Origin of the sequence: Streptomyces hundungensis (genome assembly GCF_003627815.1) — a bacterium.
GTDB lineage: Bacteria > Actinomycetota > Actinomycetes > Streptomycetales > Streptomycetaceae > Streptomyces > Streptomyces hundungensis_A.
Genome location: NZ_CP032698.1, coordinates 1,658,581 through 1,887,196, shown reverse-complemented (window position 1 = coordinate 1,887,196; position 228,616 = coordinate 1,658,581). Strand labels below are relative to the sequence as shown.

The 228,616-nt window shown below is 71.5% G+C and carries 198 protein-coding genes, 1 tRNA gene and 7 pseudogenes (2 of these 206 running past the window's edge); 122 read left to right on the top strand and 84 right to left on the bottom strand.

The window, feature by feature from the left end; translation table 11 throughout:
• A protein-coding gene (locus DWB77_RS08450; protein ID WP_246033833.1) for a fibronectin type III domain-containing protein crosses the window boundary here: on the top strand, positions 1–559 show its 3' portion. It extends 416 nt beyond the left edge of the window; only the last 559 of its 975 coding nucleotides appear in the window; its start codon lies off the left edge, out of view; its stop codon occupies positions 557–559.
• 30 nt (positions 560–589) lie between these two features.
• On the opposite strand, the gene DWB77_RS08445 is transcribed toward DWB77_RS08450, so the two are convergent.
• Positions 590–1,792 carry an FAD-dependent monooxygenase gene (locus DWB77_RS08445; protein WP_120720661.1) on the bottom strand — a complete coding sequence of 401 codons (1,203 nt, stop codon included), beginning with the start codon at positions 1,790–1,792 and terminating at the stop codon, positions 590–592.
• Positions 1,793–2,203: 411 nt separating this feature from the next.
• Between DWB77_RS08445 and DWB77_RS08440 the strand changes: the two genes are divergently transcribed.
• Positions 2,204–3,832, top strand: coding sequence for a YfcC family protein (locus DWB77_RS08440; RefSeq protein WP_120720660.1), 1,629 nt, complete (start codon positions 2,204–2,206; stop codon positions 3,830–3,832).
• A gap of 57 nt (positions 3,833–3,889) precedes the next feature.
• Here the strand turns inward: DWB77_RS08440 and aceB are convergent, their stop codons facing one another.
• Together aceB and DWB77_RS08430 are read right to left on the bottom strand one after the other, a co-directional pair.
• Positions 3,890–5,509: a malate synthase A gene (gene aceB / locus DWB77_RS08435; RefSeq protein WP_120720659.1), complete on the bottom strand. Its 1,620-nt coding sequence runs from the start codon at positions 5,507–5,509 to the stop codon at positions 3,890–3,892.
• Between the two features lie 264 nt (positions 5,510–5,773).
• Positions 5,774–6,400 (bottom strand): nucleotidyltransferase family protein, encoded by a 627-nt coding sequence (locus DWB77_RS08430; RefSeq protein WP_120720658.1) that lies wholly within the window; start codon positions 6,398–6,400, stop codon positions 5,774–5,776.
• Between the two features lie 154 nt (positions 6,401–6,554).
• On the opposite strand from DWB77_RS08430, the gene DWB77_RS08425 reads away from it, so the two are divergent.
• Positions 6,555–6,872: a DUF5955 family protein gene (locus tag DWB77_RS08425; RefSeq protein WP_120720657.1), complete on the top strand. Its 318-nt coding sequence runs from the start codon at positions 6,555–6,557 to the stop codon at positions 6,870–6,872.
• 83 nt (positions 6,873–6,955) lie between these two features.
• Here DWB77_RS08425 and DWB77_RS08420 read toward each other — a convergent pair whose 3' ends face one another.
• On the bottom strand, positions 6,956–8,449 hold the full coding sequence (locus DWB77_RS08420; RefSeq protein ID WP_120720656.1) for a PLP-dependent aminotransferase family protein: 1,494 nt from the start codon (positions 8,447–8,449) through the stop codon (positions 6,956–6,958).
• A 116-nt stretch (positions 8,450–8,565) separates the two neighbouring features.
• Between DWB77_RS08420 and DWB77_RS39250 the strand changes: the two genes are divergently transcribed.
• On the top strand, positions 8,566–8,694 hold the full coding sequence (locus DWB77_RS39250) for a hypothetical protein (RefSeq protein WP_281279992.1): 129 nt from the start codon (positions 8,566–8,568) through the stop codon (positions 8,692–8,694).
• A gap of 11 nt (positions 8,695–8,705) precedes the next feature.
• On the opposite strand, the gene DWB77_RS08415 is transcribed toward DWB77_RS39250, so the two are convergent.
• Positions 8,706–9,347, bottom strand: coding sequence for a response regulator (locus DWB77_RS08415; RefSeq protein WP_120720655.1), 642 nt, complete (start codon positions 9,345–9,347; stop codon positions 8,706–8,708).
• A complete protein-coding gene (locus tag DWB77_RS08410; RefSeq protein ID WP_120720654.1) occupies positions 9,344–10,525 on the bottom strand; it encodes a sensor histidine kinase in 1,182 nt (393 codons plus the stop codon). Before DWB77_RS08410 ends, DWB77_RS08415 begins: the two co-directional genes overlap by 4 nt.
• 132 nt (positions 10,526–10,657) lie before the next feature.
• Here DWB77_RS08410 and DWB77_RS08405 point away from each other — a divergent pair, with 132 nt between their 5' ends.
• Complete coding sequence (locus DWB77_RS08405) at positions 10,658–11,701, top strand: ABC transporter permease (RefSeq protein ID WP_120720653.1); 1,044 nt, start codon at positions 10,658–10,660, stop codon at positions 11,699–11,701.
• Positions 11,698–12,393: an ABC transporter ATP-binding protein gene (locus DWB77_RS08400; RefSeq protein WP_120720652.1), complete on the top strand. Its 696-nt coding sequence runs from the start codon at positions 11,698–11,700 to the stop codon at positions 12,391–12,393. The genes DWB77_RS08405 and DWB77_RS08400 overlap by 4 nt, the downstream gene beginning before the upstream one ends.
• 104 nt (positions 12,394–12,497) lie before the next feature.
• Here DWB77_RS08400 and DWB77_RS08395 read toward each other — a convergent pair whose 3' ends face one another.
• Positions 12,498–13,301 (bottom strand): IclR family transcriptional regulator, encoded by an 804-nt coding sequence (locus DWB77_RS08395; protein WP_120720651.1) that lies wholly within the window; start codon positions 13,299–13,301, stop codon positions 12,498–12,500.
• 313 nt (positions 13,302–13,614) lie between these two features.
• On the opposite strand from DWB77_RS08395, the gene allB reads away from it, so the two are divergent.
• On the top strand, positions 13,615–14,952 hold the full coding sequence (allB, locus tag DWB77_RS08390; RefSeq protein WP_120720650.1) for an allantoinase AllB: 1,338 nt from the start codon (positions 13,615–13,617) through the stop codon (positions 14,950–14,952).
• Between the two features lie 4 nt (positions 14,953–14,956).
• Positions 14,957–16,072 (top strand): allantoicase, encoded by a 1,116-nt coding sequence (alc, locus tag DWB77_RS08385; protein WP_120720649.1) that lies wholly within the window; start codon positions 14,957–14,959, stop codon positions 16,070–16,072.
• Between the two features lie 218 nt (positions 16,073–16,290).
• Here alc and DWB77_RS08380 read toward each other — a convergent pair whose 3' ends face one another.
• Positions 16,291–17,031: an SDR family oxidoreductase gene (locus DWB77_RS08380; protein ID WP_120720648.1), complete on the bottom strand. Its 741-nt coding sequence runs from the start codon at positions 17,029–17,031 to the stop codon at positions 16,291–16,293.
• A 194-nt stretch (positions 17,032–17,225) separates the two neighbouring features.
• Between DWB77_RS08380 and DWB77_RS08375 the strand changes: the two genes are divergently transcribed.
• Positions 17,226–18,041 (top strand): AIM24 family protein, encoded by an 816-nt coding sequence (locus DWB77_RS08375; protein WP_120720647.1) that lies wholly within the window; start codon positions 17,226–17,228, stop codon positions 18,039–18,041.
• A 121-nt stretch (positions 18,042–18,162) separates the two neighbouring features.
• On the top strand, positions 18,163–19,116 hold the full coding sequence (locus DWB77_RS08370; RefSeq protein WP_120720646.1) for a DMT family transporter: 954 nt from the start codon (positions 18,163–18,165) through the stop codon (positions 19,114–19,116).
• Between the two features lie 41 nt (positions 19,117–19,157).
• On the opposite strand, the gene DWB77_RS08365 is transcribed toward DWB77_RS08370, so the two are convergent.
• Complete coding sequence (locus DWB77_RS08365) at positions 19,158–19,361, bottom strand: hypothetical protein (RefSeq protein ID WP_120720645.1); 204 nt, start codon at positions 19,359–19,361, stop codon at positions 19,158–19,160.
• A 145-nt stretch (positions 19,362–19,506) separates the two neighbouring features.
• On the opposite strand from DWB77_RS08365, the gene DWB77_RS08360 reads away from it, so the two are divergent.
• Genes DWB77_RS08360 through DWB77_RS08350 form a run of 3 tightly spaced genes read left to right on the top strand, consistent with a single transcriptional unit; the run spans position 19,507 to position 22,620 of the window.
• Positions 19,507–20,730, top strand: coding sequence for a sensor histidine kinase (locus DWB77_RS08360; RefSeq protein WP_120720644.1), 1,224 nt, complete (start codon positions 19,507–19,509; stop codon positions 20,728–20,730).
• Positions 20,727–21,410, top strand: a complete 684-nt coding sequence (locus tag DWB77_RS08355) for a response regulator transcription factor (protein WP_120727525.1) — start codon at positions 20,727–20,729, stop codon at positions 21,408–21,410. The genes DWB77_RS08360 and DWB77_RS08355 overlap by 4 nt, the downstream gene beginning before the upstream one ends.
• 25 nt (positions 21,411–21,435) lie before the next feature.
• Positions 21,436–22,620 (top strand): cytochrome P450 family protein, encoded by a 1,185-nt coding sequence (locus tag DWB77_RS08350; protein ID WP_120720643.1) that lies wholly within the window; start codon positions 21,436–21,438, stop codon positions 22,618–22,620.
• Between the two features lies 1 nt (position 22,621).
• Here DWB77_RS08350 and DWB77_RS08345 read toward each other — a convergent pair whose 3' ends face one another.
• On the bottom strand, positions 22,622–23,392 hold the full coding sequence (locus DWB77_RS08345; protein ID WP_162952476.1) for a hypothetical protein: 771 nt from the start codon (positions 23,390–23,392) through the stop codon (positions 22,622–22,624).
• A gap of 199 nt (positions 23,393–23,591) precedes the next feature.
• On the opposite strand from DWB77_RS08345, the gene DWB77_RS08340 reads away from it, so the two are divergent.
• Positions 23,592–24,794, top strand: a complete 1,203-nt coding sequence (locus DWB77_RS08340; RefSeq protein ID WP_120720641.1) for a cytochrome P450 family protein — start codon at positions 23,592–23,594, stop codon at positions 24,792–24,794.
• A gap of 1 nt (position 24,795) precedes the next feature.
• On the opposite strand, the gene DWB77_RS08335 is transcribed toward DWB77_RS08340, so the two are convergent.
• Complete coding sequence (locus DWB77_RS08335) at positions 24,796–25,797, bottom strand: Gfo/Idh/MocA family protein (RefSeq protein WP_120720640.1); 1,002 nt, start codon at positions 25,795–25,797, stop codon at positions 24,796–24,798.
• Positions 25,798–25,952: 155 nt separating this feature from the next.
• Between DWB77_RS08335 and DWB77_RS08330 the strand changes: the two genes are divergently transcribed.
• From DWB77_RS08330 to DWB77_RS08295, 8 genes are all read left to right on the top strand, one after another.
• Positions 25,953–26,672 carry a UTRA domain-containing protein gene (locus DWB77_RS08330; protein WP_120727523.1) on the top strand — a complete coding sequence of 240 codons (720 nt, stop codon included), beginning with the start codon at positions 25,953–25,955 and terminating at the stop codon, positions 26,670–26,672.
• A 139-nt stretch (positions 26,673–26,811) separates the two neighbouring features.
• A complete protein-coding gene (locus DWB77_RS08325) occupies positions 26,812–27,816 on the top strand; it encodes a substrate-binding domain-containing protein (protein ID WP_120720639.1) in 1,005 nt (334 codons plus the stop codon).
• 128 nt (positions 27,817–27,944) lie between these two features.
• On the top strand, positions 27,945–28,928 hold the full coding sequence (locus DWB77_RS08320; protein ID WP_120720638.1) for a sugar ABC transporter substrate-binding protein: 984 nt from the start codon (positions 27,945–27,947) through the stop codon (positions 28,926–28,928).
• A complete protein-coding gene (locus DWB77_RS08315) occupies positions 28,925–29,965 on the top strand; it encodes an ABC transporter permease (RefSeq protein WP_120720637.1) in 1,041 nt (346 codons plus the stop codon). Before DWB77_RS08320 ends, DWB77_RS08315 begins: the two co-directional genes overlap by 4 nt.
• Complete coding sequence (locus DWB77_RS08310; protein WP_120720636.1) at positions 29,962–30,813, top strand: ATP-binding cassette domain-containing protein; 852 nt, start codon at positions 29,962–29,964, stop codon at positions 30,811–30,813. The genes DWB77_RS08315 and DWB77_RS08310 overlap by 4 nt, the downstream gene beginning before the upstream one ends.
• 75 nt (positions 30,814–30,888) lie before the next feature.
• Entirely contained in the window at positions 30,889–32,058 is a 1,170-nt protein-coding gene (locus DWB77_RS08305) for an ROK family glucokinase (RefSeq protein ID WP_120720635.1), read from the top strand.
• Positions 32,058–32,645: a hypothetical protein gene (locus DWB77_RS08300; RefSeq protein WP_120720634.1), complete on the top strand. Its 588-nt coding sequence runs from the start codon at positions 32,058–32,060 to the stop codon at positions 32,643–32,645. The genes DWB77_RS08305 and DWB77_RS08300 overlap by 1 nt, the downstream gene beginning before the upstream one ends.
• Before the next feature lie 502 nt (positions 32,646–33,147).
• Complete coding sequence (locus tag DWB77_RS08295; RefSeq protein WP_162952475.1) at positions 33,148–34,929, top strand: CAP domain-containing protein; 1,782 nt, start codon at positions 33,148–33,150, stop codon at positions 34,927–34,929.
• A gap of 356 nt (positions 34,930–35,285) precedes the next feature.
• Here the strand turns inward: DWB77_RS08295 and DWB77_RS08290 are convergent, their stop codons facing one another.
• Both DWB77_RS08290 and DWB77_RS37665 read right to left on the bottom strand, forming a co-directional pair.
• Positions 35,286–35,651, bottom strand: coding sequence for a hypothetical protein (locus DWB77_RS08290; RefSeq protein ID WP_162952474.1), 366 nt, complete (start codon positions 35,649–35,651; stop codon positions 35,286–35,288).
• Between the two features lie 196 nt (positions 35,652–35,847).
• A complete protein-coding gene (locus tag DWB77_RS37665) occupies positions 35,848–36,360 on the bottom strand; it encodes a hypothetical protein (RefSeq protein ID WP_162952473.1) in 513 nt (170 codons plus the stop codon).
• Between the two features lie 259 nt (positions 36,361–36,619).
• On the opposite strand from DWB77_RS37665, the gene DWB77_RS38405 reads away from it, so the two are divergent.
• The 8 genes from DWB77_RS38405 (at position 36,620) to DWB77_RS08250 (ending at position 43,565) form a co-directional block, all read left to right on the top strand.
• Positions 36,620–38,215 carry an alpha/beta fold hydrolase gene (locus DWB77_RS38405; RefSeq protein ID WP_246033460.1) on the top strand — a complete coding sequence of 532 codons (1,596 nt, stop codon included), beginning with the start codon at positions 36,620–36,622 and terminating at the stop codon, positions 38,213–38,215.
• Positions 38,216–38,259: 44 nt separating this feature from the next.
• Positions 38,260–38,898, top strand: coding sequence for an MBL fold metallo-hydrolase (locus tag DWB77_RS08280; protein WP_174248523.1), 639 nt, complete (start codon positions 38,260–38,262; stop codon positions 38,896–38,898).
• Positions 38,899–38,928: 30 nt separating this feature from the next.
• On the top strand, positions 38,929–39,708 hold the full coding sequence (locus DWB77_RS08275) for an exodeoxyribonuclease III (protein ID WP_120720631.1): 780 nt from the start codon (positions 38,929–38,931) through the stop codon (positions 39,706–39,708).
• Positions 39,709–39,785: 77 nt separating this feature from the next.
• Positions 39,786–40,220 (top strand): DUF6278 family protein, encoded by a 435-nt coding sequence (locus DWB77_RS08270; RefSeq protein WP_120720630.1) that lies wholly within the window; start codon positions 39,786–39,788, stop codon positions 40,218–40,220.
• A gap of 143 nt (positions 40,221–40,363) precedes the next feature.
• A complete protein-coding gene (locus DWB77_RS08265) occupies positions 40,364–41,107 on the top strand; it encodes an amino acid ABC transporter ATP-binding protein (RefSeq protein WP_120720629.1) in 744 nt (247 codons plus the stop codon).
• A gap of 19 nt (positions 41,108–41,126) precedes the next feature.
• Positions 41,127–42,032 carry a glutamate ABC transporter substrate-binding protein gene (locus tag DWB77_RS08260; RefSeq protein ID WP_120720628.1) on the top strand — a complete coding sequence of 302 codons (906 nt, stop codon included), beginning with the start codon at positions 41,127–41,129 and terminating at the stop codon, positions 42,030–42,032.
• A 7-nt stretch (positions 42,033–42,039) separates the two neighbouring features.
• On the top strand, positions 42,040–42,684 hold the full coding sequence (locus DWB77_RS08255) for an amino acid ABC transporter permease (protein WP_120720627.1): 645 nt from the start codon (positions 42,040–42,042) through the stop codon (positions 42,682–42,684).
• On the top strand, positions 42,681–43,565 hold the full coding sequence (locus DWB77_RS08250) for an amino acid ABC transporter permease (protein WP_120720626.1): 885 nt from the start codon (positions 42,681–42,683) through the stop codon (positions 43,563–43,565). The genes DWB77_RS08255 and DWB77_RS08250 overlap by 4 nt, the downstream gene beginning before the upstream one ends.
• A 55-nt stretch (positions 43,566–43,620) precedes the next feature.
• On the opposite strand, the pseudogene DWB77_RS38790 reads toward DWB77_RS08250, so the two are convergent.
• Positions 43,621–43,864 (bottom strand): annotated as a pseudogene (locus DWB77_RS38790) (acyl esterase); the annotation flags it as partial.
• A 2-nt stretch (positions 43,865–43,866) separates the two neighbouring features.
• Complete coding sequence (locus DWB77_RS08240; RefSeq protein ID WP_120720625.1) at positions 43,867–45,081, bottom strand: L,D-transpeptidase; 1,215 nt, start codon at positions 45,079–45,081, stop codon at positions 43,867–43,869.
• Positions 45,082–45,304: 223 nt separating this feature from the next.
• Between DWB77_RS08240 and DWB77_RS08235 the strand changes: the two genes are divergently transcribed.
• The 8 genes from DWB77_RS08235 (at position 45,305) to DWB77_RS08200 (ending at position 53,739) form a co-directional block, all read left to right on the top strand.
• Positions 45,305–46,465 (top strand): lipid II:glycine glycyltransferase FemX, encoded by a 1,161-nt coding sequence (locus tag DWB77_RS08235; protein ID WP_120720624.1) that lies wholly within the window; start codon positions 45,305–45,307, stop codon positions 46,463–46,465.
• The gene (murJ, locus tag DWB77_RS08230) at positions 46,462–48,105 is read left to right on the top strand and encodes a murein biosynthesis integral membrane protein MurJ (protein ID WP_120720623.1); all 1,644 of its coding nucleotides are present in this window, start codon (positions 46,462–46,464) and stop codon (positions 48,103–48,105) included. Before DWB77_RS08235 ends, murJ begins: the two co-directional genes overlap by 4 nt.
• Before the next feature lie 64 nt (positions 48,106–48,169).
• On the top strand, positions 48,170–48,859 hold the full coding sequence (locus DWB77_RS08225) for a response regulator transcription factor (protein WP_120720622.1): 690 nt from the start codon (positions 48,170–48,172) through the stop codon (positions 48,857–48,859).
• Positions 48,856–50,394 (top strand): sensor histidine kinase, encoded by a 1,539-nt coding sequence (locus DWB77_RS08220; protein ID WP_246033459.1) that lies wholly within the window; start codon positions 48,856–48,858, stop codon positions 50,392–50,394. Before DWB77_RS08225 ends, DWB77_RS08220 begins: the two co-directional genes overlap by 4 nt.
• Complete coding sequence (locus tag DWB77_RS08215) at positions 50,391–50,885, top strand: hypothetical protein (RefSeq protein ID WP_162952472.1); 495 nt, start codon at positions 50,391–50,393, stop codon at positions 50,883–50,885. Before DWB77_RS08220 ends, DWB77_RS08215 begins: the two co-directional genes overlap by 4 nt.
• Positions 50,886–51,003: 118 nt before the next feature.
• Positions 51,004–51,606, top strand: coding sequence for a hypothetical protein (locus DWB77_RS08210; protein WP_162952471.1), 603 nt, complete (start codon positions 51,004–51,006; stop codon positions 51,604–51,606).
• Between the two features lie 115 nt (positions 51,607–51,721).
• Positions 51,722–52,495, top strand: a complete 774-nt coding sequence (locus DWB77_RS08205) for an alpha/beta fold hydrolase (RefSeq protein WP_120720618.1) — start codon at positions 51,722–51,724, stop codon at positions 52,493–52,495.
• A gap of 11 nt (positions 52,496–52,506) precedes the next feature.
• Positions 52,507–53,739 (top strand): cytochrome P450, encoded by a 1,233-nt coding sequence (locus DWB77_RS08200; protein WP_120720617.1) that lies wholly within the window; start codon positions 52,507–52,509, stop codon positions 53,737–53,739.
• Here DWB77_RS08200 and DWB77_RS08195 read toward each other — a convergent pair.
• Positions 53,736–54,479, bottom strand: a complete 744-nt coding sequence (locus tag DWB77_RS08195) for a hypothetical protein (RefSeq protein ID WP_120720616.1) — start codon at positions 54,477–54,479, stop codon at positions 53,736–53,738. The genes DWB77_RS08200 and DWB77_RS08195 overlap by 4 nt on opposite strands.
• Before the next feature lie 102 nt (positions 54,480–54,581).
• Between DWB77_RS08195 and ggt the strand changes: the two genes are divergently transcribed.
• Together ggt and DWB77_RS08185 are read left to right on the top strand one after the other, a co-directional pair.
• The gene (ggt, locus tag DWB77_RS08190) at positions 54,582–56,396 is read left to right on the top strand and encodes a gamma-glutamyltransferase (protein ID WP_120720615.1); all 1,815 of its coding nucleotides are present in this window, start codon (positions 54,582–54,584) and stop codon (positions 56,394–56,396) included.
• Positions 56,397–56,553: 157 nt separating this feature from the next.
• The gene (locus DWB77_RS08185; protein WP_120720614.1) at positions 56,554–57,258 is read left to right on the top strand and encodes a glycoside hydrolase family 75 protein; all 705 of its coding nucleotides are present in this window, start codon (positions 56,554–56,556) and stop codon (positions 57,256–57,258) included.
• Between the two features lie 28 nt (positions 57,259–57,286).
• On the opposite strand, the gene map is transcribed toward DWB77_RS08185, so the two are convergent.
• The gene (map, locus tag DWB77_RS08180; RefSeq protein WP_120720613.1) at positions 57,287–58,054 is read right to left on the bottom strand and encodes a type I methionyl aminopeptidase; all 768 of its coding nucleotides are present in this window, start codon (positions 58,052–58,054) and stop codon (positions 57,287–57,289) included.
• Between the two features lie 318 nt (positions 58,055–58,372).
• Between map and DWB77_RS08175 the strand changes: the two genes are divergently transcribed.
• The 8 genes and pseudogenes from DWB77_RS08175 to DWB77_RS08140 all read left to right on the top strand — a co-directional run bounded on the left by DWB77_RS08175 (position 58,373) and on the right by DWB77_RS08140 (position 64,854).
• Positions 58,373–58,633: a helix-turn-helix domain-containing protein gene (locus tag DWB77_RS08175; protein ID WP_120720612.1), complete on the top strand. Its 261-nt coding sequence runs from the start codon at positions 58,373–58,375 to the stop codon at positions 58,631–58,633.
• A complete protein-coding gene (locus tag DWB77_RS08170) occupies positions 58,630–59,145 on the top strand; it encodes an NUDIX hydrolase (RefSeq protein ID WP_120720611.1) in 516 nt (171 codons plus the stop codon). The genes DWB77_RS08175 and DWB77_RS08170 overlap by 4 nt, the downstream gene beginning before the upstream one ends.
• Before the next feature lie 72 nt (positions 59,146–59,217).
• Positions 59,218–59,466, top strand: a pseudogene (locus tag DWB77_RS38785) (alginate lyase family protein); the annotation flags it as partial.
• A 72-nt stretch (positions 59,467–59,538) separates the two neighbouring features.
• Positions 59,539–60,039, top strand: coding sequence for an HAD family hydrolase (locus DWB77_RS08160; protein WP_120720610.1), 501 nt, complete (start codon positions 59,539–59,541; stop codon positions 60,037–60,039).
• Between the two features lie 174 nt (positions 60,040–60,213).
• A complete protein-coding gene (locus DWB77_RS08155) occupies positions 60,214–61,056 on the top strand; it encodes a nitrilase-related carbon-nitrogen hydrolase (RefSeq protein WP_120720609.1) in 843 nt (280 codons plus the stop codon).
• Complete coding sequence (locus tag DWB77_RS08150; RefSeq protein WP_120720608.1) at positions 61,053–62,336, top strand: aspartate aminotransferase family protein; 1,284 nt, start codon at positions 61,053–61,055, stop codon at positions 62,334–62,336. Before DWB77_RS08155 ends, DWB77_RS08150 begins: the two co-directional genes overlap by 4 nt.
• 103 nt (positions 62,337–62,439) lie before the next feature.
• The gene (gene hydA, locus DWB77_RS08145) at positions 62,440–63,843 is read left to right on the top strand and encodes a dihydropyrimidinase (protein ID WP_120720607.1); all 1,404 of its coding nucleotides are present in this window, start codon (positions 62,440–62,442) and stop codon (positions 63,841–63,843) included.
• A gap of 12 nt (positions 63,844–63,855) precedes the next feature.
• Complete coding sequence (locus tag DWB77_RS08140; protein ID WP_120720606.1) at positions 63,856–64,854, top strand: TIGR03842 family LLM class F420-dependent oxidoreductase; 999 nt, start codon at positions 63,856–63,858, stop codon at positions 64,852–64,854.
• 505 nt (positions 64,855–65,359) lie between these two features.
• Here the strand turns inward: DWB77_RS08140 and DWB77_RS08135 are convergent.
• Positions 65,360–66,415, bottom strand: a complete 1,056-nt coding sequence (locus DWB77_RS08135; protein WP_120720605.1) for a lipoate--protein ligase family protein — start codon at positions 66,413–66,415, stop codon at positions 65,360–65,362.
• A gap of 168 nt (positions 66,416–66,583) precedes the next feature.
• Between DWB77_RS08135 and DWB77_RS08130 the strand changes: the two genes are divergently transcribed.
• Positions 66,584–67,411, top strand: coding sequence for an inositol monophosphatase family protein (locus DWB77_RS08130; RefSeq protein ID WP_120720604.1), 828 nt, complete (start codon positions 66,584–66,586; stop codon positions 67,409–67,411).
• A gap of 85 nt (positions 67,412–67,496) precedes the next feature.
• Here the strand turns inward: DWB77_RS08130 and DWB77_RS08125 are convergent, their stop codons facing one another.
• Positions 67,497–68,327, bottom strand: a complete 831-nt coding sequence (locus DWB77_RS08125) for a nucleotidyltransferase domain-containing protein (RefSeq protein WP_120720603.1) — start codon at positions 68,325–68,327, stop codon at positions 67,497–67,499.
• Between the two features lie 80 nt (positions 68,328–68,407).
• Here DWB77_RS08125 and DWB77_RS08120 point away from each other — a divergent pair, with 80 nt between their 5' ends.
• From DWB77_RS08120 to DWB77_RS08105, 4 genes are all read left to right on the top strand, one after another.
• Complete coding sequence (locus DWB77_RS08120; RefSeq protein WP_174248521.1) at positions 68,408–69,832, top strand: phytoene desaturase family protein; 1,425 nt, start codon at positions 68,408–68,410, stop codon at positions 69,830–69,832.
• The gene (locus tag DWB77_RS08115) at positions 69,829–70,356 is read left to right on the top strand and encodes an O-acetyl-ADP-ribose deacetylase (RefSeq protein WP_120720601.1); all 528 of its coding nucleotides are present in this window, start codon (positions 69,829–69,831) and stop codon (positions 70,354–70,356) included. The genes DWB77_RS08120 and DWB77_RS08115 overlap by 4 nt, the downstream gene beginning before the upstream one ends.
• Positions 70,357–71,074: 718 nt before the next feature.
• The gene (locus DWB77_RS08110) at positions 71,075–72,544 is read left to right on the top strand and encodes a DNA-3-methyladenine glycosylase 2 family protein (protein ID WP_120727517.1); all 1,470 of its coding nucleotides are present in this window, start codon (positions 71,075–71,077) and stop codon (positions 72,542–72,544) included.
• Positions 72,545–72,556: 12 nt separating this feature from the next.
• Positions 72,557–73,054 carry a methylated-DNA--[protein]-cysteine S-methyltransferase gene (locus DWB77_RS08105; protein ID WP_120720600.1) on the top strand — a complete coding sequence of 166 codons (498 nt, stop codon included), beginning with the start codon at positions 72,557–72,559 and terminating at the stop codon, positions 73,052–73,054.
• A 10-nt stretch (positions 73,055–73,064) separates the two neighbouring features.
• Here DWB77_RS08105 and DWB77_RS08100 read toward each other — a convergent pair whose 3' ends face one another.
• Positions 73,065–73,787, bottom strand: coding sequence for an SIR2 family NAD-dependent protein deacylase (locus DWB77_RS08100; RefSeq protein WP_120720599.1), 723 nt, complete (start codon positions 73,785–73,787; stop codon positions 73,065–73,067).
• Between the two features lie 381 nt (positions 73,788–74,168).
• Between DWB77_RS08100 and DWB77_RS08095 the strand changes: the two genes are divergently transcribed.
• Positions 74,169–75,377 carry an IS110 family transposase gene (locus DWB77_RS08095; RefSeq protein ID WP_120720370.1) on the top strand — a complete coding sequence of 403 codons (1,209 nt, stop codon included), beginning with the start codon at positions 74,169–74,171 and terminating at the stop codon, positions 75,375–75,377.
• Positions 75,378–75,424: 47 nt separating this feature from the next.
• Here the strand turns inward: DWB77_RS08095 and DWB77_RS08090 are convergent, their stop codons facing one another.
• Together DWB77_RS08090 and DWB77_RS08085 are read right to left on the bottom strand one after the other, a co-directional pair.
• Positions 75,425–75,937: an NUDIX domain-containing protein gene (locus DWB77_RS08090; RefSeq protein ID WP_120720598.1), complete on the bottom strand. Its 513-nt coding sequence runs from the start codon at positions 75,935–75,937 to the stop codon at positions 75,425–75,427.
• Between the two features lie 60 nt (positions 75,938–75,997).
• A complete protein-coding gene (locus tag DWB77_RS08085) occupies positions 75,998–77,713 on the bottom strand; it encodes a BCCT family transporter (RefSeq protein ID WP_120720597.1) in 1,716 nt (571 codons plus the stop codon).
• A 142-nt stretch (positions 77,714–77,855) separates the two neighbouring features.
• On the opposite strand from DWB77_RS08085, the gene DWB77_RS08080 reads away from it, so the two are divergent.
• Both DWB77_RS08080 and DWB77_RS08075 read left to right on the top strand, forming a co-directional pair.
• A complete protein-coding gene (locus DWB77_RS08080; RefSeq protein ID WP_120720596.1) occupies positions 77,856–79,010 on the top strand; it encodes a glycerate kinase in 1,155 nt (384 codons plus the stop codon).
• Between the two features lie 672 nt (positions 79,011–79,682).
• Positions 79,683–81,206: an MFS transporter gene (locus DWB77_RS08075; protein ID WP_120720595.1), complete on the top strand. Its 1,524-nt coding sequence runs from the start codon at positions 79,683–79,685 to the stop codon at positions 81,204–81,206.
• 748 nt (positions 81,207–81,954) lie between these two features.
• Here the strand turns inward: DWB77_RS08075 and pssA are convergent.
• Both pssA and DWB77_RS08065 read right to left on the bottom strand, forming a co-directional pair.
• Positions 81,955–82,809: a CDP-diacylglycerol--serine O-phosphatidyltransferase gene (gene pssA / locus DWB77_RS08070; RefSeq protein WP_174248520.1), complete on the bottom strand. Its 855-nt coding sequence runs from the start codon at positions 82,807–82,809 to the stop codon at positions 81,955–81,957.
• Positions 82,796–83,452 (bottom strand): phosphatidylserine decarboxylase, encoded by a 657-nt coding sequence (locus DWB77_RS08065; RefSeq protein WP_120720593.1) that lies wholly within the window; start codon positions 83,450–83,452, stop codon positions 82,796–82,798. Before DWB77_RS08065 ends, pssA begins: the two co-directional genes overlap by 14 nt.
• 2 nt (positions 83,453–83,454) lie before the next feature.
• On the opposite strand from DWB77_RS08065, the gene DWB77_RS37660 reads away from it, so the two are divergent.
• Complete coding sequence (locus DWB77_RS37660) at positions 83,455–83,601, top strand: hypothetical protein (RefSeq protein ID WP_162952470.1); 147 nt, start codon at positions 83,455–83,457, stop codon at positions 83,599–83,601.
• Between the two features lie 35 nt (positions 83,602–83,636).
• Here DWB77_RS37660 and DWB77_RS08060 read toward each other — a convergent pair whose 3' ends face one another.
• The 7 genes from DWB77_RS08060 to DWB77_RS08030 all read right to left on the bottom strand — a co-directional run bounded on the left by DWB77_RS08060 (position 83,637) and on the right by DWB77_RS08030 (position 92,828).
• A complete protein-coding gene (locus DWB77_RS08060; protein WP_120720592.1) occupies positions 83,637–84,851 on the bottom strand; it encodes an acyl-CoA dehydrogenase family protein in 1,215 nt (404 codons plus the stop codon).
• A gap of 2 nt (positions 84,852–84,853) precedes the next feature.
• Entirely contained in the window at positions 84,854–85,390 is a 537-nt protein-coding gene (locus DWB77_RS08055; RefSeq protein ID WP_120727515.1) for a MaoC family dehydratase, read from the bottom strand.
• A 5-nt stretch (positions 85,391–85,395) separates the two neighbouring features.
• Positions 85,396–86,370 carry an HpcH/HpaI aldolase/citrate lyase family protein gene (locus tag DWB77_RS08050; RefSeq protein WP_120720591.1) on the bottom strand — a complete coding sequence of 325 codons (975 nt, stop codon included), beginning with the start codon at positions 86,368–86,370 and terminating at the stop codon, positions 85,396–85,398.
• Complete coding sequence (locus DWB77_RS08045; RefSeq protein WP_120720590.1) at positions 86,367–88,394, bottom strand: protein meaA; 2,028 nt, start codon at positions 88,392–88,394, stop codon at positions 86,367–86,369. The genes DWB77_RS08050 and DWB77_RS08045 overlap by 4 nt, the downstream gene beginning before the upstream one ends.
• Before the next feature lie 13 nt (positions 88,395–88,407).
• Positions 88,408–89,745, bottom strand: a complete 1,338-nt coding sequence (ccrA, locus tag DWB77_RS08040) for a crotonyl-CoA carboxylase/reductase (protein ID WP_120720589.1) — start codon at positions 89,743–89,745, stop codon at positions 88,408–88,410.
• Positions 89,746–90,148: 403 nt separating this feature from the next.
• Positions 90,149–90,955, bottom strand: coding sequence for a TetR family transcriptional regulator (locus DWB77_RS08035; RefSeq protein ID WP_428985110.1), 807 nt, complete (start codon positions 90,953–90,955; stop codon positions 90,149–90,151).
• A gap of 91 nt (positions 90,956–91,046) precedes the next feature.
• The gene (locus DWB77_RS08030) at positions 91,047–92,828 is read right to left on the bottom strand and encodes a 3-hydroxyacyl-CoA dehydrogenase family protein (protein ID WP_120720587.1); all 1,782 of its coding nucleotides are present in this window, start codon (positions 92,826–92,828) and stop codon (positions 91,047–91,049) included.
• A 434-nt stretch (positions 92,829–93,262) separates the two neighbouring features.
• On the opposite strand from DWB77_RS08030, the gene DWB77_RS08025 reads away from it, so the two are divergent.
• On the top strand, positions 93,263–93,847 hold the full coding sequence (locus tag DWB77_RS08025) for an adenylosuccinate lyase (RefSeq protein ID WP_120720586.1): 585 nt from the start codon (positions 93,263–93,265) through the stop codon (positions 93,845–93,847).
• Between the two features lie 75 nt (positions 93,848–93,922).
• Here DWB77_RS08025 and DWB77_RS08020 read toward each other — a convergent pair whose 3' ends face one another.
• Both DWB77_RS08020 and DWB77_RS08015 read right to left on the bottom strand, forming a co-directional pair.
• Positions 93,923–94,336: a RidA family protein gene (locus DWB77_RS08020; protein WP_120720585.1), complete on the bottom strand. Its 414-nt coding sequence runs from the start codon at positions 94,334–94,336 to the stop codon at positions 93,923–93,925.
• A 70-nt stretch (positions 94,337–94,406) separates the two neighbouring features.
• Positions 94,407–95,444: an Rv2578c family radical SAM protein gene (locus DWB77_RS08015; RefSeq protein WP_120720584.1), complete on the bottom strand. Its 1,038-nt coding sequence runs from the start codon at positions 95,442–95,444 to the stop codon at positions 94,407–94,409.
• A 163-nt stretch (positions 95,445–95,607) separates the two neighbouring features.
• On the opposite strand from DWB77_RS08015, the gene DWB77_RS08010 reads away from it, so the two are divergent.
• Together DWB77_RS08010 and DWB77_RS08005 are read left to right on the top strand one after the other, a co-directional pair.
• Positions 95,608–96,051, top strand: a complete 444-nt coding sequence (locus DWB77_RS08010) for an SRPBCC family protein (protein WP_120720583.1) — start codon at positions 95,608–95,610, stop codon at positions 96,049–96,051.
• Between the two features lie 187 nt (positions 96,052–96,238).
• Positions 96,239–98,650 (top strand): MFS transporter, encoded by a 2,412-nt coding sequence (locus DWB77_RS08005; protein ID WP_120720582.1) that lies wholly within the window; start codon positions 96,239–96,241, stop codon positions 98,648–98,650.
• 161 nt (positions 98,651–98,811) lie between these two features.
• Here the strand turns inward: DWB77_RS08005 and DWB77_RS08000 are convergent, their stop codons facing one another.
• Complete coding sequence (locus DWB77_RS08000) at positions 98,812–102,750, bottom strand: RICIN domain-containing protein (protein ID WP_120720581.1); 3,939 nt, start codon at positions 102,748–102,750, stop codon at positions 98,812–98,814.
• A 258-nt stretch (positions 102,751–103,008) separates the two neighbouring features.
• On the opposite strand from DWB77_RS08000, the gene DWB77_RS37655 reads away from it, so the two are divergent.
• The 5 genes from DWB77_RS37655 to DWB77_RS07980 all read left to right on the top strand — a co-directional run bounded on the left by DWB77_RS37655 (position 103,009) and on the right by DWB77_RS07980 (position 116,066).
• Complete coding sequence (locus DWB77_RS37655) at positions 103,009–103,194, top strand: hypothetical protein (RefSeq protein ID WP_162952469.1); 186 nt, start codon at positions 103,009–103,011, stop codon at positions 103,192–103,194.
• Between the two features lie 654 nt (positions 103,195–103,848).
• On the top strand, positions 103,849–111,108 hold the full coding sequence (locus tag DWB77_RS07995) for a polymorphic toxin-type HINT domain-containing protein (RefSeq protein WP_120720580.1): 7,260 nt from the start codon (positions 103,849–103,851) through the stop codon (positions 111,106–111,108).
• Between the two features lie 83 nt (positions 111,109–111,191).
• Positions 111,192–111,950, top strand: a complete 759-nt coding sequence (locus DWB77_RS07990) for a hypothetical protein (RefSeq protein WP_120720579.1) — start codon at positions 111,192–111,194, stop codon at positions 111,948–111,950.
• Between the two features lie 658 nt (positions 111,951–112,608).
• Positions 112,609–115,035 (top strand): SpoIIE family protein phosphatase, encoded by a 2,427-nt coding sequence (locus tag DWB77_RS07985; protein ID WP_120720578.1) that lies wholly within the window; start codon positions 112,609–112,611, stop codon positions 115,033–115,035.
• 284 nt (positions 115,036–115,319) lie between these two features.
• Entirely contained in the window at positions 115,320–116,066 is a 747-nt protein-coding gene (locus DWB77_RS07980; protein ID WP_120727513.1) for a class I SAM-dependent methyltransferase, read from the top strand.
• Positions 116,067–116,134: 68 nt separating this feature from the next.
• Here the strand turns inward: DWB77_RS07980 and DWB77_RS07975 are convergent, their stop codons facing one another.
• The 3 genes from DWB77_RS07975 to DWB77_RS07965 form a co-directional block, all read right to left on the bottom strand.
• Positions 116,135–116,887: a VOC family protein gene (locus tag DWB77_RS07975; RefSeq protein ID WP_120720577.1), complete on the bottom strand. Its 753-nt coding sequence runs from the start codon at positions 116,885–116,887 to the stop codon at positions 116,135–116,137.
• A 188-nt stretch (positions 116,888–117,075) separates the two neighbouring features.
• The gene (locus tag DWB77_RS07970) at positions 117,076–117,468 is read right to left on the bottom strand and encodes a response regulator transcription factor (RefSeq protein ID WP_120720576.1); all 393 of its coding nucleotides are present in this window, start codon (positions 117,466–117,468) and stop codon (positions 117,076–117,078) included.
• Positions 117,469–117,954: 486 nt separating this feature from the next.
• Positions 117,955–118,737, bottom strand: coding sequence for an alpha/beta hydrolase (locus DWB77_RS07965; protein ID WP_246033458.1), 783 nt, complete (start codon positions 118,735–118,737; stop codon positions 117,955–117,957).
• Positions 118,738–118,910: 173 nt separating this feature from the next.
• Here DWB77_RS07965 and DWB77_RS07960 point away from each other — a divergent pair, with 173 nt between their 5' ends.
• The 6 genes from DWB77_RS07960 to DWB77_RS07935 all read left to right on the top strand — a co-directional run bounded on the left by DWB77_RS07960 (position 118,911) and on the right by DWB77_RS07935 (position 127,733).
• Positions 118,911–120,038, top strand: a complete 1,128-nt coding sequence (locus tag DWB77_RS07960) for a hypothetical protein (protein WP_246033457.1) — start codon at positions 118,911–118,913, stop codon at positions 120,036–120,038.
• A gap of 650 nt (positions 120,039–120,688) precedes the next feature.
• Entirely contained in the window at positions 120,689–121,522 is an 834-nt protein-coding gene (locus tag DWB77_RS07955; RefSeq protein WP_120720574.1) for a M55 family metallopeptidase, read from the top strand.
• On the top strand, positions 121,515–122,846 hold the full coding sequence (locus DWB77_RS07950) for a M20/M25/M40 family metallo-hydrolase (protein ID WP_120720573.1): 1,332 nt from the start codon (positions 121,515–121,517) through the stop codon (positions 122,844–122,846). Before DWB77_RS07955 ends, DWB77_RS07950 begins: the two co-directional genes overlap by 8 nt.
• A 21-nt stretch (positions 122,847–122,867) precedes the next feature.
• Complete coding sequence (locus DWB77_RS07945) at positions 122,868–124,844, top strand: prolyl oligopeptidase family serine peptidase (protein ID WP_120720572.1); 1,977 nt, start codon at positions 122,868–122,870, stop codon at positions 124,842–124,844.
• Positions 124,841–125,776 (top strand): S66 peptidase family protein, encoded by a 936-nt coding sequence (locus DWB77_RS07940; protein WP_120720571.1) that lies wholly within the window; start codon positions 124,841–124,843, stop codon positions 125,774–125,776. Before DWB77_RS07945 ends, DWB77_RS07940 begins: the two co-directional genes overlap by 4 nt.
• Before the next feature lie 163 nt (positions 125,777–125,939).
• Complete coding sequence (locus DWB77_RS07935) at positions 125,940–127,733, top strand: CocE/NonD family hydrolase (protein WP_174248519.1); 1,794 nt, start codon at positions 125,940–125,942, stop codon at positions 127,731–127,733.
• Here DWB77_RS07935 and DWB77_RS07930 read toward each other — a convergent pair.
• Both DWB77_RS07930 and DWB77_RS07925 read right to left on the bottom strand, forming a co-directional pair.
• Positions 127,714–128,817: an adenosine deaminase gene (locus tag DWB77_RS07930; protein WP_120720570.1), complete on the bottom strand. Its 1,104-nt coding sequence runs from the start codon at positions 128,815–128,817 to the stop codon at positions 127,714–127,716. The genes DWB77_RS07935 and DWB77_RS07930 overlap by 20 nt on opposite strands.
• 110 nt (positions 128,818–128,927) lie before the next feature.
• Positions 128,928–129,659, bottom strand: a complete 732-nt coding sequence (locus DWB77_RS07925) for a GntR family transcriptional regulator (RefSeq protein WP_120720569.1) — start codon at positions 129,657–129,659, stop codon at positions 128,928–128,930.
• A 231-nt stretch (positions 129,660–129,890) separates the two neighbouring features.
• Between DWB77_RS07925 and DWB77_RS07920 the strand changes: the two genes are divergently transcribed.
• Both DWB77_RS07920 and DWB77_RS07915 read left to right on the top strand, forming a co-directional pair.
• Positions 129,891–130,496, top strand: coding sequence for a GNAT family N-acetyltransferase (locus DWB77_RS07920; RefSeq protein ID WP_120720568.1), 606 nt, complete (start codon positions 129,891–129,893; stop codon positions 130,494–130,496).
• Positions 130,497–130,749: 253 nt separating this feature from the next.
• Positions 130,750–131,619 (top strand): DUF5701 family protein, encoded by an 870-nt coding sequence (locus DWB77_RS07915; RefSeq protein WP_246033456.1) that lies wholly within the window; start codon positions 130,750–130,752, stop codon positions 131,617–131,619.
• A 40-nt stretch (positions 131,620–131,659) separates the two neighbouring features.
• On the opposite strand, the gene DWB77_RS07910 is transcribed toward DWB77_RS07915, so the two are convergent.
• Positions 131,660–132,001, bottom strand: coding sequence for a DUF6204 family protein (locus tag DWB77_RS07910; protein ID WP_120720567.1), 342 nt, complete (start codon positions 131,999–132,001; stop codon positions 131,660–131,662).
• Between the two features lie 260 nt (positions 132,002–132,261).
• Between DWB77_RS07910 and DWB77_RS07905 the strand changes: the two genes are divergently transcribed.
• On the top strand, positions 132,262–134,229 hold the full coding sequence (locus DWB77_RS07905; protein WP_120720566.1) for a DUF5107 domain-containing protein: 1,968 nt from the start codon (positions 132,262–132,264) through the stop codon (positions 134,227–134,229).
• Between the two features lie 481 nt (positions 134,230–134,710).
• On the opposite strand, the gene DWB77_RS07900 is transcribed toward DWB77_RS07905, so the two are convergent.
• On the bottom strand, positions 134,711–135,061 hold the full coding sequence (locus DWB77_RS07900; protein WP_120720565.1) for a VOC family protein: 351 nt from the start codon (positions 135,059–135,061) through the stop codon (positions 134,711–134,713).
• 120 nt (positions 135,062–135,181) lie between these two features.
• On the bottom strand, positions 135,182–136,015 hold the full coding sequence (locus tag DWB77_RS07895; protein ID WP_120720564.1) for a class I SAM-dependent methyltransferase: 834 nt from the start codon (positions 136,013–136,015) through the stop codon (positions 135,182–135,184).
• A 314-nt stretch (positions 136,016–136,329) separates the two neighbouring features.
• Between DWB77_RS07895 and DWB77_RS07890 the strand changes: the two genes are divergently transcribed.
• The 9 genes from DWB77_RS07890 to DWB77_RS07850 all read left to right on the top strand — a co-directional run bounded on the left by DWB77_RS07890 (position 136,330) and on the right by DWB77_RS07850 (position 140,466).
• Positions 136,330–136,758, top strand: coding sequence for a phage holin family protein (locus DWB77_RS07890; RefSeq protein WP_174248518.1), 429 nt, complete (start codon positions 136,330–136,332; stop codon positions 136,756–136,758).
• Between the two features lie 130 nt (positions 136,759–136,888).
• Positions 136,889–137,233, top strand: coding sequence for a gas vesicle protein (locus DWB77_RS07885; protein WP_120720563.1), 345 nt, complete (start codon positions 136,889–136,891; stop codon positions 137,231–137,233).
• Positions 137,234–137,326: 93 nt separating this feature from the next.
• Positions 137,327–137,752: a gas vesicle structural protein GvpA gene (locus DWB77_RS07880; protein ID WP_120720562.1), complete on the top strand. Its 426-nt coding sequence runs from the start codon at positions 137,327–137,329 to the stop codon at positions 137,750–137,752.
• Entirely contained in the window at positions 137,749–138,465 is a 717-nt protein-coding gene (locus DWB77_RS07875) for a GvpL/GvpF family gas vesicle protein (RefSeq protein ID WP_120720561.1), read from the top strand. Before DWB77_RS07880 ends, DWB77_RS07875 begins: the two co-directional genes overlap by 4 nt.
• A gap of 4 nt (positions 138,466–138,469) precedes the next feature.
• Complete coding sequence (locus DWB77_RS07870) at positions 138,470–138,724, top strand: gas vesicle protein GvpG (protein ID WP_120720560.1); 255 nt, start codon at positions 138,470–138,472, stop codon at positions 138,722–138,724.
• Positions 138,724–139,107, top strand: coding sequence for a gas vesicle protein (locus DWB77_RS07865; RefSeq protein ID WP_120720559.1), 384 nt, complete (start codon positions 138,724–138,726; stop codon positions 139,105–139,107). Before DWB77_RS07870 ends, DWB77_RS07865 begins: the two co-directional genes overlap by 1 nt.
• Entirely contained in the window at positions 139,104–139,910 is an 807-nt protein-coding gene (locus DWB77_RS07860; protein ID WP_120720558.1) for a GvpL/GvpF family gas vesicle protein, read from the top strand. Before DWB77_RS07865 ends, DWB77_RS07860 begins: the two co-directional genes overlap by 4 nt.
• Positions 139,907–140,122, top strand: a complete 216-nt coding sequence (locus tag DWB77_RS07855; RefSeq protein WP_120720557.1) for a gas vesicle protein — start codon at positions 139,907–139,909, stop codon at positions 140,120–140,122. The genes DWB77_RS07860 and DWB77_RS07855 overlap by 4 nt, the downstream gene beginning before the upstream one ends.
• A 74-nt stretch (positions 140,123–140,196) precedes the next feature.
• On the top strand, positions 140,197–140,466 hold the full coding sequence (locus DWB77_RS07850) for a gas vesicle protein K (RefSeq protein ID WP_120727507.1): 270 nt from the start codon (positions 140,197–140,199) through the stop codon (positions 140,464–140,466).
• Positions 140,467–140,585: 119 nt separating this feature from the next.
• Here DWB77_RS07850 and DWB77_RS07845 read toward each other — a convergent pair.
• Positions 140,586–141,233, bottom strand: a pseudogene (locus DWB77_RS07845) (phosphatase PAP2 family protein); the annotation flags it as partial.
• Between the two features lie 290 nt (positions 141,234–141,523).
• Between DWB77_RS07845 and DWB77_RS38780 the strand changes: the two are divergent.
• A pseudogene (locus tag DWB77_RS38780) lies at positions 141,524–142,318 on the top strand (RNA polymerase sigma factor SigF); the annotation flags it as partial.
• Positions 142,319–142,529: 211 nt separating this feature from the next.
• On the opposite strand, the gene DWB77_RS07835 reads toward DWB77_RS38780, so the two are convergent.
• Positions 142,530–143,768, bottom strand: coding sequence for a PAS domain-containing protein (locus DWB77_RS07835; RefSeq protein ID WP_120720555.1), 1,239 nt, complete (start codon positions 143,766–143,768; stop codon positions 142,530–142,532).
• 88 nt (positions 143,769–143,856) lie between these two features.
• On the opposite strand from DWB77_RS07835, the gene DWB77_RS07830 reads away from it, so the two are divergent.
• The 3 genes from DWB77_RS07830 to DWB77_RS07820 all read left to right on the top strand — a co-directional run bounded on the left by DWB77_RS07830 (position 143,857) and on the right by DWB77_RS07820 (position 147,155).
• Complete coding sequence (locus DWB77_RS07830; RefSeq protein ID WP_246033455.1) at positions 143,857–144,570, top strand: ANTAR domain-containing response regulator; 714 nt, start codon at positions 143,857–143,859, stop codon at positions 144,568–144,570.
• A 116-nt stretch (positions 144,571–144,686) separates the two neighbouring features.
• Positions 144,687–145,904, top strand: a complete 1,218-nt coding sequence (locus DWB77_RS07825) for an aminotransferase class I/II-fold pyridoxal phosphate-dependent enzyme (RefSeq protein ID WP_120720554.1) — start codon at positions 144,687–144,689, stop codon at positions 145,902–145,904.
• Between the two features lie 72 nt (positions 145,905–145,976).
• The gene (locus DWB77_RS07820) at positions 145,977–147,155 is read left to right on the top strand and encodes an MBL fold metallo-hydrolase (protein WP_246033454.1); all 1,179 of its coding nucleotides are present in this window, start codon (positions 145,977–145,979) and stop codon (positions 147,153–147,155) included.
• Positions 147,156–147,242: 87 nt separating this feature from the next.
• On the opposite strand, the gene DWB77_RS07815 is transcribed toward DWB77_RS07820, so the two are convergent.
• Both DWB77_RS07815 and DWB77_RS07810 read right to left on the bottom strand, forming a co-directional pair.
• On the bottom strand, positions 147,243–147,818 hold the full coding sequence (locus DWB77_RS07815) for a DedA family protein (RefSeq protein WP_120727501.1): 576 nt from the start codon (positions 147,816–147,818) through the stop codon (positions 147,243–147,245).
• Between the two features lie 71 nt (positions 147,819–147,889).
• Positions 147,890–148,660 carry an MBL fold metallo-hydrolase gene (locus DWB77_RS07810; protein WP_120720553.1) on the bottom strand — a complete coding sequence of 257 codons (771 nt, stop codon included), beginning with the start codon at positions 148,658–148,660 and terminating at the stop codon, positions 147,890–147,892.
• Between the two features lie 188 nt (positions 148,661–148,848).
• Between DWB77_RS07810 and DWB77_RS07805 the strand changes: the two genes are divergently transcribed.
• The 7 genes from DWB77_RS07805 (at position 148,849) to DWB77_RS37650 (ending at position 155,675) form a co-directional block, all read left to right on the top strand.
• Positions 148,849–149,253 (top strand): hypothetical protein, encoded by a 405-nt coding sequence (locus DWB77_RS07805; RefSeq protein ID WP_120720552.1) that lies wholly within the window; start codon positions 148,849–148,851, stop codon positions 149,251–149,253.
• A gap of 94 nt (positions 149,254–149,347) precedes the next feature.
• Positions 149,348–151,471 carry a phage holin family protein gene (locus tag DWB77_RS07800; RefSeq protein ID WP_120720551.1) on the top strand — a complete coding sequence of 708 codons (2,124 nt, stop codon included), beginning with the start codon at positions 149,348–149,350 and terminating at the stop codon, positions 151,469–151,471.
• Positions 151,472–151,540: 69 nt separating this feature from the next.
• Positions 151,541–152,887 carry an amino acid permease gene (locus DWB77_RS07795; protein ID WP_120720550.1) on the top strand — a complete coding sequence of 449 codons (1,347 nt, stop codon included), beginning with the start codon at positions 151,541–151,543 and terminating at the stop codon, positions 152,885–152,887.
• A 213-nt stretch (positions 152,888–153,100) separates the two neighbouring features.
• Positions 153,101–154,528 (top strand): LmeA family phospholipid-binding protein, encoded by a 1,428-nt coding sequence (locus DWB77_RS07790; protein WP_246033453.1) that lies wholly within the window; start codon positions 153,101–153,103, stop codon positions 154,526–154,528.
• A gap of 198 nt (positions 154,529–154,726) precedes the next feature.
• Positions 154,727–154,921 (top strand): antitoxin, encoded by a 195-nt coding sequence (locus tag DWB77_RS07785; protein ID WP_120720549.1) that lies wholly within the window; start codon positions 154,727–154,729, stop codon positions 154,919–154,921.
• A 187-nt stretch (positions 154,922–155,108) separates the two neighbouring features.
• Positions 155,109–155,453, top strand: a complete 345-nt coding sequence (locus tag DWB77_RS07780) for a hypothetical protein (RefSeq protein WP_120720548.1) — start codon at positions 155,109–155,111, stop codon at positions 155,451–155,453.
• A 60-nt stretch (positions 155,454–155,513) separates the two neighbouring features.
• On the top strand, positions 155,514–155,675 hold the full coding sequence (locus DWB77_RS37650; RefSeq protein WP_162952467.1) for a hypothetical protein: 162 nt from the start codon (positions 155,514–155,516) through the stop codon (positions 155,673–155,675).
• Between the two features lie 144 nt (positions 155,676–155,819).
• Here the strand turns inward: DWB77_RS37650 and DWB77_RS07775 are convergent, their stop codons facing one another.
• The 3 genes from DWB77_RS07775 to DWB77_RS07765 form a co-directional block, all read right to left on the bottom strand.
• Positions 155,820–156,806, bottom strand: a complete 987-nt coding sequence (locus DWB77_RS07775; RefSeq protein WP_120720547.1) for a glycoside hydrolase family 6 protein — start codon at positions 156,804–156,806, stop codon at positions 155,820–155,822.
• Between the two features lie 171 nt (positions 156,807–156,977).
• Positions 156,978–157,553, bottom strand: coding sequence for a GNAT family N-acetyltransferase (locus DWB77_RS07770; protein WP_120720546.1), 576 nt, complete (start codon positions 157,551–157,553; stop codon positions 156,978–156,980).
• 154 nt (positions 157,554–157,707) lie between these two features.
• Positions 157,708–158,286: a histone deacetylase gene (locus DWB77_RS07765; RefSeq protein ID WP_246033829.1), complete on the bottom strand. Its 579-nt coding sequence runs from the start codon at positions 158,284–158,286 to the stop codon at positions 157,708–157,710.
• 246 nt (positions 158,287–158,532) lie between these two features.
• On the opposite strand from DWB77_RS07765, the gene DWB77_RS07760 reads away from it, so the two are divergent.
• Positions 158,533–158,916, top strand: coding sequence for a nuclear transport factor 2 family protein (locus DWB77_RS07760; RefSeq protein ID WP_120720544.1), 384 nt, complete (start codon positions 158,533–158,535; stop codon positions 158,914–158,916).
• Here DWB77_RS07760 and DWB77_RS07755 read toward each other — a convergent pair.
• The 3 genes from DWB77_RS07755 to DWB77_RS07745 all read right to left on the bottom strand — a co-directional run bounded on the left by DWB77_RS07755 (position 158,906) and on the right by DWB77_RS07745 (position 161,645).
• The gene (locus DWB77_RS07755; RefSeq protein ID WP_120720543.1) at positions 158,906–159,712 is read right to left on the bottom strand and encodes a helix-turn-helix domain-containing protein; all 807 of its coding nucleotides are present in this window, start codon (positions 159,710–159,712) and stop codon (positions 158,906–158,908) included. The two genes, DWB77_RS07760 and DWB77_RS07755, sit on opposite strands and share 11 nt — an antisense overlap.
• A gap of 3 nt (positions 159,713–159,715) precedes the next feature.
• On the bottom strand, positions 159,716–161,137 hold the full coding sequence (locus DWB77_RS07750) for a glycosyltransferase family 87 protein (RefSeq protein WP_120720542.1): 1,422 nt from the start codon (positions 161,135–161,137) through the stop codon (positions 159,716–159,718).
• Positions 161,138–161,255: 118 nt separating this feature from the next.
• Positions 161,256–161,645 (bottom strand): VOC family protein, encoded by a 390-nt coding sequence (locus DWB77_RS07745; RefSeq protein WP_120720541.1) that lies wholly within the window; start codon positions 161,643–161,645, stop codon positions 161,256–161,258.
• Positions 161,646–161,858: 213 nt separating this feature from the next.
• Here DWB77_RS07745 and DWB77_RS07740 point away from each other — a divergent pair, with 213 nt between their 5' ends.
• Positions 161,859–163,001, top strand: a complete 1,143-nt coding sequence (locus DWB77_RS07740; protein ID WP_120720540.1) for a molybdopterin-dependent oxidoreductase — start codon at positions 161,859–161,861, stop codon at positions 162,999–163,001.
• Positions 163,001–163,405 carry a hypothetical protein gene (locus DWB77_RS07735; protein ID WP_120720539.1) on the top strand — a complete coding sequence of 135 codons (405 nt, stop codon included), beginning with the start codon at positions 163,001–163,003 and terminating at the stop codon, positions 163,403–163,405. The genes DWB77_RS07740 and DWB77_RS07735 overlap by 1 nt, the downstream gene beginning before the upstream one ends.
• A gap of 107 nt (positions 163,406–163,512) precedes the next feature.
• On the opposite strand, the gene DWB77_RS07730 is transcribed toward DWB77_RS07735, so the two are convergent.
• Positions 163,513–164,334: a TrmB family transcriptional regulator gene (locus tag DWB77_RS07730; protein ID WP_246033452.1), complete on the bottom strand. Its 822-nt coding sequence runs from the start codon at positions 164,332–164,334 to the stop codon at positions 163,513–163,515.
• A 656-nt stretch (positions 164,335–164,990) separates the two neighbouring features.
• Here DWB77_RS07730 and DWB77_RS07725 point away from each other — a divergent pair.
• Positions 164,991–166,991: a putative Ig domain-containing protein gene (locus tag DWB77_RS07725; RefSeq protein WP_342777930.1), complete on the top strand. Its 2,001-nt coding sequence runs from the start codon at positions 164,991–164,993 to the stop codon at positions 166,989–166,991.
• A 98-nt stretch (positions 166,992–167,089) separates the two neighbouring features.
• On the opposite strand, the gene DWB77_RS07720 is transcribed toward DWB77_RS07725, so the two are convergent.
• From DWB77_RS07720 to DWB77_RS07710, 3 genes are read right to left on the bottom strand one after another with little or no spacing between them, the layout of a single operon-like run.
• A complete protein-coding gene (locus tag DWB77_RS07720; protein ID WP_120720536.1) occupies positions 167,090–167,761 on the bottom strand; it encodes a class I SAM-dependent methyltransferase in 672 nt (223 codons plus the stop codon).
• Positions 167,755–168,492: a TIGR04282 family arsenosugar biosynthesis glycosyltransferase gene (locus DWB77_RS07715; RefSeq protein ID WP_120720535.1), complete on the bottom strand. Its 738-nt coding sequence runs from the start codon at positions 168,490–168,492 to the stop codon at positions 167,755–167,757. Before DWB77_RS07715 ends, DWB77_RS07720 begins: the two co-directional genes overlap by 7 nt.
• Complete coding sequence (locus DWB77_RS07710) at positions 168,489–169,211, bottom strand: glycosyltransferase family 2 protein (RefSeq protein ID WP_281280088.1); 723 nt, start codon at positions 169,209–169,211, stop codon at positions 168,489–168,491. Before DWB77_RS07710 ends, DWB77_RS07715 begins: the two co-directional genes overlap by 4 nt.
• A gap of 154 nt (positions 169,212–169,365) precedes the next feature.
• On the opposite strand from DWB77_RS07710, the gene DWB77_RS07705 reads away from it, so the two are divergent.
• Positions 169,366–170,139, top strand: coding sequence for a response regulator transcription factor (locus tag DWB77_RS07705; RefSeq protein WP_120720533.1), 774 nt, complete (start codon positions 169,366–169,368; stop codon positions 170,137–170,139).
• Positions 170,132–171,244, top strand: coding sequence for a sensor histidine kinase (locus DWB77_RS07700; RefSeq protein WP_120720532.1), 1,113 nt, complete (start codon positions 170,132–170,134; stop codon positions 171,242–171,244). Before DWB77_RS07705 ends, DWB77_RS07700 begins: the two co-directional genes overlap by 8 nt.
• 87 nt (positions 171,245–171,331) lie before the next feature.
• On the opposite strand, the gene DWB77_RS07695 is transcribed toward DWB77_RS07700, so the two are convergent.
• Complete coding sequence (locus DWB77_RS07695; protein WP_120720531.1) at positions 171,332–172,327, bottom strand: NAD-dependent epimerase/dehydratase family protein; 996 nt, start codon at positions 172,325–172,327, stop codon at positions 171,332–171,334.
• A gap of 80 nt (positions 172,328–172,407) precedes the next feature.
• Between DWB77_RS07695 and DWB77_RS07690 the strand changes: the two genes are divergently transcribed.
• Positions 172,408–172,719, top strand: coding sequence for a 4a-hydroxytetrahydrobiopterin dehydratase (locus tag DWB77_RS07690; RefSeq protein ID WP_120720530.1), 312 nt, complete (start codon positions 172,408–172,410; stop codon positions 172,717–172,719).
• A gap of 101 nt (positions 172,720–172,820) precedes the next feature.
• Here DWB77_RS07690 and DWB77_RS07685 read toward each other — a convergent pair whose 3' ends face one another.
• The gene (locus DWB77_RS07685; RefSeq protein ID WP_428985109.1) at positions 172,821–173,702 is read right to left on the bottom strand and encodes an NmrA family transcriptional regulator; all 882 of its coding nucleotides are present in this window, start codon (positions 173,700–173,702) and stop codon (positions 172,821–172,823) included.
• A gap of 106 nt (positions 173,703–173,808) precedes the next feature.
• Here DWB77_RS07685 and DWB77_RS07680 point away from each other — a divergent pair, with 106 nt between their 5' ends.
• Entirely contained in the window at positions 173,809–174,807 is a 999-nt protein-coding gene (locus DWB77_RS07680; protein WP_120720529.1) for an AraC family transcriptional regulator, read from the top strand.
• Between the two features lie 75 nt (positions 174,808–174,882).
• On the opposite strand, the gene DWB77_RS07675 is transcribed toward DWB77_RS07680, so the two are convergent.
• A complete protein-coding gene (locus DWB77_RS07675; protein WP_120720528.1) occupies positions 174,883–175,203 on the bottom strand; it encodes a hypothetical protein in 321 nt (106 codons plus the stop codon).
• Between the two features lie 188 nt (positions 175,204–175,391).
• Between DWB77_RS07675 and DWB77_RS07670 the strand changes: the two genes are divergently transcribed.
• Entirely contained in the window at positions 175,392–176,222 is an 831-nt protein-coding gene (locus DWB77_RS07670; protein WP_120720527.1) for a TetR/AcrR family transcriptional regulator C-terminal domain-containing protein, read from the top strand.
• A 350-nt stretch (positions 176,223–176,572) separates the two neighbouring features.
• Here the strand turns inward: DWB77_RS07670 and DWB77_RS07665 are convergent, their stop codons facing one another.
• Both DWB77_RS07665 and DWB77_RS07660 read right to left on the bottom strand, forming a co-directional pair.
• Positions 176,573–177,958, bottom strand: a complete 1,386-nt coding sequence (locus DWB77_RS07665) for a S53 family peptidase (protein WP_120720526.1) — start codon at positions 177,956–177,958, stop codon at positions 176,573–176,575.
• Between the two features lie 295 nt (positions 177,959–178,253).
• Complete coding sequence (locus tag DWB77_RS07660; protein ID WP_120720525.1) at positions 178,254–179,090, bottom strand: aldo/keto reductase; 837 nt, start codon at positions 179,088–179,090, stop codon at positions 178,254–178,256.
• Positions 179,091–179,725: 635 nt separating this feature from the next.
• Here DWB77_RS07660 and DWB77_RS07655 point away from each other — a divergent pair.
• The 3 genes from DWB77_RS07655 to DWB77_RS07640 all read left to right on the top strand — a co-directional run bounded on the left by DWB77_RS07655 (position 179,726) and on the right by DWB77_RS07640 (position 184,174).
• On the top strand, positions 179,726–181,498 hold the full coding sequence (locus DWB77_RS07655; RefSeq protein WP_246033451.1) for an alpha-L-fucosidase: 1,773 nt from the start codon (positions 179,726–179,728) through the stop codon (positions 181,496–181,498).
• A gap of 321 nt (positions 181,499–181,819) precedes the next feature.
• Positions 181,820–182,884, top strand: a complete 1,065-nt coding sequence (locus DWB77_RS07645) for a chitinase (protein ID WP_342777929.1) — start codon at positions 181,820–181,822, stop codon at positions 182,882–182,884.
• Between the two features lie 12 nt (positions 182,885–182,896).
• The gene (locus DWB77_RS07640; protein ID WP_120720524.1) at positions 182,897–184,174 is read left to right on the top strand and encodes a glycosyl hydrolase family 8; all 1,278 of its coding nucleotides are present in this window, start codon (positions 182,897–182,899) and stop codon (positions 184,172–184,174) included.
• Positions 184,175–184,273: 99 nt separating this feature from the next.
• On the opposite strand, the gene DWB77_RS07635 is transcribed toward DWB77_RS07640, so the two are convergent.
• Entirely contained in the window at positions 184,274–186,073 is a 1,800-nt protein-coding gene (locus DWB77_RS07635) for an AMP-dependent synthetase/ligase (protein WP_174248517.1), read from the bottom strand.
• Positions 186,074–186,402: 329 nt separating this feature from the next.
• Positions 186,403–187,278 (bottom strand): LysR substrate-binding domain-containing protein, encoded by an 876-nt coding sequence (locus DWB77_RS07630; protein ID WP_120720522.1) that lies wholly within the window; start codon positions 187,276–187,278, stop codon positions 186,403–186,405.
• A 303-nt stretch (positions 187,279–187,581) separates the two neighbouring features.
• On the opposite strand from DWB77_RS07630, the gene DWB77_RS07625 reads away from it, so the two are divergent.
• Positions 187,582–188,622 carry a bile acid:sodium symporter family protein gene (locus tag DWB77_RS07625; RefSeq protein ID WP_120720521.1) on the top strand — a complete coding sequence of 347 codons (1,041 nt, stop codon included), beginning with the start codon at positions 187,582–187,584 and terminating at the stop codon, positions 188,620–188,622.
• On the opposite strand, the gene DWB77_RS07620 is transcribed toward DWB77_RS07625, so the two are convergent.
• Positions 188,606–189,277: a GNAT family N-acetyltransferase gene (locus tag DWB77_RS07620; RefSeq protein ID WP_120720520.1), complete on the bottom strand. Its 672-nt coding sequence runs from the start codon at positions 189,275–189,277 to the stop codon at positions 188,606–188,608. The genes DWB77_RS07625 and DWB77_RS07620 overlap by 17 nt on opposite strands.
• Before the next feature lie 193 nt (positions 189,278–189,470).
• Positions 189,471–190,403: a quinone oxidoreductase family protein gene (locus DWB77_RS07615; protein WP_120720519.1), complete on the bottom strand. Its 933-nt coding sequence runs from the start codon at positions 190,401–190,403 to the stop codon at positions 189,471–189,473.
• Between the two features lie 236 nt (positions 190,404–190,639).
• On the opposite strand from DWB77_RS07615, the gene DWB77_RS07610 reads away from it, so the two are divergent.
• The 3 genes from DWB77_RS07610 to DWB77_RS07600 all read left to right on the top strand — a co-directional run bounded on the left by DWB77_RS07610 (position 190,640) and on the right by DWB77_RS07600 (position 192,190).
• On the top strand, positions 190,640–191,095 hold the full coding sequence (locus DWB77_RS07610; protein ID WP_246033825.1) for a MarR family winged helix-turn-helix transcriptional regulator: 456 nt from the start codon (positions 190,640–190,642) through the stop codon (positions 191,093–191,095).
• 152 nt (positions 191,096–191,247) lie between these two features.
• The gene (locus tag DWB77_RS07605) at positions 191,248–191,781 is read left to right on the top strand and encodes an isochorismatase family protein (protein WP_120720517.1); all 534 of its coding nucleotides are present in this window, start codon (positions 191,248–191,250) and stop codon (positions 191,779–191,781) included.
• Positions 191,782–191,785: 4 nt separating this feature from the next.
• Positions 191,786–192,190, top strand: coding sequence for a (2Fe-2S) ferredoxin domain-containing protein (locus DWB77_RS07600; protein ID WP_120720516.1), 405 nt, complete (start codon positions 191,786–191,788; stop codon positions 192,188–192,190).
• Positions 192,191–192,382: 192 nt separating this feature from the next.
• Here DWB77_RS07600 and DWB77_RS07595 read toward each other — a convergent pair whose 3' ends face one another.
• The 4 genes and pseudogenes from DWB77_RS07595 to DWB77_RS07580 form a co-directional block, all read right to left on the bottom strand.
• Positions 192,383–193,216, bottom strand: coding sequence for a hypothetical protein (locus DWB77_RS07595; protein WP_120720515.1), 834 nt, complete (start codon positions 193,214–193,216; stop codon positions 192,383–192,385).
• Between the two features lie 445 nt (positions 193,217–193,661).
• A complete protein-coding gene (fdhD, locus tag DWB77_RS07590; protein WP_120720514.1) occupies positions 193,662–194,501 on the bottom strand; it encodes a formate dehydrogenase accessory sulfurtransferase FdhD in 840 nt (279 codons plus the stop codon).
• A gap of 169 nt (positions 194,502–194,670) precedes the next feature.
• Positions 194,671–195,033: pseudogene (locus DWB77_RS07585) on the bottom strand (4Fe-4S binding protein); the annotation flags it as partial.
• Positions 195,029–195,667: pseudogene (locus tag DWB77_RS07580) on the bottom strand (ketopantoate reductase family protein); the annotation flags it as partial. The pseudogenes DWB77_RS07585 and DWB77_RS07580, both read right to left, overlap by 5 nt.
• Before the next feature lie 226 nt (positions 195,668–195,893).
• On the opposite strand from DWB77_RS07580, the gene DWB77_RS07575 reads away from it, so the two are divergent.
• Positions 195,894–196,832 (top strand): beta-ketoacyl-ACP synthase III, encoded by a 939-nt coding sequence (locus DWB77_RS07575; protein ID WP_120727490.1) that lies wholly within the window; start codon positions 195,894–195,896, stop codon positions 196,830–196,832.
• Between the two features lie 95 nt (positions 196,833–196,927).
• Here the strand turns inward: DWB77_RS07575 and DWB77_RS07570 are convergent, their stop codons facing one another.
• Positions 196,928–197,845 carry a DUF6891 domain-containing protein gene (locus DWB77_RS07570; protein ID WP_120727488.1) on the bottom strand — a complete coding sequence of 306 codons (918 nt, stop codon included), beginning with the start codon at positions 197,843–197,845 and terminating at the stop codon, positions 196,928–196,930.
• Here DWB77_RS07570 and DWB77_RS38775 point away from each other — a divergent pair.
• From DWB77_RS38775 to DWB77_RS07555, 3 genes are all read left to right on the top strand, one after another.
• Entirely contained in the window at positions 197,844–198,143 is a 300-nt protein-coding gene (locus DWB77_RS38775; RefSeq protein WP_246033450.1) for a hypothetical protein, read from the top strand. The two genes, DWB77_RS07570 and DWB77_RS38775, sit on opposite strands and share 2 nt — an antisense overlap.
• 223 nt (positions 198,144–198,366) lie before the next feature.
• Positions 198,367–199,047 (top strand): GntR family transcriptional regulator, encoded by a 681-nt coding sequence (locus DWB77_RS07560; protein WP_120720513.1) that lies wholly within the window; start codon positions 198,367–198,369, stop codon positions 199,045–199,047.
• A gap of 546 nt (positions 199,048–199,593) precedes the next feature.
• Positions 199,594–201,144, top strand: coding sequence for an aldehyde dehydrogenase family protein (locus tag DWB77_RS07555; RefSeq protein WP_120720512.1), 1,551 nt, complete (start codon positions 199,594–199,596; stop codon positions 201,142–201,144).
• 91 nt (positions 201,145–201,235) lie between these two features.
• On the opposite strand, the gene DWB77_RS07550 is transcribed toward DWB77_RS07555, so the two are convergent.
• A complete protein-coding gene (locus DWB77_RS07550; protein ID WP_120720511.1) occupies positions 201,236–202,552 on the bottom strand; it encodes a DUF2254 domain-containing protein in 1,317 nt (438 codons plus the stop codon).
• Between the two features lie 204 nt (positions 202,553–202,756).
• Here DWB77_RS07550 and DWB77_RS07545 point away from each other — a divergent pair, with 204 nt between their 5' ends.
• Entirely contained in the window at positions 202,757–203,287 is a 531-nt protein-coding gene (locus DWB77_RS07545; protein WP_246033449.1) for a hypothetical protein, read from the top strand.
• A 99-nt stretch (positions 203,288–203,386) separates the two neighbouring features.
• Positions 203,387–203,474: transfer RNA gene (locus DWB77_RS07540), tRNA-Leu, on the top strand.
• Between the two features lie 156 nt (positions 203,475–203,630).
• On the opposite strand, the gene DWB77_RS07535 is transcribed toward DWB77_RS07540, so the two are convergent.
• From DWB77_RS07535 to DWB77_RS07525, 3 genes are all read right to left on the bottom strand, one after another.
• Positions 203,631–206,183, bottom strand: coding sequence for a collagenase (locus DWB77_RS07535; protein WP_281279990.1), 2,553 nt, complete (start codon positions 206,181–206,183; stop codon positions 203,631–203,633).
• A 335-nt stretch (positions 206,184–206,518) separates the two neighbouring features.
• A complete protein-coding gene (locus tag DWB77_RS07530; RefSeq protein WP_120720509.1) occupies positions 206,519–207,256 on the bottom strand; it encodes an SAM-dependent methyltransferase in 738 nt (245 codons plus the stop codon).
• Between the two features lie 221 nt (positions 207,257–207,477).
• Positions 207,478–208,815 (bottom strand): WYL domain-containing protein, encoded by a 1,338-nt coding sequence (locus tag DWB77_RS07525; protein ID WP_342777928.1) that lies wholly within the window; start codon positions 208,813–208,815, stop codon positions 207,478–207,480.
• Positions 208,816–208,942: 127 nt separating this feature from the next.
• On the opposite strand from DWB77_RS07525, the gene DWB77_RS07515 reads away from it, so the two are divergent.
• From DWB77_RS07515 to DWB77_RS07505, 3 genes are all read left to right on the top strand, one after another.
• Positions 208,943–209,347 carry a VOC family protein gene (locus tag DWB77_RS07515; RefSeq protein ID WP_120720508.1) on the top strand — a complete coding sequence of 135 codons (405 nt, stop codon included), beginning with the start codon at positions 208,943–208,945 and terminating at the stop codon, positions 209,345–209,347.
• A gap of 240 nt (positions 209,348–209,587) precedes the next feature.
• Positions 209,588–210,325: a rhomboid family intramembrane serine protease gene (locus DWB77_RS07510; protein WP_120720507.1), complete on the top strand. Its 738-nt coding sequence runs from the start codon at positions 209,588–209,590 to the stop codon at positions 210,323–210,325.
• A gap of 141 nt (positions 210,326–210,466) precedes the next feature.
• Complete coding sequence (locus DWB77_RS07505) at positions 210,467–211,084, top strand: TOPRIM nucleotidyl transferase/hydrolase domain-containing protein (RefSeq protein ID WP_120727482.1); 618 nt, start codon at positions 210,467–210,469, stop codon at positions 211,082–211,084.
• A gap of 55 nt (positions 211,085–211,139) precedes the next feature.
• Here the strand turns inward: DWB77_RS07505 and DWB77_RS07500 are convergent, their stop codons facing one another.
• On the bottom strand, positions 211,140–212,396 hold the full coding sequence (locus tag DWB77_RS07500) for a copper resistance D family protein (RefSeq protein WP_120720506.1): 1,257 nt from the start codon (positions 212,394–212,396) through the stop codon (positions 211,140–211,142).
• A gap of 202 nt (positions 212,397–212,598) precedes the next feature.
• Positions 212,599–212,712: pseudogene (locus DWB77_RS07495) on the bottom strand (protein phosphatase); the annotation flags it as partial.
• Between the two features lie 304 nt (positions 212,713–213,016).
• Here DWB77_RS07495 and DWB77_RS07490 point away from each other — a divergent pair.
• On the top strand, positions 213,017–214,291 hold the full coding sequence (locus tag DWB77_RS07490; protein WP_120720505.1) for a serine hydrolase domain-containing protein: 1,275 nt from the start codon (positions 213,017–213,019) through the stop codon (positions 214,289–214,291).
• Positions 214,292–214,427: 136 nt separating this feature from the next.
• Here the strand turns inward: DWB77_RS07490 and argG are convergent, their stop codons facing one another.
• From argG to DWB77_RS07475, 3 genes are all read right to left on the bottom strand, one after another.
• Entirely contained in the window at positions 214,428–215,876 is a 1,449-nt protein-coding gene (argG, locus tag DWB77_RS07485; protein WP_120720504.1) for an argininosuccinate synthase, read from the bottom strand.
• Between the two features lie 85 nt (positions 215,877–215,961).
• Complete coding sequence (locus tag DWB77_RS07480) at positions 215,962–217,017, bottom strand: polyprenyl synthetase family protein (protein ID WP_162952466.1); 1,056 nt, start codon at positions 217,015–217,017, stop codon at positions 215,962–215,964.
• Positions 217,018–217,384: 367 nt separating this feature from the next.
• Positions 217,385–218,635 (bottom strand): ROK family protein, encoded by a 1,251-nt coding sequence (locus DWB77_RS07475; protein WP_120720502.1) that lies wholly within the window; start codon positions 218,633–218,635, stop codon positions 217,385–217,387.
• 493 nt (positions 218,636–219,128) lie between these two features.
• Here DWB77_RS07475 and DWB77_RS07470 point away from each other — a divergent pair, with 493 nt between their 5' ends.
• Positions 219,129–219,800 carry a DUF6445 family protein gene (locus tag DWB77_RS07470; RefSeq protein WP_120720501.1) on the top strand — a complete coding sequence of 224 codons (672 nt, stop codon included), beginning with the start codon at positions 219,129–219,131 and terminating at the stop codon, positions 219,798–219,800.
• A gap of 201 nt (positions 219,801–220,001) precedes the next feature.
• Positions 220,002–222,065 (top strand): phosphocholine-specific phospholipase C, encoded by a 2,064-nt coding sequence (locus DWB77_RS07465; protein WP_120720500.1) that lies wholly within the window; start codon positions 220,002–220,004, stop codon positions 222,063–222,065.
• Between the two features lie 65 nt (positions 222,066–222,130).
• Here the strand turns inward: DWB77_RS07465 and metG are convergent, their stop codons facing one another.
• The 5 genes from metG to DWB77_RS07440 all read right to left on the bottom strand — a co-directional run.
• On the bottom strand, positions 222,131–223,855 hold the full coding sequence (gene metG, locus DWB77_RS07460) for a methionine--tRNA ligase (RefSeq protein ID WP_120720499.1): 1,725 nt from the start codon (positions 223,853–223,855) through the stop codon (positions 222,131–222,133).
• Between the two features lie 285 nt (positions 223,856–224,140).
• Positions 224,141–224,911, bottom strand: coding sequence for a hypothetical protein (locus DWB77_RS07455; RefSeq protein ID WP_120727480.1), 771 nt, complete (start codon positions 224,909–224,911; stop codon positions 224,141–224,143).
• Between the two features lie 35 nt (positions 224,912–224,946).
• Entirely contained in the window at positions 224,947–226,233 is a 1,287-nt protein-coding gene (locus tag DWB77_RS07450; RefSeq protein ID WP_120720498.1) for a VWA domain-containing protein, read from the bottom strand.
• 94 nt (positions 226,234–226,327) lie between these two features.
• Positions 226,328–227,752 carry an FAD-dependent oxidoreductase gene (locus tag DWB77_RS07445; RefSeq protein WP_120720497.1) on the bottom strand — a complete coding sequence of 475 codons (1,425 nt, stop codon included), beginning with the start codon at positions 227,750–227,752 and terminating at the stop codon, positions 226,328–226,330.
• On the bottom strand, positions 227,749–228,616 hold the 3' portion of the coding sequence (locus DWB77_RS07440) for an MAB_1171c family putative transporter (protein WP_120720496.1). Its footprint extends 320 nt past the window's final position; only the last 868 of its 1,188 coding nucleotides appear in the window; the start codon falls outside the window, past its right edge; its stop codon occupies positions 227,749–227,751. Before DWB77_RS07440 ends, DWB77_RS07445 begins: the two co-directional genes overlap by 4 nt.

The following is a 228,616-nucleotide window of genomic DNA, read 5'->3' as shown; positions in this document are numbered from 1 at the left end:
CGCGGACGGCACCGGCGCCGCCGAACTGAGCTGGGGCCGCGCCCTCGACGACGTGGGTGTGACGGCGTACGACGTCTACCAGGAGGGGACCCGGATCCACAGCGTCGGCGGCGCCACCCTCTCGGCGCGACTGACCGGGCTGCGGCCCGGCACCGTCTACACCTTCACCGTGCGCGCCCGGGACGCGGCGGACAACGCCTCGCCCGACAGCGACGCGGTGGACATCACCACCGCCTCCGCGCCCGGCGCTCCTCCCAGCATCGCCCCCACACGGCTGCGTACCAGCGTCGGCCGGGCGCCGTCCGGGAGCGGCACGGACATCACCCTGCGCTGGGTGCCGCCGCACACGGGTGGTGCGATCGGGGCCTACCAGCTCTTCCTCAACGGCGCCCCGACGACGACGATCGTGCCCGGCGTCCCGTCGCCCGAAGGCCTCACCTCGTACACCTTCACCGTCACCGACCCGCCCGGCACCCGCTACAGCGTGAAGCTCCGGGCGAGGCTGCCGGACGGCAGGTGGGGCGACTTCTCGGCGCAGCCGACCGTGGTCGTCCCGTGAGGTCCCGGCAACGCCACCGCTTCGGCGGCTCTAGGAGAGCCGGCGGCCGCCGAACGTGCCGGAACCGTCGGCTTGTTGCCAGTGCTTCTCCAGGCCGTTCTGGTCCATCGCGCTCCAGTCGGGGGTCTGCTGGACGAGGCCGAGCCCCAGGGCGCGGCCGAGCTCGACCATGCCGCGTCCGATCGGTGAGCGCTCCGCGTCGTAGGCGGCCAGTGCCTCGGACCGGCTCGCGGCCGAGGTCAGCGCGGACTCCAGGGCGGTGGCGTCCTGGAGGGCCTTCACCGCGCCTCCACCCGTGTGCGGCCGGGCCACCGTGGCGGCGTCCCCGGTCAGCACGAGGGGCCCGGACGCGTACCGGGGTGCGGTGAAGTCGTACATCGGCTGGACGAAGAGTTCGCTCGGCTCGGTCAGGTGCATCAACTGGCCCCAAAACGGCGGGAGTTGGGTGTCGGCGAGCTCCAGGGCGCGGGCCCGCAGCGCGTCGGTGAGGGTGCCGGGCGGGAGGGAGGTGGGGGAGTCGAGGGGGAGTCCGTGGTCGGCGGGCGGGGCGGAGTAGAGCACCCAGTTGACGCGGTGGCCGCCCCGGCCGTCGGGGATGCGGTAAATCACCGTGTGCCCGCCGGGGAAGACCGCGTACACGCAGTCCTCCACCGGCCAGCGGTCGGCGTCGGGCAGCCGCTCGACGGGGAAGGAGCCGCGCCAGGCGAGGTAGCCGGCGTACTGGGGCCGCACCTCGGGGCAGGCGGCCGCGCGGACCGTCGAGCGGTAGCCGTCGGCGCCCACGACGATGTCGAACCGCTCGGCCCGCCCGCCCGAGAGGCTCAACTCAGCCTCAGAGCCGTCGAGTTCGAGGCGTTCGACGGTCGCGCCGGACCGGAAGTCCACCGACCGCGGTACGCGGGCTCGCAGTTCCCGCCAGAGCGGGCCCCAGTTGTAGGTGCGGAACGGGAAGGGCAGCGTCCCTACGAGCCGGCCCAGCGGCTCCGCTCCGTCCCGAACGTACCAACTGCGCCTGGTGAGTTGGAGCCACGGCATCGCCGGGTCCAGGTACCCGCACGCCTCCAGCTCGGCGTAACGGTCGTTGTGCATCGCGAGCCCCACCCCGCGGTCGGCCAACTGGTCCGACGCCCGCTCGAACACCGTGATCTCCTCGGCGCCCCCGCGATGCGCGGCCAGTGCCGAGGCACATCCCGCGATGCTTCCGCCCACGATGGCGACTCGCCCTCCACGCATCCCCGATGCCCCCACTGTCCTCGTCACACGGAACCACTGTCCTGGTCACACGGAATGCCGGGCCTAGCCCGGCGAACGCCCCCGCCGGATTCTCGCAGAGGGCGGCCCGGACGGGTACGGGATGCGAGGGGGTGCGGGGCATGGTCCATTGAGTCCCATGGACGCGGACCAGGACCAGCCCTCGACGGTCGACGCGCTGCCGTACGGGCCGCGCGCGGCCCCGCGACGGCGGACCCCCGCCCCCTCGGCGGCGCGCCCGACGCGCCTGTTCGAGAGGGGGGCCGGGGACAGGGTCGCCCATCCGGAGGCATCGCGTCCGTCCGGGGTCGCGCTCACCCGCACGGCGGGCGGCAGTGGGTCAGGGTCCAAAGTTCGGCCCGGGGTCCGCGCGGCGCCGTCCGGGAGCGGCACATGACGACGCCCTCCCCGCCGGAGCCGGACGGGCGCGCCCCCGAGGGGGCGGGTGGGAGCCGGCCGCCCCACCTCCCGCCGCCAAAGCCGCCAGAGCCGCCGCAGCGGCCGGAGCCGCCCTCCGACGAACCGGCACCGGGTGGAGGCACCGGCCCGCGCTTCCCGAGCGCGCTGACGATCCTCGCGATCGTCACGCTGGCCGTGTGGCTCCTGGCGTTCGTCATCCCCTCCGGCGCCTATGACCGCACCGCGGACGGGGCGCCCCGCCAGGGCACTTACCACCGGGTCGACAGCGGCCAGAGTTTCGTGGACCGCCTCAACGACCTCTTCCTCTCCCCGGTGAACGGCCTGTACGGCATCCAGGACGCCACGACGGGCCGGGTCGGGCCCTCGCTGGCCGGCGAACTGTACGGCAGCGCCGGGGTGTTCCTCTTCGTGCTCGCCATCGGCGCGTTCATCACGGTGGTGTTCGCGACGGGGGCGCTCGACCGGGGGATCGGCCTCCTGGCCCACCGCCTCCGCGAGCGCGGAGCGCTGCTGATCGCGGGCGTGATGACGGTCTTCTCCGTCCTCGGCACGGTGGAGGGCTTCGCCGAGGAGACCCTGGGGTTCTACGGTCTGATCGTGCCGCTGATGCTGGCGCTCGGCTACGACCGCCTGGTCGCGACCGGCACGATCATCGTGGGCGCGGGCATCGGCGTGCTGTGCTCGACGGTCAACCCCTTCGCGACGGGCGTCGCCTCCTCGGCCGCCGGCATCTCCCTGGGCGACGGCATCGTGCTGCGCTTCGTGATGTGGCTGGTCCTGACGGCGGTGTCGATCCTGTACGTGGTGCGTTACGGGCGGCGCGTCCAGCGGGACCCGTCGAAATCCCTGTCCGGTTTCCTGCCGGGCGACGGGGAGGCGGCGCCGGCCGGCGCCGACGACGGGCCCCCGGAGCTGACCGGTACGCACAAGCTGGTCCTGACCCTGCTCACTCTCGTCTTCGCCTTCATGATCTTCTCCGTGGTCCCCTGGTCCAGCGCGCTGACGGGCCGGGCCGACGCCACCCCGTACCGCTGGGAACTGGGCTGGTCCTTCCCGCAGTTGGCGGCCCTGTTCCTGGTGGCGGCGGTGCTCGTGGGCGTCGCGGCCCGGCTCGGCGAGGCCGCCCTGAGCTCGACGATCATCCAGGGCGCGGCGGACTTCATCTCCCCGGCGCTGGTCATCGTGCTCGCCCGGGGCGTCACGGTGATCATGAACAACTCGGGGATCACGGACACGGTGCTGCACTCCATCGAGGGCGTTGTGAAGGACGCCCCGTCCGCCCTCTTCGCCGTGATCGTCTTCGTGGTGAACCTGCCGCTGGCCTTCCTGATCCCCTCGACCTCGGGACACGCCACCCTCGCGATGCCGATCCTGGCCCCCCTCGCCGACTTCGCGGGCGTCTCCCGCGCGGTGGTGGTGACCGCCTGGCAGGCGGCGAGCGGGTGGATGAACCTGTGGGTGCCGACCACTGCCGTCACCATCGGCGGTGTGGCCCTGGCGAAGGTCGGCTACAACAAGTACCTCCGCTTCGTCGCCCCGCTGCTCGCCATCCTGGCCGTACTGATCTGCGCGTTCGTGGCGGTGGGGGCGGCCCTGACCTGAGCACGGCTCCGCCCCCGGTGCTGTGCGGTACCGGGGGCGGAGGGTCAACTCGGGGGATCAGCCGACGAGTTGCTCGTACGCGGGCAGCGTCAGGAAGTCGGCGTAGTCCGCGTCGAGGGAGACCTTCAGAAGCAGGTCGTGGGCCTGCTGCCACTTGCCCGCCGCGAAGGCCTCCTCGCCGATCTCCGCACGGATCGCGGCGAGTTCGTCGGCCGCGACCTTGCGGGCGAGGTCTGCCGTCGCCTTCTCGCCGTTCTCGAAGACGACACCCGCGTTGATCCACTGCCAGATCTGCGAGCGCGAGATCTCGGCGGTGGCCGCGTCCTCCATGAGGTTGAAGATGGCGACCGCGCCGAGGCCGCGCAGCCACGCCTCGATGTAGCGGGTGCCGACCTGGACAGCGGAGACCAGGCCCGCGTAGGTGGGCTTGGCGTCGAGGGAGTCGATGGCGATCAGGTCGCCGGGCGCCACCGAGACGTCCTCGCGCAGCCGGTCCTTCTGGTTCGGCTTGTCGCCGAGCACCGCGTCGAAGGAGGCCATCGCGATCGGGACCAGGTCGGGGTGGGCCACCCACGAACCGTCGAAGCCGTCGCCCGCCTCGCGGTCCTTGTCGGCCTTGACCTTCTCGAAGGCGACCTTGTTCACCTCGGCGTCACGGCGCGAGGGGATGAACGCGGCCATGCCGCCGATGGCGTGCGCACCCCGCTTGTGGCAGGTGCGGACGAGCAGTTCGGTGTAGGCGCGCATGAAGGGGGCCGTCATCGTCACCGCGTTGCGGTCCGGCAGGACGAACTTCTCCCCGCCGTCACGGAAGTTCTTCACGATGGAGAAGAGGTAGTCCCAGCGCCCCGCGTTGAGCCCGGCCGCGTGGTCCTTCAGCTCGAAGAGGATCTCCTCCATCTCGTACGCCGCCGTGATCGTCTCGATCAGGACGGTGGCGCGGACGGTGCCCTGGGGGATGCCCACATAGTCCTGGGCGAAGACGAAGATGTCGTTCCAGAGGCGGGCCTCCAGATACGACTCCGTCTTGGGGAGGTAGAAGTACGGGCCCTTGCCGAGGTCGATCAGGCGCTGGGCGTTGTGGAAGAAGTAGAGACCGAAGTCGACGAGAGCGCCCGGCACCGGGCGGCCGTCGAACTGGAGGTGGCGCTCCTCCAGGTGCCAGCCGCGCGGCCGCATGACGACGGTCGCGAGCTGGTCGGCGTCCTTCAGGGCGTAGGACTTGCCCGACGTGGCGTCGGTGAAGTCGATGCGACGCTCATAGGCGTCGATCAGGTTGAGCTGGCCGAGGACGACGTTCTCCCAGGTGGGGGCGGAGGCGTCCTCGAAGTCGGCGAGCCAGACCTTGGCGCCCGAGTTCAGGGCGTTGATGGTCATCTTGCGGTCGGTCGGACCGGTGATCTCCACGCGGCGGTCGTTCAGCGCGGCCGGAGCCGGCGCGACCTTCCAGTCGCCCGCGCGGATCTCCGCGGTCTCGGGGCGGAAGTCCAGCGTGGAGGTGCGGGCGATCTCGGCGCGGCGGTCCTGGCGGCGGGTGAGGAGCTCATCACGGCGGGCCGTGAAGTTCCGGTGCAGCTCGGCCACGAAGGCGAGGGCCGCGTCGGTGAGTACCTCGTCCTGCCGGGGCAGGGGCTCGGCATCGACGATGGCCAGCGGGGACGGCGCTGGTGCGGACATGAGCTGTCACTCCTTCGCGGGCGGTGCCCTGACGGCCGCCGGGTCGCCATGCATGGCACTCAGTGCCACGGCTCCGAGGTACGACTGTGGGCGCCGGTTGATCTGACGGGCGCTTCTGAACAGTGGATACTAGTTTCCTCATGGTGGAAGTTCAATGGTTTGTTGATGTCGAGATTCTCCGGGTCGAGGGACCATGGCTCTGAGTGCCACCCCGTTCACTCCGTGTCTTCCACCGCCCTCAACGCCTTCCTGTCTCCTCCAGATCTACTGGAGACGGCCGAGATCCGCCTCCGTGTCGATGTCATAGGGCTCGGCCACATCGCCGCACTCGACGAGCGCGATCTCCTCCTCGTGGGCCGTGAGATAGGCGCGGGCGCCCCGGTCGCCCGTCGCGCTCGCCGCGATGTCCGCCCAGCGCCCCGCCCCGAACAGCACGGGATGGCCGCGCTTTCCTCCGTAGGAGGCCGCTGCCAGGGAATCGTCCGAACGGTGGGCGGCCAGCACCCGGGCCACCGCCTCGGCACCGATGCCGGGCTGGTCGACGAGCGAGACCAGCGCCGCCCGGGCTCCGCCGCGGACCCCCGGCTCCGACGCCGCCAGCGCCTCCAGGCCGGCCCGCAGCGAGGAGCCCATGCCCCGCTCCCACTCCGGATTGTCGACCAGGACGCAGCCCGCCAGGTCCGCACGGGCCCGTACCTCCTCGGCTGCCGCGCCCAGCACCACGTACACCGTGGCGCAGCCGCCCTCACGCAGGACCCGGACCGCGTTCTCGACGAGCGGGCGGCCCCGGTGCGCGAGGAGGGCCTTGGGGCGGCCGCCGAGCCGGCGCCCGCCGCCCGCCGCGAGCAGCACCCCGGTGACCCGGGCCGCGTCTGTCGTTGGTTGCGTCATGGCCCCAGATATACCCAACGCTCGGTTCGAATTCCGTCCACGCAGTGGCGCACGACACACCGGATGGCGTTAACTGACCCGCGCATCCCGGCAGTTGACCTTCGCTGCGCGGGTTGTGAACACCTGCACATGGACGTGTTGTGGGGGAGGACTTTTGTTGCGAGGCGTGGAGCAGAGGGCCGTGACCGGCAGTGGCGAGGACCCCAGAGTGAGCGAATTGCGGACGGCCGTCTCCCGGCTGCGCCGCGAGCTGGCCGGTCATCCGGCGGAGTTTCCCGACCGGGCCGTCGCCGAGGACGAGCTGGCGGCCCTGGACGCGATGGCGCTGAGCGGCATCCCCGAGGTGCCGCGGCTGCGCCGCTCGCTGCTGCTGATCGCGGGCTCGATCGGCTCCGTCAGCGCGCTGGCGGGCGCGGTGACGGAGGTGCGGAAGGCGGTCGAGTTGTTCGGCGAGCCGCCCGCGCGGTACTGATCCGACGGCGGGCGGCTTTCGAGACCAACTGCCTTGACTCGCAAGGGAGTTGCTGCGCACGGGCTTCGATCCGCGAGGCGGGTTCACGCCACCCAGTGCGGTCGGTGCTGCGCGGCCGTGCCCAGGACGGTGGGCAGGCCGGCGTCCAGGGTCGCGGCCAGGCGCCGCACCGCCTCGTCCGCCACCTCCGGCTCATGGACGAAGGGCAGGCGCAGCCGGTGTTCATGGGTGCCCGGGTCGGCGGCGAAGCGGGAGCCCGGCTGGAGGTTCACCCCGTGGGCCAGCGCCGCCTGGGCGAGCGCGCCCGCGATCGGGCGGCCGAGGTCGACCCAGAGGCTGAGCCCGCCGACCGGCGACTGCCAGCGCCACTCCGGCAGCCGGCGGCTCAGCGAGTCGGCCAGCGCGTCGCGCCGCTCGCGCAGCAGCGGCAGCCGCCTGCTCAGCACGTCGTCCATGTCCGGCAGCAGCGTCTTGGCCAGTACCTGATCGATGAGCGAGGGCGCCAGGTCCACGTGGATGCGCAGCGCGGCCAGCTCGTGGACGAGCCGGGAGCCCGCCCGCACCCAGCCGATGCGAAGCCCGCCCCAGTGGGTCTTGCTGAGCGAGCCGACCGTCACGATCTGCTCCGACTCGCCCTGGTGGGCGAGGGACACGAACGGCGCGGGGGTCGGGCCCTCCAGTGACATCTCGGCCATGGTCTCGTCGATGAGCAGCCAGGTGCCGGTGGCCCGGACCGCCCGCAGCAGCCGGGAGCGCTGCTCGGTGCTCATCAGCGCACCGGTCGGATTCTGGAAGTCGGGGATGAGATAGGCCAGGCGCGGCGCGGTCTGGCGCAGGGTGCACTCCAGGAGCTCGATGTCCCAGCCGTCCTCGGTCACCGGTACGGGGGTGATCCGCAGACCGGCGTGGCGCACCGCGTCCAGGGCGTTGGGATAGGAGGGGCTCTCGACGAGGGCCCGGTCGCCGGGGCGGCCCAAAAGGTTCACCACCAGGGACACCGCGGACTGGGCGCCGGTCGTGATCAGGATCTGCTCCGGCAGTGTGGGAAGACCGCGCCGGGTGTAGCGCTCGGCGACGGCGGCACGCAGCTCGGGAAGGCCTAGCGGGTGGTAGCCGTTGGTGGCGGCGTGGCAGGCCACCTCCGGCCCGGCCAGCTCGAACGCGGCCGCGAGCTCCGCGGCAGGCGCGCTGGGCGCGGCCATCGCGAGGTCGATGACCCCGTCGGGTGCCTGGTAGCGGGCCACGCTGGCCGGCGCCGTGCCCTCGGGGAGCGTGGTCCAGGTGCCCGCGCCGCGCCGGCTCAGCGCGTGGCCGCCTTCGCGCAGGAGGTCGTAGGCGGCCGTGACGGTGGCCCGGCTGACCTCAAGGGCGGTGGCCAGCTCGCGCTCGGCGGGCAGCCGGGTGTGCAGCGGGATGCGGCCGTCGAGCAAGAGCGTGCGCACCCCCTGGGCGAGGGCGCGGTAGCCGGGGTGGGGGCCCGTCAGGGCGGTCACCTGCCCGGCGAGCTGGCGGCTGCCGAGCGTCCGCGCGGTGGCGCTCACGGTGTCCACGGACTGGACCACTCGTATGCCTGCCATACCAACCTCCGGGAATTGGCCATGCCGTCCAGGCCAATCAGGGTACAGACTCCCGTCCTGTCAGCACATTGGCCCGGAAGAAGTGGCCAAGACGTGGTTGAGATGGGGGAGTTGTCATGGAACGCGACGGGATGGTCACGGACCGGTTCGAGCGGGAGATGCAGCGTCGGCGCGAGCAGGGACCGCGCGGGATCTCACTTGCCTGGCTCCGCCTGCGGCGGCAGCGCAAGGAGCGCAGGCGGTGACCCGGACCGGCTCAGCCGGGGTGGCGGATCAGGCGGCGCGCGCTCGCGGCGGCGACCGCCGCCGTGCGCGAGTCCACCCCCAACTTGGCGTAGATGTGCACCAGATGGGACTTGACGGTGGCCTGGCTCAGGAACAGCTCCTTGCTGATCCGCTGGTTGGAGAGCCCGTCGCCGACGAGCTGGAGCACCTCCAGCTCGCGCCGCGTCAACGCCTCGGCCGGGGTGCGCATGCGGTCCATCAGCCGGTGCGCGACGGCCGGGGCGAGCGCCGACTGGCCCGCGGCCGCGGTGCGCACCGCCGCCGCCAGCTCCTCGGGCGGGGCGTCCTTGAGCAGATAGCCCGCAGCGCCCGCCTCCACCGCCGCGAGGATGTCGGCGTCCGTGTCGTACGTCGTCAGGACCAGGACCCGGGGCGCCCCCGGCCGCGCCGTGATGGCCGCGGTCGCCTCCGCGCCGTGCATCGCCGACCCGAATCGGAGGTCCATCAGGACCACCTCGTACGCCCCCGGGACGGCCAGCTCCACCGCGCGCTCGGCGGTGGCGGCCTCGCCGGTCACCGCGAAGTCCGGCTCGGTGTCGAGGACCGCGCGCAGCCCGGCCCGCACGATCGGGTGGTCGTCGGCGAGCAGCAGCCGGATCGGCGCCGCGGTCATCGGGCACCCGCCACGGGCAGCGGCAGGGTGATGGCGACGGCCGTGCCCTGGCCCGGCGCCGACTCCACGCTCAGCGTGCCGCCGAGCGACAGGGCCCGCGAACGCATCGCGGGAAGGCCGAAGCCGCCCGGTTCCTTCGGCCGGCGGGCGGCCGGGTCGAATCCGCGTCCGTCGTCGACGACGTCCAGGGCGACCGAGGTGTCCATGAAGCTGAGGGTGATCTCGGCCCGGCCGGCCGCCGCGTGCTGCACGGTGTTGGCGAGCGCCGACTGCGCGACGCGCAACAGCGCCACCTCGTAGGGCGTCGGCAGCTCCACCGGAGTGCCGCTCACGCCGAACTGCACGGCGGGGCCCGGCGCCCCCGCGCACAGCCGCTCCAGGGCGCCCGCAAGGGAGCCGTGCTCCAGGTCGGGCGGGGTCAGGGCCTTCACGAAACGGCGGGCCTCGGCCAGGTTGTCCTGGGCGGCGCGCCTCGCCTGCTCCACGTGGGCGCGGGCCGGGTCGCCGGCGGGCAGCGCGCGCTCGGCGGCGCGCAGCAGCAACTGGATGGACGAGAGGCCCTGGGCGAGGGTGTCGTGGATCTCCCGGGCGAGGCGCTCGCGCTCGGCGAGCGTCCCGGCCGTCCGCTCGGCCTCGGCGAGCTCGGCCCGCGTCGCGACCAGCTCGTCGATGAGCTCCCGGCGCCGCTCGCTCTCCCGGTACAGCGCGTCATAGCCGAGCACGGTCGCCACGGCGACCGCCGCGCCGAGCAGCGGCCCGATGAACGCGCCCGGCGTGACCTGCTGCCCGTGCAGGACGAAACTCGCGATGGCCGCGCCCGCCGTGCCGAGGACGGCGGGCAGCGCCCAGCGCAGCGCCAGCAGATGGAGCAGCAGGAAGTAGAGGGGGAAGGCGGTCCACAGGGCGTCGGAGGAGACCACGAGGAGCGCCAGCCAGACGACGCCGAGCGCCCCCAGCCAGAGCGCGGCCGCCGGGGTGCGCGGCCGCACCGGGCGCAGCGCGACGCCCACCGCGTACACCACGGCCATGAGGACGGCCAGCGCCACGACCGCCCCCGCGCGCGGGGCGCCGTCCCCGACGGCCCGCACCGCGGCCAGCGCGAGGAGACCGCCGAGCAGCGCGTGCAGACACAGGCGCAGCAGGGCGGTGACGGGGGCGGGGGGTCGTGCGCAATCCATGGGCCTCAAGCGTACGGGCCGGGTGGGGCGGCCCCGGTCAACCGAAAGTTTGATGTGCGGCTGCACCCTTCGATGCGGCGGCGCATGCCCGGGCGCGATGTGGGCGAGGGCTCCGCTCGCCAGGCTTGCACCATGTTCGTCGCATGGAGGGACCTCCGGTTCGCCAAGGGCCGGTTCGCGCTGATGGGTGCGGTCGTGGTGCTCATCACCCTGCTGGTGGGCCTGCTGTCCGGGCTCACCGCCGGGCTGGCCAGGGACAACACCTCGGCCGTCAGCGCGCTGCCCGCCGACCGGCTGGCCTTCGCCGCGCCGCCCTCCGGGCAGTCGGTGTCGTTCACCAACTCCGTTGTACCGAGCGCCACTTGGCGCCAGTGGCAGCGGGCGCCCGGGGTGCGCGAGGCCCAGCCGCTCGGGGTGTCCACGCTGAACGCCACGGCGGGCGCGCGCACGGCCGCGGTGTCCGCGTTCGCCGTCCCGCCCGGCTCACACCTCGCCCCCGCGACGGTCCGTACGGGATCCGTCGTCCTGTCCCGGGGCGCCGCCGAGGACCTGGACGCCAAGGCGGGCGACACCGTGACGCTGGGCGGCCGCCCGCTGAGCGTGCTCGCGGTGGCGGGGGCGGACTCCTACAGCCACACCCCCGTCGTGTGGACGGCGCTCGCCGACGACGCGCCCGCCACCGTCGTCGCGCTCACCCTCGACGCGGGCGCGGACCTCGCCGCGACCGACGAAAGGCTCGCGACGCGGAGCCTGACCCTCTCCGACGCCCTGGCGGCGCTGCCGTCCTACCAGGCCGAGAACGGCTCGCTCCAGCTGATGCGCGGCTTCCTGTTCGCCATCTCGGCGCTGGTCGTCGGCGCGTTCTTCACGGTGTGGACGATCCAGCGCGGCGGCGACATCGCCGTACTGAAGGCGCTCGGCGCCTCGACCCCCTACCTGCTCAAGGACGCGCTCGGGCAGGCCGTCGTGATGCTGACGCTCGGCACCCTCCTCGGCACCGGGCTCGCCTCGCTCGCCGGGGCCCTCATCGGTGGCGCGGTGCCCTTCGTGCTCGACCCCTCCACGACGCTCGGGCCGGCCGCCGTCCTCGTCGTGCTCGGCGTGATCGGCGCCGCCCTGTCCATCCGGCGCATCACCGCCGTCGACCCGCTGACCGCGCTCGGGAGTGCCCGATGACCGCCTCGACCCTGCTCCTCGACGACATCACCCTGACCTACCCCGACGGCGAGGGCCGCCTCACCGCCCTCGACGCGGTCTCCCTCACGGTCGACGCAGGCACGGTGACGGCGTGCGTCGGCCCGTCCGGCTCCGGCAAGTCCAGCCTGCTCGCGGTCGCCGCGACCCTGGTGACCCCGGACAGCGGACGGGTCGTGGTGGCCGGGACCGACACCACGGGGCTCGGGCCCGCCGAGAAGGCGGCGCTGCGCCGCACCCGTCTCGGCATCGTCTTCCAGCAGCCCAACCTGCTGCCCTCGCTCACCGCCGCCGAACAACTCCAGGTGATGGCCCACCTCGCGGGCCGCCGGCCCCGCGCGGCCCGGGACCACGCCCTGGAACTCCTCGCCGCGGTCGGCCTCGCCGACCAGGCCCACCGCCGCCCCCATCAGCTCTCCGGCGGCCAGCGCCAGCGGGTCAACATCGCCCGCGCCCTGATGAACGAGCCCGCCGTACTCCTGGTCGACGAGCCCACCAGCGCCCTCGACCACGAGCGGGGCGCCGCCATACTCGACCTGCTGCTGAGCCTCACCCGCGACCGCGGCACCGCCACCGTCCTGGTCACCCACGACCGCGCCCATCTGGAGCGGATGGACGCCGTGGTGACCATGGCCGACGGACGCCTCGGCGCGGCCCGCGCGACGGCGGGCTGAGCACCCCGCGCGACGGCGGGTTGAGCGCCCCGGCCCCCACACACGAAACCCCGGCGGTGTCGTACACCTCCGGGGTTTTCGGGTGCCGTGCGACCGGCGGGGGCTCAGGCCTGCGCGGCCGTGTTGGCGAGCGCCGTCGAGAGCTCCTGGGCGATGCCCTGGAGGATCGGGACGATCCGGTCGGTGGCCGCCTCGGTGACCCGGCCGGCCGGTCCCGAGATCGAAATGGCCGCCGCGGTGGGGGAGTTGGGCACCGACACCGCGAGGCAGCGCACTCCTATCTCCTGCTCGTTGTCGTCGACCGCGTACCCGGCGCGCCGCACCTGCTCCAGGGCGTCGAGGAAACCGTCCGCCGTGGTGATCGTCTTCTCCGTCGCGGCCGGCATGCCGGTGCGGGCCAGTAGCGCGCGGACCTCATCCGGCGGGGTGTGCGCGAGCAGCGCCTTGCCCACGCCCGTGGAGTGCGGAAGCACCCGGCGGCCGACCTCGGTGAACATCCGCATGGAGTGCTTGGACGGCACCTGCGCGACGTACACGATCTCGTCGCCGTCGAGGAGCGCCATGTTCGCGGTCTCACCGGTCTCCTCGACCAGGCGGGTCAGATACGGCCGCGCCCAGGTGCCGAGGAGCCGGGCGGCCGACTCGCCGAGCCGGATCAGGCGCGGGCCGAGCGCATAGCGCCGGTTGGCCTGCTGGCGTACGTAACCACAGGCCACCAGCGTCCGCATCAGCCGGTGGATGGTCGGAAGGGGCAGGCCGCTGCTGGCGGAGAGCTCGCTGAGGCCGACCTCGCCCCCCGCGTCGGCCATCCGCTCCAGGAGATCGAAGGCGCGCTCAAGTGACTGGACGCCTCCGCTGGCGGCGGAGGACTTGGAGGCGTCGGTGGTGCTGGCGCTTGACGTCGGCACGGCGCGTTCCTTTCGATGCTGGCAGGCGAAGCAGAAGACTATCGGGCGGTTGTCCGTCCTACCCTGGACAGGTGTGGTGTCCTTGCCGGTCAGAGCGGGTTTGTCCGTTCACCGGGGGCACCCCGTGGCGATAACTACATTCTGCTTGGTGAAATTCTAATTCCATTCTGTGGAAACCTCCAAGACTCGCGTCCGTGTCGGCCCTCACTCCGCGGGGACCCTTGACGGTTTCCTCGGGCGGCGCGCACACTCCTTCAACAGATCGTTGAATTTCGGTGTACTGAAAAGATTTCGCTGGGAAGTGAGGGCTCGGGTGTCCGAGGTCAACCTGGTACTGCGCTCGACGCGCGTCATCACCCCCGAGGGGACGCGCCCGGCGACGGTCGCCGTCGCCGACGGGAAGATCGCGGCCGTACTGCCGTACGAGGCCGAGGTCCCGGCCGGTGCCCGCCTTGAGGACTTCGGCGACGACGTGCTGCTGCCCGGCATCGTCGACACCCATGTGCATGTGAACGACCCCGGCCGCACCGAGTGGGAGGGGTTCTGGACCGCCACCCGCGCGGCCGCCGCCGGAGGCATCACCACCCTCGTCGACATGCCGCTCAACTCGCTGCCGCCGACCACCACGGTCGAGAACCTGCGGGTCAAGCAGGAGGTCGCGGCGAGCAAGGCGCACATCGACGTCGGCTTCTGGGGCGGCGCGCTGCCCGACAACGTCAAGGACCTGGGCCCCCTGCACGAGGCCGGGGTCCTCGGCTTCAAGGCGTTCCTGTCGCCGTCGGGCGTCGAGGAGTTCCCCGAGCTGGACTCCCAGCAGCTGGAGCGCTCGCTGGCCGAGATCGCCGGGTTCGACGGGCTGATGATCATCCATGCCGAGGACCCGCACGAGCTGGACGCGGCCCCGCACCTGACCGGCCCCAAGTACGCCGACTACCTGGCGACCCGGCCGCGCGTCTCGGAGAACACCGCGATCGAGGGCCTGATCGCGGCGGCCAAGCGCATCGGCGCCCGGGTGCACATCCTGCACCTGTCCTCATCGGACGCGCTGCCCCTGATCGCCGCCGCCAAGCGCGAGGGCGTACGCCTGACCGTCGAGACCTGCCCGCACTACCTCACCCTGACCGCCGAGGAAGTCCCGGACGGGGCAAGCGAGTTCAAGTGCTGTCCGCCCATCCGCGAGGCCGCCAACCAGGACCTGCTGTGGGCCGCGCTGGCCGACGGCACCATCGACTGCGTCGTCACCGACCACTCGCCGTCCACCGTCGACCTCAAGACCGAGGACTTCGCGACCGCCTGGGGCGGCATCTCCGGTCTCCAGCTCAGCCTCCCGGCCATGTGGACCGAGGCCCGCAAGCGCGGCCACAGTCTGGAGGACGTGGTCCGCTGGATGTCGGCCGCGACCGCGAACCTCGTAGGACTGACCCAGAAGGGCGCCATCGAAGCCGGCCGGGACGCCGACTTCGCCGTCCTCGCCCCCGACGAGACCTTCACCGTGGACCCGGCCGAGCTCCAGCACCGCAACCGCGTCACCGCCTACGCGGGCAAGACGCTGCACGGTGTCGTCAAGTCGACCTGGCTGCGCGGCGAGCGCATCCAGCACGACGGCGCCATCGCCGAGCCCACCGGCCGCCTGCTCGAAAGGAACAACTGACACCGTGAGCACCCTGCCCACCTTCACCGGTGACGCCAGCCCCTTCGGCGGCGGCGACCCGTACGCCGACTACCGCAGCGCGGACTTCTCCTTCACCCCGTACGTCGACCTCGCCGACCGGCGCCTGGGCGCGGGGGTGATCGCCGCCAACGACGAGTTCTTCGCCGAGCGCGAGAACCTGCTCAAGCCCGAGCCCGCCGAGTTCGACCCCGAGCACTTCGGGCACAAGGGCAAGATCATGGACGGCTGGGAGACCCGGCGCCGACGCGGCGTCTCGGCCGCGCAGCCGCACCCCACCGACGAGGACCACGACTGGGCGCTGATCCGCCTCGGCGCGCCCGGCGTGGTGCGCGGCATCGTCGTCGACACCGCCCACTTCCGCGGCAACTACCCGCAGGCCGTCTCCGTCGAGGCCACCTCGGTGGCCGGCTCCCCCTCCCCCGAGGAGCTGCTCGCCCCGGACGTGAAGTGGACAACTCTCGTACCCCGTACGGCGGTTGGCGGCCACGCGGCCAACGGCTTCGCGGTGGACGTGGAGCAGCGCTTCACGCATCTGCGGCTCAACCAGCACCCGGACGGCGGCGTGGCCCGCCTTCGCGTGTACGGCGAGGTCGCCCCCGACCCGCGCTGGCTGACCGCGCTCGGCACCTTCGACCTCGCGGCCCTGGAGAACGGCGGCCAGGTCGAGGACGCCTCCGACCGCTTCTACTCGCCCGCCACCAACACCATCCAGCCGGGCCGCTCCCGCAAGATGGACGACGGCTGGGAGACCCGGCGCCGCCGCGACAAGGGCAACGACTGGATCCGCTACCAGCTGGCCGAGCAGTCCGAGATACGCGCGGTCGAGATCGACACGGCGTACCTCAAGGGCAACTCGGCGGGCTGGGCGGCCCTTTCGGTCCGCGACGGCGAGTCGGGCCAGTGGAGCGAGGTGCTGCCGCGCACGCGACTTCAGCCCGACACCAACCACCGCTTCGTCCTGGACGCCCCCGCCGTGGGCACCCACGTACGGATCGACATCTTCCCCGACGGCGGCATCTCCCGGCTGCGCCTGTTCGGCTCGCTGACGGCCGAGGGCGCGGCGCGGCTGACCGCCCGCCACCAGGAGCTGGGCGGCTGACCGCCCGCCACCGGGAACCGGGCGCCTGAGCGCCCGACACCGGGAACCAGGGGCGCCTGAGCGCTCCGTTCCCTCCCCAGCAGGGCGGCACGACACCCGCCCGCCGCGCGAGGCACCCCGACCCGACAGCACCGGGGTGCCTCGCGCCTCCCCTTTTCCCCCTCCGCGGCGGCTCCTTCTCCCGCGGCCCGCTACCCGCGCTCCGCTCGCGCCGCGGGTTACGCCGCGTGGCCGCCGTCCACCGCGAACTCGGCGCCCGTCACATACGCCGCGTCGTCGCCCGCCAGGAACGCCACCAGGGACGCGACCTCGTCCGCCGACCCGTACCGGCCCAGCGCGGTCATCGCGCTCTGCCCCGCGGCCATCGGCCCGTCCGCCGGGTTCATGTCGGTGTCGGTGGGGCCCGGGTGCACCAGGTTCGCCCCGATCCCGCGGTCCCCGAGCTCCCGCGCCAACGCCTTGGTGAGCCCGATGAGAGCCGACTTGCTCATCGCGTACAGCGTGCCGCCCGGGCCGGGAACGCGCTGGACGATGCAGGAGCCGATGGTGATGATCCGGCCGCCGCGCGGCAGCAGGGCGGCCGCCGCCCGGGAGGCGAGGAAGACGCCCCGTACGTTGACCGCGAGCACCCGGTCCGCGTCGGACAGGTCGAGCTGGTCGAGCGGGGCGAGCACTCCCACGCCCGCGTTGTTCACCAGGATGTCCAGGCCTCCGAGGGCGTCGGCGGCCTGCTCCACGCAGGACGTCGCCTGGGCCGCGTCCCCCAGGTCGGCGCGGAGCGCGAACCCGCGCCGGCCCATGGCCTCGATCTTCGCGACGACCTCCCGGGCCGCGTCCTCCCCCTGGACATATGTGAGGGCGACATCCGCGCCCTCCTGGGCGAGCCGCAGCGCGGTGGCCGCGCCTATGCCGCGGCTGCCTCCTGTGACCAGGGCCTTCTTGTTGTTGAGCGTGTTCATGGCGATGCTCCTCTTCCGGGCCGTACCGCTGGGGCCTTGTGGTTGCGTGTTCAAGCAAAGCCGTCGCGGGGGCGCGGCACTGGCGGGCATCGGACACCGAGGCCCGCGTACCCGAGGGCCCGAGTGTCGGGATATGGCACTCCGTGTCGTACCTTGACCCCGGCAAGCACCCCCCACGCGTCAGGAGACCGGCCGTGACCCTTCGGCAAGAGATCGTCGGCAACGCCATGCAGATGGCCGTCGTGAACCTCACCCCCGGCCAGACCGTCTACTGTGAGGCCGGCAAGTTCCTCTTCAAGACCGCCAACGTGTCCATGGAGACCCGGCTTTCCGGCCCCGACCGGGGCGGCCGCGACCAGTCGGGGCAGGGCGGCGGGGGCATGGGCGGCATGCTGCGCCAGGCCATGGGCACCGCGATGCAGGTCGGCCAGCGCGCGCTGGCCGGCGAATCGCTCGCCTTCCAGTACTTCACCTCCACCGGCGGCGAGGGCACGGTCGGCTTCGCGGGGGTGCTGCCCGGCGAGATGCGCGCCCTCGAACTCACCGGAAACCGGGCGTGGTTCGCGGAGAAGGACGCCTTCGTGGCGGCCGAGTCCACCGTCGACTTCGGCATCGCCTTCCAGGGCGGCCGCAGCGGCATGAGCGGCGGCGAGGGGTTCATCCTGGAGAAGTTCACCGGCACCGGCACCGTGATCATCTGCGGTGCGGGCAACTTCATCGACCTCAACCCCGCCGACTTCGGCGGCCGCATCGAGGTCGACACCGGCTGCATCGTCGCCTTCGAGGAGGGCATCCAGTACGGGGTGCAGCGCATCGGCGGCCTCAACCGCCAGGGCCTGATGAACGCCGTCTTCGGCGGCGAGGGCCTCTCGCTCGCCACCCTGGAGGGCAACGGCCGCGTCATCCTCCAGTCCCTCACCATCGAAGGCCTGGCCAACGCCCTGAAGAAGGCCCAGGGCGCCGACAAGCAGGGCCCGACGGGCGGGCTCTTCTCAACCCACGCGGGGTGATCCCCGGGCCGCCCACGGAACGGGATGCCTCTTCCCCGGTCGGGCACCCCTCGGTACGGTGATCCTTTCCGTGCGAGCCGCCGATGTCTCCACACACCCCCGTCGTCTGGAGACCGGGCCCGTGTCGTCGATCGCCGTACCCTCCCTCGGTCTTGCCCCGCGCCGCGCCTGGCTCACCGATCTGCCGGTCCTGGTGGTGGCCGTGGTCTGGGGCGCCAGCTACCTCGCGGCGAAGGACATCACCACCGCCGACACCGTGATCGCCGTCCTGGTGCTGCGCTTCGGGCTCGTCGTGCCGGTCCTGGTGGCCGTCCGATGGCGCGGCCTGCGCGCCCTGACCGCCGCCCAGTGGCGCGGCGGGGCGCTGCTCGGCCTCGTGCTCGGCGCGATCTTCCTGCTGGAGACGTACGGGGTCGTGCACACCTCGGCCACCAACGCCGGGCTCATCATCAGCCTCACGATGGTCTTCACGCCGCTCGCCGAGGCGGCCCTCGCCCGGTCCCGGCCGCTCGGCCCCGCCGGATCAGGGCGGACCTCCGCCCGGCCGCCGCGCCCCTTCCTCGGCGCGGCCGCCCTTTCGGTGACGGGCGTCGTCCTGCTGACCCAGGGCGGCGGTTTCACCGCCCCCTCAACCGGTGACCTCCTGATGCTGCTCGCCGCCGTCGCCCGCACCGTGCACGTCCTCGTCATGGCCCGCGTCAAGGCCGTCCAGGGCGCTGATGCGCTGTCCCTGACCACCGTCCAACTCGGCGGCGCCGTCGCCGTGTTCACGCTGTTGACCGCGGTGCCCGGCACGGGCGGGGCGCCCTGGACCGTCGCCGCGGGCTTCGGCGCCCGCGCGTGGGCCGGCCTGCTGTTCCTGTCCGTCCTGTGCACCCTGTTCGCCTTCTTCGTGCAGATGTGGGCGATCCGCCGCACCTCTCCCTCGCGGGTGAGCCTGCTGCTCGGAACCGAACCACTGTGGGCCGCGGCCGTCGGCATCGCGCTCGGCGGAGAACGCCTGGGCGCGCTCGGCCTGTTGGGCGCGCTCCTGGTCCTCGCGGGCACCGGCTGGGGCCGACGGGCCGCGGCCTGAGCGGGCACGAGTCGGGGCCGGCGGGGCGCGACCCGGCCCGGCTAGGGGCGTACGCGCTCCGAGGCGATGAGCACCGCCGCGCCCGCCACCGCGAGCACGATGCTCGCGAAGACCTCATGGCCGTCCAGCAGGCCGACGCGGTACACCAACGCCCACTGCTCGAACCATCCTGTCCACGTGTGCAGCAGCCCGCCGATGCCCTGAAGCAGCAGCAGCCACCCGGTGACCTCCAGGAATTTCCTCATGCCCCGACCCTGCGCGGAGCGGGCCCGGCGCCGCGTCGGCCGTCGGAACACCTCCCCGCGTCCAAAGTCTTCGCCGCCGCGACTTTGGTAGCGAGCCGCGTCCCGCGTGTGCCGCCGGGCCCGCCGGCTGCGTAACTTTGTCGACATGACACGTGCCGGCCCCGAGTTCCGCTGGCTGCTGCCCTCGGCGGTGGCCGACCCCGAGTTGCCCGGCGACCGGGCCGGGCCCCGGCGCACCGTCCGCGACTGGGTCGTCGACATCTGCGCCTTCCTCGCCGCCGCCCTGATCGGCATGCTCACCGCCGACGCCCTCGACAAGACGCCCGGCTACTCCGACACCCTGCTCCTCGTCGACCAGATGGTGGGCGCCGCGGCGTGCTGCGCGGTGTGGCTGCGGCGCCGGCGCCCGGTCGCGCTCGCGGTGGCGCTCGCCGCGGTGTCCCTGGTCGCGCCGGTCGCCTCGGGGGCGTTCCTGGTCGCCCTGTTCAGCCTCGCCGTGCACCGGCCGTTCAAGCCCGTCGTGCTCGCGGTGGGCGTGGGCGCCGTGGTCAGTTCGGTGGTCCAGCCCGTGCTGCGCCCCGACCCGACCACGAACTGGCTCACCAACGCCGTCGCGGGCACCGTGCTGATCCTGCTGGCCATCGGCTGGGGCATGCTCGTACGCTCCCGGCGCCAGCTCGTCGTCGCGCTGCGCGAGCGGGCCGCCCGCGCCGAGGCCGAGGCGGCGCTGCGGGCCGACAACGCGCAGCGGCTCGCCCGCGAGGCCATCGCCCGCGAGATGCACGACGTACTCGCCCACCGGCTCACCCTGCTCTCGGTGCACGCGGGTGCCCTCGAATTCCGCCCGGACGCGCCGCCGGCCCAGGTCGCCCGCGCCGCTGGGGTCATCCGGGACAGCGCGCACGAGGCGCTCCAGGACCTGCGGCAGATCATCGGGGTGCTGCGCAGCCCCGGCGAGGGCGCCGACGACCGGCCCCAGCCCACCCTCGCCACCCTCGACGCGCTCGTCGCCGAATCCCGCGAGGCCGGCATGGAGGTGGCCCTGGACCACCGCATCCCGGACACCTCCGGCGTCCCCGCCGCCACCGGGCGCAACGCCTACCGCATCGCCCAGGAGGCCCTCACCAACGCCCGTAAGCACGCACCCGGCGCCGAGGTCACCGTCACCGTGACCGGCCGCCCGGGCGAAGGGCTCACCATCGAGGTCCGCAACCCCGCGCCCCCGGGCCCGGTGCCCGAGGTGCCCGGATCCGGGCAGGGCCTCATCGGGCTCACCGAACGCGCCGCCCTGGCCGGCGGCCGGCTCCGCCACGGGCCCGGACCCGACGGCTCGTTCACCGTGCTGGCCTGGCTACCGTGGCCCGCATGACCATCCGCCTGCTCATCGTCGACGACGACCCCCTGGTCCGCGCGGGACTCACCTTCATGCTCGGCGGCGCCGACGACATCGAGATCGTCGGCGAGGCGGCCGACGGCGCGGGCGTCGCCCAACTCGCCCTGGAGGTACGCCCGGACGTCGTGCTCATGGACATCCGGATGCCGCACGTCGACGGCCTCACCGCCACCGAGACGCTGCGCGCCCGCCCCGACGCACCCGACGTGATCGTGTTGACCACCTTCCACGCCGACGAGCAGGTGCTGCGGGCGCTGCGGGCCGGAGCCGCCGGATTCGTCCTGAAGGACACCCCGCCCGCCGAGATCGTCGCCGCCGTACGCCGGGTGGCCCAGGGCGATCCGGTGCTCTCGCCAGCCGTCCTGCGGCAGTTGATGACCCAGGTGTCCGGCGGCGCGAGCGCCCCCGGCGACCGCGCGGCCCGCGCCCGTGAGCGCGTCGCACTGCTCGCCGAGCGCGAACGCGAGGTCGCCGTCGCCGTCGGGCGCGGCCACTCCAACGCCGAGATCTCCGCCCGCCTGTACTTGAGCGTGCCCACCGTCAAGACCCACGTCTCCCGCGTCCTCGCCAAGCTGGGCCTCAACAACCGTGTGCAGATCGCCCTGTTGGTGCACGATGCCGGGCTGCTCGACGGGCCGGACGGCGACGTAGGCTGACGGAAACCGAACGGAGGGCGGGGACATGCCGGTTGTCGATCTGAGTGAGCACGCCGAGGAGTTCAACGCCGACCCCCATCCGACGTACGCCGCGTTGCGTGCCGCGGGCCCGGCCCACCTGGTGCGCACGCCGGCCGGAGGGGACGTGTGGCTGATCGTCGGCCATGAGGAGGCGAGGGCCGCGCTCGCCGACCCGCGCCTGGTGAAGGACTGGCGGCCGCTGGCCGAGGAGGGCTACGTCGAACTGCCCGTGAGCTCCAACATGCTGGAGACCGACCCGCCGCAGCACACCCGGCTGCGCGGGCTGGTGGCGCGGGAGTTCACCCCGCGCCGCGTCGAGGCGCTGCGGCCCCGCGTCCAGGAGGTCACCGACGCGCTCCTCGACACCATGCTGGCCGCCCCCGACCGCACCGCCGACCTGGTCGACTCGCTGGCCTTCCCGCTGCCGATGACGGTCATCTCCGAGCTCGTCGGCGTGCCCGACCTCGACCGCGAGGCCTTCCGCGTGCTCTCCAACCAGGCCGTCGCGCCGCTCACGGACGACGGGGGAGAGGCCGTCCGTGAGATCGGCGCGTACCTCGCCCGTCTCATCGAGGCCAAACGCGCCGCGAGCCCCGCAGACGACTTGCTCAGCGCCCTGATCCGGGCACGCGACGAGGACGGCGACCGGCTCTCCCACGACGAACTCATCGGCATGGCCTTCCTGCTGCTGGTCGCGGGCCACGAGACCACCGTCAACCTGATCTCCAACGGCGTACGGGCCCTGCTCGACCACCCCGAGCAACTCGCCGCGCTGCGCGCCAACTTCGACGGGCTCATCGACGGCGCCGTCGAGGAGATGCTGCGCTACGAAGGACCCGTGGAGACCGCCACCTACCGTTTCACCCGCGAGGCCGTGCGGATCGGCGACGTCCTCGTCCCGGCCGGCGCACCCGTCCTGATCGCCCTCGCCTCCGCGGGACGCGACCCCCGGCGCCACAGCGACCCGGACCGGTTCGACATCCGGCGCACCCCGCAGAGCCATCTCGCCTTCGGCCACGGCATCCACTTCTGCCTCGGCGCCCCGCTCGCCCGCATGGAGGGCCGGATCGCGATCCGCACCCTCCTCGAACGCGCCCCGGACCTCCAACTGGCCGACGAGAAAGCCGAGTTGGACTGGCTGCCCGGGATGCTCATCCGGGGCGTACGTCATCTGCCGGTGCGCTGGTGACTCACCTCTTGCGCGCGGCCGCGGCCCGCTTGCGGTGCTCGCCGCGCAGCACCAGCGAGGGCCACTCGTCCCCGTACGCCCCACAGGCGCATACCGACCACAGCGACCACTGCTGCGGCACCGCGTAGTACGGCACCAGGACCCGGGCGGTGCGCAGCCGGGACAGCTTCACCGGGATGAGCGCCGGCAGGACGTCCGGCGTCTGGCCGGCCAGGATCGCCCGCCGGCACGACGGGCAGGCGGGGCGCCGGTCGGCCGCCGCCTCACGCGGTCCGGTACGGCGTCTGGCGCGCTGGCGGTGTTGTTTGCGGGCGGGGGAGCTGGTGTCCTCGGCGGCCATGTGCAGCGGGTTGTAGAAGCAGCGCCGGGCCGCCTTGGGCACCGGTTGTCCGGCCGCCCGCGCGTGCACCGCCGCGAACCGCTCCAGGGCGCGGTCGGCGAGGACCGCCGCGGCCGCCAGATCGGGCAGATCGGCCGCCTCGTCGAGCAGTTTGCCCGCCGCCTGGAACGCGTCGAAGGCCCAGGCGCAGTCACTCCGTGCGCGGGGATCGGACCCGGGAGGCGCGGACAGGCCGGCGCCCGGCGGCAGTTCGGCCGTGCGCAACACGTCGCCGACCGCCGTCACCCGCGCCGACACCAGCCGGTCGAGCCGCTCCCGGGCCGCCGCCCACTCCTCCAGGACCAACTGCTGCCGCTCCTTGGACACCTCGGGTGTCCGCTGCTCCGGCACGGTCGGGCGCAGCCGCTCCATGAACCACCAACGCCTCAGCACCTTGCCTCCCTCGCTCCGACCAGGGTAAAGCTCCATGGTCGGCCGCGAGTTGGGCAGGGCCGATCCCGCTCGACGAGGGCGGCGGGGACGCCGGCGGCCGATACCGATCCCGCATCCGCTGCCCGAAAGCTCCCGCACGCATCCCCCGGGCGCCGTACTGTCCGCTCATACCCACCGGACCGTCCTGGAGGGACACCCGTTGACCAGCGAAGTCGTAGTCGATCTGGCCGCACTGGGCGAGGACTTCACCCGCGACCCCTACCCGGTGTACGCCGAGTTGCGCGGCCGGGGTCCCGTGCACCGCATCCGGATGCCGGAGGGCGCCGAGGCCTGGCTCGTCGTGGGGTACGAGGCCGGGCGGGCCGCCCTCGCCGACGACCGCCTGTCCAAGGAGTGGCGCAACGCGGCGCCCGGCCTCGGCGTCCAGCAGGTCTCCTCCGGCATCACCATGCTCAGCTCCGACCCGCCCGATCACACCCGGCTCCGCAAGCTGGTGACCCGCGAGTTCACCCCCCGCCGCATCGAGGCGCTCGCCCCGCGCGTGCGGGAGATGACCGACGCCTTCGTCGACGCGATGCTGGCCGCCCCCGACCGGCGGGCCGACCTCGTCGAGGCCCTCTCCTTCCCGCTGCCGATCACCGTGATCTGCGAACTCATCGGCGTGCCCGCCCTGGACCAGGAGCAGTTCCGGGAGTGGTCCAACGTCTCCGTCTCGGCGCCCGCTCTCGACGACCGGCTCGCCGCCGCGGCGGCCGTCAAGGAGTATCTGACGCGGCTGCTCGCCGACAAGCGCGCTCACCCCGGCGACGACCTGGTCAGCGCGCTGATCCGGGCCGCCGACGAGGAGGGCGGCGACCACCTCTCCCACGACGAACTCCTCGGCATGGTCTGGCTGCTCCTGATCGCCGGCCACGAGACCACCGTCAACCTCATCTCCAACGGCATGCTCGCCCTGCTCGGCCACCCCGACCAACTGGCCGCGCTGCGCGCCGACTTCGACGGGCTCATCGACAACGCGGTCGAGGAGATGCTGCGCTACGACGGCCCGGTCGAGACGCCGACGGCCCGCTTCACCCGGGAACCGGTCGAGATCGCCGGGACGCTGGTGCCCGGAGGTGGCCAGTTGGTGCTCGTCGCGCTGGCCGACGCCGACCGCGACCCGGCGCGGTTCGCCGAGCCGGACCGCTTCGACATCCGTCGCGATGCCCGGGGCCATGTCGCCTTCGGGCACGGCATCCACTACTGCCTGGGCGCCCCGCTGGCCCGGCTAGAAGCCCGAATCGCGGTGCGCACCCTGCTCGACCGCTGTCCGGAGCTGGCCCTCGACATCCATCCGGCGGCCCTCCAGTGGCGTACCGGCATGATGATGCGCGGCCCGCTGCGGCTCCCGGTGCGCTGGTAGGTCAGCCGGCCGGGATCTCGGCGACCCGCACCACCCGGCGCTCCCTGCGCGACAGTTCGCACGCCTCCGCGACGCGCAGGGCCGCCAGGGCGTCCCGGCCGTCGCAGGGGTTGGGCGCCTCGCCGCGCACCAGCCGGACGAAGGCGTCCAGCTCGGCCTCGTACGCGGGCGCGAACCGATCGAGGAACCCGGTCCACGGCTTGTCGGGGCGGCCGGGGCCCTGCGGTTCGGCCGAGGTCAGCGGGGTGCGGTCGTCCAGGCCCACCGCGAACTGGTCCTGATCCCCGGCCAGTTCGAGCCGTACGTCATAGCCGGCGCCGTTGCAGCGGGTGGCCGTCGCCGTCACCAGGGTGTCGTCGTCCAGGGTGAGGACGGCGGCGGCCGTGTCGATGTCGCCGGCCGCGCGGAACATCGCGGGCCCGGCGTCCGAGCCCGTCGCGTACACCTCCATGACCTCGCGGCCGGTCACCCAGCGCACGATGTCGAAGTCGTGGACCAGACAGTCCCGGTAGAGCCCGCCGGACAGCGGCAGATAGGCGGCGGGCGGCGGCGCCGGGTCGGAGGTCACGGCCCGCACGGTGTGCAGCCGGCCGAGCCGGCCCGAGCGCAGCAGCTCCCGGGCGTGCCGGTAGCCCGCGTCGAAGCGGCGCATGAAGCCGAGCTGGAGTTCGGTGCCCGCCGCCTCGACCGCGCGGAGCGCCGCCAGCGTCCCCGGCACGTCCAGGGCGACCGGTTTCTCACAGAAGACGGGCAGCCCGGCCCGGGCCGCGGCCGCGATGAGCCCGGCGTGGGCGGAGGTCGCCGAAGCGATCACCACCGCGTCCGCCCCGGCGAACGCCTCCGGCACGGTGGCCTTCGCCGTCGCGCCGGTCAACGCCGCGACCTCGACGGCCCGCGCCACGTCGGCGTCCGCGACCACCAGCTCGTGGACCTCCGGATGGCGGGCCAGAACCCCCGCGTGAAAGGCGCCGATCCGTCCCGTCCCGATCACTGCGATACGCATGGGCACACCGTGACCGGGGTGATCGATCCTGTCAAGACTTTGTCCTGACAATCGAACCTCACGACTTCCCGTCAACATCCCCCGCGCACTACGCTCGCCCCGTGCCCAAGCAGCCCAGATCCGTGCCGGACTTCCCCAAGCCGCTCCAGCTCAGCGTGGACCGCACCAGCCCGGTCCCGCTCTACTTCCAGCTCTCGCAGCAGTTGGAGGCGGCCATCGAGAAGGGCACCCTCACGCCTGGCAGCCTCCTCGGCAACGAGATCGACCTGGCGGGACGGCTCGGGCTGTCCCGGCCCACCGTCCGTCAGGCCATCCAGGCCCTGGTCGACAAGGGGCTCCTGGTGCGCCGCCGAGGGGTGGGCACCCAGGTCGTGCACAGCCAGGTCAAGCGCCCGCTCGAACTGAGCAGCCTCTACGACGACCTGGAGGCGGCCGGCCAGAAGCCCGCCACCACCGTGCTGCGCAACAACCTGGAACCGGCCACCGCCGAAGTCGCGGCCGCGCTCGGGGTGCCCGAGGGCAGCGACGTACACCGGGTGGAGCGGCTGCGGTACGCGCACGGCGAGCCCATGGCCCGGCTGCGCAACCACCTGCCGGCCGGGCTGCTCCCGCTGGACACCGAGTATCTGGAGGGCACCGGGCTCTACCGGCTGATGCGGGGCGCGGGCATCACCCTGCACAGCGCACGCCAGACGGTGGGCGCGCGGGCGGCCACCGCCCGGGAGGCCGATCTGCTGACCGAGACCGAGGGGGCGCCGCTGCTCACCATGGAGCGCACCACCTTCGACGACACGGGCCGCGCCGTCGAGTTCGGCTCGCACATCTACCGCGCCTCGCGCTACTCCTTCGAGTTCCAGCTGCTTGTACGGCCGTGAGATCGGCAGCGGCGCCGACGTGGCGGGGCACCCTGACGTCATCGCGTAAGAATGTTCGGACAAAGTATTGACGGTGTCGTGGAACCGCCGCTAGAACTCAACGGCCGCAACCGGGCGGCCGGGACAGAAGGCGGAACCCATGCGCACACCCCGCACGGCGACCACGGCGGCCGTGGCCGTCGCCGCACTGGCGCTCACGGTCGGCGGATGTAGCAGTTCGGGCGGCAAGTCCTCCGAGGACAGGGGCTCCGCGCCGGCCAGCGGCGGCCAGGCGGTATCCACCCCCCGCCTCAAGATCGCGATGGTGACCCACTCCGGCGAGGGCGACACGTTCTGGGACATCGTCCAGAGCGGCGCGAAACAGGCCGCGGCCAAGGACAACGTCGACTTCCTGTACTCGGCGAACAAGGAGGGGCAGCAGCAGGCGCAGCTGGTGCAGGCGGCCATCGACCAGAAGGTGGACGGGCTCATCGTCACGCTCGCCAAACCCGAGGCCCTCAAGGACGTCGTCAAGAAGGCCGTCGCCGCCGGGGTACCCGTCGTCACCATCAACTCCGGCGCCGACTCCTCGAAGGCACTCGGCGCGCTCGGCCACATCGGCCAGGACGAGGGCGTCGCCGGCGAGGCGGTCGGGGACGAACTCACCAAGCGGGGCCGCAAGAAGGTCCTCTGCGTCATCCACGAGCAGGGCAACGTCTCGCTCGAACAGCGCTGCGCCGGGGTGCGGAAGACCTTCGCGGGCAGCGTCGAGAACCTGAACGTGGACGGCACCAACACGCCCGCCTCCACCTCCTCCGTCGAGGCGAAGCTCCAGTCGGTCAAGGACATCGACGCGGTGGTCACGCTCGGCGCGCCGATGGCGGCGGCCGCGGTCCAGGCGAAGGCGGACGCGGGCAGCTCGGCGGAGATCGACACCTTCGACCTGAACGCGGCCGTCATCAAGCAGTTCAAGGCGTCACAGATCGGCTTCGCCGTCGACCAACAGCCCTATCTCCAGGGCTATCTCGCGGTGGACGAGCTGTGGCTGAACAAGACCAACGGCGATGTCATCGGCGGTGGCAGGCCGGTCCTGACCGGCCCCGCGATCGTCACCGCGAAGGACGTGCCCACGCTGGAGAAGTACACCGCCCGCGGTACCCGATGATCCCCCGCGGGCTCGGCGTGACCCATACTTGGGCGGCCGGGGCAGGCCTGAACCAGCCCCGGCGGCACCCGGTGGTACAGCAAGAAGGGCACGGCGTCGTGGCAAGGGTTGGGACAGGGGTACGCGTCATGGGCGCGGTGCTGGCAGCGGTGCTCGGGGCCTCCTTGGCGGGGTGCAGCAGCACCGGCGGCAAGCGCGCCGAGGACGCGCGCAAGTCCGCGCAGGCCCAGGGCAGGGCCGCGGTGGACACGCCCCGCTGGAAGATCGCGATGGTCACCCACTCGGGCGATGGCGACACGTTCTGGGACATCGTCCAGAGCGGCGCCAAGCAGGCCGCGACCAAGGACAACATCGACTTCCTCTACTCGCACAGCGACCAGGGCCAGCAGCAGGCCCAGTTCGTCCAGGCCGCCATCGACCAGAAGGTCGACGGGCTGATCGTCACGCTCGCCAAGCCGGACGCGCTCAAGGACGTCGTCGCCAAGGCGGAGAAGGCCGGCATCCCGGTGATCACCGTGAACTCGGGCTCGGAGAAGTCCAAGGAGTTCGGGGCGCTCACCCACATCGGCCAGGACGAGACCATCGCGGGCGAGGCCGTCGGCGAGGAGCTCACCAAGCGGGGCCGCAAGAAGGCGCTCTGCGTCCTGCACGAGCAGGGCAACGTCGGTCACGAACAGCGCTGTGCGGGCACCAAGAAGTCCTTCAAGGGCGAGGTGCAGAACCTCTACGTCACCGGCACCAGCATGCCCGACGTGCAGTCCTCCATCGAGGCCAAGCTCCAGGCGGACCCCTCCATCGACGCCGTCGTCACCCTCGGCGCGCCGTTCGCCGACACCGCAGTCAAGGCCAAGCAGTCGGCCGGCAGCTCCGCCGAGATCGACACCTTCGACCTCAACGCCAAGGTGGCCGCGGCCCTGAAGTCCGGCACCCTCGGCTTCGCCGTCGACCAGCAGCCCTACCTCCAGGGGTACGAGGCCGTCGACCTGCTCTGGCTCTACAAGTACAACGCCGACGTGCTCGGCGGCGGGCTCCCGGTGCTGACCGGACCGCAGATCATCACCAAGGACCAGGCCGCCGAGCTGGAGGCGTACACGAACCGGGGGACGCGATGAGTACCGCGACCGACACCGCCGCGGACGAGCGGCTCCTTCGCCGCTCGGTCTGGCGCAAGATCCTGGGCCGTCCGGAACTCGGCTCGGTGGTCGGCGCCGGCGCCGTCTTCCTCTTCTTCTCCATCGTCGCCGACAGCTTCCTCCAGCCCTCCAGCCTCTCGACCGTCCTGTACGCGGCCTCGACGATCGGCATCATGGCGGTGCCGGTCGCGCTCCTCATGATCGGCGGCGAGTTCGACCTGTCGGCCGGTGTCCTGGTGACGACCTCGGCGCTGGTGTCCTCGATGTTCAGCTACCAGATGACGGCCAACGTCTGGGTGGGCGTGGCCGTATCCCTCCTGGTCACCGTCGCCATCGGCGCGTTCAACGGCTTCATGCTGACCCGCACCAAACTCCCCAGCTTCATCATCACGCTCGGCACCTTCCTGATGCTGACCGGCCTCAACCTCGGCTTCACCAAGCTGATCAGCGGCACGGTCTCGACGAAGTCCATCGCCGACATGGAGGGCTTCGACTCCGCGAAGAAGCTCTTCGCCTCCCAGCTCACCCTCGGCTCGGTCAACCTGAAGGTCACCATCCTGTGGTGGTTCGCCCTGATCGCGGTCGCCACCTGGATCCTGCTGCGGACCCGCTTCGGCAACTGGATCTTCGCGGTGGGCGGCGAGGCGGACGCGGCCCGCGCGGTCGGCGTCCCGGTCTTCAAGACGAAGATCGGCCTCTACATGGGCGTCGCCTTCGCGGCCTGGGTCTCCGGGCAGCACCTGCTGTTCTCGTTCGACGTGGTGCAGTCCGGCGAGGGCGTCGGCAACGAACTGATCTACATCATCGCGGCCGTCATCGGCGGCTGCCTCATCACCGGCGGCTACGGTTCGGCGATCGGCTCCGCGGTCGGTGCGTTCATCTTCGGCATGACCAGCAAGGGCATCGTGTACGCGGAGTGGAACCCGGACTGGTTCAAGTTCTTCCTCGGAGCGATGCTCCTGCTCGCCACGCTGCTCAACGCGTGGGTGCGCAAGCGGGCGGAGGCGACAGCATGACGACGACCCCTGAGCGGCCGGACGTGACGGCGGGCGGCACCGCCCTCGTCGAACTCGACGACGTGAGCAAGTACTACGGCAACATCCGCGCCCTGGAAGGCGTGTCCCTGGAGGTGCACGCCGGGGACATCACCTGTGTCCTGGGCGACAACGGCGCCGGCAAGTCCACCCTCATCAAGATCATCGCGGGGCTTCACCGGCACGACGCGGGCGCCTTCCGCATCGACGGCGAGGACGTCTCGCTGAGCAACCCCCGCGAGGCCCTGGACCGGGGCATCGCCACCGTCTACCAGGACCTGGCCGTGGTGCCCCTGATGCCGGTGTGGCGCAACTTCTTCCTCGGCTCCGAGCCCACCCGGGGCAAGGGGCCCTTCAAGCGGCTCGACGTCGACACGATGCGCGCCACCACCCGCGCCGAACTCCTGCGCATGGGCATCGACCTGCGCGACGTCGACCAGCCGATCGGCACCCTGTCCGGCGGTGAGCGCCAGTGCGTGGCCATCGCGCGGGCGGTGTACTTCGGCGCCAAGGTCCTCGTCCTCGACGAGCCGACCGCCGCGCTCGGCGTGAAGCAGTCCGGTGTCGTCCTGAAGTACGTGGCCGCCGCCCGCGACGCCGGGCTCGGCGTGGTTCTCATCACGCACAACCCGCATCACGCCTATCTCGTGGGGGACCGTTTCGTGCTCCTCAAGCGCGGCGCGATGACCGGCAGCCATCTGCGCTCCGACATCACCCTGGACGAGCTGACCCGCCAAATGGCGGGCGGCAGCGAGCTGGAGGAGCTCAGCCACGAACTGCGGCGAGCCCCCTCGCCCGGCCGCCCCGGCGGCCCGTCCGACCGGGCGTGAACCGGCCGCCCCGGGCCACCGGGGCGGCCCCTCGCACACGGTGAGCGCGCGCCGGGAGTGGCAGAATCGGGCCCGATGACCACGTACCGCGACTTCGCCCTAGCCCACCGGGGTTCCGCCCGGGCCACCGTGCTGCGCACCGTAGGCACCCGGGAACGCCGCTCGCACCTGACGGCCCCCCGGGTCCCCACCGTCGGCATCGACATCGGCGGTACGAAGGTGATGGCCGGCGTCGTCGACGCGGACGGCAACATCCTGGAGAAGCTCCGCACGGAGACCCCGGACAAGTCCAAGAGCCCCAAGGTCGTCGAGGACACCATCACCGAGCTGGTGCTCGACCTCTCCGACCGGCACGACGTGCACGCCGTGGGCATCGGCGCGGCGGGCTGGGTCGACGCCGACCGCTCGACCATCCTCTTCGCCCCGCACCTCGCCTGGCGCAACGAGCCGCTGCGCGACGCCCTCCAGGCCCGGCTCGCGGTCCCCGTGATGGTCGACAACGACGCCAACACGGCCGCCTGGGCCGAGTGGCGCTTCGGCGCCGGACGCGGCGAGGACCACCTCGTCATGATCACGCTCGGCACCGGCATCGGCGGCGCGATCCTGGAGGACGGCCAGGTCAAGCGCGGCAAGTACGGGGTCGCCGGCGAGTTCGGCCATATGCAGGTCGTCCCGGGCGGACACCGCTGCGCCTGCGGCAACCGCGGCTGCTGGGAGCAGTACAGCTCCGGGAACGCGCTGGTGCGCGAGGCCCGCGAACTGGCCGCGGCCGAGTCCCCGGTGGCGTACAACATCATCGAGCGCGTCGGCGGCAACATCCCCGAGATCACCGGGCCGCTCATCACCGAGCTGGCCCGCGAGGGCGACGCCATGTGCGTCGAGCTGCTCCAGGACATCGGGCAGTGGCTCGGCGTCGGCATCGCCAATCTGGCGGCCGCCCTCGACCCCTCCTGCTTCGTCATCGGCGGGGGCGTCAGCGCCGCCGACGACCTCCTGATCGGCCCCGCCAGGGACGCCTTCAAGCGTCACCTCACCGGCCGGGGCTACCGCCCCGAGGCCCGGATCGCCAAGGCGCAGCTCGGCCCCGAGGCGGGTATGGTCGGCGCCGCCGACCTCGCCCGCCTGGTGGCCCGTCGCTTCCGCCGCGCCAACCGCCGCCGCGTGGAGCGCTACGAGCGGTACGCCAAGGCAGCCGAAGCCGTCCTCAGGACGGGCACCACCCGCACCACCCAGGAATCCGACTGATGACACCGTCCGACCGCCCCGCGGTGCCCCGCCAGTCCCCGCCCCCGGACGAGAAACCCCCCGAGACGCGGCAGCACATGATCCGGCGGCGCTGGATCACCGCCGTCATCATCGTGCTGCTCATCGGCGTGCCGGCCGGCTATCTGGCGATCTCCGCCGAACAGAGCCGCACCAGCGGCCGCGACAAGGAGTCCGAGGCCTCGGCGCGCGGCCTCCAGAAGGACTGGCCGTCCAAGACCCAGCGCCGCATCTACGAGGTGCCGGTGCCCACGGACGCGACGGACGTCGCCTACTACGAGACGAACAGCTGGAAGGTCAGCAAGCTGTACGTCCAGTTCACGACGAACGCGGCGGGCCTCGCTGAGTTCATGAAGGAGAGCGGCACCAGCACCGCCGCCCTCAAGCCCGGCGACGTGACGATCGGCCCCGAGGACGCGCGACGGGTCGGCTGGACGTTCCCCGCGGGCCACGACTGGGCGGCCACCACCCACGCCCAGAAGGACCCGCTGCCGACCCAGAACATCACGGTCGACGAGACGGACCCCGACAAGCCGGTGGTCTTCGTGGTGTCCACGGCCACCCCCTGACCGCGGCGACGCGGCCGCCGTTCCGGGCCGCTCGGGCGTCGGGGCCGGTCCGGTGGGGCCGGTCCGGCGGGGCGCCCAGGACCGCTGGAGCGGGGGCGACGCCCGAGCCGTTCGGACAGGGTCACGCCCCGGCAGGCCGGGCCGTACTCGGTGCATGAACCGTCGACCACCTGCCGATGGCCTCGAAAGCAGCCGCAACGCCTGTTGCCGACCGGCAGAGAAGCTACGGCCGTTCCCACCAGGTCGCCCTATAGCCAATTCCAGTGATGACTACAAGCCCAGACTGCAAATATCACCCATATGCAGCAATCGGCGAGGGGTGGGCGAGCCGGGATACGCCGAACGGGGGACAGTTGTCTCACCATCCGGCGCGCCATGACTCATGTTCGGCGAACGGAGATCTCTCCGCCGAGGTCAGACACGTCGGGGCGGTGCGGGGCGAGCCAAAGCACGGGTTCCCCTCATCGGTCCATCAATGACATCCACATCGGCGGAGGTTCCGATGGGACCGAAATTCCTTGCAAGAGCAGCAGCGATCATGTGTGGCCTGATCATGGTGATTCCGGCACCGGTCGCCTTCGCGCAGCTTCCCGGCGCGCAGCTTCCCGGCGCCGATGAGAAGGCTCCCACTTGCGCCTCGTCCACCGCGCCATCCGGCACGGGGTCGGCAATAACCGCCGCTGATGCCGCAGCCATCGTCCGAGCCCATAATGACGCTCGCCAGGAGGCCGTCAAGAAGTACAACCCCAGCCTTTCGGTGACTTCTGTGGCATGGAACCCCAAGCTCGCCTGTGACGCGCAGGCTTGGGCCGATGATCCTGGCTCCAGTCAGGGCGGTGCACTCCACCACAGCAGCCGTGCCACGAACGGCGACGAGGGGGAGAACCTCTTCAATGCCTTCCCCGGCCCGGCACGTCCGATGATGGCGTTGGACCCCTCGGTGAGCTTCAGTTGGCCGGCCGAAAAGTCCAAGTTCGACGCTGACAACAACGCCTCCGTCAACATCAATGCAGCGCCCGGAACCAATTTCCATGCCTGGGGTCACTACTCGCAGATGGTGTGGATGTCCCCTGCATCGCTCACCACGTCGATCGGGTGTGGTGTGAAGGAAGGCGTGCCCGTAGCGGGCAGTACAGGGTGGATCCTGGTGTGCCGCTACCTCGCCGCAGGCAACAACGACGGGCAGCAGGCGATCCCAGGCGGCGGTGGTGGCCCGGTTCCACCGCCCAAGCCGTCCTCCATGTCCGGTGCCGGTGTGGCGATGGCGAAGCAGTCGGACAGTCAGTTGACGGCGTTGGCGGTGGACAGGAATGGCCGTTTGAACGTGGCCTGGGTGATTAGTGGTCAGCCTTGGCATGATCCGGTTGCGTTTGGTCCGGCGAGTTTCCAGCCGGGTGCTGCTGTGGCGATGGCGAAGCAGTCGGACAGTCAGTTGACGGCGTTGGCGGTGGACAGGAATGGCCGTTTGAACGTGGCCTGGGTGATTAGTGGTCAGCCTTGGCATGATCCGGTTGCGTTTGGTCCGGCGAGTTTCCAGCCGGGTGCTGCTGTGGCGATGGCGAAGCAGTCGGACAGTCAGTTGACGGCGTTGGCGGTGGACAGGAATGGCCGTTTGAACGTGGCCTGGGTGATTAGTGGTCAGCCTTGGCATGATCCGGTTGCGTTTGGTCCGGCGAGTTTCCAGCCGGGTGCTGCTGTGGCGATGGCGAAGCAGTCGGACAGTCAGTTGACGGCGTTGGCGGTGGACAGGAATGGCCGTTTGAACGTGGCCTGGGTCATCAGTGGTCAGCCCTGGCATGATCCGGTCGCTTTCGGACCGGCGAGTTTCCAGCCGGGTGTTGCTGTGACGATGGCGAAGCAGTCGGACAGTCAGTTGACGGCGCTGGCCGTCGACAGGAATGGCCGTTTGAACGTGGCCTGGGTGATTAGTGGTCAGCCCTGGCATGATCCGGTCGCTTTCGGACCGGCGAGTTTCCAGCCGGGTGCTGCTGTGACGATGGCGAAGCAGTCGGACAGTCAGTTGACGGCGTTGGCGGTGGACAGGAATGGCCGTTTGAACGTGGCCTGGGTCATCAGTGGTCAGCCCTGGCATGATCCGGTCGCATTCGGACCGGCGAGTTTCCAGCCGGGTGCTGCTGTGACGATGGCGAAGCAGTCGGACAGTCAGTTGACGGCGCTGGCCGTCGACAGGAATGGCCGTTTGAACGTGGCCTGGGTGATTAGTGGTCAGCCCTGGCATGACCCGGTCGCATTCGGCCCGCCGACCTTCCCGACATCGCAATAGTCCAGTCCGCGTCCCGGCCGACGTGTCGGCGGGCTCGGACTTCTCCACCCGAGACGTCCGTACCCGCCCACACCCATTCGGCGCCCGCACCGATCCGCGCCGGTGCCTTCCTCGAAAGACCGAAGTGGCAGAACACGAGGGCGAGATGCGCGCCGTGAGGGGCAGCTTGAAGTCGGGCCCGGAGGGAACGGTGGCCCAACCCGACCGCAATGTTCTGACGCGGTCGCGAGAGCCCTCCGGGCACACGTGTGGCCCCTGCGTCTGGTTGGTCTACGACGGGTGCGGTCTGATCGGCCGCCTCGTCGGCGCGTTCTGCGGAGGGGGCCTGGCTGGGTCGCCCTCTGGAGAGTGGGGTCTTACGGGAGGACGCGGATGCCCTGGGACCCGTCGCCCTGGCAGACGAGGGTCAGGCGCTGGTAGGGCGAGTGGTTCTCGGCTTCGCCGATGACCCGGCCGTCGGGGTACAGGGCGACGAACAGGTCGTGATACGGGTTGCGGATGCGCTTGGAGCCGTCGGGCTGGTCGAGGATCGTGAAGCTCTGGCCGGCGGTGCCGTTGTAGAAGACGGCGGTGGCCTGGCCGCTGCGGCTCAGGTTCAGGACGCGGTCGTGGTACTTGTTGCGGATTCCAGTGGAGCCGTCGCCGCCTTGGTGGATGAGGTTGAAGCTTTGACTCTGGGTGCCCTGGTAGACGCTGGTGCGGAGCGTGCCGTCTGCGCGCATGTGCAGAACGCTGGCGGGCGCGGTGAGGTACATCAGGTGCGGGGCGTTGTCGCGAGGGCGAGGGCGGGCTCGTCGAGGCTGTCTTCGGTGCCGGGGATGTCGGCCGCGCGACCCCAGCTGGTGGGCTGCTGCGCGAAGGCGTAGCGCAGCCTGGAGCCGCCGCGATGGACGAGCGCCAGACCCTCGTCGTGGCGGGTCAGCGCGGAGCCGGTGGTGGCGCGCCAGGTGCTGCTGGGCTGGAGGGCGGTGTTGTCGGTGTGGTTGCCGAGATGGAGACGGGCGTCCGCGTAGCTGCGGTGGGCGACGTAGAGCTTGCCGGCGAAGGACGCGGCGGAGGCGGCGCAGTCCGTGGCCCAACTGCGGCCAGGAACTCGTCACTGTCCCGGCGCTCCTGCTCGTGCCGTAGTCCTGCCCGGTCGATGACCGCGACGTTGGGCTGAGCCATCGCTCGCTCTCCGACCTCGGCCGCCGAACGGGCGTATTCCTCGACGGTGTAGCCGTCCTTCAGGCTCCATTCGCTCACTGACCGCGGCACCGTGGCCGCCGATCCCGCCGTGGCCACTTGCTCCCGGTACACCCGGCCCAGTGCGAAGATGTCCTGCTCGCCCAACACATCGAGGAACGGGGCAAGAAGACCGTCCTCGAACTCCGTCAGCTCCAGGCCCTGTTCGGCGCGCGCCGCCGCACGCAGCCACACGCCCGTCAGCAAGTTCGTGGACGGATCCTTCCGTAACCGCGATCAGTTCGGCCGGCGCCCACGGTCGGCGACGGTGTGCGCGCGGGCGAGCAGGGCGCGCTCAAGGACTTGCTCGCCCCAGTGTTCGGGGGAGCCGACCGGAGTGGAGAGCAGGGCCAGCAGGCCGACGGGGGTGACGGGGGTGATGTCTTGTGGCGCCCATACCTGCGTCCCCTCAGACCTTCTGACCCTGGCGGTAGGAGTGAAGGTGAGAGATGAGAGGGTCGGGCAGGTGAGCGAGACACCGAAGAACACCTTGCAATACCGCGTTGACGGGCCGGAAGACGCTCCGGTCCTGGTCGTGGGTCCCTCACTGGGTACCACCTGGCACATGTGGGACCGCCAGATACCCGAGCTGGCCGGCACCTGGCGGGTGCTGCGGTTCGACCTGCCGGGGCACGGCGGCGCCCCCGCCCAGCCGGCCCACTCCGTCGCCGAGCTCGGTGACCGGCTCATCGCCACCCTCGACGGGCTCGGCATCCAGCGGTTCGGTTACGCGGGCTGCTCCATCGGCGGGGCGATCGGCGCCGATCTGGCCCTGCGCCACCCCCACCGGCTCGCCTCGCTCGCCCTGGTCGCTTCCTCGGCCCGGTTCGGCACCGCCGACGAGTACCGCCAGCGCGGTGTCGTCGTCCGCACCAACGGCATGGACCCCATGGCGCGGTCCGCGCCCGAGCGCTGGTTCACCGCCGCCTACGCCGCGGCCCAGCCCGCCATCGTGGAGTGGGCCGTGCAGATGGTCCGCACCACCGACCCCGCCTGCTACATAGCCGCCTGCGAGGCGCTCGCCGCCTTCGACATCCGCGCCGATCTCGGGCGCATCGCCGTCCCCACGCTCGCCCTGGTCGGCGCCGAGGACCGGGTCACCGGGCCGGGCGAGGCCCGCACCCTGGTCGCGGGCATACCGGGCGCCGGCCTCGCCGTGGTGCCGGGCGCCTCCCATCTGGCCCCCGTCGAGCAGCCGGCCGCCGTCACCGACCTCCTCGTACACCACTTCTCGACGGCCTGGCAGGAGACCCCGCCCCCGCCCCCAGCGCCGTCCGCCACCACCACACCCTCCGGGTCCTCCGAGCCCCCAGCGCCCTTCCCGGCCCCGGGACCCGTGGCGACCCCGGCCCCCTTCGCCAACCCGTCCCCCTTCCCGGCCCCGGGGCCCGTGGCAACCCCGACCCCCTTCCCAAACCCGGCCGCCTTCCCCGCCCCAGGGCCCTTCGGGACCCCGACCCCCCTCGCCTCCCCGGGCCCCATCGCCCCGCCCCCCGCACCCACCGAACCCCTCGGCCTCCTCGCCCCGCCCACCCCAGAGCCCCCGGCCGAGTCGGCGGCCCCCGGCGAACCCAGCGAACCCGCCGAGCCCGGCAGCCGCGCTGAACCCACCGCCCCCGCCGAACCCGGCAACCCCGCTGAACCCCCCGCCCCCGCCGAACCCACCGCCCCCTCCCCGCACCCCGACCCGTACGAGCTCGGCCTCCGGATCCGGCGGGACGTGCTCGGTGGCGCCCCGGTGGACGCCGAGACCGCCCGGGCCGATGCCTTCGGCGCCGGCTTCGACGAGCTCGCCACCCGTCACGCCTGGGGCCAGGTGTGGTCGAGGGACGGCCTCGACCGGCGTACCCGGGCCGCGGTGGCCCTGGCCGCGCTCGCCTCCGGCGGCCACCTCGACGACCTCGCGGCGCACACCCGGGCCGCGCTGCGCGCCGGGCTCACCCCCGCCGAGATCGAGGAAGTGCTGATCCAGACCGGCGTGTACTGCGGGCTTCCCGCCGCGAGCGCCGCGGTGCGGGTCGCGGGCGCGGTCATCCGGGAGGAGACCGCCCCGCGCGGCTGAGCGAATTCCGTTCCGGTCCGGGCCGTCGGGAGCAAGATGGGATCATGAGCCTGAAACTGACCAAGAAGACCCATGCCTGCGTCCAGCTGAGCAAGGACGGCCGGACCCTGGTCATCGACCCGGGTACGTTCAGCGAGAGCGACGCGGCAGTGGGCGCCGACGCGATCCTGGTCACCCACGAGCACCTCGACCACTTCAACGAGGAGCGGCTGCGGGCAGGCCTCGAAGCCAACCCCGCCGCCGAGATCTGGACCCTGCGCAGCGTCGCGGAGAAGGTCTCGGCGGCCTTCCCCGGGCGCGTCCACACGGTCGGGCACGGGGACGCCTTCAGCGCGGCCGGCTTCGACATCCAGGTGTACGGCGAGCTGCACGCGGTGATCCACCCCGACATCCCCCGCATCACCAACATCGGCTTCCTGGTGGACGGTTCGGTCTTCCACCCCGGCGACGCGCTCACCGTCCCCGACCGGGCCGTGGACACCCTGATGCTTCCGGTGATGGCGCCCTGGAGCAAGATCTCCGAGGTCATCGACTACGTACGCGAGGTCGGGCCGCGCCGCGCGATCGACATCCACGACGCCCTCCTCACCGACCTCGCCCGGCCGATCTACGACTCGCAGATCGGCGGCCTCGGCGGCGCCGAGCACGGCCGCCTGAGCCCGGGGGACTCGACGCAGCTGTGAGTGTCAGAGCCGGGCGGTAGGTTGGGATCCATGCGCATCGCCACCTGGAACGTCAACTCGATCACCGCTCGGCTGCCCCGTCTTCTGGCTTGGCTGGAGAGCTCCGGCACGGACGTGCTGTGCGTCCAGGAGACCAAGACCACCGCCGAGGGCTTCCCCGCCGCCGAGCTGCGCGAGCTCGGATACGAGTCCGCGGTCAACGCCACCGGCCGGTGGAACGGCGTGGCCCTGATCTCCCGGGTCGGCCTCGACGACATCGTGCTCGGCCTGCCCGGCGGCCCGGAGTACGAGGGCGTGCAAGAGCCCCGCGCGATCTCGGGGACATGTGGCGGGGTCCGCCTCTGGTCGGTCTACGTGCCCAACGGCCGCGAGGTCGCGCACGACCACTACACGTACAAGCTGGCCTGGTTCGAGGCGCTGAAGGCGGCCGTCGCCGAGGACGCCGCGGGCCCGCGGCCGTTCGCGGTCCTCGGTGACTACAACGTGGCCCCCACCGACGAGGACGTCTACGACCCGGCGGTCTTCGAGGGCCTCACTCATGTCACCCCCGCCGAGCGTGCCGCGCTCGCCGCCCTGCGCGAGGCGGGCCTGTCGGACGTGGTGCCCCGCCCGCTGAAGTACGACCGTCCGTACACGTACTGGGACTACCGCCAGCTGGCCTTCCCCAAGAACCGGGGCATGCGCATCGACCTGGTCTACGGCAACGAGCCGTTCGCCACCGCCGTCAAGGACAGCTACGTGGACCGCGAGGAGCGCAAGGGCAAGGGCGCCTCCGACCACGCCCCGGTCGTCGTGGACCTGTCGGTCTGAGGCCTGCCGCCCGGGGTTGACGACCGCCCCGCGTGCCCTGTAGTGCGACGAAGCCGTCGAATGGGAGTCTGGATCGTATGAACTTCCTCCAGAACTGGCGCAAGCGGCACTCGGCGGCGCACGGGGTGTCGGTCTACGACGCCATGAGGGAAGACCCGGAGGGCGTCGCGGCGCTGCTCTCCGAGTGCGAGCTGCTGCGGACCCGGGCCTGGCAGAGCAAGCTCGAACTCGACGACTCCCCGGCCTCGTTGGAGGCGCTGGACCAGCTGCCGCCGCGCTGGCGCGAGGACCCGGAGGAGCTGCCCTGGCTGGGCAACGACGCCGGCCTGTATCTGGGCACCGTGATCGTCCGCACCGTTGCGGGCGCCGGCTGGGACGTGTGGCCCAGTGGCCGGCCCGTGGTGCGGCTCGCCTCCGGCCGCGAGATCGACGTCGTGGACGCGGGCCTGACCTGGGCGACGACCGGCGCCCCCGAACTGTTCCAGGTCTACGCCGAGGCCTCCGAGGCCTGATCCCCGCGGCATGCGGACGCCCCCGGGGCCCACGGGGCCAAAATACGGTTTATGCCCTATTCGTGCGTGTCGAGGTGAAGTCCCTTACCGGGCTGGATAGTTTGCGCTGACCTCGACACAGCGATGAGTGGGCAGGACAGCGTATGGCCGTCGATCCCTTGATCGAGCTGCGTGACGTCAACAAGCACTACGGGAAGTTGCACGTCCTCCAGGGCATCAACCTCACCGTCGGCCGCGGGGAGGTGGTGGTGGTCATCGGCCCGTCCGGCTCGGGCAAGTCAACGCTGTGCCGGACGATGAACCGTCTGGAGACCATCGAATCCGGCTCCATCGCCATCGACGGCAGACCCCTCCCGGACGAGGGCAAGGGCCTGGCGCGGCTCCGGGCCGAAGTGGGCATGGTCTTCCAGTCGTTCAACCTCTTCGCGCACAAGTCCGTCCTCGCCAATGTGTCGCTGGCCCAGATCAAGGTCCGGGGCCGCAAGAAGGAGGAGGCCGACCGCCGCTCCCGCGAGCTCCTGGACCGGGTCGGCCTCGCCGCCCAGGCGGACAAGCTCCCCGCCCAGCTCTCCGGCGGCCAGCAGCAGCGCGTGGCCATCGCCCGCGCGCTGGCCATGGACCCCAAGGTCATGCTCTTCGACGAGCCCACTTCGGCGCTCGACCCGGAGATGATCAACGAGGTCCTCGAAGTCATGCAGCAGCTCGCCCGCGAGGGCATGACCATGGTCGTCGTCACCCACGAGATGGGCTTCGCCCGCTCCGCCGCCAACCGCGTCGTGTTCATGGCGGACGGCCGGATCATCGAGGACCGCACCCCCGACGACTTCTTCACCAACCCGCACAGCGACCGGGCCAAGGACTTCCTCTCCAAGATCCTCAAGCACTGAACGGGGGGTGTACGCAACGATGATGGCCACACGACGCGCGCTCGCCGCCCTGTTGCTCGCCCTGGCCGTGGCCGGCTGCGGCAAGTCGGGCAGCCCGCCGGTGAAGGGCCCCAAGGCCGAACTGCTGCCGCACTACGCGGTCGCCAAGGACATCAGCCTCCCCGACTCCTCCGTGTGGCGGCGGGCCAAGAACCGCGGCCATCTCGTCGTCGGCGCCAAGGAGGACCAGCCCTACCTGGGCGAGAAGGACCCGGCCACCGGCGTCTACACCGGCTTCGACATCGAGATCGCCAAAATGATGTCGGCCTCGCTCGGCTTCGACCCGGCGACCATCGAGTTCAAGACGATCGCCTCGGCCAACCGCGAGACCGCCCTCCAGAACGGCCAGATCGACTACTACGTCGGCACGTACACCATCAACGCCAACCGCAAGAAGCTGGTCGGCTTCGCGGGCCCCTACTACCTGGCCGGCCAGGGGCTGCTGGTGCGCACGGACGAGAACGGCCTCACCGCGCCCCAGGACTTCGCGGGCAAGCGCGTGTGCTCGGCCGCCGGGTCCACCCCCTTTCAGCGGATGGAGAAGGACTACCCGAAGGTCGACATGGTCGCCTACGACACCTACTCCGTGTGCGTGGACAACCTGCTCACCTTCCAGGTCGCCGCCGTCACCACCGACGACACCATCCTGAGCGGCTACGCGGCCAAGGTGCCCGACGAGCTCAAGGTCGTCGGCAAGCCGTTCTCCAAGGAGCCGTACGGCGTCGGCGTGCCCCGGAGCGACAACACGCTGCGCTTCGCGCTGGACGACGCCATCGAGGCCCACGAGAAGAACGGCGACTGGAAGAAGGCGTACGCCGCCACGCTCGGCCTGTCCGGCCGCCCGGCCGCCCCCGCCCCGCCCATCGACCGCTACCCGGCGAGCTGAGGCCGCAATGGACGTACTCACCAAGAACTTCTCGCTGTACGGCAAGGGCTTCCTCGGCACCGTCGAACTGACCGTCTACGCCTCGGTGCTGGCGCTGGTGCTCGGCTTCGTCATGGCGTCCTGCCGGGTCTCCCCGGTCGGCTCCTTCCGGGCGCTCGGCACGGTGTGGGTGGCCGTACTGCGCAACACCCCGCTGACGCTGCTCTTCTTCGCCGTGCTGCTCGGCCTGCCGCGCTTCGGACTGGTGCTGCCCTTCCAGCTGTTCGCGGTGATCGCGCTCGGCTGCTACACCTCCGCGTTCATCTGCGAGGCGCTGCGCTCCGGCATCAACACCGTGCCCCGCGGCCAGGGCGAGGCGGCCAGGAGCCTCGGGATGACCTTCGGTCAGACGCTGTCCACGGTGGTGCTGCCGCAGGCCTTCCGGTCCGTGATCCCGCCGGTCGGCTCCACCCTGATCGCACTCGCGAAGAACTCCGCGATCGCCGGGGCGTTCAGCGTCACCGAACTCCTCGGTACGTACAAGACGTTGAGCGAGCTGGGCTACAACATCATCTGGACCTTCGTCTGGATCGCGATCGGCTATCTGATCATCACCCTCTTCATCAGCGCCGTCTTCAACATCCTCGAGAAGCGCTGGGGAGTCGCCCGATGACCGCGCCACTGGCCAAGGAAGCCACCGCCCTCTACGACGTTCCCGGGCCCAGGACCCAGCAGCGGCACCTGGTGTACGGGGTGATCTCGACGGCCCTGATCCTGCTGCTCGTGGGCTGGCTCGTGTATCTCCTCTTCGACACCGACCAGTTCACCTCCGCGAAGTGGACGCCGTTCGAGTACCGGGGCATCCAGGACCTCCTGCTGCGCGGGCTCGGCAACACGTTGCGGGCCTTCGCGTTCGCCTCGGTGTTCTCCCTCGCGCTCGGCGCGGTCCTCGCCACCGGGCGGCTCTCCGACCACCGGCCGCTGCGCTGGATCGCGACCCTGCTCGTCGAGTTCTTCCGCGCGATGCCCGTGCTCGTGATGATCTTCTTCATCTTCGTGGCGCTGAAGGTCCAGCCGCTGCCCGCCCTGGTGGCCGGGCTGACGCTCTACAACGGCTCGGTGCTCGCCGAGGTCTTCAGAACCGGCGTCAACTCCGTGGAACGCGGCCAGAAGGAGGCGGCATTCTCACTCGGCATGCGCAAGACGCAGGTCATGACGTACGTGCTGGTCCCGCAGGGGATCCGGGCCATGCTGCCGACCATCATCAGCCAGCTGGTGGTCGCCCTGAAGGACACCTCGCTCGGCTTCTTGATCACCTATGAGGAGTTTCTGCACGCGGGGAAGCTCATCGCGTCGAATCTCGACTACGATTTGCCGTTCATCCCCGTGGTGATGGTGATCTCGCCGATCTACATCGGGATGTGCATGCTGCTCTCCTGGTTCGCCACCTGGATGGCCAGGAGACAGAAGCGCAATCCCAAGACGGAGGCCGTGGACGTCGCACCGGCCGAACCAGGGACGCTGCTGCCAAGGGGGGTTCCCCCTGGACGCTAGGTCCTTGGGAGAGCGGTAGCCGAGGGGCAGGAACCCACCCGGCAGCAGCCGGTGATCACTTCTCGCGGAGCGGGACCGTCGGAGACGAGGGTCCGACGCGGGCGAGGAGAAGGTCAGCTGCGCGCCGAGCGGGTTGTGCTCGATGGAGAGCGGGTCGACGGTGTCCACCGGTGCCGCAAGGCGCGGGAGGCGTTGCCGACCGGCTCGCCGAGGCCGAGCGGCCCCACGTCGTGGAGGTAGGCGACGAGGGTGCCGCTCTCCTTGGTGGATGGGGGAGCACGATGGGCGGTTCTACGAACCGTCAGTGGTTCGTGGTGTCCGTGAGGGCGCTCTTGGCCTTCCAGGCGTCGTAGCTCAGATTCCACTCGCCGTAGCCGTTGTTGAGGGCCTGGGTCCCCTTGGCGTCGTCGCCGACGATCTCGAACGGGTCGCCGACCTGGACCGTGTCGTACACGAACCTGGCGTCCGACGTGCTCATGCCGATGCAGCCCGAGCTCATGTTCGCCGAGCCGAACCACCGGTCGTTCCACGGCGCGGCGTGGGCGTACATCCCGGACCAGGTCAGCCGCATCGAGTAGTCGACCATCTTGTCGTACGTCTTGCCGAGGCCGACGGTCTCCGAGTTCATGTTGATCGTCCCCTCCTTCGCCATCAGGACGGTCTTGCCGCGCCAGGACGCCTTGTCGCCGCCCGGGGTGCCGCCCGACATCGGGATGTCCTTGACCAACTGGCCGTCGCGGTACAGCTTGAGGCGGTGGTTGTCGAGGTCGGCCTTGGCGACCTGGTTCTTCCCGATCGTGAAGTCGCTCTTGTAGTCCTTCACGAACCAGCCGCCCGCCGTGCCCGAGTCGATCCCGTTGAGATCGGCCTCCAGGGTCACCTTGGTGCCGGACTTCCAGTAATCCTTGGGACGCCAGTCGACCCGGTCCTTGCCCGAGTAGTCCTGCATCCAGCCCCAGGAGCCCTCGGTGGCGTCGGAGGCCGTCACCTTCAGGTGCTTCTCCACCTCGGCCCGGTTCTTGACCGGGTTGTCGAACACGATCGACACGGGCTGGCCGATCCCCACCGTCGAGCCCTTGCCGGGCACCATGCTCACCTTGTTGACCTTGCCGGCTGCCGCCGTGGCGAACTCGGCCTTCGCCGTCGCGCCCTTGGCCTCCTTGGCCTCGACGGTGTACGAGGTGCCCGGCGCGGCCACCCGGTCCGAGGTCCACGTCCTGCCGTCGGGCGACACCTTTCCGCCGAGCGTGCCGCCCTTGGCGTCCGTGACCGTGACGCCGTTCAGCGTGCCGTCCGCCAAAGTCACCTTCACGGGCTGGCCCGCCTTTGCCTGACTGCCCGTCAGATTGACCGAGATCTCCATCTTCTTCTGGGGCTTGAGGTCCGACTTGGCGTCGCCGGACGAGGAGTCACCACCCCCGCAGGCGGTCAGTGCCGCGGCGAGAACCGCCGTTCCGGCCAGGGCGGCGAAAGGGGCCGGACGATTAAACCGGGCGTGGCGGCGTATGCGGCTCAACTGGAAACCTCCGTTGCGAATTCTTCTCCACAGGTGAGAGTCACCATCGGGACCTTAGGTTGCGGGGCGCGCCCGAAAAGGGGGAATCCGGTGTGTGACGAGGACCGCAGAGAAACGGTCATCGTCCCGTCACACACCTCGCGCCAACCCGTCATGGACCGCTGTGAACATCCTGTGAACCCCCTGAAAACCGACGACGGGGCGCACTTGGGAGGCCACGGACGTGTCCGCACTGCTGGTGACCGACGACCGAGACCAGGACGCCGGGGTTCGCGCCCTCAGCACCGAGGAGTACCGCTCCTTTCTCGCGGGCCGCGCCGACGTCAGCTTTCTGCAATGTCCCTCGTGGGCCGATGTGAAGGACCAATGGACCACCGAAAGGGTCGGCTGGTCCTTCGATGGCGGCGAATTGACCGGCGCCGCGCAGATCCTCTACCGGAATTTCCCCGGCACCCGGAAATACTTCGCCTATCTGCCGGACGGCCCGGTCACCGACTGGTCCCACCCCGAAATGGACCGCTGGCTCGACCCGTTGCTGCGGCATCTGCGCAGAGCCGGAGCCTTCGCGGTACGGATCGGGCCCACCCCCGCCTACCGCCGCTGGGACGCCTCCCGCCTCAAGGCCGGCACAGGGGCGGGCCGCAGGATCGGCGACGTGCTGGCTACCGAGGTGGACCCGCTCGGCTCCGCCGTCGCCGAACGCCTGCGGACCCGGGGCTGGAAGAGATGCGGCGGTGACGACGACGGGGACGCCGACGCACAGCCGCGCCATGTCTTCCGGCTGCCGCTGGCCGGCCGCGGCACCGAGCAGGTGTGGGCCGGGTTCAACCAGGAGTGGCGGCGCAACGTGCGCACCGCGCAGAAGGCGGGGGTACGCATCGTCACCGGCGGAGCCGACGACCTCCCCGAGTTCTACCGGCTCCTCAAGATCACCGAGGAGCGCGACGGCTTCCGGCTCGGCCGCTCCCTGGCGTACTACCAGCGCCAGTACGCGGCCCTCAACGCCGAACGTACGGGCCGGATGCGGCTCTGCCTCGCCGTTCACCAGGGCGAGGTGCTCGCCGCGCACACCATGATCACGGTCGGGCGGCAGGTCTGGTACCAGACCGGCGCCTCCGCCGACCACCGCCGCGAGGTCCGCCCCAGCAACGCGCTCCAGTGGCAGATGATCCAGGACGCCCACGCACGGGGCGCCGAGGTGTACGACATGCGCGGGGTACCCTCCACTCTTGATCCGCGGGACCGGCCCTACGGCCTCCTGCGCTGGAAGCTCGGCACCGGGGGACAGGTCGTCGAGACGCTGGGGGAGTGGGAGACGTCCATGGGCGGGACCGCCAACAACGCGCTGTACCGGGCCTTCCAGGCCTATCTGGCCCGCCGATGACGGCGACCGCACCGCAGGCCGTCGTGGCCAGGAGCGCGGGCCTGATGCGCAGCAGCGCGCTGATGGCGGCGGGCTCCGTCGTCTCGCGCGCGACCGGTTTCGTCCGTTCCGCGGTGGTCGCGGCGGCGCTCGGGGTCGGGCTGCTCGGCGACGGATACGCGGTCGCCAACAACGTCCCCAACATCCTCTACATGCTCCTCATCGGCGGCACCCTCAACGCGGTCTTCGTGCCCGAGCTGGTGCGCGCCGCCAAGGAGCACGCCGACGGCGGCGCCGCCTACACCGACCGGCTCATGACGGCCTGCGCGACCGCCCTGGTCGCCGTCACCGCGCTCGCGGTGTTCGCCGCCCCGCTGGTCGTCGGCGCGTACACCGACTACACCGGCGCCCAGGCCGACCTCACGACCGCGCTGGCCCGCTACTGCCTGCCGCAGATCCTCTTCTACGGCCTGTTCACGCTGTTCGGGCAGGTCCTCAACGCGCGTGGCCGGTTCGGCGCCATGATGTGGACCCCGGTCCTCAACAACCTCGTCGTCATCGCGGTGTTCGGGCTCTATCTGGCGATCGCCGCCGATGGCGGGGGCACGCTGAGCGCGGGCGACGCCCAGCTGCTCGGCTGGGGCACCACCGCCGGCATCGCCGTCCAGGCCCTCGCCCTGGTCCCCTCGCTGCGCTCCGCGGGATTTCGCTGGCGGCCCCGGTTCGACTGGCGCGGCAGCGGGCTCGGCCGACCGCTGAGGTCGGCCGGCTGGGCGGTGCTCCTGGTGGTCTCCAACCAGCTCGCGTACTGGGTGGTGACCCGGCTCGCCACCACCGCGGGCGCCCGGGCCGATGCGCTCGGCGTGGCCGGCGGAGCGGGATACACCGCGTACACCAACGCGTATGTGCTCTGGATGGTGCCGCACGGCATCGTCACCGTGTCGCTGGTCACGGCGCTCATGCCCCGGATGAGCCGCGCCTTCGCGGACGGCGACCTCGCGGGGGTGCGCGCCGATGTCTCCTACGGGGTGCGGACCTGTGCCGCGGTGATCGTCCCCGCGGCCTGCGCCCTGTTCGCCCTCGCGCCCTGGATCCTCGGCTCCGTCTTCGCGTACGGCAGGACGGGCGCCGCCGACATCACGGTGATGGCGGGCATGCTCATGGCGTTCGCGCCCGGCCTGATCGCGCTCTCCGGCCAATACGTGCTGTCCCGCGGCTTCTACGCGCTCGGCGACACCCGCACCCCGTTCCTGCTCAACCTCGTCATCGCCGCGGTGAACGCCGGCCTCACCGTCGTCGCCTTCGTGACGCTCTCCCCGCGCTGGGCGGTCACCGGGATCGCCGGGGCCTATACGGTGGCGCTCTTCGCGGGCCTCGCGGCCACCGCGTACACCCTCAACCGCAGGCTCGGCGGCGGCCCGCTCCTGCGCTCGCAGGCCGTGGCCGCCCATGTCCGGCTGCTCCTGGGATGCCTGCCGGCGGGCGCACTCGCCTACGTCGCGGCCCGCGCCCTCGACCCGCTGGGCAGCGTCGCGGCGGCCGCCGCCGGAGTCGTGGCGCTCGTCGTGGTGCTCGCCCTGCTGGCCCGCCCGCTCGGGCTCACCGGCCTCGACGCCGTGCTCGACAAGGTGCGCGGCGGCGGAAGGCATCGAGCCCGGTGACAGGAGAGCGGAAGGCATCGAGCCCGGTGACAGGACGATCGAGACGGTTGGGATACTGACGACCATGCCCCGCGTGCTCCTCATAGAAGACGACCCCTCCGTCCGCGAAGGGGTCGAACTCGGGCTGCGCCGCCGCGGCCACGAGGTGCTGACGGCCGGGACCGGCGAGGCAGGACTCGCAGCGCTCACGTCCTTCCACCCCGAACTGGTGCTGCTCGACCTGATGCTGCCCGGCATGAACGGCGTCCAGGTCTGCCGCCGGATACGCGAGACCAGCCAGCTGCCGATCATCATGCTCACCGCGCGCGGCGACGACTTCGACGTGGTGATCGGCCTGGAGGCAGGCGCCGACGACTACATCGTCAAGCCCGCCCGCACCGAGGTCATCGAGGCCCGCATCCGCGCCGTACTGCGCCGCCTCGCCGACCCCGTCACCCGCGGTGGCCCCGAGGTCCACGGTGAACTCGCCCTGGACCGGGCCGGTCTGACCGCCGCGAAGAACGGCGAACGCCTCGCTCTCGCCCCTTCCGAACTGAAGCTCCTGCTGCACCTGGCGGCCTCGCCCGAGCAGGTCTTCAGCCGTCAGCAGCTCCTGGAATCGGTGTGGGAGCACAGCTACCACGGTGACGCCCGGCTGGTCGACGCGTGTGTGCGGCGGCTGCGCCAGAAGCTCGGCGACACCGCGGGCCCCGACGGCGCACCCCGCTACATCCAGACCGTGCGCGGCTTCGGCTACCGCTTCGGGCCGCTGTGAGGTTCCCGGTCCGCCGCTCCCTGCGCCCCGGACTGCGCACCCGGCTGATCGCCGCGTTCCTGCTGGTGGCCGCGGTCAGCGCGCTCACCACCGCCGCCCTCACCTACCAGTCGGCCCGCTCCGCCATCCTCAAACAGGCCCAGGACCAGGCCGTCGAGCAGTTCCGCGAACAGATAGCCAACGAGTACTTCGCGCTGCCCGCCTCCGCCGCGGCCCTCCAGAACGCGTGCCGAAGCCTGGCCAGGGCGGGCAAGCCGCACCCGTGGTTCGTGTTCGCCGAGTACGGGACCCTGCGCGCCTCCTCCACCAGCCGGCCCACCTCCACCGTGATCACCGACGAGCTGCGCAACCAGACGCACGCCAACGCGCACGGCTCGTTCCAGCGGGTGATCCAGGACGGCACCCCCTATCTGACCATCGGCATGCCGGTGATGTTCGACCGCGGCTCCAGCGAGCAGCACAGCGGGGTGTACCTGTACGCCGTGATGGACCTCAGGACGGAGAGCGTCACCATCCAGGCGATGGTCTCGGCCGCCAAGAACGGCGCGCTGCCCGCCCTCGCCGTCGCCGTGGTGCCGGCGCTGCTCGCCGCGCGCAGTGTGCTGCGGCCGGTGCGCGATCTGCGGCGGGCCGCCAGCAGCATGGGCAAGGGCAGACTCGACACCCGGATCGAGGTCAAGGGGTCGGACGAACTCGCCGACCTGGCCTGGACGTTCAACGAGTCGGCGGAGCAACTGGAGCGATCCGTCGAGGAGTTGCAGAAGGCAGAGGCGCGGGCCAGGCGCTTCGCCTCGGACGTCAGCCACGAACTGCGCACCCCGCTGGCGGGGATGCTCGCCGTGACCGAGGTGCTGGACGAGGACGCCGACGGGCTCGACCCCGACACGGCGCGCGCGGTGCGCCTGATCTCGGCCGAGACCGGCAAGCTGGCCACCCTCGTCGAGGACCTGATGGAGATCTCCCGCTTCGACGCCAAGGCCGCCGAGCTCAACCCCGACGAGGTCGACGTCGCCGAGACCATCCGCAAGACCCTCCAGCGACGGCACTGGCAGGACCGCGTCCGTACCCAACTCCCGGACGGAGTAAGGGCGATGATCGACCCACGGCGCTTCGACATCGTAATGGCCAACCTCGTGGGCAACGCCCTGCGGCACGGGGTCGAGCCGGTGACCGTACGGCTGCGTCCGGCCGTCGGCGAGGGGCCGCTGGTGGTGGAGGTCGAGGACGGCGGGCCCGGCATCGACGCGGCCGTACTGCCGCACATCTTCGACCGCTTCTTCAAGGCCGACGCGGCCCGTACCCGCTCGGCGGGCAGCGGCCTCGGCCTCGCCATCACCCAGGAGAACGTCCGGTTGCACGGCGGCACGGTGCGGGCGACGAACGGGCCGGGCGGCGGGGCCCTCTTCACGGTCGAGCTCCCCACCGGACTGCTCGCGGCGGAAGCGGCGGAAGCGGCGGAAGCGGCGGAAGCGGCCGAGGCCGCCCAGGCCGCGGGAGCCGCCGGGGCCACCGAGGCCGGCGAGGCGGCTCGATGAGGCCCGTGAGCGCGGGGGCCCGCGCGGTGGCGGCGCTCGCGCTGCTGCCCGCCGGTCTCCTCGCGGCGGGCTGCGGCATCCAGTCCACCGACGTGATCGCGGTGGGCGACCCGGCGAGCGCACAGGCCATGCCGCCCAGCGACGACTCGACCGTGCTCTACTTCACGGGGCCCGACGGGCTGATGCCCGTGGTGCGCGAGGGTGCCCCCCGGCCGCCCCTGCCGCTGCTCTTCGCGGGCCCGAACCAGGACGAGCGGGCGGCCGGCCTCGGGACCGAACTGCCGCCCGCCCAGGGCGCGTTGAAGATGAGCGTGAGCGGGAGCACCGTGACGGTCGTGCTCGGCCAGGACGTATCCCGTCTGACCCCCCTCGCCCAGCGGCAGATCGCCTGCACCGCCCTGCGGACGGTGGTGAGGGACCGGGAACGCAGGGTGACCATCAACGGCACCGCAGGGCCGAGCCCGCTGAGCCCGCTGACGTGCCCGACCTGAGGAGGGCGCGGCCTGCCCCAGGCGTTGACTTCGATTCAGTAAACCCCTGGGTAACCCCCTGGCGTCCGGCTCCACGAGAGACCAAGCTCTGGCTGTGGAGAACCCCGTGGAGATCCCTGTGGAGAATTCAGCCGACGCGACGCGGCCCGCCGCGGCCTCGACCGTCCTGCGGTTGCGGCGCGCCCTGATCTGGGTGCCGCTGACCGCGATCGGGGCCGCCGTCCTCTGGGCGGACACCACGGCCGCCGTCTTCGAGGGCCCCAACGGAGTGGTCGCCGGCCGCGTGATGGCCGTCATGGGCCTGTTCCTCCTGTTCGCCGCGGTCACCTTCACGGGCTATCTGCTGCGCCCGCTCCGGCTCGACGTGGACGCCGACGCGTTCACCGTGCGGCTGCCGACCTGGCTCGCGGGCCGCACCGACTGGGACGAGGTGCGTGTCGTGAGCGCGGTCGCCGTGCGCACGGGGGCGAAGGTGCGCCGCTTCCTCGTCGTGGACCTGCGCTCGCCCGCGCTGCCCTACCTCAGCCACCCGCGCTCGATGTACCGGCGCCTCGCGCCCGTGCTCGGCCGGACCAAGGGCGCGCACGGGCTCTGCTTCGAGGAGCAGATCTTCGACTTCGACGCCACCGACATGCTCGACGCGGTGCGGCGACTGGCTCCCGCCGAGGTGATCGTCGAGGACCGTACGGCGGAACCGGCCGACAGCCCCTGGCAGTTCTGACCGGCTTCTTGCCTCGTGGCAGGGCGACCGCCACCGTGTACGCGTACGTCTCGCACGCCGACAGCACCACCGCGAGCACGTACGCCGACGACCGCTGCCCGGAATCGGAGTGCCCATGGCCGGATTCACGCTGCCCCACACCCTCCACGGCGACGGCCCCCACCGGGTCGTCGCCGTGCACGGCTGGCTCGCCGACCGCGGCGACTACGCCGCCGTGCTGCCCGACCTCGACGCCGCCGTCTTCACCTACGCCTTCGTCGATCTGCGCGGCTACGGAGAGGCCCGGTACGCCTCCGGCGCGTTCACCACGAGCGAGGGCGCCCTGGACGTCCTGGCGCTCGCCGACCGGCTGGGCTGGCACCGCTTCTCGCTGATCGGCCACTCCATGGGCGGCGCCGTGGTCCAGCGCGTCCTGGCCGCGGCCCCCGACCGGGTGCGGCGGATGGTCGGGATATCGCCGGTCCCGGCCAGCGGCATGCCGATGGACAAGGAGACCCGGGCCCTGTTCACCGAGGCCGCCGAGTACCCGGCCAAGCGCCGGGCCATCATCGACCTCACTACGGGTGGCAACCGCCCCGACGCCTGGCTCGACCGGATGACCTGGCGTTCGGTGGAGCGCAGCGACCCCAAGGCGTTCCGCGCTTGGCTCGACTCCTGGTCGGGCGAGGACTTCCACGAGGAGACCGAGGGCTCCCCGGTGCCCGCGCTCGCGGTGTGCGGCGCCCTCGACCCCGCCATCAACGCCGAGTTCCTGCGCGGTACCTGGCTGCGCTGGTACCCGGCGGGCCAGCTCGTCGAGCTGCCCTTCGCGGGCCACCACGCCATGGACGAGACACCGCTGGAGCTGATCCGTACCGTCGAGGACTTCCTGCGGGCCGACCATGTCTGACCCCGTGCGCCATGGCTGAGCTCCCCGACGTCTTCGACCCCCGGCGGTACGCCGCCGGGCCGCCCCACGCCGCCTACCGCGAGCTGCGCGACCACCACCCGGTCGCGTGGCAGGCCGAACCCGAGGTCCTCGGCTGGCCGGCCGGGCCCGGCTTCTGGGCGGTCACCCGGCACGCGGACGTGGTCGCGGTCCTCAAGGACGCGGGCACCTTCTCCTCGACGCTCGGCGCCACCCAGATCCGCGACCCCGACCCCGGGGACCTGCCGTTCATCCGCCGGATGATGCTCAACCAGGACCCCCCGCACCACGGCTCCCTGCGCCGCCTGGTGAGCCGCGCCTTCACCCCGGGCCGCATCGAGCGGTTCGAGGCGCTGGTGCGCGAGCGGGCCCGCGCGCTGCTCACCCGGGCCCGCGACCAGGCCGAGGACGGGGTGGTCGACCTGGTGGCCGCCGTCACCGACGACTACGCCCTGCTCAACCTCGCCGATCTGCTCGGGGTGCCGCCGGGCGACCGGGGGCTCCTGCTGGAGTGGACCGAGCGGGTCATCGCCTACCAGGACCCGGACGAGCCGCCGGTCCTGGGCGCCGACGGGCGGCCGGTCAATCCGCGCTCTCCCGCGATGCTGGCGGACATGTTCGGGTACGCCCAGGAGCTCGCCGCTCACAAACGCGAGCGGCCGGCCGACGACCTCATGACCTCGCTCGCCCATGCCGAACTCGCCGACGCCGAGCTGGAGATGTTCTTCTTCCTGCTGACCGTGGCCGGCAACGACACCGTGCGCGCGGCCGCCCCCGGCGGACTGCTGGCCCTGGCCGAACACCCGCATGAGCGCGCCAAGTTGACCAACGGCCAGGTCGCGGTGGACGTCGCGATCGAGGAACTCCTGCGGTGGCATCCGCCGGTGCTGAGCTTTCGCCGGACCGCCGGCCACGCCACCGTGCTCGCCGGGCAGCCCGTCGCGGCCGGCGACAAGGTCGTCGTCTTCCACGCCTCCGCCAACCACGACGAACGCGTCTTCACCGACCCGCACCGCCTCGACCTGGCCCGCAGCCCCAACCCCCACGTCTCGTTCGGCGACGGCCCGCACCTCTGCCTCGGCGCGCCCTTCGCGCGACTACAACTGAGGGTGCTGCACGAGGAGGCGCTGCGCGTGCTGCCCCGCACGGAACTCGCCGCGCCGCCGCGCCGGCTCGTCTCCAACTTCATCAACGGCGTCAAATCCCTTGATGTACGCGTGAGTTAACCCGAAGCGCGGTGCGAGGTCCGGACCGGCGGGACCGGCTGCTGCGCGGCCCGGGTCACATCGGCGACCAGCTCCACCACATCGGGCCCGTACGCATGGGAGTTGACGACCTTGAGGAGCAGACAGAACGAGCCGTTGCCGTGCTTGCGGGCGAGTTTCTCGGCGTTGCGGGCCAGATAGCGGGTGGCGGCCTGGTTGGTGATCGCGGACTGGCCGCAGAACAGGAACACCGGACGCGAGTCCTCGGCCGGGGTGACCCGGGCCAGGAGCACGTACTCGACGACGCCGTTCTCCAGGCGGTAGCGCTCGGAGCCGATCTGGAAGGCGCCGCGGTCGGGGCCCGGCTCGGCGTCCACGTTCATCCGCACCCCGGGCAGCAGGGAGGCGAGGTGGGCCGCCATCCGGCGGTTGGAGTAGGGCCCGCCCAGACAGAACTCGGTGCGCTCGCCGAAGCCCTGCTGCGCGAGATCGTGCTGGATGATCTGGGCGTGCGCCCCGCAATCCTTGATCAGCGAGGCGAGTTCGAGCAGGGCGAAGACGTCGAAGCGGTGCACCGCGCCCTCGCGCGCCGCGTCGCGGTTGACGACGAGCAGGCACTGCGAGTGGGTGGGCAGCCCGAAGAAGGCCTGGCGACGGCGGAGCCCGCGCCGCCACAGATAGGTGCGGCCGAGCCAGCCGCAGGCCGCGCTGATGCCGGCGGCCACCACGCCGAGGACGATGTTGCGTACGTCGTCGTTCATGTGCGCGCATGCTAGCGGGAGTTCGCGTCCGTGTTCGGCGTGCTCATGACGCCGCCAAGGGGGCGGCGTTACGCTGCGGACGTTCGCCTACGGGAGGTATGCATGCGTCGTCCTGCTGTCCGCACCCTGTCCCTCCTCGCCGCGGCGGCCGCGGTGGCGGCCTCGGTCGCGGCGGCCCCGCCCACGACGGCGGCGCCACCCGGCCGCACCCCCGCCAAGGTGCCCGAGGCCGTCGGCTACGGGGGAGCGGTCTCCAGCGTGGACGCCGACGCGTCCGCCGCCGGGATCGAAGTCCTGCGCGAGGGCGGCAACGCGGTGGACGCGGCCGTCGCCACCGCCGCGGCCCTCGGCGTCACCGAGCCGTACTCCTCGGGCATCGGAGGAGGCGGCTACTTCGTCTACTACGACGCGGCGTCCCGCTCCGTGCACACCCTCGACGGACGCGAGACCGCGCCCGCCTCCGCCACGTCCTCGCTCTTCCTGGAGAACGGCAAGCCGCTGCCCTTCGCGGACGCGGTGACCAGCGGCCTCGGCGTCGGCACCCCCGGGACCCCGGCCACCTGGGACCGCGCCCTGCACGCCTGGGGCAGCAAGTCGCTCGGGACGCTCCTGAAGCCCGCGGAACGCATCGCGCGCGACGGGTTCACCGTGGACGACACCTTCCGCTCGCAGACCAAGGACAACCAGGCCCGGTTCGCGGACTTCCCCGACACCGCCAAACTGTTCCTGCCGGGCGGCCGGCTGCCCGTGGTCGGCTCCACCTTCAAGAACCCCGAACTGGCCCGCACCTACCAGGAGTTGGGCCGCAAGGGCGTCGGCGCACTCTACCGGGGCGACATCGGCGCGGACATCGTCCGCACCGTCCGCAAGCCGCCCGTCGATCCGGCCTCGACCCGGAAGGTGCGCCCCGGCGACCTGACCGAGAAGGACCTGCGCGCCTACGAGGCGACGTTCCGGGCGCCCACCAAGGTCGGCTACCGGGGTCTCGACGTCTACGGCATGGCCCCCTCCAGCTCCGGCGGCACCACCGTCGGCGAGGCGCTCAACATCCTGGAGCGCACCGATCTGTCGAAGGCCTCGGACGTCCAGTACCTCCACCACTACATCGAGGCGAGCCGGATCGCGTTCGCCGACCGGGGCCGCTGGGTCGGCGACCCGGCCTTCGAGAAGGTGCCCACCAAGGGGCTGCTCTCGCAGCGCTTCGCCGACTCCCGGGCCTGCCTCATCAAGGACGACGCCGTCCTCACCAGCCCCCTCGCGCCCGGCGACCCGAGCCGTCCCGCGCCGTGCGGCACCTCCGGTGTGGCGTCCCCGACCACGTACGAGGGTGACAACACCACCCATCTGACGGTCGCCGACAAGTGGGGCAACGTCGTCGCGTACACCCTCACCATCGAGCAGACCGGCGGCAGCGCCATCACCGTGCCCGGCCGGGGCTTCCTGCTCAACAACGAACTCACCGACTTCTCCTTCGCCCCGGCCAACCCGGCCGTCCACGACCCGAACCTGCCGGGCCCCGGCAAGCGGCCCCGCTCCTCCATCTCGCCGACGATCGTGCTCGACCGGCACGGCAAGCCGGTGCTCGCGCTCGGCTCGCCGGGCGGCGCGACCATCATCACCACCGTCCTGCAAACCCTCACCAACCACCTGGACCGGGGCCTGCCGCTGGTCGACGCCATCGCGGCGCCGCGTGCCAGCCAGCGCAACGCGGCCCGCACCGAGCTCGAACCCGCCCTCTACGACAGCGTGTTGAGGGGCCGTCTGGAAGCGCTCGGGCACTCCTTCTCGCTGAACCCGGAGATCGGGGCGGCGACCGGGGTGCAGCGCCTGCCCGACGGGCGCTGGCTCGCGGCGGCCGAGACGGTGCGGCGCGGCGGCGGCTCCGCACTCGTGGTCCATCCGAGTGGAAAGCGCTGACCCCGGCCGAAGTCGCCGGTGAGGCCCGTGGCCCCGTCCTGAACGGGCGGGAGCCACGGGCCTCTTGCCGTTCACGGGCCCCGAGCGGCCCCGTCGAAGGGCGCGACGGCACGCACAACGGGTAAGGACACGATTCCTGACGGAAGGGTCCTTCACGTTGCGCACCAGAACGCTCGCCCTGTCGACCGCCTTCGGCGCCGCGCTGCTCACCGCGGCCGCACTGCCCGCCACCGCCCGCGACGGACTCGTCGCCGCGCCACCCGCCCGGGCGGACGAGGGACCGGTCCGCGCGGCCGAACTCCTCGCCAAGGTGACGTCGTGTTCCCAGGTCTCCCGCGGCAAGTTCAGGACCGACCCCGGCGCGGCGGCCACCGTCCCCGTGTGCGGCCTGAACGGCGCCGTGTTCTGGAAGGCCGACCTGGACGTCGACTGCGACGGCCAGCCCACGGCGGCCTGCAACAACAAGACGGACCCCTGGTTCCAGCCCGACACCCGCTTCCACCAGGCGAACGACAAGCCCCTCAACGCGGAGAAGGTGCCCTATGTGGTGGTCCCGGGTGCCGGTTCGCTCTGGGACTACGGCTCGGCGGGCGTCACCGGCGGCACGGTCGTCGCGGTGGTCTACGACAACAAGGTCGAGTACGCCGTCGTCGGTGACACCGGCCCCAGCACCACGATCGGCGAGGCCTCCTACGCCACCGCCAAGGCGCTCGGCATGAACCCCGACCCCCGGACGGGCGGCGCCGAATCCGGCGTCACCTACATCCTGTTCCAGCACTCGCAGGCCACGCCCATCGAGAGCCACGGCGCCGCCGCGACCCTGGGCCAGGCGCTGGCCCAGGAGTTCCTGGCCGACAACTGAGCGGGCCCGCGTTCCGGCGCGCGCCCGGTCAGGGGAGGGTGAGCACGCGGGGCCCCGCGTCGGTGACGGCGACCGTGTGCTCGGCGTGGGCGGCGCGTGCCCCGCTCAGCGTGCGCAGGGTCCACCCGTCGGCCGCCGGGTAGTAGCCGTCGCTCCCGTCGCCGATCACCATCGGTTCGATCGCGAGCACCATGCCGTGCCGCAGCACCATGCCGCGCCCGGCCCGCCCCTCGTTGGGCACGCCGGGATCCTCGTGCATGTCCCGGCCGATGCCGTGACCGGCGAACCCGTCCGGAATGCCGTACCCCGCCGACCGGCACACCGTGCCGATCGCGTGCGCGATGTCGCCGATGCGGCCGCCGACGACCGCCGCCGCGATCCCGGCGTCCAGTGCGCGGAACGCCGTCTCCACGAGCCGTACGTCCTCGGGCCGGGCGCGGCCGACGGTGAAGCTGATCGCCGAGTCCCCGGCCCAGCCGTCGAGGATCGCCCCGTAGTCCACGCTGACCAGGTCGCCGTCGCGCAGCCGGTAGTCGTCCGGGATGCCGTGCACGATCGCGTCGTTGACGGATACGCAGGCGGTGGCGGGAAAGGGAACGGGTGCGAAGTCGGGGTGGTAGTCGAGGAACGGCGAGGTGGCGCCCGCCTTGAACAGGACGTCGCGGGCCGCGGCGTCGAGCGCGCGGAGCTCCACGCCCACCCCGGCCGCGTTCCGCGCGGCCGCCAGGGCATGGGCGACCACGCGCCCGGCCTCCCGCATGGCGTCCATCTGGGTATCGCTCTTGATCTTGACCATTCCCATTACTATACCGGTATTTGAATGGGGTCGAGCCGGGGGGCGGGAAAGGGGCCCATGGGGACCGCGAACCGGGCCGGGCGGCACCGACGGGGGTGCCGCGCCGGACGCCGGGGCTAGGGCCTGTCCGGCGGATCTTGTCTGGGACGCGGGGGCCTGGCACGCCCATCTGCCGCGTTGTCGTCGGTTGCCGATGCTCCGCATCGTCGCCCTCCTCCGCCTTGCAGCTGGACGCACCAGGCCCCCGCTCACCAGGACGGAGAAGCCGAGCCCTGCGGGAGGCGACCAGATCCGCCGGACAGACCCTAGAATCGCCGCATGGTCCGCACCCCCCTCACCCCCGCCGAGCGTGAACGTGGCGAGCGGCTCGGCCGGTTGCTCCGCTCGGCGCGAGGACAGCGCAGCATGACGGAGATCGCGGCCGCGGCGGGCCTCTCCGCCGAGACCCTCCGCAAGATCGAGACGGGTCGCGCGCCGACCCCCGCGTTCTTCACCGTGGCCGCCCTCGCCTCCGTCCTCGGCCTGTCGATGGACGAGATCGTGACCGACTGCGCGCCGCCTCCCGCGGTCGCCGCGTGAGCCCCGCGCCGACGCGTACGCCCCGCCGGGCCGCGCGGGTCGTGGTGCGGGACGCGCAAGGAGCCGTCTTCCTGCTGCGATACGACAACGAAGAGGTCGGCCCGCACTGGGCGATGCCCGGCGGCGGCCTCGACCCGGGGGAGTCCCCGCGCGAGGGCGCTCTGCGCGAGCTGCGCGAGGAGACCGGCTGGACCGACCTGGAACCCGGCCCGCTGCTGTGCACCTGGACCCACGACTTCACGCGCGCAGGGGTGCCGGTCCGCCAGTTCGAGCACATCTACCTCGCCGACGCCCCGGGCCCCGTACGCGAGCTCGGCCCCGACGTCGCGGACCAGCATCGCGCGGACCGCATCCTCGGCTGGCGCTGGTGGACCCCCGAGGAGCTGCGGCACACGGACGAGCAGATCTGGCCGCCCCAACTGCACGCCCTGCTCGACGCCTGGTCGCCCGGCGATCCACCCGCCGAGCTCGGCCACGTGCCCCTCAAGGGCCTGCCCGACACCGTCGGCTGACCGTCCCGACCCCGCGGCTGCCTGTTCGGCGCAACAGATCATGCGCGCACCCGGACCGGGGGCGAGCGTGGGGCGGCGGCGGAGTTCCACGCCCGCTACCAGCTGGGCGAGCCGGCGCCGAGCTGGCTGTGCGGCGGCAGGATCGAGCGGTCCCTGGGCCCGGACGTCGAGGTGCTGCTCAACCACCTCCAGAACCGGCTGCACCTGGCGCTGCCCGCGACGCGCAACCTGGCCGAACAACAGCGGCCGGGCGGCACCGACGACCTCTTCGTCGCCTGGGAGACGCTGACCCACGCGCAGAATCCCGGCGCACCCGTGTGATTCGGACGTACTCAACAGAATGTTGAAGAAGGGTGATTGAGGCGAGGGTCGGGCTGGGCATGGTCGAGAGCAATGGACACGACCAGCCGCACCCGGCCCGACGACCGCCGAGGGCGGCCCACCGCCGCCGCCTTCTTCGACGTGGAGGGCACCCTGCTCGCCGCGCCGGACCTGGCGGCGGCCACCGGGCCGCTGGGCCGGCTCTGGCACCCACCGGTCCTCGCGGCGCTGCACGGCCACGCGGCGCTCGGGCACCTGGTCGTCCTGGTGGCCAGGGCGGGCGCCACCGAGCTCGCGCCGATAACCCGCGACCTCGCGCCCGACGCCGTGCTCTGCTCCCGGCCGGAGGCCCCCATGATCGGCCAGGGCAAGGGGTACGCGGCCCGCGCCCTGCTGCGCGAGTGCGGCATACTCGCCGCCCGCTGCTACGCCTACGCGGACGAGGCGGCGGACCTGCCGCTGCTCGCCGAGGTCGGCCACCCCGTGGTGGTCGGCGACGACCCGGTGCTGCTGCGCCACGCCCGGCGCGGCAACTGGCGTCGGCTCCCGGCGCCGAGCGCCGAACGCAAGTGACGCGCCGTCAGGTCCCGGGCTCCGTCCACCCCCGGTTGACCTGTGGCGCCGCGATTGGCCCCGCCGAAGGTGCGATGGTCTTGCCACGGTGCGTAACGCGCCTTACGGTCTCATCCACACACGGATCTACGCGTGTGGATTTGGCTGGCTGACGACCCGTCGAAGGAGCAGCTCATGGCCAATGTCGTGCGCGCCGCACTGGTTCAGGCGACCTGGACCGGCGACACCGAATCCATGATCGCCAAGCATGAGGAACACGCCCGCGAGGCGGCCCGCCGGGGCGCGAAGATCATCGGCTTCCAGGAAGTCTTCAACGCCCCCTACTTCTGCCAGGTGCAGGAACCCGAGCACTACCGCTGGGCCGAACCCGTCCCCGACGGCCCCACCGTCACCCGGATGAGGGAACTCGCCCGCGAGACCGGGATGGTCATCGTCGTCCCCGTCTTCGAGATCGAGGACGAGGGCTTCTACTACAACACCGCGGCCGTCATCGACGCCGACGGCAGCTACCTCGGCAAGTACCGCAAGCACCACATCCCCCAGGTCAAGGGCTTCTGGGAGAAGTACTACTTCAAACCGGGCAACCTCGGCTGGCCGGTCTTCGACACGGCCGTCGGCAAGGTCGGCGTCTACATCTGCTACGACCGCCACTTCCCCGAGGGCTGGCGCCAACTCGGCCTCAACGGAGCCCAGTTGGTCTACAACCCCTCGGCCACCTCGCGCGGCCTCTCGGGCTACCTGTGGCAGCTCGAACAGCCTGCATCGGCGGTCGCCAACGAGTACTTCATCGCCGCCATCAACCGCGTCGGCCGCGAGGAGTACGGCGACAACGACTTCTACGGCACCAGCTACTTCGTCGACCCGCGCGGCCAGTTCGTCGGCGAGACGGCCAGCGACAAGGAGGAGGAACTCCTCGTACGCGACCTGGACTTCGGGCTCATCGAGGAAGTCCGCAAACAGTGGGCGTTCTACCGCGACCGCCGCCCCGACGCCTACGAAGGCCTGGTGAAGCCGTGACCCGCCCCCTGTACGACCGCCACCGGGCCGTCCTGCCCGACTGGCTCGCGCTCTACTACCGCCGGCCCCTGGAGATCACCCACGGCGAGGGCCGCCACGTCTGGGACGCCGAAGGAAACAAGTACCTCGACTTCTTCGGCGGCATCCTCACCACGATGACCGCCCACGCCCTGCCCGAGGTCACCAAGGCCGTCGCCGAACAGGCCGGCCGGATCATCCACTCCTCGACGCTCTACCTCAACCGGCAGATGGTCGAACTCGCCGAGCGCATCGCCCAGTTGTCGGGCATCCCCGACGCCCGGGTCTTCTTCACCACCTCCGGCACCGAGGCCAACGACACCGCCCTGCTGCTCGCCACCGCGTACCGCAACTCCAACCAGATCCTCGCGATGCGCAACAGCTACCACGGCCGCTCCTTCAGCGCGGTCGGCATCACCGGCAACCACGCCTGGTCCCCGACCAGCCTCTCACCGCTCCAGACCCTGTACGTCCACGGCGGCGTCCGCTCCCGCGGCCCCTACGCACACCTCGGTGACAGCCAGTTCATCGAGGCCTGCGTCGCCGACCTCGAAGACCTGCTCGGCCACACCCGTAACGTGGCCGCGCTGATCGCCGAGCCCATCCAGGGCGTCGGCGGCTTCACCTCGCCGCCGGACGGCCTGTACGCCGCGTTCCGCGAGGTCCTGAACCGGCACGGCATCCTGTGGATCTCCGACGAGGTGCAGACCGGCTGGGGCCGCACCGGCGACCACTTCTGGGGCTGGCAGGCACACGCCCGCAGCGGCCCGCCCGACCTGCTCACCTTCGCCAAGGGCATCGGCAACGGCATGTCCATCGGGGGCGTCGTCGCCCGCGCCGAGGTCATGAACTGCCTGGACGGCAACTCCATTTCGACCTTCGGCGGCTCCCCGGTCACCATGGCGGCGGGCCTCGCCAACCTCGGCTACCTCCTCGAACACGACCTCCAGGGCAACGCCCGGCGCGTCGGTGGACTGCTCATCGAGCGACTGCGGGCGATCGGCGCCCAGCTCCCCCTCGTCCGCGAGGTGCGCGGCCGGGGTCTGATGGCCGGCATCGAACTGGTCGAGCCGGGCACCGACCGGGCCAACCCCGAGGCCGCCGCCGCGGTCCTCGAAGCGGCGCGTGAGGGCGGCCTGCTCCTCGGCAAGGGCGGCGGCCACGACACCAGCGTGCTGCGCATCGCGCCACCCCTCACCCTCACCGTCGCCGAAGCCGAAGAGGGCGCGGCGATCCTCGAACGCGCCCTGCACAGCGTGTAGTTGGTGCAGCCAGGCACGAGCAGCCCAGCCCTGAGCAGCCCAGCCCTGAGCAGCCCAGACAGGTGTATGTGTACGTGTCCGTGTACGAAAGGGAGCTCCACCGATGAGTACCCGCACTCTCATCCGCGGCGGCCTGGTCATCACCGCCGCCGACGAGACCCACGCCGACGTACTGATCGAGGACGGCCGGATCGCGGCCATCGCGGCCCACGGTTCGAGCGTGGCCCAGGGCTGGACCGCGGACCGGGTCCTCGACGCCACCGACCGCTACGTCATCCCGGGCGGCGTCGACGCCCACACCCATATGGAACTGCCCTTCGGCGGCACCTTCGCCTCCGACACCTTCGAGACCGGCACCCGCGCCGCGGCCTGGGGCGGCACCACCACCATCGTGGACTTCGCCGTGCAGCCGCGGGGCCAGGCGCTGCGCGCCGGGCTCGACGCCTGGTTCGCCAAGGCCGACGGCCGGTGCGCCATCGACTACGGCTTCCACATGATCCTCTCCGACGTCAACGAGGGCTCCCTCAAGGAGATGGACCGGCTCGTCGAGGAGGGCATCACCTCCTTCAAGCTCTTCATGGCGTACCCCGGGGTCTTCTACAGCGACGACGGCCAGATCCTGCGCGCCATGCAGCGCTCCGCCGACAACGGCGGGCTGATCATGATGCACGCCGAGAACGGCATCGCCATCGACGTCCTGGTCGAGCAGGCGCTCGCGCGCGGCCAGAGCGACCCCCGCTACCACGGCGAGGTCCGCAAGGCGCTCCTGGAGGCGGAGGCCACCCACCGCGCGATCCAGCTGGCCCGCGTCGCGGGCGCCCCGCTCTACGTCGTGCACGTCTCCGCCGAGGAGGCCCTCGCCGAAATCGCCACCGCCCGCGACAAGGGGCTCCCCGTCTTCGGCGAGACCTGCCCGCAGTATCTGTTCCTGTCCACCGACAACCTCGCCGAGCCCGGCTTCGAGGGCGCCAAGTACGTCTGCTCAACTCCCTTGCGCCCCAAGGAACATCAGGCCGCGCTGTGGCGGGGCCTGCGCACCAATGACCTCCAGGTGGTCTCCACCGACCACTGCCCGTTCTGCTTCACGGGCCAGAAGGAGCTGGGCCGGGGCGACTTCTCCAAGATTCCCAACGGGCTGCCCGGCGTCGAGAACCGGATGGACCTGTTGCACCAGGCGGTCGTCGACGGCCACATCTCGCGCCGCCGCTGGATCGAGATCGCCTGCGCCACACCGGCCCGGATGTTCGGCCTCTACCCGCAGAAGGGCACCATCGCGCCCGGCGCCGACGCGGACGTCGTCATCTACGACCCGCACGCCGAGCAGACCGTCTCCGCCGAGACGCACCACATGAACGTCGACTACTCGGCGTACGAGGGCAAGCGGCTGACCGGGCAGGTCGAGAGCGTGCTCTCACGCGGTGAGACGGTCATCGACCGGCGGACGTACACCGGCCGGGCCGGGCACGGCTGCTACGTCCCGCGCGCCACCTGTCAGTACCTCGGCTAGGAGCCCCGCACCATGGACTTCGGACTCGTCCTCCAGACCGACCCGCCGGCCGCGCAGGTCATCAGCCTCATGAAGCGTGCCGAACGCAACGGCTTCCGCTACGGCTGGACCTTCGACTCGGCGGTGCTCTGGCAGGAACCCTTCGTGATCTACAGCCAGATCCTGGCCAACACCCGCCGTCTGACCGTCGGCCCGATGGTGACCAACCCCGGCACCCGCACCTGGGAGGTCACCGCCTCCACCTTCGCCACCCTCAACGACATGTACGGCAACCGCACGGTGTGCGGCATCGGACGCGGCGACTCCGCGATGCGGGTGGCGGGCCGCAAACCCAACACCCTGGCCCGCCTCGGCGAGGCGATCGGCGTCATCCGCGACCTGGCCGAGGGCAGGGAGGCCGACGTCGACGGGCAGCGACTCAGGCTGCCCTGGGTCAAGGACGGCCAACTGCCCGTCTGGATGGCGGCATACGGGCCCAAGGCGCTCGCGCTGGCGGGCGAGAAGGCGGACGGTTTCATCCTCCAGCTCGCCGATCCGTTCCTGACGGAATGGATGGTCAAGGCGGTCCGCAAGGCGGCGGCCGACGCGGGCCGCGATCCCGAGGCGATCACGATCTGCGTGGCCGCGCCCGCCTATGTCGGCGACGACCTCGCCCACGCGCGCGAGCAGTGCCGCTGGTTCGGCGGCATGGTCGGCAACCACGTCGCCGATCTGGTGTCCCGTTACGGCGAGCACTCCGGGCTCGTGCCCGAGTCGCTCACCGCGTACATCAAGCAGCGGCAGGGGTACGACTACAGCCACCACGGGCGGGCCGACAACCCCGACACCACCTTCGTGCCCGACGACATCGTCGACCGCTTCTGTCTGCTGGGGCCGCCGCGGGCGCACATCGACAAGTTGAAGGCGCTGCGTGAGTTGGGGGTTGACCAGTTCGCGGTGTACGCGATGCATGACGCCCGGGAGGCCGTCATCGACGCGTACGGCGAGCAGATCATCCCGGCCCTGCGCTGACCCCCTGGGGCCCTTTTTGCCCACCCACCCACCCGTGCAGCGGGTTGGTCGGTTCCGGCCCCCCCTGGGGCTCCGCCCCAGACCCCGGGCACCTTACCCACCCACCCGCCCGTAGGCGCAGGGTTGGATGGCCCGGGCCCCCTGGGGCTCCGCCCCAGACCCCGTTCGCGCCTGAAGGGCGCTCGTCCTCAATCGCCGGACGGGCTGAGGTGGCCGATGCGGGCCAGCACCGAGCAGTTAGGGGCGCGGGGAACTGCGCGACCAGCCACCAGCGGCCCGCAGACGAAAGCGGGTTTTCAGGGGCGCGAGGAACTGCGCGAGAAGCGACCACGGCCCGCGGACGAACACGGGCTTTGGGGGCGCGGGGAACTGCGCAAAAGCGACTACGGCCCGCACATGACCGGGGGTTAGGGGCGCGGGGAACTGCGCGAGAAGCGACCACGGTCCGCACATGACCGGGGGTTTTGGGGGCGCGGGGAACTGCGCGAGGGCGCCGGGTGCGGCGCTAGGGGACTCGGGCCGTCCAGCCCTCCGTGCTGAACTTCGTCGCCACCAGCTCCCGCGCCCGGGCCATCTCCTCGTCCGTGACCCGGCCGACGGACAGCCCGTACCGGGACCGGAAGGACGCGATCATCCGCTCGATCACGGCTTCCCGGGACAACCCGGTCTGCCGCCGCAGCGGATCCACGCGCTTCTTCGCACTCCGGGTGCCCTTGTCGGACAGCTTCTCCTTGCCGATGCGCAGGACGTCCAGCATCTTGTCCGCGTCGATGTCGTACGCCATCGTCACGTGGTGCAGCACCGCGCCGTCGTCCGCGACGATCCGCTTCTGGGCGGCGCCCGCGATCTTCCCGGCCTCGGTGGCGATGTCGTTGAGGGGCTGGTACCAGGCCTTGACGCCCAGGTCGCCGAGCGCGCCCAGCACCCAGTCGTCGAGGTAGGCGTAGCTGTCCGCGAAGGACAGGCCCTGCACCAGGGCGTCGGGCACGGACAGCGAGTACGTGATGGTGTTGCCCGGCTCGATGAACATCGCGCCGCCGCCGGAGATCCGCCGTACGACCGTGATGCCGTGCCGTTCGGCGCCCTCCGGGTCGACCTCGTTGCGCAGCGACTGGAAGCTGCCGATGACGACGGCGGGCGCTCCCCACTCCCACACCCGCAGCGTCGGCGGCCGCCGCCCGGCCGCGACCTCGGCGGTGATGACCTCGTCCAGCGCCATGTGCAGCGCGGGCGACTGCGGCGGCTCGTGGATCAGCTGCCAGTCGTAGTCGTTCCAGTCGGTGGCGTGCGCCAGCGCCCGGCGCACCGCGATCGCCACGCCCTCCGAGCTCAGCCCGTAGAAGGTGGTGCCCGGCGGGAGCGCGGCGTCGATGCGCGCCGCGAGCTGGGCCGCGCCGGTGTCGGCGGGGGCGCCTTCGAGCGCGCCGTTGATCGCGAGGATCGCCTCGTCGGGTTCGAGGAAGAAGTCGCCCGCGACCGTCACGTCCCGCAGGACTCCGTCGCGCGGGTCGAGATCGACGACCACGAGCTTGCCGCCGGGAACCTTGTATTCGCCGTGCACCGTTGTGCCTCCACATGTCTGCCTTGCGGTCCAACGGTAAAGCGCTGGGCGCCATTCCCGGCCTGGCCCGGCCCGGCCGCCCCGGATGGCCCGGATGGCGCGCCGCCCGCCGGGACCGTCGTGACGGGCCGCTCGCCCGTTGTCAGTGCCGCGTGTTTTCCTGGACGCATGATCGACGAAGCTTTTCTCGCAGGTGACCTGACGGCAGTGCAGGAGGCGGTCCGCAAGGCGGCCGCCGCCGAGATCATGCCGCGATTCCGGCAGCTCGCGGCGCACGAGATCGTCGAGAAGAACGGCCCGCACGACCTGGTGACGGTCGCCGACCGGCTCGCCGAGGAGCATCTGGCCGCTTCCCTCACCGCGATACTTCCGGGCTCGGTCGTCGTCGGCGAGGAGTCCGTGCACGCCGACCCGGCGGTGTACGACGCGTTGCGTGGTGACGCGCCGGTATGGATCGTCGACCCCGTGGACGGCACCCGCCAGTTCGTCCGCGGCGAGGCCGGCTTCTGCACGCTGGTGGCCCTCGCCCACCGGGGCGAGCTGCTGGCCTCGTGGACGTACGCCCCCGTGCTCGACGAGATGGCCGTGGCGATACGGGGCCGGGGCGCCACCCTCAACGGCCGGGCGCTGCACGCCGGTTCACCGGAACCCGGCGCCGTCCTCGACGTGGCCACGTCCCACCCGGACTACACGACGCCCGAGCAGAAGCGGGCCCTGCTGGGCCTGCGCACCGAGGGAGTCCGGCCGCGGCCGTGCGGCTCGGCCGGCCTGGAATACCTGGCGGTGGCCCGCGGCGAGCTGGACGGCGTCGCCTTCTCCTGGGAGTACGCCTGGGACCACGCGGCAGGGCTGCTCCTGGTCACCGAGGCGGGCGGCGCGCACACCACCGTCGCGGGGGAGCCGTTCCGCATCGCCGGGGGCAACGCCCTGCCGTTCACCGCGGCGCGCGACGCGGCGACGGCGGAGCGCATACGAAGCCTCCTCGCGGGCGGCTGAGACCGCCCGCGGCCGGGTGCGGGTCGGCACCCCCGGGGGGCCCGGGGGGCCGGAGACCCCCGGCCGCAGCCCCGCCCCGCACCCGTCAGCGCAGCGCCTCCCGTACCTCGCTCACCAACGCGGCGGCGGCCCCGGCCGCCCCGACCGCGTCGGTGCCGAGGCCGGTCAGGGCCGTCGACACCCGCCGCGCGAAGTCCGGCGGGGCGGCGGGCAGGGTCGCCGCCGAGGCCAGGGCGCCCTTCTCGTTGAGCAGCCAGCGGCGGTCATGGGCGTGCAGTGACTGGGTGAGGATGCCGAACGCCCGGGACAGGCAGAGCGCGCCGTGCAGCGTGTCCCCGGCGCCGGCCGACTTGCGGGCGACCTCGACGGAGAACTCCGCCTCCCACGACGCGGCGATCAGCGCCGCCCGCAACGGCTCGGGGTAGCGCCGGGTCGCCTCCTGAAGTGCCGTCAACTCCCTTGCGGGATCGGCCAGTACGCGTCCGAGAGCGACCTCTCCGGGATAGGTCGGCGACCAGAAGCCGAGCGGGTGACCGGGTTGCACCCCGACGTCGTACCGGCCCTCCAGACAGCCCGCCCAGACGCTTTCGACCCGGTCCAGATCGCGCAGGATCCAGTCCACGGCGACGCCGTCGAGCGTGAGCCAGGCGCCGCCGTTCACCCAGGGCCCCCAGCCGCCGGGCCCCGCCACCTCCACCGGGGCGCCGGTGAGCTCCTCGGCCAGCCGGGCCAGGGCGGCGACGTCGAGTTCGCCGCGGTAGTAGACACCCAGATCCCAGTCGGAGTCCGGCCGATGCGTCCCCCGGGCGCGGCTGCCGCCGAGGGCGACGGCCACCACGCCCCGGACCTCGACGAGCCGCTCGGCGACGGCCGAGACGCGGTGGTGGCTGAAGGCGGAGTCCGCAGGCGAGTTCACCGGCCGGAGGCTACCCCCGGCCGCATTGTCGGTGCACCGGAATATCCTGGGGACCCTGGCCGTGGCGTGAGGAGTCCAAGGTGCCGTCGATGCTCGATGCCGTCGTCGTGGGGGCGGGCCCCAACGGGCTGACCGCCGCGGTCGAACTGGCCAGGAGGGGACTGCGGGTTGAGGTCTTCGAGGCCAAGGACACCGTGGGGGGCGGCGCCAGGACCGAGGAGCTCACCCTCCCCGGCTTCCGCCACGACCCGTGCTCCGCGGTCCACCCGCTGGGCATCGGCTCCCCCGCCTTCCGGAACATGCCGCTGGAGCGGTACGGCCTGGAGTGGCTGCACCCCGAGCTGCCGATGGCGCACCCCTTCGACGACGGCACGGCCGCCGTGCTGTCCCGCTCGGTCGCCGAGACCGCGGCGTCCTTCGGCGCGCGCGATGCCGGGACGTACCGCCGGCTGATGGCTCCCCTCCTCGGCACCTGGGACGTGTTGGCGCGGGACTTCATGTCGCTGCCGCTGACCGCCCTGCCGCGCGATCCCGTCGGCCTCGCCCGGTTCGGGGCCGTGGGCCTCCAGCCGTACAGCTGGCTGATGCGCCGTTTCCGGGACGACCGGGCGCGGGCCCTGATGGCCGGGCTCGTCGCCCATGTCATCGCCCCGCTGAACGGCGTGGCCACGGCCGGCGTCGGGATGCTCTTCGCCCTGGCCGCCCACGAGAACGGCTGGCCGCTGCCGCGCGGGGGCTCCCAGTCCATCTCCGACGCCCTCACCGGATATCTGCGCGACCTCGGCGGTGTCGTGCACACCGGGTTCGAGGTCAAGCGCCTGGACGATCTGCCGCCGGCCCGCACCTATCTCTTCGACACCTCGCCGACCGCCCTCGCCCGGATCGCGGGCCTGGGCCGCGCCTATGACGGCTACAAGTACGGCGCCGCCGTCTTCAAGATCGACTACGCCCTGGACGGGCCCGTGCCATGGACCGCCGAGGAGGCGAAAGCGGCCGGCACCGTGCAGATCGGGCCCTCCAGCCGTGACATCGCCACCGCCCTGAGCCAGGCCTCCGGCGGCACGGCCCCGCGGACGCCCTTCCTCATCACCGCCCAGCCGAGCCTCGTCGACCCGTCCCGCGCGCCCGAGGGCAAGCAGGTCTTCTGGGCGTACGGGCACGTCCCCAACGGATGGGAGGGGGACTTCACGGACGCCATCGAGCGGCAGATCGAACGGTTCGCGCCCGGCTTCCGTGACCGGGTGCTGGCGCGGGCGGCGGCCGGCCCGCCCCAACTCGCCGCGCGCAACGCCAATTACGTCGGCGGCGACATCGCCTGCGGCGCCGCCCGGGGTCTGCAACTGCTGCTCCGCCCCAAGATCTCCCTGTTCCCGTACGCGACCCGGCACCCCTCGGTGTTCCTGTGCTCATCGGCCGCCTGGCCGGGCCCGGGCGTGCACGGCATGTCCGGCCACAACGCGGCGAAGGCCGTGTGGCGCGCCCTGCGCAAGGCCGACGCGCGATGACGGCGCGCCCCGTCGACATCGTGCTGGTCCGCGGTGACATCACCGAACAGCGGGTGGACGTCATCGTCAACGCGGCGAATTCCTCGCTGCTCGGAGGCGGCGGGGTGGACGGCGCGATCCACCGGCGCGGCGGCCCCGCCATCCTGGAGGAGTGCCGCAGGCTGCGGGCCTCGCACTACGGAAAGGGCCTGGCGACGGGCCAGGCGGTCGCCACCAGCGCCGGGCGGCTGCACGCGGGCCATGTGATCCACACCGTGGGCCCCGTGTGGTCCGGGGACGAGGACCGGTCCGCGCTGCTGACCTCCTGCTACCAGCGGTCCCTCGCGCTCGCCCGCGAACTGGGCGCCGAGACCGTCGCCTTCCCGGCGATCTCGACGGGCGTCTACGGCTGGCCGCTGGACAGCGGCGCGGACCTCGCGGTCGCGGCGGCCCGCGCGTATGCCGGCCCGCCGCTGAGGGAGGTTCGCTTCGTGCTCTTCGAGGCGGCGGCGTACGAGGCCTTCGACCGGGCCCTGCGGGGCTAGGCGGCGCCGGTGCCGGTGCCGGGCACATTCGCTCGCCCGGGCCGCTTTGCTCGGCCCCCTCGGGGTGGCCCCGGCCCCCTGTTCGCCCTTGCACCGCGGACCGTGCGTGGCCGGCCGCGCAGTTCCCCGCGCCCCTTGAGGGCGTCGTTCGTCCCGGCGCCGATAGCTGAGGATCCCCCCGGTTCGCCTCTTGCCGCGGACCGTGCATGGCTGGTCGCGCAGTTCCCCGCGCCCCTTGAGGGCGTCGTTCGTCCCGGCGCCGGTAGCTGAGGATCCCCCCGGTTCGCCTCTTGCCGCGGACCGTGCGTGGCTGGTCGCGCAGTTCCCCGCGCCCCTTCAGGGCACCGCCCCGACCAGCATGCCCTCCCAGGGGCGCGAGGAACTGCGCGAGCAACCCCGCACGGTCTGTCGACGAAGGCGGGCCGGCACCCTCCCAGGGGCGCGGGGAACTGCGCGAGCAACCCCGCACGGTCTGTCGACGGAAGGCGGCCGCCACCCTCCCAGGGGCGCGAGGAACTGCGCAAGCGACCACGCGCGAGACCGTGGATCCGGGTTCATGGCCCGCCGGGCGCAGGGCCGGGGCGCGGCCCGTCGACCGCGCGGCCGGGGCCGGGGGTCAGGGGATGCCCGGTCGCGGGAGGCCCATGTCGGATTCTCGCCAGCGGATGCGCCCACCGTGCCCGATCCTGAACACATGGCCCCCGTCGCCCCCGCCCCCATGCACACCGACACCGAGCGCTGCGTACGCGCCGTCCAGTCCAAGGACGCCCGTTTCGACGGCTGGTTCTTCACCGCCGTCCTGACCACCCGTATCTACTGCCGGCCCAGCTGCCCGGTCGTGCCGCCGAAGGTCGAGAACATGACCTTCTACCCGAGCGCGGCCGCCTGCCAGCAGGCCGGATTCCGGGCCTGCAAGCGATGCCGCCCCGACACCACGCCCGGCTCGCCGGAGTGGAACGCCCGCGCCGACAGCGTGGCCCGCGCCATGCGGCTGATCAGGGACGGGGTCGTCGACCGCGAGGGCGTGCCCGGCCTCGCCGCTCGACTCGGCTACAGCGCCCGCCAGATCGAACGCCAACTGCTCGCCGAGCTGGGCGCGGGGCCCCTCGCCCTGGCCAGGGCACAGCGCGCCCAGACCGCGCGGCTGCTGATCGAGACGACTCCGCTGCCGATGGCCGAGGTCGCCTTCGCGGCCGGCTTCTCCTCGATCCGTACCTTCAACGACACCGTCCGTGAGGTGTTCGCGCTCGCCCCGAGCGAACTGCGGACCCGCGCCGCGCGGGGCGTCGCCCGCCAGACACCGGGCGCGATCACCCTGCGCCTGCCGTTCCGGGCCCCGCTGACCCCGGACAACCTCTTCGGCCACCTCGCCGCGACCGGCGTGCCCGGGGTCGAGGAGTGGCGGGACGGCTCGTTCCGCCGCACCCTGTCCCTCCCGTACGGGCACGGCATCGCGGAGCTCACCCCGCAGCCCGAGCACATCGGTTGCGTCCTGCGCCTCACCGATCTGCGGGACCTGACGATCGCCATCAGCCGGTGCCGCTGGATGCTCGACCTGGACGCGGACCCGGTCGCCGTGGACGACCGGCTGCGGGCCGATCCGTTGCTCGCGCCCCTGGTCGACAAGGCGCCGGGCCGGCGGGTGCCGCGCACGGTCGACGCGGAGGAGTTCGCGGTGCGGGCGGTGCTGGGACAGCAGGTGTCGACGGCCGCCGCCCGCACCCACGCGGCGCGGCTCGTCGTCGCGCACGGCCAGGCCATCGACGATCCGACGGGCGGCCTCACCCATCTCTTCCCGACGCCGGACCGGCTCGCCGAGCTCGACCCGCAGAACCTGGCGCTGCCGCGCAGCCGTCGCACCACACTGACCACGCTCGTCGCCGCTCTCGCCGACGGCACCCTCCGACTCGGCCTCGACAGCGACTGGGACCGGGCCCGCGCCCAGCTCATGGAGCTGCCCGGCTTCGGGCCCTGGACCGTCGAGGCGATCGCGATGCGAGCCCTTGGCGACCCGGACGCCTTCCTGCCCACCGACCTCGGCATGCGCCGGGCCGCCCAGAACCTCGGGCTGCCGTCCACCCCCGCCGCGCTCACCGCACGTGCCGCCGCCTGGCGGCCCTGGCGGGCCTACGCCGTCCAGTACCTGTGGGCCACCGAAGCCCACGCCATCAACCACCTTCCCGCATAAGGGAGTTCAGCCGTGCGCATCACGCACACCGTCATCGACAGCCCCTACGGCCCGCTCACCCTCGTCGCCGCCGACGGCGTCCTGAGCCGTCTCTATATGGAGGGCCAACGCCACCGCCCCCCGCAGGAGACCTTCGGCGAACGTGACGACGACGGCCCCTTCCCCGAGGTCGCCCGTCAGCTGGAGGCGTACTTCACCGGTCAACTCACCGCGTTCGACGTGGACTTGAACATGCTGGGCACCCCCTTCCAGCAGCGCGTCTGGCACCAGCTCCAGCAGATCCCGTACGGCGAGACCCGTTCCTACGGCGAACTCGCCGAGGCCCTGGGCAACCCCAACGCCTCCCGCGCGGTGGGCCTGGCCAACGGCAAGAACCCGGTCGGCATCATCGTGCCCTGCCACCGCGTCATCGGTGCCAACGGCAGCCTCACCGGCTACGGCGGCGGCCTCGACCGCAAGCAGCGCCTGTTGGCGTTCGAGCGGGGGCGGACGGCGGACGTGCTGTTCTAGCCGCGGCGTTCTAGGGCAGGGCACGTAGGAGTCGGGGCAGCGCGGTGCCGATCGGCTCGCGGATCACCTCGTCGGCGAGCGGGTCGTAGGGGGTCGGGTCGGCGTTCACGATGATCAGGCGTGCGCCACCGTCCGCCGCGATCCCGGCGAGCGACGCGGCGGGCTGGACCTGAAGAGTGGTGCCGACCGCGATGAAGAGGTGGCACGCCTTCGCGATCGCCATCGCCTGGCTCAGTACCTCGGGGTCGAGGCGCTCACCGAACATGACCGTCGCCGACTTGAGGATGCCTCCGCAGACCGTGCACGGCGGGTCCGCCTCGCCCGCCGTCACCCGCGCCAGCGCCTCGGCCATCGAGGACCGGGCGTGACAGCGGGTGCAGGTCACCGCCCGTGCGGTGCCGTGGAGTTCGAGCACCTTGCGCTCGGAAAGGCCGGCCCGCTGGTGCAGTCCGTCGACGTTCTGGGTGATCACCCGCACCGGCACTCCGGACCGTTCGAGCTCGGCGACCGCCCGGTGCGCGGCGTTCGGCTCGGCCTTCAGGGCCGGGCTGTCGCGGCGCATCAGCCAGGACCGGCGGCGGATCTCCGGATCGGCCATGTACGAGGAGTACGTCACCAGCTTCTCGGCCTCGGGGTCGCGCCGCCACAGGCCGTTGGGGCCCCGGTAGTCGGGGATGCCGGAATCGGTGGAGATCCCGGCACCGGAGAGAATCGCGACGAGTGGCTTGCCCATGTCGGCGAGCGTAGGCGGCCGCCCGGCGGGTCGGCGAACGCATTACGACGCGCCCCTTCCCGGGCTCCCCGGGTGCGCGCCCTGCCCCCGGGTGCGCGCCCCCTGGGTGCCCGCCCCGCCCCGTTATCTTCTTCGCGGTCCTGCAAGAGGGCCGCTGGCCTCCGGGCCCGGCATGACTGTTGCCCCCTGTCGAACGGATGACCTGGGGGGTGGTGTCACCGGGCCCGGGAGGTGCCGTCGGAGACGCTGATGAGAGGTCCGGCCACCACCCGGTCCGGCGCAATGCCGGACAGCTCGCGGGCGGCAGGTCTGCATAACGTGGATGCGCGCGTACGACACCACTGCCAAGGCCGGCACGTTCAACTCTGCTGGAAGGGCACGATGTTCGACACCGAAGACGTAGGCGTGTTCCTCGGCCTGGACGTCGGCAAGACCGCTCATCACGGCCATGGGCTCACCCCGGCCGGGAAGAAGGTCTTCGACAAGCCGATGCCCAACAGCGAGCCGAAACTGCGGGCCGTCTTCGACAAGCTGACCGCGAAGTTCGGCACCGTCCTGGTGATCGTGGACCAGCCCGCCTCCATCGGAGCCCTCCCGCTGACCGTGGCCCGGGACGCGGGCTGCAAGGTCGCCTACCTGCCCGGACTCGCGATGCGCCGCATCGCCGACCTCTACCCGGGCGAGGCCAAGACCGACGCGAAGGACGCCGCGGTGATCGCGGACGCCGCCCGCACCATGCCGCACACGCTGCGCTCTCTGGAGCTGACCGACGAGATCACCGCCGAACTCACCGTCCTGACCGGCTTCGACCAGGACCTCGCCGCCGAGGCAACCCGCACCTCCAACCGGATACGCGGCCTGCTCACCCAGTTCCACCCCTCGCTGGAACGCGTCCTCGGCCCCCGCCTGGACCACCCCGCCGTCACCTGGCTGCTGGAACGCTACGGCTCCCCGGCCGCCCTGCGGAAAGCCGGCCGCCGCAGACTCGTCGAACTCATCCGGCCCAAGGCCCCGCGCATGGCTACCCGGCTGGTCGACGACGTCTTCGACGCCCTGGACGAACAGACCGTGGTCGTTCCCGGCACCGGCACCCTCGACACGGTCGTGCCCTCCCTGGCCCGATCGCTCGCGGCGGTCCACGAACAACGCCGGGCCCTGGAAGCCCAGATCAAAGCCCTGCTGGAGGACCACCCTCTTTCCAAGGTCCTGACCTCGATGCCAGGGGTCGCGGTCAGGACCGCCGCAGTTCTGCTGGTCACCGTCGGCGACGGCACCAGCTTCCCCACCGCCGCCCACCTGGCCTCCTACGCCGGCCTCGCCCCGACAACGAAGTCCTCGGGGACCTCGATCCACGGCGAACACGCACCACGAGGCGGAAACCGGCAGCTCAAACGCGCAATGTTCCTGTCCGCGTTCGCAGCCCTGCACGATCCCGCCTCCCGCACCTACTACGACAAATGCCGGGCCCGGGGAAAGACCCACACCCAGGCCCTGCTCCGCCTCGCCCGCCACCGCATCAGCGTCCTGTTCGCCATGCTCCGCGACGGCACCTTCTACGAACCACGCGTCCCTGAAGCAGCCGTCGCATGACCAGCTCAGGCTTGACGAAGGACATAGAGGCACCCCCCGGTGCGCGCTCAGCCCACCCGGTGTCCGTTCTCCAGTTCCGCCGTGCCCTGTCCCTGGGCCAGGACGTCCAGGGCGGCCATCACGCGGTGGCCCAGGGCGCCCGGCAGGTGGGTGGGGAGTTCCTCGCGGGGGACCAGGCGCCAGGAGAGGAGTTCCTCCTCCTGGAGGCGGATCGACTTCAGGAGGCTGTCGTCGAGGACGCCGCCGTCGTAGACGTAGGCGACGATGGGCGGACGGGCTTCGCCGTGCACCCAGTCCACCGCGAGGAGCCGCCCCAACTCCACGTCGAGGCCGATCTCTTCGAGCGTTTCGCGGCGGGCCGCCCGGCGCGGGGTCTCGGCGGTGTCGGACTCCACGGTCCCGCCGGGCAGCGCCCAGCCCTCGCGGTAGTTGGGCTCGACGAGCAGCACCTTGCCCCCGGCGTCCCGGAACAGCGCGGCGGCTCCCGCGAGTACCCGGGGGAGTCCGGCGATGTAGGCGGTGTAGGCGTTGTCGGGCGCTGGGGAGTGGTCGGTCGTCATGGAATGAAGGGTAGAGGGCCAGGTCGGATGGTGTCGGGACGGGCGAGGGGTGCGGCCTCTTCAGGGCTGCGGCGTCCCCGAACTCTCGTCACCCGTACGGGACTTGGCGGCCCGCCGCAGCCGGTGGTGGCGGGCGGCGCCCTGCTCGGTGATCGCGTCCCCGACCATCGTCCGTACCGCGTCGCGCAGTCCGTGCAGCGCGCCGTGGCGGGAGGGCCCCGCGCCCGGGTCCTCGCGCAGTTCCTTGACCAGCGACCAGCACAGGCCGAGCATCACCACGACGAAGGGGAGCGCGACCAGGATCGTCGCCGTCTGGAGGGACTTGAGGCCGCCCGCCACGAGCAGCACCGCCGCGACCGCCGCCATCAGGACGCCCCACATCACCACCAGCCAGGTCGGCGGATGCAGCGAACCGCGGCTGGTGAGCGAGCCCATCACCAGCGAGGCCGAGTCGGCGCTGGTGATGAAGTACGTCATCACCAGCGCCATCGCGATGTACGAGGTGACCGTGCCGATCGGCAGCGCGTCCAGCGTCGCGAAGAGCGAGGCCTCGGCGCCGTCCCGCACCGCCCCGGCGAGGTCGGCGGCGCCGGTGGAGGCGAGCCGGATCGCCGTGCCGCCCATGACGCAGAACCAGATCACCGTCGCGCCGCTCGGCACCAGGAGCACCCCGATGAGGAACTCGCGGATCGTGCGTCCGCGAGAGATGCGGGCGATGAAGGTGCCCACGAACGGCGCCCACGAAAGCCACCAGGCCCAGTAGAAGACGGTCCAGGCACCCAGCCACGCGCGATCGGTGAACGCCCCCGTGCGGCTGGCCATCGGCAGCAGATCGTGCAGATAGCCGCCGATCGAGGCCGGGATGGTGTCCAGGACGTAGACGGTCGGGCCGAGCAGGAACACGAAGACCATCAGCACCGCGGCGAGCACGAGGTTGATGGTGGACAGCCACTTCACGCCCTTGTGCAGCCCGGAGAACGCGGAGAGCACGAAGGCCGCCGACAGCGCGGCGATGATGACGAGTTGGGTCGTCCGCGAGTTGTGGACGCCCGAGGTGATGTCCAGGCCCTCGGCGACCTGGAGGGCGCCCAGGCCCAGGCTGGTCGCGGTGCCGAAGACGGTCGCGAAGACGGCGAGCAGATCGATGCACCGGCCGACCCTGCCGTCCGCCCGGCGCGCGCCGATCAGGGGCACGAAGGCGGAGGACAGCCGGTTGCCGCGCTGCTTGCGAAAGCCCGCGTACGCCAGGGCGAGCCCCGCGATGCCGTAGATCGCCCAGGGGGTGAGCGTCCAGTGGAAGAAGGAGTACTCCAGGGCGGTGCGCGCGGCGTCGCCCGAGCCCGGCTGCGCACCGGTCGCCGGGGGCGGGCTGAGGAAGTGCGTGAGCGGTTCGCCGACCCCGTAGAACATGAGGCCGATCCCCATGCCGGCGCTGAACATCATGGCGATCCAGGCCAGATTGGTGAACTCCGGCTCGGAGTCGTCCGCGCCCAGCCTGATCCGCCCGTACCGGCTGACGGCCAGGACCAGACAGAGCACCAGGAAGGTGTCGGCGGCGACCACGAACAGCCAGGCGAAGTTGTCGAGCACCCAGGCCAGCGCGGTCGACGAGGCGCTGTCGAAGGAGCTCTTGCCCCACGCGGCCCAGGCGACAACCGCCACCACCGCGAGCACGCCGACGGTGATCAGGGTGCGGTCGGGGGCGGGGTCGAGGTCCGGTCGCACGTCGTCGGGCGGGGCACCGGAGCCGGAATGATCGATCGAATCGCTGGTCATGGCGCCCCACTATGGTGGTGGATGTACGCATTTTCCCGGGTGGCACGCCGTCGGTGCCGCCCAGGCGGCTATGGGCAGGCGCGCGCCGGGCGGATAGGGTCGGAGGCGGCGCGACTGCCTGTTCGAAAGCAAGGGATGGCAAGTGACGGACGGCGCAGTTTTGGAGACCGCCCGCGTACTCGTAGCGGCGGACAAGTTCAAGGGCTCGCTCACGGCCGTAGAGGTCGCGGAGCGGGTGACGGCCGGGCTGCGGCGGGTCGTCCCGGATCTGCGGGTCGAGACCCTGCCGGTCGCCGATGGCGGCGACGGCACGGTGGCGGCCGCGGTGGCGGCCGGTTTCGAGCGCCGCGAGGCACGGGTCACGGGTCCGCTCGGCACCCCGGTGACCGCGGCGTACGCGGTACGCGACGGCGTGGCCGTGGTCGAGATGGCGGAGGCCTCCGGGCTCCAGCACCTTCCCGAGGGCGTCTTCGCGGCGCTCACCGCGACCACGTACGGCTCCGGTGAGCTGCTGCTCGCCGCGCTCGACGCGGGAGCGCGCACCATCGTGTTCGGCGTCGGCGGCAGCGCGACGACCGACGGCGGCGCCGGCATGCTGGCCGCGCTCGGCGCCCGCTTCCTGGACGGAGCGGGTGAGCCCGTCGGCCCCGGTGGCGGCGCGCTCGCCGACCTCGCGACGGCCGACTTCTCGGGTCTCGACGCCCGCTTCAAGGACGTGGAACTCGTCCTCGCCAGCGATGTCGACAACCCGCTGACCGGTCCGAAGGGCGCCCCCGCGATCTACGGCCCGCAGAAGGGTGCCTCGCCCGAGGACGTGGCGACCCTGGACGCGGCCCTGGCCCACTACGCCAAGGTCCTCGAAGGCGTGCTCGGCGCGAAGGCCGCCGAGGCCGCGCTCGCCCCGGGCGCCGGTGCGGCCGGCGGCATCGGCTATGGCGCGCTGGTCGCGCTGGACGCCGTCTTCCGTCCCGGCATCGAGGTCATGCTCGACGTACTCGGCTTCGCGCCCGCCCTGGCCGGCGCCACCCTGGTCATCACCGGCGAGGGCTCGCTCGACGAGCAGACCCTGCACGGCAAGGCCCCCGCGGGCGTCGCGGCGGCGGCCCGCGCGGCCGGCATCGAGGTCGTCGCCGTGTGCGGCCGCCTCCTGCTCCAGCCCGGACAGCTCGGCGAGGCCGGCATCCGCCGCGCCTACGCCTTGACCGAGCTGGAGCCCGACCCGGCCCGCTGCATGGCCAACGCGGGCCCCCTGCTGGAGCAGGCCGCGCAGAACATCGCGAGCGACTTCCTGCTGTAGCCCGCGCTCTCGCCCTCGGACGGCCTCCTTCGCTGCGCGCGAGGGGGGCCGTTTTGGTGTTCCCGGGGGTGGGGGGGGCGCTGCTTCGTGTTCGTGCGGGGCTGCGCGGAACGCGGTGCGGGTCTCAGGCGGGGGCCGGCCCGAGCCTGGTGTCCGGCTCCGCCGGGGGTGCAGGACAAGGCCCCTGGGGCTCCGCCCCAGACCCCGTTCGCGCCTTAAGGGCGCTCGTCCGCAATCGCCGGACAGGCTGAGGTGGCCGATGCGGCCCGGCACCGATCCTGCTAGGGGCGCGAGGAACTGCGCGCCCAGCCCGCCACGGTCCGCAGACAAGGCCCCTGGGGCTCCGCCCCAGACCCCGATCGCGCCTAAAGGGCGCTGAAGCTCGCGCCGTCCCGGCTTGATGTGTGCCCGGCCCCCGGCGCGATCCGAGGGTGAGGTGTGCCCGGCCTGGTGCGGCTCGCGCGTGATGTGTGCCCGGCCCCAGCGCTGCCCGCGCGCTATGCGTGCCCGGCCCCAGCGCTGCGCGCGCGAGGCGTGCCCCCTCGGTGTGGCCCGCGCGTGAGGCGTGCCCCGCGCCCGAGGTAGCGCAACGACTCCCGCCAGAAACATCTGGCGTGCACACTCCCAGCCCCATGTGAGACACTGGTGTCTCATTCGATACTGGAGTGTTCCATGACGTCGCCGCCCCTCGACCCCCGGCGCTGGGTCGTCCTCGCGATCCTTTCCGGCAGCCTGCTGCTGATCGCGATGGACACCACGATCCTCAACGTCGCCTTCCCTTCGCTGGTGAGCGACCTCCAGCCCAGCTCCGTACAGCAGCTGTGGATCATCGACGTCTACGCGCTCGCCCTCTCCGGCCTCCTCGTGACGGCCGGAGCGCTCGGCGACCGCTGGGGACGCAAGCGTCTGCTGCTCGCCGGATTCACGATCTTCGCGTCCGCCTCGCTGATGGCGGTCTTCGCGACCGAGGCCTGGCAGGTCATCGCCGCCCGCGCGCTGCTCGGCGTCGGGGGCGCGGCGATCATGCCGTCCACCTTGTCGATCCTGCGCGACGTCTTCACGGACGCCCGCGAGCGCGCCCTCGCCTACGCGGTGTGGGCGGCGGTCTTCGGCGGCGGCATGGCGCTCGGCCCGGTCGTCGGGGGACTGCTCGTCGAGCGGAACGGCTGGCAGTCCGCGTTCCTGATCAACGTTCCGGTCGCCCTGGTGATCATCGCCCTCGGCGCGTGGATCCTGCCCGAGTCCCGACAGCCCCGCGAGGGCCGGTGGGACTGGTGGGGCGTGGGCCAGTCCGTCGTCGGCATGCTGGCGCTGGCCGGCGGCATCAAGCAGCTCGGCAAGGGCGGCCCCGCCGACCCGGTGGCCTGGATGCTGCTCGTGGTCGCCGCTGTCGCGCTGACCGTGTTCGTCCGCCGTCAGCTGCGGCTGCCCCAACCGCTGTTCCACGTCCGGCTGTTCACCAACCGGTCGTTCAGCATCGCCGCGGCGTCGATCTTCCTCGGAATGATCGCGCTCGGATCGGCGCTGTTCCTGGTCACGCAGTGGTTCCAGTACGCACAGGGCTACAGCCCCCTGGAGGCCGGAGTACGGCTGCTTCCGGCGCCACTCGGCCTGGTCGTCACCTCGCTGGTGACGCCGGTCCTGATGCACCGTCTGCCGATCCGGCACGTCATCGGCGGGGGCCTGCTCCTGATGACGGCGGGGCTCGCGCTGCCGTGGCTGTTCCAGCAGTCCGGGCCGCTCGGCTACCCCGGTGTCGCGGTGGCGCTCGGCGTACTGGGCTGCGGGGTCGGCGTGGCGACCACGGCGGCCTCCGTGACCCTGATGGCCTCCGCCCCCAAGGAGCACGTCAGCGGGGCGGCGGCGGTCGAGGAGACGTGCTACGAACTGGGCGCGGCGATGGGTGTCGCGATCCTCGGCAGTGTCGCGGGGGCGCTGTACCGCGGTCATCTGCCCGAGCTCGCCGTGGACGGTGCGGCGGCCGCGTCCGTACGGGACTCGGTCGGGGAGGCGGCGCATGTCGCCTCCGCGGTCGGGGGGCCGGCCGGGGCGGAGCTCCTGGCGAAGGCGTCGTCGGCCTTCACCTTCGGCATGACGCCGACGTTTATGCTCGCGGCGGTTCTGCCGTTGGCTGCGGCGGTGCTGGCGTGGTCGAAGATCCCCCGGGACCTCCGCCCCACGGAAACCTCCCACTGACCCCGTGAGGGCACTCGTCCTCAACCGCCGGACGGGCTGGGGTGGCCGTTGCGGGCCAGCACCGGTCCCGCCAGGGGCGCGGGGAACTGCGCGAGGAGAGGGCGGGGCTGCCTGGGGCTCCGCCCCAGACCCCGTGTCGCGCCTGAACGGCGCTCGTCCTCAATCGCCGGACGGGCTGGGTATGTCCGAGTGGGCCAGCACCGATCCCGCCAGGGGCGCGGGGAACTGCGCGAGAAGCGGCCACGACCCGCAGCCAAAGGATCCTGGGGCTCCGCCCCAGACCCCGTTCGCGCCTGGACGGCGCTCGTCCTCAATCGCCGGACGGGCTGGGGTGGCCGTTGCGGGCCAGCACCGGTCCCGCTGAGGGGCGCGGGGAACTGCGCGAGAAGCGGCCACGACCCGCAGCCAAAGGGCCCTGGGGCTCCGCCCCAGACCCCGTTCGCGCCTGGACGGCGCTCGTCCTCAATCGCCGGACGGGCTGGGTATGTCCGAGTGGGCCAGCACCGATCCCGCCAGGGGCGCGAGGAACTGCGCGAGAAGCGGCCACGACCCCGCACGTAACCAGGGACCCCAGGGGCGCGAGGAACTGCGCAAAAAGCCCCCACGACCCGCCCCCACGACCCGCCCCCACGACCCGCCCCCACGACCCACAGCCGCGACAGCAACGCACCCACCCCCCCCCACCGGGGATAAAAAAGGGGCCCGGGGTCACAAGAACCCCGGGCCCCTTTTCGGCGGCGTGAGCAACCTACGGGAGTTGCCCCGCCCGAGCCTCACGCCGGTTGTCGCGGAACGTGTTCACCCGGCGGGCCGTCGCGAACAGCGGAATCGTCGCCGCCAGGACGATCTGCAACGCGCAGCCCGTCTGGAGCAGCATCTGACCGCCGGGGGCGTCGAACGCCCACGCCGCGAGCAGCCCCATCGCCCCGATGATCCAGCTGAGCATCGCCACCGCGAGGACACCCCGCGGCTTCGGGTACTCGACCCGGCTCACCATCAGCCAGGCGACTCCTATGACGGCGAGCAGCGTCGGCACGAACGGCAGCTCCAGCAGGACGATCGAGACGACCGTCAGCGCGCCGAACGGGCTCGGCATGCCCTGGAACATGCCGTCCTTCATCGTCACGCAGCTGAAGCGCGCGAGTCTGAGCACCACGGCCAGCAGCACCGTGATCGCCGCGACCGCGGCCACCCGCTGGTGGGCGTCGTCCGCGACCATCCCGTACACGAGCACGAAGTACGCCGGGGCGAGCCCGAAGCTGATGAGGTCCGAGAGGTTGTCCAGCTCGGCGCCCATCGGGGAGCTGCGCAGCTTGCGGGCGACCAGACCGTCACAGAGGTCGAAGATCGCCGCGAGCAGCATCAGGATCACGGCGGTCGCGGCGGAGTGCCGCGCCATGCCCGTCTCCTGGCTGCCGGAGAGGTGCGGGATGAGGATGCCCGTAGTGGTGAAGTACACCGCCATGAAGCCGCACGTGGCGTTGCCGAGCGTGAGGGTGTCCGCTATCGACAGCCTCAGTGACAGCGGCATCTCCTCGACGTCGTCCTCGGACTCCGCCTCGGGGACCCAGCCGGCCTGCGTCTCGGGATCAATCACGGTCAATTCGAGTCACCCCCGCGGTGGTCGCCTGCCCGACCTCGACCGCGACCTCGACACCCTCGGGGAGGTAGATGTCGACCCGCGAGCCGAAGCGGATGAGGCCGATGCGCTCGCCCTGCTCCACCTTGGTGCCCTGGGGGATGTACGGCACGATGCGGCGCGCGACCGCACCGGCGATCTGCACCATCTCGATGTCGCCGAGCTCGGTGTCGAAGTGCCAGACAACGCGCTCGTTGTTCTCGCTCTCCTTGTTGAACGCCGGAACGAAGCCACCCGGGATGTGCTCCACGGACGTCACCGTGCCCGCCAGGGGCGCGCGGTTGACGTGGACGTTCAGCGGGCTCATGAAGATCGCGACGCGGGTCCGTCCGTCCTTCCACGGCATGATGCTCTGCACCACACCGTCGGCGGGGGAGATGACCCGCCCCTGCGTGATCTCACGCTCGGGGTCGCGGAAGAACCACAGCATGCCCGCCGCCAGAGCGGTGGTGGGCACGGCCACGATCGCGGCGCTCTTGGAGCGGCGGGATCGGGCCAGGCTGAGGGCTGCGGTGGCGACGGTCGGCAGAAGCCACGGCGATGCTCCGCGAGCAAGGCGTCCCTTGAGGAAGCCGTCGCGTGGTGCAGAGGTTTGGCTGTGGGGCATGGATGACCTTCGTAGCGGATGATGCCGCGCTGGCAACGGGGGACGGCGGCAGGTTTACCGGCGATGGTATCGGTTGCGAGCCGCAACTGGGCAAGCCAGAAGCCGAGTCGGTCGGCCGGAAAGCCTCGAAAAACGCTTACAGGGTGTGATGTTCTTCGCGGCCGAACCGACTCAAAAGCGACAATCAACCCTGGAACCGGTACTCCTCAAGAAGTCGGCGCCCAATGATCATTTTCTGGATCTCGGCGGTACCTTCACCGATGAGCAGCATCGGCGCCTCGCGGTACAGGCGCTCGATCTCGTACTCCTTGGAGAAGCCGTAACCGCCGTGAATGCGGAACGCGTCTTCCACCACCTCCTTGCAGTACTCGGAGGCGAGGTACTTCGCCATCCCTGCTTCGAGGTCGTTTCGTTCCCCGGAGTCCTTTTTGCGTGCTGCGTTCACCATCATCGCATGTGCGGCTTCGACCTTGGTAGCCATCTCGGCGAGCTTGAACTGGATGGCCTGGTGCTGGGCGATCGGCTTGCCGAAGGTGTGCCGCTGCTGGGCGTAGGAGACACCCAACTCAAATGCACGCTGGGCGACCCCGCAGCCACGGGCCGCGACGTTGACGCGGCCGACCTCGACGCCGTCCATCATTTGGTAAAACCCTCGGCCGGTGACCCCGCCGAGTACGCGATTGGTCGGAATTCGCAGGCCGTCCATGACCAATTCGGTCGTGTCTACGCCCTTGTATCCCATTTTGTCGATCTTGCCGGGAATGGTCAGTCCCGGGCGGACCTCGCCGAAGCCCGGCTCCTTCTCCACGAGGAAGGTCGTCATCGACTTGTGGGGCCTGGCGGCCACCTCCTCGGGGGAGTGTCCTTCGTCACTCCGGCACAGAACGGCGACCAGTGAGGACGTTCCGCCATTGGTCAGCCACATCTTCTGGCCGTTGAGGACGTACTCCTCGCCGTCCCTGACCCCCTTGGACGTGATCGCCGACACATCCGAGCCGAGCGCCGGCTCCGACATCGAGAACGCGCCGCGCACCTCGCCGAGCGCCATCCGCGGCAGGAAGGTGTCCTTCTGCTCCTGGGTGCCGTGCTGCTTGAGCATGTACGCCACGATGAAGTGCGTGTTGATGATGCCGGAGACCGACATCCAGCCACGCGCTATCTCCTCGACGCACAGCGCGTAGGTGAGCAGCGACTCACCGAGGCCGCCGTACTCCTCCGGGATCATCAGGCCGAACAGGCCCAACTCCTTGAGCCCCTCGACGATCTGGGTCGGGTACTCGTCCTTGTGCTCCAGCTGGGTCGCGACCGGAATGATCTCCTTGTCGACGAAGTCCCGTACGGTGGACAGGATTTCCTGCTGGACGTCGGTCAGACCGGCGGTCTGCGCGAGACGGGCCATGGCTACTTCTCCGACTTCTGAGCGGGCTTCTTGGCGGGCTCGACGAGCACCGGCCGACCGGGCTGTTCGCCGCCGCGCTCCTTGATGTACGTCTCGGTCGGCACCATCACCTTGCGGCGGAAGACGCAGACCAGGGTGCCGTCCTGCTTGTAGCCCTTGGTCTCGACGTAGACGATCCCGCGGTCGTTCTTCGACTTGGACGGGGTCTTGTCCAGGACCGTCGTCTCGCCGTAGATGGTGTCGCCGTGGAAGGTCGGCGCCACGTGCCGCAGCGACTCGATCTCCAGGTTGGCGATCGCCTTGCCCGACACGTCCGGCACGCTCATGCCGAGAAGCAGCGAGTAGATGTAGTTGCCCACGACGACGTTCTTGCCGAAGTCGGTCGTGTTCTCGGCGTAGTTGACGTCCATGTGGAGCGGGTGGTGGTTCATCGTGAGCAGACAGAAGAGGTGGTCGTCGTACTCGGTGACCGTCTTTCCGGGCCAGTGCTTGTAGACGGCGCCGACTTCGAACTCTTCATAGGTGCGGCCGAACTGCATCTCGCTCACGCCTCCGGGATCTCGAACTTGGACGTGCGCTGCATACCGGCCGCACGCCCCTTGCCGGAGATGACCAGCGCCATCTTGCGGCTGGCCTCGTCGATCATCTCGTCGCCGAGCATCGCCGAGCCCTTCTTGCCGCCCGCCTCGGAGGTGCAGTAGTCGTACGCGTCCAGGATCAGCTCGGCGTGGTCGAAGTCCTCCTGCGACGGCGAGAAGATCTCGTTCGACGCCTCGACCTGGCCCGGGTGCAGCACCCACTTGCCGTCGAAGCCGAGCGCTGCGGCCCGCTTCGCCACCTCGCGGTAGCCGTCCACGTTGCGGATCTGGAGGTAGGGGCCGTCGATCGCCTGGAGGTCGTTGGCGCGGGCCGCCATCAGGATCTTCATCAGGATGTAGTGGTACGCGTCCGCGCCGTACCCGGGCGGCTGCTCGCCCACGACCAGGGACTTCATGTTGATCGACGCCATGAAGTCGGCCGGGCCGAAGATGATGGTCTCGGTGCGCGGCGAGGCCTCCGCGATCGCGTTGACGTTGTTCAGACCGCGCGCGTTCTCGATCTGCGCCTCGATGCCGATCTTGCCGACCTCGAAGCCCATCGTCTTCTCGATCTGGGTGAGCAGCAGGTCGAGGGCGACGACCTGGTCGGCGCTCTGCACCTTCGGCAGCATGATGCAGTCGAGGTTCTGTCCGGCGCCCTCGACCACGGTCACGACGTCGCGGTACGTCCACTCGGTCGTCCAGTCGTTGACCCGCACGACCCGCGTCTTGCCCGTCCAGTCGCCCTCGTTGAGGAACTTGACGATGGTGTGCCGGGCCTCGGGCTTGGCCAGCGGCGCGCAGGCGTCCTCCAGGTCGAGGAAGACCTGGTCGGCCGGCAGGCCCTGGGCCTTCTCCAGGAAGCGGGGGTTCGAACCCGGGACCGCGAGACAGGAACGACGCGGGCGGAGCCGGTTGACGGGGGAGACGGGGGTGCTCATGCGGGGACCTCCAACGGGTCGAGCTTGTTCGCTTTCCGGATCTCGTCGACGATACGGCCGATGATCTCCGTGATACCGAAGTCCTTAGGGGTGAAAACGGCGGCCACGCCCGCCGCGCGCAGGTCCGCGGCGTCCGCGGGCGGGATGATCCCGCCGGCGATCACCGGGATGTCGGCCGCGCCCGCCTCGCGCAGCCGCACCAGGACGTCCGGGACGAGTTCGGCGTGCGAGCCGGACAGGATGGACAGGCCCACGCAGTGCACGTCCTCGGCGAGGGCGGCGCTGACGATCTGCTCCGGAGTGAGCCGGATGCCCTGATAGACCACCTCGAAGCCGGCGTCCCGCGCGCGCACCGCGATCTGCTCGGCGCCGTTGGAGTGACCGTCCAGGCCCGGCTTGCCGACCAGCAGGCGCAGCCGTCCGGAGCCCAGCTCCTCGGCCGTGCGCGCCACCTTCTCGCGGACGGCGGCCAGCGGCGTGCCCTCCTCGGCGGTGACCGCGACCGGCGCGGAGGAGACACCCGTGGGCGCCCGGAACTCGCCGAACACCTCGCGCAGTGCCTGGGACCACTCGCCGGTGGTCACCCCGGAGCGCACACACTCCAAGGTCGCCTCCATCAGGTTGCCGGTGCCCTCGGCGGCCTGCTTCAGCTTCTCCAGCGCCTTGCACGGGCGCGGGTGGTTGAACGGCGGCTGGTAGCGGGTGTCGCGCCAGTTCTTGAGCGCGGCGACGACGCGGGCCTCGACGGCGGGGTCCACCGTCATGATCGCGCCGTCCAGGTCCGCGGTGAGCGGGCTCGGCTCGGTCGTCTCGTAGCAGTTGACGCCGACGATCTTCTCCTCGCCGGCCTCGATGCGCGCCCGGCGCTCGGCGTGCGAGGAGACGAGCTGCGACTTGAGGTAGCCCGACTCGACGGCGGCCAGCGCCCCGCCCATCTCCTCGATCCGCCCGATCTCGGCCAGGCACTCCTCGACCAGGGCCTCGACCTTGGCCTCGATGACGTGCGAGCCCTCGAAGATGTCCTCGTACTCCAGCAGATCGCTCTCGTGCGCCAGCACCTGCTGGATGCGCAGCGACCACTGCTGGTCCCAGGGACGCGGCAGCCCCAACGCCTCGTTCCAGGCGGGGAGTTGGACCGCGCGGGCCCGAGCGTCCTTGGACAGCGTGACGGCCAGCATTTCCAGCACGATCCGCTGGACGTTGTTCTCCGGCTGCGCCTCGGTCAGGCCCAGGGAGTTGACCTGGACGCCGTAGCGGAAGCGGCGCTGCTTGGCGTCCTCGATCCCGTACCGCTCCCGTGTGATCTTGTCCCAGATGCGGCCGAAGGCGCGCATCTTGCACATCTCCTCGATGAAGCGGACGCCCGCGTTCACGAAGAAGGAGATGCGGGCGACCACATCACCCCTGCGGTCGTCGGGGATCTGGCCCGAGGCGAACACCGAGTCCAGGACGGCGATCGCGGTGGACATCGCGTACGCGATCTCCTGGACCGGGGTGGCTCCCGCCTCTTGCAGGTGGTAGCTGCAAATGTTGATGGGGTTCCACTTGGGGATGTTGTTCACGGTGTAACAGATCATGTCTGTCGTCAGCCGCAGCGAAGGACCCGGCGGGAAGACATGCGTCCCGCGCGAGAGGTACTCCTTCACGATGTCGTTCTGGGTGGTGCCCTGGAGCTTGGTGATGTCCGCGCCCTGCTCCTCGGCGACCACCTGGTACATGGCGAGCAGCCACATCGCGGTGGCGTTGATCGTCATCGAGGTGTTCATCTGTTCCAGGGGGATGTCCTGGAACAGGCGGCGCATGTCACCGAGATGAGAGACCGGGACCCCGACCCGGCCCACCTCGCCGCGGGCGAGGATGTGATCGGGGTCGTATCCGGTCTGCGTCGGAAGGTCGAACGCGACCGACAGACCCGTCTGCCCCTTGGCCAGGTTGTTGCGGTACAGCTCGTTGGACGCCTCGGCCGTCGAGTGGCCCGCGTACGTCCGCATGAGCCACGGTCGATCCTTCTGACGCTCTGTCATGGAACTTCCCGGCTCAGACGTTGCGGAAGCGGTTGATGGCGTCGAGGTGCTTCTCGCGCAGCTCGGGGTCGCTGACGCCGAGACCCTCGCGGGGGGAGAGGGCGAGCACGCCGACCTTGCCCTGGTGCAGGTTGCGGTGCACGTCGTAGGCGGCCTGCCCGGTGTCCTCCAGGGAGTACACCTTGGAGAGCGTCGGGTGGATCTTGCCCTTGGCGATGAGGCGGTTGGCCTCCCACGCCTCGCGGTAGTTGGCGAAGTGCGAGCCGATGATGCGCTTCAGGGACATCCACAGGTAGCGGTTGTCGTACTCGTGCATGTAGCCCGAGGTCGAGGCGCAGGTGGTGATGGTGCCGCCCTTGCGGGTGACGTACACGCTCGCGCCGAAGGTCTCGCGGCCCGGGTGCTCGAAGACGATGTCGATGTCCTCGCCGCCGGTGAACTCGCGGATGCGCTTGCCGAAGCGCTTCCACTCCTTGGGGTCCTGGGTCCGCTCGTCCTTCCAGAACTTGTAGCCCTCGGCGTTGCGGTCGATGACCGCCTCCGCGCCCATGGCACGGCAGATGTCGGCCTTCTCGGGGCTGGAGACGACACAGATCGGGTTGGCGCCGCCCGCGAGCGCGAACTGGGTCGCGTACGAGCCGAGGCCGCCGCTGGCGCCCCAGATCAGGACGTTGTCGCCCTGCTTCATGCCGGCGCCGTTGCGGGAGACGAGCTGGCGGTAGGCGGTCGAGTTGACCAGGCCCGGGGCCGCCGCCTCCTCCCAGCTCAGGTGCTTGGGCTTGGGCATGAGCTGGTTGGACTTGACGAGCGCGATCTCGGCGAGGCCGCCGAAGTTGGTCTCGAAGCCCCAGATGCGCTGCTCGGGGTCGAGCATCGTGTCGTTGTGGCCGTCGGAGCTCTCCAGCTCGACCGACAGACAGTGCGCCACGACTTCGTCGCCGGGGTTCCAGGCGTTGACTCCGGGACCGGTGCGCAGCACGACGCCCGCGAGGTCGGAGCCGATGATGTGGTACGGCAGGTCGTGCCGCTTGGTGAGCTCGCTGAGCCGGCCGTAGCGCTCCAGGAAGCTGAAGGTGGACACGGGCTCGAAGATCGAGGTCCACACCGAGTTGTAGTTGACCGAGGAGGCCATGACGGCCACCAGGGCCTCGCCCGGGCCGAGTTCGGGGATCGGCACCTCGTCGAGGTGGATCGACTTGCGCGGGTCCTTGTCGCGGGTGGTGAGCCCGTCGAACATCTCCGTCTCGTCCTTGTGCACGGTGATCGCGCGGTACGACTCGGGGAGCGGCAGAGCGGCGAAGTCGGCGGAGGTGGACTCCGGCGACTGGATCGCGTCCAGGATTTCCTTCACGGTGTTGCCTCCGTCGAAGCGCCCCTGAGGGGCGTTGAGGGTCTTCGGGGGTGGTGCTGTGGAGGTGTGCCGTCGGTTCGGCGGGGTGGTGCGAGTACGGCAGCGCCGGTTGGGCGCGGGAGGGTTGCCTGTGACGCAGGCGTCCGGGCGCACTCGCCAGTGGCGGCTCGTGGGGACAGCCGGTGTACGAGATCTTCCTGTACTCCGACCGCCCGGACAACATCAACGTATGGCACCCAGTGCCAAGTGACAAGTCACTGCGTGCCAAGAGTTTCTCTCAGTTGAAAAATGGCCCGCACAGATGAGCGATGATCGATCGTTGCAGGTCAGGAGCGTCGCGGCGGACGCGAATGGCCGCGTCCCCCGAGCGGGGGACGCGGCCATCGGTGGTGCGGTGCGGGTGCTACCGGGACTTCAGGGCCTGCTTGATGCTCTGCATGATCTCGTCCAGGGGTGCGTCCGTTCGGGCCACCGCGACCAGCACCTCGTCGCTGGTCGACACGGAGGCCGCGGCCGGCTGCGGCGCCGCCGTGCGGCCCGCCCCGATGCCCGAGCCGAAGGTCTCCCGGACGATCGCGAAGGCGTGGTCGAGCTGGGCCTCCACATCGCCCTGGCCGCCGGCCCGCAGCCAGCGGCGCAGGACGTGGTTGTGGGCGGTGACGACCGCGGAGGCGGCGACCTCCGCGAGCAGCGGGTCGTCGTTCCCCGGCTGGTGGTCGTGCTCGTCGAAGTGGCCGAGAAGATAGCGCGTGAAGAGGCGCTCGTAGCGGGCGACCGAGGCGATCTCGGCCTCGCGCAGCGTCGGCACCTCACGGGTCAGCTTGTAGCGGGCCACGGAGACCGAGGGGGAGCCCGCGTACATCTTCATGACCTCTTTGATGCCCCGGCACACCGTGTCCAGCGGGTGCTCGTGCGGCGGGGCGGCGTTCAGGACCGCCTCGGCGCGCACCAGGGTGTCGTCGTGGTCGGGGAAGATCGCCTCTTCCTTGGAGCGGAAGTGGCGGAAGAAGGTCCGCCGGGCGACACCGGCCTGGGCCGCGATCTCGTCGACGGTGGTGGCTTCGTACCCCTTCGCGGAGAACAGGTCCATCGCCGCGGCCGCCAGCTCACGGCGCATCTTGAGCCGCTGGGCGGCCGCCCGGCTGCCCGCGGCGCTCTCCGGGGCGTCGGGCACGGCGTTCGTACGGGAGGACCTGGTTGGCTGGGGCATGGAGCGAACGTACTGCATCGCCGCGGGAAGTCGCGCCCACGGGGGCGAGCTGCCCGGAGGTTGCAGCAGCCCACCCCACCCGGCGTCCGGATCAGCGCCGGGCATACTCGCGGAATCCGCGGCCCGTCTTGCGGCCCAGGCAGCCGGCCGCGACGAGGTGTTCGAGCAGCGGCGCCGGGGCCAGGCCCGGGTCGCGGAACTCGGCGTGCAGCACCTTCTCGATGGCCAGCGAGACGTCCAGGCCCACCACGTCGAGGAGTTCGAAGGGGCCCATGGGGTAGCCGCCGCCGAGCTTCATCGCGGCGTCGATGTCGTCCAGGGTCGCGTAGTGCTCCTGGACCATCTTGATCGCGTTGTTGAGGTACGGGAAGAGCAGCGCGTTGACGATGAATCCGGCGCGGTCGCCGCAGTCCACCGGGTGCTTGCGGATCTTCGCGGTGACCTCGCGGACCGTGGCGTGCACCTCGTCGGAGGTGAGCACGGTACGGACCACCTCGACGAGCTTCATCGCCGGAGCCGGGTTGAAGAAGTGCATGCCGATGACGTCCTGCGGGCGCGAGGTGGCGCGGGCGCAGGCGACGACGGGCAGTGAGGAGGTGGTGGTGGCGAGCACCGCGCCCGGCTTGCAGATCTTGTCCAGGGACGCGAAGAGCTGCTGCTTGACCTCCAGGTCCTCGGCGACCGCCTCGACGGCGAGGTCCACCTCGGCGAAGGCCTCCAGAGCGCCCGCCGCCGTGATCCGGTTGAGGGTCTCCTCGCGGGCCTCGGCGGTGAGCCGGCCCTTGTCGACGGAGCGCGAAAGCGACGTGGCGATACGGGACTTGGCGGTCTCGGCCTTCTCCAGGCTGCGGGCCGCGAGCACGACGTGGTAGCCGGCCTTGGCGAAGACCTCGGCGATGCCGGAGGCCATGGTGCCCGAGCCCGCGACGCCCACCGAGCGGACCTCACGGCCGCCGCCCGCGCCCGCGATGGTGTCCGGGGTCTGGGCGTCGGCCACCGTGACCGCGCTGCCCTCGCCCTCGTACGTGTAGAAGCCGCGGCCCCGCTTGCGGCCGGTCAGGCCGGCCTCGGCGAGCTGGCCGAGGATGGGGGCGGGTGCGTGGAGGCGGTCCTGGGAGGAGGCGTACATCGCCTCCAGGACGGTGCGGGCGGTGTCGATGCCGATCAGGTCGAGCAGTTCGAGCGGGCCCATCGGCAGCCCGCAGCCCAGCTTCATCGCGGCGTCGATGTCCTCGCGCGAGGCGTACTTGGACTCGTACATCGCGGCGGCCTGGTTGAGGTAGCCGAACAGCAGCCCGTCGGCGACGAAGCCGGGCCGGTCGCCGACCGCGACGGGCTCCTTGCCGAGGTCGAGGGCGAGGGCGGTGACCGCGTCGACGGCCGGGGGAGCGGTCAGCACGGACGAGACGATCTCGACCAGCTTCATCGCGGGCGCCGGGTTGAAGAAGTGCAGGCCGATGACGCGCTCGGGGTGCGCGGAGTCGGCGGCCAGGCGGGTCACCGAGAGGGCGTTGGTGCCGGTGGCCAGGATCGCGGTGGGCGCGACGATCGCGTCGAGGGCCTGGAAGACCTGGTGCTTCAGCTCGTACGACTCGGGCACGACCTCGATGACGAGTTCGGCCTCGGCCGCGGCCTGGAGGTCGGTGAAGGTACGGAACCGGGCGAGGATGTCGCCGCGCTCCTGCGGGGTGATCCGCTCACGGGCCACCGAGCGGGCCGTGGAGGCCTCGAGGGAGGCCACGGCCTGGCGGCCGGCGCGCTCGCTGATGTCGATGCCGATGACCTCGCGGCCGGCGCGGGCCAGGACCTCGGCGATGCCGGTGCCCATCGTGCCGAGACCGACGACGGCGACAGTGTTCAGGGGGACGTCCATCACGGGACTCCAGGGATGAGTGACGACTGAGAGAGGGCGCACGCGACCGGCATCGAAGGGCGTTCGGATACGCCAACGGGCGTACGGCGTGCGGGAGTTGAGTCGTGGTACCAAGGGCCGACGGCCCTGTCCCGGGGCGCGTCGTACAGAAAAGCCGAACCGACGAACACTCGCGGTGGCTGCGTCACCAGGCCACCGGAGTCGCGGGGGTTACCCGCTCACCTGAGGTTAACCGGCGAGTAACGAGCGCGCCAGCCCTCCGCCGCGTCCGAGCGATGTGATCTGGCTCGCCCCGGGCCCGGCGCGCGCGGGGCCGGCGGCCTCCGCGTGGCACGCCACCCGCGTGGTACGTCACTCGCCTGGCACGTCACCCCGCACCAGGAGATTTTTCCGTGCACCGGCGTGGGGAGGCGAAGGTCCATAGGATTTTGGACATGGACGAGGAGTTACGGTCCCTCCTGGACCGGGTGCGGGGCGAGACCGGGGGGTCACCGGCGTACGAGCGGCTGATCGCCACCGTCGACCACGGCGAGCTGGCGGCGGTGCTCGTCGAGCCCGAACGCCCGCTCTGGGCACGGGAGATCGCGGCGTTCCGGCTCGGCGTCGCGGGGGACCGGCGGGCCTTCGAAGCGCTGATCCTGCTGCTCAACCACCGCGACCCGGAACGCTGTGTGACCGCGGCCTACGCCCTGGCCAGACTGGGCGACCCGCGGACCGCGCGCGCCGCGGCCGCCCTCGCCACCAACGAACTGCGCACGGCCTACGCCCTGCATCCGGTCCGGCTGCTCACCGCGCTGCGCGCCCCCGAGTCCGTACCCGCCCTGATCACAACGCTGCGGCCGCTGCTGTCACCGCACAGCCCGTACTGGCGGGTGGCCCAGGCCTGCATCGAGGGGCTCGGCGAACTCGGCGACCTGAGGGCCGTCGAGGTGTTGACCGAAGCCCTGGCCCAGCCGCGCCTGGCCCGGTCGGCGGCCTGGGCGCTGCGCCGCATCCGGGCGGGCCGGGGCCGGGGCTAGGGTCTGTCCGGCGGATCTGGTCGCCTCCCGCCGGGCTCGGCCCCCGCGTCCCAGACAAGATCCGCCGGACAGGCCCTAGGCCTGCTCCGCGCTCTGCCCGATCACCGCGAACGCCTCGATCTCCACCAGGAGTTCGGGCCGGAACAGCGCGCTGACCTGGACGGCGGAGCTGGCGGGCAGCCGGTCGGGGCCGATCACGGCGTCACGGGCCGCGCGGATCGCGGGCAGGTGGGCTATGTCGGTGGTGAAGTAGGTCAGCTTCACCACGTCCTCGAAGGTGGCGCCGGCCGCCGCCAGGCAGCGGCGCAGGTTCTCGAAGACCTGATCGGCTTGGGCCCGCGCGTCGTTCTCGCCGACCACCTTGCCGTCCTCGTCGAGGGCGCACTGACCGGAGACGGCCACGAACCTGCCGGTGCCCCAGACCACATGGCTGTAGCCCTGGGCGGGAGCGATGCCTTCGGGCGCGGAGATGCGCGTCGGTGTCGTCATGCCGCCATCTTCGCGCACACCACTGACAATCGGCCCGCGCCCCGGGCCCTCGCGCTGGCGGCGGTCCGTGTCAGAGCAGGGTGAGCTGGGTCGGCTGGGGTTCGGCGGGCTCCGGGGCGGCCGGGATGCGGCGGGCGGCGCCGCGGTGGGCCGGGCCGATGCCGAACTCGGTGGCCAGCTCGTGCACTTGGCCGGTGATCCGGCGCTGGTACCACTTCGGCGCGTACGCCCCCTCCGCGTAGAGCCGTTCGTAGCGCCGCACGAGGTGGGGGTGGTGCTGCCCGAGCCAGGCCATGAACCACTCGCGGGCGCCGGGCCGCAGATGCAGGACGAGCGGGGTCACCGAGGTGGCGCCGGAGGCGGCGATCGCGCGCACGGTGGCGCGCAGCTGGTCGGGGTGGTCGCCCAGGAAGGGGATCACCGGCGCCATCAGGACCCCGCAGCCGATGCCGTGCTCGGTCAGGGTGCGCACCACGTCGAGCCTGCGGTCCGGGGCGGGGGTGCCCGGCTCGACGGTGCGCCACAGCTCCCGGTCGACGAAGCCCACCGACACCGAGATGCCGACCTCGGTCACCGCGGCCGCCTGCTTGAGCAGCTCCAGTTCGCGCAGGATGAGGGTGCCCTTGGTCAGGATGGAGAACGGGTTCGCGTGGTCGCGCAGGGCTTCGATGATGCCCGGCATGAGCTGATAGCGGCCCTCCGCGCGCTGGTAGCAGTCGACATTGGTGCCCATCGCGATGTGCGCCCCCTGCCAGCGGCGCGAGGCCAGATGTCCCCGCAGCAGCTCCGGCGCGTTCACCTTGACCACGATCTGCGAGTCGAAGCCGAGCCCGGTGTCCAGGTCCAGATAGCTGTGCGTCTTGCGGGCGAAGCAGTACACGCAGGCGTGCGAGCAGCCCCGGTAGGGGTTGACGGTCCATTCGAACGGCATGCGGGAGGCGCCCGGCACCCGGTTGACGATCGAGCGCGCCCGGACCTCGTGGAAGGTGATCCCGCGGAACTCCGGGGTGTCGAAGGTCCGGGTGGTCACCGCGTCCGCGGCGAACAGCGCGGCCGTGCGGGCCGGGCCGGCCGAGGCGTCGTCGTCGGCGAGATTCTCCCAGCGCATGAACGCCCTCCTTCGCTCCTGTGGGCGTCGTCGTTCACTCCCACCCCTGAATAGAACACATGTTCCCTTCTTGATCGCAACCCGGATTGTGACGCCGGACCGGGAGGTGGTTGGCTTGGCGCACCCCGAGAACCCCGGAAACACACGTGCTGGAGGAAGTGCCATGGCGCAGGTCGAGGCCGCGACGGAGCGGATCATCGCGGCGAATCCGAAGACCGTGTTCGACACGCTCGCCGACTACAAGAACGGCCGCCCGAAGCTTCTGACGGAACACTTCAGCGAATACGAGGTGCGCGAGGGCGGCGACGGCGAGGGCACCCTGGTCCACTGGAAGCTCCAGGCCACCAGCAAGCGGGTGCGCGACTGCCTCCTGGAGGTCACCGAGCCGACCGACGGGCAGCTCGTCGAGAAGGACCGCAACTCCTCCATGGTCACCACCTGGACGGTCACGCCCGCGGGCGAGGGCCGCTCCAAGGTCGTCGTCAGCACCGTGTGGAACGGCGCCAAAGGCATCGGCGGATTCTTCGAAAGGACCTTCGCGCCCAAGGGACTTGGCCGCATCTACGACGCGATGCTCGCCAAGCTCGCCGCCGAGGTCGAGAAGTAGCCCCCACCACCCTCGCGTACGGTCACCGGTTCGGGTGGACTTCCGTTCCGGCCGGTTGTGCGCCGTAGGTGCTCCCGCCAGCGCTTAAGCCCCCGGCGCACGCCTGCCGCTCCCCTCGCCCCGCTTGCCCCGGTTGTCGCCCAATGCGAGAAATGCCTCGGCGCAAGCGCGACGAGGGGAGACTTACGTGGGCGGGATCACTCTGGTGAAGGACGAGCGGGCCACCCGGCCCGCTCCGGCTCCGGCGGCGCCGCCACCGGACCAACTCCCGCCGCCACCGGCCCCGTTGGACCCCCGCCGGGTGCGCATGATCTTCCTCGGTCTGATGCTCACCCTGTTGCTCGCGGCGCTCGACCAGATGATCGTCGCGACCGCGCTGCCCAAGATCGTCGGCGATCTGCACGGACTGGACAAGGTCTCCTGGGCCGTCACCGCCTATCTCCTCGCCTCGACCATCGGGCTGCCGATCTACGGCAAGCTCGGCGACCTGTTCGGCCGCAAGCCCGTCTTCCAGTTCGCGATCGTCGTGTTCGTCGTGGGCTCGGCGCTCGCGGGCTGGTCGCACACGATGGACCAGCTCATCGCCTTCCGGGCCATGCAGGGCATCGGCGGCGGCGGACTCATGATCGGCGTGCAGGCGATCATCGCGGACATCGTGCCGCCCCGGCAGCGCGGCCGGTTCATGGGCCTGATCGGCGCCGTGTTCGGGCTCGCCTCGGTGGCCGGGCCCCTGCTCGGCGGCTTCTTCACCGACCACGCCTCCTGGCGCTGGTGCTTCTACATCAACGTGCCCTTCGGCCTGGTCACCTTCGCCGTCATCACCGTCGTACTGAAGCTCCCCAGGCCCCGCGTCCGGCCGCGCCTGGACGTGCTCGGCATGCTGCTGCTCGCCGCCGCCTCAACCTGCCTGGTTCTACTGACCAGTTGGGGCGGCACCGAGTACGCCTGGGGCTCGCGCACCATCCTGGGTCTTGCCGCGGGCGCCGCCGGAACGACCCTGCTCTTCCTGGTCGTCGAGCACCACGCCGCCGAACCTGTCATCCCCCTGCGCCTCTTCCGCGACTCGATCTTCACCCTCTCCGGGCTCGTCGGCGCGGTCATCGGCGTCGCCCTGTTCGGCGCCGCCAGCTATCTGCCGACCTTCCTCCAGATGGTCGACGGAGCCAGCGCCACCGAATCCGGGCTGCTCGTCCTGCCCATGATGGGCGGCATCGTCGGCGCCTCCATCGTCTCCGGCCAGCTCATCAGCCGCACCGGCCACTACCGTGTCTATCCCATCCTCGGCAGCGCGGTCTCCGCCGTCGGCATGTGGCTGCTCTCCCGGCTCGGCACCGACACCCCGCGCCTGGACTACAGCATCTGGATGGCCGTGCTCGGCACCGGCATCGGCCTGGTCATGCCGGTCCTGATCCTCGCCGTGCAGAACGCCGTTGACCCCGCCGACCTCGGCACCGCCACCAGCGCCAACAACTACTTCCGGCAGATCGGGGGCAGCGTCGGCGCCGCGGTCTTCGGCACCCTGTTCACCAACCGTCTCGCCCACGCCCTCACCGAACGGCTCCCGAGCGGAGCCCGGCTGCCGGACCCCGAGTCGATCACCCCGCAACTCGTGCACGCCCTGCCGCCCGAACTGCGCGACGGCTACATCCGGGCGTACGCCGACGCCATGCCCCGGATCTTCCTCTACCTCGTGCCGGTGCTCGTGCTCGGCTTCGTCCTCGCCTTCTTCCTCAAGGAGAAACCGCTGGTGTCCCAGAACGCCCCCACCGCCGAGAACTCCCCCGTGGTCGACACCGCGCCCCTGCCCCACGCCCGCACCGCCCCGGGTCCGGGCTGTGCGAGCGGCGTTCCGGTCTGCGGCACCGTCCAGCACCACGACGGGTCGATCGTGCCGCGCGCCGCCCTCACCCTCGTCGACGTCCGGGGACAGCAGGTCGGCCGCGGGGCCAGCGGCGCGGACGGACGGTACGCGCTCAGCGTGCCCGGCGCCGGCTCCTACGTCCTGATCGCGGCGGCCGGCGGACACCAGCCGCAGGCCGTAGCGGTCACCGTCGGGGAGCGCCCGGTCGACCTCGACGTGGTGCTCGGCGGCGCGGGACGCCTCGCCGGCACGGTCGTCACCGCCGACGGAAGCCCGGTCCGGGACGCCGCCGTCACCCTCACCGACGTACGCGGCGAAGTCGTCGCCAGCACCCGCAGCGGGCGCGAAGGGGCTTATGTGATCGGCGAGTTGGTGGCGGGGGAGTACACCCTGGCCGCGAGCGCACCGGCCTTCCGCCCGGCCGCGGTGCCGGTGAGCGTGCAGTCCTCCCGGGAGACCCGCCAGGACATCGAGCTCGCGGGCGGGGCGGTGCTGCGCGGCACGGTCCGCGCGGGCGGCGGCCGCCCCGTCGAGGACGCGCGGGTGACCCTGCTCGACGCCGCCGGAAACGTCGTGGACACCCTCACCACCGGCCCCGACGGCACCTTCCGCTTCGTCGACCTGTCGTCGGGCGAATACACGGTGATCGCGGCCGGGTACCCGCCGGTGGCCACGGTGTTGCAGGTCGCGGGCGGGGGGCGGACCGAGCGGGACCTTCAACTGGGGCACGAGGACTGACTGTTCAGGGCTTAATGCCGATGTGGGAGCCGGGTTCCGCGGCCGGGGTGGCCGCGCCCGGTCCGGAGCCGAGGGGCGAGCGGGCAGCAGGAGGCCGGCCGCCCCCTTCGAGGGGAACGGCCGGCCTCCCGCCAGGCTGTTGATGCGTCAGGCGGTGGTGGCTACAGGTACCAGCTCTGCGAGGGCTTGGCGTCGCCGACGCGGGCCCACTGCTGAGCGGGGGCCCCGTCGGCCTTGCTCGAGCTGTCGATCTCCAAGGTCTTGCCGCTGTTCAGGTTGGCGATGTTCCAGTTGCCCGTCGTGTCGATGGGCTTGACGGTCCACTGCTGGGTGGGGACGCCCTTGCAGGTCCACTGCTGGGCGCGGGCGCCGTCGGCGGTGTTGGAGTTGCCTATCTCCAGGCACTTCCCGCTGTTGGCGTTGACGATCTCGTAGACACCCGCAGTGGTGGTGGGACGGAACTGCCACTGTGCGCCGGCCTGCCCGACGCAGGCCCACTGCTGGGCGGGCGCTCCATCGTCCTTGCTGGAGTTGTTGATCTCCAGGCAGTAACGGCTGTTGACGTTGTGGAGGAGGCCGCCGGTCGGCACCGTGGGGGCCTTCCCGTTGTCGGGCAGTGGCAGGGGAGCGGGAAGGGACGCAGTGCCGAGGCTTGCGCTCGTCCAGGTCTGTGCGTCGATGTTCTTGCAGTCCCACAGCTGCAACTGCGTCTTGTTGGCCAGAGTGTTGTTGTTCCGGTCGATGCAGCGCTGGGCGTTGACGTTGAGGTAACTACCGTCTGCGCGTGCCTGCCACTGCTCGTTCGCGGTGCCCTTGCAGGTCATGAGCTGAAGCAGAGTGCCGTTGGTGGTGCCGCTGTTGACGGCGTCGACGCACTTGCCGAGGATGCGCAACGTGCCGTCGTCCCGGAGTTCGAGCTGCTGGGCAGCGGTCTGGTTGCAGGTGTAGATCTGGACCTTGGTGCCGTCCGTGTTCTGTCCGCCATCGGAATCGATGCAGGTGGTTGCCGAACTCGTGACGGTTACGGGGCCGCGGGCGTCAGGCGCTGTGATCGAGGCGGCGTACGGATAGACGGCGAGGTTGCTGGCGCCGCCGTACAGGCCCGCGCCCATCGGGCTCGGCGCGCCCTTGGCCTGGTAGCGGCCGAAGACGAGCGGACCGGTGGGTGCCGCGCTGTTGGCCCTGTTGTGGCTGCCGGACCCTACCAGCACCCCGTTGGCATAGAGGCTCATCCGGCCGGTGTCGGCGTTGTAGACGGCAGTGAGTCGGGTCCAGACATTGGGATCGACGCGGGCCTGGGCGTTGACCGCTTCGGTGTTGTCGTACTGCCAACTGGTGCTCGGCTTGGTCGGGTTGGTCAGCGCGAAGCGCCAGGTGCTGCCGTCGGGGTCGGGATAGACGAGGAAGTCGCTTCGCTGAGCGGTGGTGTTGTCCTGGCTGACGATCACCCCGCCGGCACCGGAAGCCTTCGCCCAGGCGCTGATGGTGAAGCTGTTGCGGGTGTCGAGGACGGATGCGTTGGTCGTGATGGTCGACTGGGGACCGTTGAACGCCGCGTAGTCGGTGCGTCGGCCGTCGACGATGCCGGTCGGCCAGCTGATGCCGACGGCGGTTGCGGGGTAGTTGCCGGTGCTACTGGCCACGGTTCCGTCGGTGGCCGGGCCGGTCAGGTTCCAGGCCGCGGTGGGCATGTTGAGATTGCCCTGCGGTGTCAGGTCCGGTGCGAGGCCGGTGACGTCCGGGTGCGGGAGCTGGCTGGTGGGAGCGGTGCCGGTGCCGTTCCAAGAGACGAGCTGCTGGTGGGCATCGACGGCCCACAGGTCCGGGATGCCGTCACCGGTGAGGTCGCCGTCGGAGCCGACGCGCGGATAGCGGGCCGGGTCGACGGTGGCGAGCAAGGTTCCCCGGCCGGGCGTGGTGAATCCGGTCAGGTCGGGAGCATCGGTCGTCCCCTTGACGGGGAGCGCGCGTATGGTCCCGTCGGCCTTGGAGCGGGCCCATAGCGTGGGCAGGTCGGTGCCCTTGGCGCGGCCCGGTGTGATGAGGTCGTAGCCGCCCCACTGCTGGTCGTTGCCGGACAGAAGGATGGCCGGGGAGTCCACTTGGTTGCCGAGTCCCGGCAGTCCCAGCCACAGCCGCCCCTTCTCCACGAAGAGCAGCGTGGTCTGGTTGAGGGCGTACTGGTTGGTTCCGGGAACCTGGTGGGCAGAGTCGCCTTGAAGGGAACCGAAGGCTGCGATCTGGGTGACCTGCGACCAGTCACTGCCGTAACCATAGTCTGCGCAAGAAATGCTCGTGGAGGCGTCGGCCTTGGCGCAGCTGGTCGGTTTGGCCATGACGGTCTTGAACTGGGCGTCGAAACGACCGCCGTCCGCGTCGTTGGGGTAGAGGTACAGAGTGCTGTCGCCCAGCTGATGGGCCATCAAGTCATCGACGGTCTTGTACCCGAGACTGCCGCGATGCGTGATCTGGGTGTTCTGCCAGCCATTGCCGGTGGGCGAGGTGTGGAATCCAGCCCGAGGATCGGTGTCGTCGACTGTCTTGAATGGTGCGTTGGGCGCGGTGTTGGGGTCCGTCCCGCCGCCGATGCGACGCAGGTCACCGGCGGAGTCGGGCAGCAGGACATCGGGAATTTTATCGCCGCTGACGTCGCCGAAGACGGGCTTGACCGGGTCGTTCGGGTTGGACGGCGCGTAGTAGCTGTAGGCCGCGGGCTGGGACATGTTGCCCGCGTCGTCCTGGGTCTGGAGGTAGACGAAGTTGGTGCCCCAGTGTGCCGGCGTGATGGTGATGTCAGCCTTGCCGCCCGTGAGTTTCACGATCCCGGCGGTGGTGTCGGTGCACTTCCAGCCGGTGGCCGCAGCCTTGACGGGGTCGGTGGCCCACCGCGCGCACGCCAGGCCGGAACTACGGCCTCCGGAGCTGGGCACCGGGTCGGTACCAGTGAGCGTGAAGGTCCCTGGCTGACCCGCGTACTTGGGTCGGGCATTGAGGGTGCCCGAGGCGGGAAAGTCGGTGGAGGCGATGGCGGCTGTCGGCGGAGTGCGGTCGACGAGGAAGTAGCAATTGCTGCTGACGTCGCTGTTGAGGGTGTAGTCCGTGGCCTGCGCCTGCCAGCCGTACCTGTGCCCGTCGATCAGGGCCCCGGTGCTGATGGTGGCATCGCCGCCGGCTGCCCAGCCGGTGGCGAAGTTGCTTGTGCTGTTGCTGTCGTCGTTGTCCCAGAGCTTGAACTTGGTGCTGATGGTCTCACCTGTGGGAGACGCAGTTGCGACGGTCATCGTGGTGTTGGCGTTGGCGCCGATCCAGCCGGCGTTGTCCCACTTGGAGCTGCACGCGGAGTACGAGCCAGTGCTTGCGAATCCGGGGGTCGGGCCGGTCCGGAGATTATTGACAGTGGGCTTGATGTCGTACGTGATGACGAGGTGGGGAGCCTGGCCCTCCTTCGAGGTGAACCGCTGGCGGTAGAGCTTCTCGTACTCGTTGTCCGGGGCGAAGGCGAACGTGAAGTTGGGCCACGCGTTGGCGACCGCGCCCCTGATCGTGTCGCGAACGCCGTAGTCGATGTCCCCGGACCCCGAAACCGACATGCTGCCGATCTTGTTGCAGCCGCCCATCACCGAGCCGGTGCCGCAGGGCTGATGGTTCCAACTGGTCGGGCTGGCTATAGATCCGGTGTCGTACAGGCCCAGGGGTGTCTTGGTGGACGGGCTGGAGGAGGCGATGATGCTTGCCTTCAGCCGGGCCTCGATGACGTAGGCGCCCTGATTATGAAGGAAGCCGCCGATGCCGACCTGGAAGTACGCGCGGGTGCGGCCGGAAGGACTGCACGGGTGCTCGGTGTCCACATACCCGCAGTAGCCCGTGGCGGGCGTGTCCTGGCCGTACTGGGTTCCGTTGTATTTGTTCGTGTCCTCGTACGCTTCCTGGACCTGGGCCCAAGCCTGAACGCCTTTGCTGTCCGTCGACGGGTTCCATCCCGGGTCGATGAACCACGGTCCCGTGCCCTGCCCGAGCACTTTGGTGTCGGGAACCAGGTCGATGCCCTGAGCGTCGGTGTGTGCCGCGACGCTCGCGACGGTAAGGCAGCCGAGTCCCACATGATCGGGCTCGGAGCTGTGAAGCGCGGCTTACCGTCGCTGTCGGCGGCTTTGAGATTGCCTGCGGCGTCCGCGCTGACCGTCAGTCCGTCGGCCATCACGTCGAGATGCAGCCTCTTGACCACAGGGTTCGCCGCCGCTTCCGCCGTGTGAACCACCAGGACCTGGCGCCAGCCTCCCAGCGGTGTGGCGGTCAGTTCGAGGTCGACGTCCGGGAGCACGTTCCGGTAGAGGGCGCTGTCGCCGTTCAGTTCCGGCTTGGGCAGGGTGAAGGGTGCTTTGAGAGCGAGCTTCCTGCCATCGCTCGTCGTCATCGTGGCCATCGCCCCGTCGCCGCCACCGGAGAACACCGTTTTGGACGGCACCACAGCAGGTGTCACCGTGCCGTCGGCGACGGCGTGCAGTGTCGTGTCGATGTTCTGCCACGTGCCGTCGGTTGTCTGAACGCGCTGTGGGGCGGCGGACGTGTCCGTGCTGAGCGTGCCGTCAGGGTTGGCCACCGTCTGTGAAGCAGGCGTGTTCAAAAAGCCGACCAGAGTCGGCTTGCCCGTGTCCTTGGCTTGTGTCCGCGCGGCATCGAGTGCTCTCTGGTCAGCGGAAGGCGGCTTCGGCGGGCTGGCCGGCCAAGAAGTGTCGGCCGGGCCGAAATCGTGGCCTCCACTGTCAGCCGCCGCCGTTGGTACGGCCAGGAAGCCCAGGCCCAGGCAGAGCGCGGCAGCTCCCGCCAGGGGCCTGAACCATGCTTTGACGGAGCGTCGGCTGCGCGAGGCGCCCGGCCTCGGTAGCCGTGCAAGGGGTGTTGATGGCCTCAAGGTGGAGGTCCTCGCTTACAGCTGTGAGCGGACAGAAAGCATGCGCACATTTCCCTCACATCGTGCACCTGTCAACCACATATCGACCGTCATGGCCGAGACGCACCAGGTGGTGACTCAAACACCCTCCGTGACATGGATCACTTAGGGGAATTCTCATGAATCGCTGTACGGATCGAACGCACGCTCCATAAGGTCCGGCTCACCCGGGCCGCGTTCGGCCCGGCGCTCTCAGCTTTCTGTGTCCTGTGGGGGGATCCAGTTGTCTCGTCGGGGTGGGTTTGCCATGCGGTCGAACGCTGGGCGATCACGCATTGCCGTGGTCGCCGCGCTCTCCGTGCTGTTCGCCGGGCTTGGGCTTCCCGTTGTCGAGGCGAAGGAGGCTCCGCCGAAGATCTGGACGCCGCCGAACACGTCCCTGCCCGAGACGCAGCCCGTCAAGGGGAGCAGTCTCAAGCCCCGAGCGGACAAGCCGGCCGCGGTGAGTGGCTGGACGCCGCCGAGTACTACGAACATGCCGTCCGGCGCGGTGACGGCGACACTGACCGACCCGCCCGCGGCCGGGCGCAGTGGTGAAACGACTCCGACGGCTCAGGTCGGCAGCCTTCCCGTGTGGATCGCTCCTGAACACAGCCCGAATCGGGCCCGCGGCAATGCAACTGACGCCCCCGCCAAGGCGGATGACGCCAAGCTGCGGGTGGAGGTGGCGGACGCGGGCAAGGCCGTGGCTACAGGCGTGAGCGGCCCATTGGTCTCGCTGACGGACAGCGGCTCCGGTCCGGCTCCCGGCAACGTCCGGGTGGCCCTGGACATCTCGGCCTGGGCCAAGACCGCGGGTGCCAACTGGGGGGACCGCGCCCGAGTCGTGCAGCTGCCGGCCTGCGCGCTGGCATCGCCCCAGGCGCCCGGGTGCAGAAAGCGCACGCCCGTGACGTCGCACCGGGACGCATCGGGACGCCTGACGGCCAACGTCGATGTGCCGTTCAGCATGGCGCGCGGCACCACCAAGTCGCCCATGGCGACATCGCTTTCCGCACCTCAGAGCGTGGTGTTGGCCGTCGAGCCGGGTCCGTCCGGCTCGACGGGTGACTACAAAGCCTCTCCGCTCAATCCTTCGGCCTCCTGGCAGGCCGGCGCGAACGCGGGCAACTTCACCTACGGCTACACCGTCGAGGTCCCGTCCGCGATCGCCGGGCCGGCCCCGAGCATCTCGCTCGGCTACGACTCCTCCTCCGTCGACGGCAAGACGGCCTCCACCAACGCGCAGGCCAGCTGGATCGGCGACGGCTGGGACTACCAACCCGGTTCCATTTCCCGTACGTACAAGAGCTGCGACGACGCCGGAGTCAAGGACTCGGGTGACGAGTGCTGGGGCGGTGACCTGCTCAATCTGTCGCTCGCCGGGCACGCGGGCCAGCTCGTGCGCGACGACAAGTCGTGCGAGTGGCACCTTCAGGGCGAGGACGGCACCAAGGTCGAGCGGCTGACCGGCCAGGCCAACGGCGCCTGGAAGGGCGAGGGCTTCAAGGTCACCACGACGGACGGCACCCAGTTCTACTTCGGCGCCAATCATCTGCCGGGCGGCGACGGCAGTGACCCGGCGGCCAACTCCGTTTCCACCGTCCCCGTCTACTGGCCCGGTGACGCCGACAAGTGCCTGGGCGCGGAGTCCCCGGCCAAGAACTCCTGGTCGCAGATGGGCTGGCAGTGGAACCTCGACTACGTCGTCGATGCGCACCAGAACCTGATCAGCTACCGGTACGCGCAGGAGGACAACTACTACGGCAAGGGTGGTGGCCAGAACAACGGCAACGGGACACCCACCCTCTACCAGCGCGGCAGTTACCCGACCTGGGTCGGCTACGGCCAGCGCCTGCCCGACCAGATCAAGGAGAAGGGCACGGGCAAACCGGCCGCTCAGGTGTGGTTCCGCACCAAGGAGCGTTGTGTGGCCGGGGGTTCGGTCACTTGTGACCCCGCGCAGCGGACCAAGGCCAACAAGACGTACTGGCCGGACAGTCCGCTAGACCAGAGCTGCGACAAGTCCGGTCAGTGCCTGACACTGTCACCCACGTTCTGGACGACCAAGCAGCTGACCCAGATCGACACCGAAGTCCTCGAGGGCTCCTCTTACCGACCGGTCGACTCCTTCGCGCTGACCCAGTCGTTCCAGGACCCCAACGACGGCACCTCCCCGTCGCTGTGGCTCGACTCCATCCGGCGCACCGGCAGCAACGGCAAGACTGCCGTACCGCTGCCGCCCGTCTCCTTCACTCCCGTCGAGATCGCCAACCGCGTCGACGGCAACGTGGTCCGTCCCGACGGCACCGAAGCCTCTGCCCCCGACTACAAGCGCCCCCGAATCCAGACGATCACGACGGAGACCGGCGGCAAGATCAACGTGATCTACCGACCGGCCGAATGCTCCCGCACCCGAAAGGCGATGCCGTCGGCCGCGGACAGCAACACGATGGCGTGCATGCCCGTCAGGTGGTATCTCCCGGGACAGTCCTATCCCGATCCGGTCGACGACTGGTTCAACAAGATCGTCGTCCAGAGCGTCACCGAGCAGGACACCTTCGCCACCGCGACCCCCAAGGTGACGGACTACGAGTACGGCGGCGGAATCGCCTGGCACCGCAACGACTCCGAGCTCACTGACGCCAAGACCCGTACCTGGGACCAGTTCCGCGGTTATGCCACGGTCACCACTCGCACCGGCAACGGCAACCTGACCGAGGCCCCGCGCACCAAGACCGTCAGCACCTACCTGCGTGGCATGGACGGTGACGTCCTGGCCAACGGCTCCAAGCGCAGCGTCGCTGTCACCGTGATACCGCCAGGGGGCACGGCCAAGACCCAGACCATCACGGACGACAATGTCCTGTCCGGCTTCGTCCGTCAGACGCAGACCTATGACCGCGACGGCGGCGACCTGATCGGCAGCGAGATCACCACGCCGTGGTTGGGCACGGTGACTGCCACCCGCGCGCAGTCCGGCGGCATGCCCGACATCACCGCCCGGGCCGTCAACACGAGCAAGGTCACCACCTACTCGAAGCTGGCCGGCGGCGACTGGCGTACCGCCGAGCGCACCTCCACCTATGACGACACGCTCGCCGTCCGCCCCGTCGAAGTCGACGACAAGAGCGATCTCGCGCACCCGGAACAGCGACTGTGCACGGCCTTCACCTACGCGGCCGGCCCGGGCGGCGCGGTCACCGCGCGGGCATCGCGCACGCTCACGCTCTCCGAAGCCTGTGGCGAGACGCCGACGGCTGCCAACACCGTGGCCGACACGCACTCCTACTTCGACAACAAGCCGCTCGGAGAATCAGGCGCGACCGGGGACCAGACCGGAACCGACATCCTTGAACGCTACGGCGCCGACGGCAAGCCGGTCTACCGCAAGAACGCCGTGGCAGCCTTCGACGCCTACGGCCGAGTCATCAGCACCACCGACCCGACCCGCACCGACGCCGGCCACCCCGACGGTGCGACCACCAGGACCGAATACTCCCCATCCACCGGTGCGCTTCCGAACCAGATCACCCACACCAACCCGCTCGGCTGGAAATCGAGCACCACCCTCGACATCGGCCGCGCTCTGCCGCTGAAGCAGACCGATGAGAACGGGCATGTCGCCGAACAGGACTACGACGCGCTCGGCCGGGTCGTTGCCGTGTGGCAGCCCGGCGCCGACCGCAGCGCGAAGGCCGCGCCCACGCGCAAGTTCTCGTACGCGATGAACGGGACCAACGCGCCGTCCAGTGTGCTGAGTCAGGCCCTGACGTCCACTGCGCCAACCTACAGTTCCACCTTCACCCTCTATGACGGCCTCGGTCGCATTCGCCAGACCCAGGCGATCCCTCCCTCGGGTGCTTTCGGCCGTACCATCACCGACGCACTGTTCGACTCGCACGGTTGGCAGACCAAGACCAGTGCGGCCTACTACAACAATGAGGCCGGACCCGCAGGGCAGTTGTTCCTGCCCAATGGGGGCGTCAATCCGGACAGCAAGATCCCGGCGCAGACCGTTCAGGTCTACGACGGCCTGGGGCGGACCACCGACACGGTCTTCCAGTCCTACGGCATCGAGCAGTGGCGTTCGAAGACCTCGTACCCGGGCGCGGACGAGACGCGTTCCACTCCGCCCAGGGGCGGCTATGCCAGCGCTTCCATCACCGACGGCAACGGCCAGACGGTGGCGCTGCGCCAGTACCAGTCCAATACGCCCACCGGCGCGTACGACGAGACGACCTACGGTTACAACGCTCAGGGCAAGGAGTTGTGGCGCAAGGACTCGGCCGGCAATCAGTGGACGTTCACCTACGACCTGCTCGGTCGCGTGGTGAAGTCCACGGACCCGGACTCCGGCACCGCGACCACCGTCTATGACGACACCAAGAACCTCGTCACCGCAACCGACGCGCGGGGCAAGAGCGCGACCACCGTCGTCGACTTGCTGGGTCGGACCACCGCGACCTACGAGGGCACAACCACCGACCCGGCCAAGCAGGTCGACGCGTTCACCTACGACACGTTGGCGCTCGGCAAGCCGACTTCCAGCACCCGCTTCGTCGGCGGAGCCGCAGGGGACGCTTACGTCTCGCAGGTGACGGGATACGACGGCGGGTACCGCCCGCTCGGCAGCAAGATCACTATTCCGGCCGTCGAGAAGGGCCTCGCCAACACCTACGAGACCAGCAACACGTATGACGCGCTCGGGCATTTGCAGACCACCAAGCTGCCGCCGGTGGCGGGCATGGCGGCTGAGACCCTGACCTACGCCGTCGACAGCGGTGGCAATATGACGATGCTGGTCGGCAAGACGGGCCTCACCGTCACGCCCTATGTAGTGGACCTGCGCTACGACCCGTATGGGCGTGCCATCCGCACCACGGTCGGCCCGACCGGGGCGCAGATCGTCTCCACCCAGGACTACGACAACTCGACGGGCCGGGTCATCCGCTCCACCCTCGACAAGCAGACGGCGCCCAACGCCAGCGTCGACGTCAGCGACTACACCTACAACCCGTTGGGCCAGGTCACCTCCGTCCGTGACGCCCAGGACGGGGTGGCCTCCGACCTCCAGTGCTTCACGCACGACTATCTCGGCCGCCTCACCCAGGCCTGGACCGACACCGGAACCCAGACCACCGCCGCGCAACCCAGCGTCCGAGGCATCGGCACCTGCGCCAACACCGATGGTCCCGCGGTGGACGCCAAGGGCAAGCCCAGCGTCGGAGGCCCGGCTCCGTACTGGCAGAAGTACACCTACGACAAGCTCGGCAACCGCAAGCAGCTGGTGAAGAAGGACGTCACCGGCGACGCGTCGAAGGACGTGACGGTCGACCAGACCTTCGGCGCCGGCCCCAACACCCCGTCCTCCGACCCGAAGACGGGCGGTGGGACCGGCGGTCCGCACGCGTTGATGTCGTCGACGGAGACCGGTCCGTCGGGTACGCAGGTGACTTCGTACTCGTACGACGCGGGCGGCAATACGACATCCATCACAAGTACTCCGGGCACCAAAGCCTTGACCTGGAACGGTCAGGGCAAGCTCGACAAGATCACCGGCACTGGTGAGAGCGCGGGTACGAGCTACCTCTACGACACCGGCGGCAACCAGCTCATCCGCCGCGACCCGGGCAAGACCACGCTCAGCCTGGGCCCCGACCAGCTGACCCTGGACACGGCCAGCGGCAAGGTCACCGACGTCCGTACCTACGCGGCCCCGGGCGGTCTCTCGGTCACCCGGACGATCGCCGACGGCAAGTCGACCCTCGCCTACCAGTCGGCCGATCCGCACGGCACGAACGGCGTCCAGCTGAACGCCTACGACCTGTCCCAAGTCCGCCGTCCCACCGACCCGTTCGGCAATGAACGCGGCACCCAGCCGACGGATGGAGCCTGGGCGGGCGACAAGGGCTTCGTCGGCGGCACCAAGGAGAAGGCCACGGGCCTGACCCTCCTGGGAGCCCGCGAGTACGACCCGAAGACGGCCCGGTTCATCAGTCCGGACCCCATAGTGGATGCGGGCGATCCTCAGCAGTGGAACGCGTACGCCTATGCCAACAACAGCCCGGTCAACCGGACTGACGCCAACGGGCTCCGCACGGCCTGTGACACGCCAAAGGAGTGTCAGGGGGTCAATCAGTACTACGCGGACAAGGCGGGCATAAAGCTGACTGTCGATCCCGGTAATGGTCCGAGTGACGGGGAAAAGCGTGCTGCGCAGGACCTGGCCGAAGCCGACACGGTGGTCACCAAGGCCAAGCAGAAACGCGATGACATCAAGAACCAGGTCATCAATCTGATCGGTGACCTGATCGGTTTCAACGACGCGCGGGACTGTTTCACCAAGGGCGACGTGATGGCTTGCGTCAACACCGCACTCAACGCCGTGCCCTGGGGCAAGATCTTCAAGGCCATCAAGGTCGGTATCAAGGCCTTCAAGATCTACAAGGAGCTCGACAAGGCCTACGACGCCATTCGTGCCGGCGAACGTGCCGCTGCCAAGGCAGCCGAGGCGATGAGTCGCGCGAAAAAGGCGGCAGCGGAAGCCAAGGCTGCGGAAAAGGCGGCAGCGAAAGCCGCCGAAGAAAAGGCTGCCAAGGAAACAGCCAGCGACGCGGCAAGTACGGAGTCGAAGTCCGCCAAGGCTGCGGATGACGCGGAAAGCAAGGGTGCCGGGGAGAGCGAGTCCACTCCAACCAACTGCAACAGCTTCCCGACCGGCACGCGAGTACTGATGGCCGACGGCACCACCAGGGCGCTGGAGTCTCTCCATATCGGCGACAAGGTGATGGCCACTGACCCCCAGACGGGCGAAACCCGACCGGAGACGGTTACCGCCACGATCACCACTCCCGACGACAAGGACTTCACCGACCTCACCCTCACCGACGAGGCGAACCCCCGCGGCCCGCCGGCGAAGATCACCTCCACCCATCACCACCCCTACTGGAGCGAGACTCGCCATCAGTGGGTGGATGCCGGTGAGCTCCACCGCGGTGAGCGACTTCGCCGGCCGAACGGGATGTCCCTGACCGTCCAGACGGTCCGCAACTTCCAGTACGCCGTTACCACCCACAACCTGACGGTCAACCAACTCCACACGTACTATGTGCTGGCGGGCGCTACGCCGTTACTCGTTCACAATTGTGATGTTTCGTTGAGTCAGGCCGAGGCGGACACGCTTCGTGTCGGTCCTCATGCCGATGAGTCGGTGCCTGCGACCGGTCCCATCGTTACCCCGGAGCAGAGTGCGGCCATGCAGGGAAGAGCGTGCCACTCTTGCGGTGGGAGCAGTCCGACGATGACGGGTGATCATCAGCCGTCTACTGGAATTGGACCGACTAGCCTTCCGCGTAGTCTGTTCCCTCACTGTGAGACATGCAGTGATATGCAAGCGGTTGCCGTGTCGAAAGCTCAGCGGATGCTGCGTAATCACGGCTATCATGATCCGACGTTTGAAGGGCTCCCGGGAATTCCGAGCGCAGCTCAGATGCTGGCGGAGCTATTGCCCGGGCATACGGGGTAGTAGGGGTTAGGTAGAGGGCGCCCGGTTAGTGTTGGTGTTGACTGAGCGCCCCATTACGGCTGAACTGGGTAACTGGCGGAGAAATGCTCATTGGTAGTGCTGAGTTCTACTTGAACCATCGCGTGGTCCGTATTGGGGCGACGGTTCCGCCGGAGGAGGATCTGGTGCTGGCCGGCGCGCCGCTGGTGGCGTCTAGAAGCCACATCCAGCTAGCTGCACGTGCGCAGATGGGTCTTGTCCGCATCAGGTTGTGGAACAGGGCCGGCCCGGCGGGATGCAGTGTCCTGTTCGAGGGAGACCTGATGCTCGACGACGGAGCCATTCAAGTCGGTGACATCCTCGGCGTGTCTCGTTTTGTGCAGAACATCGGAGCGCCTGGCGCGCATCGCATCAGGGTCGCGGTCGATGATCCCGGGGTTGCTTCCCGCGTCGATGTAGTCATCGATTCGGGATGTGACGGGCGAGCGCTGACAAGCGTGAATGGTTTGCCGTTGCCTCAGTTCGTAGTAGCCGAGAATGTCTCTCTCGGCAGATCTGATGAACTCGCGCTGATTCTTTCGGCACATGATATGCCGCACAATCGCCTCGCCGCATCGTTCAAGGTGATCAAGCTGGCCGCAGAGTCAGACCCTCTGGACCGTGTGGAGATTCTCAGAGAATTTCGAATGCGCATGGTATGCGAGTGGCTCAGGTGGCTCGCGCGAGTGGCCTCTGTGGATGTGGCGTTCGTGATGGGCAGTCATGTGTCCACACGTTTGGACGCGGCCACGATGGCAGATCTCGACCGCACTTCTGCAGCGCTTGCTGCGGAGGTGCTTGAGCGTCTCGCCGCTGACCGTTAGCAGCGCTGTGCCGCCGAGTGCTATATGCCTTTGCCGAGTCGCCCTCATTGAGCTGTGCTGGGTGGGGACGATGTGGCGTTCGACGGCAGTAATTGACGGCAACGGTCGCGCGCACGGGGTGCGTCAGGGGCGGTCAAGAGCCGCGGCGAGGGCGTCGAGGGCTTGGCGTTGGAGGTGGAGTCGGGCGTGGGCGCAGACAGTGGCGGTGACGCCGATATGGGCGTGGCCGCGAAGGTGTCGGACGGGTCCGAGGGTGTCGATGGCGTAGTGCTGGAGGCGGAGCGCACGAGGGCGTAGGGGCGATGTGGGTGGGCCCGAGGAGTCCCCCTAAGTAACGATGACGTCGACGCCCTGTCCCAGGAGCAGGGCGGCGGCGGGCCTCTGCCGCGATAAGCGGACGAAATGCCTGGGCTGGCGCGTGGTGGTCTTGACGTTGCGGACGACGTTTCGGGAGAGCTCGACCTCGCGGGCGAAGGGTGTCCCAACCGCCCGCGGGTTCGGCCGCGTTGGGCCACGAGGACTGACCTTTGGTCAGTGCGCCCGGCATGTGCGCGGGGGCGTACGCCTATTCACGGGTTGGCTCCCGCGCGGCACCGCGGACCCCGTACGGTGGAGGTACAGCCGCCGTTTCTCGCGGCGGGGAAGGAGCCTCCCACCCATGGACAGTGGTACTCCGCCGAAGCTGCCGCACCAGCTTGCCGTGGCCGGCCGGATCCCGCTCGCCGTGATCGTCGTGGACGGCGACGGCCTGGTGTCGCACTGGTCATCCGGTGCGCGCAGGCTGTTCGGTCCCGGCAGGGAGGACGCGGTCGGCCGACCCGCCGTCGATCTGCTGCCCGTCTCCGGCGCGCTGGAGCGCGGCTTCGACGACTACGACGTGTTCGACGAGTTGGGCCCCGGCCTCGACGGCCCGCTCACCGGCCGCACCGCCTACCCCAGCGCCGGCCGGGCCACCCTCAACGAACCCGGCCGCGAGCGCAGCGACGTGCTGTGGTGGGCCTATCCGCTGGTCGGACCCGGGCCCGAGCGGCTCCTTGTCCTCGCGGCCAACGCGGCCCAACTCCACCGGGAGGACGAGGACGACGACGGCTCCATCGAGCGGATAGCGCCCGGCTTCGCCCTGCACACCGACTTCCCCGGCGCCGACGAGCTCGCCCGGCGGCTGCCCGAGATCCTGCCCAGCATGAGCGTCGGCGAGAGCTCGCGCATCGTGGCCCAGGTGCTCGAACTCGGCTATCCCGTCCTGGAGTTCAGCCAGCACGACCGGGTGCCCGTCACGCCGGACTGGGGTGTGCCCCGGCGCGCCGAACACCGGCGCGGGCGGCGTCGGCACCCCATGGAGCCGGTGTCACGGGCCCAGCCGCCCGCCCCCGAGTTCGCCGCCGACCTCGAATACGCGGCGGTGCGCGAGCGGCTCGAATTCCTCAATGAGGTCAGCGGCCGCATCGGCTCCTCGCTCGACCTGTCCCGCACCATCCAGGAGGTCAGCGCCGCCGTCGTCCCCCGCTTCACCGATGTCGCGGGCACCTATCTGCGCGAACAGGTCATCGCGGGCGAGGGCTTCCCCGAAGGGCCGCCCGATGCCCGCACCCTGTGGCACCGGGTCGCCCTGGAACACGTCGACGAACCGGGCCGCTGGGACGATGTGGTGCCGGTCGGCGAGTCGATGCCGTTCCCCGCGCACACCCCGTTCTTCCAGTGCATGACGTCCGGCGAGCCCGTGCTCGTACCGAGGATCAGCGAGCAGCTGGGCACCGCCATCGCCTCGCAGTTCGACAAGCGCGACATCCGGCCGCTCATCAACGGCCGCTCCATGCTGGTGGTCCCGCTCAAGGCGCGCAACGTGGTGCTCGGATTCATGATCCTGCTGCGGCACGCCGAGCGGGCCGAGTTCAACGACATGGACCGCGTCACCGGCGCCGAACTGGCCGCGCGCGCCGGGCTCGTCCTCGACAACGCCCGGATGTACACCTACCAGGAGAGCGTCGCCGAGACCCTCCAGGACTCGATGCTGCCGCAGGTCGCCCCACGCATGGCGGGCTGCGACACGGCCACCCGCTATCTGCCCGGCACGCTGCTCGGCCGGGTCGGCGGAGACTGGTTCGACTCGATCAAACTGCCCGGTTCACGCACCGCCCTGGTGGTCGGCGACGTGATGGGCCACGGCCTCAACTCGGCCGCCATGATGGGCCAGTTGCGCACCGCCGTACAGACCATGGCCGCGCTGGACCTGCCGCCCCACCAACTCCTGCGCAACCTCGACGACTTGGCTCAGCGCCTGGGCGAGCACTACCTGGCCACCTGTCTGTACGCCGTGTACGACCCCATCGGGGGCGAACTCCTCATGGCCAACGCGGGCCATGTGCCGCCGGTGATCGTACGGTCCGCGGACGGCCGCAGCGAGCTCCTGGAACTGCCCACGGGCGCGCCGATCGGCGTGGGGGGAGTGCCCTTCGAGACGGCCCGTATCAAGGTCGAGCCCGGGGACCGGCTCGTCATGTGCACCGACGGGCTCGTCGAGGTGCGCGGTCAGGACATAGGCGTCGGCCTCGCCACGCTCTGCGAGTCGGCGGCGCACCCGGCGGCCTCCATGGACGACGCCTGCGACACGATCATCCGAGCCCTCAACACCCGGGGCGGGCGCAAGGACGACGTCGCCCTGCTCATGGCGCGGCTCAACGGCATCGCCCGCGAGGACGTCGCCCAGTGGCGGCTCGCGGTCGATGCGGCCGAGGTCGGCCGGGCCCGTCGGCTGGTCGGCGAACAGCTCGCCCGGTGGGGCCTCGCATCGGTGGCCGAGACGGTGGAGTTGCTGGTCAGCGAGGTCGTCACCAATGGCATCCGGCATGCGCACGGACATCAGGTCGAGCTGCGGCTCGTACGGACCGAGGCGCTCCTGTGCGAGGTGGTCGACGACGACCACACCCTGCCGACGCTGCTGAGCGCGGGCCCGGACGACGAGGCGGGCCGGGGTCTGCGCGTGGTCACCGCGCTCGCCCGGGAGTGGGGCACCAGCCGCACCGGCAACGGCAAGACCGTCTGGTTCGACGTGGCCCTCCCGCGCACGGCCCGCCGAGGACGCTGAGCCCCAGCCCCGGGCACCGGCCTCGAACCCCGGCCCCGCCCGGGCCTCGCGACGGTCGCACCTCGCGACCGCGACCGCGCCCGCGCCTCGCGCCCCGCGACCACGGCTGCGCCTCGCGCCCGTGCCCTCGCGAGCCGACCCGCGGCGTGCGGCGTTCACTCCGCGACGCCCTCAACTCCCGCCGGTCGAACGGTCGGTGAAGGTATGCGCCGGGTGCTTGTCCGGCGTACGCACCTCGCGGTAAACCGATCTTGACACTGTGCATGCTGCCCGGGGAGACGGTCATGAGCGTGACGAGCAAGTACCTGGACGCCTGGGAGGGGTTCTGGCGGGAGGCTCCGGACGAGGCCGGCGCGGTCCTGTGGGACGCGGAGCCGGCCCTCACCGCCGCCCGCCACCTGGCCCACTTCGCGGCCCGCATCGACCACCCCGACCTTCCGCTGGTCGACCTCGGCTGTGGCAACGGCACCCAGACCCGCTATCTCGCGGCCCGCTACGCGCGGGTGACCGGAGTCGATCTGTCCCTCGCCGCCGTTGAGCACGCCCGCAGCCAGGACCCGGACGGGGAGGCCCGGTTCGAGCAGTTGGACGCCACCGACCCCAAGGCCGTCCAGGCACTGCACGACCGGCTCGGCGACGCCAACGTGTACGTACGGGGCGTACTGCACCAGTGCGAGCCCGCCGATCGCCAACCGCTGGCCGACGCCGTCGCCACGCTGCTCGGCCGGGACGGCAGGGCCTTCGTGGTGGAGCTCGCCGAGGCCGCGAAGCCGGTCCTGATGGGCCTGGCCCAGAGTCCGCAGGGCCCTCCGCCGAAGCTGCGGCCGGTCTTCGCGCACGGCATCGCGCCGGGCGAGGTGTCCGACGCGGCGCTGGTGCGACACTTCACGGAGGCCGGTCTGAGGGTGGTCGCCGAGGGTGAACTCCCGCTCGTCACCACCGAGTACACCCCCGACGGCCGCCGCATCGAGCTGCCGTCCAGGTGGCTGGTCCTGGCCCGGCCCGCAAGCGACGGCGCCGGGGCGCACTGAGTCCGCGGGCCGCCGGGCCGGCCGTTGGTGCCGAGCGGGCCAGCCGTCGGCGCTGAGCGCCGAGCGGGTTAGCCGTCGGCGCTGAGGGTGAAGGTGGCGCCGTCGGGGTCGCTGAGACGGACCCAGGGACCGCTGGACGCGGTGCCCTCGGCGAGGACGGTTGCTCCGTGGGCGCGGGCCTTCTCGATGTGGCTGCGCGGGTCCTTGACGGCGAAGTGGGTGTGCCAGTAAGGGCGCAGACCGGGGTCGGGGGCCGCTTCCACGGCGCCCGATGCGAGCCGCGCGACGATGTGCCCGCAGTGACTCAGGAGCACTTCCTCGTGTTCGTAGCGGACCTCGCAGCAACCGGGGCGGCGGCTGGCCCAGTCCAGCACCTCGCCGTAGAAGATGGCCGCGTCGAAGGCGTCCCGGGTGTGCAGCCGGGTCCAGGCCGGTGCCCGGTCCCGCCACGCCTCCCAGTTCGTGACGAGCGGGCCCTGCCAGATGCCGAAGACGGCGCCGTCGCGGTCGGCGGCCAGCGCGCCGCGCCCCTTTTGCAGGGCGACCGGCCCCACCGCCACCGTGGCCCCGCGTTCGCGGATGCGGGCCGCGGTGATGTCGGCGTCCTCGACCGCGAAGTACGGGGTCCAGGCGACCGCGACCTGGAGGGAGGGGGCGAGGGCGCCGATCCCGGCCACCGGCACCCCGTCCGCGAGGGCCACCCGGAACTCCTCGCCGAGCGAACCGGGCCGGAACGTCCAGCCCATCACCGCGCCGTAGAAGTCGAGCGCGGCGCCCAGGTCGCGGGCCATCAGGCTCACCCAGCACGGCGCCCCGCACATGGCCGCACTCGACTCGGCCACGGGAGGCGGAACGTCCGGGGCCACGGGGTGCGCGCTGTTCGGTGACGGCGTCACGAAAACCCTCGCTCTCAGGTATTTCGGCATACCGGCACATAGACCTCATCAGTATCCCGCGCCCCACCCCCGCTCGCATGTCGGACGGGCGCGGGGCGGGCGTCGGCGCCGGGTCAGCGGTCGGGGTCGCAGCTCTCCCGGCGCCGCCCGATGGTGATCAGCGCCTCCATGAGGGAGTTCTCGTCGTCCCGGGGCGCCCGGTGCACGGCGCCCTCCTCCAGGACGTCGCCCAGCTCGGGGAAGTCCGCGGTGGCCGGAGTCGTCCGCAGGATGACACCGCTGGGCGGTGCGAGCGCGCGCAGCCCGGTGAACAGCACGGCCGGATCGCTGTCGCCGTTCATGCTCGGGTCCAGGACGGCGACGTCGGGCAGCAGGACGTGTGCCTGGGCCAGCGCGAGCCGGGGGCTCGGGGTGTGGGAGATGACGCGGAAGTGCGGGTTGCGGTGGATGTGCTCACGCAACACCACGGCTTCCTCGTCGGTGGCTACCAGCAGGACGGTGATCACGCTTCCAGCATGGGCGCCCACGCCGACCCCAGCCACGCGAGGGCGCCCGGCGTCGGGGCGGAGGCCTGTGCCTTCCGGCGTCGGGGCGGATGCCTGGGCTTCCCGGCGCCGGGACGGAGGCCTGTGGTTCCCGTCGCCGGGACGGAGACCCGTGCTTCCCGGCGTCAGGGTGGACGCCCGTGGTCGGCGTCGCCGGGGTGGATACCTGGGCTTCCCGTCGCCGGGGCGGATACCCGCGATCCCCATCGCCGGGGTGGACGCCTGGGCTTTCCGGCGTCGGGGGGGGATACCCGTGGTTCCCGGCGTCGGGGTGGACGCCTGTGGTCCGCGTCGCCGGGGTGGATACCTGGGCTTCCCGTCGACGGGGCGGATACCCGTGGTCCCCGCCGCCGGGACGGACGCCTGTGGTCCCCGCCGCCGGGACAACCGGGGCCTCGCCGTGCGCCCGCGCCCGCCGCTCGGGCGGGCACCCGTACCCCCCCGCGCTCAGGCCGACGCCGCCTCCGCGATCAGGCGGGCGGTCGCGCGCCCGGCCCGCAGGGCGTCGGCGTCGGTGGTGGGGACGCAGTGGCCGAGGCCGGCGTCGTACGAGGTCATGATGACGCCCGCGTGGTCCGTCTCCGTCTCGTGCAGGCGCGCGGGCCACTCCCGCTCGTCCAGCGCGGCGAGGAAGTCGCGGGAGTGGCGGCACTCCACCTCGGTGTCCGCCGTGCCGTGGATCAGGGTCACGGGCACCCGGCGCCCGTCGAACCCGCCCAGATCCTCCAGCGGGACGGATCCCGTGCTGCGCGCCGGGCGCCAGTAGAGGCCCGCGATGCCGACCACGGCCTTCGGGAGCCAGCCGTCCATGAGGTCCGGCCGCAACGCCGTCCCGATCGCCGCCCCCGCCCCCGCCGACCAGCCCGCCACGACGAGCCGCTCGGGGTCCGCGCCGAACCCGGCCGCGTTCTCCCGCACGTACCGCAGGGAAGCGGTCAGATGCGCACGGCCGCCGTCGGGGGCGTCGGAGCGCCAGTCCGGCACGAACACGGTCAGCCCGTGCGCGGCGGTCTCCTCGGCGAGCGGGGCGACCTCGGACCGCATGTCGGGGCCCATGCCGTGCCACAGGAGTACGGCCCGGGAAGGCGCGGGAGTGCTCTGCGGCCGGTACACGTCGAGGAGTTGGGGCGCCGCCCCACCCGTGGTGTAGGCGACGGTCCGGACGGTGCTGCTGATCGACATGGGAAAGATCCTCGGGTCGCGGGGCTCGACGCCGCTGGGCGTGATCATCACCGTAACCGTGTCTCCGGCGCGCCGGGCGCTCCTTGATTCCTCGGCCTCCCCTGGAGGGGAATTGCCCCAACTGCCCGTCATGGCCGACCTGGACGGGAATCTCCTTGGTCCGGGCGGGAGTTGAGGCACGGATGGGGCGGCGCGGGGGGTCGACCGGATACGGTGCTGCTGTGCTGATCAAGGGGCAAGAACCGGGGACGGCGCTGCTACTGGCGGCCGCCCCGGCGAACAAGGGCCGTCTCATCGACGCCGCGTCGGTGCTTCCGGGCCTGGCCGCGGTGGACCCGGGCGTGCTCACCGGCACCCCCGCGGCCACCGTCGTGGAACTCGCCGACCCGGTGGACCCGCAGACCGTGCTGACCCGGCTCCGCGCCGTGGCCACCGCGCCCGGCCCGCTGTACCTGTATCTGGCGGGCCAACTGCACGTGGACACCAGGCAGGGGCAGCTCCACCTCGCGCTCGCCCGCACGACGCGGGCGAGCCTGCGCTACACGGCCCTGCCGTGGGCCTGGCTGGTCCACGAGTTCCAGGTGCGGGCGCCCGGCACGACCACGGTGCTCGTGGACCTGGTCGCCGATCCGACGGCCTGGCAGCACATCGGTCAGGAGGGCCTCGCCGCCGGTCTTGGCGTCCGCCTCTACGGGCGGGTCGCCGCTCCCGCGCCGCGCCGGGCGATCGCGACCCCCACCTATCTGAAGACATACGCCGAGGTGTGGCGCGGCGGGGCCCGGCCGACGCTCCCCGAGCTGCACGCCTACGCCGCCGAGCAGGCCGGCCCCGCCACCGACGCGTTCGTTCTGGCCCTCGACGGGCGGCCCGCGCCCACCGTTACGGCGCCCGCGCCCGCCGGCCCGCCACAGGGCGACGACCCCCATCCGGCGATCCTCGCCGCCGCCCACGCGGGACGGCACGGCGAGGCGGCGTCGATGGCGGCGGTGTGGGAGAGCGAGGCGATGCGCGCGTACGGGCCCGGATCGCTGGAGGCGGTCCACTGGTTGGAGGTCCGCGCCGACCTGGCCCGTCTGGCCGGGGAACCGGCCCGTTCCTGCGAGTTGTGGATGGCCTCGGCCCAGGCCCGGCTCGCCCGCCGCCAGACCACCGACGACCCCGACGTCCAGGGGGCGGTGGACCGGGCGCACCACCAGTGGGAGCAACTCCGCGACGCGGACCGCGCCCGCTTCCTCGCCCCGGCCCTGGTCACCCTGCGCCGCCAGGTCCCGGGCCGGCAGCGCGGCGCGCTGGAGGCGGTACAGCGACGCCTGGAACAACTCCAGGCAGTCCCGGCCGCAGGCCGCTGAGGCACGCCGCGCAGCGTACGCATCCGCAGCCGGGGCAAGCGTCCTGCACCCTCGGGGTAAGCGCCCATACCCCCGGACTAACGCCCGTACCTCCGGGCAAGCGCCCGCACCCTCGCGGCAAACGCCCCCACCCCGGGCAAAGCGCCCACCCCACCCCGGGTAAACGCCCGCACCCCGGGTAAGCACCCGCACCCTCGGGGTAAGCACCCGCCCTCCGGGCAAACGACCCTTTCCGTCGGACCGCCGAAGCCCCCACCGCTCCAGACTCCACCCTCTACCAAGGGCGGCAGCCCCACCACATGCGACGCGGGCGCTCCTCCCAGCGGCCCGTCAGCCGCCCCGCCGCCCAGATGCGGCGTGCGCACCGTGCCGCCCAGCCCGCGCGGCGGGCCCCGGTCCGCACCGGGCCGCGTCGTGGGGCCGGATGACCGGCCCGTACCTTCGGCTTGGCCATGTCTCCAGAGTGGCGCGCCCGGTCGGCCGCCGCACACCGGGCCGTCTTCACACGGCGGGTGAGTGGGGCGAACGCGCCCGCCCCGGACCGGGGGCGGCCACTTCACCGGGGCCGCCCATCCCCGTCACAGGTGTGGACCTGTGGTGTCCGTGCGGGCCCTGGCCCGGGTATTCCTCGGCAGGTACGGTGGGGCGGCATGAAGATCCTCATCAGTGCCGACATGGAAGGCGCCACCGGAGTCACCTGGCCGGCCGACGTGCTTCCGGGGACGCCTCAGTGGGAGCGCTGCCGGGCCATGTTCACCTCGGACGTGAACGCGGCGGTGCTCGGATTCTTCGACGGGGGCGCGGACGACGTGCTCATCAACGAGGCGCACTGGTCCATGCGGAACCTGCTTCTGGAGAGACTGGACGAGCGGGCCCAGATGCTCACCGGCAAGCACAAGTCGCTTTCCATGGTGGAGGGGATCCAGCACGGCGACGTCGACGGCATCGCGTTCGTCGGCTACCACACGGGCGCCGGCACGGCCGGTGTGCTCGCCCACACCTATCTCGCCAACTCCATCACCGGGGTCTGGCTCAACGGCGCCCGCGCGAGCGAGGGCCTGCTCAACGCGCATGTCGTCGCCGAGTACGGGGTGCCCGTGGTCCTGGTGACCGGCGACGACCTCACCTGCGTCGACGCGGAGGGCTATGCGCCCGCGGCCCGCAAGGTCGCCGTCAAGGACCATGTCTCGCGGTACGCCGCGGTGTGCCGCACCCCGGCCCGTACCGCCGGTGACATCCGGGCCGCGGCCAAGGAGGCCGCCGCACTCGCGCGCAGGACCGAGCCCGTGGACGGCGGGCCGTTCACCGTGGAGATCGAGTTCGACGCCGAGCACCTGGCCGACGCGGCCACCGTGGTGCCCGGCGTGGGGCGTACGGGTGAACGGCGCGTCTCGTACACGAGTTTGACGATGTATGAGGGAATCCGCACCTTCAAGGCGGTTACGACGATCGTCTCGTCCGCGGTGGAGGAGCAGTATGGCTGAGGTGGAGACGGCCGATCAGGTGGCGCTCGACGAGGTGGTGGCCTTCACCTCCGGGCTGATCAGGATCGACACCAGCAACCGGGGCGGCGGCGACTGCCGGGAGCGCCCGGCCGCCGAATACGTCGCCGAGCGCTTGGCCGGAGCGGGCCTCGAACCCCGCATGCTGGAACGCACCGAGGGGCGTACCAACGTGGTCGCCCGGATCGAGGGCACCGACCCGTCGGCCGACGCCCTCCTCGTGCACGGGCACCTGGACGTGGTGCCCGCCGAGGCCGCCGACTGGAGCGTGCACCCCTTCTCGGGGGAGGTCCGCGACGGCGTGGTCTGGGGCCGGGGCGCGGTCGACATGAAGAACATGGACGCCATGGTCCTGGCGGTCGTACGGTCCTGGGCGCGGCACGGGGTGCGGCCCCGGCGCGACATCGTCCTCGCCTTCACGGCCGACGAGGAGGACAGCGCCGTCGACGGCGCCGGGTTCCTCACCGATCACCACCCCGAGCTGTTCGAGGGGTGCACCGAGGGCATCAGCGAGTCGGGGGGTGTCACCTTCCACGCCGGCCAGGGCATGGAGATCTACCCGATCGGGGCGGGGGAGCGCGGCACGGCCTGGCTGCGGCTCACCGCGCGGGGCCGCGCGGGGCACGGCTCCAAGGTGAACCGGGACAACGCGGTCAGCCGGCTCGCCGCCGCCGTCACCCGCATCGGCGCCCACGAGTGGCCGGTCAGGATGACCCCGACGGTCCGCGCGAGCATCATCGAACTGGCCGCGCTGCACGGCATCGACGCACACCCGGACGCAGCCGACTTCGATGCCGACGAACTGCTCGGCAAGCTCGGCCCGGCCGCCGCCCTGGTCGCGCCGGTCATCCGCAACAGCGCCAACCCGACGATGCTGAGCGCCGGTTACAAGGTCAACGTCATCCCGGGCAGCGCGACCGCGTACGTCGACGGGCGCATCCTGCCCGGCGCCGAGGCCGAATTCCACGCCACCCTGGACGAGTTGACCGGGCCCGAGGTCGACTGGGACTACTACCACGGGGGTGTGGCACTGGAGGCGCCGGTCGACTCGCCGACGTTCCAGAAGCTGAAGGCCGCCCTCGAACGGTTCGCGCCGGAAGGCCATGTGGTGCCGTACTGCATGTCGGGCGGCACCGACGCCAAACAGTTCACCCGACTCGGCATCACCGGCTACGGCTTCGCGCCGCTGCGCCTGCCGGCCGGCCTCGACTACCAGGCCCTGTTCCACGGCGTCGACGAACGGGTGCCCGTGGACGCGCTGCACTTCGGCGTCCGGGTCCTGGACCACTACCTGCGCTCCGCGTAGCCCCGAGAAAGAGTTGCCACGATGGTGCCCACCGCGCCCTACGGAAGCTGGCCGTCGCCGATCGACGCCGCCCTGGCCGCCGCCCACGACGGCCACGCCGACCACGTCGGTGTCGTCGGCGCCGAGTTGTGGTGGACGAGGGCGCGCCCCGACGAGGGCGGTCGGCAGGTCCTGGTGCGCCGCCGCCCCGACGGCGAGGACGAGGACGTCCTGCCGCCGCCGTGGAACGCGCGCAGCCGGGTCATGGAGTACGGCGGCCGCCCCTGGGACGGCGCGGACCGGCCCACCGGCGGCCCGCTCGTCGTCTTCACGCACTTCGCCGACCAGCGGCTGTACGCCTACGAGCCGGACACGGCCGCCGCGCCGAGGCCGCTCACCCCGCTCTCGACGGTCGGCGAGGGCCTGCGCTGGGTGGATCCCCGCATCGACCTCGACCGGGGCGAAGTGTGGTGCGTGCTCGAGGAGTTCACCGGCGAGGCGCCCACCGACGTGCGCCGGGTGATCGCGGCCGTGCCGCTGGACGGGTCGGCAGCCGAACACCGGGGCGCCGTAAGGGAGTTGAGCGACGGACGGCACCGCTTCGTCACCGGACCCCGGCTCTCCCGGGACGGCCGACAGGCCGCCTGGATCGGCTGGGACCACCCCCGGATGCCGTGGGACGGCACCGAGCTGATCGTGGCGGAGGTCGACGGGAACGGCGAGCTGCGCGGTGCCCGCACGCTCGCCGGCGGCCCCGAGGAGTCCATCGCGCAGGCCGACTGGGCCGCCGACGGCCGTCTCCTGTTCGCCTCCGACCGCAGCGGCTGGTGGAACCTGTACCGGGCGGAACCCGACGGCGCCGCGGTCGCGGTGTGTCCCCGCGCGGAGGAGTTCGCGGGGCCGCTGTGGCAGGTCGGGCGGCGCTGGTTCCAGCCCCTGGACAGCGGACTGATCGCCGTCGTGCACGGCGTGGGCACCACCACGCTCGGCATACTCGACCCCGAGAGCGGTGAACTCGTCGACGCCGCCGGCCCCTGGACCCAGTGGAGCGCGACGCTCGCCGCCCACGGCAGCCGCGTCGTGGGCGTGGCCGCGAGCCCGCGCACCTTCGGCGAACTCGTGGAACTCGACACCGCCACCGGCCGCGCCCGTGTCATCGGCTGCGACCACACCGACGTGGTGGACCCGGCCCACTACCCCGAGCCGCTGATCCGTACCTTCGCCGGACCCGGCGGCCGGGACGTCCACGCCCATGTCTACCCGCCGCACCACCCCACGCGCAGCGCCCCTGCCGGGGAGCTGCCGCCCTATGTGGTCTGGGCACATGGCGGACCCACCAGCAATGTCTCCCTCGTCCTCGATTTGGAGACCGCCTACTTCACCTCCCGCGGCATCGGCGTCGTCAAGGTCGACTACGGCGGCTCCACGGGCTACGGGCGCGCCTACCGCGACCGGCTGCGGGAGCAGTGGGGCGTCGTCGACGTGGAGGACTGCGCCGCCGTCGCGCGCGCCCTGGCCGACGAGGGCACCGCCGACCCCCACCGCCTGGCGATCCGCGGCGGCAGCGCCGGCGGCTGGACCACCGCCGCCTCCCTCGCCACCACCGACGTCTACGCCTGCGGCTCCATCAGCTATCCCGTCCTCGACCTCACCAGCTGGCTCGACGTCACGCACGACTTCGAATCGCGCTACCTGGAGAGCCTCGTCGGCCCCCACGCCGACGTGCCCGGCCGTTACACCGAACGCTCGCCCGCCCAGCACACCGACCGCGTCACGGCGCCGTTCCTGCTGCTCCAAGGGCTCGACGACGCGATCTGCCCACCCGTGCAGTGCGAGCGGTTCCTGGAGAAGATGGCCGGGCGCGGCATCCCGCACGCCTACCTCACCTTCGAAGGCGAAGGCCACGGCTTCCGCCGCGCGCAGACGGTGATCCGCGCCCTGGAGGCCGAACTCTCCCTGTACGCCCAGGTGTTCGCCATCGACCGCGACGACATCCCCCGGCTGGAGCTCACCCCGTGAGCGCCGCCGCCCTCACCCGCCCGCCCCGGCTACGGCCCGGCGCCAGGATCGCCGTGGTCGCCCCCAGCGGGCCCGTCGTCGAGGAACGGCTGCGCGACGGGCTCGGCATCCTGCGCGACTGGGGGCTCGAACCGCTCGCTACCGCCCAAGTCACCGATCGCCACCCGCAGTTCAGATATCTCGCGGGCGAGGACGAGAAGCGGGCCCGTGACTTTCAGGAAGCCTGGTGCGACCCCACCGTCGACGCCGTGATGTGCGCCCGGGGCGGTTACGGAGCTCAGCGCATGGTCGACCTCCTGGACTGGAACGCGCTGCGTGCGGCCGGGCCCAAGGTGCTCGTCGGCTACAGCGATGTGACCGCCCTGCACGAGGCGTTCGCCGTCCGCCTCGGCCTGTCCACCCTGTACGGCCCGATGGTCTCCGCGGCCACCTTCCTCACCGACGCCGCCACCCAGGAGTCCCTGCGCACCACCCTGTTCGAGCCCGAGGCGGCGATGACCCTCGGACTGCCCGGCGCCCGGCCCCTGGTGCCCGGCCGGGCCACCGGCGTCACCCTCGGCGGCTGTCTGTCGCTGCTCACCGCGGACCTCGCCACCCCGCACGCCCGCCGATCCGCCGCCGGCGGACTGCTGCTGCTCGAAGACATCGGCGAGGAGGACTACCGCCTGGACCGCGCCCTGACCCAACTCCTGCGCTCCGGTTGGCTGGACGGCGTCACCGGCGTCGCCCTCGGCTCCTGGAAGGACTGCGGCCCGTACGAGGAGAGGGTGCGGCCGGTGCTGGGCGAACGCCTGGCCCGGCTCGGTGTGCCCGTCGTCGAAGAGCTCGGCTTCGGCCACTGCGACACCAGCCTGACGATGCCGCTCGGGGTGCCCGCGACCCTGGACGCGGACCGCGGCACGCTCACCCTGGAGACACCCGCCCTGGTCTGAGGGGCCGTGCCGGGCGGCCGTCCGCCGAGGCCACGCCCGGCACGAACTCCCGGGCGCGGCAAGAACCTTGTGTCCCAGGCGTTGACGCGGAAGTTTTACGTGTCACAGCATGAGGGCGCCCGGACCTACCAGTCGGTAGGCCCGCCTCGCCGTGGAGGACGCCGTGACCCGTCGCCGTACCGTGCCCAGAACCCGCAAGCCGCTGGCGGCCGCCCTCGGCGCGGCGCTCGCCGTACCGCTGCTCGCGGCCGCACCGGCCGCCGCGACGGCCGGGCAGGGGTCCGACGCCGGTCAAGTCACCGTCACCGCGCTGAAGTTCACCGTCCGGGCCGGCGGCCGCAGCTGCGCCATCGACGCCGACCTCTACCGCCCCGCCGGCGCCGACCGGGCACACCCCGCGCCCGCGGTGCTCACCACCAACGGTTTCGGCGGCAACAAGGCGGACGGCTCCACCGCCGGCACCGCCAAGGCGTTCGCCGCCCGCGGCTATGTGGCCCTCGCCTACTCCGGCCTCGGCTTCGGCAAGTCGGGGTGTCTCATCTCCCTCGACGACCCGGACCTGGACGGCCGCGCCGCCTCCCGCCTGCTCGACTTCCTCGCCGGGACCCGCGCGGCCGACGACGGCACGCGCGTCGACTTCGTCACCAAGGACCGTCCCGGCGACCCGCGCGTGGGAATGATCGGCGGTTCCTACGGTGGCGCCGTCCAACTGGCCACGGCCGCCGTGGACCACCGCGTCGACGCCCTCGTCCCGATGATCACCTGGAACGACCTGTCGTACGCCCTCGACCCCAACAACGTCGCCGACCGCAAGGTGCCCGGCGCTTTCAAGTGGCAGTGGTCCAACGGCTTCTACCTCATCGGCGAGAGCCAGCCCATCACCCTGCCCAACCTGGACCCGTCCCGCTGGGGCACGCTCGGCTGCACGCACTTCGTGCCCGACGCCTGCACGACCATGGGACTGCTCAACTCGGGCCGCTATCCGGCCGCCCCCACCGCCGCGATGCTGCGCTACGCCCGCGGTGTCTCGCCGGTCAGCTACCTCGACCGGGTCCAGGCCCCCACCCTGCTCATCCAGGGCCAGACCGACAGCCTGTTCAACCTCAACGAGGCGACGGCGACGTACAACACGCTGAAGGAGAACGGCACCCCGGCCAAGATGATCTGGCAGTCCTGGGGCCACAGCGGCGGTCAGGCGCCCGGCGAACTCAACCTGGCGCAGGGCAACTTGGAGACCAGCTACACCGGACAGCGCATCCTGGCCTGGTTCGACCGCTATCTGCGCAAGCAGAAGCACACCGACACCGGCCCGGCCTTCGCCTACTACCGCGACTGGCAGAGCGGCTACGGCGAGGCGTCCAAGGTCCCGCCGCTCTCGCAGAAGGTGTACCTCTCGGGCGACGGCAAGCTCGTCGACAACCGCGCCGAGGTGGCCCGCGGCAGCCGCACGTACACCAACTGGCTCGTGCCGACGAGCCATTCGGAGAGTTCGCTCGCCGGCACGGTCGGGTTGCGCGACCCGGCGCCGTACGACACCCCGGGCACCTACCTCGGCTGGGACACCGAGCCGCTGAAGGCACCCGTCGACGTGGTCGGCTCGGCGAAGGCCACGCTCCAGGTGTCCTCACCCGAGGCCCGCAGGACCCAGAACTCGGGCGACGCCGCCGACAAGCTGGTCCTGTTCGCCAAGTTGTACGACGTGGCGCCCGACGGAACCAAGACGCTGGTGCGCCGACTGGTCGCGCCGGTGCGCGTGCCGGACGTCACGAGGCCGTTCACGGTCACCCTGCCCGGCATCGCGCACCGCTACGAGGCCGGGCACCACATCGAGTTCGCGATCGCCGCGAGCGACGACGCCTACCTCGGCAACAAGGGCGTCAAGCCGGTGACCGTCGTGAGCGCCCCCGGCTCCCCGGGAACACTCCAACTGCCCGTCGTCAACGGGAGGTTGAACTGAGCGCCGCGTAGCCGGGCCGCACGATCTCCTCGATGATGCGACGGCGCTGCGGCAGCGGCAGGAACGCCGCCTCGACCGCCGCGACGGTGAACTCCTCGAAGACCTCCGGGCCGTAGCCGAAGGCGTCCACCATGTGCTGGAACTCCTCGCTCATGGTGGTGCCCGACACCAGCCGGTTGTCGGTGTTGAGGGTCACCGTGAAGCCGAGCCGGCGCAGCTCGTCGATCGGGTGCTTCTCGTACGAAAGGGCCGCGCCCGTCTGGAGGTTGGACGTCGGGCACACCTCCAGGGCGATCCGGTTGTCCCGCACATACGCGGCGAGGTGGCCGAGCGTGCCGTCCGCGGCGATGTCGTCGGTGATCCGCACGCCGTGCCCGATGCGCTCGGCCCCACATACCTGGACCGCCTCGTGCACCGACTCGGCGCCCACGGCCTCACCGGCGTGGATCGTGATGTGGCAGTTGGCGCGCTTCAGGTGCTGGAAGGCGGTCAGGTGCTCGGCCGGCGGGTTGCCGATTTCGCCACCCGCGATGTCGAAGCCCGCCACCCCGCGGTCGCGGTGGGCGACGGTGAGTTCGGCTATCTCCAGGGAGCGCCGGGTGTGCCGCATGCCGGTGAGCAGCGCGCGGACGGTGATCCGGCCGCCGGTACGGCGCTCGCCCTCGCGCAGGCCCTCGTTGACGGCGTCCACGACCTCGTCCAGGGTCAGGCCGCCCTCCAGGTGCTGCTCGGGCGCGTACCGCACCTCCGCGTAGACGACCCCGTCGGCGGCCAGGTCCTCGGCGCACTCGGCGGCGATGCGGTGCAGCGCCTCACGGGTCTGCATCACGGCGCAGGTGTGGGCGAAGGTCTCCAGGTAGCGCTCCAGGGAGCCCGAGTCCGCGGCGTCGCGGAACCACAGGGCGAGCTCGGCCGGGTCCTCGGTCGGCAGAGCGGTGTACCCGCAGGCGCGGGCCAGCTCGACGATGGTGGCGGGGCGCAGGCCACCGTCGAGGTGGTCGTGGAGGACTGCCTTGGGGGCGCGGCGGATCCACTCGGCGGGGGTGCCCGGAGCGTCGGCGGCGAGGTTGTCAGACAAGTGCATGAGGCGGGAGTGTACAGCGTGCCGCGCCCGCGCCGACTGGGCCCAGCGTGCCGGGCCCTGACCGGCCGGGCCCAGCGTGGTGCGTCGGCTCGGCCGGGCCGCCCTTTCGCTCAGCCGGACTGGAGGACCGCGAGCGCGGGCGCGCCCGTCGGCAGCATGTGCTTGGCCGCCAGGACCGGGGCGCCCTCCACGCGTACCACCTGGGTGATCAGCACGGCCGGGGTGTCCGCCGGGCGCTCCAGCTGCTCGCCCCTGCGCCGGCCGAGCAGGGTGGCGCTGATGTGGCTGTGCGCGGTGAGCGCGACGGAGCGCGAGGCGTCGAGCAGCACGGTGAGCATCGACGCGGCGGGCTCCGCCGCGAGAGCCTCCGCGAACGCGGGGTGCGACCGTTCAAGGACGTCCTCGGGCGCCGCCCACTCATGGCTGAGGGCGACCGCGAGATCTGCCCCGACCAGGACGGACTCCCAGAACCGCAGCTCGGATCCGGCCGGGGCCAGCAGATGCTGGGCGGTGAAGTCGGTGGGCTCCTCCCGGCTGCGCAGCAGGGCCCGCACCCGGACCGGACTGAGCAGCGCGTCGAGCGGCTGGAGCTGTTCGAAGCCGCGCCGGGGCGGGCTGTCGTTCACGGTCCGGCCCACCCCGCGCCGTACCGAGAGCAGCCCGTCCTCCTGGAGCAGCAGCAGCGCCTCGCGCAGCGCGGGACGGCTCACGCCGAGTTCAGCCGCGAGCTTCGGTTCCGAGGGCAGTGTCGAGCCCGGGGGATAGGTGCCGTCGTGGATCGCGTCCGCGATCCGCTCGTACAGCGCCACGACCGGCCTGCGCCGCTGCCCGCCCACTGCCATGAATCCGCCCCTCGGTGTTCCGGAAGGCCAGCATGCCCCGACCCTACTTGTCTGACAAGGAGGGGAGGGGGGGTGACCGAGGTGGTGCCCGGGGTGGTGTCTCCTCATACGTCATGCGTCATACGTCATGAGCCGACGAAGCAGGTGCTGGGCGCGGACGGGCACCGGCCTCGGCGGCCGGGGGCGCCTGCCCTCGGCGGCGTGTCCGCCGAGGATCAGTAGCCTGGGCCGATGCGAACCGAGGTCGACTTCCTTGCCCGGGGCCCGCGCGTGGGCATACGGAACTTCACCCTTGAGGATTCCGAGGAGTTCATCACGCTCGCCGCCGCGAGCCGCGCCCTGCACACCCCCTGGCTCTTCCCGCCGACCGACCCGGCGGCGTACGCGACCTACGCGAACCGCCTGCGCACCGATCCGACCCGGCACGGTTTCCTCGTGTGCGAGCGGAGCGACGGCCGTATCGCCGGCTTCATCAACATCAACAACGTGGTGGAGGGCGCCTTCCTGTCCGGGGCCCTCGGCTACGGCGCCTTCGCCCCCGCGGCCGGTCGCGGCCTGATGGCCGAGGGCCTCGGCCTCGTCGTGCGCCACGCCTTCACCACCCTCGGCCTGCACCGCCTGGAAGCGAACATCCAGCCCGCCAACGCGGCCTCGATCAACCTGGTCCGCCGCGCGGGATTCCGTCTGGAGGGCTACTCCCCGGACTTCCTCTTCCTCGACGGAGCGTGGCGGGACCACGAGCGGTGGGCCATCACCGAGGAGATGACACGGCGGGGCGGGGCGGGGGGAGCGCGCGAAACCCCCGGCGCGCGCGGCCACGACGACACCACCGGGTAGACCGTGCCGGGCTCGGCGACGGTACGGAGGCCGGCCGCGCCCGGGACCGCGACGGACGGGAACCCGTCATCGGCCGCCCCCGTGGCGCCGCGGGTGCGGCCCTCAAGTGCCCCCAGGACGCCGCGAGTTCACCGCATCCTGGCACGCTGCCGTCCCCAGCCATGCCGTCATCCCGGCGCGGCGGTCGGGAACGATCCGGTGGGCTGCCGCGTTCAGCCTGCGGCCGTCCGCGTCGCGCTGTACAAGGAGCACCGTGCCCCGAACCGATCCTGTCGCCTCCACCGTTCCGCCGGCCCCTTCCACCCCTTCGACCCCTTCGGCACCGCCCGCACTGCCGGACCTGAGGACGCAGGCCGAGCGGCTGATCGAGCTGGGCGTCCACGAGATCGCGGGGCTGACCCCCACGGAGGTCCGCGCCTTCGCCGAGTCAGCGGAGTCCGCCGGGTCCGCCGGGTCCGCCGGGTCCGCCGGGTCCACCGGGTCCGCCCGGTCCGCCGGGTCCGCCGAGCCAGCGAAGTCCGCCGGGTCCGCCAAATCCGGGGAGTCCGCCGCTTCGTCCGAGGGCGCCGTTGCGTCCGAGTCCGGTGGTGGCGTCCTGCTCGCGGTGCATCCGGACCGAGCCCGCGCCTCCGCCCTCGCGCCCCTGCTCCTGCGCGAAGGCAAGCCGGGCTTCGTCGTCACCGACATGCCCGACGTCGACCTCTTCGTTCCGCTCGACACCCTCACGCCGCCCGCCACGGCCCTCTACCTGGTCACCGGCCTCGATCGCGGCGACCACATGGCCAACTGGAGCCCCGACGAGGCGCTGCCCGCCCTCACCGAGCAGGGTCGCACGCCGCTGCTCCTTACCGAGGGCATCCAGTGGGTGCTGCACCAGCCCGCCGTGCTGGAGCGCAACCGCTGCTTCATGACGATCGGCTCGCGGCTGCGCAAGCCCGGCGGCACCCTGGACGCCCGTACACCGGCCATCTGGATCAGCAACGGTACGGGGCGGGACGGCCGCGAGCGCCGCAACGCCCCCAAGGTGGGCTGGTGTTGGGCCGGAAACCGGCACACCTGGCTGGGCTTCGCCTCCGCGTCGGGCCGCCACGCCCCGCTGGGGAGCGCCGCGCGCACGCCGTGACGGGTCGGGCTCGGGGGCGTACCGGCGGTGGGGGAGCCCGCTAGCGCCGGCCGCCCTTGTAGTTGATCTTCATCGTGTCGAGGTCCGTCACGGTTGAGCGCAGATCGCGAAACCCGTGCCCCAGGGCCGCCAGCGCGCTCGCCGCCCGGTCCTCGGCGATCGCGGCGGCCATCTCGTCGCCGTCGGCGGCGTCCGAGACGACCGTGAAGCGCCACGAGAAATGCTTCAGCGCGCGGTCGTAGGTGAGCGAGCCCTCTTCGCTGAACGTCATCGCGGTGAGGCCGTGGTCGTCGACCTCGGCGAGCAGCCTCGCGCGGGAGTCCTCGCTCAAGCCGTCCCACACACCGCGCACGATGACCCGATAGGTGTGCTGCTCGCTCATGTTCCGCCGTCCTTCCGTACCGGCACGTCTCGCACGGCCGTCGCGGGGAGATCGTCGCGCACGGACCGGAAGGTGTCGATCGAAATACGCCCCTGAGGGCGGCGGTACGCCCGCGCCTCCCCCTCCGGCCCCGTCGCGGGGGCCTTTGCGCAATCCTGACCCGAGGGGCCCCTGGCCGTTGTCAGTGGCGCGGTGTTCCATGGTCATCGGGGGGTCGGCCGAAGAGCCGTCGGCTTCCCGTACGAGGGGATGAGGTTGCTTTGGCCACGACCGTGCGACGTGCCGTACTGACCCTGCCCGGCGCCCCGTTGGGCGAGGAGAACCCGCTGCCCGCGCTGCGCCCGCGCGACGAACTGCACCGGCTCGACGAGCGGGCGCGCGAGGGCCTGCCCCGCGACATGGCGCGCCAGATCGGGTACGAACCGCTGGAGACCCTGCTGCCCGTGCGGGTGCTGGACGGCTACGGACGCGAACGCTCCCCGGTCGAGCTCGACACCATCGTGATCGAGAACGACCGGCTGCGCGTCACCGTCCTGCCCGGCCTCGGCGGCCGCGTGCACTCCCTGTTCCACAAGCCGACGGGACGCGAACTCCTTTACACCAACCCGGTATTCCAGCCCGCCGATTTCGCGCTCAACGGCGCCTGGTTCTCCGGCGGTATCGAGTGGAACATCGGTGCCACCGGCCACACCACCCTGTCCTGCGCGCCCCTCCACGCGGCCCTCGTCCCGGCGCCCGACGGCGGCGAGATGGTCCGCCTGTGGGAGTGGGAGCGGCTGCGCGATCTCCCCTTCCAGGTCGACCTGTGGCTCCCCGACGACTCCGACTTCCTGTACGTGGGCGTCCGGGTCCGCAACCCGCACGAGCGGACCGCGCCCGTCTACTGGTGGTCGAACATCGCGGTCGAGGAGGGCGCGGGCACCCGCGTCCTGGCCCCCGCCGACGAGGCCTGGCACTTCGGGTACGAGCGCACCCTGCGCCGGGTGCCCGTGCCCACCTGGGACGGCATCGACCGCACCTACCCGCTGCGCAGCGAATATCCCGCCGACTACTTCTACGAGGTCCCCGACGGCGCCCGGCGCTGGATCGCCTCGCTCGACGAACGCGGTCACGGGCTCGTCCAGACCTCCACCGACACCCTGCGCGGGCGCAAGCTGTTCCTGTGGGGTGCGGGGCGCGGCGGCCGGCGCTGGCAGGAGTGGCTGACCGAGCCGGGCACCGTCGGGTACGCCGAGATCCAGGCGGGCCTCGCCCGCACCCAGCTGGAGCACATACCGCTGGAGGCGGGGGCCGAGTTCGCCTGGCTGGAGGCGTATGGGCCGCTGACCGCCGACCCCGCGCGGGTGCACGGCGACGACTGGGCGGCCGCCCGCGCCGAGGCCGAGGACAGCCTGGAGCGGGCCCTGCCCCGCGCCGCGGTGGACGAGGCCTACGCCGCCTGGCGGCCGTTCGCCGACGCCGAGCCGGGCGAACGCCTGGCCACCGGCTCCGGCTGGGGTGCCCTCGAAGTCCTGCGGACGGGAATGAAGCTGCCCGGCACCCCGTTCCCCGAACTGACACTGACTCAGGCGCAGCATCCATGGCTGGAGTTGCTGCACACCGGCGTGTTCCCGGAGCCGCGCAAGGTGGAGCCGCCCGGCCCGACCCTGGTCGCCGCGCACTGGCGGGACATGCTGGAGACGGCGCCCGCCCGGCCCCTCACCGAGTACCACCTGGGCGTCGCCCAGTGGCACGCGGGCGACCGGGCCCAGGCCGTGCGCAGCTGGGAGCGCGGCCTGGCGCTGGCCCCGTCCCGCTGGCCGCTGCTGCGCTGCCTGGCCGTCGCCGACCAACTGGCCGGCAACGCGGGCCGCGCAGCCGAGCGCTACGCCGAGGCGTACGACGACTTCTGCCAGGAGCGCCGGGAGGGCGAGCCCTGGACGGCGGCCGACGCGGCGCTGGGCCGCGAGGCCATCGAGGCGCTCCTCGCCGCGGGACGCCCGGCGGACGCCCGCGCGATAAGGGACCGGCTGCGCCCCGCCGTGCGCGAGCGCGGCCGCTTCCGGCTCGTCGAGGCCCAACTCCTCCTCGCGGAGGGCGACCCGGCGGCGGCCCGCGCCCTCTTCGACGCGGGGTTCGAGGTCGCCGACCTGCGCGAGGGCGCCGAAACCCTGAACGAGCTGTGGTCCCACCTCACCGACGCCCCCCTCCCCGACCAGTACCAGTACCGAATGCGCCCCGAGTCCTAGACGCCGCGGGGGCTGTCGCCGCCAGTGCGGCTTAGGGGGCCGCGGGGGCCGTCGCCGTGCTGCTTAGGGGGCCGCGGGGCTCGTCGCCAGTGCCGCCAGGGGCGCGCGGAACTGCGCGAGAGGCGAGCACGGTCCGCAGGATGGGGACGTGGGGTGGCGACCAGGGGGCGCGGGGGACTGCGCGAGAGGCGGGCACGGTCCGCAGGATGGGGACGTGGGTGGCGACCAGGGGGCGCGGGGAACTGCGCAAGAAGCGAGCACGGCCCGCAGGATAGGGACGCGGGCGGCATTCAAGGGGCGCGGGGAACTGCGCAAGAAGCGAGCACGGCCCGCAGGATCAGGCCGCACGCCCACCCCGTTCCCCCGCCCGGCGCCCCGGCAGCCCCCGCGTCCACGCTCGCCGATGCGCAACCCGGCAACCAGCAACTGCGCACCCCGTGCGGATAGGGCAGCCAGCCGCGCCCAGCCAACCCGCCGCTCGCTACGCCGGCTTCCGGTCGACGTACTCGAAGACCGAGCCATCCGGGTGGACCGCGATCAGATTGCGGCCCACCGGCGTGGCAACCGGCCCCGCGATGACCTGCGCGCCCGCGCCGACGAGCGTGGTGTGGGCGTCGTCGAGATCCGTCACGGCCACCGTCGCCGCCACCTTGCGCAGCACGTCCAGCTCCTCCTCGGGGCCGCTCATCAGCAGAAAGGCGCCGACCGCGGCGACGGACACGCCACCCCGTTCGAAGCGGAGCGCCCGACCGCCGGTGACGCGCTCGTAGAAGACGATCGCGCGGTCCAGGTCGTCGACGCAGATGCGCAGCGTGGTCCCTAGAATCTCCATGCACCGAAGCCTAGTTGGCCGAGATCGCCGACGGCAGGGGATCCGGCGCCCCCGCCCCCGGCACCCCCTCCGCGCGACGCCCCCGAGCGCGACGACCCCGCCCAACCCCACCCCAGGCGATCAGACGCGGCAGAGGATCTCGCCGTGCGGCACCATGAACCACGCGTCGTCCCGTGCCGCCCACCTCCGCCAGGCGTCCGAGAACGTAGCCAGTTCGGCCGCCGTCGCATGGCCGCCCTCGACGGCCACGTCCGCGTACGAGGAGGCCACCGTACGGTCCGCCCACAGCCCGCCCCACCACGCGCGCTCCTCCTGAGTGGCGAAACACCAGGCGCTGGCGGAGGCGGTGATATCGGTGTAACCGGCCGCCAGCGCCCAGGACTTGAGCCGGCGCCCCGCGTCCGGCTCGCCCCCGTTGGCGCGGGCCACCCGGTGGTACAGCTCCAGCCACCCCGCCAGTTCCGGTGACTCGGGGAACCAGGTGAACGCGCCGTAGTCGCTGTCGCGCACCGCGACGACGCCACCCGGCTTGGTGACCCGGCGCATCTCGCGCAGCGCCCGCACCGGGTCGCCCACGTGCTGGAGCACCTGATGGGCGTGGACGACGCAGAACGTGTCGTCGGGGAAGTCCAGCGCGTGCACGTCCGCCACCGCGAACGCCATGTTGGTCAGGCCGCGTTCGGCGGCCAGCGCGCGGGCCTGCTCGACGATCGCCGGAGCGTGGTCGACCGCCGTCACCCCGCCCTGCGGCACCAGCGCGGCGAGATCGGCGGAGATGGTGCCCGGCCCGCAGCCGATGTCCAGGACCCGCATGTGGGGCTTCAGTTCACCCAGGAGGTACGCCGCCGAGTTGGCCGCGGTGCGCCAGGTGTGCGAGCGCAACACCGACTCGTGGTGGCCGTGGGTGTAGACGGCGGTCTCGCCCGGCGTGGCCGGGGGCGTCTCCTGCGACATGAGCGGACTCCCTCTCCGAGAACTCGACGGCGAACGGCACACCGCGCCGCCGCACCCTGCGCACGGACGGTGAACTGCCCCACCAATGAGCCCACTTTAGAAGAGGAAGCCAAATAATGAGATACGCGTCTTGAGATACGGACAGTCGGAGTCGGTGGGCCGACACCCGTGGTCGACACCCGTGGTCGACACACGTGGTCAACGCACGGGGTCGACCCACGTGGTCGACATCGGGGGACCCCGAGGCCGCGCAACGCACCCGGGCGACGCGCCCCGGCGTGACTGCCACCCACCCCCTCGGGTACTCGGCCGCCATGGAAACGAACCTGCCGAACCTGCCGGAGAAGCTCTCCCAGGTCGTCCGGGACGCCATCCGAGACGCCATCCGGGACGAACTGCGCGAACAGACCCAAAAGCAGCGCCATGCCGCGCGGATGTACGCGGGTGCCGGCGCGGCCGCCCTCTATGGAGGCGCCGCACTCACCGCGTTCCTGCTCCTCGTCCTCGGTGCGGCCCTGCCCTACTGGGCCGCCGCGCTGATCGTCGCCGCGCTGCTGCTCGGGACGGCCGCACTCCTGAGCCGAGCCGCCCGCGGCAGCCGTGCCGCGCCGCCCGGGCGGATGGGCGCACCCCTGGAGCCCGGGGTCCCGCCCGGCGCGCCGGTCATGCCGCCCGTGGTCCCCCCGGGCGCCCCCGAACCGCCGCGCGACCCCCTGGGCGGCCCGCCCAGCGCGAAGCGCTGACCAGGAAGGCCGTCCTCGACGTCCACCCGCAACGGTGTGCGCCGGAACGCGCCGCATCGTGTGAGGAACGTCCCCCGGGGTTTGATCTGCTCCGTTGCGGCTACCCGAACGGTCTAACCCGGGAGGTGACATGGCCGACAAAGACGAGAACCCACCGAAGACACCGTCGAGGTCGGCGGCCAGAAGCGCCGCGAAATCCCGTGACGACGACGACCTCCCGAGCGCGATGGAGGTCGTACGCGGCGCCGGAGCCCAGCTCGCCGAGCTCGTCGGTATGGCCGCCGAATCCGTCTCGTCCTTCGAACGCACCGAGGACGGCTGGCAGCTCAGGATCGAGGTCCTCGAACTGTCGCGTGTCCCCGACACGATGAGCCTGCTCGCCTCGTACGAGGTCGAACTCGACCCGCACGGCGAACTCACCGGCTATCGAAGGCTGCGGCGCTACGAACGCGGCCGGGCCGACAAGAGCAACTGACCGCATCGGCGAGCAGAGCCGACAGCGGAACCCGAGCGACACGAAGTCAGGCAAGACAAGGCAGCAAGACGACAGACAGGAGGACCGGACGCCATGACGGTTGTCCCGGCACAACAAGGCGGCGGTAGCGGTGGCAGCAGCGGCCTCTACGACGTCCTGGAGCTCGTCCTCGACCGAGGGCTCGTGATCGACGCGTTCGTGCGTGTCTCCCTCGTCGGCATCGAGATCCTCAAGATCGACATACGGGTCGTGGTCGCCAGCGTCGACACCTATCTGCGCTTCGCCGAGGCCTGCAACCGCCTCGACCTGGAAGCGGGCCCGCACCGCAACCCCGGTCTGCCCGACCTGGTCGGCGACATGACCGAGTCCGGTGCTCGCGGCAAGACCAAGGGAGCGCTCTCGGGCGCCGCGCAGACCATCTCGGAGGCCTTCAAGGAGGCCAAGGGCGAAGGTGAGCAGCAGGAGTCCAGGCCGAGGGCCCGGCGTACCACGTCGCGCCGCAAGGAGGAGCAGGAATGACCACGTACGTCTACGGCATCGCGCGCCGCGGCCACGGACGGCTGCCGGAGCAGATGGGCGGCATCGGGGACCCGCCGTGCCCGGTCCGCACCGTCGAGCACGGGGAGCTGGTGGCGCTGGTCAGCGACGCCCCCGAGGAGCTCAGGCCCAAGCGGCGTGACCTGCTCGCCCACCAGAACGTGCTCGCCGAGGCGGGCGCCGGCGGCGCCGTGCTGCCGATGCGGTTCGGCGGTGTGTCGCCCGACGACGAGGCCGTGCGCGCCGTGCTCGCCGAGCACGAGGAGCGCTATCTGGAGCGGCTCGAAGCGCTCGACGGGATGGTCGAATACAACGTGAAGGCCACCCACGACGAAGAGGCCGTGCTCCACCAAGTGCTCGCGGAAAACGCCGAGTTGAGGGCGCTGAGCGAGGCCAACCGGAAGGCCGGCGGCGGCTCGTACGAGGACAAGCTGCGGCTCGGCGAACGCATCGCCGCCGCCGTGCAGCAGCGCGAGAAGACCGACGCGGCCCTGGTGGAGAGCGCCCTGGACGGCGCGGCCCAGGAGCGGAGCCCCGGGCCGCAGTCCACGGGCTGGCTGGCCAACGTCTCGTATCTCGTGCCGCGTGACAGCACGGCGGATTTCATCGCCGCCGTCGACGCGCTGCGCGAGCGCGCCCCGCACCTCGTCGTCCAGGTCCACGGACCCCTGCCGCCCTACAGCTTCACGGGGTGAGGCCATGGGCCTCCTGAAGGAACTGCTGCTGCTTCCCGCGGCGCCCGTCCGCGGCACCTTCTGGGTGCTCGGGCAGGTCGCCGCGGAAGCGGAGCGGCAGTACTACGACCCCGCGACCGTGCGCCGCGAACTCGCGCAGCTCGAAGAGAAACTGACGAACGGTGAGATCGACGAGGCCGAGTTCGACCGCCGTGAGGACGAGCTCCTCGACCGGCTTGAACACCCCACCCGAGCCCCCGCCGATCCCCGGAGGAACTGATGGCCACCCCGGCACGATTTCCCGACGCCTACCCGTCCGACAGCGGCGGCGCCAACCTCGCCGACATTCTCGAACGTGTCCTCGACAAGGGAATCGTCATCGCCGGGGACATCCGCATCAACCTCCTCGACATCGAGCTGCTCACGATCAAGTTGCGGCTCATCGTCGCCTCGATCGACAAGGCCAAGGAAATGGGCATCGACTGGTGGGAGGACGACCCCGCCCTCTCCACCGGTGCCCGGCGCCGTGAACTGGCCCGCGAGAACGAGGAGTTGAAGGCGCGCCTCGCCGCCATGGAGGCGTCCCGGTCCGTCGACGACGGGCCGCGGGCGAAGGCGGAAGAGGTCGAGAGCTCCGAGCGGGCTTCGGGCGGTGACCGATGAACGACGACCACCTGCCGGACGGCCACCTGCTGTATGTGTACGCCGTGACGCGCCCCTTCGCCGCCGCGCTCCCCGCCGGGACGTGCGGCCTCGACGGGGCGCCCCCCACCCTCATCGAGCACCGGGGCCTGTGCGCCGCCGTCAGCCCGGTCCCCGCCGCCGACTTCGACGCCGCTCCCCTCCGTGCCCATCTGGAGGACATGGACTGGCTCGCCGCGACGGCCCGCACCCATCAGTCGGTGATCGCCGCACTCGCCGAGGTCACCTGCCCCGTGCCGCTCCGGCTCGCCACGGTGTGCCGCGACGAGGACGGCGTGCGCAGACTCCTCGACTCCGGACGCGCCCGCTTCGAGCCCACCATCGAACGTCTCGACGGACGCATCGAATGGGGCGTCAAGGTGTACGCCGACGCCCCCGCCCCCGAACGGGCCGCGCCCGCACCGGAGGTGAAGGCCGCCACCGGACGCGACTACCTGCGTCGTCGGCTCGGCCAGCGCCAGTCCCGGGACGAGACCTGGCGGAAGGCCGGAACCCTCTCCCGCGCCCTGCACGCCGACCTGTGCGAGCGCGCCGAAGCCGGACGGCTGCACCAGCCGCAGAGCGCGCGGCTCTCGGGCGCGTCCGGCGAGAACGTGCTCAACGCCGCCTACCTGGTGCCCCGCGAACGCAGCGAGGAGTTCGTCGCCGCCGTACGCGAGCGCACCCCGCACGTCGACGGCGTACGCGTGGAACTGACCGGCCCCTGGGCGCCGTACTCCTTCGCCGGGGGCCCGGACGACGGGGCGGACCAGGAGGAGTCGTGAACGAGGAAGGCGAAGCACTCGCCCAGCGCGAGATCGCCCTGGTCGACCTGCTCGACCGGCTGCTCGCCGGCGGCGTGGTCATCACCGGCGACCTCACGCTACGGATCGCGGACGTGGACCTCGTACGCATCGACCTGAACGCTCTGGTGAGCTCGGTCAGCGCCGAAGTCCCGTCCCCCTTCCAGGAGTTCGAGTACGAGGAGTTGGCGTGACGGAAGACCTGCTGAACGAGGCGCGGGCGCACGCGCGGGAGGAGCCGGAGCAGGGGAGCGGGTCCCGGCGCCGGGTGGAGCTCGACGCGGACACCGTGGAGCGCGATCTGGCGCGGCTCGTCCTGACCGTCGTCGAACTGCTGCGCCAGCTCATGGAACGCCAGGCGCTGCGCCGCGTGGAGACCGGCGAACTCACCGAGGACCAGGAGGAGCGGATCGGGCTCACGCTCATGCTCCTGGAAAGCAGGATGGAGGAGCTGCGGTCGAAGTTCGGGCTGCGCCCCGAAGACCTCAACATCGACCTGGGCCCGCTGGGCCCACTGCTCCCGCGCGACGGCGCCTGACCGGATCGCCCGCTCTCCCGTGCTCTCCTTTCACGCGCGGACCCCACCATCACACGGCAACAAGCCCCCTCGCTTCCCGGCCCGGCCGGAAGGCGAGGGGGCCGCGCACGCTCACTTCACCGTCGTACGGTGCCGGGCGCGCGGTCGGCGACGACCACCGGGTCCGGGTCGGCGGGCGGCGCCGGCGTCTCGGCGTGCGGGTGCTCGGGCGACGGGAGCGGGGAGCGCTTCGGTACGAGCGCGCGGACCGCGAAGGCGGCGCCCACGCCGAGCGCCGCGCCCGCCAGTACATCACCGGGATAGTGCACCCCCGTGTAGACGCGGGACGCGGCCACCGAGATGCCCAGCGGGGCCACGACCGCACCCCAGGCGGGCGACTCCAGGGCGACGCCCGCCACGAACGCCGCCGCCGAGGCAGCGTGGCCGGAGGGGAAGGACGTGGTGATCGGGTAGCGCTTCAACTGCCGGACCAGCGGCACCGCGTCGAGCAGCGGCCGCGCCCGGCGCACCGAGCGCTTGGCCACGGTGTTCACGGTCAGCGAGGCCAGCGCGAGCGAGGCGACCCCGCGCAGCGCCGCGCGCCGGGCGTGGGGCGAGCGTGTCGCGTTCATCGCGGCGGCCGTCGCGAACCACAGGACGCCATGATTGGCGGACCGGCTGAGCCGGGGCAGAACGGCCTCGGCGGCCGGCCAGTGCCGGGTCGCCGCGAAGTGGAAAAGCGCCCGGTCCTGGGCGCCGAGTCGCTTGTGCCAAGAGGTGTGCGTCATGCCACGCGGGTACCCGGGCACCCCCCGCCCAACCGGCCCCCACCAGGGGTTCGGCGTCGCTGGACGCCGGGTGTGCCGGGGTCGGGGACCGGGTCGCGCGAACGAGAAGCACCCTTTTGACGGCCGCCCGCCACCCGCCACGTTTGGTCCGCCGGACGCCGGGCAGGCGCATGGCGTGCTTCGGACCGGAGGCACGTCCGTGGGAGCGGCTGTCCGCTCCGGGCGTGCCCAGGCCGGGCCGGCTCCCCGGTGACCATCGACCGCCGCACCGCTCCAGGGAGCCGGATCCCATGCGTACCCACACCACCACGGCGAAGAACAGGCACCCGCACGACGACGCACCCAGGACCGCGGCCGACTTCGAACGCCTCACGGCACTGCCCGAGGGGCCCGAACGGGACGCCCTGCGCGAGGACTTGGTCCGCGCGTGGCTGCCCATGGCCGAGCGGATCGCCGGACGCTTCCGCAACCGGGGCGAGGCGCTCGAAGACCTCCGCCAGGTCGCCGCCCTCGGCCTGGTCAAAGCCGTCGACCGCTACGACCCGGCCCGCGGCGCCGCCTTCGAGAGCTACGCCGTGCCCACCATCACCGGCGAGATCAAGCGGCACTTCCGCGACCACATGTGGACCCTCCATGTGCCGCGCCGCGTACAGGACTTGAGGGGGCGGGTGCGGGCCGCGACGCAGGAACTCGTCGCGAGCGCCGACGTCCAGCGGCCCGGAGTGGCGGACCTCGCCGCGCACACCGGCATGACCGAGGACGAGGTCAGGGCCGGCCTGGAAGCGATCGACAGCTTCAGCGCGCTCTCCCTCGACGCCGAACTCCCCGGCGGCGACGACGGATACAGCCTGAGCGACTCCCTGGGCAGCGCCGACCCGGCTCTCGACATCGTCATCGACCGGGAGTCCATCAAGCCGGGCCTGCGCTGTCTTCCCGAGCGTGAGCGGAAGATCCTCTACATGCGCTTCTTCCGGGACATGACGCAGAGCCGGATAGCCGAGGACCTCGGCATCTCGCAGATGCATGTGTCCCGCCTGATCACCCGCTGCTGCGGCCGGCTGCGGGACCAGGTCCTTCGGGACGCGCACGACGAGCACACCCGGCCGACCCGTCCGGCCGCGCGTACGCCCCGGGCGACTCCGAGCGCCGAGAGCGCGTCCAGCGCGCCGACCACCGGGGGAGCGGACGCCGCGGTGAGGACGGGGCCGCCCAAGGACGCGACGAGGACCGTACGGGCGCAGGTCGCCCCGACGGCTGCAAGGACGCGGAGCGTGAGCGCGACCGAGCGGGCCAGGGCTAAGGCGAAGGTGCGGGCGGCGGCACCGCGGGCGAGGGCGGCGACGCGGCCGCGCAGGACGCACTGGGCACCTCAACTGGCGCGCGGAGAGCAGAATCTGTCGAGGCGTCAGGACTCGGACGTCGCATAGCCAGCGCGATATGACGGGACATCATGTCCATCGCCTGCCCCTCCGCCATCGAGAAGGGGCGCGCCGAACCGGTGCGGAACAGTGTGAGCACCCCCGCCACCGGACCGGGCGCCCCCAGCGGCACACACATCAGGGACGACACCTCCGCGCGGGCGAGCACCGGAGTCCCCGAAGGATCCCGGCCGAACCCGTCGATGTCCTCGGGCCGCACCTGAAGCGCCCCGTTCCCGGCCCGCGCCGCCTCGACGACCAGCGGGCAACTCATGGGGTCCTGGTCGGCCAGCGTGCGCAGCAGCGCGTCGGCCGCCGCGTCCGAAGGGCCCAGGACCACGGTGCGGCGAAGCTCCCCGTCGACCAGGTCGGCCACGATCCAGTCGGCGAAGCGTCCGCAGAGCGCGCGGGCGGCCCCCGAGAGCACCGACTCCCGCTCGCCCGGCGGGTGTTGGAGCAAGGTGGACGCCATGAGGTCGACGACGTCCATGAGGCGGGCGTGCCGGGTCGACTCGGCGAGGTCGGGGACCTCAGGCGGAGGCGGAGCGGACACCGGGCCGCCGGCGCTGCCCGCCTGGAACACCACGAGCACCGCGGAGTGCGGCTCGTCCGGCGGCCGCAGCGCGGTCAACGTGGCCAGCAGGGGCTCCCCGGGGCGCTGCTGGAGGTGCACGACGATCCCGCGATCACCCTCACCCCGGGCCACCGCGGCGGCCTGCGAGCGGAACGCCGCCCGGTCGCCGGGGGTGAGCAGCGCCGCGAGCGGACGGCCGGTGGCGTAACCGGCCCGGACCCCGGTCAGGCCGGTCGCGGCGAAGTTCAGCCTGCGGACGACGGTTTCGCGGTCGACCAGCGCGACCGGCAGCGGCAACCGCTGGAACAGGGCTTTCAAGAGCTGCCGTTCCTGCCGCTCGACCGGTGAGGGAGTCCCCGACGCGGCAGCCAGGCGTTCATAGCGCGGCCACAACTGCTCGGCCACGTGCTGGAGTTCGAACAGGGCCGCGTCCAGTACCACCGACTGGTCGCCGGCCGGGCGAGCACGCGCGGTGCGCAGCTCGCCCACCCGTCTGACGAAATCCGCCAGTTCCTCGCCGAAGTCGTCTTCCCTCTGCGTCATGGGAGAAAGCTAGCCCCTGCCAACGGCGCCCGGGAGCCTGTCGTTTCGGCTGCCCGGCGCCGGGAAGACGCAGCAGAAGGAGGCTGTTGTGATACTGCCCGAGCCGGAACGCCAAGAACCCGAGACGACCTCCACCGCCCGGCGCCTGTCGCTGCTCACCGAACAGGCCGTGCGCTGCGCCCCCGCCTGCTGCGGAGCGGCCGCCACGATCACCGACAGCGGGCCCGAACGCCGAGTCACCGCCACCCACCCCGACCTGGCCCCGCTCACCTCCCTCCAGCTCGCCTGGGGCGAGGGGCCCATCCCGAGCGCGCTGGAGGCGGGCCAACCCGTCGACAGCGAGGACCTGCTGACCGAGGACCGCTGGCCCGGCTACCGCGCCCTCGCCCTCGAATCCGGCGTACGCTCCTGCGTCACCCTGCCCCTGTGCCAGTCCGGAATCGAGGTCACGGTCAGCCTCTACTCCTACCGGCCCGGCTCGCTCGAACACCTCGTACGCGGACCGGTGGGCATCCTCGCCAGCCAGACCACGGCCACCCTGGTCCGCGACCGCCGCTACCGCGCCGCGCTCGCCGAGGTCGAGCAGCTGGAGACGGCCCTGCGCTCACGCCCGGTCATAGACCAGGCCAGCGGCATCGTGATGCACGTCCTGGCCTGCGAGGCCGAGGACGCCTTCGCTCTTCTGCGCACCGTCTCCCAGCGCACCAACCGCAAACTCGTCGACGTCGCCGAAGCCGTCGTACGCGCCAAGGGCCGCGGCCTGGAATCCGAACTCTCCGCACTGGCGAACCCGGGCGGCTGACCCACCCCGCCCCACCTCGCCCCCGGCGCCCACACAAGCGGCGGGGTCGGCCAAACCTCCGTATAAAGGGCTTGAAGGGCATGGCTCGTGCCGGACGGGGGCCGAGGAGGAACGCGATGCAGGGGACGGCCGCCGAAGGGCGCGGACCGGTGCGCTACGGCCCGCCCGCGCCCGGACCCGGTCTGCCCGTGCTCCCCGAACTCGCCGCCGCGCTCGAGGCCGCCGCCCGGCGGACCGAACCCGAGCCGCCCGGCGGCGGACCCGAACTGCGCGAGGCGGCCCGCGGGTACTGGCTGCGGCGCGCACTGCCCACCACCCCCGAGCGCGTCGTGGCCGCCCCGGGCGCACAGCCCCTCCTGATCGCGCTGCTCGGCGCGTACGGCGGCGACGTCCTGATGCCGAGGCCCTGCCCGGCGTGGTGGGCCCCGCAGGCCCGGCTGCTCGGCACGCCCGCCTATCACGTACCGACCCCGGCCGAATGCGGCGGCGTACCCGACCCGTACGCCCTGCTCGAAACCGTCCGCCGCGTCCGCGCCGAGGGCGGCCGGCCCCGGATCCTGCTGCTCTGCGTGGCCGACGACCCGACCGCGACGATGGCGCCGCCCGAGACGGTACGGGAGGCCTGCGAGGCGGCCGTCGCCGAGGGACTGCACATCATCAGCGACGAGACCTGGCGCGACACCGTGCACCGGCCGCACGAGACGGTACCGATCAGCCCGGCCGAGATGTGCCCCGACGACGTCACCGTCCTCGCCGACCTCGGCGGCGCGTTCACCCCGCCCGGCTGGCCCGCCGCCGTCGCCCGCTTCCCCGACACGGCGGCCCACATTCCGCGCCGGGCCCGCACCCTGGACATCCTCGCCGCGCTCGGCGCCGTCGTCCCCGCCCCCCTCGCCGCGGCCGCCGCGCTCGCCCTCACCGAACCGGACCCCGTCGTCGAGCGGGCCCGCCGCGCCGCGGCCCTGTACGCCCGTGTCGCGGCCGCCGCCCACCGCGTCGTGCTCGACGCCGGGGCCATGGCCAAGGTCCCGCAGGCCGGGCGCCACCTGTACGCCGACCTGGGCCCGTTCCGCGCCCGCCTCGCCACGCACGGCGTCACCGACTCCATGGACCTGGAGGACTACCTGACGTCCCGCCTCGCCACCCCCACGCCCGGCGGCCACCGCTTCGGCGACGAACTCGGCGCCCTGCGCGTGCGCCTCGCCACCGGCCCCCTCCTCGGCGCCACCGAGGAGCAGCGCCTGGACTCCCTGGAAGCGGCCAACCCCCTCCAACTCCCTCACGTACGCGCCGCGTTGGGCCGATTCACCGCCGTACTCGCCGAACTGCGCTGACCCATGACCGACCCCTGCGGCCCGCCCGCCCTGCCACCGACCCGAGCGACGCCACGGAACGGAGTTGCCCCGATGACGGATCAGACGGATCAGACGGACCAGATGGGCTGGACGGACGGGACGGACGGGGCGGGCGGCCGGGGCGAGCACCCCAGGCATCCGATGCAGTCCGCGCAGCCGATGCAGCCCCCGCAGACCCTGGACCTCGTGCCCGCTGCGGTCACCCCGGAGCCGGAGCCGGAGCCGGAGCCGGAGCTGGAACCCGAGCCGGAGCTGGAGCCGGAGCCCGAGCCGCGCCCGCTCGGTGAGCTCCGCCGCTGGCCCCGCTCCTTCGCCGACCGGCTCACCGCGCCGCTTCCGGGCATGCGGGCCATGGCCCGGCTGGCCCGCGAGGGGGCGATCCGGCCGAGTCCCGAGGGGCTGCGGGCCATCCCCGACCTCCCCTTCGCGCCGGGCCAGCTGCCCGCGGCCACCCTCGACGCCCCGGCCGTGACCTGGGCCGGTCATGCCAGCTGGATCGTCCGCATCGGTGGGCTCACCGTCCTGACCGACCCCGTCTGGTCCCGGCGCATCCTCGGCATCCCGCCCCGAATCACGCCGGTCGGCGTTCGCTGGGAGGACCTGCCGCCCATCGACGCCGTGGTCATCAGCCACAACCACTACGACCACCTCGACGCCCCGACCCTCAAACGACTCCCGCGCGACACCGCTCTCTTCGTCCCGGCCGGCCTCGGCCGCTGGTTCCGGCGCCGCCGTTTCCACCGCGTCACCGAACTCGACTGGTGGGAAGCCGCCGAATATCAAGGCGTCCGCTTCGACTTCGTACCGGCCCACCACTGGTCCAGACGCGGACTCACCGACACGTGCCGCTCCCTGTGGGGCGGTTGGATCCTGCGTGACCAGCGCCGACACACGCTCTACTTCGCGGGAGACACCGGGTACGGCCACTGGTTCAAGGAGATCGGCCGCCGGTACGCAGGGATCGACCTGGCGCTGCTCCCCATCGGCGCGTACGCACCGCGCTGGTGGCTCCGGGACGTGCACGCCGACCCGGAGGAAGCCGTACAGGCCTTCTCGGACCTGGGCGCCCGCCGGATGGCGCCGATGCACTGGGCGGCGTTCGTGCTGTCCGCCGAACCGGTCCTGGAACCGCTCACCCGGGTCAGGGCCGCCTGGGAACGGGCCGGCCACCCCCGGGAGAACCTGTGGGACCTGCCGGTCGGCGCTTCACGCATCCTGACCGAGACGTGAGCCGAGGAACCAGCGCCGACGAACCCGGAGCGGCAGGACGGAACGGCCCGGCGTCGACGCCCCCCGAGCCGCAGGCCGAGAGCGCTCTCAGCCCCCTTCCGGAGCCACCCGCCCCCGCCCGCGCCGCATTCTGCGCCACCCCGCCGGCGCTCCACTGATCAGGAGGGTCAGGGCGACCGCCACCGCCACGCCCTTCCAGGGCTCGTCGAAGAGCGAGCCGCCGAGTATGCCGATCAGCCCGTACGCTCCGGCCCAGGCGAGGCAGGCCGGGACATCGCCGTGCACGAAGGCGCGCAGCGGCATCTCGCCGAGCAGGCACGCCAGCATCACCGGGATCCGCCCCGCGGGAACCAGGCGGGACAGGACCAGGACGACCACGCCGTGGTCATGGAGTTTGCGCTGGGCCTGCTCCAGATGTTCCGGCGCGACCCGGCCGCGCAGCGCCGCGAGCCGGCGCGAGCCGTTCTTGGAACGCACCCCGCGCTGCCCGAGCCAGTACAGGGCGACATCGCCGAGGAACGCGCCCACCGCACCCACCACGAACACCAGCAGCAGCGAGAACCAGTCGGTCTGATGGAAGGCGACCACCGCGGCTGTCGACACCAGCGCCCCCGTGGGCACCACCGGCACCAGTGAGCCGAGGGCGACCAGCACGAAGAGCATCGGATATCCGGCGGCCTGCTGGGTCGCCCCGGGCGTCACCGCGAAGGCCAGCTCGACAAAGCGGGTCGCACTCAACGGGTCGCCTCCAGACGCACACGCTCGCCGTGGCCGAGCCGGTGCACCGCCGCCTTCGGGGCGAGCCGGGCGGCATGCCGTACGAACTCCTCACCCGGGGCGTGGAATTCATGCGGCCGCACTGCGTCCATGCCGATCGGCCAGTACGTTCCGTAGTGCACCGGCACCGCCGAGAGCGCTCCCAGAGCGGCGAGGGCCTCGGCCGCGCGGCCCGCGTCGAGATGGTCCGGGCCCAGGCGCGGGCCCCACCCGCCGACCGGGAGCAGCGCCACGTCCACCGGCCCGACCGCGTCCGCCATGTCCTCGAACAGGCCGGTGTCCCCGGCGAAATAGGTCCGCGCCGTGCCCTCGACGACATAGCCCAGCGCGGGGGAGCGATGCGGTCCGAACGGCAGCCGGCGCCCGTCGTGCCGGGCCGGCACGACCCGTACCGCGATGTCCCCGACGCGGACGGTGTCACCGGCCCGCACCTGCGTGATGTCAAGGCCCAGTTTCGCGAGCCCCGGCACCGAACGCACCGCCCCCGCCGGGACGATCAGCCGGGTGCCCGGCGCGAGGCGGGCGAGCGAGGGAACATGGAGATGGTCGGCGTGCAGATGCGAGACGAGCACCGCGTCGGCCACCGCGGCCTCCGGCGGCGGCGCCGCGCCCCGGCGCCGGCGCAGATGGGCGAGGCGCCGCGCGAAGAGCGGATCCGTGAGCAGCCGCACCTCGGAATCCTCGATCGTGCAGGTGGCATGACCCCACCAGGTGACCTCCACCGGCACGGAAATCCTCCCCTTGACTCGACCACGAGCGACGACGGTTGTTGATGAGCCTAGATGGCACACCATCGAAGCGTCGGAGCCGGGACCCGGGCGCCGAACCAGGACGGATGGAAGATCTGGCATTACCGCGGCCGTTCCGGCCCGTGATGAGTAGGGTCGGCCCGGACTTCTCATCCAAGGGGGACGGTATGGACGAGGTGCGTGTGGCGGCGATCGCCAGCCTGACCCCGCTGGAGGAACTCGGCCTCGACCCCTTCCTGGTGGACACCCGCGGCCAGCACGAGCTGTGCGAGACGTGGGCGGCGGGCCGCGGGTACGTGGTCACCAGACAGCTGCTGTTCTACGGTCTGCGCCCGGACCACCTGGGGCTCTGGACGGATGTGGACGCGGGCCTCGTCGACGTGTTCGTCGCCGCCAACGACCGTGTTCTGGCACGGGCGTTGACATCGGTCCCGGAGTTCTCCGCCGAGTGTGAGCGCCGGGGCGTACGCCTGGAGACGGCGGGCCTCGACGAGCCCGCCTACGACGCCGCGAAGAAGGCCCACATCCACCGCCGCCTGTCGATGCCCACCGCCGGATACGACGGCTGCTGAGCGGCCCAGGACCCCCGCCGCGACGCGCCCCCGAGCCCCGCCGGCCCCTGTGGCAGGGTAAGGAGGAACAGGCGAGGCGAGAGGCGGGGGCGGCGTGGGGCGATGGCGTACGACGGGCCGCGCCCTGCTCCGGGTGGCCGTGGTGTGGGTCGTCTCGACGCTCACCATGATGCTGCTCGCCGGCCTCCTGCCCGACTTCCGGCTCACCTCCGCCGACGGCGCCGCCCTCACCCGCGTCGCCCTCACCGCGGCCTGGGGCGCCGGCGCGTTCGGGCTGCTCAGTGCGCTGGTGTGGCCGCTCGTGGTGCGGGCGTTCCTGCTGGTGCCCGCGCTGGTCCTCGGCCTGCTTGTGTTCTTCCTCAACGGCTCGCTGCTCCTGGTCGCGCTCCATCTGATCCCCACCGGTCAGGGCACGGCCAACCCCGAGACCGCGGTGATCGTCGCGGCCGTCATGTCGGCGGTGGCCTCCGCGACCTCGACCGCGCTCGCCGTGCGCGACGACGACGCCTACCGGCACCGCCTTTCCCGGCTCGCCGACCGCCGCAGGCGCCGACGCGGCCTCGCCGCCGGGCCGCTGCCGCCCGGCCTGGTCTTCCTCCAGCTCGACGGGGTCGGCGAACAGGTGCTGCGGCACGCCGTCGCCACCGGCCTGATGCCCACCGTCGCCACGTGGCTGATGGGAACCCACCGCCTCACGCCGTGGCGCACCGACTGGTCGAGCCAGACCGGCGCCAGTCAGCTCGGCATCCTGCACGGCACCACCTTCGACGTGCCCGCGTTCCGCTGGTACGAGAAGGAGAGCGGCGAGGTCATGGTCTCCAACCGGCCCGCCTCCGCCGTGGAACTCCAACGCCGCGCCGTCGAGCGCACCGGCGACGGCGGACTGCTCACCGTGGACGGGGCCAGCCGCGGCAACCTGTTCTCCGGCGGTGCCGAACAGGTGGCCCTCGTCCTGACCGCGGCCGCCCGGCGCGGCCGCCGCAACCGCTCCCGCGCCGGATACTTCGCCTACTTCCTGGACCCCGCCAACGCGGTGCGCACCGCCGGCTCGTTCGTCGCCGAGGTGGGCCGCGAGCTCACCCAGTCCACCCGCGCCCGGCTGCGCAAGGAGCAGCCGCGCGTCCCACGCGGCGGTCTCTACCCCTTCATCCGCGCCTTCGCGACGGTCGTGGAACGCGATGTGGTCGTCGCCGCCGTCCTGGGCGACCTGCTCGCCGGCCGCACCGCGGTCTACGCCGACCTCGTCGCCTACGACGAGGTCGCCCACCACTCCGGGCCGCGCGGCCGCGACGCCGAGCAGGTCCTCAGACGCCTGGACCGCTCCCTCGCCCTGATCGCCGGCGCCGTCCGCCACGCCCCCCGCCCCTACCGGATCGTGCTCCTGTCCGACCACGGACAAAGCCCCGGGGAGACCTTTGAGAGCGCGTTCGGACTGACCCTGAAGGACCTCGTACGGGCCGGCTGCGGGCTGCCCGTACCGCGCCGCGCCCGGCGCACCCGCAGCGGCGCGGAGGCCAGGTACGCGGTGCGGGTCGCGCTGCACCGGCCGGTCGGGGAGGGCGAGGAGCGCCGGCCGGAGCCTGACTCCGACCCGGTGGTGCTCGCCTCCGGCAACCTCGGGCTGATCTCCTTCCCCGGCATCGAAGGCCGCCTGACGCGCGAGGTCATCGACCGCCGTCACCCGGCGCTGCTCGCGACCCTGGCGAACCACCCCGGCATCGGCTTCCTCCTCGTCCGCAGCGAGGAACACGGCGCGGTGGTGCTCGGACCCGGCGGCGCCGAGGTGCCGATCTCCCAACTCGCCGACGACGAGGGCCCGTTGAAGGGATTCGGGCCGGGAGCGGCCGACGCGGTACGCCGCACGGACACCTTCCCGCACGCCGCCGACATCATGGTCAACTCCCGGTACGACCCGGCCACGGGCGAGGTGCACGCCTTCGAGGAGCAGATCGGCTCGCACGGCGGACTCGGCGGCGAGCAGTCCCGTCCCTTCCTAATCTCGCCGCTCGACCTCACCGCACCCGTACCCGACGGCGAGGACCTCATCGGCGCCGAACAGGTCCATCACGTCCTGCGGCGCTGGCTGCGCGAGGGACAGGGACCGCAGGTCCCGGTGGGTACGGACGTTCTGGCCGGCCCGGAGAATTCGCCGTCACCCCGCCAAGCGGAAGGACCATTTCCGGTTGCCGGCGGGGCCGCACAGGACAAAATCGGCTGATTTGGCGGCCTGCCACCCGTACCCGACCATGGTCAGGTTTGTCCCGTACGAGAGGCCTGCCACCCCGTCATGACCCGCCAAGAAACCCCGAGCAAGCACGCCCGGCAGTTCGGCCTGCCGATCGCCACCGCGCTGGTCATGGGCAACATCATCGGCGGCGGAATCTTCCTGCTGCCCGCCTCCGTCGCCCCGTTCGGCACGATCAGCCTGGTCGCGTTCGCCGTCCTCACCGCCGGCGCGATCGCCCTCGCCCTCGTCTTCGGCCGGCTCGCCCAACGCCACCCCCGGACCGGCGGCCCCTACGTCTACGCCCGTGCGGCCTTCGGCGACTTCGCCGGATTCCTCGCCGCCTGGTCGTACTGGATCACCACCTGGGTCTCCAACGCCGCCCTCGCGGTCGCCGCCGTCGGCTACCTCGACGTCCTCATACCCGTCCACGAGTCCAAGGCCGCGACGATCACCGCGGCCCTGCTCCTCCAGTGGCTCCCGGCCCTCGCCAACCTCGCCGGCACCCGGTACGTGGGCGCGGTCCAACTCCTGTCCACCGTCTTGAAGTTCGCCCCGCTGCTCCTGGTCGCCGTGGGCGGACTCTTCTTCTTCGACCCCGCCAACCTCGGCCCCTTCCAGGCGCGCGGACAGTCCGGGCTCGGCGCGATATCCGCGTCCGCCGCGATCCTGCTCTTCAGCTACCTCGGCGTCGAGTCCGCCGCCGTCAGCGCCGGCGAGGTCCGCGATCCGCGCCGCAACGTCGGCCGCGCCACCATCCTGGGCACCCTGGGAGCAGCCCTCATCTACCTCCTGGGAACGCTCTCCGTCTTCGGTACGGTCCCGCACGACCAACTGGTGTCCTCCACCGCGCCCTTCACGGACGCCGTGAACTCCATGTTCGGCGGCTCCTGGGGCGGCACCGCGGTCGCCGTCGCCGCGCTGGTCTCCATGGTCGGCGCCCTCAACGGCTGGACCCTGCTCAGCGCCCAGACCCCGTACGCCGCGGCCAAGGACGGGCTGTTCCCGCAAGTGTTCGCCGCGAAGCGGCGCGGCGTTCCGACGGCCGGCGTCCTGGTGACCGCCGTCCTCGCATCCCTCCTCACGGTCTACAACTACACCGCGGGATCCAAGGGCGTCTTCGAGACCCTGGTCCTGGTGACCACCTTCACCGCCACCGTCCCCTACCTCCTGTCGACCGCCGCCCAGATCTACTTCCTCGCCTGTGGCCAGTCGCAGCGCGTACACCGTTCCCGCCTGGCGCGCGACGCGGTCCTCGCGGTCCTCGCCTTCGGCTTCTCCATGTGGCTGGTGGCGGGCAGCGGTTACGAAGCGGTCTACCAGGGCGTCCTGTTCCTCTTCGCCGGTGTCCTCGTGTACGCGTGGATGGCGGCCCGCAAGCAGCACGGGCAGACGCGAACCGCGGACTGACGCCTCGGGTGCCCGGACGCGGGCCCGAGCGGAACAGGGGGCGCCGGGCCCGCGCCCGCAGACGTGTTGTTCACCACGCCCGTCCACCACGCCCGCCCGCCACACACGGCCCCTCGCGGCGAGCCTGCCGGGCATATCGTGCATATCTTGCATATCGGGCGTAGCGACAGCGGCAGTCGCGTACGAGTGGATCATGTGTGGTGGGATGAGGTGATGCGAACCCCCACCCGCATGCAGCCCCGCTACCGCAACCCCTATGACGAACTGGCCGCCCTGGCCGACCCCGAGCCGGACCCCCACCCGGACGACGAACCCTGGACCGACCCCGATCCCGCCCTGGATCCCGGCGCCGATCCCGCCTCCGGCACCCGCTCCGGTTCCGGCCCCGCCACCCAGCGTCTCCCGGGGGCGATACCCGGGCAGACATGGGCGGGCCGCCCGACCGCCGGCGACGCCCCGACCGACGGCATCTTTCCGACCGCCGACGCCCCGGGGCCCGAGGGGCCCGCCGCCGCACATCCGCGCACGGAGCCGGGCGACGACTTCTTCGCCTCCCCGCCGCGTCGCCGCCGCGCCTCGAACTCCCGCCGCACCCGGCGCGGTCGCCGACGCCGCAGCAGCCTGCTCGGCGCCGTGCCCCGCGCCACCAAACTGCTGATCGCCCTCGTCGTGGGTGCGGGGTTCCTGGTCCTCGGTGACCGTTGCGCGGTGATGTACGCGGAGAAGAAGGCGCAGCACGCGCTCCAGTCCGAGCTCGGCCTTGCCGCCGCTCCCCAGGTCGACATCCACGGCTTCCCCTTCCTCACCCAGGTCCTGGACAAGCGCCTGGAACGCGTGGACGTCACCGTGCCGCATGTGCCCGCCGACCGTGTCTCCCTCGCGAAGGTACGGGCCGGAGCGCGCGACATCGAGCTGACGGGCGACCTGCCCAGCGACATCAGCGGCGCCGTGATCGGCAGTCTGAACGGCGAGATCACGCTCGCGTTCGACGACATGAACCGCGAACTGGCCGCCTCACAAGTCGAGTTCAGCCGCAAGACCGACAACACGGTTGGTGCGGACGGCAAGTTGACCATCGCCGGACAGGAACTCCGCGTCAGCGCGGCGGCTCAGCTGCGGCTCGACGGCGACCAGGGTCTGTCCACGGACATCGACGGCATGAGCCTGGACATGCCCGGCATCGCCATCTACCGGCCCGGCCGCGACCGGGGCCTGACGCTGCACCGCGAGAGCGCCGAACTCATCGCCCGCGACACCGCCCGGGTGAAGGCGCTGCTCTCGGTGCCCGCCGTGGTGAAACGGCTCGGGGTGCCGGACAAGGACGTCCAGGTGGCCCTGCGCGACGAGGAGAAGCTCCACGAACTGGCGGGCACGCCCCGCTTCGCCGAGCAGCTCACCCACGTCAACCTCGTCGACGTGGTGGCCGACCACCCCTGGCTCCTGTCGAGGATCGGCATCGACCCGAAGCTGATCGCCGGCCTGCTCGCCCTGCGGCCCCCGGAGCTGTCCGACCGCCTCTCCTTCTCGTTCACCCTCCCCAAGGAAGCGCACGATCTGCGTCTGCGTGACGTACGCGTCGAGAAGAACGGCATCGTGGCGACGGTCTCCGGCACGGGGCTCAAGGTCGGCAAGGGCACCTAGCGAGACCGACCCCCGGGCCGGGTCCGGGCTCGCCGCCCCTGGCCCTCCGGGGGTGGTGCTACGGCCCGCGGGGGCGGCCATGGGCGCCGCCCCGTGCCGTCAATGCCTCCGCCCGCCCCCGGGCCGGTGCCGTCTGGGGGTGCGAACCCCGGCGAATGCACGGATGCTGGGAGGGCCAGCATCCGCAAGGAGGCAAATATGTCGATGCTCGACAAGCTCAAGGGCCTGCTGAAGGGCCACGAAGACCGGGCGCACCAGGGCGTGGAGAAAGCCGGCGACGCCTTCGACGCGAAGACCGGCAACAAGTACCAGAGCCAGGTCGACATGGCCCAGCGGAAGATGAACGAACAGCTGGGCCCCGACGGCTCGCAGAACACCCCACCGCAGAGCTAGCCGGGCCCCCAGGGCCCTGACCACGACGCCGCCCCCGCCGGCCCCCGAAGGGCCGTGCCCAGGGGCGGCTCGCGGCGCCCACGGCACCCATGCGAAGCCCGGGTCGCTACGTCAAGAGGAGTCACCCGGTAGAGCGGATCTGCCCGGATCCGCCCACGCCACCGGCCCCGACGGGCAGAGCTGTCTCGTGCCGTCCGTCTCCCTCGCCTTCCTGCGCCGCACCCTGGTGGTGCTGGTGGTGCTGGTGGTGCTCGGCGCGCTGTTCGGGGCGGCGCCCAACGTGCAGGCGTGCGAGGGGCGGACGGTGGTGGGCACGGCCGAGGCGCCCGTGCCCGAACCCTCCGGCGAGGGCCTGCCGGACGCCGCCGACGCGGCACTCCCCGTACAGCCGGGCCATCTCGCGCGTCCCGTCCGCCCCGCGCCCACCGATGCCCGGCGGCCGGAGCCGGTGCCACCGCTCACCGCCCCCACCCCCGACGTCCGTCAGCCGCTCACGGCGACGGGCGTCCGCTGTGTGGTGCTGCGCTGCTGACCGTTCCGTACGGAACCAGGTCGGCCAGCCAACTCACGTACCCAGCAAGGTGGTTCAGCCATGCCCATCGACCCCCTCGCGGCACTCAACGCCATGATCCGCGCCGAAGCCGCCCGCATCCGGCCCGCAGGACCCGGCGCCCCCGAAGAGGCACCGGAGCCGCCCGACGACCAGGAGCCCCGCCCCCGGCGACAGCACCCCGCCGACCCCCGGGACCGCTAGCGGGTAGCGGCCGGGGAGCGGGTCAGGCGGCAGGGCGGGTACCTGAGAGCGCTCTCGGGCACCGGCACCGGCATCGCCAAAAGGCGGCAGCCCAGCACCCGGCACCCGCACTCGCCCGGCACCAAACCGCCACCCCGCGCCCCGCTAAGCCGCGCCGGCCGCGCGTGCAAGGCCCAGTGCGTACTCGGGCCACCAGCGGCCGGCCGCCGGGCCGCCCCGGCAGGTGCCGTCCGACTCGCCGGGGCGCTTGACCCACAGGTAGGCGTCGATCAGCGCGTCCCCGGTGGCGATCGTGGGCGGGGTGCCGAGCGCGCGGCCGGGCGGGTTGCACCAGGGGTCCTCGCCGTCGGCGTAGGGGCCGTTACCGTTGCGGCTGGTGTCGACGACGAAGTGCTTGCCGCCCAGCGCGGCGGAGAGCCGGTGCCCGTACTCGGCGCTGGAAGCGGTCGTCTGGAACGCGGAGACGTTCAGCGAGAACCCGTCGGCCCGGTCCACCCCCGCCTCCCGCAGCGGTCCCAGGAGCGTCGACTGGTCGGTGACCCAGCCGGAGTGCCCGGCGTCGAGATACACCTTCGTCGCGGGCCCGCGCTTCAACTGCCCCACGGCGTGGGCGAGTAGGGACAGCCGCTCCGCCGACGGCGCGCCCGGGCAGCCGCTCACCAGGTGGGCGATCGCGTCCGGCTCGACGATCACCGTGGCCGGACGGTCGCCGATGCCGCGCGCGAACGCCTCGATCCATGCCCGGTAGGAGGCCGCGTCCTCGGCCCCGCCCTGCGAGAGCCCGCCGCAGTCGCGGTGGGGAATGTTGTACGCGACGAGGACCGGCATCCGTCCGGCGCGGGCGGCGTCGCCGGTGAGGGCGCGTACCGACTGCTCGATGCCCTCGGGCCGGGGCCAGTCCGCCTGCGGCCGCAGCGAGATGCGCTCGATCAGCTCCGCGTCCGCCGCCCGGCCGGCGCCCCGCCACTCGGTGACCTGCCGGGCGGCCGGGCCCACCGGATTCACCCAGTAGGGACCCGGGTACGGCTCGCCCGACCGGGGCGCGGATGCCGGCGCGCTGAATCCGAGCGAGAGCGCGGCGGCGAGCACCGCGAGGCAACAGCGCACAGGGGAGCGCGACCAACGGGACATGGAAACCCCAAGGATGCCGAACCGAACAATTGCGGAGATCTTGGCATCCGGAGCCCGTGCGAGCCCGAAGGAGAGGGCCGTACGGCCGAGCGCGCCCCGGGCGCACACGGTCGGCCGGGTGCGATCTCCGGGGCCGCGCGGGCCGGGTGGGTCTCCTCAGGGACGGGTGGCTCAGCCCGCCTCGCGGACGTGGACGTGGCCGTCCCTGGGGTAGGGCGGATAGGCGGGCAGGATCCGCTCGAAGCGATAGCCCGCCTTCTCCGCGACGCGGCACGAGGCGAGGTTGTCGACCTGGTGAAGCAGTTCGACACGGCGCAGCCCATCCTGTGCGAAGGCTTCGAACGCCCATGCTGAGAGCGCTTCCAGAGCGCGGGGAGCCACGCCCTGCCCGCGTGCGTGGGCCAGCGTCCAGTACCCGACCTCGGCGACCTCGCGGCCGGTGTCCTCGTTCCACCGCAGGCTGATGTTTCCCAATACCGCCCCGTCGTCCGTGCCGAGTCGCTCGGCGCAGACGGCGAAGGCGAGCCGGGTCCCGTCCTCGCGGCCGCGCCGCTGGAGGTCGAGCCACCACCGAGCGTCCTCGGGGCCCTCGATCGCACGCGTGGTCCAGCGCGCTATGTGGGGGTCACCGTAGGCCTCGATCACCGTCTCGGCGTCCTCCGCCCGCCAGGGCCGCAGCACCAGACCGCCCGCCGCCCCGGCCGCGGGCACCCGCAGCACTTCCGTCGCGCTCCGTATCTCCGTCATCCCCGTTGTCCCCCTCATCCGCGTACTCATCCGCGTGCTCATCTGCGTTGTCCTGAGGGCCGGGCCCGCTTGCCGGGCCGAACCCCTCCGGAGCCCGAGTCTCCCCGAGCCGGTCCCTCCCGGACAACAGCAGCAGGGCGACGGGGAGTTGGCGTCACTCCGCCAAGAGCTGGGCGACCGCCCCCTCGGTCCACAGGCCCGCCGTGCCCGGGCACGCCGCCAGATAGGCCGTAACGGCTCGGTCGTCCCAGGCGCCCGCTTCCCGCAGGCCCTCCGCCAGGTGCCTGAGATAGGCGGCCGAGGGGGCCGTCCAGTCGACCTCGTCCATGCGCCAGGGCGCGGTGAACGTGAGCACGGGCCGCCCCTCCAACCACCCGGCGTGGACCAGGGTCTCGTACCGCCCCTCACCGAGCGTGGCCCGTCCGGTGCGCAGCACCTCGCCGAGGTCGAGGTCCGCTCCGGGATCCCGGTACATCTCCTGCGCCGCGATGTCGGCGAACTGGCCCGTCGAGATCAGATGGGCCCGGGCGAGGACGCGCCCGTCCGCGCCGGGGTCGTAGAAGGCCCGCCCGCCTCGCCACACGGGCGAGCGGGTGGCGAAGTAGAGCGCTCCCGGAAGCTCCAACGGCACGGAAAGCGCGGGGAGTTGGCGGTCGCGGCACCCCGGGTAGGTCCGCGCCGCACCCGGGGGCCGGCCGCCCCGGATGTAGTGGGCGAGCCGGTCGACATGCATGTTGGAGCCGTACGCGGCGTACCAGACCAGGCCGTCCGGTCGGCCCGGACGAAGGGCGGGCGAGCTGTTGTCCACCGTGACACCTCCACTGCGTCCACCGGATCCGGGGGGCCGCCGCCGCATTACCTCAGCGGTAATCGACCCCTCGACCGCCGCCCGGCAGAGTGGGGGACATCGGGACCCGGGCGGCGCACTCCGGTCGGGTCCCGGGTTTCTGACCAGGTAGAACGTAAGCCATGGAGGCTGATGCACATGTCCGAGAACCGCTACGGGACCGCCGTCGCCCGCTACTTCGAGGCCTGGAACGCCGGTTCCGGTGAGCAGATCGCCAAGGCCGTCGCCGCCGCCTGGGTCGAGGACGGCACCTACACCGACCCCCTCGCGGACGTTGCCGGGCACGACGCCATCGCCGCCGTGATCGGCGGGGCGCGGGCCCAGTTCCCGGGGTTCTCGTTCCGGCTGCTCGGCGAGGTCGACGGTCACCACGACATCGCCCGCTTCGGATGGGAGCTGGTGTCGGCGGCCGACGGAACCGCCCCGGTCGCCGGGTCGGATGTGATCACCCTCGCCGAGGACGGCCGCATCCGTGCCGTCGCCGGGTTCCTGGACCGCGTACCGCCTACGGCATGAGCGACTGAAGGTACGTCGCCGTCTCCGGGTCGGCCGGCAGGAACGTCTCGATGGCCAGCTCGGAGACGGTGACATCCATCGGCGTGTTGAACGTGGCGATGGTCGATATGAACGACAGGACCGTGCCCGCGACCTCGATGCGCAGCGGCAGCGCGAAGGGAAGCGCCCGAGGGTCGCCCGCGTCCTCGGGCATCGGACCGCCGGACGGCACGGGGTGGGCGGCGACCTCCTCGTACAGCGCGCGAAGGCCGTCGTTGCGCAGCAGGGCGATCTGACGCTCCATCTGTTCCAGGAGGTGGCCGCGCCACTGCGCCAGGTTGCGGATGCGCGGAGCGAGGCCCTCGGGGTGCAGGGTCAGGCGCATGGCGTTGACCGGCGGGGCCAGCAGATGCCCGGCCACACCGTCGAGCAGCATCTCGATGCCGCGGTTGGCGGCGAGCACCGTGTACGTCGCGTCCACCATCAGTGCCGGATACGGCTCGTACGCCCTGAGCAGGCGCTCCATCTGCTCGCGCAACGAGTTCATGGCGGGGTCGTCGAGCGGGGTCTGGGCGTAGTGCGGGGCGTAACCGGCGGCCAGGAGCAGCGCGTTGCGTTCGCGGACCGGCACGTCCAGGTGCTCGGCGAGGCGCAGCACCATCTCCTCGCTCGGGCGGGACCTGCCGTTCTCGATGAAGCTGATGTGCCGCGCCGAGGAGTCGGCGCGCAGCGCCAGCTCCAGTTGGCTGAGCCGGCGCTGCTCGCGCCAGCCACGCAGCATCGGCCCGACTCTCGTCTCCAGTACGGCAGTTGTCATAGTTCAGACAGTAACCCGCCCCTGTGACACGACCTCCCGGCGGTCCGTCTCCCGCTCCGGGCGCCGACGGCGCCGCAGTGCCCAGCCCGCCAGGACCGCGCACGCCGCGACCGCGTACGCCGTTTTGGCCATGGGAAAGTCCCCGAGGGCTTTGGCCGCCACATAGACGCAGGCGCCCGCGACGGCGACGGTGAGCCACTCCCACCTCCCGTCGAGCGCCACAAGCGCGACGACGAGCAGGGCGTACCAGGAGTAGCCCGGGGTCAGGAGCAGAAAGGCCCAGCCGAACAGCAACAGGGCCGCTGACCAAGGGCGTTCGGGCGTCGCGCGCCGCAGGACGTACACCGTCACCCCGAGCAGCGCGGCGAGCGCGACCGGCAGGGCCCAGGCGTCGGGCAGCACCATGCGCAGCAGCGCGAACCGGCCCTGCCCCGACGGGTCGTCGTACCCCTCCTCCTCGGTGTAGCCGCCGAGGTAGCCGAACACGGAGGAGTGGGAGAGGAGGGCGTAGGGAAGGTAGGAGAGCGCGACCAGGCCGGCGGTGGAGAGCAGCACGGTGACCGGTCGTCGTCGCAGGACCGCGGGCAGGACCATCGCGGGCAGCATCTTGACGGCGATGCCCGCGCCGATCAGCACACCGCCCGCCGCGGCGCGAAGCCTGCCGATCCCGGGCCCGCGTCCCCCTGTCAGGGCGCCGAGGCCCGCGACGGTCAACAGGACGGCCAGGACGTCGATATGGGCGTTGTTGACCGCCTCCAGGGGCACGGCCGGACACCACGCCCAGAGGGCGGCTCCCGTCACCCGGCCCGGTGTGCCGTCCGGGCCGCGCCGCCGCAGGATGCGCACCAGCACGAGGGTGGTGCCCACCGCGAACAGGGCGCCACCGATCTGGAGCGGGTGGAGACGTGTCCCACGGGGCGAGATCTCGTCCACCAGCAAGTAGTACGCCTCGGCGACCGGGGGGTAAATGGTGTGCACGGTCGGCCTGTTGAGGCGGGTGCACCCGCCGTCCACCCGGGCCCGCTCGGGCCCCGCGCACTGCGCGGGGCCCGTGGGAAAGAGCCAGGTGTCCCGCAGCGGGGCCACCTCGGGGTCGGCCGGCGCGTGGTCGTAGGGGGAGATCCCGGAGGCCTGCACCCGCCCGTCCCAGGCGTACCGGTAGGCGTCCGTGCTGGTGCGCGGGGGAGCGAGCAGTCCGGTCGAGGCGACCGCGATGGAGCCCGCCACGATCAGCGCCGCACGGTGGCGCGCCGGCACCGCGCGCAGCGACCAGGCGGCGAGGGCGAACAACAGCCAGGCCGCCGCGTACCACCACGAAAGCCCGGCGGGGTCGGCGCGGAAGCCGTCTTTGAGAACGGTGAAGACGAGGACGGTGGTGAGGGCCGCGAGCAGGACGGCGGTGCATACGGTACGTCGATGGGTCACTCGCCGAGCCTCGCAGCTCAAGGCCCCGATCACGCGCAGGCGGCCCCCGCCGTCCGCGAACCGTAAGGTTCACCCGGATGCACGGGGGCGCCCGAGCGGTGTGCTCGTCGCGGCGCTGTTACTTCCAGCCGCCGTAGGGAACGGTCAGGAGTTCAAGCCAGTGCCCCGACGGATCGGGGAAATACACACCGCGTCCGCCGTCGTTGTGGTTGATCTCGTTCGGGTGCTTGCGATACGGATCCGCGAAGTACGGAAGCTTCAATTCCGTAATCCGCTGGAATGCGGAGTCGAACTCCTCCTCGGAGACCAGGAACGCGTAATGCTGAGGCGTGATCTCGGCGCCCTCGGGCACGGTCGCGAAGTCGAGAGTGACTCCGTTGCTGGTCACGACGGGGACGAACGGCCCCCATTCCGCGCCGACCTCAAGACCGAGCATATTGGCCAGGAATTGCGCGGACACCCGGTTGTCACGGGATCCGATGATGGTGTGATTCAACTGTACTGACACGGTGGAAAGCTCCCACAGGCATCTCGCAGACACCTCCATGTCTCACCCGGCCGGTGACCGACACGCGATGCTGCCAGAAGATCCTAACCGCGCCCCGGTAGCCGTGTCACGGTATTGATCGCGCCATCGCATTTCCCCTCGACGGCGTGGCGTTCGTGAACCGTAAGGTGTCGAAACGCCCGGAACGGGGGCCGGCCGCGGTGGGATGGAGCCATGAAGCCACGACTTCCCGCAGTGCGGCCGCCCGTCTTCCGGGGCAGACTGCACGACGCCCGCACGGCGACCTCGATCGGCCGCTGGCTGGGCGTCGCCATCGCGGTCTGCTTCGGCACCGGCCTGATCAGCCACTACCTCCAGCACCAGCCGGGCTGGCTGCTGGACGTGCTGCCGAGCAGGCCCGTCTGGGGGTACCGGCTCAGCCAGGGCCTGCACGTGGCGTCCGGAATCGCCGCGATCCCGCTGCTGCTCGCCAAGTTGTGGACGGTCTACCCGAGGCTGTTCGCCTGGCCGCCGCTGCGTTCCGTACGCCACGCCCTGGAGCGGCTCTCGGTCGCGGTCCTGGTGGCGGGCGCGGTCTTCGAACTGTTCACCGGCCTCCTCAACACGGTGCAGTGGTACCCCTGGCCGTTCTCCTTCGTGCCGGTGCACTTCGCCGTGGCCTGGCTCCTCGCCGGCGCCCTGATGCTGCACGTGGCCGTCAAGTACCCCGAGATCAGGGCGCATTGGGCCAAGGAGTCGCCCGGCACCCTGGCCCTGCCGACCGCCGACGGACCCGACCGGCGCTCACTGCTGAGCGGAGTGGCGGCCGCGGTCGGCGCGGTCACCCTGACCACCGTCGGTCAGGCCTTCACCCCGCTGAAGTTCTTCGACGTCCTCGCACCGCGCCACCCCGATCACGGCGCCCAGGGGCTCCCCGTCAACCGCAGCGCGCGGGCGGCCGGAACCACCCAAGTCGACGCCGACGCCTACCGGTTGACGGTTGCGGGACCCCGCCCCTACACCCTCACCCTCGCCGAACTGGCCGCGCTCACCCAGCACGAATCCGTGCTGCCCATCGCCTGCGTCGAGGGCTGGAGCAAGTCCGCGCACTGGACGGGCGTACGCATCGCCGAGCTGCTGCGCCGGGCCGGCGCCCCACCGGACGCCGGGGTGCGGGTGATCTCCCTGGAACAGTACGGCGCCTACCGGGTGATGGAGATGGGCCGCGAGTACGCCCACGACCCGCTGACCCTGCTCGCTCTGCGACTCAACGGACAGATCCTGACCGCGGACCACGGATTCCCCGCCCGTGTGATCGCCCCCAACCGCCCCGGCGTGTTGCAGACCAAGTGGGTCACCCGACTGGAGGTGCTGTGATGCGCACCGTGCTGGGCGCGGCCGGGCTCGCGCTGATGGCCCTGGGCGGAGTGCTGGTCTGGGACCAGGCCACCCACTGGGACGTACTGATCTGGCTCGCCGGAGCCGTCGTCCTGCACGACGGGCTCATCGCGCCGCTGGTCGTCGCGGTGGGGCTGCTGACCGGCGGCCTGAAGAACCGCGGCCTGCTGCGTGGCACCCTGCTCACCGGCGGCTGCCTCGTCCTGATCGCGCTCCCGCTCCTGCTGCGCCCCCTGCCCACGGCCAACCCCTCGGTGCTGCCGCTCGACTACCCCCGGGGCCTGCTGATCTCCCTCGCGGTGGTGGTCGCGCTCGCACTGCTGCTCGGCGCCGGGCGCCGGTGGCGGGGCAGGACGCGCGAGGCGGACGTACCCGAGAAGTGAGACCGCGGGCAGGGCGCGTGCGGCGGACGTACCCGAGAAGTGAGACCGCGGGCAGGGCGCGTGCGGCGGACGTACCCGAGAAGTGAAGCCGCCGCCCGCGCTCGCCCTCAGTCCGCTCCCCGGGCGGGCCCCATCGGCTCCGCCGTCTCCCACACGCTCTGGAAAGCCAGCCGCAGGCAGGCCGCCAGCGCCGGGTGCTCGATGTACAGAGCGGTGGTGGAGCCCGTGCCCGCGACCGGGTCCGGCATGTCGCACAGCACCAACGAGGCGTCCGCGATGACCAGTTTGAGCGGCAGCCGCCGGGTGAAGCGGGCCTCCTCGCCCGCCTCGGCGAAGCGCCGCACGTTCTCCAGGACCTCTTCGTCCGCCAGCGCGTCGCGCGTGTACACCGCCCGCACCGTGCCCTTGGCCCGGCGCAGCCGCCGAGTCGCCTTGATCCCGGACGTGTTGGCGGCGGGGGCGACGAACGGCGGCATGCAGAACGTGAGGAGCTCGGTGTCGGCCTGCTCCTGGATGTCCGCGAACCGCTCGGCGATCTGCCGCGGGTCGCGCAACACCTCGATGTAGTCCAGCGGATCGGTGTGCGCCCGGCCGTCCGACCACAGCGGCAGCAGCATCGAGGTGAGCCCCGTCGACACCTTCTCCAGCCGTTCCAGGGACTCCCTTTGACGGTTCATCAGACGCGTGATCGCGAGCTCCGGGGCGACCGCGGCGAACGTGGCGACGCGTCCCTGGTGGGCCACCGCGAGCTGGGCGCGCACCAGTGCGTCCAGGACGTCGTAGATGCGCTGCCGGGGCACCTCCGCCTCCCGCGCCACCTGGGCCGCGGTGTAGGAGTCGCGCCTGACGAGGGCGAGGTAGACCCGCGCCTCGTAGCGGGACAGGCCCAGCTCGACGAGGTCGTTGACCGACCCCTCACCCGGCTGCACGCGCGTCCCCGACCGGCTCCATGTACGTCCTCCTCGGCTCGCTGGAACGCCACCGTATACACGTACACCCGGCGCTGAACCGCCCGGTGATCCTTGGGAATTCCCGGGGCGGGCCGCGCGGTGATCCATCCCCTTTCCAGGGAAAGGCTTTGCCTCGGGCTTGCCTCAGCCTGTTGTCGCCTCCGTCGGCCGTCGCTACCTTCGTCCCTGCCACCACGTGAGCGGGTGGCAGTTTTCGCGAGATGCCATTGTCATGCACTGATCATGGACAGTGATCGCGCTCGGCCGCACTCCTCGACGCGTGCGAACGCGCACGGGTCACGCGCGGCCACCCCTCCTCGATCACGTGCACCCACGTGCCGCCGTACGCGCAAAACCACGGCCCACCCACCCGGCCCCGGGTGCCACCGCCGCCGCGCGCACGGCCCACGTACCGCCGATCGCACCCCACGAGCCGCAGCACCGGCGCCGACCGCACCACCCCACGAGCCCGTACGTGCCGCACCGCCGGCCGCCGGCCGCACCCACGGCCCACCGCGGTCGACGACACCCCGCACCCACCGCCGCACCCGCCGGATCAGCCCCGCCGCACACCCGGGCCGGGCACCCCCGTACGCCCCGATCCGGCGAACCAACCCCCCATGGAGGGCAGTTCCTTGTACTCGAAGAGACCCTTCGGCCTGTCCGGACTCACCCGGCGAGCCGCCACCGCCGCCCTGTCCGCCGCCGCCCTGGTCACCGGCGGACTCATCGCCGTCGCCCCGTCCGCCGCCGCCGCGACCGCGCCCGCCCCCGCCGCCCAGAGCGCCAACACCCAGCGGCTGTGCGCCCAGCCCGCCAAGGCCCACGAGATGGCCTGCCTGGCCCTGGCCCGCACCGACGTCCAGCACCACCTGGGCATATCCCCGAACGTGGCCCCCTCCGGCTACGGCCCCACCGACCTACAGAGCGCCTACGCCCTGCCCTCGAACGCCGGCGCCGGCGCGACCGTGGCCATCGTGGACGCGCAGGACGACCCCAACGCCGAATCGGACCTGGCCACCTACCGCTCCCAGTACGGCCTGCCCGCCTGCACCACCGCCAACGGCTGCTTCAAGAAGGTCGACCAGAACGGCGGCACCAACTACCCGAGTCCCGACTCGGGTTGGGCCGGTGAGATCTCCCTCGACGTCGACATGGTCAGCGCCGTCTGCCCGCAGTGCCACATCCTGCTCGTCGAGGCGACCTCCGCATCCATGGAGGACCTCGGCGCGGCCGTGAACCGCGCGGTCAGCATGGGCGCCAAGTACGTCTCCAACAGCTACGGCGGCAGCGAGGACTCCACCGACCCGAGCTCCGACGCCGCCTACTTCAACCACCCGGGCGTCGCCATCACCGTCTCCTCCGGCGACAGCGGCTACGGCGTCGAGTACCCCGCCGCCTCCCAGTACGTGACCGCCGTCGGCGGCACCTCGCTCAGCCGCGCCAGCACCACGCGCGGCTGGTCCGAGTCGGTCTGGGGCTCCAGCTCCGGCGGCCAGGGCGCGGGCTCGGGCTGCTCCGCCTACGACCCCAAGCCGTCCTGGCAGAAGGACACCGGCTGCGCCAAGCGCACGGTCGCCGACGTCTCCGCGGTCGCCGACCCGGCCACCGGCCTCGCGGTGTACGACAGCTACCAGGCGAGCGGCTGGAACGTGTACGGCGGCACCAGCGCCTCCTCGCCGATCATCGCCGGCGTGTACGCCCTGGCCGGCACCCCCGCCGCCACCACCAACCCGGCGTCCTACCCCTACGCCCACACCGGTTCCCTGAACGACGTCACCACCGGCGCCAACGGCAGTTGCAGCCCGTCCTACCTGTGCAAGGCCGCGGCCGGCTACGACGGCCCGACCGGCCTCGGCACCCCGAACGGCACCGCCGCCTTCACCGGCGGCACCAGCACCGGCAACACCGTCACGGTGACCAACCCCGGCAACCAGTCGACGCAGGTCAATACCGCGGTCTCGCTCCAGATCAAGGCCACCGACTCCGACAGCGGCCAGTTGTTGACCTACAGCGCCACCGGACTCCCGGCCGGCCTCTCCATCAACGCCTCGACCGGACTCATCTCCGGCACCCCGACCACCGCCGGGACCTCCAACGTGACGGTGAGCGTCAAGGACGCCACCAACGCGAGCGGGTCGACGTCCTTCACCTGGACCGTCACCACCACCGGCGGCGGCTGCACCCCGGCCCAACTGCTCGGCAACCCCGGCTTCGAGACCGGCACCGCGGCCCCGTGGTCGGCGAGCGCGGGCGTCATCGACAACTCCAGCGGCGAAGCGGCCCACTCCGGCTCGTGGAAGGCCTGGCTCGACGGATACGGCTCCAGCCACACCGACTCGCTCGCGCAGACCGTGTCCATCCCGGCCGGCTGCCACGCCACCCTCACGTACTACCTGCACATCGACACCAAGGAGACGACCACCACCACCGCCTACGACAAGCTGACGGTGACGGCCGGCTCCAGCACCCTGGCGAGCTACTCCAACCTCAACAAGAACACCGGCTTCGCCCAGAAGTCCTTCGACCTCTCCTCCTACGCGGGGCAGTCGGTCACCCTCAAGTTCAACGGAGTGGAGGACAGCAGCCTGGCCACGTCGTTCGTCATCGACGACACCGCGGTCAACGTGAGCTGACCTGACCCGAGAGCGCTCCGGACGGGGCGGGGTCCACCCCCGCCCCGTCCCTTCACCTCTCCCCGGCACACCGTGACGGCGTACGGATGGAAGCGCTCTCACCCACGGCGAAGGGCCACGAACGGACGGCCCGTCGCGGTCCAGCGCCCCGCCGGTCGCCAGCCGAGCGGCCGGGCACACGACAGCAGCGCGTTCGTCCCGAGCCGGGCCCACGGAAAGTCGCTCCCCGTCGCACCGTGCGCGTCGGCCACCCGCACCCGCATCCGCTCGTCGATCTCGTACGGAGCCGTCTCCACCAGCAACAGCCCATCGGGCACGACGAGTTGAGCCACGCGGGACAGCAGCGTCGCCGGGTCGCCACCGATGCCCACATTGCCGTCGACGAGCAGCGCCGTGTCCCAGCGGCCCTCGCCCGGCAGCCGGTCGAAGACCGAGCGGCACAGCGCGCTGCCACCCCACGCACGCGTGTGGCGAACCGCCTCGGGGCTCACATCGACCCCCAGCGCCGCCACCCCCTCCGCGGCGAGCGCGGCGACCAGCCGGCCGGGTCCGCAACCGATGTCCAACACCGTGCCGCGACATCGGCGCAGCACCGTACGGTCCGCCAAGTCCGGTTCCGTACACCAGCGTTCGACTTCCAGTGGCAGCAGCCAGCCGTCCGGTCTGCGCAGGAACAGCGGGCCGCGCCGGGCGCGCAGTGCATCGGTGTAGGGGTCGGCGTGCCAGGCGGTGGGGGCCGCGGTCGTCGGGGCCGAGAGCGCTCTCACCATGGGTGCGGCCCCGCCGTCGAGGCCTCACCCGCGGTGGGCGCGGGCGTCACGGACTCGTGGGACCGCCGCTCGGTCGGCACGGCGGCGCGCACGGGGCGGCCCGCCCCCACGGCGCGGGCGAACCGGCCGCCCGGGGCCTCGGCCGCGACCAGACGGGCGTCCCGCGCCGTGTCCACGTCCCGCAGCCACGCCAGTTCACGCACCGTGAGCCCGGCGTCGTGCAACCGCTGCCGCTGGACACGCCCGGTCTCGGGCACCGACATCGGCACCCCGAGCAGCAGCGCGGGGTCGGGCTCGGTCAGACCGAGCGCCCAGAACCCGCCGTCCTCGGCCGGCCCGAACCAGGCCTCACCGGGACGCGGATCCGCCAGCGCGGGCGCAAGGAGCGCCGGACTCACCTGCGGGGTGTCCATGCCGATCAGGAGAGCGGGGCCGGGGCACGCGGCGAACGCCGCCGCGATCCGTTCGTCCAGACCCCCCGCGCACTGCGCCAGCACCTCGATGCCCGGCGGCAGCCACGGCCCCGGCGCGCCGTCCAACACCAGCACTCTCCTGCGCACCGGCACGGCCAGCGCGACGTCCAGGGTGTCGGCGAGCGACGCCTCGGCGATCCGGGCCGCCTCCTCGGGCGTGTACGGCGGAGTGAGCCGGGTCTTGACCCGGCCCGGCACCGGCGCCTTCGCCAGCACGATCAGCGTCGTACCCGCAGCCGACCCGCCCGCCCCGCTCATCGGGACACCGCCGGCACGCGCGGCGCCACCGGTGGTTCGGCCAGCACCTGGCGCATGTCGCGCACCGCCTGCCAGGTGCCCCGCCAGGTCCCCGTGACCTTCGACTTACCGGTGCGCGCCAGATACGGCACATCGTGCTCGCTCACCCGCCATCCGGCGTCCGCCGCACGCACCACCATCTGGAGCGGATAGCCGCTGCGCCGATCGGTGAGCCCGAGCCCGAGCAGCGCCTCACGGCGCGCGGCCCGCAGCGGGCCCAGGTCGTGCAGGCGAAGCCCGGTACGCCGGTTCAGCATCCGCGCGAGCGCCAGATTGCCGGCCCGCGCGTGCAGCGGCCAAGCCCCCCGCTCCCGCGGCCGGCGGCGGCCGAGCACCAGGTCGGCGCCGCCGGACGCCACCTCGCTCACATAGGGGACCAGCTCGGCCGGATCGAGGGAGGCGTCGCAGTCGCAGAAGCAGACGTATTCGGCCTCGGCGGCGAGCAGCCCGGCGTGGCAGGCCGCGCCGAAACCCCGGCGGGGCTCGTGCACGACGGTCGCGCCCAGCGAGCGCGCCACCTCGGGCGAACCGTCCGAGGAGCCGTTGTCGACCACGACGGCCCGCCAGCCGTCCGGGATCCGGGCCAGCACCCAGGGCAGCGCCCCGGCCTCGTCGAGACAGGGCAGTACGACGTCCACGGCCACCCCGCGCGGTGCGCGAGGGGCTGCGGCAGGTGGCACCGCGGGGGTTGCGGAGGAGGATTCAGTCACGCCCTCACCGTACGAATCCAAACCGGACAAAACGGATTTCGGGTTCTTACGAAACGCGGACATCGCCCGCCCGTGTCCCACGTGGCGCAGACGGACGCCCCCAGGCGGTGCGAGGCTGGATCCCATGCACAGCACCGAGAGCCGCATCCTGGTCGTCGACGACGACCCGACCGTAGCCGAGGTCGTCACCGGCTACCTGGAACGCGCGGGCCACACCGTCGACCTCGCCACCGACGGCCCCGCCGCCCTGCGCGCCGCCGCCGGACGCCGCCCCGACCTGGTGGTTCTCGATCTGATGCTGCCCGGCATGGACGGCCTGGAGGTCTGCCGGCGCCTTCGCGCCACGGCCCCCGTACCCGTGATCATGCTGACCGCGCGCGGCGACGAGGACGACCGCATCCTCGGCCTGGAGATAGGCGCCGACGACTACGTGACCAAGCCCTTCAGCCCGCGCGAACTCGTCCTGCGCGTCGAGTCGGTGCTGCGCCGCGCCCGCGCCACCACGGCGCGCCCGGGGCCGCCCGTGTCCCGCTGCGGCATCACCCTCGACCCGGCCGCCCGTACCGCCGCGAAGGACGGCCGTGAACTCGCCCTGACTCTGCGGGAGTTCGACCTCCTCGCCTACCTCCTGGACCGCCCCGGCGAGGCGATCTCCCGCGAGCGGCTGATGCACGAGGTGTGGGGGTGGGAGTTCGGCGACCTGTCCACGGTCACCGTCCACGTCCGACGCCTGCGCGGCAAGATCGAAACCGACCCGGCGAAGCCGGCCCTGATCCGCACGGTCTGGGGCGTCGGCTACCGCTTCGAGACGGCCGAGCCCCCCATGGCACCGCTCCACGTGGCCGATGCCGAACCGAGTGCCGCCACGCACGGAGGCCAGGGGGCCGGCCGTGGGTGACATCCTGCTCATCGCGGTGTACGCGTTCCTCGGCGCCGCACTCGCCGGGCTCGGCGGGGCACTGGCCCTGCGGCTCCTGCGCCACCGCTCGCTCACCGCGTCCGTCGCCGTCGTGGCGGCCGTGGCGGTCCTCGCGATGCTGGCCGGCACGCTCGCCGTCGCCTGGGCGATGCTCCTGAACTCCCACGACCTGACGGTGGTGACCGTGGTCGTCGCCATGGCCGCCGTCGCCTCACTGGTCACCGCCCTGCTCCTCGGCCGCAGTGTCGTCGCCAGCAGCCACCGGCTGGCGCTGGCCACCCGCTCGTTCGGCGACGGCGGCCGCTTCGACGCGCCGACCGGGCCCGCCACCGCCGAACTGGCCGCGCTGAGCCGCGAGTTGGCGGCCACCAGCGCGAAACTGACCGAGTCACGGGAACGGGAGCGGGCGCTGGAGACCTCACGGCGCGAACTCGTCGCATGGATCTCGCACGACCTGCGCACCCCGCTCGCCGGGCTCCGCGCGATGGCCGAGGCCCTCGAGGACGGCATGGCCAAGGACCCCGACCGCTACTTCCGGCAGATCAGAACCGAGGTCGAACGCCTCAACTCCATGGTGGGCGACCTCTTCGAGCTCTCCCGCATCCACGCGGGAGCGCTCTCACTCAACCCCGCCCGGATGTCCGTCCACGACCTGATCGGTGACGCACTGGCCGGCGCGGACCCGCTCGCCCGCGAACACGGAGTACGCCTCGTCGGCGAGCGCGTCGATGCCGTACCGGTCGAGGTGGACGGCAAGGAGATGACCCGGGTCCTCGCCAACCTCCTGGTCAACGCCATCCGGCACACCCCGGCCGACGGCACCGTGGCGGTCGGCGCCCAGGACCACGACGGCACGGTCACGCTCTCCGTCACCGACGGCTGCGGCGGCATCCCCGACGACGATCTGCCCCGCGTCTTCGACACCGGGTGGCGCGGCACCCAGGCCCGCACCCCACCCGGCGGAGCCGGCCTCGGCCTCGCGATCGTCCGCGGCATAGTGGAGGCGCACTCGGGCCGCGCCGAGGTACGCAACGTGGCAGGCGGCTGCCGCTTCGAACTCACCCTGCCGGCGGCGCGCGCGTAGGGCGCAGCCCGCCCCGCCGGCCACCGCCGCACCCTGCCGGCGGCGCGCGCGTAAAGGCCGCCCGGCCGCCGGCCACCGTGGGGGGTGTCACCGCGCCGTCGCGAACTCCGCCATTCCCTCCGCGAAACCCACCGCCGGCTTCCACCCCAGCTCACGCCGCAGCCGCCCCGAGTCCGCGGTGATGTGCCGCACGTCGCCGAGCCGGTACTCACCCGTCACCACCGGGTCGGGGCCACCGTGCGCCGAGGCCAGCGCCCGGGCCATCTCGCCCACGGTGTGCGGGGTTCCGCTCCCCGCGTTGTACGCGCCCAGCACACCGGGCGGCCGTCCTGAGAGCGCTTCCAGCGCCACCACGTTCGCCCCGGCCACATCGCGCACGTGCACGAAGTCCCGACGCTGGCGGCCGTCCTCGAAGACCCGCGGCGCCTCGCCGCGCGCCAGAGACGAGCGGAAGAACGAGGCCACCCCCGCATAGGGCGTGTCCCGCGGCATCCCCGGCCCGTACACATTGTGGTAGCGCAGCGACACCGCCCGCCCACCGGTCGCCCGCGCCCACGCGGCGGCCAGATGCTCCTGCGCCAACTTGGTCGTGGCGTACACGTTGCGCGGGTCGACGGGCGCGTCCTCAGCGACCAGGCCCGGGGCCAACTCGGCCCCGCAGTGCGGGCAGGGGGGCTCGAAGCGGCCCGCGTCGAGCCACTCCACCGGCCGCGGCCCGGGGCGCACCACGCCGTGCTCGGGGCACGCATAGCGGCCCTCTCCGTAGACCACCATCGACCCGGCGAGCACCAGGTCCCGCACTCCCGCCTCGGCCATGGCCGTCAGGAGCACCGCGGTGCCGAGGTCGTTGCAGCTCACATAGTCGGCGGCGTCGCCGAAACCGGTGCCGAGGCCGACCATCGCCGCCTGGTGGCACACCGCGTCCACCCCGTGCAACGCCCGGGCGACGGCCTCTGGATCGCGGACGTCGTCGACCGGCCGGACCGCCCGGTCCAGAACGATGGGCTCATGGCCGTGGGTGGCCAGGGCTGTGACAATGTGCGAGCCGATGAAGCCCGCGCCTCCCGTGACAAGTACACGCATAGAGGAGACGCTACGGAACCGAAGCCTCTCCGTCACCGATCCACCCCGCCATGTCACCACCCCGTAAGGAGTACCCGGACATGCCTGTTGAGCCGCTGTCGCAGAAGGACATCGAGGACCGGCTGCGTGAACTGCCCGGCTGGTCGCTCTCGGACGACCACGACCGGATCGCCCGCAGTTACCGTCTGGGCGGCCACTTCGCCGCGACGGCGATGGTCGTCCATGTCGCCCAGATCCAGGAGGAGCTCGGCCACCACTCCGACCTCACCCTCGGCTACAACACCCTCACCCTGTCCGTGAACACCCATGACGCGGGCGGCGCCGTCACCGAGCTCGACTTCCAACTCGCCCACCGTGTCGAGGAGATCGCTCCCATCCACGGCGCGGGCTGACCGTCGGACGCGGCCCCACGGACGATCGCCGGCCCGGCCGGGGGACGGGCCGACCCCTATACGGCCCGTCCCCCCGGCCGGGGATCCGCCCCGGCGACGGCTCACACGTGCCAGTCACCCGCCGCGGCCGCGTCCCGGGCGAACTCGGCGAAGTCGCGGGGCTCCCGCCCCAGAACTTGCTTCACACCGTCCGTGGTCGAGGCGTTGTGGCCGTCGAGGAGCGTGGTGAAGAGCCCGGCCAGCCACTCCGCCTCCGGCGCGGCCATGCCGTACTGCGTGAGCATCTCCGCGTACTGGGCGCCCGACACCGGGACGTATCGGATCTCGCGGCCCGTCGCACGGGACAGCTCGGCGGTGACCTCGGCGAAGGTGAGCAGCCGAGGCCCCGTCAACTCATAGGTCTGCGCGGCGTGACCGTCCTCGGTGAGAGCGTGGAGCACGATATCGGCCAAGTCGTCCACATCGAGCCAGGGTTCGGCGATCTCACCGCCCGGGAACGCCACCGTCCCCGCGAGAACACCCTCGACCATCGCGCCCTCGCTGAAGTTCTGCGCGAAGAACGCGGCCCGCACCACCGTGAGGTCCGGGCAGCTCTCCCTGAGAGCGCTCTCGGCGCGGGCCGCCTCCGGCTCGCCCCGACCGGACAGCAGCACGATCCGGTGCACCCCGCTGGCCGCCGCGATACGGCCGAAGAGGCGCATCGCGTCTTGCGAACCGGGCGCCGCGAGATCGGGGTAGTAGGCGACATAGGCGGCATCCACGCCGTGCAACGCCGGGCCCCACGTCGTGGCGTCCGCCCAGTCGAAGAGAGCCCCACCCGACCGGGACCCCGACCGGACCCGCACCCCCCGCGCGACGAGACGCTCGCACACCCGATGCCCCGTCTTCCCCGTGCCGCTCGTCACCAGCACCGTGCCAGGCGCCATCGCGTCCGCCCCCTTCAACTCGTCTGTCGTGCCAAGGCCTTGCGTCGTGTTCGTCATGCGTCAAGCGTCGCCGCCCGCCCCTGGACTCTCCATGCGTCAAAGGCCAGCCCCCATACGCGTCCGTCCAACAACCCGCCCGCCGGGCTCCCTTTACGCTGACCCCATGGACGCACTCGCCGGACTGCTCGACGGACCGCGGGCCCGGGGGGCCTTCCTGATGCGCATGGTCATGGAGCCGCCCTGGTCCGTACGGATCGAGGACCGCGCGCCGATCTGCCTGATGTCGATGACGGCCGGCGAGGCCTGGATCGTGCGCGACGGGGACAGCGGTGACGGCGGCGGCGATGGCGACGCCGTGCACATCGGCCCCGGCGACATCGTCATCGTGCGCGGCCCCGACCCGTACACCGTCGCCCACGCCCCGGATCTCGCCCCGTTCGCACGCATCGGCCCCGGCGGCGTCTGCACCACACTGCGCGGGGAAGCGCTCTCAACCTCCATGGACCTGGGCATACGCACCTGGGGCAACGCCCCGAACGGCTCGGCGACCATGCTGGTCGGCACCTATCTGATGGAGGGTGAGATCAGCGGACGACTCCTCGGCGCGTTGCCCCCGGTGCTGCGCCTGTCCTCGCGGGAGTGGAACCGTTCGCTGATGCCGCTGCTCGACGACGAGATCTCACGCGACGAACCCGGACAGAGCGTCGTCCTGGACCGGCTCCTCGATCTGCTCCTCATCGCGGTACTGCGCTCCTGGTTCTCGCGCCCCGGCGCCGACGCGCCCGCCTGGTACCGGGCGATGGGAGACCCGGTGGTCGGACCCGCGCTGCGGCTCGTGCAGAACAGCCCGGCCCATCCCTGGACGGTGGCCTCGCTCGCCGCGAAGTGCGGGGTGTCACGGGCCGGATTCGCGCGCCGCTTCACCGAGTTGGTGGGGGAGCCGCCGATGGCGTATCTGACCGGCTGGCGCCTGGCGCTCGCCGCCGACCGACTGCGGGAGACTGACGCCACCGTCGAAGCCATCGCCCGCCAGGTCGGATACAGCGGCGCGTTCGCGCTGAGCGCCGCCTTCAAACGAGTCCGTGGCATCAGCCCACAGGAACACCGCACGCTGGGCGGCGGCGGAACGGCGGCGACCGGAGTCAACGCAGGCGGCAGGTGAAGGTGAGAGCCGACGCCGCCTGAGAGCGCGCTCTCGCCCCCAAGGAGCAGCCGTCCCCGAGGGCCCGACGATGTCTCACGCCCGGATGAGCCGGGACAGGTCGTCGTCGCCGACCACTCGGAACACCCCGCCGCCGAGCGAGGGGCCGACCAGGCCAGCCAGACGGTCCATGCGGCGCTGTTCGCCGGCCGCGATGCGCTCCATCCATACGGGGATGTCGGCGGGTTCCGCGTCGATCAGCGCACAGGTCAGGATCTCCTGCGGGTCGTCGAGGCTGAGAGCGCTCAACACCCGGCGCGGGTCACCGGGGATGGCCTCGTCGGGCAGCCACGCCTTGCGGAAGGTGGCGTAGTCGACTCCGTCGTTGAGGCGGCGCAGAGAAGTACCGATCAGCATGGTGTTACCTCCAGTCGTGGCCGGCCCTGTTGAAGTGCCGGGCCCCGGGTGCGGGGTGCGGGTGTGCGGGTGTGCGCCGGAAGGATTCTTACGACGTAAGTTTCCCGGCTGGGGATAGAGTGCCCTTACGACGTAAGAATCGTCAAGGGGCTTCTGCGACGCAGCAGGACGGACGCGAGGAGAGACTGATGGCCGACCGGCGAGCACGGCCCAAGGCGGGGCTCAGCCGCGAGCGGGTACTCGACGCGGCGCTGGACCTCGTCGACCGCGAAGGCGTCGCCGCCCTCACCATGCGCAAGCTCGGCGCCGAGCTCGGCGTGGAGGCAATGACGCTCTATCACCATGTGGGAAACAAGGGCGAGTTGCTGGACTCGCTGGTCGGCCGAGTCGTCCGCCGGGCCGCGATGGGACTACCACCGGGCGGCACCGCGTCTTCCTCCGCGCGCGAGGGGCGGGCTGCTGCCGCCGACTCGGGCGCGGGCGCGGACTCGGGCGCGGGCGCCGACTCGGGCTTCGGCTCGGGCTCAGATTCCGGCTCAGACTCCGGCTCCGGCTCGGACTCGGTCTCGGGCTCCAGATCCAGCTTGGGCTCCGGCGTGGGCGGGGGTGACTGGACCGGATGGGCCCGTGCCTTCGCTGTCGGGCTACGGGGCGAACTCCTGCGGCACCCAGGGGTGTTGCCGCTCGTCGCCACCCGCCCGCTGAGCTCCGCCGATGATCTCGACCTGTTGGAGGAGTGGTTGGCCGCCCTGACGGACGCGGGCCTCGGGCTCGGCCGAGCGATGGACGTCATCAACGCCCTTGCCACGTTCGTGATCGGCCACACCCTCGCCGAAGCCGGCCGCACCCCGGGCGAACGTACGGACGCCCCCGACCTCGACGACGCCGCGCCGGACCCGAAGCGCTTCCCGCTGCTCGCCGAGGTGACGGCGACCCGCGCCGGCCTCGACTTCGCGGCCCGCTTCGACCGCACAGTCGACTTCATCCTGGCGGGCTACCGAGACCTGGGGGAGGAGTGACTCCGGGGTCGCCATGACGCCCTGCCGACACCTACAACTTCCTTACGGCAAGGCGTAGTTGGTGCTCCGCAGGGCACGGTCGTGGTCGCCGCCCGGGGTCAACCCCAGGGCACTTGGGGCCAGTACAACGCCGTGACCCCGCGCGGTGTCCGGCACGCGACGCCCAAGACGTGCGCGGTGCGAGGACGTCTGCGGACGCGAGGACGCCGCCGCCCGGAGGTATCGGGCGGCGGCGTCGTCATGACCGGAGCGCACTCCACTCACGACCGTGAGGGCGCGGGACGGCGGCCGGTCGCTGATGGCGGCTTCCGCGTCCCGGCGCGGTCACCCACCCCCGGCCGCGCGGGCCGTCAGTGGTGTCGGCGGCTCTCGTGGGCCAGTGCGGTCACGAAGCGGGCCGCGTCGATCGTGCCGACGCCGGTCGCCATGTCGTAGCCCTTCACCGCGGTGTAGCCGGTGACGCCCGCGTAGCTGTTGTTCGTGCCGTCGTTGACGTCCACGAGGCCGGAGCCGGGCTTGTAGCCCTGGTGCTTGTACAGCGAGTACAGCGCGTCGTTGATGTTGCCCAGGCGGTGGCCCGCGGCCTGGTCGGCGAGGGCGACGATGCCGGAGAACAGCGGGGCCGCCTCACTCGTACCGCCGGACACGTCCCAGCCGACGGCGGTCGGGTCGTAGCTGGAGTACACCCACGCGCCGCCGTTGACCGCGGCCGCCATCGAGATGTCGGGGGTGCCGCGCCGGTTGCCGACGGCGCCGCGCACGCCATCCTGGTAGGACGGGCGCTCGAAGACGTGCGACTGACCGCCGCCGCCCGCCCCGTTGTCGTTGTAAACGCTCTCAGGGCTGAGGCGATTGCCCTTGTCGTCCAGGTGCAGCTGGGTGCCGCCGATGGAGGTGACCAGCGGGTCGGAGGAGGGCCAGGAGTTGACGCGCTCCTTGTAGTAGCCGCTGCCGTCCGCCGTGTTGTCGGTGGCGCCGCCGTCACCGGAGGAGGCGAGCACGGTCACGCCGTGCGCGGCCGCGTCCTTGAACGCGTACCGCAGGTTCTTGATGCTGGAGAAGTCGCCCTTGTCGAAGCCGGGGAAGGTGTTCTCCGTGGCGCCGAAGCTCTGGCTGATGACGTCGCCGATGCCGCGGTCGATGAGGTGCTTCTCGGCGTCCATCATCTCGGGCAGGCCGGTGACGCCCTCGGTCTCGGCGACCGCGGTCTCCACCAGGACGATCTTCGCGTCCGGGGCCACCGCATGGGCCATCTCGACGTCGAGCGTGGACTCTCCGGCCCAGCCGGTCATGTCCTTGTTCTTCGGGTCCCAGGCGGGGACGTTGCCCCACTTGACCACGTCGACCTTGCTGCTCGGGATCCCGTACTGCTTGCTGTACACGTCCAGGTCGTGCTGGATCGTCGGCGAGCCGAAGGAGTCCACGATCACGATCGTGCGGCCCTTGCCGGTGATGCCCGCCTTGTAGAGCGGGTTGAGGTTGTACGCCTGGCGGTACTGCAACGGGCCGTAGCAGGCGATCTTCCACTTGGCCTGGCACTGCTCGCTGGTGAGCGGGCCGCTGGTCGAGTGGGCGAGCTGGTGTCCGGCGACGGCCGGGACGGGCTTGACCTGCGGGACGGCAGGTGCGGCAGTGGCGGACCCGGACAGCGGGGTGGCCATCACCGCGGCGGCGGCAAGGGCGGTGGCCCCGACTGTCGCAGCCGCGGTACGGGTCCGGGGGAGGGCTATGCGCATGAATGCTCCCTGTGTGGGGTGAAGCCGCGCGGGGCGGTCCTCGTGATCCCATCCGGAGGGTCATGCGCAGGACAAGAGCGTTTAGCGCATGATGTCGAACGCTTTGCCTGAGTGACGTACTTGAATGAACATTTTTGGCAGGTGGCTGACCAACCAAAATCGGAAAACGACAAAAGGGGCGTCGTCCGAGTCATTCGGACGACGCCCCTTCGTGATGCGCTGATCAGATCCCTGGGCGACTACTCATGCGGATGTCCATGCGGCTGCCCAGGCAGCCCCCTCGGTCGCCGGTCGGTCAGGCACCGAGGTTGAACTCCGCCGGGTTCGGACCGAGCCGCTTGCCCTCGTCGAGCGCGGCCAGCGCGGCCAGGTCGTCGGCGTCGAGCTCGAAGCCGAACACGTCGATGTTCTCCTGGATCCGCGACGGCGTCACGGACTTCGGGATCACCACGTTGCCCAGCTGGATGTGCCAGCGCAGCACGACCTGCGCCGGGGTGCGGTCGTGCTTGCGCGCGATCGCGACGACGGTCGGGACCTCCAGGAGCCCACGGCCCTGGCCCAGCGGCGACCAGGCTTCCGTCGCGATGGAGTGCTGGGCGTGCAGAGCGCGCGACTCGGCCTGCGCGAGCTGCGGGTGCAGCTCGATCTGGTTGACGGCAGGCACCACAGAGGTCTCGCCGAGCAACCGCTTCAGGTGCTCCGGCTGGAAGTTGGAGACGCCGATCGCCTTGGCCCGGCCCTCCTCGTAGATCTTCTCGAACGCGCGGAAGGTGTCGACGTACGCGTCCTTGGCCGGCACCGGCCAGTGGATCAGATACAGGTCGACGTAGTCGAGGCCCAGCTTGTCGAGGGAGGCGTCGAAGGCGCGCAGGGTCGCGTCGTAACCCTGCTCCGAGTTCCAGAGCTTCGTCGTGATGAACAGCTCTTCGCGGGCGACTCCTGAGCCGGCAACGGCCTTGCCGGTGCCCGTCTCGTTCTCGTAGATCGCGGCGGTGTCGATGCTCCGGTACCCGGACTCGATGGCCGTGGCCACCGCCTTCGCGGCCTCGTCGTCCGGCACCTGCCAGACACCGAAACCGAGCTGGGGCATCTCGACGCCGTTGTTGAGGGTGATGGAGGGGACCTTGCTCACGAGCGGTCGATCCTTACGTCGTCGGTTGGTACTCCTCCCGTCAACGAACGAGGAGAGTCTCACATTCCCACTCTGCCCTCTCGGCTCGCGGCTGACCTGCGACTCCACCGGGCTTCCGACGCACCATTCGAGAACCCGGCCGCCCTGCTCGCGCCGCCCACCCGACACAGCTCCGACCTTCTCCGTCCGAACCATTGACCGTGCCCCGACAAGGCGCGACGCTATGGCAGATGACTGAACAACGGTCATCCATGTGAACGGCATCGTGCCTGTCGCGGCGGCAATCGGGGAGGCAGGTGTCGTTCACCTCCGACTCGCCCTCACTCCTGAACCCCACCTCTCAGGAAGGCAGGTACGTCCATGAAGGACCCCTCAAGCCGACTCGCGGCAGACATCGGAGGACACGGCTTCGGCGGGCCGAGGTGAGAGCGCTCCTGAGATGGGCCGGCGCGAGAGCGCTCCCTACGCGCCCAGTCAGGAGAGCGCTCCCGAGGCGTACGGACACGAGAGCGCTCTCAAGGCGTAAGGGTGCGAGAGCGCTCTCACCGCGAACCGGCGCGAGCACCCCGCCCGGATGCCTTCGCGGCAGAGCGCTCTCGCGCAAGCGCCCCCGCCGGTCCGCGCGGCTTCTGCTCGTGGTGGCGTTGGTGCTCGGCGCGCTGTCCCTCCAGGCACCAGCCCGCGCCGACCTTCAAAACCCGCGCCAGGACTTCCTGCGCGCCTCCACCTCGGGCCTCTTCCTGCACTGGGGGGAGCGGACCGCTCCGGCCCACACCAGTTGCTCCGCCTGGGAGTCCGATGTCACGGCCGGTGGCTGGACCCCGGACTACTGGGTCGACGAGGCCCGCAAGCTGCACGCCCAGTACCTGGTGCTCGCCACGTTCCACAGTCGCCTCGGCTACGCCCGGCCCTGGCCGTCGAAGATCCCCGGCAGTTGTTCGACCAAGCGGGACTTCCTCGGCGAGCTGATCGCGGCCGCCAAGGCCAAGGGCCTCAAGACCATCCTCTACATGACGGACGACCCCCAGTGGCACGCCGACGGCGGCCACGAGTGGCTCGACTCGGCCGGCTACTCGACGTACAAGAAACGCACGGTCGACCTGACCGCCCGGGAAGGATTCGGGGAGTTCAGTTACGACAACTTCTTCGAGGTCATGAACCGCTACCCCGACCTCGGCGGTTTCTGGATCGACAACGACAACGACTACTGGCTGAGCCACCACCTCTACGAGCAGATCTACCAGAAGTGCCCCGCCTGCACGCTAAGCAACAACAACGAAGACACGCCGATCATGGACATGATCAGCAACGAGCAGAAGACGGGCATGACGCCGTCGTACGACTACCCCCAGGCGATCTACACCGCTCAACCCCGCCTGACCGAGGCCGACTTCAAGCTTGCCGCGACCGGGGCATGGTGGTACGACGGCTCCGATCCGGCCGTGGACAAGAAGCTCACGCTCGGGCGGCTCATCACCAACGCCGGTTCGTCCGTGAAGGCGCTCATGGCGGAGACGGCCCAGGTGAACGGCGTCTTCCCCTCCAACCAGGCGGCGTTCAACGACTTCGCGAACGGCTATCTGACTGAGGTGTGGGAGTCGTTGCACGGGGTCGAAGGCGGCGGCTATCTGTACGGCGGCCTCAAGCCCGGGCTCTGGAACGACGGCGCCCACGGGGTCACCACCGTGAGCAAGACCGACCCCAGGCTCCACTACATCCATGTCATCACCCCGCCCCGCACCTCGACACTCCAAGTGCGGGACAACGGCTACCAGGTAACCGCCGTCACCAACCTCCGTACAGGAGCGGTGATTTCATACCGTCAAGCCGGCGGCGCCCTCACCCTGACGGGGCTGTCCGGGTGGGACCCGTACGACACCGTCTTCAAGGTGACCACGCGAGGGCGTGCCGGAATCATCGACCCCGCCACCTACACGATGAGCGCCTCGCCCTCGACGGACGGCCACGGTGCGGCCGCAGCAGCCGACGGGGACCACCTCACCTACTGGGACAACGCCAAAACCCTCCCCGTCCGGCTCGACTTCGCGCTCGGTACGACGAGGACCGTTCGCTATCTCGGCGTCAACCAGCGCGAGGATACGGTCAGTTACGCCCGTTCGGACACCGAGCAGTCGGCGCGTATCAAGGACTACAAGGTGTACGTCAGCGGGGACGGCAAGCACTGGGGGAGCGCGATCGCGTCCGGCACTCTGCCGAGCGCCAGAGGAGTCGCCTTCATCGACCTCCCGGCCACCTCCACCAGCCATGTCCGCCTGGAGGTGACCAGCACCTACGCCGCGTCCACGGACACCACCCGCTACAAGCGGCTACGGATCGACGAGGCCTGGCTCGGGAGCGCTTACGTGACGAAGGGCCTGACAGGGGCGTCGGCCTCCATCGCGCCCTGATCCGGAACTCCCACAGCCGCCGGGCGGGGACTCGGGTGGCGGGTCTGCCGTGCCGTCACCCAGCTCCGCCCTGCCCGCAGATCGTCAACTGGCTTGCTGCGCAAGGGATTTGGTCTCACGCGAAGCATTGACACCAGGCGCTCCAGGCGCTGCGATACAGGGGTGGTTAGGAAGCTTTCCTAACCTCGCACAGCCCAAGTGAGCGCTCTCAACAACCCCTTGGGCCCCGCACCACTCCCCACCCCCGCACGACTCCCTCCCCACCCGGCTCCACCCCCACCCCTCACCCCTCCCGCATCCCCCTCCGGAAGGACCCCCCTCGTGCCCACTGCCGTACCTCCCCGCGTCGTACCTGCCCGTCGTCTCGTCTCGACCCTCGCCGGTCTCGGCTGTCTGGTCCTGCCCCTGATCGCCGCGGCACCCGGGGCCGCCAACGCGGCCGATGCCCCGCAGACGGGCGCCTTGCAGGTGGGTGCCGCGACCGGCGCCGCCGCCTCCGGGGCGATGGCGGTCGCTCCGTACGAGTACCTCGGCTGGGGCAGCCCGCAGAAGCCGACCGATGTGATGGCGGCGACCGGAGTCAAGTGGTTCACCTTGGCGTTCGTGCTGTCCGACGGCGGCTGCAACCCGAAGTGGGACGGCTCGCGACCGCTGACCGGTGGCTCCGATGAGAGCGCGATCAAATCCATCCGTGCCGCGGGCGGCGACGTGGTCGTCTCCGTCGGCGGCTGGAGCGGCAACAAGCTCGGCGAGAAGTGTTCCAGCACCTCCGCGCTCGCAGGGGCGTACCAGAAGCTGATCGACGCGTACCACCTCAAGGCGCTCGACATCGACATCGAGGACACCGAGTTCTCCAACGCCACCGTGCGCCAGCGGGTGGTGAGCGCTCTCAAGACCGTCAAGCAGAACAATCCGGGGATCGTCACCTACGTGACCATGGGGACCACCCCGAACGGACCCGACTCCAACGGCAAGGACCTCATCAAGAAGGGCGCCGCCGCCGGTCTCGCCAACGACGGCTGGACGATCATGCCGTTCGACTTCGAGGGTCACAGCGGCACCATGGGTTCGGCCACGGTGAGCGCTCTCGAAGGCCTCAAGGCGTCCGTGAAGAGCGCCTACGGCTACAGCGACGACGCGGCGTATCGGCACATCGGTGTCTCGTCCATGAACGGCAAGACCGACGAGTCCGACGAGACCGTCACCACCGGCGACTTCCAGACCATGCTCGGCTACGCCAAGCAGCACCACATCGCGCGCTTCACCTTCTGGGCGGTCAACCGGGACCGTCAGTGCGGCTCGGGCGGCGATGCCGGGAGTTCGTGCAGCGGGGTCGGCCAGTCACCGTACGCCTTCACCAAAATCACCGCGCAGTACGCGGGTTGAGGGGGAGCGGACATGATGCGGCAGCAGCGTAGAAGAGCGGTCGGCGCCCTCGTCGCGGCGGCGGGCCTTGTCGCGGGAGCCCTGGCGGTCGCGCCGCACGCGGCCGCCGACCCACAAGACCTCAGCGCGTCGGCCGCCCCAGCCCTACCCTTCGGCAGCCATCAAATCCCGTACGCCGACGGCACGTTGAGGCCGTCCGGCGGCCAGTCGGCGATCGACCAGCAGGTGATCGAGAAGTATCGGGAATGGAAGGCCGCGTTCGTGCGGCAGAACTGCGGCAACGGCTGGTACGAGACCCTCTCGCCGGACGCCGACCACCCCTATGTCGGGGAGGGCCAGGGTTACGGCATGGTGATCACCGCACTGATGGCCGGCGCGGACACCGACGCCAAGAAGATCTTCGACGGCATGGTCAAGTACGTACTGGCCCACCCCTCGTCGAACAACCCGGGACTGCTCGCCGCCGAGCAGGACAGTTCCTGCAAGAGCGTCGACGGCTCGGACTCTGCCACCGACGGCGACCTCGACGTCGCCTACGCGTTGTTGCTCGCCGACCGGCAGTGGGGCAGCAGCTCCGGCACGTACGACTACAAGAACCTGGCCGTCAAACACATCAACGCCATCAAGAAGAGCGAGGTCAACCCCACCACGCATCTGATGCTCCTCGGCGACTGGTCGACCCCGAGCGAGTCGCACTACTGGATCTCGCGGTCCTCGGACTGGATGACCGACCACTTCCGAGCCTTCAAGTCGGCTACGGGCGACGCCAGTTGGGACACGGTCAGGGACGCCCACCAGAACCTGATCACCACTCAGCAGTCCAAGTACGGCTCCAGCACGGGACTGTTGGCCGACTTCGTCGTCAACACCAACAGCGCGCCCAAGCCGGCCTCGGGCAAGGTGCTCGAATCCACTCACGACGGCGACTACGGCTGGAACGCCTGCCGTGACGCATGGCGGATCGGCGCGGACGCCGTGACCGGCGGCGACACGGCGTCACGCGACTCCGCGCGCAAACTCAACGGCTGGATCAAGGGCAGCACAGGCGGCGACCCTTCGAAGATCGTCACCGGTTACCACCTCAACGGTTCGACGTTCGACGGCGGCCAGGACATGGCCTTCACCGCGCCGTTCGCGGTGGCCGCGCTCACCGACCCCGGCTCGCAGGCCTGGCTCGACGCGCTCTGGGGCAAGCTTGCCTCCTCCCGCGTGGACCCGAAGATCTACTACGGCGCGAGTGTGCAGCTCCAGTCGATGATCGTCGTGTCCGGCAACTACTGGGTGCCGTAAGCGAGTTGAGCTGAGAGTGGCCCGTCGAAGGCAAGTGCTCATGGGTGATGGGGTGATGACACTCCGTCACCCATGACTCGTGTGTGAAGCGCCCGCGTCTCAACGGTAGAGCGCGTCCACCTCGACCTCGTACGCCTCCTCGATCGCCCGGCGCTTGAGTTTCAGGGACGGGGTGAGCAGACCGTGCTCCTCGGTGAACTGGTGGGCCAGTATGCGGAACGTACGGATCGACTCCGCCTGCGAGACCAGGGTGTTGGCGGCCACCACCGCGCGCCGCACCTCGGTCTCCAGATCGGGATCGCGTACCAGCTCGGACGGGGTGAGCGGAGGCTTGCCGCGCATGGCGAGCCAGTGGTCCACGCCCTCCTGGTCGAGGGTGACCAGGGCGGCGATGTACGGGCGGTCGTTGCCGACGACGATGCACTGGGCGACCAGCGGATGGGCCCGCACCCGCTCCTCCAGGGCCACGGGCGACACGCTCTTGCCGCCCGACGTCACCAGGATCTCCTTCTTGCGTCCGGTGATGGTGAGATAGCCGTCCTCGTCGAGGGCCCCGATGTCCCCGGTCGCCAGCCAGCCCTCCCGGAGGACGGCCTCGGTGGCCTTGGGCTCGTTGAGGTAACCCGAGAAGATCTGTCCGCCGCGGACCCACACCTCGCCGTCGTCGGCGATGTGCACCGTGGTCCCGGGGATGGGTTGTCCGACGGTGCCGTACCGGGTGCGCTCGGGCGGGTTGGCGGTCGCGGCGGCCGTCGACTCGGTCAGGCCGTACCCCTCGAAGACCGTGACGCCGGCGCCCTCGAAGAACAGGCCGAGCCGGCGGCCCATGCCGGAACCCCCCGACATGGCGTGCCGCACCCGGCCGCCCATCGCCTCGCGGACCTTCCCGTACACCGTCTTCTCGAAGAACTGGTGCTGCATCCGCAGCGCCGCCGAGGGGCCGGGGCCCTGGCCGAAGGCCTTCTGCTCCACGGCCTCGGCGTATTTGACAGCGATGTCCACGGCCTTGTCGAAGGGCCCGGTCTTCCCCTCGGACTCGGCTCTGCGCCGGGCCGCGTTGAACACCTTCTCGAAGATGTACGGCACCGCCAGAATGAAGGTCGGCCGGAACGACTGGAGGTCGGGCAGCAGCGCGGAGGCCGAGAGCGCCGGCTGGTGGCCCAGTTTCACCCGGCCGCGGATCGCCGCGATCTCCACCATCCGCCCGAACACATGGGCCAGCGGCAGGAACAGCAGGGTGGACGCCTCGTCGTCCGGCCGGGAGTGGAACACCGGCTCCCAGCGGGAGATCAGCATGTCCGTCTCGAACATGAAGTTGGCGTGGGTGATCACGCACCCTTTGGGGCGGCCGGTGGTGCCCGAGGTGTAGATGACGGTCGCCACCGACTCCGGTGTCACGGCCCGGCGATGGCGGTGGACCACCTCGTCATCGATGGTCTCGCCCAGGGCGAGGAGCGCTCTCAGCGCCCCGGTGTCCAGTTGCCACAGCCGTTTGAGGTGGGGGAGCCGGTCGACGACCGAGCCGATCGTCATCGAGTGGTCCTCGTGCTCCACCACGCACGCGGTGACTTCGGAGTCGTGCAGCATCCAGAAGACCTGCTCGGCGGAGGAGGTCGGATAGATCGGTACCGGCTGCGCGCCGATCGTCCACAGGGCGAAGTCGAACAGCGTCCACTCGTAGCGGGTGCGCGCCATGATGGCTACCCGGTCGCCGAACCGCACCCCGTCCGCGATCAGCCCCTTGGCCAGCGCGAGCACCTGGTCCCTGAAGTCGGCCGCGGTCACGTCGTGCCAGCGGCCCGACGCGTCCTTGCGGCACAGGGCGATGCGTCGCGGGTCGTCCAGGGCATGGTCGAAGACGGCGTCCGCCAGCCCGCCGACCTGAGGCGCCGTCGCCATGGGTGGGACCGTGAACTCGCGCAATGACCTGCCTCCCTCCGGGGCCACCCCCGGTGGCGCTCCGCACAGCGCGGTGACCGTACCCCACACACAGTTCTCCTGGCATGGGTCTTCGGTAAGTCGAGACCGGCGACGTCTTCACAGGTCAGGGCCGAAAACATGGCCACATGGGGATCGCTCGGGCAGCTTGCTGACTCTAAGGTAAGTTCTGCGGAAGGCAATCTCCACGGAATCTGTACGCTCCAGTCACCCTCGGCTCACGGCTGTGTCGGGTTTGGGCGGGGCCGCGCCCGGGCGCGCCGGGCGACCTGTTCCGGAGCCGCCGCCGGTCAGTCGGCCCGACGTCCCGGATGCAAACGGTCACCGCTCGCCAGGATCGCCGACGCCAGAGCGCCCGCCGCCTCCTGCGCGGCCGAGGCCCGCCGGTTGTGCAGCAGGACGAAGTCGACACCGCCGAGGTCGGGCAGCCCGGCCCGGCCGGCCAGGGGCTCCAGGCCGGGCGGGATCAGGCCGCGGGTGTGGGCCATCACGCCGAGCCCGGCCCGCGCCGCCGCGATCAGACCGCTGAGGCTGCCGCTCGTACAGGCGATGCGCCAGGAACGCCCATGCTCCTCCAGGACCTCGAGCGCCCGGGCCCGGGTGATGCCGGGCGGCGGGAACAGGATCAGGGGCACCGGCCGCTCGGCGTCGAGCCGCAGCCCCGGCGCCCCGATCCAGCACAGCTCGTCGGTCCACACCAGCTCGCCGTGGCTGTCGCCGGGACGCCGCTTGGCGAGCACCAGGTCGAGCCGGCCCGCCTCCAGCCTTCGGTGCAGGGTCCCGGACAGCTCGACCGTCAGCTCCAGGTCGACCTCCGGGTGGTCGCGGCGGAAGGACTGGAGGATCTCCGGGAGCCGGGTCAGGACGAAGTCCTCCGAGGCGCCGAACCGCAACCGTCCGCGCAGTCGCGTCCCGGCGAAGTAGTGGGCGGCCCGTTCGTGTGCGGCCAGGATCGTCCGGGCGAAGCCGAGCATCGCCTCGCCGTCCTCCGTCAGACGCACCCGGTGCGTGTCCCGGCTGAACAGGGTGCGCCCCGCCGCGTCCTCAAGACGCCGCACGTGCTGGCTCACCGTCGACTGCCGCAGCCCGAGACGTCGTGCGGCCTGCGTGAAGTTCAGGGTCTGGGCCACGGCGAGGAACGTCCGCAGCTGGTTCGCGTCGTACATGCCCGCCACGCTAGCGCCGCCCCCCTCTGCTCATCGTGCATCGTGATGACAGTGAGAGTGGTGTACGGGATTCCCGATCGAGGGGGAGGGGAGGATCATCGATAGGGCACGTTCCGGGCGCGGGGGCGGGGAGCGTTCCGGGTCCGGGTCCCGGTAGGTCAGCAGAGCCGGAGCCCGTCAGCAGTGGCCCCGAGCAACGCCAGCAGTGCCCCCGGGTACGGCAGCGGTGGCCCCGCGCACCTCAGCTGTAGCCCAGCCCAGCCCGGCACGTCAGCAGTACCTCCGAGCACGTAAGTGGAGCACATGAGCCGCACGCCCAAGCCGCCGTTCAGGCTGCCGGTCGACCCGTACATACTCGCGCTGCTCGGCACGGTGGGTCTCGCGGCCCTGCTTCCCGCGTCCGGGTCCGCCGCACCCGTCGCGAGCGGTGTCGCGACCGGGGCCGTAGCCCTCCTCTTCTTCCTCTACGGGGCGCGGCTCTCGACCCGCGAGGCGATGGACGGGGTGCGGCACTGGCGCCTCCATGTCACCGTCCTGGCCTGCACGTTCGTGGTGTTTCCGCTCCTCGGCCTGGCTGCCCGGGCCTTCGTCCCGTACGCGCTGACATTGGACCTCTACCACGGTCTGCTGTTCCTGTGCCTGGTGCCGTCGACCATCCAGTCGTCGATCGCGTTCACCTCGATCGCCCGCGGCAACGTGCCCGCCGCGATCTGCGCCGGCTCCTTCTCCAGCATCGCCGGAATCCTGTTCACGCCGCTGCTCGCGGCGGGCCTCCTCGGCAACAGTGGGGGCGGCTTCTCCGCGGACTCGCTCCTGAAGATCGTGCTGCAACTCCTCGTGCCGTTCCTGGCCGGTCAGTTCCTGCGCCGCTGGGTCGGCGGGTTCCTGGTGCGTCACAAGAAGGTGCTCGGGTACGTGGACCGCGGCTCGATCCTGCTGGTGGTCTACAGCGCGTTCAGCGAAGGCATGGTGCGCGGCATCTGGCACCAGGTGAGCGTGGTCCGGCTCGGAGCGCTGCTCGCCGTCGAGGCCGTCCTGCTGGCCGCGATGCTCGCGCTGAGCTGGTACGGGGCCAAGCGGCTCGGCTTCGGGCGGGCCGACCGGATCGCGATCCAGTTCGCGGGGTCGAAGAAGAGCCTGGCCGCCGGGCTCCCCATGGCCAGCGTCCTGTTCGGCGCGCAGGCCTCGCTCGCGGTGCTGCCGCTGATGTTGTTCCACCAGATGCAGCTGATGGTGTGCGCCGTCATCGCCAAGCGCCGCGCCCGCGACCCGCTGGGCGAGGAGTGCGGGGCGGGCGCGGTGCCGGTTCCCGTCGAGGACGCGGGCGTCAGGGCCGGCCGCTAGCTCCCGACCGCGGGGCCGGGGCCGGCCGCTCGGGCGGCGGGACGGATGCCGGCCCGGTCGCGGCCCGCGGAGCCGGGGATGCCGCTCGGGCGACCGGAGGGGTGCCGGCCCGGTCGCGGGTCAGCCGCCACACCTGGTCCTCGCCGGTCTCCAGCGGAGCGACGGGCTCGAAGGCGCGACGTTCGTACGCGGTGAAGCCGAGGCGGGCCGGGACGGCGCCGCTCGCCAGGTTGGCCGCGTCGTGCACGATCTCCACCAGCTCGACCCCGGGCAGCAGGAACGCCTGCTCGGCGAGGGCCCCCGCGGCCCGGCTGGCCACCCCCCGGCCGGTGGCGGACGGGTGCAGCCAGTAACCGATCTCGCGTGCCTCGTGCCGGGTCTCGTCCCGCCGGAACAGTCCGCACGCGCCGACGATGTCGCCGTCGAGCACGATCGCGTACGTGTACTCGTCGCCGCTCGCCCAGAGCTCCGCCCGGCGGGCCAGGAAGCGGGTGGTCCTGGCCAGGCTGTGCTCGCCGACCCACGGCAGCCAGGGACGCAGGTGCTCCAGCGACTCCTCGATGACCCGGAACAACTCCGGAAGATCCGCCTCGCCCTCGAACGCGCGCAGCGTGAGGGTGTCGTCGACGTCCATGGCCTGCGGCGGGAGATCCATGCGGCGAGGATCGTACGGAGCGATGGCGTGGGGCAACGGGTTTGATCGCCGGGGCCGGCCGGCTGCCGCGGGCCTGCTCCGGCGGGGTGCGCCGAATCCGCCCAGGCCGCCGTGGCTTTCCACCACCCGGTGGCAGGGCACCCCGTCCCAGCCCCGCCGCGTCGTCCCCAGGTCCCTCCCGACCTCCTTCGGATCAGGCTTGCCCGGTGACGAGCACCACCTTGCCGAGGTTGCGGCGGGCCTCGATCAACGCGTGAGCCTCGGCCGCGGCTTCGAGGGGCAGGGTCGCCGCGACGGTGGTCCGGAGCTTGCCCGCCGCATGCAGCTCCCACAGTTCGTCGAGCCAACGCGCGTACAGCGCCGGCTTATTGCGGGCCAGGACCGCCATCTGGAAGCCGATGGCGGACTTGCCGCCCACGAGCAGGTCGTACGCCTCGATGGTGCCGCCGCCCGAGCTGAACGCGACGAGGCGTCCGCCCGCTGAGAGCGCTCTCACGGCGGGACCGAGCAGCTCGCCGCCGACTCCGTCGACGATCACGTCCACGGGTTCGCCCCAGGACTCGTCCCCGTAGACGACGACCTCGTCCGCACCTGCCTCCCGGACGAAGTCCGCCTTCTCCGCCGAGCTCACCGCTGCCACGACGCGTCGGGCGCCACCTGCCTTGGCGAACTGAAGGACCAGCGTGCCGATCGCGCTCGCGGCCGCCGTCACCAAGACCGATTCGCCGGGCTCGGGCCGCCCCGCCGCATACGCGCCGCGCGCCACCATGCCGCTGCGCACCAGCGCGATGGCGTCGACGAAGCCGGCGTGAGCGGGGATGCGGGAGGTCATCGCCGGGCGGAGGACGGCCTGTTCGGCGTACCCGTGCCCGAAGCAAAGACCGGTCACCCGCTCGCCGACCGCGAATTCCGTGACGCCCTCCCCGAGCGCGGTCACCGTGCCGGCCACCTCGCCGCCCAGGGCCACCGGCTCGCTGCCCTCCCGGACCTTGCGCACCATCGGCAAGGTCACGCCGACCGCCGCAACGTCGATCAACAACTCGCCCGGCCCCGGCTGGGGCGCGGTGACATCCTCGACGAACAGCACCTCGGGACCACCGTTGACCTCATACCGAACACGACGCATGGACCCTCCAAGGGCTCGCGCTTCCATCCCGACATTTCATGGGGAGCCCCAACGATATGCGGGGGCGGTGCCGTTGGGAAGCCCAATGATGTGAGGGTAGAGTTACTGGCATGACTCGCCAGCCTCGCAAGGCGGAGAGCGCTCTCACTAGGGATGCGGATCGCCCCACACCTGCCCCCGCAGAGCCCACCGACCTGGCCGCCCTCGGGAAGGCCGCCACGGCTGGCGCGCCCTCCGTGTCCGCGCCGCGCCCCGCACCCGACGCGCTCCCCGCGCTCCAGCGCATCCAGGCGCTGCCGAGCTGGCTGGTCGGCCGGGTCGCCGCGCGGGGCCGGAGTCTGGTCGCCGAGGCGCTCGCCGGGCAGGGCGTCAAGATGCTGCACCACGCGGTGCTCGCGGCGGTGTCCGAGTTCGGCCCGGTCGCGCAGGCCGACCTCGGCCGCAAACTCGCCATCGACCCCAAGGACCTCGTCGGTGTCCTCAACGACCTTCAGGCCGACGGCCTGACCCTGCGCGAACCCGATCCGCGCGACCGCCGCAAGAACGCGGTCACCGTCACGCCGGCGGGCCGAGACCTCCTCGAACGCTGCGCGACGGTCGCCGAAGCGGCCAACGCCGAGCTCCTCGCGCCCCTCACCCCCGCCGAAGCCCGCCGCCTCATCGCCCTGCTGACCCGTCTGCACGAGGCGTAGCTGGAGCGTCCTGGCCTGGCCCGGCCTGGCCCGGCCTGGCCCTGCCCGGGCCCGGGTTCGCGCAAGCCGATGGGGTCGCCCCCGGACCGGCTCGTGGCCGGAACGAGTCCCCTGCTTCCGGTCTAGATCATCCGGGCCGGTACCGTGCCGCCATGACCGCACTCGAAGGCGAGCCCGCCCTTCTCGACCCCGCGCACACCGCGCTCGTCCTCGTCGACCTGATGGACCGCATCACGGCGTTGCCCCTCGCTCCGCGCTCCGGCGAGGAAGTGCTCGCCACGGCAAGGGAGTTGGCGCAATCCTTCCGTTCGGCGGGCGCCACCGTCGTGCTGGTACGGGTTGAACGCCCGGGTCTGGCCGCCCAGCCGCCCGGCAGCGACCTCGTCGCCGGTCTCGCGGCCGACGGCGATCCGATCGTCGTCAAGCGCACCATCGGCGGCTTCCATCGGACCGACTTGCACGAGCTGCTCACCGAACGCGGCATCACCACCCTCGTGTTCGGTGGGATCGCCACCAACCTCGGCGTCGAGTCGACGGCCCGTGCCGGTGCCGACCACGGGTATGAGCTGCTGTTCGTGGAGGACGCGATGGCGGCGCTGACCGAGGACGAGCACCGGGCCGCGGTCGCCCTGAACTTCCCCCGCCTGGGCAGGGTCGTCACCGCCTCCGCCGTCGGGTTCGGCTGATCGCGTGCCCAAGTTCTCGATAGCGGCGGCCGGTTCACGCCCCTGCACCCTCGTCGTCTGCCGCGGCTGCTGCTGCGGGGACGCCCGCAAGACCCCCGGCACGGACCATGCCCGGCAGTTGGAGCGGCTGCGTACTGCGGCGGCCGAGTCCGGCGGTCGCGTCGCCCTGCGCACCACCGACTGCCTCGGGCCCTGCGGCCAGGCCAATGTGATCGTGGTCCAGCCCTCCGGCCAGGCCCGGGCGCGCGGCGCCCGCGCGGCCTGGATCGGCTGGGTCCTCGACGACGACGCCACGGACGACATCCTGACCTGGGCCGAACGGGGTGGCCCCGGCGTCGCCGAACCACCGGCGACGCTCGCCCTCCAGATGATCCCGGCGCCGTCAGAGGCGCGTAGGCGCGCACGGTAGTACGCGGGAGTCGGGCGTGGCTTGGCCAAGTTTGGCCCGGCTCGTGCGACCCGGTACCGGCCGGTCCCCGCGCCCGGCCGGGCTCCGGCCCCCGCCCGGCTCCGGCCTCCGTGGGGCTTCGCTCGCGTCCCTCAGGCCCGCCCCACGCGGGGAAGGTGGGGCCTACCCCGCCTGCCTTGCCCGCCCCGTTGGTCACCCGGGCGGGCCACCCGGCTGGGACGGGAGCGCGGGTGCCGGGCCTTCGCCGGCGGGGCCCTCGGAAGGGTTGGGGGAGCCCTCGGCGGGCGGGGTGGGGTCGGGCGCCAACTCCCTCTGTGCGCGCAGCAGTTCGGCCTGCGCCCGGGTCATCTCGGCCTGCGCGCGGATCACCGCAGCGCGGCCTTCGTCGTCGGCGCGCTGTTTCGCCGCGTAGGCCTCCCCTACGTCGCGGGCCTCGGCCCCGCGGGCCCGCATGATGCGCGACAGGCCCAGGCACACGGCTCCCGTCAGGACGCCCGACGCGGTGAGGACGGCCGTCACGCCGGTGATGACGGCGGGCGCCTCGCCCGGACCCAGCCCGGCGTGTGTCTGGAGGTCGGCGAAGACGCGCCTCGTGGCACTCACGGCGATGCTCAGGAGCAGCACCAGCCAGATGAGCAGGCCCACAGCGAGTGGCCGCAGATCGGGCCGGGGTCCGGGCCACCGCAGCAGCGCCCGCTCGCGGTCGTCCACCCATCGCTCGTCCGGGCCGGCGGTGCGCGACCAGGGTTCGCCGTCGCCCGAAGACCGCCTGCGAAGTAGCTGAACCAACTCGATGCGGTGGTCGCTGACCTGGGAGGACACGTCGTCGCGGAGGGCCGCGAAGCCCAGCCATGTGCCGGTGATCAGTAGCGCGACGCCGGTTACGGCACCGAGGGCGAGGGGCGGCGGCCCCAGGTTCGAGACGGGGTCGAAGACCAGGTATGCCGTTGCGCCGGTGATCAGCGCGCCGGGCAGGGCGAGCACCGCGGGTACCGCGTAGTCGCTTCGTCGGGACCGCATGGCCATGGGTCGATTGTGCCGAGGTCCGTTCGGTCGTGTGCGGCTTTCGGTACGGTCCGGTGTGAACGCGGGGGTTCCGTGGCGCGGCGCTTCTTGCGCAGTTCCCCGCGCCCCTAACCCCGTTTTCGGCTGCGGGCCGTGTGTGGCTGGTTGCGCAGTTCCCCGCGCCCCTAAAAGCCCTTCGGTCTGCGGGCCGTGGTCGCTTCTCGCGCAGTTCCTCGCGCCCCTGGAAACCCGTTTTCGGCTGCGGGCCGTGCGTGGCTGGTCGCGCAGTTCCCCGCGCCCCTAAAGGCCCTTCGGTCTGCGGGCGTCACTGTGGCCTAAGGAAAGGGAAAACGGCGCACGGCCGAGAGGTGAGTGCTTCGCGGGAGGCGCGGGGGTGGTTGGGTGGGGAGGCCCGGCCGGCGCAGGGGGCGCCTCTCGCCGGCCGGGCCGCTTGGTCGGAGCGGGGTCAGGCGTCCGAGTGCAGGGCGATGCGCTCGTCCCCCGCGTACACGTTCATGGAGGTCCCGCGCAGGAACCCGACCAGGGTCAGGCCCGACTCGGCGGCCAGGTCGACGGCGAGCGAGGACGGGGCGGAGACCGCCGCGAGGACCGGGATGCCTGCCATGACCGCCTTCTGGGCGAGCTCGAAGGAGGCCCGGCCCGACACCAGCAGGATGCAGCGCGACAGCGGAAGCCGGTCGTCCTGGAGCGCACGCCCGACCAGCTTGTCGACCGCGTTGTGGCGGCCCACGTCCTCCCTTATGTCGAGCAGTTCGCCCTCCGGCGTGAACAGGGCCGCCGCGTGCAGCCCCCCGGTCCGGTCGAAGACCCGCTGCGCCGCACGCAGCCGGTCGGGGAGGCTCGCGAGCAGTTCGGGCTCGACGCGGACCGGGGGAGTGTCGGCGATCGGGAAACGGGCCTGCGTCCGCACGGCGTCCAGGCTCGCCTTGCCGCACAGCCCGCACGACGAGGTCGTGTAGACGTTGCGTTCGAGGGTGATGTCGGGCACCTCGACATCCGGCGCGAGTTGTACATCGACCACGTTGTAGGTGTTCTGGCCGTCCGCCGTCGCCCCCGCGCAGTACACGATGGACCGCACCTCGGCCGCGGCACCGATGACCCCCTCGCTGACCAGGAACCCGGCCGCGAGCGCGAAGTCGTCGCCCGGCGTCCGCATCGTGATCGCCAGCGGCTTTCCGTTGAGCCGGATCTCCAGCGGCTCCTCGGCCACCAGGGTGTCCGGGCGGACCGAGACCGCCCCGTCCCGGATGCGGATGACCCGGCGCCGTTCGGTGACCCGTCCCATGTCCTCAGTCCCTCGGTCGCTCTCGTAACGTGCGTTGAATTCATCGAATTCGTCGAACCTGTCGTACTCGCCGCACCCGTCAAACTCGCTGAACGTGTCGAACCTTTCGTACTCGCCGCACCCGTCGCACTCGCTGAACGCGGCCGGCGCGTCGAACCCGCCCGCCCGCTCAGTCCCGTGTCTGTACGTGCTGGAAGCCGAAGCGTCCCTTGATGCACAGGTTGCCGTGGGTCACCGGGTTGTCGTGCGGCGAGGTGACCTTGACGATCTCATTGTCCTGCACATGGAGGGTGACGTTGCAGCCGACGCCGCAATAGGCGCACACCGTGGTCGTCCGCTTCTGCGCCGACTCGTCCCAGGTGCCCGCCGCCCGCATGGTGAACTCGGACGTGAAAGAGAGCGCTCCCGTGGGGCAGACCTCGATGCAGTTCCCGCAGTACACGCACGCCGAGTCGGTCAGCGGGGCGTCGTGCTCGGTGGAGATCCGTGCGTCGAATCCCCGCCCGGCCACCGCGATGGCGAACGTGTTCCGGCTCCACGGGGCACTTCAGGCCGCCCGCCCGCATGGCCTCGCTGAAGTGGAGACAGCGCCGCGAGATGGTGAGGTCGGGCTCGCCGATGGAGAAGCGGGTGCCCTCCAAGTGCCGTACGACGCCCGGCGATTCGATCTCGGTCGCCGCGTACACCACACAGCCGATCGCGCGGGCGTGCGGCAGGGTCGCGCTCACCGCGCCGCCGGGGTCGACGCTGTCGATGCGGCGTCCGGTGTGCGGTCCGGGCAGCCCGTGGAAGTACCACCAGGGGATGCCGTTCTGGGCGGCGATGACGGCGGTGTCCTGGTGCAGCAGCGGGCGGGTCAAGGGCCCGGCGGCGGCGTAGGAGTTGGCTTTGAGACCCAGCAGGACGTAGTCGACCGGGCCTACCTCGTGGGCGTCGTCGGTGGCGGCGGGCCGGGCGGTGAAGTCGCCGCGCGGACTGATGACGCGCACCCCGTCGCGGCGCATCGCCGCCAGGTGCGGACCGCGGGCGATGAGGTGGACCTCGGCGCCCCCGCGGTGGAGCGCGGCCCCGACATGTGCGCCGATGGCACCGGCGCCGACAACTGCGACTTTCACGGGGCTCTCCGATCGATGGAGGAACCGGGTCGGTGAAGCGGCGAGGGGAATGCCCTGCCTGCGATGCGTCGACAGAATATTGTCTACAGTATGCCTTTCGGGGCCCTCAAGCCGCCCGGACCCTTCGCGGGGGCGAAACGCTGACACAAGGCTCCAAAGGTGCGGCAGTGAATCCTGTGGGATGTCGCGCCCTTGTACCCATCGGTAGCCACGAAGACTGGATGGCTCCGGATGTCAGCAGCCAATGCTCGTACCGAGGGGATCCGCCATGACCGGCATGCGAGGCTCGCGTCTTGTCGCAGTCGGGCACTATCAGCCCGCCAAGATGCTCACCAATGCCGACCTCGCCGAGCTGGTGGACACCAGCGACGAATGGATCAGCAGCCGGGTCGGCATCCGCACCCGCCATGTCGCCGGGCCCGACGAGCCCGTGGACGAACTCGCCGCACACGCGGGCGCGAAGGCGCTGGCCGGCGCCGGGCTCACCCCCGCCGACATCGATCTGGTCCTGGTCGCCACCTCCACGGCTATCGACCGCTCACCCAACACGGCGGCCCGCGTCGCCGCCCGGCTCGGCATGGCGTCGCCCGCGGTCCTCGACCTCAACGTGGTCTGCGCCGGGTTCACCCACGCGCTCGCCACCGCCGACAGCCTGGTGCGCACCGGCACCGCCCGGCGGGCGCTGGTCATCGGCGCGGACAAGATGACGGCGGTGACCGACTGGACCGACCGCAGCACCTGCGTCCTGGTCGGTGACGGCGCCGGCGCGGCCGTCGTCGAAGCCAGTGAAGAGGCGCTGATCGGACCGGTGTTGTGGGGTTCGGTGCCCGAGATGGGGCACGCGGTACGCATCGAGGGCACCCCGCCGGTGTTCGCGCAGGAAGGCCAGTCCGTCTACCGCTGGGCCACCACCCAGCTGCCGCCCATCGCCCGCCAGGTGTGCGAACGCGCCGGGCTCACCCCCGAGGACCTCGCCGCGGTCGTGCTGCACCAGGCCAATCTGCGGATCATCGAACCCGTCGCGCGCAAGATCGGCGCCGTCAACGCCGTCATCGCCCGCGATGTCGTCGAATCCGGCAACACCTCGGCCGCCAGCATCCCGCTGGCCCTGTCCAAACTGGTGGAGCGCGGCGAGATCACCACCGGCGACCCGGTGCTGCTCTTCGGCTTCGGCGGCAATCTGTCCTACGCGGGACAGGTCGTCCGCTGCCCGTGACGACGGGCCACCCCCGGCCCCGCCCGGAGACGGATCCCCCGCCCGCCTCGCACCCCGCGCCCGCCTCGCACCCCGCGTGCCTCCGCCCCCGCCGCTCAGCCGACCAGGCGTCGGCGCCAGTCGAGCGGGGTGATGTCGAGGGCCGAGCCCGGGTCGCCGTCCCACGTGACCGACAGACCGCAACGCTCCAGCGCGGCCACCACTTCCCGGCCCACGGACGCCGTGGTGTCCGGCGACCCGTCGAACCCCCCGTACATCAGCGTGAGCCCGTGGCCCGAGGCGGCCGCGTCGGTCGCCTGGGAGTGGAAGTAGACGAAGCCGCGGGCGTCCGGCGAGCCGGCCCCGCCGATCTCCGCCTGGCCGCAGGAGCGGCAGCAGGTGAAGTTCTCCCGGGCGGTGAGACCGGCCGCCTCCAGGGCGGCGAAGGCCCGAGTGATCCGCTCGGGGTCCGTCTCGCCCTCCCAGGCGGCCTGTTCCGCCACCCGCTCCAGCCAGACGCGGTCCGCCAACTGCTGGGCCTGCGCGGGCGATACGGGGTGGACATCACCCGAGACGAGGAAGTCCTCGGCCAGCTCCGCCAGCTCCCGGCGGGTCGCGTATCCGCCGACAACCACCTCGCGGACCCGCCTCTCCAGGAGCTTCAGATCCTCGGGCGCCAGCTCCAACTCCGGTATGGGCGGGGCGGGTTCGAACTCCAGCCGCCGCCAGTCGAGGCCCGCCTCCCAGCCCTCGCTCCCGCGCGCCCACCCGGTCATCGCCGCGATCACCGGTTCGGGCTCGTCGGTCGTCGCACGGAAGTGCCGGTCGGGCCCGCCGTCGCGGTACTCCAGCGTGTAACCCTCCCCGGCCTCGTGCCACACCTGGATGAACACCTCCGGCAGATCGGGGATGCGCTGGACCACCAGGAACCGGTCGTCCTCGGATCCGATCCGCCGGACCAGGGCGGCCAATTGCCCGGCGGTGACCCGGGTGTGCCGCCGGCCGCTCTCCGTATCCACCGCGATCGCAAGCATGTCGCCCACTGTCGCACGCGCCACTGACAACGCCCCGGGACGGGCGGGCCGACCGGGCCGGGCCGGGCGGCCTGCTCGTCGCGTCAACCACCGGGCGGCTCGCGCCTGCGTCCGGCTGCGCGCCCTCGACCTGGCCACGTCCGAGGGCCGCGCCGAGTTCGACGCGATGGTGGGAGAGCTCCACGAACACATCGCCCGCGAGGAGGACGGCCTCTTCCCGGCGTCTCTGACGGCGCTGTCGGGCGATGAGTGGGACCGGTCGATGGCCGCCTGGCGCGCGGCGCACCCGCAGGGCTGACCGGTGGCCGATGGCTGCCTGGCGCGCGGCGCACCCGCGGGGCTGACCGGTCGCGCCGAGCCCCGGACCGCGGTCGGGGGACGCGCCGGATCCAGGCCAAATCCCACCGCCGTGCTACGGAAACCGGACGACACGGAGCCGGAGGGATTGCGCTCGGTAGACTGTAGACGATAGCCAATTTCCATGGACCGGCTCGTCGCCCGTGGTGCTGGAGGGGGAACCGATGTTGTCCGCAGGACTGCCGCAGGGAACCGTGCCCAAGCTGGAGCGGCCCGGCCCGTTGCGTGAGCGCGTGTACGAGGCCCTCCTGGAACTGATCACCACCAGGGCCCTGCGCCCGGGCCAACACCTGGTGGAGAGCGAACTCGCGGGGCACCTCGGGGTGTCCCGGCAGCCGGTGCGCGAGGCGCTCCAGCGGCTCAACACCGAGGGGTGGGTCGACCTCCGGCCCGCGCAGGGAGCCTTCGTCCACGAGCCCACCGAGGAGGAGGCCGACCAACTCCTGTCGGTCCGTACGCTCCTGGAGGCCGAGGCGGCCCGGCTCGCCGCGGCCAACTCGGGCTCGGCCGGGATCGCCGCGCTTGAGAGCCTGTGTGCCGAGGGCGAGCGGGCCGTCGCGGACGACGACGTGGACCTGGCGGTGGCGACCAACGCCGCCTTCCACGCCAAGGTCATGGAACTGGCCGGCAATGTGGTGCTGGCCGAACTCGCCGCCCAGGTCGACCGGCGTGTGCGCTGGTACTACACGCCGGTGGCCCGCCGGCGCGGCAAGCAGTCCTGGATCGAGCACCGCGATCTCATCGCCGCGATCTCGGCGCGCGACGAGCGCCGGGCGACCGAGGTCATGCGCGCCCACACCGAGCACACCCGCACGACCTACCACGAGCGGTCCGAGCGGACCTGAGCCGGGGTTCGGCCCCGACCGCACGCCGGATCACCCGCCGGCCCTCTCCTCATGCGCCGGCATGCCGTGCCGACGCGCGGCCGCCCCCGCGGCCGAGCAGCGCGCAGCCGCCCCGGACCGTCTCGGTTCCGGGGCGGCTGCGCGGGGTCGGGGGTCTACACCACCTCCCGGCTGATGGGCTGGGGGCCTTCCTCTTGCCGGGGCCCGTCGGGCCTGGACGGCGGGCCTGGGCGCGGAGGCCCTCTAGCCGGGGCGTGCCCCGCTTCACTACCGTCCGGTAACACAGCCATCGCAACCCGCGGTTCGGCCGCACGCGCCGTCACGCCCAACTCGCCAGCCGTACACGCGCCATCACGCCCAACTCGCCAGCCCTACACGCGCCATCACGCCCCCCCCCAGCCGTACACGCGCCCTCCCACCCACCCCTCCAGCCGTACGCGCCATCACCCCAAGTCGCCGTCCGTCCCGGCACACGCGCCGCCCCCCCCCGCCCGGCCATCAGCATCCCCCCGCCCGACCATCAGCGCACCGAGAGCGGAGACCCTCATGGCACCCACCCCCGCCCCCCTCGCCCTCAAGCCCGGTACCGCCTGGGTCGACGCCTGGCGGCGTGCCCGGGGCGCTGCCCCCGAGGCCTTCCGGGACGATCGCGTCCTGAACCTCTGGGCCGGCCAATGGCACGCCGACGGCAGCGCACTGCCCGCCACCAGCCCCGTCGACGGCACCCCCATCGCGGGCCCGCCCCGCCTCGACGCCCCCACCGCCACCGGGGCCGTACGCGCCTCACTCGACCAGCACCGCGCCTGGCGGCACCTCCCGCTGCCCGAGCGCCGGGCCCGCGTGGCCGCCACCCTCGACGCCCTGGCCGAACACCGCGAGCTGATCGCCCTGCTGCTCGTGTGGGAGATAGGCAAGCCCTGGCGCCTCGCCCAGGCCGACGTGGACCGAGCCATCGACGGCGTGCGCTGGTACGTCGACCACATCGACACGATGCTGGAAGGCCGCAGCCCACTGCCGGGCCCGGTGTCCAACATCGCCAGCTGGAACTACCCCATGTCCGTCCTGGTGCACGCGATGCTCGTCCAGGCGTTGGCAGGCAACGCGGTCATCGCGAAGACCCCGACGGACGGCGGCGTCGCCTGCCTCACCCTGGCCGCCGCCCTCGCCGTACGCGAGGGGATCCCGATCACCCTGGTCAGCGGCAGCGGCGGCGAACTCTCCGAAGCGCTCGTGCGCTCCCCGGAGATCGGCTGTGTCTCCTTCGTCGGCGGCCGTGACACCGGAGCCCGGATCGCGACGGCCGTAGCCGACCTCGGCAAGCGGCACATCCTGGAACAAGAGGGCCTGAACACCTGGGGCATCTGGAACTTCAGTGACTGGGACACCCTGGCCGCCGTCGTGCCCAAACTCTTCGACTACGGCAAACAGCGCTGCACGGCCTATCCCCGGTTCGTGGTCCAGCGCACCCTCTTCGACCAGTTCCTCGCCGCCTACCTGCCCGCCGTACGCTCCGTGACCATCGGACACCCGCTGGCCGTGGAACACCCCCAACACCCCCTGCCGGCACTGGACTTCGGGCCGCTCATCAACGCGGCCAAGGCCAAGGAGCTCGACGACCAGGTGGCCGAGGCCATCGACCGCGGAGCCGTTCCGCTGCACCGCGCGACCCTGGCCGACGGACACTTCCTGGCCGGCCAGGACACCAGCGCCTATCTGCCACCGGTCACCCTCCTGAACCCGCCCCCGCCCTCGCCCCTCTTCCACGCGGAGCCGTTCGGCCCGGTCGACACCATCGTCCTGGTCGACACCGAGGCAGAACTCCTCGCCGCGATGAACGCCTCCAACGGGGCGCTGGTCGCCACCTTGTCGACCGACGATCCGGCGACGTACGACCGACTCGCCCCGCACATCCGGGCGTTCAAGGTGGGCCGGGGCAAACCCCGCTCGCGCGGCGACCGGGAGGAACTGTTCGGCGGCTTCGGCGCCTCGTGGCACGGGGCGTTCGTGGGCGGCGAACTCCTCGTACGCGCCGTGACCGAGGGCCCGGCGGGGGAGCGCGCGCCGGGCAACTTCCCTGCGTACCAGCTGATTCCGTAGTCGGGGGGCGGGGGTGTGCGGCCGAGCGCGGTCCCCCGGGCGCGCACACCCCCGTTGCTCAGACCCGCACCCGCACCCTCGCGCCGCGATCTCACCCGATGCCCTGCCGGTCCGGTTCCAGCGCGAAGGCCCGCTCTGTCTCGTCCGGTACGGCGAGCGATACCGCCCGCGCGAGCAACTCCCGTTGCCGCACCAGTGGTTGGTGGCGCGAGGCGGGTGCGATCCGGAGCAGATCGTCGAGGCCCGCCATGATGCGGCGGGTGACCTGAGGGCTCCCGACCGCGCACATCCGGACCTCGGCGAAGGCGAGGTCGACGACGTCGGACCAGTCCGGAACGTCCTGCACGAGCCGGACCACGCCGTCGCCGTCCGGGTGCCCCACCGCGCCGAGCGGCCGGTCCGCCAGCGCCGAGAGCAACTGGACGATCCGGTCGAGGCACTGGACGGCGGTGGTCGGGTCGTTGATCGCGGCGGAGAGCGCTCGCAGCGCGATGTCGCAGAGCTGCCGCAACCCGAACCCGAGATCCTGGTGGAAGGTGCGCTCCACTCCCACCGAGACGGTGTAGCGCAGCGCACCCCGGGACGGCGCCCTGCCCTCCTCGCCGCCGTGCACCGCGAGCAGCGGAGTGCCCGGCACCACGAAGTCCCCGAGGCGGGGGATCAGGCGCAACACCACGCCCTGGCGCTGAGCGGCGCGCACCAGCCGGGCGATGTTCACGTCCCGCAGCACCCCGGCCCGCCCCACGTACCCGACCCGCCCGATCGCCGGCCCCAGCTCCCGTGCGTCGACGTCCCCGCGCGGCATCTTGTCGATGACCCGCAAGGACTCGCCGGTGATCCGGTCGATGACGTACCCGACCCGCATGAGCCGCAGCGTGGAGTTCACGTACGCGATGAAGAGGAACAGGCTCAGCGCGACCATGAGCAGGGTGAGCACGCTCTGAAGGAACGGAACGGTGGTCACCAGGTGCGCTTGCGCGTCGCTCTCGAACGAGGTGAGCACGAGCAGTGTCAGCGTGAACGTGGCGAGGAAGACGGCGAAGGTCAGCTTGGTGATGCGGGACCGCATGAAGATCCGCACCACCCGCGGGGTGAACTGGCCGCTCGCCATCTGGACCGCGACCAGCGAAATGCTGAACACGACACCGATGAAGGTCATCATCGCCGAGCTGACCGTACTGATCACGGGCTTGGCGTCGTCGGCGAGGCGGATCAGCTCCGTGACCTCGTCGTACTGCTGGTGGTCCTGGAGCGCCCCGATGAGCGCCGCGTCCAGCTCGGCCGCGCCGGCCCACAGCGCGAAGACCAGCACCATGGCCGCGGTCGGCGCGAACCAGAAGGTGTCGCGCAGATGCTCCCGCAGCGGCGAGAGCGCACGCGGCCGCCGATATCCCTTGCCCTTGGTCACCCGGCGAGGCTAGGCGTGCGTCGCAGTGCTGACCCCGCCACGCCGCCGGGTGGTCCCACAGTCGTACACACATTGGTCCTCACGGAGTACGCGGCGGTCCCTGCGCGCCCGAACAATGGAAGGGAAGCACGCGCCGTCCCGCTCCCCGCCGGGCCCCGCGCGGGCCGACCCCACCCACCCCCATCCCTTCCCAGGAGCCAAGCCATGTCCGCCCACAGCGACCGGCCCGCCGAGCCCCACACCGGTACGGACCCCGGGCCCCGTGCCCAGCCCCGTACCCGCTCCCGCACCCGGACCGTCGTGATCACCGTCGTCTCGGTCGCCGTGGCCCTCGGTTTCGCCGGGGTGGTGGCGGTGCCGGCGGCGAAGGACTGGTACCAGAACCGTCATGACGAGGCCGCCTCCTACAGCTCCGGCAAGGAGGCGAAGGCCGACCGCGCCTCGGTACCGCGCTGGCTTCCCGACGGTGCGAAGCGCGTCGAGTACGCGATGAAGACCACCGGCGGCGACCGCCTCCTGAAGGCCACCCTGCCCACCCCGACCCTGCCCACCGACTGCAAGCCCCACCGGCCCGGCGCGACCCCGCGCCCACCGGCCATCAAGGCCACCTGGTTCCCAAGGAACGCCGAGCGGCACATCTCGGCCCGCTGCGATCTGTACTACGCGTACCTGGAGGGAAACACTCTGTACGCATGGCAGGCGCACGACGACTGGGTCGCCGCGAACAAGGCCTGACGCTCGCCTGACCACGCACTATGCGGGTGAACAGCACCGTGAACCCCTGGTAGAGTTCTCTATGTCGCCGCGGGGAACACACCGCGAAGACAACACCTTGTCCGGGTGGCGGAATGGCAGACGCGCTAGCTTGAGGTGCTAGTGCCCTTTATCGGGCGTGGGGGTTCAAGTCCCCCCTCGGACACCAGCTGAGACCCCTGTTAATCAGGGGTTTTTTGCTTTTCTGGGCCGCCCTCCCACGGGGGCTGGTCTCCCTTTCTCGGGAGCCGGCGTGCCGCCCGGTGCCGGCTCGGGGGAGCGGGATGGCACCGGGCGGGGTGGTGGGGTCAGGACGGGCGGGTGGTCAGTACGCCGTCGTGATGGTTACGCCGTTGAACGCGCTCTGGGCGTACAGGCTGATGTAGCGGTAACCGGCGGTGCGGTTGGTGACCGTGATGCTTTCGGTGTTGCCGGCCTTCGTCGAGCGGGCCGTGTAGGCCTGGTTGGTCGCCCAGGTCTTGGTGTTGTAGTAGAGGTTGGCGTTGCCGGTGCCGCCGGTCGTGGTCACCTTCAAGGTCACCGTTCCGGCCGGAAGGTAGAGGTACAGGTAGTCCAGGTCGCCCGTCTTGGCGGCGCGGCCCGTGCGGGAGCAGTTCTGGCCCATGAGGCGCAGGTCCGGGTCCGTGCAGGTCGGCAGGGCGCCGGTCACCGCGACGGACTTGGTGGTCGTGTTGCTCAGGCCCTTGGCGTCGGTGACGGTCAGGGAGATCGTGTACGTGCCGACGGCCTTGTAGGTCTTCGTCGGGTTGGCGGCCGTGGACGTCGTGCCGTCGCCGAAGTTCCAGGAGCGCGTCGTGATGGTGCTGCCCGTGTCCGTGGACTTGTCGGTCAGGCTCACCTTCAGGCCCGAGACGCTCGCCTCGAACGCGGCCGTCGGACCGCTGCTAGTACCGCCACAGGCACCGGCGGCGCACGCGTCGAGCCAGGTGGTGAAGTCGGCGTCGTAGCGGGTGCCGATGCCGGTGCTGTAGACCGCGTACGCGCCCTGGTAATCACCGGCACGGAACTTGGCCAGCATGTTCTGGACGTCGGCGGGGTGCTTCTCGATCATGTAGCGGGTGGCCAGGTAGCCCCACGGGTAGGTGCGGCTCAGGTCGGAATTGGCGTACGAGCTCTGCCACAGGGTGCTCAGCGCGTAGGTGTGCTGCGCGGCGTCGGCGATCGCCTCGGTGTCGGCCATGCCGCGGTAGCTGTACGAGACGTACTCGGCGAAGCCCTCGATCCACCAGATGTCCGGGACGCCCTGCCCGGCCTCGAAGTCACCGGCCATGTCGTAACGGCCGTCGAGGTAGTGCGTGTACTCGTGGTTGAGGTTCCAGATGTCGCCGGGGAAACCGTCACCCACGCTCTTCACATACGACAGGAAGCGGGCCTGGTTGGCCGGGTCGGACGGGTTGCCCTCCAGGTATTCGCCGCCGTTGTTGGTGCTGTTGCCGAAGATCCAGCCGGAGTACGTCTGGTAGTCCTTCGGACTCGCGAACGTCACGATCTCGATGTTGGTGTTGTGGTCGTCGGCGACCGGGCCGCTGTCCTTGACGATGCTGTGGAAGTACGCGTCCTGGCCCTTGACGCTGGTGCAGGCCGCGCTGAGGGCCGCGTCGGTCAGCGACTGGGCGCGGAAGGTGTGGTCGGCGTCGCAGTGGTAGGTGATCGGCAGTGCGGCGGCGGTGAGTTGGCCGATGAAGTCGCAGGTGCCGTAGTAGGAGCACTGGGCCTTGTCGTACGCGTCCGTCATCGCACCCACCGCGACCCACAACGGCGCGGTCGTGCCGGTGATGGCGGAGTTGGCCAGGAGGTTCTTGGCCAGCGGGCGCACCTTGGCCTGGAGGGCGGGGGTGTCGAGGAACCGGGTCATCTCGCTGCCCGCGTTGGCGTCCAGGTAGAACCACGCGTCGTTCAGCTTCGCGAGGTGGTTCAGGGTGAACGTGCTCAGCGTGTCGATGATGCTCGGGTCGGCGGTCACCGCCGCGATGTACGCCGGGTTCCAGTGGCCGCGGAAGAGCGGGGTGAACACGTCGTTGACCGCCGTGTCCATGCTCCAGTACGCGTCGTAGGAGCTGTTGTAGGCGTTGAGCACCTTCTTGTACGTGTTCAGGTAACGGTGCTGCTCGTTGGCGCTGTCCGTCAGGATCAGGACCTCGCCCATGATGTCGCCGTTGGCCGCGCTGACGTCCATGAAGTGCGGGGAGGCGGTGAACGTGTCCAGGGCGGCCTCGCTCGCGGTGGCCAGCGTCGCGCCGTAAGGACCCACGTCCGAGGTGTAGTTGGACTGTACGTAGTAGCCGGCGCGCAGAAACAGCACGAGCTGCCACACGTTGGTCGAGTTGTCACCGGGGTAGCTGCGCGCGGCGTCCCGCAGGGCATCGGCGACGGTCACCATCTGCGCCTCGCGGAACGCGTTGTAGGCGTCGGTCCCGGTGAGGGCGAACAGCGTGTTCACACAGGTCGTGGTCGAGGACTGAACGAAGGTGACCAGCGCGGATCCCGTCCGGCTGCCGAAGTCGCCCGGCGTACAGGACGCCGCGGCGGCGCCGTTCGACCCCTTGGCCCCGGACTTCTGCGGGGCCGGTGAGGTCACCGGCTGCTTCGGAGGGAGCTGCGTCGCCTTGAGCGGGGTGTGCCGGGCGTCGGAACGGTCGGACACATCGGCCGTCGAACCGAGCGGCGTCGGCGACGACTTGTCGGCGACGCGGCCCGAACCAGCTGTGTTCTTGGGTGAGTTGGTGCCCGGCGTGCTGCTCGCGGCGGCTGCTCGGCTCGGCTGCGCCGACAGGGTGAGGCCCAGGCAGAGCGCGAGGGCAAGTATCAGGAAGCCGGTGAGACTTCGTCTCAGTCTCTCTGGTCGGGTGGTGTTCACGTGCCGCCTCCCAGCGGTGTGAAGGCCGCGCTCGGGGCGCGGCGGTGGGGGTACCGCGGGGTCCGGCCGCCCCACCCCGCCCCGGCCCGGGGCGCGCCTCGGCATCAGGGCACGCCCCCGGTCCAGGGGTGTGCCGCCCCTGATCCGGGACGTGGCGGAGCGGACCCGATGACCCGCGGGTCTAACTGATCCATCGGCATGAACGCGGCTCGCTCATGCGCTCTGTAAAATTGCATATGTCACATGGCTTGGGAAGGGCGCGCGGGTAAATCGGAGGCAATGACTGGGAGTTGGGAGGGGGAAGGGGGGAGGGGGGATGTGCCGCAGGGTTCGGCTCAGCGCGGTGTCGGGCGCAGGACCAGGCAGACGAAGCCGAAGGAGTCCCGGTATCCGCGTAGCCACTCCGTGCGGTGCTCGGCCGCCGCGGCCAGGGCCTGCGCGGCGTCAGGGTCGTTCGGGTGGTCCAGGGCCCAGGACGCGAGGGAGCCCGTCCACGACCACTCGTAGGCGTCGAGTTCCTCACGTGTGCTGATGTGGGCCTGGACGGGTGTCCAGCCGTCGGTGGCGACGAGGTCGAGGGTGGTCGGCAGATCGCTGAGGTCGCCCAGCATCTCGACGGCCTCCGCCGAGGGCCGGTCCGCCCAGAAGCCCTCGCCGATCAGGACGCGTCCGCCGGGGGCCAGGTGGTCGCGGGTCGCCGCGAGGGTGGGCAACAGGCCACCGAAGGCGTGCCTGGCCCCGACGCTGATGACCAGGTCGAACTCGGCTGCTGCGGCGAAGAGTTCGGCCTCCTGGTGGTGGAGGGTGAGGCGCTCGTGGACGCCAATGGCTCGCGCCGCCTCACGGGCATGGTCCAGCGCGCTCCGGGACACGTCGACGCCCTCCGCGCGCAGCTCCGGGTACGCAGCGAGGGCGCGCAGCAGCCATTCCCCACCGCCGCAGCCCAGATCCAGGACGCGGGTGTCGCCGCGCGGGACGGCACTGTCCAGCAGGTGTCGTACGGATGTGTCGTGGAGCGGGGCCGCGATGGGGTGGTTGGCGTGGGCGAGCCGGGAGATCTGTTCACGATTCATGGGCCGGAGCCTTGCAGGGGGGCCGAGCGGCACGCATCTGCTTTCCGCGCGGGTGAGGCCGCCCCGCCTCCACGCCGGTCAGCCTCGATGTGGCTCGCCTTGATGCGGGCCCGGCCCGATGCGGCACGGCCCCGGCATGGGGCGGCCCCGATGCAGCCCGCCCCGATGTGGCCCGGCCCCGATGTTGTTCGGCACCGACGCGGGCCGCCGCGCACCTGAGGTCAGGCAGGACGGCCAAGGTATCCGGGAGGGGGCGGTTGGGCGGTGCGGGCGAGCCGGTCGGCCAAGGCGGAGACGAGGTCGCGGAGTTCGGGCGGCCGCTCGATGACGAGCGGCCGGTCGAGGCAGGCGAGTACGGCAGGCAGCCAGTCGAGGTCCTGGACCCTCAACTCGGCTCGGAAACAGGGTAGTTGGGGCGCCCTGCCGCTTCGGTCCGGCAATTCCGACAGGGTCGCGAGGTGGGTCGGCAGGTGCGCCCTGATCTGTTCGGCGGTCCCCTGGATCCGCAGGCTCACCTGATGGCGGTGCGGTGCGGTGGCGAGCCCCGCGAGGACGCGTTCCGCCGGATCGAACCCTACGGGCGGCACGAACGATCCGGGCAGGGTCCGCGCGTCGGCGATGCGGTCGAGCCGGAACGTCCGGTCCTCGTCGATCACGGGATCCGTTCCGGTGACGTACCACTTGCCGGAGTGAGCGACGAGCCCGTACGGGTGCAGCGTGCGCTCGCTGCGTCGGCCGTCGGCGGAGGTGTAGCGGATCGAGAGCGGGCGCTGATGGCGCACCGCGTCGGCGACGCAGAGCAGGATGGCGCTGCGCGGCGCGACCGAGCGGGGGGTGGTGTCGGTGGGGGGCCCGGGGTCGGCGGGGGCCGTCGAGCGGGTGGGTGCCGCCGGCTCGGTGGGTGTGCTCGGGGTCGTGAGCGCCGCTGGCCCAGTGGGTGCTGGTGGGCCGGTGGGTGTGCTCAGGGTGGTGGGCGCCGCTGAGCCGGTGGGTGTACCCGGGGTGGTGAGCGCCGCTGAGCTGGTGGGCGGCGGTGAGTCGGTGGGTGCGCTCCGGGTGGTGGGTGACGGCGGGTTGGAGGGAGCAGCCGGCGCTTGGGGTGCGCCCGTTCCCAGGGGTGGGGACGGCGCCGGACCGCCGCGCGAGCCCGATGTCCCCTCCGGACTCGTGAACGCGAGCGAGTCCAGCACCGCGTCGAGTCTGCGGCCGAGCCGTTCGGGCAGCACGCGCCGGATCTTGGCCGCGGCCGTCTCGCTCGCGACGTCCGTGCTCGTCGTGAGGCCGGTCCGCCGGCCTGCCACGAGCCCGAGGAGCACGGCGAGCGCTTCGTCGTCGCTCAGCATCAGCGGTGGCATACGGAAACCGGAGGCCAGCCGGTAGCCGCCGTAGCGGCCGCGCACCGATTCGACGGGAACGTCGAGTTCGAGGAGGTGCTGGACGTAGCGCCGTACCGTGCGCTCGTCCACGCCGAGCCGGTTCGCGAGTTCGGCGACGGTACGGGTGCCGCCGGACTGGAGGAGTTCCAACAGGGTCAGCACACGGGCGAGGGGTCGGGCCATGGGGAGAAGTCTCGCGCGAATACCGGACGGGTTCTGTCCGGTATTGGTCATAGCGTGCGTGCCGAGGGGGCTGCACAGCCACCGTCAACGTTTCCACCCCTTTCGCCACCCCACTCCGGGAGAACCCATGGACTTCGTCTCGATCCGCGTCATCACCGGCGACATCACCCGCTTGGTCACCTTCTACGAGCGGGCCACGGGGGTGCGGGCGAACTGGTCCACCGAGGACTTCGCCGAGCTCAGGGTTGGTTCGGCGACGCTGGCGATCGGCAGCACAAGGACCGTCCCGATGTTCGCTCCCGGAGCCGCGCACCCCGCCGACAACCGCAGCGTGATCCTCGAATTCCGCGTCGCGGACGTGGACGGCGTCCACCGGAACCTGGTCGACTCCGGCCTCGTCGAGGACTTCGTACAGCAGCCCACCACGATGCCCTGGGGCAACCGCTCGCTCCTGCTCCGCGACCCCGACGGCCATCTGGTCAACTTCTTCACCCCCCTCACGGAGGCCGCGATCGCGAGGCTCGCCCACTGAGGGAGCAGGGCGGACGGCTCGGGCGGGCGCACCCGGAGAGCGGCGGGGGGAGGTGGCCAGGTGGCCCCAGCGGCGCGACCCGGTGCCCGTTTCGTGCCGTGCCGCCCGCGACCGTACGATGCGTTCGAAAAGTTTGAGGCCGCGGAAGCGCGGGAGCTCGGGAGCGCAGGGGCGCAGGGGGAGTCGGTGGGCGGGTTGTCACACGGGTGGGAACGGGCGGACCGGCGGACCGCCGACGAAATGATCGGGGAGGCGCGCAGGGCGCTCTTCGTCATGTTCGGCTTCATGGCGGTCGTTTGGGCCCTGCAAGTCGTCAACTGGCTGTCGGACTACCGCCTGGATACGGACTTCGGCGTCATCCCGCGCGACATGGGCCGGCTGCCGGGCATCCTGGTCTCGCCCTTCCTGCACTTCGGCTGGGACCACATCGAGGCCAACTCCGGCCCGCTGTTCATCTTCGGGTTCCTCGCCGCGTACCGCGGTGCGGTCCGGTTCGTGTGGCTCACCCTCCTCGTCGCGATGACCAGTGGCCTCGCCGTCTGGCTCTTCCAGGAGGCGGACACCATGAGCGTGGGCGCCAGCGGCGTGGTCTTCGGTTACTTCGGATACGTGGTGCTGCGCGGCCTGTTCGACCGGCGGCTCGTCGACGTGCTCATCGGTGTGGTGATGGCGGCGTCCTTCGCCTACCTGGTGACGGTCGCCGTCCCGGGCACCCCGGGGGTGAGCTGGCTGGCTCACCTCGGCGGGCTGGTCGGCGGCATGATCGGCGCGTACCTGCTGCGGGACGGCCGTCGCCCCGCCCCCGTCACGGGCGGTACGCCGCCCACCGCGCTGGACCGGCGTGGCACGTCTCCCACCGGGCTGGACCCGCGTGGTACGTCTCCCACCGCGCTGGACCGGCGTGGCACGTCTCCCACCGCGGTGGACCCGAGCCGCGCCGAACTGCACAAGGAACTCCGGGACTTGGGCCTGCTCTGAGGCGCCGTCCCCACCTCCGTGCCCGACGACCGCGCTGACTGACTCGCTGCGCCGGGATGGTGGGCCGTAGGCTTCGGCGGTCCCCCCGGATATTCGGTACTGGATCGGTCGACGCAGGCGCAGACTCGTCCCATGGCGGACGTGGCGGACATGGGGGCGTTCCGGGAGGCGGTCGGTCGTTGGGCGGCCGGGGGCCCCGCCGGACGAGCGACCGAGCTTGCGGCTCAACTCGGCCTGCGGACAGCGGTGTTGCTGGAAGGGCCGAGCGACCTCGCGGCCGTCGAGGCGCTGGCCGCACGACGCGGCCGGGACCTCGTCGCCGAGGGCGTGTGTGTCATCCCGATGGGCGGGGCGATGAGCGTGGGCCGCTACGCCGGCCTCCTCGGTCCGCCCGGTCTTGGACTACGTCTGACAGGCCTGTGCGACGAGCGGGAACAGAGCTACTACGAGCGCGCCCTGCGGCGGGCCCGAGCACCACGTCCGGGGTTCTTCGTGTGCGCGGCGGACCTGGAGGCCGAACTCGTCCGCGCGCTGGGCCCGGCCGCGATCGAGGAGATCATCGCGGCCGAGGGCGACCTGCGCGCCTGGCAGACGTTTCTGCGCCAGCCCGCCCACCACGGCCGCGCTCGCTCGCGGCAACTGCGCCGGTTCCTCGGCACGAAGAAGGGCCGCAAGATCCGTTACGGCCATCTCCTGGTCGAGGCCCTCGACCTCACCGCCGTCCCGGCCCCGCTCGATGCCCTTCTGGCGAGCGTGTGACCGCCCGAGCGCGCGACCGGCCAAGCGGCGGACCCGCCTGGACCGCCCGACGCCGTCAGGCCCCGGCTCCGGCTCCGGCCCTGGCGGTGACCGCAGCCTCCTCCGACTCCGCGCGTACATCCCGGTCGGCGTCAGCGTCAGCGTCAGCAGCCGCAGCCCCGACCCCGCGTCGACCCAGCGCGTCCGAGGCGCGTGCCGTGATGTAGAGGGACGCGGCGAGCGTGAGGACGAGGGCGATGCCCACGGCGATGATGCTGCCGTTCGGCACGGCCCGCGCGTCCCCCGCCTCCGTACGCGCCGAGCCGCTGAGGAAGGGGATCACGGCCAGGACGGCACATCCCAGGGTGACTTCGGCCCACACCACCCTCGGGAAGTGACGCAACGTCAGATGCAGGAGGGAGGCCGTGGCGTCGGCGCGGCGCGCCTGTGCGATGCGGGGCATCAGCCAGAACTGGTTGGCCCCGCCTGCCACGACCATGGCGAGTACCAGCACGATCTTGATGAGCAGGACGAACCCGTAGGTGGTGGTCCACAGTTGCCCGATGCCGCCGACGTGCTTCCAGCTCATCCACAGGCCGGAGGTGAGTACGGCGCCGACGCAGACCAGGGCGACCAGGCTGAAGCGCCGCCACAGGTCCGCCCACAGCGCGCCCGCGCTGTCGCTCAGCCGGCCACGGGTCGTGGCGAGGGCGGCGAGGACGGCCAGGCCGCCGATCCAGACCGTGCCGCTGACGATGTGGATCTGGCCGAAGAGGATGTCGAACACCTTGTCCGCGTCCTTCGGCGCGATGGCCGGCACCGCCGCGACGAGCGTCACGGCGAGGGCGAGGGGCAGCGCGGTGAGGGCGAGCGCGTCGAGGCGTCTTCGGGCGCGGGGCAGGAACAGCGCGATCAGCGTGGCGGAGGCCAGGGCGACGAGGATGTTCTGCACCCCGTAGATCGCGCCCTGGGCCGCCCATGCGCCCTTCGCCGCGGGAGCCGTCAGGAAGTCCCCGATGTGGCCCGGCGTGAGCGCCTCACCGAACGGCATGCCCTTTCCGGCCCGGGCCACGCGGCCCGCGAGCTGGAAGTAGCCCGACACCAGCAGGACGACCCCCGCCCAGGCGAGGTACAGCGCGGTCCGCCGACGCAGTACGTCGACGTCACCGCGCTCGTTTCCCGGCATGCGCAGGGCCGGGCGAACGGTCGTCGCATAGGTGACAGTGGCCCCGATGGCCCCGGACAAGCCTATGAAATAGCCCGTTTTGGTGAGGATTCGCCAGAGCGGGGGTGTGGTGTAGCCGGCCGAGGCGGCCAGATGAACGAGGGTCATGGAAGGTGAGGCTAACCTAAGTGGGTCGGTTGTTGGTCACCCGGTTCGCACCTCGGACCGAGCGCGCGCCGTGAGCCCCTCCGCGCGAACAGGGATGAAATGGGCGTTGTTGCGTATGACCACGCTCAACGGCCCTCCGCTGTAGGGCAGTTGAGCAGAACCACCCAGCGCCCACAGTGCAGGGCTACGAGAACTGGGCCACGAACTCGGGCGCCGGGCCCGGGGGGAGGGGGCGGCGCAGACCACGGCCCCGTACCAACAGGCCCGACGGCAGCCGCAGGACACCTGGGGCGGTCGGTTCCCACGGGGTGTTCATGGGGTGAGCCTAACGGCGTCGAGAAGATGGACTGTGTGCGCGGAGCGAGTGCGGCTGACCCGGTGACCGGCACACGCGGGGGGCATGAGGCAGGCGCTCCCGAGGTGAGCCATCCGGTTCCTGGCGTGCGGCGACGGCGACGGTGGGGGAGGTGGTGCACACCAGGGGCCGGCCCGCAACACCGGTGCCGCCATGCGAGGGCGGACCGGCGGGCCTAGCGTGGGACGTGGGAAAGAGAAGTGATGTCCTCCGCCTGGACCCCCGTCGTTCGTCCGGGCGCCCTCGTCCGGCAGGAGGCCTGCCCATGAGGCATTCACAGATCCAGTGGCGCAGAGTGTGTGTGGGGGCCGCGGCGGCCGTGCTGCTGAGTGTTCCGGTGGCCGCCGGGAGCGCGTACGGCGTCACAGCGCCGCTCGCGCCGTCGCCCTCCGCCACCGCGTCCAGCTCCCCGTCCGCGTCGAGCGACGCCGGCTTCGCCCAGCTCGACCCGGCCGTGGCCGCGCGGCTGGACACGGCCGTCAAACAGGTCATGCGCGAGGCGAACGTACCCGGCGTGTCGGTGAGCCTGTCGGCGCCCGGCAAAGGTAACTACGTCCGCTCCTTCGGCGTGGCCGACAAAGCGACCGGCACCCCCATGACGCCGAACCTGTACATGCGGATCGGCAGCGAGACCAAGACCTTCACCGTCACCGCGATGCTCGAACTGGTCGACCAGGGCAAGCTCGGCCTGGACGACCCGATCGGCAAGTACATCCCGGGCGTCCCGAACGGCGACAAGATCACGCTGCGTCAACTCGCCGAAATGCGCAGCGGGTTGTTCAACTACTCCGAGGACAGCGCCTTCGGCAAGGCGATGCTCTCCGACCCGAAGAAGCCGTTCACGCCCCGGCAACTGCTCGACTACTCCTTCAAGCACCCGGTCCTGTTCCAGCCGGGAAAGGAGTTCCTGTACTGCAACACCAATCTGATCCTGCTCGGCCTGGTCATCGAGAAGGTGAGCGGCCAACCGCTCAACGAGTACATCGCCCAGAAGGTCCTGAAGCCGGCCGGACTGACCCACACCAGCTTCCCGACCGACGCCGCCTTCCCGAGCCCCCACGCGCAGGGCTACACCAACCAGACCCTGTCCGGGAAGGTCGAGGTGACCACGGACTGGAACCCGTCCTGGGCCTGGGCGGCCGGAGCGATGATCTCCGATCTCTCGGACCTCAAGAGCTGGGCCCACACGGTCGCCACCGGCACCCTGCTCTCCGCCAAGACGCAGGCGGAGCGGCTGAAGACCATCCCGTCGACGATCCCCGGAGCGGGCTACGGCGTGGGCATCTTCAACATCCAGGGCTGGATCGGCCACAACGGCTCACTGCCCGGGTACGAATCCCTCACGGTGTACCTGCCCGAGGCGAAGGCCACCTTGGTGGTGCTGATCAACACGGACATGCTGCACGGCAAGAGTGAGCCCACCACCCTCTTCGGCCAGGCGATCACCAAGATCGTGACGCCGGGGCATGTGTTCAACATCCCCGTGGTGGAACCCCACGTGTCCCCCGCGCCGTCGACCTCGTCCTCACCGTCCCCCTAGAACCGAGCGCGAGGCGGCCCGCCCCCTGAGCAGGGGGCGGGCCGCCTCGCGCCGAGGGGGCGGGCCCACGCCGTAAGAGGTGGACCGCCTCGCGCCGAGGGCCTGGCCCACGCCGTAGGGGGCGGGCCCCTGGCCACTAGTCCGTGCCGAACTCCATCGCCGCGCGGTCCAGGAGCTCGTCGTCGCCGGAGACCTGGCCCCGGGAGGCGATGACCTCGGCGCCACCCTCGGGCATCGCGCCGATGAGGTTGGTGGCCGCCGCCTGCGCGGCGCCGATCAGCTCGGGGTGCGCCGTGCCGACGATGCCGAGGCCCGCGTACTGCTCGAGGCGGGCCCGCGAGTCGGCGATGTCCAGGTTGCGCATCGTGAGCTGACCGATCCGGTCCACCGGGCCGAACGCCGAGTCCTCGGTACGCTCCATCGACAGCTTGTCCGGGTGGTAACTGAACGCGGGGCCCGTGGTGTTGAGGATCGAGTAGTCCTCGCCGCGCCGCAGCCGCAGGGTGACCTCGCCGGTGACGGCCGAGCCGACCCAGCGCTGGAGCGACTCGCGGACCATCAGCGCCTGCGGGTCCAGCCAGCGGCCCTCGTACATCAACCGGCCGACCCGCCGGCCCTCGTTGTAGTACTGGGCGAGGGTGTCCTCGTTGTGGATCGCGTTCACGAGACGCTCGTAGGCGGCGTGCAGCAGCGCCATGCCGGGGGCTTCGTAGATGCCACGGCTCTTGGCCTCGATGATCCGGTTCTCGATCTGGTCGGACATGCCCATGCCGTGGCGGCCGCCGACGGCGTTCGCCTCCATGACCAGGTCGACCGGCGAGGCGAACTCCTTGCCGTTGATCGTGACCGGACGGCCCTGCGCGAAGCCGATCGTGACGTCCTCGGTGGGGATCTCCACGGACGGGTCCCAAAAGCGCACGCCCATGATCGGCTCGACGGTCTCGACACCCGTGTCCAGGTGCTCCAGCGTCTTCGCCTCGTGGGTGGCGCCCCAGATGTTGGCGTCCGTGGAGTACGCCTTCTCCGTGCTGTCGCGGTAGGGCAGCTCGTGGGCGAGCAGCCACTCCGACATCTCCTTGCGGCCGCCGAGCTCCGTCACGAAGTCCGCGTCCAGCCAGGGCTTGTAGATCCGCAGGTGCGGGTTGGCGAGCAGGCCGTACCGGTAGAACCGCTCGATGTCATTGCCCTTGAAGGTCGACCCGTCGCCCCAGATCTGGACGTCGTCCTCCAGCATCGCCCGCACGAGGAGGGTGCCGGTGACGGCACGGCCCAGCGGGGTGGTGTTGAAGTAGGCGCGGCCGCCCGAACGGATGTGGAACGCGCCACAGGCGAGCGCGGCCAGGCCCTCCTCGACCAGCGCGGCCCGGCAGTCGACGAGACGCGCGATCTCGGCACCGTAGGCCTTCGCGCGGCCCGGCACCGACGCGATGTCGGGCTCGTCGTACTGGCCGATGTCGGCGGTGTAGGTGCACGGGACGGCGCCCTTGTCGCGCATCCACGCGACCGCGACGGAGGTGTCGAGGCCGCCGGAGAAGGCGATGCCGACGCGCTCGCCGGCGGGCAGGGAGGTGAGAACCTTGGACATGGGAAGAGTATGCATCTTCCTGAATGTTTATGCAACCCGGGCGGGGTGGACGCGCTCTGGTACCACTCCTGTCTGCGACGTCGGCTCAGCCCAGTCGATCCCCGCCGGTGGCCGCGGCCGTACGCGCTCGCGCGTCCGAGCCCGCCTCCGGTGCGGCGGCGGGCGCCCGGACCGCGAACTCGGCCAGCAGATCCCGGCCTTCGCCCGCTGGAAGCGCTTCCAGCGCCACGACGGCCGCGCGTGTATGGCGGTCGGCCAGGGCGAGCGAGGCGTCGATCGCCCCCGAGGTCCGCAGGATCGCGCCCAGCACGGCCAGCGCCTCGGTGGGGTCGCCGTGCCCGGAAAGGCAGTCCAGGATGCTCCGCCGGGCGGCGTCACCGGACTCGCGGTGAGCGAGGATGACCGGCAGCACGGGACGCCCGTTGCGGATGTCGCTCGCGGCGGCCTTGCCCGCGCTGTCCGTATCGCTGATGTAGGGCAGCAGATCGTCGTGCACCTGGAAGGCGACGCCCAGATGGTTCGCGTACGAGACCAGCGCGGCCAGCGCGGACGGCCCGCCCCCGCCCAGGATCCCGCCGATCTCGCACGCCGCCCGGAACAGCGCCGCCGTCTTCAGCCGCACCATCTCCAGATACTGGCCCACCTCGAACACCCTGGACCCGGTGAGCCGCGCTTCCAGGCTCTGGCCCCGGCCCAGATCCGTCCCGGCCCGCGCGATCGCGCCGACCGCGTCCACGACCCGCTCCGCCGGTATGCCCCGGTCGCGGCACTCGGCAAGACCCTCGAAGACGGAGAAGAACAGCAGATCACCGGCGATGAGAGCCTCGTCGGCGCCGTACTTGCGGTGCGCCGCGGGCCGCCCCCGACGCACCGTGTCCGCGTCGATGATGTCGTCGTGTATCAGGCTGGCGACGTGCCCGTACTCCGCGGCGATCGCGGCCGGGAGCGCTTTCATCGGGTCCCCGCCGACCGCCTGGGCGCTCGCGAGGAGCAGACAGGGCCGGAACAGCTTTCCGGGCGGCAGCAGGGCGTCCCGGCACACCTCCTCGACACCGGTCGCCCCTGCGGGCCAGCGTCGTTCGAGCTCGCGGAGCACCACATCGCGCAGCGGAAACCCCGCCGCGAACGCCTCCGATGCCATACGAGACGCCTTGATTTCGGTCATGTGCCGAGTCCCGTCTGTAGAGCGAAGGTGAGCGAGCCCTTCCAGACTGCGGCACGGAGGGTCGCGCGAGGAGAGCGCGATCAGGGGGAGTGGCAGCGGGGCCGTGGAAGCCGGGCGGCCGACGGGACGCGTCGGTACGGCGACGACGGAGCGGTCAGTGGCTTGGCCGAGCGCTCAGCGGCCCGGCCGAGCGCTCAGTAGCCTGCCGAGCAGTCGGTGGGCCGGCCGACCCGAAGGTCACGTGCGTGGACGCTCCCACCCAGGTCGGCGGGCCCCACCCGGCTCGGCGAGCCCCACCCGAGCCAGGGTCCGCGCGCCCGGCGGGTGTCGTGGCCGGTCCCGGTTACGCGTACGCCAGCGGGTCCCCGAGCACCCTGCGTACGACGCGGCCCGCAGCCCCCCGGGCCGCGTCCCCCGCGAGTGACGACGCGCGCAGGCGGCCGCTGTCGGGCGGCCAGAGGCCCGACACCGTGCGCCGGGTCAGTTCGCGGTCGGCGGCGGGAGCGAGCCAGGGCGTCAGGGCGCGGTAGATGCCGCCGAGCACGACCGCTTCCGGGTCGAAGAGGTTGACCGCCCCGGACAGCACGATGCCCAGCGTGCGACCCGCGTCGGCGAGCGCGCCGAGAGCGCTCTCATCACCCGCCCGCGCCCGACGTTCGAGCTCGGCCACCCCCGGAATGCCGGAATCCTCGTCGAGCCCCGCCGAACGCAACAGCGCCAGTTGGCCCGCGTACTGCTCCAGACAGCCCCGGGAGCCGCACCGGCAGCGCGGGCCCTCCGGGTCCACCACGGCGTGCCCGATCTCCCCCGCGAAGCCGTGCGCGCCGCGCAGCAGTTCACCTCCGACCACCAGCGCCCCGCCCACACCGATCTCCCCGCTCAGATACAGGAAGTGCTCCACCCGCTCGGCCGGGGAGCCGAACCACAGCTCGGCGAGGGCGGCCAGATTGGCCTCGTTGTCCGAAGTCACGCGCAGCGCGGGGGAGTTGGGGAGGAGGCGCTGAAAGGCTTCGCCGAACAAGGTCTCCGCCTCGACCTGGCTCCAGCCCAGGTTGGGCGCCTGGCGGACGGTGCCTCGGGAGACCAGGCCCGGCAGCGCGAGCTCCACGCCGACCGGCCGCAGGTCCTGTTCGGCCGCCGAGTCCACGGCGCGGGCGGCGATCCGGGCGGCCCGCTCCAGTACGTCGGCGGCCGGCTCGCCCCGGTTGTCCAGATGCTCGGTCAGACGTACCCGGTCGGTGCCCGCCAGATCCACCACGCACACCGAGACGTAGTCGACGTTGACCTCGACCCCCGCCCCGGCGGGACCGGTGCGGGCCGGGGTGAGCATGGTGCCGGGACGTCCGGCCTGGCCGCTGAACGACTTGCCCGACTCCGTGAGGAACCCGCCCCGGATCAGCTGATCGGCGAGCGAGGACACGGCGGCCCTGGTCAGACCGGTACGAGCCGCGGCCCCCGCGCGACTGAGAGCGCTCTCGTCGTGCACGGCCCGCAGCACCAGACTGAGGTTGTGCCGCCGCACGGTGTCCTTGTCGGCCTTGGGTGCCAAGGGCGTGGCCCGGCTGCGCGGCGAAGTCGGTCGGTCGTCGTCCATATCACCCATGAGCCTAATGCCGGCCCGAAACGCAAGCCCGGAACGCGGGGGTGGGGTGCGGGGGAGGGATGCGGGGGGAGACCCACGAGCCGGGCGCCATTGCGGCAGGCTCCGTTGCCTCCTGAGGGAGCAACCCCGCAAGCACCCCCAGAAGCACCCCCGGAAGCGCCCCCAGAAGCGACCGCCTCCCATCGCCGTCGAGAGCGCTCTCACCTCCCCACCACCATCCCCACTTCCACCTCCACCTCTGGCCCCGGCCCGCCCCGCCCCGCCCCCGGGGAAGCCGCGAGAAAACCGTCACCTGGTGAAATGCACAGCCATCCCTTACCGGCCCATGGTTCGTTCTTTCCCTCCCTTTTCTTCATGGTCATTCGCGATCCGGACATTTACGAGCCCGGACCCGATATCCCTCCCACCACAATTCCCCCCTATTGGCCAAAGGTTGACCTGTTCGGTGGAGAGCCGCAGGTGAGCGATGAGTAGGGTCGGCCGCATGGCTCCCCAGCGTCCGGCGATCCCGGTCCTTCCCTATCGCAAGCCCAAACTCGGCCGGGATTACTGGGTGTTGGACGATGTGCTGCCCAATATCGATGACATCAGGGCGCGTTGTATCGCCAAGGACGACTGGGTCGAGGGATATCCGCACAAGCCCGAATCATGGCCCGGACTTCGCGCCATGCCCGGTCTCGCGCCCGCCGAGCTCGCCCGGGTGGAGCGTCTGGTCAAGCAGCACACCGGCGCCAAGGAGCTGTGGCAGGCCGTGGCCCCGGGCGGTGCGACGCTCAACCACAACTGCGTCCAGGTCGTCGGCGCCGGTGAGGGCGAGCCCCGCCCGCACACCGACTCGCGCGCGCTGTGCCGCTACGCGGCGGTGCTCTACCTCAGCCCGGATGCCCCCAAGGACTGCGGCACCAGCTTCTTCCGACAGAGCCTGCCCGGCGGTGTCCTGGGCGGCAACATGGTCACGGCGCCGCACAACAACCTGGTGGAAGCGCTCGGAACGCGCTTCGTCCCCCCGGACTCCTTCACCGAGGACGTGCGCGTCGCCCACCGCTACAACCGGCTCCTGCTCTACACCGCCAACACCATGCACAGCGCCACGAACTACTGCGGTAGCACCCTCGAAGACAAGCGCATGACCGCGGTCTTCTTCTGGATGGCGTGAGCCCCGGGCGCGGGCGCCCCGGCGCGAGCGGGGGCGCCGGTACTCCACAAGCATGGGGCGCCGGGCGTGACATGGGGTTCCTGTTCGTTTCCCGTACCGCGGAACGTCACAGTGACGACATGGGGTCTTTCGCGGCCCTGGGTGTTCTTGATACACCCCTCTCGCCCCCCTGTTCCCTCACGCTTGCAGAGGCCCCCACTCATGGCTGAACTCAACCGGCGCCGGTTCATGCAGCTCGCGGGCGGCACCGCCGCCTTCGCCGCGCTGTCGCAGAGCATCGCCCGGGCCGCCGCCATCCCGGCCGCGGGCACCACTGGCACCATCCAGGACGTCGAGCACATCGTGGTCCTGATGCAGGAGAACCGTTCCTTCGACCACTACTTCGGTTCCCTGAAGGGCGTCCGCGGCTTCGGCGACCCGCGCCCGGTCACCCTGCCCAGCGGCAAGTCGGTGTTCCACCAGGTCGGCGGCGGCAAGGAGGTACTGCCGTTCCGGCCCAAGGCGGACAAGCTCGGCCTTCAGTTCATCCAGGACCTGAACCACGACTGGGCCGGCAGCCACCGGGCGTTCAACAACGGCAAGTACGACCAGTGGATCCCCGCCAAGACCGCCACGACGATGGCGTACCTCACCCGCGAGGACATCCCGTTCCACTACGCGCTCGCCGACTCCTTCACCCTCTGCGACGCGTACCACTGCTCGTTCATCGGCTCCACCGACCCGAACCGCTACTACATGTGGACCGGCTACACGGGCAATGACAACACCGGTGGCGGGCCCGTCCTCGGCAACGACGAGAAGGGGTATGGCTGGACCACATACCCCGAGCGCCTGGAGGAGGCCGACGTCTCCTGGAAGATCTACCAGGACACCGGCGACGGACTGAACGCGGCGGGCGGCTGGGGCTGGATCAGCGACGCCTACCGGGGCAACTACGGCGACAACTCCCTGCTGTACTTCAACAATTACCGCAACGCCCAGCCGGGCGACCCGCTGTACGACAAGGCGCGCACCGGCACCGACGCCAAGAACGGCGACGACTTCTTCGACATCCTCCGGGCCGACGTCCAGGCCGGGACGCTGCCCCAGGTCTCCTGGATCGCCGCCCCCGAGGCCTTCACCGAGCACCCCAACTGGCCCGCCAACTACGGCGCTTGGTACATCTCGCAGGTCCTCGACGCACTCACCTCCAACCCGGAGGTGTGGGCCAGGACCGCCCTGTTCATCACGTACGACGAGAACGACGGCTTCTTCGACCATGTGGTCCCGCCCTTCGTGCCCTCGGGCGCCAACCAGGGTCTGTCCACCGTCGCGACCGGACCCGACTACTTCCCGGGCAACGCCAGTTACGCGGCCGGCCCCTATGGGCTCGGCCAGCGCGTGCCGATGCTCGTCGTCTCGCCGTGGAGCACCGGCGGCTACACCTGCTCCGAGACCTTCGACCACACCTCGATCATCCGGTTCATGGAGCGCCGCTTCGGGGTGCGCGAACCCAACATCTCGCCCTGGCGGCGCGCCATTTGCGGCGACCTGACCTCCGCGTTCGACTTCAGCCGCAGCCAAACCACCGCACCCGGCCTGCCCTCGACGGCGGCGTACGTCCCGCCGGACCACAACCGGCACCCCGACTTCGTGCCGGTGCCGCCCACCACCGGCACCCTGCCCAAGCAGGAACGCGGCACCCGGCCCACCAGGCCACTGCGTTACTCCCCGTTCGTGGACGGCGCGGCGAACGTGAGCACCGGCAAGTTCGCGCTCACCTTCAGCGGCGGCGCCTCGGCCGGGGCGCAGTTCCTCGTCACCTCCGCCAACCGTACGGACGGCCCCTGGACCTACACCACCGAGGCCGGCAAGACCATCACCGACGCCTGGAACACGACCTATTCGAGCGGGGTCACCGATCTCAGCGTGTTCGGGCCCAACGGGTTCCTGCGGACGTTCCGCGGACCCGGCAAGACCGCCGGACCCGAGGTCACCGCACGCCACAACGCGAGCACCGGCAACCTCGACCTGACCATGACCAACGCGGGCAAGTCCGCCGTCCACCTCAAGGTCGCCGGCGCCGCCGCCTATGGGGGAGCGACACAGACGTTCACGGTGGCCGCGGGCGCGACCGTCAAGTTCAGCGTCGACCTGCGCGCCGGCAAGAGGTGGTACGACGTGTCGGTGACCTCCGACGCCGACACCACCTTCCTGCGCCGCTTCGCCGGACACGTCGAGACCGGCGCGACGGGCGTGAGCGACCCCGCGCTGCTCACCGTCTGAACCCGCCGCCACACGACCGAGGGGCCCTCACCCGGGTGGGTGGGGGCCCCTCGGCCGTGGCGTGATCAGGCCGCGTCGGCGCCGCCGAAGCGCTCTCGGTAGGTCTCCAGGTCCTCGTCGGTGATCTTCGCGAAGAGCACGGGAGGAACCGTGAAAGCGGTTCCGGCGGGAACCGCGTCCAGGGAGCGGGCCTGCTCCGGGGTGACCCAGCTCGCCGTGTCGCCCTCGAGCGCGAACGCGGCGCGCATCGCCTTCGCCGAGGACGGGATGAACGGCTCGGACACCACCGAGTAGAGGTGGATCAGGTTCATCGCCGTACGCAGCGTCAGCGCGGCGGCCTCCGGGTCGGTCTTGATCTCCAGCCAGGGCGCCTTCTCCTCCAGATAGGAGTTGCCGGCCGACCACAGCGCCCGCAGCGAGGCGGCCGCCTTGCGGAACTGGAGCGCTTCCATGTGCCCCTCGTACTCGGCGAGCAGCCCGGCGATCTCCTCGCCGAGCTTCACCTCGGCGGGGCCGGCCTCGGCGCCCGCCGGTACGTCGTCGCCGAAGCGCTTGCGCGAGAACGACAGCACCCGGTTCACGAAGTTGCCGAGCGTGTCCGCCAGGTCCTTGTTGACCGTCGCCGTGAAGTGCTCCCAGGTGAACGACGTGTCGTCGGACTCGGGGGCGTTGGCCATCATGAAGTAGCGCCAGTAGTCGGCCGGCAGGATCTCCAGCGCGTCATGGGTGAAGACACCACGGCGCTGCGAGGTGGAGAACTTACCGCCGTAGTAGTTGAGCCAGTTGAAGGCCTTGACGTAGTCGACCTTCTTCCACGGCTCGCGCACCCCCAGCTCGGTCGCCGGGAACATCACCGTGTGGAAGGGGACGTTGTCCTTGCCCATGAACTCGGTGTACCGGACGTCGGCCGCGCCCTCCGGCTCGTACCACCACGACTTCCAGTCGCGGTTCGCCGGGTCCAGGTCGGCCCACTCCTTCGTCGCGCCGATGTACTCGATCGGGGCGTCGAACCAGACGTAGAAGACCTTGCCCTCGGCGGCCAGCTCCGGCCAGGTGTCGGCCGGCACCGGCACGCCCCACTCCAGGTCGCGGGTGATGGCACGGTCGTGCAGGCCCTCGGTGAGCCACTTGCGGGCGATCGAGGAGGCGAGCTGCGGCCACTCGCCGCCGACCCGGTCGATCCACTCCTCGACCTCGCCCTGGAGCTTGGACTGGAGCAGGAACAGGTGCCGCGTCTCGCGGACCTCCAGGTCACTGCTGCCGCTGATCGCTGAACGCGCTTCCAGCAGGTCGGTGGGGTCCAGGACGCGGGTGCAGTTCTCACACTGGTCGCCGCGCGCCTTGTCGTAGCCGCAGTGCGGACAGGTACCCACGATGTAGCGGTCCGGCAGGAAGCGGTCGTCGGCGACCGAGAACACCTGCCGGATCGCCCGCTCCTCGATGAACCCGTTCTCCGCGAGCTTGCGCGCGAAGTGCTGGGTGATCTCCACGTTCTGCTGCGAGGAGCTGCGACCGAAGTAGTCGAAGGCCAGCTGGAAGCCGTCGTAGATCGCCTTCTGGGTGTCGTGGGCCTGCGCGCAGAACTCGGCGACCGACAGGCCCGCCTCCTTCGCGGCCAGCTCGGCGGGCGTGCCGTGCTCGTCGGTGGCGCAGATGTACAGGACGTCGTGGCCGCGCTGGCGCAGATAGCGGGAGTACACGTCCGCGGGAAGCATCGACCCGACCATGTTGCCCAGGTGCTTGATTCCGTTGATGTACGGCAGCGCGCTGGTGATCAGGTGTCGAGACATCCTCGGATGCTCCTTATGTTCGTACGTGCGGAACCGCGGCGAGGCCGCGGCGAACCCAGGTAGGGAGGGCCCGTCCGCAGGGCCACACCAGGTGACGCCCCCGCCCGACGGGCAGGGCCATGCTATCGAACCGCCCGCGCCCTTCTCGCCGGAATTCCGGGCGCCCCGCGACGCCCGTCCCCGCCCGGCGCGGACGGGGCCGGGCGGGGACGGAGAGCGCTCTCGCCTCCGCCCTCCGCCCGCGCGGGGCAGACGCGCGGGCGGCTGGGAGCGCTCTCCCCGCCCCTACGCGCCGTGCGGCACCCGGGAGGGCCGGCCGCGGCCGCGGGTCAGGCGGTAGCCGCCGAGGCCCGCGAGCGCGGCCAGCAGCCCGCCCGCGGCCGTCCACAGCCAGCGGTCGGTCCACCAGCCCGACGCCCAGCCGCCGTCCGGCTCGACCGCGGACTTCGCGCCGAGCGGGGTGGCGAGGCTGCCGTCCACGGCGTGGGCGCCGCCGGTGTCCAGGACGGTCGGCTCGACCTCCGCCGTGAACGGCAGACCCCGGTCCGCGTCCGGCAGCGACACCGCCGTGAGCCGGATGTAGTAGCTGCCCGGCAGCGGGTCGGTGGACCAGGTGTCGGCCCAGGCGAGCGTCGGCCGCAGGGTGCAGGACAGCTCGACGGCGGCCGCGTCCTCGGCCGCGGAACGCGACTGCGTCCCGTACATGCACGGCTGGCGGCGGCGCAGCCCGTCGTACACGTCGATGCGCCAGGTGGACGCGCCGTGCCGCGAGGCGGCTTCGGGGAGCGTGACCTTCGCCGCGACGGTCGGGCGCTGCCCGGCGTCGGCGGGGAACATCCAGTACAGGTAGTCCCCGCTGGACGCGGACGCCGTGGCCTTCTGGCCCTGCCGCACCGCGACCGCGGTACGGAACGCGGTACCCGCCTGGGTGGGCGCGGCGTCGCTCTTCGACGCCGAGTGACTCGGTGACGGCGAATCGGCGAGCGCGGCCGGGGCCGCGCCGAACAGAGCCGCGCCGGCCAGCGCCGCCGCCGTCAACGTCCGTACGGTACGCATCAGTTGGCCCCCGGGATGAGTGATGGTGTTCGGCATCAGTTGGTCCGCCAGACCGCGATGCGCCAGCGCGAGACCCAGCCCCACACCAGGCCCGCCACGAGCCCGGTCAGCGCGAGGGCGCCGAGCAGCCACCAGCCCCGGCCGAGACCGAAGGCGGCCACGTCGGACGCCCGGTCGGGGCCGTCCACCACGTCGATGGCCAGCTCGACCGGCAGACCCGGGTCGGTCTTGACGCCGGGCGCCGCGGAGAAGGAGTTGGACACCTCGAGGCAGACCGTCTCGGGAGTCGACTTGTCGTCCGAGTCGTCCGCCGGCGCCTTGGGGTAGCGCAGACCCGTGGAGATCAGATCGGTGCGCCCGTCGCCCGCCTCGGAACCCCGGACGATCTCGCGGCCGTGCGCGGTCACCGCCCGCAACAGCACCCCGTAGTCGGGGTTGGTCTTGCGGTCCACGCCGATGCTGGCGGAGGCGCGCAACTCCTTGCCGGGCAGGACGTCCACCTTGTAGGAGCGGTGCTCGGCGAACTTCTCGCGGTCCGTGTACAGGCCGGGCTTGAGCTGGGGAGCGCTCTCACAGCTCGCGGCGCCGGTGGTGGCGACCGGTACCTGCACGGGGTCAGCGGCCCGGTCCACCAACTGCTTGACCTTGCCGGAGAGTTGATCGGTGTGCTGCACCGAGGTGTAGGTGCCGCCGGTGGCCTCGGCGATACAGGTCAGCTGTTCGCGGGTCTTGGCGTCCGGGATCAGGCCGAGCGTGTCGATGGTGAGGTGGATGCCCTGGGCGGCGATGTCCCGGGCCACCTCGCACGGGTCGAGCGGCTGGCAGGTGTCCTCGCCGTCGGTGATCAGCACGATCCGGCGGGTGGTGTCACCGCCCTTGAGGTCCTCGGCCGCGCCTTGGAGCGCCGGGCCGATCGGGGTCCAGCCGGTGGGCGCGAGCGTGGCGACGGCGGTCTTCGCCTCGGTACGGTTCAACGGGCCGACGGGGTAGAGCGCACGGGTGTCCTTGCAGCCCACCTTGCGGTCCTCGCCCGGGTAGTTGGCGCCCAGGGTCCGTATCCCGAGCTGCACCTCCTGCGGGACCGCGTCGAGCACCTCGTTGAACGCCCGCTTGGCGGCGGCCATCCGTGACGTGCCGTCGATGTCGGCGGTCCGCATGGAACCCGAGACGTCGAGGACGAGGTCGACCTTGGGCGCGGCCTGCCCGGACTGCCCATCGGGCCCGGGCGCCGCGGAGGCCGTGTCCGCGGCCGGGAGGATGCCGGTGGCGAAAGTGGCGACCAGCGCACACACTCCGGCCGCCAGCCGTTTTCTGGTGATCATCGCCGGATCCTATGGAAGCATGGATACCGGCCCCAAATCGGGCGGGACCGATCCGCTCAAATCCCTTGATCCGGCGCCGCGTTGACCCGCCGGGTCACGGGGTGCGCTGCGGGCGCCGGGCCACCAACAGCTCACGCTCCGTCAGCGGAGGGGCCGTCAGGCGCGGCAGCAGCGGTCCCCGCAGGACGGCCAGCACGATCCGCGGCCGCACCAGGGCGGTACGCGGCCCCGACAGCGTCATCACGTCGAAGAGGGCCTTGGTGACGCCCGGATGTCCCGTCGCGGTCAGCAGCAGCCGGTCGACGTACCGGCGCAGCAGCTTGGCACCGACGCCGGGCCGGGTGCCCCGCGCGCCCGGGTAGAGGATGTCCTGGCCGACGGCGAGCTCCCAGGCGAGCGAGACCGGGCGGGCCACCGCGCGCTGCACCCGGGCGGCGAGCCGCGGCGCCCTCAGGCCGTCGGCGGCGAGGTGGTCGCGCAGCGCGGTGGCGCCCTGCGCGGCCACCGACAGGCCGTGACCGTAGACCGGGTTGTACGTGGCGACCGCGTCGCCCAGCACCACGAAGCCCTCCGGCCAGTGCTTGACCTTCTCGAAGTAGTTCCTCCGGTTGACGGTGCTGCGCGTGAGCACCACGTCCGTGAGCGGTTCCAGGTCGCTGATGAGTTCACCGACGACGGGGTGGCGCACCGAGCGGGCGAAGTCCTCGAACGCGTCGGCGCAACCGCTGGGGCGGCCCCCTCGGGTGCCTGAGAGCGTGACCAGCCACCGGCCGCCCTCGATGGGCACGATGGTGGTGGTGCGGCCCGGCACCGGCAGGCGAGCGTCCGACTGCACATTGATCAGCGGGAAGTGCTCGGTTTCCGAAGGGGCGCGGAAGATGCGGCTGGCGTAGCCGAGCCCCGAGTCGACCTCCTCCTGGCGGGGCGCCTCGACACCCAGCGCGCCGAGCCAGACAGGGGCCCGGGAGCCGCGCCCGGAGGCGTCGACGACCAGGTCGGCGTGCAGAACGCGCTCCTCGCCCTCGAGGGTGCGCACCCGGACGCCCGTCACCCGGGCCGCGCTGCCCTCCAGGCCCAGCAGTTCGGTCCGGTTCAGGACCTCGATCCGGGGGTCGGCGGTGGCCCGCTCGCGCACCACCCAGTCCAGCAGGTCGCGGCTGCAAGCGATCACGAACTGCATCTCGGGCCAGCGCCGCAGCCAGCCCTGGGACTGCAAGGACACGAGCCCGGTGGGCAGGGCGATGCGCCGGGCGCCCGCGGCGAGCCAGCGGTCGGTGACGCCCGGCAGCAGCTCCTCCATGGCGCGGGCCCCGCCGGACCACAGCAGATGGGCGTGGTGCGCCTGGGGGAGCCCCTTGCGGGGCGCGGGCCCCGCGGGAAGGGTGTCGCGCTCCACGACGATGACGTCGTCGGCGTACTCGCGCAGGGCCGCGGCGGCCAGCATGCCCGCCGTTCCGCCGCCGATCACGACGGCGCGACGTCGGGTGGAGCCTCTGAAGGAACGGTCGGGGTCGCTCAACGCACTTCGCTCTCTGGCCTGGCCGCGCGCCCGGGGGCCGTCGCGACGACGGGTGCCTCACGCAGGACGGCGGAGATCCGCACCAGGTCACGTGCGCCCTCGGTGGTGGCGGATTCAGCGGTCCCGGGCGAGTCGAGGATTGCGCCTTCGGGATCGGCGACCCGGGCGCGGACCGCCGCCGTCACCATGGCCGCGTCGGCGACGGCCTGGGCCTGTGCCGCATCGGCGCCGTTCGCCGAGGCCTCGGCCAGCGCGCGGGCGTGCGTGTGCTGGTCGAAGTACGGGTGCAGGGCCAGCAGCCCGTCGTGGATGTCGGACTCGCGGCGCGTCAGGGACAGTTCGGCCGACCACCACCACAAGAAGCCGCTCGCCCGCGCATGTCCGGGGGCGATGGGGTGCAACACGCTCCACAGCGGGCCCAGTTGACGGTAGGTGGACCAGATCTGCCAGGTGTCCGTGAGGCGTTGGCACACCAGCGGAAGACAGAATCCCACCGCGCTGACCTGGGCGCCCAACGAGGCGAGGATCGGCGCCACATTGGTGCTCAGACCGTCCCAGTTCCCCCCGGCCCAGCGGGCGAACACGGCGGCGAACTTGGCTGCCGCGTAAGCGGTGTTGAACGTGTAGCCGACCATGATGATCAACAGCCCGATGCGCAGCCAGCCGTGCACCTGGAGCGCCCACCGCCAGCACAGGTAGTTCATGGTGACACCCGCGACGGTGACGCCCGCCAGATACAGCACGATCATCTCGCGGATGTACGGGGTGGTGGCGTAGTACGTGTCGAGGTCGCGCAACCGCTCGACGGGGGCGTCACCGAGCAGGAACAGCACCACGAGCAGCACCATGTGGACGCTGTATCCG

What these genes read in the sequence shown, in the direction of transcription:
- DWB77_RS07450 (WP_120720498.1), bottom strand. Translation starts at nt 226,233, where the DNA reads ATGATCACCAGAAAACGGCTGGCGGCCGGAGTGTGTGCGCTGGTCGCC.
- DWB77_RS08020 (WP_120720585.1), bottom strand. Translation starts at nt 94,336, where the DNA reads ATGACGACACCGACGCGCATCTCCGCGCCCGAAGGCATCGCTCCCGCC.
- DWB77_RS07465 (WP_120720500.1), top strand. Translation starts at nt 220,002, where the DNA reads ATGGCTGAACTCAACCGGCGCCGGTTCATGCAGCTCGCGGGCGGCACC.
- DWB77_RS07525 (WP_342777928.1), bottom strand. Translation starts at nt 208,815, where the DNA reads ATGGCCCGACCCCTCGCCCGTGTGCTGACCCTGTTGGAACTCCTCCAG.
- DWB77_RS07575 (WP_120727490.1), top strand. Translation starts at nt 195,894, where the DNA reads ATGCGAGGCTCGCGTCTTGTCGCAGTCGGGCACTATCAGCCCGCCAAG.
- DWB77_RS07955 (WP_120720574.1), top strand. Translation starts at nt 120,689, where the DNA reads ATGAAGATCCTCATCAGTGCCGACATGGAAGGCGCCACCGGAGTCACC.
- DWB77_RS07615 (WP_120720519.1), bottom strand. Translation starts at nt 190,403, where the DNA reads ATGCGTCGTGTTCGGTATGAGGTCAACGGTGGTCCCGAGGTGCTGTTC.
- DWB77_RS08015 (WP_120720584.1), bottom strand. Translation starts at nt 95,444, where the DNA reads ATGCGCTGGGAGAATCTCGCCGACGACGACGCCTCGGCCGGCCCGGCC.
- DWB77_RS07995 (WP_120720580.1), top strand. Translation starts at nt 103,849, where the DNA reads ATGCGGTCGAACGCTGGGCGATCACGCATTGCCGTGGTCGCCGCGCTC.
- DWB77_RS08100 (WP_120720599.1), bottom strand. Translation starts at nt 73,787, where the DNA reads ATGGGCAAGCCACTCGTCGCGATTCTCTCCGGTGCCGGGATCTCCACC.
- DWB77_RS07865 (WP_120720559.1), top strand. Translation starts at nt 138,724, where the DNA reads ATGGCCACCCCGGCACGATTTCCCGACGCCTACCCGTCCGACAGCGGC.
- DWB77_RS08355 (WP_120727525.1), top strand. Translation starts at nt 20,727, where the DNA reads ATGACCATCCGCCTGCTCATCGTCGACGACGACCCCCTGGTCCGCGCG.
- DWB77_RS07980 (WP_120727513.1), top strand. Translation starts at nt 115,320, where the DNA reads ATGAGCGTGACGAGCAAGTACCTGGACGCCTGGGAGGGGTTCTGGCGG.
- DWB77_RS08025 (WP_120720586.1), top strand. Translation starts at nt 93,263, where the DNA reads ATGGACGAGGAGTTACGGTCCCTCCTGGACCGGGTGCGGGGCGAGACC.
- DWB77_RS07765 (WP_246033829.1), bottom strand. Translation starts at nt 158,286, where the DNA reads ATGCATGTCGACCGGCTCGCCCACTACATCCGGGGCGGCCGGCCCCCG.
- DWB77_RS08065 (WP_120720593.1), bottom strand. Translation starts at nt 83,452, where the DNA reads ATGCCCCACAGCCAAACCTCTGCACCACGCGACGGCTTCCTCAAGGGA.
- DWB77_RS07635 (WP_174248517.1), bottom strand. Translation starts at nt 186,073, where the DNA reads ATGGCGACGGCGCCTCAGGTCGGCGGGCTGGCGGACGCCGTCTTCGAC.
- fdhD (WP_120720514.1), bottom strand. Translation starts at nt 194,501, where the DNA reads ATGGGACGGGTCACCGAACGGCGCCGGGTCATCCGCATCCGGGACGGG.
- DWB77_RS07475 (WP_120720502.1), bottom strand. Translation starts at nt 218,635, where the DNA reads ATGGACGACGACCGACCGACTTCGCCGCGCAGCCGGGCCACGCCCTTG.
- DWB77_RS07530 (WP_120720509.1), bottom strand. Translation starts at nt 207,256, where the DNA reads ATGAATCGTGAACAGATCTCCCGGCTCGCCCACGCCAACCACCCCATC.
- DWB77_RS08200 (WP_120720617.1), top strand. Translation starts at nt 52,507, where the DNA reads ATGGCTGAGCTCCCCGACGTCTTCGACCCCCGGCGGTACGCCGCCGGG.
- metG (WP_120720499.1), bottom strand. Translation starts at nt 223,855, where the DNA reads ATGTCTCGACACCTGATCACCAGCGCGCTGCCGTACATCAACGGAATC.
- DWB77_RS08420 (WP_120720656.1), bottom strand. Translation starts at nt 8,449, where the DNA reads ATGGCAGGCATACGAGTGGTCCAGTCCGTGGACACCGTGAGCGCCACC.
- DWB77_RS07835 (WP_120720555.1), bottom strand. Translation starts at nt 143,768, where the DNA reads ATGACGCAGAGGGAAGACGACTTCGGCGAGGAACTGGCGGATTTCGTC.
- DWB77_RS07875 (WP_120720561.1), top strand. Translation starts at nt 137,749, where the DNA reads ATGACCACGTACGTCTACGGCATCGCGCGCCGCGGCCACGGACGGCTG.
- DWB77_RS37650 (WP_162952467.1), top strand. Translation starts at nt 155,514, where the DNA reads ATGCCCATCGACCCCCTCGCGGCACTCAACGCCATGATCCGCGCCGAA.
- DWB77_RS07920 (WP_120720568.1), top strand. Translation starts at nt 129,891, where the DNA reads ATGCGAACCGAGGTCGACTTCCTTGCCCGGGGCCCGCGCGTGGGCATA.
- DWB77_RS07685 (WP_428985109.1), bottom strand. Translation starts at nt 173,702, where the DNA reads ATGACGAACACGACGCAAGGCCTTGGCACGACAGACGAGTTGAAGGGG.
- DWB77_RS07695 (WP_120720531.1), bottom strand. Translation starts at nt 172,327, where the DNA reads ATGCGTGTACTTGTCACGGGAGGCGCGGGCTTCATCGGCTCGCACATT.
- DWB77_RS07595 (WP_120720515.1), bottom strand. Translation starts at nt 193,216, where the DNA reads ATGGCCATGCGGTCCCGACGAAGCGACTACGCGGTACCCGCGGTGCTC.
- DWB77_RS08300 (WP_120720634.1), top strand. Translation starts at nt 32,058, where the DNA reads ATGACACCGTCCGACCGCCCCGCGGTGCCCCGCCAGTCCCCGCCCCCG.
- DWB77_RS07625 (WP_120720521.1), top strand. Translation starts at nt 187,582, where the DNA reads ATGAGCCGCACGCCCAAGCCGCCGTTCAGGCTGCCGGTCGACCCGTAC.
- DWB77_RS08380 (WP_120720648.1), bottom strand. Translation starts at nt 17,031, where the DNA reads ATGAACACGCTCAACAACAAGAAGGCCCTGGTCACAGGAGGCAGCCGC.
- DWB77_RS08130 (WP_120720604.1), top strand. Translation starts at nt 66,584, where the DNA reads ATGATCGACGAAGCTTTTCTCGCAGGTGACCTGACGGCAGTGCAGGAG.
- DWB77_RS08325 (WP_120720639.1), top strand. Translation starts at nt 26,812, where the DNA reads ATGCGCACACCCCGCACGGCGACCACGGCGGCCGTGGCCGTCGCCGCA.
- DWB77_RS07785 (WP_120720549.1), top strand. Translation starts at nt 154,727, where the DNA reads ATGTCGATGCTCGACAAGCTCAAGGGCCTGCTGAAGGGCCACGAAGAC.
- DWB77_RS07665 (WP_120720526.1), bottom strand. Translation starts at nt 177,958, where the DNA reads ATGCGCATAGCCCTCCCCCGGACCCGTACCGCGGCTGCGACAGTCGGG.
- DWB77_RS08405 (WP_120720653.1), top strand. Translation starts at nt 10,658, where the DNA reads ATGTTCGTCGCATGGAGGGACCTCCGGTTCGCCAAGGGCCGGTTCGCG.
- aceB (WP_120720659.1), bottom strand. Translation starts at nt 5,509, where the DNA reads ATGTCCGCACCAGCGCCGTCCCCGCTGGCCATCGTCGATGCCGAGCCC.
- DWB77_RS08440 (WP_120720660.1), top strand. Translation starts at nt 2,204, where the DNA reads ATGACGACGCCCTCCCCGCCGGAGCCGGACGGGCGCGCCCCCGAGGGG.
- DWB77_RS08010 (WP_120720583.1), top strand. Translation starts at nt 95,608, where the DNA reads ATGGCGCAGGTCGAGGCCGCGACGGAGCGGATCATCGCGGCGAATCCG.
- DWB77_RS08095 (WP_120720370.1), top strand. Translation starts at nt 74,169, where the DNA reads ATGTTCGACACCGAAGACGTAGGCGTGTTCCTCGGCCTGGACGTCGGC.
- DWB77_RS07870 (WP_120720560.1), top strand. Translation starts at nt 138,470, where the DNA reads ATGGGCCTCCTGAAGGAACTGCTGCTGCTTCCCGCGGCGCCCGTCCGC.
- DWB77_RS07470 (WP_120720501.1), top strand. Translation starts at nt 219,129, where the DNA reads ATGGCTCCCCAGCGTCCGGCGATCCCGGTCCTTCCCTATCGCAAGCCC.
- DWB77_RS07515 (WP_120720508.1), top strand. Translation starts at nt 208,943, where the DNA reads ATGGACTTCGTCTCGATCCGCGTCATCACCGGCGACATCACCCGCTTG.
- DWB77_RS07990 (WP_120720579.1), top strand. Translation starts at nt 111,192, where the DNA reads ATGCTCATTGGTAGTGCTGAGTTCTACTTGAACCATCGCGTGGTCCGT.
- ggt (WP_120720615.1), top strand. Translation starts at nt 54,582, where the DNA reads ATGCGTCGTCCTGCTGTCCGCACCCTGTCCCTCCTCGCCGCGGCGGCC.
- DWB77_RS08250 (WP_120720626.1), top strand. Translation starts at nt 42,681, where the DNA reads ATGACCGCGCCACTGGCCAAGGAAGCCACCGCCCTCTACGACGTTCCC.
- DWB77_RS07775 (WP_120720547.1), bottom strand. Translation starts at nt 156,806, where the DNA reads ATGTCCCGTTGGTCGCGCTCCCCTGTGCGCTGTTGCCTCGCGGTGCTC.
- DWB77_RS07945 (WP_120720572.1), top strand. Translation starts at nt 122,868, where the DNA reads ATGGTGCCCACCGCGCCCTACGGAAGCTGGCCGTCGCCGATCGACGCC.
- DWB77_RS07480 (WP_162952466.1), bottom strand. Translation starts at nt 217,017, where the DNA reads ATGGCATCGGAGGCGTTCGCGGCGGGGTTTCCGCTGCGCGATGTGGTG.
- DWB77_RS07890 (WP_174248518.1), top strand. Translation starts at nt 136,330, where the DNA reads ATGGAAACGAACCTGCCGAACCTGCCGGAGAAGCTCTCCCAGGTCGTC.
- DWB77_RS08115 (WP_120720601.1), top strand. Translation starts at nt 69,829, where the DNA reads ATGACGGCGCGCCCCGTCGACATCGTGCTGGTCCGCGGTGACATCACC.
- DWB77_RS07795 (WP_120720550.1), top strand. Translation starts at nt 151,541, where the DNA reads ATGACCCGCCAAGAAACCCCGAGCAAGCACGCCCGGCAGTTCGGCCTG.
- DWB77_RS07820 (WP_246033454.1), top strand. Translation starts at nt 145,977, where the DNA reads ATGACGGATCAGACGGATCAGACGGACCAGATGGGCTGGACGGACGGG.
- DWB77_RS07790 (WP_246033453.1), top strand. Translation starts at nt 153,101, where the DNA reads ATGCGAACCCCCACCCGCATGCAGCCCCGCTACCGCAACCCCTATGAC.
- DWB77_RS07910 (WP_120720567.1), bottom strand. Translation starts at nt 132,001, where the DNA reads ATGAGCGAGCAGCACACCTATCGGGTCATCGTGCGCGGTGTGTGGGAC.
- DWB77_RS08195 (WP_120720616.1), bottom strand. Translation starts at nt 54,479, where the DNA reads ATGAACGACGACGTACGCAACATCGTCCTCGGCGTGGTGGCCGCCGGC.
- DWB77_RS39250 (WP_281279992.1), top strand. Translation starts at nt 8,566, where the DNA reads ATGGAACGCGACGGGATGGTCACGGACCGGTTCGAGCGGGAGATGCAG.
- DWB77_RS08055 (WP_120727515.1), bottom strand. Translation starts at nt 85,390, where the DNA reads ATGCAGTTCGGCCGCACCTATGAAGAGTTCGAAGTCGGCGCCGTCTAC.
- DWB77_RS08445 (WP_120720661.1), bottom strand. Translation starts at nt 1,792, where the DNA reads ATGCGTGGAGGGCGAGTCGCCATCGTGGGCGGAAGCATCGCGGGATGT.
- DWB77_RS08255 (WP_120720627.1), top strand. Translation starts at nt 42,040, where the DNA reads ATGGACGTACTCACCAAGAACTTCTCGCTGTACGGCAAGGGCTTCCTC.
- DWB77_RS07690 (WP_120720530.1), top strand. Translation starts at nt 172,408, where the DNA reads ATGCCTGTTGAGCCGCTGTCGCAGAAGGACATCGAGGACCGGCTGCGT.
- DWB77_RS07680 (WP_120720529.1), top strand. Translation starts at nt 173,809, where the DNA reads ATGGACGCACTCGCCGGACTGCTCGACGGACCGCGGGCCCGGGGGGCC.
- DWB77_RS08290 (WP_162952474.1), bottom strand. Translation starts at nt 35,651, where the DNA reads ATGCGCGCAGACGGCACGCTCCGCACCAGCGTCTACCAGGGCACCCAG.
- DWB77_RS07815 (WP_120727501.1), bottom strand. Translation starts at nt 147,818, where the DNA reads ATGCTCTTCGTGCTGGTCGCCCTCGGCTCACTGGTGCCGGTGGTGCCC.
- DWB77_RS08415 (WP_120720655.1), bottom strand. Translation starts at nt 9,347, where the DNA reads ATGACCGCGGCGCCGATCCGGCTGCTGCTCGCCGACGACCACCCGATC.
- DWB77_RS07490 (WP_120720505.1), top strand. Translation starts at nt 213,017, where the DNA reads ATGAGGCATTCACAGATCCAGTGGCGCAGAGTGTGTGTGGGGGCCGCG.
- DWB77_RS07510 (WP_120720507.1), top strand. Translation starts at nt 209,588, where the DNA reads ATGATCGGGGAGGCGCGCAGGGCGCTCTTCGTCATGTTCGGCTTCATG.
- DWB77_RS07885 (WP_120720563.1), top strand. Translation starts at nt 136,889, where the DNA reads ATGGCCGACAAAGACGAGAACCCACCGAAGACACCGTCGAGGTCGGCG.
- DWB77_RS08090 (WP_120720598.1), bottom strand. Translation starts at nt 75,937, where the DNA reads ATGACGACCGACCACTCCCCAGCGCCCGACAACGCCTACACCGCCTAC.
- DWB77_RS07895 (WP_120720564.1), bottom strand. Translation starts at nt 136,015, where the DNA reads ATGTCGCAGGAGACGCCCCCGGCCACGCCGGGCGAGACCGCCGTCTAC.
- DWB77_RS07740 (WP_120720540.1), top strand. Translation starts at nt 161,859, where the DNA reads ATGAAGCCACGACTTCCCGCAGTGCGGCCGCCCGTCTTCCGGGGCAGA.
- DWB77_RS08160 (WP_120720610.1), top strand. Translation starts at nt 59,539, where the DNA reads ATGGACACGACCAGCCGCACCCGGCCCGACGACCGCCGAGGGCGGCCC.
- DWB77_RS08365 (WP_120720645.1), bottom strand. Translation starts at nt 19,361, where the DNA reads ATGAGGAAATTCCTGGAGGTCACCGGGTGGCTGCTGCTGCTTCAGGGC.
- DWB77_RS37660 (WP_162952470.1), top strand. Translation starts at nt 83,455, where the DNA reads ATGACCTTCGTAGCGGATGATGCCGCGCTGGCAACGGGGGACGGCGGC.
- DWB77_RS07500 (WP_120720506.1), bottom strand. Translation starts at nt 212,396, where the DNA reads ATGACCCTCGTTCATCTGGCCGCCTCGGCCGGCTACACCACACCCCCG.
- DWB77_RS08140 (WP_120720606.1), top strand. Translation starts at nt 63,856, where the DNA reads ATGGACTTCGGACTCGTCCTCCAGACCGACCCGCCGGCCGCGCAGGTC.
- DWB77_RS08360 (WP_120720644.1), top strand. Translation starts at nt 19,507, where the DNA reads ATGACACGTGCCGGCCCCGAGTTCCGCTGGCTGCTGCCCTCGGCGGTG.
- DWB77_RS07455 (WP_120727480.1), bottom strand. Translation starts at nt 224,911, where the DNA reads ATGCGTACCGTACGGACGTTGACGGCGGCGGCGCTGGCCGGCGCGGCT.
- DWB77_RS07760 (WP_120720544.1), top strand. Translation starts at nt 158,533, where the DNA reads ATGCACATGTCCGAGAACCGCTACGGGACCGCCGTCGCCCGCTACTTC.
- DWB77_RS07670 (WP_120720527.1), top strand. Translation starts at nt 175,392, where the DNA reads ATGGCCGACCGGCGAGCACGGCCCAAGGCGGGGCTCAGCCGCGAGCGG.
- DWB77_RS07930 (WP_120720570.1), bottom strand. Translation starts at nt 128,817, where the DNA reads ATGCACTTGTCTGACAACCTCGCCGCCGACGCTCCGGGCACCCCCGCC.
- DWB77_RS07860 (WP_120720558.1), top strand. Translation starts at nt 139,104, where the DNA reads ATGAACGACGACCACCTGCCGGACGGCCACCTGCTGTATGTGTACGCC.
- DWB77_RS07570 (WP_120727488.1), bottom strand. Translation starts at nt 197,845, where the DNA reads ATGCTTGCGATCGCGGTGGATACGGAGAGCGGCCGGCGGCACACCCGG.
- DWB77_RS08045 (WP_120720590.1), bottom strand. Translation starts at nt 88,394, where the DNA reads ATGACAGAGCGTCAGAAGGATCGACCGTGGCTCATGCGGACGTACGCG.
- DWB77_RS07900 (WP_120720565.1), bottom strand. Translation starts at nt 135,061, where the DNA reads ATGGAGATTCTAGGGACCACGCTGCGCATCTGCGTCGACGACCTGGAC.
- DWB77_RS08085 (WP_120720597.1), bottom strand. Translation starts at nt 77,713, where the DNA reads ATGACCAGCGATTCGATCGATCATTCCGGCTCCGGTGCCCCGCCCGAC.
- DWB77_RS07675 (WP_120720528.1), bottom strand. Translation starts at nt 175,203, where the DNA reads ATGCTGATCGGTACTTCTCTGCGCCGCCTCAACGACGGAGTCGACTAC.
- DWB77_RS07735 (WP_120720539.1), top strand. Translation starts at nt 163,001, where the DNA reads ATGCGCACCGTGCTGGGCGCGGCCGGGCTCGCGCTGATGGCCCTGGGC.
- DWB77_RS08350 (WP_120720643.1), top strand. Translation starts at nt 21,436, where the DNA reads ATGCCGGTTGTCGATCTGAGTGAGCACGCCGAGGAGTTCAACGCCGAC.
- DWB77_RS08335 (WP_120720640.1), bottom strand. Translation starts at nt 25,797, where the DNA reads ATGCGTATCGCAGTGATCGGGACGGGACGGATCGGCGCCTTTCACGCG.
- DWB77_RS08175 (WP_120720612.1), top strand. Translation starts at nt 58,373, where the DNA reads ATGGTCCGCACCCCCCTCACCCCCGCCGAGCGTGAACGTGGCGAGCGG.
- DWB77_RS08060 (WP_120720592.1), bottom strand. Translation starts at nt 84,851, where the DNA reads ATGGCCCGTCTCGCGCAGACCGCCGGTCTGACCGACGTCCAGCAGGAA.
- DWB77_RS07755 (WP_120720543.1), bottom strand. Translation starts at nt 159,712, where the DNA reads ATGACAACTGCCGTACTGGAGACGAGAGTCGGGCCGATGCTGCGTGGC.
- DWB77_RS38775 (WP_246033450.1), top strand. Translation starts at nt 197,844, where the DNA reads ATGTCGCCCACTGTCGCACGCGCCACTGACAACGCCCCGGGACGGGCG.
- DWB77_RS07560 (WP_120720513.1), top strand. Translation starts at nt 198,367, where the DNA reads ATGTTGTCCGCAGGACTGCCGCAGGGAACCGTGCCCAAGCTGGAGCGG.
- DWB77_RS08035 (WP_428985110.1), bottom strand. Translation starts at nt 90,955, where the DNA reads ATGCCCCAGCCAACCAGGTCCTCCCGTACGAACGCCGTGCCCGACGCC.
- DWB77_RS08430 (WP_120720658.1), bottom strand. Translation starts at nt 6,400, where the DNA reads ATGACGCAACCAACGACAGACGCGGCCCGGGTCACCGGGGTGCTGCTC.
- DWB77_RS07605 (WP_120720517.1), top strand. Translation starts at nt 191,248, where the DNA reads ATGACCGCACTCGAAGGCGAGCCCGCCCTTCTCGACCCCGCGCACACC.
- map (WP_120720613.1), bottom strand. Translation starts at nt 58,054, where the DNA reads ATGGTCAAGATCAAGAGCGATACCCAGATGGACGCCATGCGGGAGGCC.
- DWB77_RS08030 (WP_120720587.1), bottom strand. Translation starts at nt 92,828, where the DNA reads ATGGACGTCCCCCTGAACACTGTCGCCGTCGTCGGTCTCGGCACGATG.
- DWB77_RS07825 (WP_120720554.1), top strand. Translation starts at nt 144,687, where the DNA reads ATGCAGGGGACGGCCGCCGAAGGGCGCGGACCGGTGCGCTACGGCCCG.
- DWB77_RS08050 (WP_120720591.1), bottom strand. Translation starts at nt 86,370, where the DNA reads ATGAGCACCCCCGTCTCCCCCGTCAACCGGCTCCGCCCGCGTCGTTCC.
- DWB77_RS08315 (WP_120720637.1), top strand. Translation starts at nt 28,925, where the DNA reads ATGAGTACCGCGACCGACACCGCCGCGGACGAGCGGCTCCTTCGCCGC.
- DWB77_RS07985 (WP_120720578.1), top strand. Translation starts at nt 112,609, where the DNA reads ATGGACAGTGGTACTCCGCCGAAGCTGCCGCACCAGCTTGCCGTGGCC.
- DWB77_RS08110 (WP_120727517.1), top strand. Translation starts at nt 71,075, where the DNA reads ATGCACACCGACACCGAGCGCTGCGTACGCGCCGTCCAGTCCAAGGAC.
- DWB77_RS07720 (WP_120720536.1), bottom strand. Translation starts at nt 167,761, where the DNA reads ATGGTGAGAGCGCTCTCGGCCCCGACGACCGCGGCCCCCACCGCCTGG.
- DWB77_RS07975 (WP_120720577.1), bottom strand. Translation starts at nt 116,887, where the DNA reads ATGTGCGGGGCGCCGTGCTGGGTGAGCCTGATGGCCCGCGACCTGGGC.
- DWB77_RS08260 (WP_120720628.1), top strand. Translation starts at nt 41,127, where the DNA reads ATGATGGCCACACGACGCGCGCTCGCCGCCCTGTTGCTCGCCCTGGCC.
- DWB77_RS07805 (WP_120720552.1), top strand. Translation starts at nt 148,849, where the DNA reads ATGGACGAGGTGCGTGTGGCGGCGATCGCCAGCCTGACCCCGCTGGAG.
- DWB77_RS07545 (WP_246033449.1), top strand. Translation starts at nt 202,757, where the DNA reads ATGTCCGCCCACAGCGACCGGCCCGCCGAGCCCCACACCGGTACGGAC.
- DWB77_RS08320 (WP_120720638.1), top strand. Translation starts at nt 27,945, where the DNA reads ATGGGCGCGGTGCTGGCAGCGGTGCTCGGGGCCTCCTTGGCGGGGTGC.
- DWB77_RS08295 (WP_162952475.1), top strand. Translation starts at nt 33,148, where the DNA reads ATGGGACCGAAATTCCTTGCAAGAGCAGCAGCGATCATGTGTGGCCTG.
- DWB77_RS08265 (WP_120720629.1), top strand. Translation starts at nt 40,364, where the DNA reads ATGGCCGTCGATCCCTTGATCGAGCTGCGTGACGTCAACAAGCACTAC.
- DWB77_RS08225 (WP_120720622.1), top strand. Translation starts at nt 48,170, where the DNA reads ATGCCCCGCGTGCTCCTCATAGAAGACGACCCCTCCGTCCGCGAAGGG.
- DWB77_RS07705 (WP_120720533.1), top strand. Translation starts at nt 169,366, where the DNA reads ATGCACAGCACCGAGAGCCGCATCCTGGTCGTCGACGACGACCCGACC.
- DWB77_RS08310 (WP_120720636.1), top strand. Translation starts at nt 29,962, where the DNA reads ATGACGACGACCCCTGAGCGGCCGGACGTGACGGCGGGCGGCACCGCC.
- DWB77_RS08305 (WP_120720635.1), top strand. Translation starts at nt 30,889, where the DNA reads ATGACCACGTACCGCGACTTCGCCCTAGCCCACCGGGGTTCCGCCCGG.
- DWB77_RS07770 (WP_120720546.1), bottom strand. Translation starts at nt 157,553, where the DNA reads ATGACGGAGATACGGAGCGCGACGGAAGTGCTGCGGGTGCCCGCGGCC.
- DWB77_RS07620 (WP_120720520.1), bottom strand. Translation starts at nt 189,277, where the DNA reads ATGGATCTCCCGCCGCAGGCCATGGACGTCGACGACACCCTCACGCTG.
- DWB77_RS08280 (WP_174248523.1), top strand. Translation starts at nt 38,260, where the DNA reads ATGAGCCTGAAACTGACCAAGAAGACCCATGCCTGCGTCCAGCTGAGC.
- DWB77_RS07950 (WP_120720573.1), top strand. Translation starts at nt 121,515, where the DNA reads ATGGCTGAGGTGGAGACGGCCGATCAGGTGGCGCTCGACGAGGTGGTG.
- DWB77_RS07715 (WP_120720535.1), bottom strand. Translation starts at nt 168,492, where the DNA reads ATGAGCGGGGCGGGCGGGTCGGCTGCGGGTACGACGCTGATCGTGCTG.
- DWB77_RS08270 (WP_120720630.1), top strand. Translation starts at nt 39,786, where the DNA reads ATGAACTTCCTCCAGAACTGGCGCAAGCGGCACTCGGCGGCGCACGGG.
- DWB77_RS07925 (WP_120720569.1), bottom strand. Translation starts at nt 129,659, where the DNA reads ATGGCAGTGGGCGGGCAGCGGCGCAGGCCGGTCGTGGCGCTGTACGAG.
- DWB77_RS08155 (WP_120720609.1), top strand. Translation starts at nt 60,214, where the DNA reads ATGGCCAATGTCGTGCGCGCCGCACTGGTTCAGGCGACCTGGACCGGC.
- DWB77_RS08400 (WP_120720652.1), top strand. Translation starts at nt 11,698, where the DNA reads ATGACCGCCTCGACCCTGCTCCTCGACGACATCACCCTGACCTACCCC.
- DWB77_RS08205 (WP_120720618.1), top strand. Translation starts at nt 51,722, where the DNA reads ATGGCCGGATTCACGCTGCCCCACACCCTCCACGGCGACGGCCCCCAC.
- hydA (WP_120720607.1), top strand. Translation starts at nt 62,440, where the DNA reads ATGAGTACCCGCACTCTCATCCGCGGCGGCCTGGTCATCACCGCCGCC.
- DWB77_RS08215 (WP_162952472.1), top strand. Translation starts at nt 50,391, where the DNA reads ATGAGGCCCGTGAGCGCGGGGGCCCGCGCGGTGGCGGCGCTCGCGCTG.
- DWB77_RS07880 (WP_120720562.1), top strand. Translation starts at nt 137,327, where the DNA reads ATGACGGTTGTCCCGGCACAACAAGGCGGCGGTAGCGGTGGCAGCAGC.
- DWB77_RS08075 (WP_120720595.1), top strand. Translation starts at nt 79,683, where the DNA reads ATGACGTCGCCGCCCCTCGACCCCCGGCGCTGGGTCGTCCTCGCGATC.
- DWB77_RS08410 (WP_120720654.1), bottom strand. Translation starts at nt 10,525, where the DNA reads ATGGATTGCGCACGACCCCCCGCCCCCGTCACCGCCCTGCTGCGCCTG.
- DWB77_RS08275 (WP_120720631.1), top strand. Translation starts at nt 38,929, where the DNA reads ATGCGCATCGCCACCTGGAACGTCAACTCGATCACCGCTCGGCTGCCC.
- DWB77_RS07555 (WP_120720512.1), top strand. Translation starts at nt 199,594, where the DNA reads ATGGCACCCACCCCCGCCCCCCTCGCCCTCAAGCCCGGTACCGCCTGG.
- murJ (WP_120720623.1), top strand. Translation starts at nt 46,462, where the DNA reads ATGACGGCGACCGCACCGCAGGCCGTCGTGGCCAGGAGCGCGGGCCTG.
- DWB77_RS07640 (WP_120720524.1), top strand. Translation starts at nt 182,897, where the DNA reads ATGATGCGGCAGCAGCGTAGAAGAGCGGTCGGCGCCCTCGTCGCGGCG.
- DWB77_RS07965 (WP_246033458.1), bottom strand. Translation starts at nt 118,737, where the DNA reads ATGATCACGCCCAGCGGCGTCGAGCCCCGCGACCCGAGGATCTTTCCC.
- argG (WP_120720504.1), bottom strand. Translation starts at nt 215,876, where the DNA reads ATGTCCAAGGTTCTCACCTCCCTGCCCGCCGGCGAGCGCGTCGGCATC.
- DWB77_RS07630 (WP_120720522.1), bottom strand. Translation starts at nt 187,278, where the DNA reads ATGTACGACGCGAACCAGCTGCGGACGTTCCTCGCCGTGGCCCAGACC.